The 226,166-nt window shown below is 61.2% G+C and carries 210 protein-coding genes, 4 tRNA genes and 1 pseudogene; 115 read left to right on the top strand and 100 right to left on the bottom strand.

Annotated features, from left to right (window positions below; all coding sequences use genetic code 11):
* Positions 1 to 275 (top strand): annotated as a pseudogene (locus tag KUV39_RS00005) (methyl-accepting chemotaxis protein); the annotation flags it as partial.
* Positions 276 to 334: 59 nt separating this feature from the next.
* Here the strand turns inward: KUV39_RS00005 and KUV39_RS00010 are convergent.
* Genes KUV39_RS00010 through thiC form a run of 7 tightly spaced genes read right to left on the bottom strand, consistent with a single transcriptional unit; the run spans position 335 to position 6,377 of the window.
* The gene (locus KUV39_RS00010; protein ID WP_222458608.1) at positions 335 to 1,069 is read right to left on the bottom strand and encodes a hydroxymethylpyrimidine/phosphomethylpyrimidine kinase; all 735 of its coding nucleotides are present in this window, start codon (positions 1,067 to 1,069) and stop codon (positions 335 to 337) included.
* Positions 1,066 to 2,037, bottom strand: a complete 972-nt coding sequence (locus KUV39_RS00015; protein WP_222458609.1) for a HesA/MoeB/ThiF family protein — start codon at positions 2,035 to 2,037, stop codon at positions 1,066 to 1,068. The genes KUV39_RS00010 and KUV39_RS00015 overlap by 4 nt, the downstream gene beginning before the upstream one ends.
* Positions 2,034 to 2,627 carry a thiamine phosphate synthase gene (locus tag KUV39_RS00020; RefSeq protein WP_222458610.1) on the bottom strand — a complete coding sequence of 198 codons (594 nt, stop codon included), beginning with the start codon at positions 2,625 to 2,627 and terminating at the stop codon, positions 2,034 to 2,036. Before KUV39_RS00020 ends, KUV39_RS00015 begins: the two co-directional genes overlap by 4 nt.
* 28 nt (positions 2,628 to 2,655) lie before the next feature.
* Entirely contained in the window at positions 2,656 to 3,423 is a 768-nt protein-coding gene (locus tag KUV39_RS00025) for a thiazole synthase (protein ID WP_222458611.1), read from the bottom strand.
* Positions 3,424 to 3,425: 2 nt separating this feature from the next.
* Positions 3,426 to 3,623, bottom strand: a complete 198-nt coding sequence (gene thiS, locus KUV39_RS00030; protein WP_008561266.1) for a sulfur carrier protein ThiS — start codon at positions 3,621 to 3,623, stop codon at positions 3,426 to 3,428.
* A complete protein-coding gene (locus KUV39_RS00035) occupies positions 3,592 to 4,566 on the bottom strand; it encodes an FAD-dependent oxidoreductase (protein WP_222458612.1) in 975 nt (324 codons plus the stop codon). The genes thiS and KUV39_RS00035 overlap by 32 nt, the downstream gene beginning before the upstream one ends.
* Positions 4,563 to 6,377, bottom strand: a complete 1,815-nt coding sequence (gene thiC / locus KUV39_RS00040) for a phosphomethylpyrimidine synthase ThiC (protein ID WP_046209922.1) — start codon at positions 6,375 to 6,377, stop codon at positions 4,563 to 4,565. The genes KUV39_RS00035 and thiC overlap by 4 nt, the downstream gene beginning before the upstream one ends.
* Before the next feature lie 472 nt (positions 6,378 to 6,849).
* Between thiC and bioB the strand changes: the two genes are divergently transcribed.
* The 7 genes from bioB to KUV39_RS00075 all read left to right on the top strand — a co-directional run bounded on the left by bioB (position 6,850) and on the right by KUV39_RS00075 (position 13,038).
* Positions 6,850 to 7,827, top strand: a complete 978-nt coding sequence (gene bioB / locus KUV39_RS00045) for a biotin synthase BioB (RefSeq protein ID WP_008562134.1) — start codon at positions 6,850 to 6,852, stop codon at positions 7,825 to 7,827.
* Positions 7,827 to 8,975 carry an 8-amino-7-oxononanoate synthase gene (locus KUV39_RS00050; RefSeq protein ID WP_222458613.1) on the top strand — a complete coding sequence of 383 codons (1,149 nt, stop codon included), beginning with the start codon at positions 7,827 to 7,829 and terminating at the stop codon, positions 8,973 to 8,975. Before bioB ends, KUV39_RS00050 begins: the two co-directional genes overlap by 1 nt.
* The gene (gene bioD / locus KUV39_RS00055) at positions 8,963 to 9,682 is read left to right on the top strand and encodes a dethiobiotin synthase (RefSeq protein WP_222458614.1); all 720 of its coding nucleotides are present in this window, start codon (positions 8,963 to 8,965) and stop codon (positions 9,680 to 9,682) included. Before KUV39_RS00050 ends, bioD begins: the two co-directional genes overlap by 13 nt.
* Positions 9,679 to 10,977, top strand: coding sequence for an adenosylmethionine--8-amino-7-oxononanoate transaminase (gene bioA / locus KUV39_RS00060; protein ID WP_222458615.1), 1,299 nt, complete (start codon positions 9,679 to 9,681; stop codon positions 10,975 to 10,977). Before bioD ends, bioA begins: the two co-directional genes overlap by 4 nt.
* Positions 10,978 to 10,980: 3 nt before the next feature.
* Complete coding sequence (locus tag KUV39_RS00065; protein ID WP_222458616.1) at positions 10,981 to 11,601, top strand: pimeloyl-ACP methyl esterase BioG family protein; 621 nt, start codon at positions 10,981 to 10,983, stop codon at positions 11,599 to 11,601.
* On the top strand, positions 11,598 to 12,386 hold the full coding sequence (locus KUV39_RS00070) for a methyltransferase (protein WP_222458617.1): 789 nt from the start codon (positions 11,598 to 11,600) through the stop codon (positions 12,384 to 12,386). The genes KUV39_RS00065 and KUV39_RS00070 overlap by 4 nt, the downstream gene beginning before the upstream one ends.
* Before the next feature lie 124 nt (positions 12,387 to 12,510).
* Positions 12,511 to 13,038 (top strand): DUF2478 domain-containing protein, encoded by a 528-nt coding sequence (locus KUV39_RS00075; RefSeq protein ID WP_222458618.1) that lies wholly within the window; start codon positions 12,511 to 12,513, stop codon positions 13,036 to 13,038.
* 224 nt (positions 13,039 to 13,262) lie between these two features.
* Here KUV39_RS00075 and KUV39_RS00080 read toward each other — a convergent pair.
* Positions 13,263 to 13,346: transfer RNA gene (locus KUV39_RS00080), tRNA-Tyr, on the bottom strand.
* A gap of 120 nt (positions 13,347 to 13,466) precedes the next feature.
* Here KUV39_RS00080 and rlmB point away from each other — a divergent pair.
* From rlmB to KUV39_RS00095, 3 genes are all read left to right on the top strand, one after another.
* Positions 13,467 to 14,243 (top strand): 23S rRNA (guanosine(2251)-2'-O)-methyltransferase RlmB, encoded by a 777-nt coding sequence (gene rlmB / locus KUV39_RS00085; protein WP_037302900.1) that lies wholly within the window; start codon positions 13,467 to 13,469, stop codon positions 14,241 to 14,243.
* Between the two features lie 113 nt (positions 14,244 to 14,356).
* Positions 14,357 to 14,854, top strand: a complete 498-nt coding sequence (locus KUV39_RS00090; protein WP_222458619.1) for a YHS domain-containing (seleno)protein — start codon at positions 14,357 to 14,359, stop codon at positions 14,852 to 14,854.
* Positions 14,855 to 15,196: 342 nt separating this feature from the next.
* Positions 15,197 to 15,667 carry a CoA-binding protein gene (locus KUV39_RS00095; RefSeq protein WP_008561552.1) on the top strand — a complete coding sequence of 157 codons (471 nt, stop codon included), beginning with the start codon at positions 15,197 to 15,199 and terminating at the stop codon, positions 15,665 to 15,667.
* 228 nt (positions 15,668 to 15,895) lie between these two features.
* On the opposite strand, the gene KUV39_RS00100 is transcribed toward KUV39_RS00095, so the two are convergent.
* The 4 genes from KUV39_RS00100 to hisA form a co-directional block, all read right to left on the bottom strand.
* Positions 15,896 to 16,213 carry a phosphoribosyl-ATP diphosphatase gene (locus KUV39_RS00100; RefSeq protein ID WP_222458620.1) on the bottom strand — a complete coding sequence of 106 codons (318 nt, stop codon included), beginning with the start codon at positions 16,211 to 16,213 and terminating at the stop codon, positions 15,896 to 15,898.
* Positions 16,210 to 16,971 carry an imidazole glycerol phosphate synthase subunit HisF gene (gene hisF, locus KUV39_RS00105; RefSeq protein ID WP_046210436.1) on the bottom strand — a complete coding sequence of 254 codons (762 nt, stop codon included), beginning with the start codon at positions 16,969 to 16,971 and terminating at the stop codon, positions 16,210 to 16,212. Before hisF ends, KUV39_RS00100 begins: the two co-directional genes overlap by 4 nt.
* A gap of 34 nt (positions 16,972 to 17,005) precedes the next feature.
* The gene (locus KUV39_RS00110; protein ID WP_050673654.1) at positions 17,006 to 17,503 is read right to left on the bottom strand and encodes a DUF2867 domain-containing protein; all 498 of its coding nucleotides are present in this window, start codon (positions 17,501 to 17,503) and stop codon (positions 17,006 to 17,008) included.
* A gap of 148 nt (positions 17,504 to 17,651) precedes the next feature.
* Positions 17,652 to 18,374 (bottom strand): 1-(5-phosphoribosyl)-5-[(5-phosphoribosylamino)methylideneamino]imidazole-4-carboxamide isomerase, encoded by a 723-nt coding sequence (gene hisA, locus KUV39_RS00115; RefSeq protein WP_008559282.1) that lies wholly within the window; start codon positions 18,372 to 18,374, stop codon positions 17,652 to 17,654.
* Between the two features lie 133 nt (positions 18,375 to 18,507).
* Between hisA and KUV39_RS00120 the strand changes: the two genes are divergently transcribed.
* Positions 18,508 to 18,921, top strand: coding sequence for a DUF2147 domain-containing protein (locus tag KUV39_RS00120; protein WP_008559528.1), 414 nt, complete (start codon positions 18,508 to 18,510; stop codon positions 18,919 to 18,921).
* A 203-nt stretch (positions 18,922 to 19,124) separates the two neighbouring features.
* Here KUV39_RS00120 and KUV39_RS00125 read toward each other — a convergent pair whose 3' ends face one another.
* Both KUV39_RS00125 and KUV39_RS00130 read right to left on the bottom strand, forming a co-directional pair.
* The gene (locus KUV39_RS00125; protein WP_008559529.1) at positions 19,125 to 19,376 is read right to left on the bottom strand and encodes a WGR domain-containing protein; all 252 of its coding nucleotides are present in this window, start codon (positions 19,374 to 19,376) and stop codon (positions 19,125 to 19,127) included.
* Positions 19,377 to 19,599: 223 nt separating this feature from the next.
* Positions 19,600 to 20,136: a peroxiredoxin-like family protein gene (locus tag KUV39_RS00130; RefSeq protein WP_222458621.1), complete on the bottom strand. Its 537-nt coding sequence runs from the start codon at positions 20,134 to 20,136 to the stop codon at positions 19,600 to 19,602.
* 102 nt (positions 20,137 to 20,238) lie between these two features.
* Between KUV39_RS00130 and KUV39_RS00135 the strand changes: the two genes are divergently transcribed.
* Entirely contained in the window at positions 20,239 to 20,970 is a 732-nt protein-coding gene (locus KUV39_RS00135; RefSeq protein WP_046209931.1) for an AraC family transcriptional regulator, read from the top strand.
* A gap of 97 nt (positions 20,971 to 21,067) precedes the next feature.
* Here the strand turns inward: KUV39_RS00135 and hisH are convergent, their stop codons facing one another.
* A complete protein-coding gene (gene hisH, locus KUV39_RS00140) occupies positions 21,068 to 21,706 on the bottom strand; it encodes an imidazole glycerol phosphate synthase subunit HisH (RefSeq protein WP_222458622.1) in 639 nt (212 codons plus the stop codon).
* Position 21,707: 1 nt separating this feature from the next.
* The gene (gene hisB / locus KUV39_RS00145) at positions 21,708 to 22,295 is read right to left on the bottom strand and encodes an imidazoleglycerol-phosphate dehydratase HisB (RefSeq protein ID WP_008559657.1); all 588 of its coding nucleotides are present in this window, start codon (positions 22,293 to 22,295) and stop codon (positions 21,708 to 21,710) included.
* Positions 22,296 to 22,544: 249 nt separating this feature from the next.
* Between hisB and KUV39_RS00150 the strand changes: the two genes are divergently transcribed.
* Positions 22,545 to 22,784: an Lrp/AsnC family transcriptional regulator gene (locus KUV39_RS00150; protein ID WP_008562085.1), complete on the top strand. Its 240-nt coding sequence runs from the start codon at positions 22,545 to 22,547 to the stop codon at positions 22,782 to 22,784.
* 426 nt (positions 22,785 to 23,210) lie between these two features.
* Here the strand turns inward: KUV39_RS00150 and KUV39_RS00155 are convergent, their stop codons facing one another.
* From KUV39_RS00155 to KUV39_RS00180, 6 genes are all read right to left on the bottom strand, one after another.
* Positions 23,211 to 24,563, bottom strand: coding sequence for an aminotransferase (locus KUV39_RS00155; protein ID WP_222458623.1), 1,353 nt, complete (start codon positions 24,561 to 24,563; stop codon positions 23,211 to 23,213).
* Positions 24,564 to 24,774: 211 nt separating this feature from the next.
* Positions 24,775 to 24,849: transfer RNA gene (locus tag KUV39_RS00160), tRNA-Gly, on the bottom strand.
* A gap of 339 nt (positions 24,850 to 25,188) precedes the next feature.
* Positions 25,189 to 25,263 (bottom strand) — tRNA-Gly (locus KUV39_RS00165).
* 68 nt (positions 25,264 to 25,331) lie between these two features.
* Positions 25,332 to 26,243, bottom strand: a complete 912-nt coding sequence (locus KUV39_RS00170; RefSeq protein WP_008561408.1) for a NaeI family type II restriction endonuclease — start codon at positions 26,241 to 26,243, stop codon at positions 25,332 to 25,334.
* A gap of 174 nt (positions 26,244 to 26,417) precedes the next feature.
* Positions 26,418 to 27,392: a DNA cytosine methyltransferase gene (locus tag KUV39_RS00175; protein WP_046209933.1), complete on the bottom strand. Its 975-nt coding sequence runs from the start codon at positions 27,390 to 27,392 to the stop codon at positions 26,418 to 26,420.
* Positions 27,393 to 27,542: 150 nt separating this feature from the next.
* A tRNA-Gly gene (locus tag KUV39_RS00180) sits at positions 27,543 to 27,617 on the bottom strand.
* A 219-nt stretch (positions 27,618 to 27,836) separates the two neighbouring features.
* Between KUV39_RS00180 and KUV39_RS00185 the strand changes: the two genes are divergently transcribed.
* On the top strand, positions 27,837 to 28,055 hold the full coding sequence (locus tag KUV39_RS00185) for a hypothetical protein (RefSeq protein WP_131724096.1): 219 nt from the start codon (positions 27,837 to 27,839) through the stop codon (positions 28,053 to 28,055).
* 113 nt (positions 28,056 to 28,168) lie between these two features.
* On the opposite strand, the gene KUV39_RS00190 is transcribed toward KUV39_RS00185, so the two are convergent.
* From KUV39_RS00190 to KUV39_RS00200, 3 genes are all read right to left on the bottom strand, one after another.
* On the bottom strand, positions 28,169 to 31,612 hold the full coding sequence (locus KUV39_RS00190) for a pyruvate carboxylase (protein WP_046209935.1): 3,444 nt from the start codon (positions 31,610 to 31,612) through the stop codon (positions 28,169 to 28,171).
* A 126-nt stretch (positions 31,613 to 31,738) separates the two neighbouring features.
* Positions 31,739 to 32,944, bottom strand: coding sequence for an alpha-hydroxy acid oxidase (locus tag KUV39_RS00195; protein WP_222458624.1), 1,206 nt, complete (start codon positions 32,942 to 32,944; stop codon positions 31,739 to 31,741).
* Positions 32,945 to 33,057: 113 nt separating this feature from the next.
* On the bottom strand, positions 33,058 to 34,839 hold the full coding sequence (locus KUV39_RS00200; protein WP_222458625.1) for a sensor domain-containing diguanylate cyclase: 1,782 nt from the start codon (positions 34,837 to 34,839) through the stop codon (positions 33,058 to 33,060).
* Positions 34,840 to 35,016: 177 nt separating this feature from the next.
* On the opposite strand from KUV39_RS00200, the gene KUV39_RS00205 reads away from it, so the two are divergent.
* Positions 35,017 to 37,377, top strand: coding sequence for an ATP-dependent helicase (locus tag KUV39_RS00205; RefSeq protein WP_222458626.1), 2,361 nt, complete (start codon positions 35,017 to 35,019; stop codon positions 37,375 to 37,377).
* 365 nt (positions 37,378 to 37,742) lie between these two features.
* Here the strand turns inward: KUV39_RS00205 and KUV39_RS00210 are convergent, their stop codons facing one another.
* Both KUV39_RS00210 and KUV39_RS00215 read right to left on the bottom strand, forming a co-directional pair.
* Positions 37,743 to 37,961 (bottom strand): DUF1127 domain-containing protein, encoded by a 219-nt coding sequence (locus KUV39_RS00210; protein WP_008559016.1) that lies wholly within the window; start codon positions 37,959 to 37,961, stop codon positions 37,743 to 37,745.
* Complete coding sequence (locus KUV39_RS00215) at positions 37,948 to 38,214, bottom strand: hypothetical protein (RefSeq protein WP_046209938.1); 267 nt, start codon at positions 38,212 to 38,214, stop codon at positions 37,948 to 37,950. Before KUV39_RS00215 ends, KUV39_RS00210 begins: the two co-directional genes overlap by 14 nt.
* Before the next feature lie 66 nt (positions 38,215 to 38,280).
* On the opposite strand from KUV39_RS00215, the gene KUV39_RS00220 reads away from it, so the two are divergent.
* From KUV39_RS00220 to mraY, 8 genes are all read left to right on the top strand, one after another.
* The gene (locus KUV39_RS00220) at positions 38,281 to 39,351 is read left to right on the top strand and encodes an Mrp/NBP35 family ATP-binding protein (protein WP_222458627.1); all 1,071 of its coding nucleotides are present in this window, start codon (positions 38,281 to 38,283) and stop codon (positions 39,349 to 39,351) included.
* Between the two features lie 773 nt (positions 39,352 to 40,124).
* Complete coding sequence (mraZ, locus tag KUV39_RS00225) at positions 40,125 to 40,628, top strand: division/cell wall cluster transcriptional repressor MraZ (RefSeq protein ID WP_074964208.1); 504 nt, start codon at positions 40,125 to 40,127, stop codon at positions 40,626 to 40,628.
* 3 nt (positions 40,629 to 40,631) lie between these two features.
* Positions 40,632 to 41,624, top strand: coding sequence for a 16S rRNA (cytosine(1402)-N(4))-methyltransferase RsmH (gene rsmH, locus KUV39_RS00230; RefSeq protein ID WP_008561249.1), 993 nt, complete (start codon positions 40,632 to 40,634; stop codon positions 41,622 to 41,624).
* Complete coding sequence (gene ftsL / locus KUV39_RS00235; protein ID WP_037302496.1) at positions 41,621 to 41,977, top strand: cell division protein FtsL; 357 nt, start codon at positions 41,621 to 41,623, stop codon at positions 41,975 to 41,977. Before rsmH ends, ftsL begins: the two co-directional genes overlap by 4 nt.
* The gene (locus tag KUV39_RS00240; RefSeq protein ID WP_008559778.1) at positions 41,974 to 43,764 is read left to right on the top strand and encodes a peptidoglycan D,D-transpeptidase FtsI family protein; all 1,791 of its coding nucleotides are present in this window, start codon (positions 41,974 to 41,976) and stop codon (positions 43,762 to 43,764) included. Before ftsL ends, KUV39_RS00240 begins: the two co-directional genes overlap by 4 nt.
* 15 nt (positions 43,765 to 43,779) lie before the next feature.
* The gene (locus tag KUV39_RS00245) at positions 43,780 to 45,264 is read left to right on the top strand and encodes a UDP-N-acetylmuramoyl-L-alanyl-D-glutamate--2,6-diaminopimelate ligase (RefSeq protein ID WP_222458628.1); all 1,485 of its coding nucleotides are present in this window, start codon (positions 43,780 to 43,782) and stop codon (positions 45,262 to 45,264) included.
* Entirely contained in the window at positions 45,261 to 46,673 is a 1,413-nt protein-coding gene (locus tag KUV39_RS00250; protein WP_222458629.1) for a UDP-N-acetylmuramoyl-tripeptide--D-alanyl-D-alanine ligase, read from the top strand. The genes KUV39_RS00245 and KUV39_RS00250 overlap by 4 nt, the downstream gene beginning before the upstream one ends.
* Before the next feature lie 28 nt (positions 46,674 to 46,701).
* The gene (gene mraY / locus KUV39_RS00255; protein WP_008562883.1) at positions 46,702 to 47,784 is read left to right on the top strand and encodes a phospho-N-acetylmuramoyl-pentapeptide-transferase; all 1,083 of its coding nucleotides are present in this window, start codon (positions 46,702 to 46,704) and stop codon (positions 47,782 to 47,784) included.
* A gap of 322 nt (positions 47,785 to 48,106) precedes the next feature.
* Here mraY and KUV39_RS00260 read toward each other — a convergent pair whose 3' ends face one another.
* Positions 48,107 to 49,021: a glutaminase gene (locus tag KUV39_RS00260; protein ID WP_050673549.1), complete on the bottom strand. Its 915-nt coding sequence runs from the start codon at positions 49,019 to 49,021 to the stop codon at positions 48,107 to 48,109.
* A gap of 127 nt (positions 49,022 to 49,148) precedes the next feature.
* Between KUV39_RS00260 and murD the strand changes: the two genes are divergently transcribed.
* Positions 49,149 to 50,555, top strand: a complete 1,407-nt coding sequence (gene murD / locus KUV39_RS00265) for a UDP-N-acetylmuramoyl-L-alanine--D-glutamate ligase (protein WP_222458630.1) — start codon at positions 49,149 to 49,151, stop codon at positions 50,553 to 50,555.
* 42 nt (positions 50,556 to 50,597) lie between these two features.
* Here the strand turns inward: murD and KUV39_RS00270 are convergent, their stop codons facing one another.
* Positions 50,598 to 51,779: a BaiN/RdsA family NAD(P)/FAD-dependent oxidoreductase gene (locus KUV39_RS00270; protein WP_222458631.1), complete on the bottom strand. Its 1,182-nt coding sequence runs from the start codon at positions 51,777 to 51,779 to the stop codon at positions 50,598 to 50,600.
* A 132-nt stretch (positions 51,780 to 51,911) separates the two neighbouring features.
* Between KUV39_RS00270 and ftsW the strand changes: the two genes are divergently transcribed.
* The 15 genes from ftsW (at position 51,912) to KUV39_RS00345 (ending at position 69,221) form a co-directional block, all read left to right on the top strand.
* Positions 51,912 to 53,081 carry a putative lipid II flippase FtsW gene (gene ftsW, locus KUV39_RS00275; RefSeq protein WP_037302495.1) on the top strand — a complete coding sequence of 390 codons (1,170 nt, stop codon included), beginning with the start codon at positions 51,912 to 51,914 and terminating at the stop codon, positions 53,079 to 53,081.
* Between the two features lie 129 nt (positions 53,082 to 53,210).
* Complete coding sequence (locus tag KUV39_RS00280) at positions 53,211 to 54,308, top strand: UDP-N-acetylglucosamine--N-acetylmuramyl-(pentapeptide) pyrophosphoryl-undecaprenol N-acetylglucosamine transferase (protein ID WP_222458632.1); 1,098 nt, start codon at positions 53,211 to 53,213, stop codon at positions 54,306 to 54,308.
* Complete coding sequence (gene murC / locus KUV39_RS00285; protein ID WP_008560671.1) at positions 54,305 to 55,702, top strand: UDP-N-acetylmuramate--L-alanine ligase; 1,398 nt, start codon at positions 54,305 to 54,307, stop codon at positions 55,700 to 55,702. The genes KUV39_RS00280 and murC overlap by 4 nt, the downstream gene beginning before the upstream one ends.
* A 76-nt stretch (positions 55,703 to 55,778) precedes the next feature.
* Positions 55,779 to 56,033 carry a DUF2484 family protein gene (locus KUV39_RS00290; RefSeq protein ID WP_046209946.1) on the top strand — a complete coding sequence of 85 codons (255 nt, stop codon included), beginning with the start codon at positions 55,779 to 55,781 and terminating at the stop codon, positions 56,031 to 56,033.
* On the top strand, positions 56,030 to 56,281 hold the full coding sequence (locus tag KUV39_RS00295; RefSeq protein ID WP_008561553.1) for a DUF2484 family protein: 252 nt from the start codon (positions 56,030 to 56,032) through the stop codon (positions 56,279 to 56,281). The genes KUV39_RS00290 and KUV39_RS00295 overlap by 4 nt, the downstream gene beginning before the upstream one ends.
* Positions 56,282 to 56,420: 139 nt before the next feature.
* On the top strand, positions 56,421 to 57,344 hold the full coding sequence (gene murB, locus KUV39_RS00300; RefSeq protein ID WP_008559834.1) for a UDP-N-acetylmuramate dehydrogenase: 924 nt from the start codon (positions 56,421 to 56,423) through the stop codon (positions 57,342 to 57,344).
* A 283-nt stretch (positions 57,345 to 57,627) separates the two neighbouring features.
* On the top strand, positions 57,628 to 58,548 hold the full coding sequence (locus tag KUV39_RS00305; RefSeq protein ID WP_037302893.1) for a D-alanine--D-alanine ligase: 921 nt from the start codon (positions 57,628 to 57,630) through the stop codon (positions 58,546 to 58,548).
* Positions 58,536 to 59,429 carry a cell division protein FtsQ/DivIB gene (locus KUV39_RS00310; RefSeq protein WP_222458633.1) on the top strand — a complete coding sequence of 298 codons (894 nt, stop codon included), beginning with the start codon at positions 58,536 to 58,538 and terminating at the stop codon, positions 59,427 to 59,429. Before KUV39_RS00305 ends, KUV39_RS00310 begins: the two co-directional genes overlap by 13 nt.
* A 2-nt stretch (positions 59,430 to 59,431) precedes the next feature.
* Positions 59,432 to 60,766 carry a cell division protein FtsA gene (ftsA, locus tag KUV39_RS00315; RefSeq protein ID WP_008559582.1) on the top strand — a complete coding sequence of 445 codons (1,335 nt, stop codon included), beginning with the start codon at positions 59,432 to 59,434 and terminating at the stop codon, positions 60,764 to 60,766.
* A gap of 437 nt (positions 60,767 to 61,203) precedes the next feature.
* Positions 61,204 to 63,000, top strand: coding sequence for a cell division protein FtsZ (gene ftsZ, locus KUV39_RS00320; protein ID WP_222458634.1), 1,797 nt, complete (start codon positions 61,204 to 61,206; stop codon positions 62,998 to 63,000).
* A 212-nt stretch (positions 63,001 to 63,212) separates the two neighbouring features.
* The gene (gene lpxC, locus KUV39_RS00325; protein ID WP_037302493.1) at positions 63,213 to 64,148 is read left to right on the top strand and encodes a UDP-3-O-acyl-N-acetylglucosamine deacetylase; all 936 of its coding nucleotides are present in this window, start codon (positions 63,213 to 63,215) and stop codon (positions 64,146 to 64,148) included.
* Between the two features lie 306 nt (positions 64,149 to 64,454).
* Positions 64,455 to 65,303, top strand: coding sequence for an outer membrane protein assembly factor BamD (locus KUV39_RS00330; protein ID WP_008559478.1), 849 nt, complete (start codon positions 64,455 to 64,457; stop codon positions 65,301 to 65,303).
* Positions 65,304 to 65,330: 27 nt separating this feature from the next.
* A complete protein-coding gene (gene recN / locus KUV39_RS00335; protein ID WP_222458635.1) occupies positions 65,331 to 66,977 on the top strand; it encodes a DNA repair protein RecN in 1,647 nt (548 codons plus the stop codon).
* 147 nt (positions 66,978 to 67,124) lie between these two features.
* Positions 67,125 to 68,816, top strand: a complete 1,692-nt coding sequence (locus KUV39_RS00340; protein ID WP_008561942.1) for a chloride channel protein — start codon at positions 67,125 to 67,127, stop codon at positions 68,814 to 68,816.
* A gap of 213 nt (positions 68,817 to 69,029) precedes the next feature.
* Positions 69,030 to 69,221: a hypothetical protein gene (locus KUV39_RS00345; RefSeq protein ID WP_046209953.1), complete on the top strand. Its 192-nt coding sequence runs from the start codon at positions 69,030 to 69,032 to the stop codon at positions 69,219 to 69,221.
* A 398-nt stretch (positions 69,222 to 69,619) separates the two neighbouring features.
* On the opposite strand, the gene KUV39_RS00350 is transcribed toward KUV39_RS00345, so the two are convergent.
* From KUV39_RS00350 to cobS, 6 genes are all read right to left on the bottom strand, one after another.
* The gene (locus tag KUV39_RS00350; protein ID WP_008561217.1) at positions 69,620 to 69,961 is read right to left on the bottom strand and encodes a DUF427 domain-containing protein; all 342 of its coding nucleotides are present in this window, start codon (positions 69,959 to 69,961) and stop codon (positions 69,620 to 69,622) included.
* A gap of 60 nt (positions 69,962 to 70,021) precedes the next feature.
* Positions 70,022 to 71,824, bottom strand: coding sequence for an aminopeptidase P family protein (locus tag KUV39_RS00355; RefSeq protein WP_222458636.1), 1,803 nt, complete (start codon positions 71,822 to 71,824; stop codon positions 70,022 to 70,024).
* 74 nt (positions 71,825 to 71,898) lie between these two features.
* A complete protein-coding gene (locus KUV39_RS00360; protein WP_209034995.1) occupies positions 71,899 to 72,549 on the bottom strand; it encodes a 2-hydroxychromene-2-carboxylate isomerase in 651 nt (216 codons plus the stop codon).
* A gap of 11 nt (positions 72,550 to 72,560) precedes the next feature.
* Positions 72,561 to 74,438, bottom strand: coding sequence for a cobaltochelatase subunit CobT (cobT, locus tag KUV39_RS00365; protein WP_222458637.1), 1,878 nt, complete (start codon positions 74,436 to 74,438; stop codon positions 72,561 to 72,563).
* Positions 74,438 to 74,977, bottom strand: coding sequence for an NYN domain-containing protein (locus KUV39_RS00370; RefSeq protein WP_222458638.1), 540 nt, complete (start codon positions 74,975 to 74,977; stop codon positions 74,438 to 74,440). The genes cobT and KUV39_RS00370 overlap by 1 nt, the downstream gene beginning before the upstream one ends.
* Before the next feature lie 5 nt (positions 74,978 to 74,982).
* The gene (gene cobS, locus KUV39_RS00375) at positions 74,983 to 75,969 is read right to left on the bottom strand and encodes a cobaltochelatase subunit CobS (RefSeq protein ID WP_037302492.1); all 987 of its coding nucleotides are present in this window, start codon (positions 75,967 to 75,969) and stop codon (positions 74,983 to 74,985) included.
* A gap of 474 nt (positions 75,970 to 76,443) precedes the next feature.
* On the opposite strand from cobS, the gene KUV39_RS00380 reads away from it, so the two are divergent.
* On the top strand, positions 76,444 to 78,612 hold the full coding sequence (locus KUV39_RS00380; protein WP_244998184.1) for a DEAD/DEAH box helicase: 2,169 nt from the start codon (positions 76,444 to 76,446) through the stop codon (positions 78,610 to 78,612).
* 160 nt (positions 78,613 to 78,772) lie between these two features.
* Here KUV39_RS00380 and KUV39_RS00385 read toward each other — a convergent pair whose 3' ends face one another.
* Positions 78,773 to 79,396, bottom strand: coding sequence for a DnaJ domain-containing protein (locus KUV39_RS00385; RefSeq protein WP_008562143.1), 624 nt, complete (start codon positions 79,394 to 79,396; stop codon positions 78,773 to 78,775).
* Between the two features lie 118 nt (positions 79,397 to 79,514).
* Here KUV39_RS00385 and KUV39_RS00390 point away from each other — a divergent pair, with 118 nt between their 5' ends.
* Positions 79,515 to 79,769 (top strand): BolA family protein, encoded by a 255-nt coding sequence (locus KUV39_RS00390; protein ID WP_008559485.1) that lies wholly within the window; start codon positions 79,515 to 79,517, stop codon positions 79,767 to 79,769.
* Between the two features lie 178 nt (positions 79,770 to 79,947).
* Here KUV39_RS00390 and KUV39_RS00395 read toward each other — a convergent pair whose 3' ends face one another.
* The 3 genes from KUV39_RS00395 to gatB all read right to left on the bottom strand — a co-directional run bounded on the left by KUV39_RS00395 (position 79,948) and on the right by gatB (position 83,637).
* Positions 79,948 to 80,547, bottom strand: coding sequence for a DUF4177 domain-containing protein (locus KUV39_RS00395; RefSeq protein ID WP_222458639.1), 600 nt, complete (start codon positions 80,545 to 80,547; stop codon positions 79,948 to 79,950).
* Positions 80,548 to 80,712: 165 nt separating this feature from the next.
* Positions 80,713 to 81,951 (bottom strand): peptidase T, encoded by a 1,239-nt coding sequence (gene pepT / locus KUV39_RS00400; RefSeq protein ID WP_222458640.1) that lies wholly within the window; start codon positions 81,949 to 81,951, stop codon positions 80,713 to 80,715.
* Positions 81,952 to 82,125: 174 nt separating this feature from the next.
* Complete coding sequence (gatB, locus tag KUV39_RS00405; RefSeq protein WP_008561131.1) at positions 82,126 to 83,637, bottom strand: Asp-tRNA(Asn)/Glu-tRNA(Gln) amidotransferase subunit GatB; 1,512 nt, start codon at positions 83,635 to 83,637, stop codon at positions 82,126 to 82,128.
* Positions 83,638 to 83,819: 182 nt separating this feature from the next.
* Here gatB and KUV39_RS00410 point away from each other — a divergent pair, with 182 nt between their 5' ends.
* Complete coding sequence (locus KUV39_RS00410; RefSeq protein ID WP_222458641.1) at positions 83,820 to 86,180, top strand: Tex family protein; 2,361 nt, start codon at positions 83,820 to 83,822, stop codon at positions 86,178 to 86,180.
* A 29-nt stretch (positions 86,181 to 86,209) separates the two neighbouring features.
* Here the strand turns inward: KUV39_RS00410 and KUV39_RS00415 are convergent, their stop codons facing one another.
* Positions 86,210 to 87,544: a hypothetical protein gene (locus KUV39_RS00415; protein ID WP_244998185.1), complete on the bottom strand. Its 1,335-nt coding sequence runs from the start codon at positions 87,542 to 87,544 to the stop codon at positions 86,210 to 86,212.
* A gap of 219 nt (positions 87,545 to 87,763) precedes the next feature.
* On the bottom strand, positions 87,764 to 90,328 hold the full coding sequence (pepN, locus tag KUV39_RS00420; protein WP_222458642.1) for an aminopeptidase N: 2,565 nt from the start codon (positions 90,326 to 90,328) through the stop codon (positions 87,764 to 87,766).
* Positions 90,329 to 90,449: 121 nt separating this feature from the next.
* Between pepN and KUV39_RS00425 the strand changes: the two genes are divergently transcribed.
* The 5 genes from KUV39_RS00425 to KUV39_RS00445 all read left to right on the top strand — a co-directional run bounded on the left by KUV39_RS00425 (position 90,450) and on the right by KUV39_RS00445 (position 95,100).
* The gene (locus KUV39_RS00425; protein ID WP_008562736.1) at positions 90,450 to 90,650 is read left to right on the top strand and encodes a hypothetical protein; all 201 of its coding nucleotides are present in this window, start codon (positions 90,450 to 90,452) and stop codon (positions 90,648 to 90,650) included.
* 233 nt (positions 90,651 to 90,883) lie between these two features.
* Positions 90,884 to 93,016: a malate synthase G gene (locus KUV39_RS00430; RefSeq protein WP_222458643.1), complete on the top strand. Its 2,133-nt coding sequence runs from the start codon at positions 90,884 to 90,886 to the stop codon at positions 93,014 to 93,016.
* Between the two features lie 82 nt (positions 93,017 to 93,098).
* Positions 93,099 to 93,524: a GlcG/HbpS family heme-binding protein gene (locus tag KUV39_RS00435; protein WP_008560639.1), complete on the top strand. Its 426-nt coding sequence runs from the start codon at positions 93,099 to 93,101 to the stop codon at positions 93,522 to 93,524.
* A 256-nt stretch (positions 93,525 to 93,780) separates the two neighbouring features.
* On the top strand, positions 93,781 to 94,569 hold the full coding sequence (locus KUV39_RS00440; protein WP_008559569.1) for a gamma-glutamyl-gamma-aminobutyrate hydrolase family protein: 789 nt from the start codon (positions 93,781 to 93,783) through the stop codon (positions 94,567 to 94,569).
* Between the two features lie 24 nt (positions 94,570 to 94,593).
* Positions 94,594 to 95,100: a GNAT family N-acetyltransferase gene (locus tag KUV39_RS00445; protein ID WP_222458644.1), complete on the top strand. Its 507-nt coding sequence runs from the start codon at positions 94,594 to 94,596 to the stop codon at positions 95,098 to 95,100.
* Positions 95,101 to 95,162: 62 nt separating this feature from the next.
* Here the strand turns inward: KUV39_RS00445 and KUV39_RS00450 are convergent, their stop codons facing one another.
* On the bottom strand, positions 95,163 to 97,403 hold the full coding sequence (locus tag KUV39_RS00450; RefSeq protein WP_222458645.1) for a xanthine dehydrogenase family protein molybdopterin-binding subunit: 2,241 nt from the start codon (positions 97,401 to 97,403) through the stop codon (positions 95,163 to 95,165).
* Between the two features lie 3 nt (positions 97,404 to 97,406).
* Complete coding sequence (locus KUV39_RS00455; RefSeq protein ID WP_008561710.1) at positions 97,407 to 97,871, bottom strand: (2Fe-2S)-binding protein; 465 nt, start codon at positions 97,869 to 97,871, stop codon at positions 97,407 to 97,409.
* A 108-nt stretch (positions 97,872 to 97,979) separates the two neighbouring features.
* On the opposite strand from KUV39_RS00455, the gene KUV39_RS00460 reads away from it, so the two are divergent.
* Entirely contained in the window at positions 97,980 to 98,555 is a 576-nt protein-coding gene (locus KUV39_RS00460) for a TetR/AcrR family transcriptional regulator (RefSeq protein ID WP_306315113.1), read from the top strand.
* Between the two features lie 43 nt (positions 98,556 to 98,598).
* Here the strand turns inward: KUV39_RS00460 and kynA are convergent, their stop codons facing one another.
* From kynA to KUV39_RS00475, 3 genes are all read right to left on the bottom strand, one after another.
* Positions 98,599 to 99,432, bottom strand: a complete 834-nt coding sequence (gene kynA / locus KUV39_RS00465; protein WP_222458646.1) for a tryptophan 2,3-dioxygenase — start codon at positions 99,430 to 99,432, stop codon at positions 98,599 to 98,601.
* 157 nt (positions 99,433 to 99,589) lie between these two features.
* Positions 99,590 to 100,783, bottom strand: coding sequence for a kynureninase (kynU, locus tag KUV39_RS00470; protein ID WP_222459034.1), 1,194 nt, complete (start codon positions 100,781 to 100,783; stop codon positions 99,590 to 99,592).
* Between the two features lie 164 nt (positions 100,784 to 100,947).
* On the bottom strand, positions 100,948 to 101,700 hold the full coding sequence (locus KUV39_RS00475; protein ID WP_008561623.1) for an SDR family NAD(P)-dependent oxidoreductase: 753 nt from the start codon (positions 101,698 to 101,700) through the stop codon (positions 100,948 to 100,950).
* 232 nt (positions 101,701 to 101,932) lie between these two features.
* Between KUV39_RS00475 and KUV39_RS00480 the strand changes: the two genes are divergently transcribed.
* The 6 genes from KUV39_RS00480 (at position 101,933) to KUV39_RS00505 (ending at position 108,724) form a co-directional block, all read left to right on the top strand.
* Positions 101,933 to 102,898 carry an MBL fold metallo-hydrolase gene (locus KUV39_RS00480; protein WP_222458647.1) on the top strand — a complete coding sequence of 322 codons (966 nt, stop codon included), beginning with the start codon at positions 101,933 to 101,935 and terminating at the stop codon, positions 102,896 to 102,898.
* 266 nt (positions 102,899 to 103,164) lie between these two features.
* Positions 103,165 to 103,629, top strand: a complete 465-nt coding sequence (locus KUV39_RS00485; protein ID WP_222458648.1) for a methyltransferase family protein — start codon at positions 103,165 to 103,167, stop codon at positions 103,627 to 103,629.
* A gap of 137 nt (positions 103,630 to 103,766) precedes the next feature.
* Positions 103,767 to 105,341 (top strand): Re/Si-specific NAD(P)(+) transhydrogenase subunit alpha, encoded by a 1,575-nt coding sequence (locus KUV39_RS00490; protein WP_008562809.1) that lies wholly within the window; start codon positions 103,767 to 103,769, stop codon positions 105,339 to 105,341.
* 13 nt (positions 105,342 to 105,354) lie between these two features.
* On the top strand, positions 105,355 to 106,788 hold the full coding sequence (locus KUV39_RS00495; RefSeq protein ID WP_008563190.1) for an NAD(P)(+) transhydrogenase (Re/Si-specific) subunit beta: 1,434 nt from the start codon (positions 105,355 to 105,357) through the stop codon (positions 106,786 to 106,788).
* A gap of 135 nt (positions 106,789 to 106,923) precedes the next feature.
* Complete coding sequence (locus KUV39_RS00500) at positions 106,924 to 107,328, top strand: PaaI family thioesterase (RefSeq protein WP_050673570.1); 405 nt, start codon at positions 106,924 to 106,926, stop codon at positions 107,326 to 107,328.
* 112 nt (positions 107,329 to 107,440) lie between these two features.
* Complete coding sequence (locus KUV39_RS00505; RefSeq protein ID WP_008561488.1) at positions 107,441 to 108,724, top strand: DUF3422 family protein; 1,284 nt, start codon at positions 107,441 to 107,443, stop codon at positions 108,722 to 108,724.
* Here the strand turns inward: KUV39_RS00505 and KUV39_RS00510 are convergent.
* The 4 genes from KUV39_RS00510 to KUV39_RS00525 all read right to left on the bottom strand — a co-directional run bounded on the left by KUV39_RS00510 (position 108,660) and on the right by KUV39_RS00525 (position 113,880).
* On the bottom strand, positions 108,660 to 109,733 hold the full coding sequence (locus tag KUV39_RS00510; RefSeq protein WP_209035010.1) for a YeeE/YedE thiosulfate transporter family protein: 1,074 nt from the start codon (positions 109,731 to 109,733) through the stop codon (positions 108,660 to 108,662). The genes KUV39_RS00505 and KUV39_RS00510 overlap by 65 nt on opposite strands.
* A 247-nt stretch (positions 109,734 to 109,980) precedes the next feature.
* Positions 109,981 to 110,973, bottom strand: coding sequence for an ABC transporter permease (locus KUV39_RS00515; protein WP_008560345.1), 993 nt, complete (start codon positions 110,971 to 110,973; stop codon positions 109,981 to 109,983).
* A complete protein-coding gene (locus KUV39_RS00520; protein ID WP_008561542.1) occupies positions 110,966 to 111,973 on the bottom strand; it encodes an ABC transporter permease in 1,008 nt (335 codons plus the stop codon). The genes KUV39_RS00515 and KUV39_RS00520 overlap by 8 nt, the downstream gene beginning before the upstream one ends.
* A 209-nt stretch (positions 111,974 to 112,182) precedes the next feature.
* A complete protein-coding gene (locus KUV39_RS00525; RefSeq protein WP_008559936.1) occupies positions 112,183 to 113,880 on the bottom strand; it encodes a peptide ABC transporter substrate-binding protein in 1,698 nt (565 codons plus the stop codon).
* A gap of 323 nt (positions 113,881 to 114,203) precedes the next feature.
* Here KUV39_RS00525 and KUV39_RS00530 point away from each other — a divergent pair, with 323 nt between their 5' ends.
* From KUV39_RS00530 to KUV39_RS00550, 5 genes are all read left to right on the top strand, one after another.
* On the top strand, positions 114,204 to 116,024 hold the full coding sequence (locus KUV39_RS00530) for an ABC transporter ATP-binding protein (RefSeq protein ID WP_046209974.1): 1,821 nt from the start codon (positions 114,204 to 114,206) through the stop codon (positions 116,022 to 116,024).
* Between the two features lie 3 nt (positions 116,025 to 116,027).
* Entirely contained in the window at positions 116,028 to 117,194 is a 1,167-nt protein-coding gene (gene argE / locus KUV39_RS00535) for an acetylornithine deacetylase (protein WP_222458649.1), read from the top strand.
* A 159-nt stretch (positions 117,195 to 117,353) separates the two neighbouring features.
* Positions 117,354 to 118,520, top strand: coding sequence for a M20 aminoacylase family protein (locus KUV39_RS00540; RefSeq protein ID WP_222458650.1), 1,167 nt, complete (start codon positions 117,354 to 117,356; stop codon positions 118,518 to 118,520).
* Between the two features lie 9 nt (positions 118,521 to 118,529).
* The gene (locus KUV39_RS00545) at positions 118,530 to 119,693 is read left to right on the top strand and encodes a M20 aminoacylase family protein (RefSeq protein ID WP_222458651.1); all 1,164 of its coding nucleotides are present in this window, start codon (positions 118,530 to 118,532) and stop codon (positions 119,691 to 119,693) included.
* A 91-nt stretch (positions 119,694 to 119,784) separates the two neighbouring features.
* Positions 119,785 to 120,948, top strand: coding sequence for a M20 aminoacylase family protein (locus KUV39_RS00550; protein ID WP_008562717.1), 1,164 nt, complete (start codon positions 119,785 to 119,787; stop codon positions 120,946 to 120,948).
* A gap of 56 nt (positions 120,949 to 121,004) precedes the next feature.
* Here the strand turns inward: KUV39_RS00550 and KUV39_RS00555 are convergent, their stop codons facing one another.
* The 3 genes from KUV39_RS00555 to moaA are packed head-to-tail and all read right to left on the bottom strand — an operon-like array spanning position 121,005 to position 124,437.
* Entirely contained in the window at positions 121,005 to 122,063 is a 1,059-nt protein-coding gene (locus KUV39_RS00555) for a glycosyltransferase family 4 protein (RefSeq protein WP_222458652.1), read from the bottom strand.
* Positions 122,064 to 122,075: 12 nt separating this feature from the next.
* Positions 122,076 to 123,428: a 3-deoxy-D-manno-octulosonic acid transferase gene (locus tag KUV39_RS00560; protein WP_222458653.1), complete on the bottom strand. Its 1,353-nt coding sequence runs from the start codon at positions 123,426 to 123,428 to the stop codon at positions 122,076 to 122,078.
* 1 nt (position 123,429) lies between these two features.
* Positions 123,430 to 124,437 carry a GTP 3',8-cyclase MoaA gene (gene moaA / locus KUV39_RS00565; RefSeq protein ID WP_222458654.1) on the bottom strand — a complete coding sequence of 336 codons (1,008 nt, stop codon included), beginning with the start codon at positions 124,435 to 124,437 and terminating at the stop codon, positions 123,430 to 123,432.
* A gap of 101 nt (positions 124,438 to 124,538) precedes the next feature.
* On the opposite strand from moaA, the gene KUV39_RS00570 reads away from it, so the two are divergent.
* Entirely contained in the window at positions 124,539 to 125,027 is a 489-nt protein-coding gene (locus tag KUV39_RS00570; RefSeq protein WP_222458655.1) for a hypothetical protein, read from the top strand.
* 91 nt (positions 125,028 to 125,118) lie between these two features.
* On the opposite strand, the gene KUV39_RS00575 is transcribed toward KUV39_RS00570, so the two are convergent.
* Genes KUV39_RS00575 through glmU form a run of 3 tightly spaced genes read right to left on the bottom strand, consistent with a single transcriptional unit; the run spans position 125,119 to position 129,007 of the window.
* Positions 125,119 to 125,847, bottom strand: a complete 729-nt coding sequence (locus KUV39_RS00575; RefSeq protein ID WP_222458656.1) for a DNA alkylation repair protein — start codon at positions 125,845 to 125,847, stop codon at positions 125,119 to 125,121.
* Positions 125,844 to 127,652 carry a glutamine--fructose-6-phosphate transaminase (isomerizing) gene (gene glmS, locus KUV39_RS00580; protein ID WP_222458657.1) on the bottom strand — a complete coding sequence of 603 codons (1,809 nt, stop codon included), beginning with the start codon at positions 127,650 to 127,652 and terminating at the stop codon, positions 125,844 to 125,846. Before glmS ends, KUV39_RS00575 begins: the two co-directional genes overlap by 4 nt.
* Entirely contained in the window at positions 127,652 to 129,007 is a 1,356-nt protein-coding gene (gene glmU / locus KUV39_RS00585) for a bifunctional UDP-N-acetylglucosamine diphosphorylase/glucosamine-1-phosphate N-acetyltransferase GlmU (protein WP_222458658.1), read from the bottom strand. The genes glmS and glmU overlap by 1 nt, the downstream gene beginning before the upstream one ends.
* 132 nt (positions 129,008 to 129,139) lie before the next feature.
* Between glmU and KUV39_RS00590 the strand changes: the two genes are divergently transcribed.
* Together KUV39_RS00590 and KUV39_RS00595 are read left to right on the top strand one after the other, a co-directional pair.
* The gene (locus KUV39_RS00590; RefSeq protein ID WP_222458659.1) at positions 129,140 to 129,808 is read left to right on the top strand and encodes an HAD-IA family hydrolase; all 669 of its coding nucleotides are present in this window, start codon (positions 129,140 to 129,142) and stop codon (positions 129,806 to 129,808) included.
* 98 nt (positions 129,809 to 129,906) lie between these two features.
* Positions 129,907 to 131,127: a DegT/DnrJ/EryC1/StrS family aminotransferase gene (locus tag KUV39_RS00595; RefSeq protein WP_222458660.1), complete on the top strand. Its 1,221-nt coding sequence runs from the start codon at positions 129,907 to 129,909 to the stop codon at positions 131,125 to 131,127.
* 38 nt (positions 131,128 to 131,165) lie between these two features.
* Here the strand turns inward: KUV39_RS00595 and KUV39_RS00600 are convergent, their stop codons facing one another.
* The gene (locus tag KUV39_RS00600) at positions 131,166 to 132,230 is read right to left on the bottom strand and encodes a Hint domain-containing protein (RefSeq protein ID WP_222458661.1); all 1,065 of its coding nucleotides are present in this window, start codon (positions 132,228 to 132,230) and stop codon (positions 131,166 to 131,168) included.
* Positions 132,231 to 132,429: 199 nt separating this feature from the next.
* Here KUV39_RS00600 and KUV39_RS00605 point away from each other — a divergent pair, with 199 nt between their 5' ends.
* Positions 132,430 to 133,590 (top strand): isovaleryl-CoA dehydrogenase, encoded by a 1,161-nt coding sequence (locus KUV39_RS00605; RefSeq protein ID WP_008559706.1) that lies wholly within the window; start codon positions 132,430 to 132,432, stop codon positions 133,588 to 133,590.
* A gap of 36 nt (positions 133,591 to 133,626) precedes the next feature.
* Positions 133,627 to 133,971: a hypothetical protein gene (locus KUV39_RS00610; RefSeq protein WP_222458662.1), complete on the top strand. Its 345-nt coding sequence runs from the start codon at positions 133,627 to 133,629 to the stop codon at positions 133,969 to 133,971.
* Positions 133,972 to 134,030: 59 nt separating this feature from the next.
* Here KUV39_RS00610 and KUV39_RS00615 read toward each other — a convergent pair whose 3' ends face one another.
* Complete coding sequence (locus tag KUV39_RS00615; RefSeq protein ID WP_037302488.1) at positions 134,031 to 134,633, bottom strand: OmpW/AlkL family protein; 603 nt, start codon at positions 134,631 to 134,633, stop codon at positions 134,031 to 134,033.
* Positions 134,634 to 134,782: 149 nt separating this feature from the next.
* On the opposite strand from KUV39_RS00615, the gene KUV39_RS00620 reads away from it, so the two are divergent.
* The 28 genes from KUV39_RS00620 (at position 134,783) to KUV39_RS00755 (ending at position 162,450) form a co-directional block, all read left to right on the top strand.
* Positions 134,783 to 136,321, top strand: a complete 1,539-nt coding sequence (locus KUV39_RS00620; protein WP_222458663.1) for an AMP-binding protein — start codon at positions 134,783 to 134,785, stop codon at positions 136,319 to 136,321.
* 76 nt (positions 136,322 to 136,397) lie between these two features.
* A complete protein-coding gene (locus KUV39_RS00625) occupies positions 136,398 to 138,002 on the top strand; it encodes a carboxyl transferase domain-containing protein (protein WP_209035024.1) in 1,605 nt (534 codons plus the stop codon).
* A 7-nt stretch (positions 138,003 to 138,009) separates the two neighbouring features.
* Complete coding sequence (locus tag KUV39_RS00630) at positions 138,010 to 138,438, top strand: ASCH domain-containing protein (protein ID WP_222458664.1); 429 nt, start codon at positions 138,010 to 138,012, stop codon at positions 138,436 to 138,438.
* Entirely contained in the window at positions 138,431 to 140,380 is a 1,950-nt protein-coding gene (locus KUV39_RS00635) for an acetyl/propionyl/methylcrotonyl-CoA carboxylase subunit alpha (protein WP_222458665.1), read from the top strand. The genes KUV39_RS00630 and KUV39_RS00635 overlap by 8 nt, the downstream gene beginning before the upstream one ends.
* Before the next feature lie 90 nt (positions 140,381 to 140,470).
* Positions 140,471 to 141,322, top strand: a complete 852-nt coding sequence (locus KUV39_RS00640) for a hydroxymethylglutaryl-CoA lyase (RefSeq protein WP_222458666.1) — start codon at positions 140,471 to 140,473, stop codon at positions 141,320 to 141,322.
* A gap of 83 nt (positions 141,323 to 141,405) precedes the next feature.
* Positions 141,406 to 142,188, top strand: coding sequence for a crotonase/enoyl-CoA hydratase family protein (locus tag KUV39_RS00645; RefSeq protein WP_050673589.1), 783 nt, complete (start codon positions 141,406 to 141,408; stop codon positions 142,186 to 142,188).
* A gap of 238 nt (positions 142,189 to 142,426) precedes the next feature.
* Entirely contained in the window at positions 142,427 to 142,792 is a 366-nt protein-coding gene (locus KUV39_RS00650; protein ID WP_008561912.1) for an NADH-quinone oxidoreductase subunit A, read from the top strand.
* Positions 142,783 to 143,316: a NuoB/complex I 20 kDa subunit family protein gene (locus KUV39_RS00655; RefSeq protein WP_008561963.1), complete on the top strand. Its 534-nt coding sequence runs from the start codon at positions 142,783 to 142,785 to the stop codon at positions 143,314 to 143,316. Before KUV39_RS00650 ends, KUV39_RS00655 begins: the two co-directional genes overlap by 10 nt.
* 24 nt (positions 143,317 to 143,340) lie before the next feature.
* Entirely contained in the window at positions 143,341 to 143,946 is a 606-nt protein-coding gene (locus KUV39_RS00660) for an NADH-quinone oxidoreductase subunit C (RefSeq protein WP_008560772.1), read from the top strand.
* Positions 143,946 to 145,157 (top strand): NADH-quinone oxidoreductase subunit D, encoded by a 1,212-nt coding sequence (locus KUV39_RS00665; protein ID WP_008560945.1) that lies wholly within the window; start codon positions 143,946 to 143,948, stop codon positions 145,155 to 145,157. The genes KUV39_RS00660 and KUV39_RS00665 overlap by 1 nt, the downstream gene beginning before the upstream one ends.
* On the top strand, positions 145,157 to 146,332 hold the full coding sequence (locus KUV39_RS00670) for an NADH-quinone oxidoreductase subunit E (protein WP_046209995.1): 1,176 nt from the start codon (positions 145,157 to 145,159) through the stop codon (positions 146,330 to 146,332). Before KUV39_RS00665 ends, KUV39_RS00670 begins: the two co-directional genes overlap by 1 nt.
* Before the next feature lie 54 nt (positions 146,333 to 146,386).
* Positions 146,387 to 146,614: a DUF5337 domain-containing protein gene (locus tag KUV39_RS00675; protein WP_008560333.1), complete on the top strand. Its 228-nt coding sequence runs from the start codon at positions 146,387 to 146,389 to the stop codon at positions 146,612 to 146,614.
* A gap of 6 nt (positions 146,615 to 146,620) precedes the next feature.
* Positions 146,621 to 147,919 carry an NADH-quinone oxidoreductase subunit NuoF gene (gene nuoF / locus KUV39_RS00680; RefSeq protein WP_046209996.1) on the top strand — a complete coding sequence of 433 codons (1,299 nt, stop codon included), beginning with the start codon at positions 146,621 to 146,623 and terminating at the stop codon, positions 147,917 to 147,919.
* Between the two features lie 17 nt (positions 147,920 to 147,936).
* On the top strand, positions 147,937 to 148,284 hold the full coding sequence (locus KUV39_RS00685; RefSeq protein ID WP_222458667.1) for a hypothetical protein: 348 nt from the start codon (positions 147,937 to 147,939) through the stop codon (positions 148,282 to 148,284).
* A 110-nt stretch (positions 148,285 to 148,394) separates the two neighbouring features.
* Positions 148,395 to 148,802: a DUF5333 domain-containing protein gene (locus KUV39_RS00690; RefSeq protein ID WP_008559744.1), complete on the top strand. Its 408-nt coding sequence runs from the start codon at positions 148,395 to 148,397 to the stop codon at positions 148,800 to 148,802.
* 3 nt (positions 148,803 to 148,805) lie between these two features.
* Positions 148,806 to 150,788 carry an NADH-quinone oxidoreductase subunit NuoG gene (gene nuoG, locus KUV39_RS00695; RefSeq protein WP_222458668.1) on the top strand — a complete coding sequence of 661 codons (1,983 nt, stop codon included), beginning with the start codon at positions 148,806 to 148,808 and terminating at the stop codon, positions 150,786 to 150,788.
* A complete protein-coding gene (locus tag KUV39_RS00700; RefSeq protein ID WP_008559941.1) occupies positions 150,785 to 151,171 on the top strand; it encodes a hypothetical protein in 387 nt (128 codons plus the stop codon). Before nuoG ends, KUV39_RS00700 begins: the two co-directional genes overlap by 4 nt.
* Before the next feature lie 6 nt (positions 151,172 to 151,177).
* Complete coding sequence (gene nuoH, locus KUV39_RS00705; protein ID WP_046210001.1) at positions 151,178 to 152,215, top strand: NADH-quinone oxidoreductase subunit NuoH; 1,038 nt, start codon at positions 151,178 to 151,180, stop codon at positions 152,213 to 152,215.
* Positions 152,216 to 152,218: 3 nt separating this feature from the next.
* Positions 152,219 to 152,713 (top strand): NADH-quinone oxidoreductase subunit NuoI, encoded by a 495-nt coding sequence (gene nuoI / locus KUV39_RS00710; RefSeq protein WP_008560865.1) that lies wholly within the window; start codon positions 152,219 to 152,221, stop codon positions 152,711 to 152,713.
* Complete coding sequence (locus tag KUV39_RS00715; protein WP_008560179.1) at positions 152,710 to 153,129, top strand: carboxymuconolactone decarboxylase family protein; 420 nt, start codon at positions 152,710 to 152,712, stop codon at positions 153,127 to 153,129. The genes nuoI and KUV39_RS00715 overlap by 4 nt, the downstream gene beginning before the upstream one ends.
* Positions 153,126 to 153,728: an NADH-quinone oxidoreductase subunit J gene (locus KUV39_RS00720; RefSeq protein ID WP_008561140.1), complete on the top strand. Its 603-nt coding sequence runs from the start codon at positions 153,126 to 153,128 to the stop codon at positions 153,726 to 153,728. The genes KUV39_RS00715 and KUV39_RS00720 overlap by 4 nt, the downstream gene beginning before the upstream one ends.
* Before the next feature lie 4 nt (positions 153,729 to 153,732).
* Entirely contained in the window at positions 153,733 to 154,038 is a 306-nt protein-coding gene (nuoK, locus tag KUV39_RS00725; protein WP_008560402.1) for an NADH-quinone oxidoreductase subunit NuoK, read from the top strand.
* Positions 154,039 to 154,044: 6 nt separating this feature from the next.
* Positions 154,045 to 156,144, top strand: coding sequence for an NADH-quinone oxidoreductase subunit L (gene nuoL, locus KUV39_RS00730; RefSeq protein WP_222458669.1), 2,100 nt, complete (start codon positions 154,045 to 154,047; stop codon positions 156,142 to 156,144).
* On the top strand, positions 156,144 to 157,691 hold the full coding sequence (locus KUV39_RS00735) for an NADH-quinone oxidoreductase subunit M (RefSeq protein WP_008558951.1): 1,548 nt from the start codon (positions 156,144 to 156,146) through the stop codon (positions 157,689 to 157,691). Before nuoL ends, KUV39_RS00735 begins: the two co-directional genes overlap by 1 nt.
* A 14-nt stretch (positions 157,692 to 157,705) precedes the next feature.
* Positions 157,706 to 159,145, top strand: coding sequence for an NADH-quinone oxidoreductase subunit NuoN (gene nuoN, locus KUV39_RS00740; protein WP_222458670.1), 1,440 nt, complete (start codon positions 157,706 to 157,708; stop codon positions 159,143 to 159,145).
* Between the two features lie 87 nt (positions 159,146 to 159,232).
* Entirely contained in the window at positions 159,233 to 159,988 is a 756-nt protein-coding gene (locus KUV39_RS00745) for a biotin--[acetyl-CoA-carboxylase] ligase (RefSeq protein WP_222458671.1), read from the top strand.
* Between the two features lie 15 nt (positions 159,989 to 160,003).
* Positions 160,004 to 160,786, top strand: coding sequence for a type III pantothenate kinase (locus tag KUV39_RS00750; protein ID WP_008561667.1), 783 nt, complete (start codon positions 160,004 to 160,006; stop codon positions 160,784 to 160,786).
* The gene (locus tag KUV39_RS00755; protein ID WP_222458672.1) at positions 160,783 to 162,450 is read left to right on the top strand and encodes a ribonuclease J; all 1,668 of its coding nucleotides are present in this window, start codon (positions 160,783 to 160,785) and stop codon (positions 162,448 to 162,450) included. Before KUV39_RS00750 ends, KUV39_RS00755 begins: the two co-directional genes overlap by 4 nt.
* 187 nt (positions 162,451 to 162,637) lie before the next feature.
* Here the strand turns inward: KUV39_RS00755 and KUV39_RS00760 are convergent, their stop codons facing one another.
* The 5 genes from KUV39_RS00760 to KUV39_RS00780 form a co-directional block, all read right to left on the bottom strand.
* Positions 162,638 to 162,811, bottom strand: a complete 174-nt coding sequence (locus KUV39_RS00760) for an RSP_7527 family protein (RefSeq protein WP_008559062.1) — start codon at positions 162,809 to 162,811, stop codon at positions 162,638 to 162,640.
* A gap of 188 nt (positions 162,812 to 162,999) precedes the next feature.
* Positions 163,000 to 164,505 carry a DEAD/DEAH box helicase gene (locus KUV39_RS00765; RefSeq protein WP_222458673.1) on the bottom strand — a complete coding sequence of 502 codons (1,506 nt, stop codon included), beginning with the start codon at positions 164,503 to 164,505 and terminating at the stop codon, positions 163,000 to 163,002.
* Between the two features lie 180 nt (positions 164,506 to 164,685).
* Complete coding sequence (locus KUV39_RS00770; RefSeq protein WP_222458674.1) at positions 164,686 to 165,645, bottom strand: glycosyltransferase family 2 protein; 960 nt, start codon at positions 165,643 to 165,645, stop codon at positions 164,686 to 164,688.
* A complete protein-coding gene (locus KUV39_RS00775) occupies positions 165,642 to 166,388 on the bottom strand; it encodes a hypothetical protein (protein WP_222458675.1) in 747 nt (248 codons plus the stop codon). Before KUV39_RS00775 ends, KUV39_RS00770 begins: the two co-directional genes overlap by 4 nt.
* 39 nt (positions 166,389 to 166,427) lie before the next feature.
* The gene (locus KUV39_RS00780; RefSeq protein WP_037302480.1) at positions 166,428 to 168,035 is read right to left on the bottom strand and encodes a peptide chain release factor 3; all 1,608 of its coding nucleotides are present in this window, start codon (positions 168,033 to 168,035) and stop codon (positions 166,428 to 166,430) included.
* 301 nt (positions 168,036 to 168,336) lie between these two features.
* Between KUV39_RS00780 and KUV39_RS00785 the strand changes: the two genes are divergently transcribed.
* On the top strand, positions 168,337 to 169,239 hold the full coding sequence (locus tag KUV39_RS00785; protein WP_168578154.1) for a hypothetical protein: 903 nt from the start codon (positions 168,337 to 168,339) through the stop codon (positions 169,237 to 169,239).
* A gap of 118 nt (positions 169,240 to 169,357) precedes the next feature.
* Here KUV39_RS00785 and KUV39_RS00790 read toward each other — a convergent pair whose 3' ends face one another.
* Positions 169,358 to 169,789 carry an ester cyclase gene (locus tag KUV39_RS00790; protein WP_222458676.1) on the bottom strand — a complete coding sequence of 144 codons (432 nt, stop codon included), beginning with the start codon at positions 169,787 to 169,789 and terminating at the stop codon, positions 169,358 to 169,360.
* Positions 169,790 to 169,967: 178 nt separating this feature from the next.
* Positions 169,968 to 170,999: a Hint domain-containing protein gene (locus tag KUV39_RS00795; RefSeq protein ID WP_222458677.1), complete on the bottom strand. Its 1,032-nt coding sequence runs from the start codon at positions 170,997 to 170,999 to the stop codon at positions 169,968 to 169,970.
* A 259-nt stretch (positions 171,000 to 171,258) separates the two neighbouring features.
* On the opposite strand from KUV39_RS00795, the gene KUV39_RS00800 reads away from it, so the two are divergent.
* From KUV39_RS00800 to KUV39_RS00810, 3 genes are all read left to right on the top strand, one after another.
* Positions 171,259 to 172,038: an SDR family oxidoreductase gene (locus KUV39_RS00800; protein WP_046210011.1), complete on the top strand. Its 780-nt coding sequence runs from the start codon at positions 171,259 to 171,261 to the stop codon at positions 172,036 to 172,038.
* 11 nt (positions 172,039 to 172,049) lie between these two features.
* Positions 172,050 to 173,177, top strand: coding sequence for a hypothetical protein (locus KUV39_RS00805; RefSeq protein ID WP_222458678.1), 1,128 nt, complete (start codon positions 172,050 to 172,052; stop codon positions 173,175 to 173,177).
* Between the two features lie 149 nt (positions 173,178 to 173,326).
* On the top strand, positions 173,327 to 174,460 hold the full coding sequence (locus KUV39_RS00810; protein WP_222458679.1) for an ABC transporter ATP-binding protein: 1,134 nt from the start codon (positions 173,327 to 173,329) through the stop codon (positions 174,458 to 174,460).
* Positions 174,461 to 174,466: 6 nt separating this feature from the next.
* On the opposite strand, the gene KUV39_RS00815 is transcribed toward KUV39_RS00810, so the two are convergent.
* Together KUV39_RS00815 and KUV39_RS00820 are read right to left on the bottom strand one after the other, a co-directional pair.
* A complete protein-coding gene (locus tag KUV39_RS00815) occupies positions 174,467 to 175,186 on the bottom strand; it encodes a helix-turn-helix transcriptional regulator (protein WP_222458680.1) in 720 nt (239 codons plus the stop codon).
* Positions 175,187 to 175,309: 123 nt separating this feature from the next.
* Positions 175,310 to 175,618, bottom strand: a complete 309-nt coding sequence (locus KUV39_RS00820) for a hypothetical protein (RefSeq protein WP_222458681.1) — start codon at positions 175,616 to 175,618, stop codon at positions 175,310 to 175,312.
* A 226-nt stretch (positions 175,619 to 175,844) separates the two neighbouring features.
* Here KUV39_RS00820 and KUV39_RS00825 point away from each other — a divergent pair, with 226 nt between their 5' ends.
* From KUV39_RS00825 to KUV39_RS00845, 5 genes are all read left to right on the top strand, one after another.
* Entirely contained in the window at positions 175,845 to 176,063 is a 219-nt protein-coding gene (locus KUV39_RS00825) for a twin-arginine translocase TatA/TatE family subunit (protein ID WP_046210444.1), read from the top strand.
* 7 nt (positions 176,064 to 176,070) lie between these two features.
* Entirely contained in the window at positions 176,071 to 176,535 is a 465-nt protein-coding gene (gene tatB, locus KUV39_RS00830) for a Sec-independent protein translocase protein TatB (protein WP_008562990.1), read from the top strand.
* The gene (tatC, locus tag KUV39_RS00835) at positions 176,532 to 177,434 is read left to right on the top strand and encodes a twin-arginine translocase subunit TatC (RefSeq protein ID WP_046210015.1); all 903 of its coding nucleotides are present in this window, start codon (positions 176,532 to 176,534) and stop codon (positions 177,432 to 177,434) included. The genes tatB and tatC overlap by 4 nt, the downstream gene beginning before the upstream one ends.
* Positions 177,435 to 177,623: 189 nt before the next feature.
* Complete coding sequence (rpiB, locus tag KUV39_RS00840; RefSeq protein WP_008559012.1) at positions 177,624 to 178,067, top strand: ribose 5-phosphate isomerase B; 444 nt, start codon at positions 177,624 to 177,626, stop codon at positions 178,065 to 178,067.
* A 201-nt stretch (positions 178,068 to 178,268) separates the two neighbouring features.
* Positions 178,269 to 179,111 (top strand): ATP-binding protein, encoded by an 843-nt coding sequence (locus tag KUV39_RS00845; protein WP_222458682.1) that lies wholly within the window; start codon positions 178,269 to 178,271, stop codon positions 179,109 to 179,111.
* A gap of 82 nt (positions 179,112 to 179,193) precedes the next feature.
* On the opposite strand, the gene KUV39_RS00850 is transcribed toward KUV39_RS00845, so the two are convergent.
* The 25 genes from KUV39_RS00850 to KUV39_RS00970 form a co-directional block, all read right to left on the bottom strand.
* Positions 179,194 to 180,426 (bottom strand): LysM peptidoglycan-binding domain-containing protein, encoded by a 1,233-nt coding sequence (locus tag KUV39_RS00850; RefSeq protein WP_222458683.1) that lies wholly within the window; start codon positions 180,424 to 180,426, stop codon positions 179,194 to 179,196.
* A 132-nt stretch (positions 180,427 to 180,558) separates the two neighbouring features.
* The gene (locus KUV39_RS00855) at positions 180,559 to 181,206 is read right to left on the bottom strand and encodes a protein-L-isoaspartate(D-aspartate) O-methyltransferase (protein ID WP_008563139.1); all 648 of its coding nucleotides are present in this window, start codon (positions 181,204 to 181,206) and stop codon (positions 180,559 to 180,561) included.
* Positions 181,203 to 181,985 (bottom strand): 5'/3'-nucleotidase SurE, encoded by a 783-nt coding sequence (surE, locus tag KUV39_RS00860; RefSeq protein ID WP_008562269.1) that lies wholly within the window; start codon positions 181,983 to 181,985, stop codon positions 181,203 to 181,205. Before surE ends, KUV39_RS00855 begins: the two co-directional genes overlap by 4 nt.
* A 257-nt stretch (positions 181,986 to 182,242) precedes the next feature.
* The gene (locus KUV39_RS00865) at positions 182,243 to 182,896 is read right to left on the bottom strand and encodes an SDR family NAD(P)-dependent oxidoreductase (RefSeq protein ID WP_046210020.1); all 654 of its coding nucleotides are present in this window, start codon (positions 182,894 to 182,896) and stop codon (positions 182,243 to 182,245) included.
* Positions 182,897 to 182,961: 65 nt separating this feature from the next.
* Complete coding sequence (locus KUV39_RS00870; RefSeq protein WP_008559818.1) at positions 182,962 to 183,234, bottom strand: hypothetical protein; 273 nt, start codon at positions 183,232 to 183,234, stop codon at positions 182,962 to 182,964.
* Between the two features lie 238 nt (positions 183,235 to 183,472).
* Positions 183,473 to 184,015 (bottom strand): DUF2199 domain-containing protein, encoded by a 543-nt coding sequence (locus KUV39_RS00875; protein ID WP_037302479.1) that lies wholly within the window; start codon positions 184,013 to 184,015, stop codon positions 183,473 to 183,475.
* Between the two features lie 122 nt (positions 184,016 to 184,137).
* Entirely contained in the window at positions 184,138 to 185,595 is a 1,458-nt protein-coding gene (purF, locus tag KUV39_RS00880) for an amidophosphoribosyltransferase (protein ID WP_046210445.1), read from the bottom strand.
* 246 nt (positions 185,596 to 185,841) lie between these two features.
* Positions 185,842 to 186,540, bottom strand: coding sequence for a Hint domain-containing protein (locus tag KUV39_RS00885; protein WP_050673611.1), 699 nt, complete (start codon positions 186,538 to 186,540; stop codon positions 185,842 to 185,844).
* Between the two features lie 490 nt (positions 186,541 to 187,030).
* Complete coding sequence (locus KUV39_RS00890; RefSeq protein WP_008559231.1) at positions 187,031 to 187,585, bottom strand: CvpA family protein; 555 nt, start codon at positions 187,583 to 187,585, stop codon at positions 187,031 to 187,033.
* Positions 187,586 to 187,626: 41 nt separating this feature from the next.
* The gene (radA, locus tag KUV39_RS00895) at positions 187,627 to 188,991 is read right to left on the bottom strand and encodes a DNA repair protein RadA (RefSeq protein WP_008561284.1); all 1,365 of its coding nucleotides are present in this window, start codon (positions 188,989 to 188,991) and stop codon (positions 187,627 to 187,629) included.
* A gap of 175 nt (positions 188,992 to 189,166) precedes the next feature.
* Positions 189,167 to 189,613 carry a paraquat-inducible protein A gene (locus tag KUV39_RS00900; protein ID WP_222458684.1) on the bottom strand — a complete coding sequence of 149 codons (447 nt, stop codon included), beginning with the start codon at positions 189,611 to 189,613 and terminating at the stop codon, positions 189,167 to 189,169.
* A 143-nt stretch (positions 189,614 to 189,756) separates the two neighbouring features.
* Complete coding sequence (locus KUV39_RS00905; RefSeq protein ID WP_222458685.1) at positions 189,757 to 190,125, bottom strand: hypothetical protein; 369 nt, start codon at positions 190,123 to 190,125, stop codon at positions 189,757 to 189,759.
* A gap of 69 nt (positions 190,126 to 190,194) precedes the next feature.
* Positions 190,195 to 190,941, bottom strand: coding sequence for an ABC transporter ATP-binding protein (locus KUV39_RS00910; protein ID WP_008562136.1), 747 nt, complete (start codon positions 190,939 to 190,941; stop codon positions 190,195 to 190,197).
* The gene (locus tag KUV39_RS00915; protein ID WP_008562082.1) at positions 190,938 to 191,738 is read right to left on the bottom strand and encodes an MlaE family ABC transporter permease; all 801 of its coding nucleotides are present in this window, start codon (positions 191,736 to 191,738) and stop codon (positions 190,938 to 190,940) included. Before KUV39_RS00915 ends, KUV39_RS00910 begins: the two co-directional genes overlap by 4 nt.
* Complete coding sequence (gene alr / locus KUV39_RS00920; protein WP_008559981.1) at positions 191,735 to 192,772, bottom strand: alanine racemase; 1,038 nt, start codon at positions 192,770 to 192,772, stop codon at positions 191,735 to 191,737. The genes KUV39_RS00915 and alr overlap by 4 nt, the downstream gene beginning before the upstream one ends.
* Positions 192,773 to 192,802: 30 nt before the next feature.
* The gene (locus KUV39_RS00925) at positions 192,803 to 193,756 is read right to left on the bottom strand and encodes an isopenicillin N synthase family dioxygenase (RefSeq protein WP_222458686.1); all 954 of its coding nucleotides are present in this window, start codon (positions 193,754 to 193,756) and stop codon (positions 192,803 to 192,805) included.
* Between the two features lie 249 nt (positions 193,757 to 194,005).
* Entirely contained in the window at positions 194,006 to 195,517 is a 1,512-nt protein-coding gene (locus KUV39_RS00930) for a replicative DNA helicase (RefSeq protein WP_222458687.1), read from the bottom strand.
* Between the two features lie 412 nt (positions 195,518 to 195,929).
* Positions 195,930 to 196,610: an orotate phosphoribosyltransferase gene (locus KUV39_RS00935; protein WP_037302886.1), complete on the bottom strand. Its 681-nt coding sequence runs from the start codon at positions 196,608 to 196,610 to the stop codon at positions 195,930 to 195,932.
* Between the two features lie 75 nt (positions 196,611 to 196,685).
* The gene (gene pyrC / locus KUV39_RS00940) at positions 196,686 to 197,726 is read right to left on the bottom strand and encodes a dihydroorotase (RefSeq protein ID WP_222458688.1); all 1,041 of its coding nucleotides are present in this window, start codon (positions 197,724 to 197,726) and stop codon (positions 196,686 to 196,688) included.
* A gap of 81 nt (positions 197,727 to 197,807) precedes the next feature.
* Complete coding sequence (locus KUV39_RS00945; protein ID WP_008559883.1) at positions 197,808 to 198,767, bottom strand: hypothetical protein; 960 nt, start codon at positions 198,765 to 198,767, stop codon at positions 197,808 to 197,810.
* Between the two features lie 160 nt (positions 198,768 to 198,927).
* A complete protein-coding gene (locus KUV39_RS00950) occupies positions 198,928 to 200,001 on the bottom strand; it encodes a glycosyltransferase family 2 protein (RefSeq protein WP_222458689.1) in 1,074 nt (357 codons plus the stop codon).
* Positions 200,002 to 200,005: 4 nt separating this feature from the next.
* The gene (locus KUV39_RS00955; RefSeq protein ID WP_222458690.1) at positions 200,006 to 200,737 is read right to left on the bottom strand and encodes an FkbM family methyltransferase; all 732 of its coding nucleotides are present in this window, start codon (positions 200,735 to 200,737) and stop codon (positions 200,006 to 200,008) included.
* A gap of 3 nt (positions 200,738 to 200,740) precedes the next feature.
* Positions 200,741 to 203,143 (bottom strand): glycosyltransferase family 2 protein, encoded by a 2,403-nt coding sequence (locus KUV39_RS00960; protein WP_222458691.1) that lies wholly within the window; start codon positions 203,141 to 203,143, stop codon positions 200,741 to 200,743.
* The gene (locus KUV39_RS00965; protein ID WP_222458692.1) at positions 203,143 to 203,772 is read right to left on the bottom strand and encodes a sulfotransferase; all 630 of its coding nucleotides are present in this window, start codon (positions 203,770 to 203,772) and stop codon (positions 203,143 to 203,145) included. Before KUV39_RS00965 ends, KUV39_RS00960 begins: the two co-directional genes overlap by 1 nt.
* Positions 203,769 to 204,800: a glycosyltransferase family 2 protein gene (locus KUV39_RS00970; protein WP_222458693.1), complete on the bottom strand. Its 1,032-nt coding sequence runs from the start codon at positions 204,798 to 204,800 to the stop codon at positions 203,769 to 203,771. The genes KUV39_RS00965 and KUV39_RS00970 overlap by 4 nt, the downstream gene beginning before the upstream one ends.
* A gap of 387 nt (positions 204,801 to 205,187) precedes the next feature.
* Here KUV39_RS00970 and KUV39_RS00975 point away from each other — a divergent pair, with 387 nt between their 5' ends.
* On the top strand, positions 205,188 to 206,093 hold the full coding sequence (locus KUV39_RS00975; RefSeq protein ID WP_050673666.1) for an AAA family ATPase: 906 nt from the start codon (positions 205,188 to 205,190) through the stop codon (positions 206,091 to 206,093).
* A complete protein-coding gene (locus tag KUV39_RS00980; protein WP_008560860.1) occupies positions 206,093 to 207,361 on the top strand; it encodes a vWA domain-containing protein in 1,269 nt (422 codons plus the stop codon). Before KUV39_RS00975 ends, KUV39_RS00980 begins: the two co-directional genes overlap by 1 nt.
* A 16-nt stretch (positions 207,362 to 207,377) precedes the next feature.
* Here the strand turns inward: KUV39_RS00980 and rsgA are convergent, their stop codons facing one another.
* The 4 genes from rsgA to KUV39_RS01000 form a co-directional block, all read right to left on the bottom strand.
* Positions 207,378 to 208,463 (bottom strand): ribosome small subunit-dependent GTPase A, encoded by a 1,086-nt coding sequence (gene rsgA / locus KUV39_RS00985; RefSeq protein ID WP_222458694.1) that lies wholly within the window; start codon positions 208,461 to 208,463, stop codon positions 207,378 to 207,380.
* Between the two features lie 238 nt (positions 208,464 to 208,701).
* Entirely contained in the window at positions 208,702 to 209,886 is a 1,185-nt protein-coding gene (locus tag KUV39_RS00990; protein WP_222458695.1) for a vWA domain-containing protein, read from the bottom strand.
* A gap of 50 nt (positions 209,887 to 209,936) precedes the next feature.
* Positions 209,937 to 210,104, bottom strand: coding sequence for a hypothetical protein (locus tag KUV39_RS00995; protein ID WP_008561732.1), 168 nt, complete (start codon positions 210,102 to 210,104; stop codon positions 209,937 to 209,939).
* 95 nt (positions 210,105 to 210,199) lie between these two features.
* Positions 210,200 to 211,600, bottom strand: coding sequence for a DUF2927 domain-containing protein (locus KUV39_RS01000; RefSeq protein WP_222458696.1), 1,401 nt, complete (start codon positions 211,598 to 211,600; stop codon positions 210,200 to 210,202).
* A gap of 183 nt (positions 211,601 to 211,783) precedes the next feature.
* Between KUV39_RS01000 and KUV39_RS01005 the strand changes: the two genes are divergently transcribed.
* Both KUV39_RS01005 and KUV39_RS01010 read left to right on the top strand, forming a co-directional pair.
* Positions 211,784 to 212,161, top strand: coding sequence for a hypothetical protein (locus tag KUV39_RS01005; RefSeq protein ID WP_008562373.1), 378 nt, complete (start codon positions 211,784 to 211,786; stop codon positions 212,159 to 212,161).
* Between the two features lies 1 nt (position 212,162).
* Complete coding sequence (locus tag KUV39_RS01010) at positions 212,163 to 212,540, top strand: helix-turn-helix domain-containing protein (protein ID WP_222458697.1); 378 nt, start codon at positions 212,163 to 212,165, stop codon at positions 212,538 to 212,540.
* Positions 212,541 to 212,849: 309 nt separating this feature from the next.
* On the opposite strand, the gene KUV39_RS01015 is transcribed toward KUV39_RS01010, so the two are convergent.
* Entirely contained in the window at positions 212,850 to 213,731 is an 882-nt protein-coding gene (locus tag KUV39_RS01015; protein ID WP_244998186.1) for a LysR family transcriptional regulator, read from the bottom strand.
* Between the two features lie 150 nt (positions 213,732 to 213,881).
* Here KUV39_RS01015 and KUV39_RS01020 point away from each other — a divergent pair, with 150 nt between their 5' ends.
* Positions 213,882 to 214,202 (top strand): monooxygenase, encoded by a 321-nt coding sequence (locus KUV39_RS01020; protein WP_052724578.1) that lies wholly within the window; start codon positions 213,882 to 213,884, stop codon positions 214,200 to 214,202.
* A 43-nt stretch (positions 214,203 to 214,245) separates the two neighbouring features.
* Complete coding sequence (locus KUV39_RS01025; RefSeq protein WP_222458699.1) at positions 214,246 to 214,626, top strand: hypothetical protein; 381 nt, start codon at positions 214,246 to 214,248, stop codon at positions 214,624 to 214,626.
* 178 nt (positions 214,627 to 214,804) lie between these two features.
* On the opposite strand, the gene KUV39_RS01030 is transcribed toward KUV39_RS01025, so the two are convergent.
* Positions 214,805 to 215,644 carry an AAA family ATPase gene (locus tag KUV39_RS01030; RefSeq protein ID WP_008562943.1) on the bottom strand — a complete coding sequence of 280 codons (840 nt, stop codon included), beginning with the start codon at positions 215,642 to 215,644 and terminating at the stop codon, positions 214,805 to 214,807.
* 194 nt (positions 215,645 to 215,838) lie between these two features.
* Between KUV39_RS01030 and dksA the strand changes: the two genes are divergently transcribed.
* Entirely contained in the window at positions 215,839 to 216,261 is a 423-nt protein-coding gene (gene dksA / locus KUV39_RS01035) for an RNA polymerase-binding protein DksA (RefSeq protein WP_037302882.1), read from the top strand.
* A gap of 119 nt (positions 216,262 to 216,380) precedes the next feature.
* Positions 216,381 to 217,610 carry an FAD-dependent monooxygenase gene (locus KUV39_RS01040; protein ID WP_046210038.1) on the top strand — a complete coding sequence of 410 codons (1,230 nt, stop codon included), beginning with the start codon at positions 216,381 to 216,383 and terminating at the stop codon, positions 217,608 to 217,610.
* Positions 217,611 to 217,628: 18 nt separating this feature from the next.
* On the opposite strand, the gene xth is transcribed toward KUV39_RS01040, so the two are convergent.
* Entirely contained in the window at positions 217,629 to 218,435 is an 807-nt protein-coding gene (gene xth, locus KUV39_RS01045; RefSeq protein WP_222458700.1) for an exodeoxyribonuclease III, read from the bottom strand.
* Between the two features lie 796 nt (positions 218,436 to 219,231).
* Between xth and KUV39_RS01050 the strand changes: the two genes are divergently transcribed.
* Complete coding sequence (locus tag KUV39_RS01050) at positions 219,232 to 220,485, top strand: DUF6902 family protein (RefSeq protein ID WP_419555526.1); 1,254 nt, start codon at positions 219,232 to 219,234, stop codon at positions 220,483 to 220,485.
* 30 nt (positions 220,486 to 220,515) lie between these two features.
* On the opposite strand, the gene KUV39_RS01055 is transcribed toward KUV39_RS01050, so the two are convergent.
* Positions 220,516 to 220,839, bottom strand: coding sequence for a HesB/IscA family protein (locus KUV39_RS01055; RefSeq protein ID WP_008560721.1), 324 nt, complete (start codon positions 220,837 to 220,839; stop codon positions 220,516 to 220,518).
* A gap of 95 nt (positions 220,840 to 220,934) precedes the next feature.
* Between KUV39_RS01055 and KUV39_RS01060 the strand changes: the two genes are divergently transcribed.
* From KUV39_RS01060 to KUV39_RS01075, 4 genes are all read left to right on the top strand, one after another.
* Positions 220,935 to 222,110 carry a deoxyguanosinetriphosphate triphosphohydrolase gene (locus KUV39_RS01060; protein WP_222458702.1) on the top strand — a complete coding sequence of 392 codons (1,176 nt, stop codon included), beginning with the start codon at positions 220,935 to 220,937 and terminating at the stop codon, positions 222,108 to 222,110.
* Between the two features lie 222 nt (positions 222,111 to 222,332).
* Positions 222,333 to 222,632 (top strand): YciI family protein, encoded by a 300-nt coding sequence (locus tag KUV39_RS01065; protein ID WP_037302475.1) that lies wholly within the window; start codon positions 222,333 to 222,335, stop codon positions 222,630 to 222,632.
* A 148-nt stretch (positions 222,633 to 222,780) separates the two neighbouring features.
* Positions 222,781 to 224,526 (top strand): arginine--tRNA ligase, encoded by a 1,746-nt coding sequence (gene argS / locus KUV39_RS01070; RefSeq protein ID WP_222458703.1) that lies wholly within the window; start codon positions 222,781 to 222,783, stop codon positions 224,524 to 224,526.
* Positions 224,527 to 224,618: 92 nt separating this feature from the next.
* Positions 224,619 to 226,031, top strand: a complete 1,413-nt coding sequence (locus tag KUV39_RS01075; protein WP_222458704.1) for an SPOR domain-containing protein — start codon at positions 224,619 to 224,621, stop codon at positions 226,029 to 226,031.
* Positions 226,032 to 226,166: the final 135 nt, after the last annotated feature.

Raw genomic sequence — 226,166 nt, forward strand, 5'->3', positions numbered from 1 at the left:
AAGAGGCCACGGCTGCCAGCCATATGCTGAACACCGATGCAGGCAAGCTCGCCGAGCTGGTGGCGCATTTCAAGGTCGCCGCAGGCAGCACCAGCGCCCCGCGCGCAGCCAGCCCCGCGCCGCGCACCGCACCGCAAGCCCCGGCTCCAGCCCCGGCCAGCGCCCCCAGTGCACATGGTGACGACTGGGACATCGAGGCCCAGGTCACCCCGCAACCCGCCGCAGCCGCCAGCTTTGACGGCAACGCAGCAAAAGACATCTGGCAGGATTTCTGATCCAGCCTCGCGCATAGTCACAACAAATGGACCCCGGCGGAGATTTCGCCGGGGTCTTTTTATGCCGCGACGGCGGATTTGATCCACTTGTGAACGTGATCGCCCGCTTGCTGGCAGGCCTCTGCCAGCGAGGCACCGGCGCCAAGCGCACAGGCTAGGGCGGTTGCCAGTGTGCACCCGGTGCCCCGGCGCCCCTGCGGCAGGCGCGGGCGCTCGAACCGTGTCATATGCCCGTCCGCAAACAGGTGGTCGACCGAGGTGCCACCGCTGCCATGGCCCCCCTTGATCAGCACCGCTTGCGCACCCAGACGCTGCAACCGTTCGCCCTGCCGCGCCAGATCCACCGGTCGGGAGGATTCGGCGCGACCGCTGAGATGGGCGGCCTCTGCCAGATTGGGGGTGAGCAGGGTCGTCATTTCCAATAGCGGCATCAGCGCCTCGTCTTTCATCAGAACCCCGCCAGAGGAGCTGCGCAGGACGGGATCAAACACCACTGGCGTATCGGGACAGAAACGGCCCAACGCATCAGCAATCTCCTGCGCGGCCTGTGCAGATCCGATCATCCCAAGCTTCACGGCAGAGATGCGCTCGCTTTCCGCAGCGGCTCTGATCTGGGCTGAGATCACTTCTGGAGGGATTGGCGTGATGTCGTGTAGCTGCTTATGCGTCTGGACGGTGACTGCGGTCACAACCGGCGCAACAGTGCAGCCAAGGGTGGTCGCCGTCGCCGTGTCGCGGGTCAATCCCGCGCCGCCGCTGCTATCGGTGCCCGCGATTATCAGAACGCGGGTCATCGCGGATCCCCCAACGCAAGCAGGGCGAGCCGTGGGGCAAGATCATCCCCCAGCGCCGCCGCAGCGCGCCATGCGCGCAGCCCCGTGCGACAGGCCAGAACCACCCGTCCGGATCCCGGTGGCAGCAGGTCGCGCTGCAGGTTCTGGGGAGGAATGCGCAGGGCATTGGGTGTTGCAGGGCGCGGTGCCTCCGCTGTGGACCGCAAGTCGATCACATGGTCGCCATCCCGCAGCGCCGCGGCACCGATGAATGGCACGATTTGTTCGGGCTCTGCAGCACCGGAAAAGTCAAAACCACCCATCTGCAGGTCGGCCAGATCGACGCTGAACAACCGACCCAAAGGGCTGGGGCTGTGGTTCAGGATCACCTTGAGGGCCAGTTGGGCCTGTAACGCACCGATCATGCCCACCACAGGCCCCATGATGCCAGAGCTGGCGCAGGTGGCCGCACTGTCGGGAGGATCAGGAAAGACCGCCCGCAGCGATGGCGCGCCACCGCAAAAACCGCCGACATAACCCCCTTGGGCCAGTGCCGACGCGCTGATGAGCGGGGTGCCGGTCTGCAGGCAATGATCTGACAGCGTATAGGACACCGCATAGCTGTCGGCGGCATCAATCACGACATCGGCAGGGCGGATGGCAGCATGCACGTTGTCCGGTGTCAGGTCACGGGCATGAGGGTGCAACCGCAGCTCCGGGGCCATTGCGCTCAGCCGTGCGCGCGCGGCCTCAACCTTGTAGCGGCCAATATCTGCAACCGTATAAAGCGGTTGGCGGGGCAGGTTGGTGGTCTCCACACTGTCGCCGTCCATCACGGTGATCTCACCGATCCCAGCACCCGCAAGATACTGCAGGACCGGACAGCCAAGCCCACCAGCGCCAACAACCAGCACATGGGCAGCGGCCAGCCTGTCCTGGCCGTCGCGGCCAATCTCCGGCAGGGCGATCTGACGCTCGAAACGGCTCATGCAGCGCAGGCCTTGATCCAGGCACGGGTCTGCGCCTCAGGGTCGGGGGCCTGTTGGATATCGGTGACCACAGCGGCGCTGTCTGCCCCTGCCGCAAAGACGCCGGGCAATCGATCGATGGTCAGCCCCCCGATTGCGACCAGCGGTGTGTCTGCCACCATCTGTTTCCAGCGGCGCACCCGATCCAGCCCCTGTGGCGCCCATTTCATCTGTTTCAGAAGGGTTTCGTAAACAGGGCCAAGCGCGACGTAGTCCGGCCCATAGGACAGGGCGCGCTCCAGTTCGGTTTCGTCATGGGTCGACAGGCCAAACCGCACGCCCTTGCGGCGCAGCGCTGCAAAATCGGCGCTGTCCATGTCCTCTTGGCCGAGGTGAACAAAGCCGCAATTGAGGTCCAGCGCGGCCTGCCAGTAGTCGTTGACCACCAGCTGGGCACCATGCACGGCGCAGAAATCCCGCGCGCGCGCAATCTGGCGGCGCACCTCGGTTTCCGGTTGGTCCTTGATGCGCAGCTGCACCAGCCGCACCCCATGCGGCACCAAGAGTTCCAGTTGGCTGACATGGCCAACGATGAGATAAAAACGCTCCATAGTCGTCTCCAGAATGTGATCGGGCAGCTCAGCTCAGCGCTGCAAGGCCAAGAACGGGGGTAGAGGGCACCGCCATGTCGCGCCGCTCCATCGGGTCGGCAGCAAAGCCCGCGCGGCCAGCTTCAACTGCCAGCGCCATTGCCTTGGCCATGCCCGCAGGGTCGCCTGCCTTGGCGACCGCCGTGTTCAAAAGCACGGCATCCATGCCCAGTTCCATCGCCTGCGTCGCATCCGACGGGCGGCCAATACCTGCATCCACGATCAGCGGCACATCCGGGAAATGGGCCCGCATTGCGCGCAGACCGTCGGGGTTGCGCAGGCCCTGACCGGATCCAATCGGCGCGCCCCAAGGCATCAGCACCTCGCAGCCTGCCTCCAAGAGCTTTTCTCCCACCACCAGATCGTCAGTGGTGTAGGGAAAGACCTGAAAACCATCGTCAGCGAGGGTGCGCGCGGCCTCCACCAGGGCAAAGACATCCGGCTGCAGCGTGTCGGAATGGCCGATCACCTCCAGTTTGATCCAGGGGGTGTCGAACAGATCCCGCGCCATATGCGCCGTGGTCACGGCCTCCTGTACCGAATGGCAGCCGGCGGTGTTGGGCAGGATCCGGCAGCCCAGATCGCGCAGCTGATCCCAAAAGCCGGCCCCGGTCCCATCAGCGGTCTCGCGGCGCAGCGAGACGGTGATGATTTCGCTGCCACTTTCGCGGATGGCCGCGCCCAGCACCGCAGGCGAGGGGTATTGTGCAGTGCCAAGCAAAAGGCGCGAGGTGATCTCATGTCCGTAGATCTTCATCTTCATCCCCCCTGCATTGGCGCCAGGACTTCCAGCTGGTCGCCCTCCCGCAGGTCGGTGTCGCCGCGCCGATTGCGGGCGACAAACTTGCCATTTAGCGCGGTCGCAACAGAGGGGCTGGTAAAGCCCAGTTCGCGCAGCGCGTCCTCGACGGTGCGGGCGCTCACCTCATGCGCTTTGGCGTTTACGGTGATGTTCATCATGTGTCTCCGGTCTCAGGCGCTCCGCCACCTGCTGCGCCAAGGCGGGGGCCAGCAAAAATCCGTGGCGGTAGAGCCCATTGAGGAAAAGCGTCCCGCCGTCCTGATGCAGGCGGGGCAGATTGTCGGAAAAGGCAGGGCGCAGGCCTGCGCCGGTCTCCACCACGCTGGCCTCGGCAAAGGCAGGGTGCAGGGTGAAGGCGGCATTCAGTAGCTCACTGAGCGAGCGCAGGGTGATCTGGCGGGGTGATGTGCTTTCGATCATCGTCCCGCCGATCATGAACAGCCCGCCGTCCCGCGGCACGAGGTAGAGCGGCATTCGCGGGTGCAGCAGACGCAGGGTGCGGCTGATTTTCACCTCCGGGCAGTGCAGGATGGCCATCTCGCCGCGCACCGGGCGCAAGCCTTTCAGATCGCGGCCGGCGGCCATTCCCCTGCAATCCAGATCGACGTTCCCGGGGGCCTCTGTGCCAAGACAGATCTCTACCCCCAGCGCTGTGGCTGCAGCTGCCAGATCGCGGATCGCCTGGCGCGGGTCCAGATGCGCCTCCTGTTCAAAGAACAGGCCTTGTGAAAACCGGCCTGCCAGTGCCGGTTCCAGTGCGCTGATCTCTGCGCCATCCACCTGCCTGTATCCACTGGTGCGGCGGGCAAAGCGGGTCAGCTCTGCCCGGTCGCGGGCTGGCGCAACCATCAGCGTGCCGCGCCGGTGAACAGGCGTGATCTTGGCCCACCAGTCGATGGCGCGGCCACCGAGGGTGATGACCTCCTCCTCGGCGCTTTCGCGTTCGCACCAGGGCGCGAGCATGCCGCCTGCGTAGCGCGACACACTGCCCGCGCCGATCTCTGCCGCACGCTCATAGACCCGGACAGGGGCCCCGCGCTGCGCCAGTTCATAGGCGCAGGCGAGGCCCGCAAGGCCTGCACCCGCGATGGTGATCATTCTGCCGGTTCCGCGACCTCGGATGCAGGCACATACAGCTCGCCGCCCTCACGGAACTTGGCGGCCATTGCCTCCATGCCCTCTTTCTGCGCCTCGGCGCGGATGTCGTGGCTGATCCGCATCGAACAGAACTTCGGCCCGCACATGGAGCAGAAATGCGCCACCTTGTGGGCCTGTTTCGGCAGGGTCTGGTCGTGGAACTCGCGCGCGGTGTCCGGGTCCAGCGACAGGTTGAACTGGTCTTCCCAGCGGAATTCAAACCGTGCGCGCGATAGCGCATCGTCGCGGCGCTGCGCCCCCGGCAGACCTTTGGCGAGGTCAGCGGCATGGGCTGCGATCTTGTAGGTGATCACGCCCGTTTTCACGTCGTCGCGGTCGGGCAGGCCCAGATGCTCCTTTGGTGTTACGTAGCACAGCATCGCGCAGCCGAACCAGCCGATCATGGCCGCCCCGATGCCGCTGGTGATGTGGTCATAACCCGGCGCGATGTCCGTGGTCAGCGGCCCAAGCGTATAGAACGGCGCCTCGTGGCAGCACTCCAGCTGCTTGTCCATGTTCTCCTTGATCTTGTGCATGGCAACATGGCCCGGCCCTTCGATCATCACCTGGCAGTCCTTGGCCCAGGCGATCTTGGTCAGTTCACCCAGGGTTTCCAGCTCAGCAAACTGCGCCTCGTCATTGGCGTCCGCAATGGAGCCGGGGCGCAAGCCATCGCCCAAGGAGAAGCTGACATCATACTGGCGGCAGATGTCGCAGATTTCCTCGAAATGCTCGTAGAGGAAGCTCTCCTTGTGGTGATGCAGGCACCACTTCGCCATGATCGACCCGCCGCGCGAGACGATCCCCGTCACCCGGTTCACCGTCATCGGCACCATATGCAGGCGCACGCCCGCATGGATGGTGAAATAATCGACGCCCTGTTCCGCCTGTTCGATCAGCGTGTCGCGGAACACTTCCCAGGTCAGGTCCTCTGCGATGCCGTTCACTTTCTCCAGCGCCTGATAGATCGGCACGGTGCCGATCGGCACGGGGGAGTTGCGCACGATCCATTCGCGGGTGTTGTGGATGTTGCGCCCGGTGGACAGGTCCATCACCGTGTCGGCGCCCCAGCGGATCGCCCAGACCAGCTTGTCCACCTCTTCCTCCATTGAGGAGGTGACGGCAGAGGTGCCCATATTGGCGTTGATCTTCACCTTGAAATTGCGGCCGATGATCATCGGCTCAATTTCCGGGTGGTTGATGTTGGCGGGGATGATGGCGCGGCCCGCGGCGATTTCCTGGCGTACGAATTCCGGCGTCACGTAGTCGGGGATGTTGGCGCCAAAATCGTTGCCGTCGCGGTTCGCATGGCACGGCGACAGCTCGCGCAGCTGGTTTTCGCGGATCGCCACGTATTCCATTTCCGGGGTGATGATGCCCGCACGCGCATAGGCGAGCTGGGTCGGCGCCTTGCCGTCCTTGCCGCGCAAGGGGGCAGGTTTCACCGGAAACTCCGGCGTCAGACGATCGCCCTCGACAAAACCGTTGTCCTCCGGCTTCACGTCGCGGCCCTGATAGCTTTCGACGTCGCCGCGCGCCTCGATCCACTGGCGGCGCAGGGCGGGCAGGCCCTCACGGATGTCGGTCAGCACATCAGGATCTGTGTAGGGGCCGGAGCTGTCATAGACCGGCAGCGGTGCCTCGCCCGCCGTGGGGTGGGTGGAAATCTCGCGCATCGGCACGCGGATATCGTCATGCATTTCGCCGCTGACATAGATCTTGCGGGACGCGGGCAATGCGCCAGTGGTGATTTTTGGATTGGGGACGTTCATCTGGTGTTCCTCCGGGCGTCGGTTCAAAAACACCAGTTGCGCCGGGTCGGAGGAAAACGGGCAGGCGTGCGGGCGGTGTACGGCCGGGCCACAGATCTGCCTGTTCGGAACACGGGGCCACCTGTACCGGGTGACGGGGCCATGCCCTAGCTTCCTACGCCAGTGTCAACTGGGTCAGGTTCAAAGGGTCGCGTCACCGGTGGAAACCCACCTATCAGCCTCTCAGTCCCTTGGGCGGGACTCCCCTGCGTGCCTTTAGGGGTAGGGGAGAGGGGGCAATCTGGTCAACCAGAATTTTTACCTATTTCTAGGCGGCTCTCAAAACGGGATATTTTCCAGTTGGTTAGTGCTAAATGCGCGTGAGAATGCCGCTCTGCGGCGAAAACACTTGTCAGCTGGGATTGGTTTTATCTATTAAAATACACAACGCAGGCCGACTTGGCCGTTTTTATCTATTAAGATTGGAGCCACCATGCTGGACGCCACACCGATCCGGACCGACTGGACCCGCGAAGAAGCGGAGAAGATCTACAACCAGCCTTTCATGGATCTGCTGTTTGAGGCCCAATCCGTGCACCGCCAGCACTTTGACCCCAATCAGGTGCAGAAATCCAAACTCCTGAGCATCAAGACCGGCGGCTGCGCCGAGGATTGCGCCTATTGCTCCCAGTCGGCGCGCAACGGTGCCAAATTGTCGGCCTCCAAGCTGATCGAAGTGGAGCGCGTGATTGCAGAGGCGCGCAAGGCCAAGGAGGGCGGGGCGACACGCTATTGCATGGGGGCCGCCTGGCGCTCGCCCAAGGATCGTGACATGGCCGCACTTGAGGCGATGATTCACGGCGTCAAAGAGCTTGGCATGGAAACCTGCATGACCCTGGGCATGCTGGAAGACGATCAGGTGTTCCGCCTGCGCGATGCGGGTCTGGATTACTACAACCACAACATCGACACCTCAGAGCGGTACTACTCGGAGATCATCACCACCCGCACCTTTGCGGACCGGATCGAGACGCTGAACCGTGTGCGTGAGGCGGGGATCAAGGTCTGTGCGGGCGGCATCGTCGGCATGGGAGAGCAGCAGATGGACCGCATCGACATGCTGCTGGCGCTGGCAACACTGGAAGAGCACCCCGATTCCGTTCCGGTCAACATGCTGATCCCGATTGCTGACACCCCGCTGGCCGATGTGGCGAAGCTGGACCCGATCGAATTCGTGCGCACCGTTGCGCTGGCGCGTATCCTGATGCCGAAGTCGCACGTGCGTCTGTCCGCAGGCCGCACCGACATGTCGGATGAGATGCAGGCGATGTGCTTCTTTGCCGGGGCCAACTCCATCTTCGTGGGTGACACGCTGCTGACCGCCGACAACCCCGAAGAGGACAAGGACAGCCAGCTGTTTGATCGTCTTGGCATCACTGCCATGGCGGTTGGTTGCGACGGCAGCCGCTGATGGCGGGCGCCTTCCCGAGGCATGAGACATCGCTGGAAGCGCTGCGCACGCGCGGACGCTACCGGCAATTGATGCCGCGGGATGGGCATGACTTTGCCTCCAACGACTATCTTGGGCTGGCGGGCAGCGATGTGTTGCGCGCCGCCGCTGCAGATGCGCTGGCGCGCGGGGTGCCGGTGGGGGCAGGTGGTTCGCGCCTCTTGCGTGGCAATGACGCGGAGCATCAGCTGCTGGAGGCTGAGGCAGCTGCATTCTTCGGCACCGAGGCGGCGCTGTTCATGGGCGGCGGTTTCAACGCCAATCAGGCGATTTTCTCTTCCCTGCCGCAGCAGGGCGATCTGGTGCTCTATGACGCGCTGATTCACGCCAGCACCCATGACGGCATGCGGCTGGGCCGGGCGGAGACCCGCAGCTTTGCCCATAGCGACGTGAACAATGCCCGCGAGGTGTTGCAGGACTGGCGCAAGAATGGGGGCAGGGGGCAGGTCTGGATCGCGGTTGAGGCTGTCTATTCGATGGATGGTGACCTCGCCCCGCTGGATGAGCTGATGGTGCTGGCGGATGCAGAGGGCGCCGTGCTGGTGGTGGATGAGGCGCATTCGACGGGCGTGTTCGGTGATCTGGGTCGCGGGCTGGCACATGGCATTGCCCACCGCCCGAACGTTCTGTCCCTGCACACCTGCGGCAAGGCGCTCGGGGCCTCTGGCGCGCTGATCTGCGGCCAGCGGGTGCTGATCGAGACGCTGATCAACAAGGCACGTGGGTTTATCTTTGCCACGGCCCCTTCGCCCTTGAATGCGGCCTTGGTGCGCGCGGCCTTGCAGGAGCTGCAGCAGAACCCGGATCGCCGTCATCAGGCGTGGCGGGGGATCACCCATGCCCAGGCCGAGGCCGGGCGCCTTTGCGGGCTGGAGGGTTTCCAAAGCCAGATCCTGCCGGTGGTAATTGGCGATGATAAACGGACTATGGCGCTGGCCGCTGCGATGCAGGGCCACGGCTACGACATCCGCGGCATCCGCCCGCCCACAGTCCCGCGTGGCACCTCGCGGCTACGGCTGTCGATCACGCTGAACACCCCTGAAACCGTCATTACAACGATGTTTGAAACTCTCGCGCAGGAAATGGAGGCTGCTCAATGTCCCGCCTGATCGTCACCGGAACCGATACCGGCATCGGCAAGACCATCTTTTCCGCAGGGCTGGTGCAGGCTCTTGGCGCAAACTATTGGAAGCCGGTGCAATCGGGGCTGGAGGAAGAAACCGACAGCCAGATCGTCTCGCGCCTGTCCGGCCGTCCGGCGCTGCCGGAGGGCTATCTGCTGCAACTTCCCGCATCGCCGCATCTGTCGGCTGAGGCCGAAGGGGTAGAGATCGACCCGGATACGCTGCCTTTGCCCGAAGTTGACGGCGTGCTGGTGGCAGAAGGGGCAGGCGGGCTCATGGTGCCCTTGAACCGCAAGGTGCTGTATCTTGACCTCTTCGCCCTCTGGGGTGCCCCCGTGATCCTCTGCGCGCGGACCCAGCTGGGCACGATCAACCACACGCTGCTGTCGCTCAAGGCGCTGCGCGATGCAGGCTGTCCGGTGGTGGGCGTGGCCTTTATCGGTGATGCGGAGCCGATGGTGGAGGAAACCATCTGCCAGTTCGGCCAAGTGGCGCATCTGGGGCGGTTGCCATTCATTCCGGAACTGAGGGCCGAGCCCGACCTCGGGGGGGGGCAAAGCGCCCTCCCGGGGGGGAGGTCGGGCGCGGCCCGGTCCATCGACCGGGCCAGAACGGTTCTGCAAGAAGCCTTTGCCCAACACATCAACCTCGACCTGATCCGGGAGGCGCTGGCCCAAGGAGAGATGGCATGAGCGCCGCAGACCTCAGCCAGCTGGAATTCGACCAGCAGCACCTTTGGCATCCTTACACCAATGTCGCCAAACCCGGCCCGACCTTTGTGGTGAAGGAAAGCGAGGGCGTGCATATCACGCTGGACGACGGCACCCGGCTGATTGATGCGATGTCATCGTGGTGGTGCATGATGCACGGGCATAAAAACCCGGCGATCACCAAGGCCATCCACGATCAGCTCGACACCCTGCCGCATGTGATGTTTGGCGGGCTGACCCATGATCCGGCCATCGACCTTGGCCGCAAGCTGTTGGAGATCACCCCCGACAGCCTGACGCGCATTTTCTATTGCGACAGCGGCTCTGTCTCGGTCGAGGTGGCGATGAAAATGGCGGTGCAGTACCAGCACGCCATGGGCCACGCGGGGCGCAGCGAATTTGCCACCATCCGCTCCGGCTATCATGGTGACACTTGGAAGGCGATGAGCGTCTGTGATCCGGACACTGGCATGCATCACCTGTTTCAGGGCGCGCTGAGCGTGCAGCATTTCGTCTCCCGCCCGCCGATCCGCATCCATGAGGACTGGATCGACGACCCGGCGCAGAACGGTCTGGGCGAGCTGCGTTCGGTGCTGGAAGCCAATGCAGACAAGATCGCGGCCTTCATCCTGGAACCCGTCGTGCAGGGCACCGGCGGCATGTATTTCTACCACCCCGAATACCTCAATCAGGCGCGCGCGCTTTGCGATGAACTGGGCATCCTCTTGATCTTTGACGAGATCGCCACCGGCTTTGGCCGCACGGGGGAGCTGTTCGCAACCGGGTTCTGCACTGTCGAGCCGGATATCATCTGCCTCGGCAAGGGGTTGACCGGCGGGCATATTTCCTTTGCCTGCACGATGACCAACGACCGCGTTGCCGAAGGCATCGGCGGCGGCAATCCAGGCATCTTCATGCATGGCCCCACCTATATGGCCAATCCGCTGGCCTGCGCGGCGGCCAAGGCCTCGCTTGATCTGCTGACAGGCCAGGACTGGCGCGGCACGGTGGCGGCAATTGGCGAACAGATGCAGGCAGAGCTTGCCCCCGCGCGCGACCTGCCCAATGTGGCGGACGTGCGGGTGCTGGGCGCCATTGGCGTCATCGAAATGAAGCACCGGGTCTCGGCGGATGAGGCCCACGCGCGGGCCCATGAGATGGGTGTGTTCCTGCGCCCCTTTGGCTGCAACATCTACACCATGCCGCCCTTCATCACATCCCCCGACCAGCTGAGCGAAATCACCGCAGGCATGCTGCGTTTGGCGCGGGAGCTGTAGGCGATGGAGATCCGCTGGCTCAAACAGAAAAGGGCGGCTGACGTCATCGTGGTCTTTGGCGGCTGGGCCGTCGGCCCGGATGTGTTTGCCCATCTTGCAGGCCCGCAGGATCTCCTTTTTGCGAGCGACTATCGCAATCTGGATGCAGAGCTGCCGGATCTGTCCGGCTATCAAAACGTCACCCTTGTCGCCTGGTCCTTTGGCGTTGCGGCCTATGCCCATTGGCAGAAAGGCCGCCCGGATCCCTTTGATCGCAAGATTGCCGTCAACGGAACGCTTGCGCCGGTAGACGAGGCACGCGGCATCCCCCCGGCCGTGCTGGCCAAAACAGCAGAGGGGTTGAGCGAGCAGAGCTTTGCCCAGTTCCTGCGCCGGAGCTTCAATGCGCCGCAACCGCCGCGGTCGATCGACGTTGAGGCCCGCCGCGCCGAACTGCATGCGGTTGCTGCGCGCGGCGCGGCCCCCGCCGTCACCTTCGATCAGGTCTGGCTGTCTGGCCGGGACCGCATTTTTCCGCCGGTCAATCAGCACCGGTCCTGGGACGGCGCGACACTGCGCGAGCTGCCGACAGCCGCCCACGCCCCGTTTGACCAGTTTGACAGCTGGCAGGGGGTGATCTGGTGAAGGATCTGACTCCGCCCACCGTGGACACCGCCCGCGTGGCCCGTTCCTTTCGTCGCGGCCTTGGCAGCTATCATGATGCTGCAAGCGCGCAGGCCCGGATTGCAGCTGACCTCTCTGCACTGTTGGCCAAGCACTTGGATGGCGCGCCCGTGGCGCAACTGTTCGAATTCGGTGCAGGCACCGGTCACCTGACTGACGCGCTGCTGCGGGATGTGTCTGTGGACCGTCTGACGCTCAATGATCTGGTGGCAGAGGCCGAGGTGGGGTTGCAATCGCGTCTCGGCGCACATGGGCGGTCTGCAACCTTTCTGCCCGGCCGGATCGAGGATCTCGATCTGCCCCAGGGGCTCGACCTCATTGCTGGTGCCTCGGTTGTGCAGTGGATCTGTGACCTGCCATCCCTGCTGCAACGGTTTGCGACGGCCCTGCAGCCGGGGGGCTGGCTGGCGCTGTCTGGGTTTGGTCATGCCCATTTTCACGAGTTGGTGGCGCTTGGCTCGGATGCTGCGGCCCCCAACTACATGGACCACCACGACTGGCAGCAGGTGCTGCCGGATGGCCTGCATTTGACAGAGCTGCGTCAGGCGCCCATCACGCTGCGCTTTGACAGTCCGCGCGCCGTGCTGCGCCATCTTCGGGAGACGGGCGTCAATGGTCAGTCCCGCGGCGGATGGAGCCGCAGCCGTCTGCGCATGTTCGAAGACGCCTATCGCGCACAGTTCCCCCATCAGGGCGGTGTTCGCCTGACGTACGATCCGGTGTTGGTGCTGGCCCGGCGGGTCTGAGGGGCGCAGCCGTTGGCGCGCGCATGTGCGGCCAAAGTCGCAGCCTGCGCGGCAATTGCACCTCTGGTGGTTTCGCGGCTTTGGCGGTAGCCTGCGGGCGAATTTTACCGAACAAGAGGCCACAATGCATCTGTCCTACGTCATGACCCAGGAACGCGGTGCCACAGACAAGCTGCTGAGCGCGCTGGCCGAGCGGCTGGAGGCCGACGGTCTGCGATTGGCAGGCATCGTCCAGACCAACACCGAATGCTACGACAGCGAGCTTTGCGATATGGATGTGCGTGTCCTGCCCGCTGGTGAGACCATCCGTATCTCCCAATCTCTCGGTCCAGAGGCGCGCGGATGTCGTCTCAATCCCGAGGCGCTGGAACGTGCCGTCGGACAGGTGAGCGCAGGTCTCGCAGAGGATCCGGCACCACAGGTTTTGCTGGTCAACAAGTTCGGCAAGCACGAGGCAGACGGGCGCGGAATGCGCCCTGTCATCGGCGAGGCACTGGCGCGCGGCCTGGTGGTCGTCTCAGGCGTCAATCGCATGAATGTAGAGGCGTTCAGGGCCTTTTCAGAGGGGCTCGCACAGGAGGCAGAGCCGGACGTGGAGGCGCTGGCAAAATGGGTCCATTCCGCCGTTGCCGAGGCCGCTGAAGCAGGCTGAGCTTCGCGCAATCCGAGAAGTGAAACAAACAAAACCGATGCTGGAAACGGCATCGGTTTTTGTTTGGCGGAATTGCGGATGTCGCGCGTGATTCATCCCGACTGCCGAGAGCTTGCATCAGCTGCAAAATGAAATCGTCTGAAAGATCAGTTGCTTGCGTGCGGTTTCTCACCCGACGGCGGATGCCACCATCTTCTTGCTTGTCACTGCTGAAAGAGAGAAGATGGTGGGCGACCCTGGAATCGAACCAGGCGTGCGTCTCCGCGAGGGAGTTACAGTCCCCTGCCACACCTTGCGGCCTGTCGCCCACTGTCAGTTGCGTGTTGCACCTGATGTGGAGGCGTGATTACAAGCAGGCCAAAGGGGCGTCAACAGGAAAATCGAAAGTTTTTCTTCTGCCCTGCAATTTCTTTCTGCTGGAGAGCAAAATGTCCAAGAAACCCAAGTGGGTCGTCGAAAAAGAACAGGCCAAGAAGGCCGCTTCAGCGGAGACCGTCTGGCTGTTTGGTTTGCATGCGGTGCGTGATGCGCTGCTCAATCCCAATCGCGAGAAACTTCGCCTGATGGTCACCCCGAACGCAGAGACCAAACTGTCGGACGCCATCGCCCAGTCTGGGATCGAGGCAGAGGTCATCGACCCGCGCAAATTCAATCCGCCGATCGACAAGCAATCCGTCCATCAGGGGGCTGTGCTGGAGGTCAAACCGTTGAACTGGGGCGGGCTGGCTGAAAACTGCATCGGTGCCGAGGCCCCGCGTGTGCTGTTGCTGGACCGGGTGACGGATCCGCACAACGTTGGCGCCATCCTGCGCTCGGCAGAGGTGCTGGGCGCAAGCGCCGTGATTGGCACCCGCCACAACTCTGCGCCGGAAACCGGTGCGCTTGCCAAAACCGCCAGCGGCGCGCTGGAGCGCCAGCCCTATCTGCGCATGCGCAACCTTGCCGATACCATTGTCGAGCTGCAGCGCATGGGCTTTCTGGTGCTGGGTCTTGATGGCGAGGCAGAACAGACCATCGAAACCGTGCTTGAGGGGCGCAAGGGCGATCCTGTCGCGCTGGTTCTGGGCGCTGAAGGGCCTGGCCTGCGGCAAAAGACCAAGGAAACCGTCGATCATCTGGTAAAGATCGATTTTGCCGGTGGTTTTGGCTCGCTCAACGTCTCCAACGCCGCCGCCATCGCGCTTTATGCGTCGATCGCCCGCTAAGGCCACGGTTTCGCCGTTTTCATGGACGCCCCCGGTCTTGCCTGCTACGTAAAGCTATCACAAATACGTCAGCGATCTATGCAGGCAGGACCGGGCGCGGCACACTCAGTTTCATGACACCAAGATTTCTTCGACATCTGGACCCAAGGGCGCTGAGGCCTCTGCTGACCAAGGCGGCAGCTGCGGCGCTTGCCTTTGGCGTGCTGTTGGCCGCACCGATGGCGTCCGCAGGCCCCGCACTGGTGTCGAGCCACGAAGGGCTGGCCGCCGAGGGGCAGGACGTCGTGACCTTTTTCAGCTCGGACGGGCCGGTCGCGGGCGTGCAAAGCCACGCGATCATGTGGCGCGGCGCGATCTGGCGGTTTGCCAGCGCCCAGAACCTCGCGCTGTTTGAGGCCAACCCCCACGCCTATGCGCCGCAATTTGGCGGCTACTGCGCCTACGCGCTCTCTCAGGGCATCGTGAAACGCGGCGATCCGGGGCTTTTTGTGATCTCGGAGGGGCGGCTGTTTTTGCTGAACAACCCCCGCGCGCTTGCCCGTTGGCAGGCCGAACAGGACCAGCTGTTGATCAAGGCAGAGGGCCACTGGCCCCGAATCCTGAAGGACTGAGGAAACTGCGCAGGGCGCTATGTCCTTGGCCTCTCACGGGAAATGTCACGAATTTGAGAGGATCCCTTTCAAATTCAATGTGAAGCCCCATATTATTAACAGATCGCGAATTGGAACCTTCGCAGATCTTTTTCACTGTCCCTCGTTCCATACCTTGCGCCCAGGCCTCACCTGGGCGCTTTTTTATTGGCAGGGCAGCTATCCCGACACCACCCGGCATCAGGGGAAGGGGGCGGCCGCGTCCGGTGGCAAAAGCCGCTTGCCTTGCGCCTTGCAGCCGATAGGCTGCGGCGGAAGGGCCACGGATCCACGCGCGCTCTCTGACAGATCAAGAGGACCACCATGCCGCACTACAGCGATGCGCAGCTCAAAACCGTGCTGGAAGAGGTGAAAACCATCGCCGTTGTGGGCGTCTCCACCAATCCGGTGCGCCCCAGCTATTTTGTTGCCCGCTATCTCGGCCTCAAGGGCTATCGCGTGCTGCCGATCAATCCCGGCCATGCGGGCAAGATGTTGTTTGGTCAGACCATCCACGCAAGCCTCAGCGATATTCGCGAGCCAGTGCATATGGTCGATATCTTCCGTCGCTCCGAGGCTGTGCCTGCCATTGTCGATGAGGCACTGGAGGTCTGTGACGGGCTGAAGGCGATCTGGATGCAGATCGGGGTCGAGCACGCCGAGGCCGCCGCCAAGGCCGAAGCTCAGGGCATTTCGGTGATCCAGAACCGCTGCCCCAAGATCGAATACCAGCGTCTGTTCGGCGAGTTACGCATGGGTGGCTTTGCCACCGGGATCATTTCCTCGAAACTCTGACGTCTGCGGCCGGGCAGGGCGCTCCCGCCCGTTCCCGCCGTCCTTCCGGACGGCCTCCACGGTTGGGCCCGGCGCCGCTGCGCGGCGCTGATTTTATGCTGAGACGCCCTTGAGGGGCAGGCATGCCCTCAAGGGCCTTGCCGAGTGTGTTTCAAAGTGCGCGTCAAGGGCAAGCCGCGCTGGCGCGCGGAGGCTGCGCCTCCCTTGACCCGCCGCCCGGCCCGGATGTCAGCCCTTGGGGCGGCTGGCCTTCTCGGCGATGCCGCTCAGGCCCTGACGCTCCGCCAGAACCTGCAGCACATCATCCAGCGCCACATCGCGCGCCGCCAGCATCACCAGAAAATGATAAAGCACATCTGCGCCTTCAGAGGCGAGGCCGGCTTTGTTGCCCTTCACCGCTTCGATGATGGCCTCAATGGCCTCCTCACCGAATTTCTCGGCGCATTTTTCCGGCCCCTTGGCCAAGAGCTTGGCAGTCCAGCTGGTGTCCGGATCGGCGCCCTTGCGCGACAGGATGGTGGCTTCGAGATCGTGCAGCAGGCTCATGTCAACCTCATGGGAATACCGGCAGCGGCCATGTGGGTCTTGGCTTCCTGAATGGTGTATTCGCCAAAGTGGAAAATCGACGCTGCCAGAACCGCGCTGGCGCCACCTTCCTTGACCCCGTCCACCAGGTGATCAAGGTTGCCCACACCGCCAGAGGCGATCACGGGCACATCCACAGCATCGGAAATTGCACGGGTCAGCGGCAGGTTGAAACCGGCCTTGGTGCCATCGCGGTCCATCGAGGTGAGCAGGATTTCTCCCGCGCCCTTGGAGACCACCAGCTTGGCAAATTCAACCGCATCAATGCCGGTTTCGCGTCGCCCGCCGTGGGTGAAAATCTCCCATTTGCCGGGGGCCACAGTCTTGGCATCAATGGCGCAGACAATGCACTGGCTGCCGAACTGATCGGCGGCCTCTGCAATCACATCAGGGTTTGCGACGGCGGCAGAGTTGAAAGACACCTTGTCAGCGCCCGCCAGCAACAGCGCCCGCACGTCTTCCCGGGTGCGCACCCCTCCACCCACGGTCAGCGGCACAAAACACTGTTCAGCAGTGCGGCGCACCACATCGAACATGGTGCCTCGGTTTTCATGGGTGGCGTGGATGTCCAGAAAACAGATCTCATCCGCGCCGGCCGCATCATAGGCCTTGGCCGATTCCACCGGATCGCCTGCATCGCGCAGGCCGACAAAATTGACACCCTTCACCACGCGGCCATCAGCCACGTCCAGACAGGGGATGATACGGGTCTTCAGCATGATGTGCCCCTTGGCCGCTCGCGTTGGGTTTTCTTTACTGTGCGGGCGGTTGGGATGCAATCGCGCTGCCATTTTGCGGATGGCGGGCAATCCGGCGCAGACTGTCGCGGACAATCAGCACGTGAAAGGGCATCACCACGGCCAGATAGACCCGCCCCAGCCAGTTGTTGCGATGCACCCATGTCCCCATATGCAGCCGCCCGTCCCGCCGCAGGAAGGTGATGCGGAAGTTGAGATGACTGTCGTCGGTGCCGAGGATCAGCTCGTCTGCGCTGTCATGGGTGATCGGAAACAGTGCCCCACCACCCGTGTCAGCGACCTCGGTCTTCAGCCCAAGCGGAGCCACAAGCCGATTTCGCAACCGCAAAAGCCCGGCGGCCCAGCCTGGCATGGTCAGCCCTATCTCCATCGCCCTGCGCGGGCTGAGCGAACTATCAATCGCATAGCCGTCGATAAAATCGCCGGGCGCCACCTGTGCCCAGATCAAGGCATCGTTGGGCAAGGGGGTCTTGGCGATCCGAGAAGCAGCCATCTGTGTTCCTTTCAGCATGGGGCCATCACCCGCAACCAGACCAAAAAACACCGCGCCCTGAAACAGGACGCGGTGCCGCATGAGCAGGATGTCGCAGCCCTCCACTGGCCCGCCATTTGTGGCTGGACAGCGGGGCAGGAAGGGGCAATCAGCCCTTCAGAACCGCCAGAGCCTCTTTCAGATCAATGGCCCCATCATAAAGCGCCCGGCCCGAAATCGCGCCATTCAAGGGCGCGCCACAGGCCTTCAGATCCTTCAGATCCTGCAGCGAGGACACGCCGCCCGAAGCAATGACCGGGATCGACACGGCGCGCGCCAGATCGGCGGTTGCCTCGACATTGGGCCCTTTCATGGCGCCGTCGCGCATGATGTCGGTGTAGATGATGGCCGCAACGCCTGCGTCCTCGAACGACTTGGCGAGATCAGTGACCATCACATCGGTCTCCTCAGCCCAGCCCTTGGTGGCCACCTTGCCGTTGCGCGCATCGATGCCAACCGCAACCTTGCCGGGGAATTCACGCGCGGCGTCGCGCACCAGATCGGGGTTTTCCACCGCAACAGTGCCCAGAATGACCCGCGCAAGCCCCTTGTCGATCCAGCGTTCGATGGTCGCCATGTCGCGAATGCCGCCGCCCAGCTGCGCTGGCACCTTGGTCTGTTTCAGGATTTCCTCGACCGGGGCCGCATTGACCGGCTCACCGGCAAAGGCGCCGTTCAGGTCAACCAGATGCAGCCATTCGCAGCCCGCCGCAACAAACTCCAACGCCTGTGCGGCGGGGTTGTCGTTGAACACGGTGGTCTTGTCCATGTCACCGTGCAGCAGGCGCACAGCCTGCCCATCCTTGAGATCGATAGCGGGGTAGAGGATCATCCGGCCGGTCCTTCATAAAACTAAGCTGGCGGTGTTTTGCACAAGCCGGCAGCGGATTGCAACGCGACCCGAGGTCAACCTTGCCTGAAAAGCCACTTGGCGGCCAGACTGCGACAAACAGGGAGGAATGACGATGAAAAAACTGGCCATGAAAGACCTCGCCATGCGCGCTGTGCTTGGCGGTGCGGTGGCACTGGGACTGGCAGCTGCCGCCTCGGCCGATCCGGTTCTGGGCACCTGGAAGACACAGCCGGACGATGGCTCTTATGCGCATGTCACCATGGCGCCCTGCGGCGCTGCGGTCTGTGGCAAAATCAGCCGCACCTTTAATGCCGAGGGGGAATACAAATCCCCCAATATCGGCAAGACGCTTGTGATTGATATGGTTGCCAATGGCGATGGCTCTTACGCGGGCAAGGTCTGGCGACCATCCAATGACAAGATCTATATCGGCAAGATGGATCTGGCGGGCAGCTCTCTGGCATTGCGGGGCTGTGTAGCGGGTGGATTGATCTGCTCAAAACAGACCTGGACGCGCGTGCAGTAACGCTCTGACCGGGACGCGCCGCCCTTCCGGGCCATTTGTCCGGGCCGGGGTATTTGTTGGGGATGCAGGTCTCGTGATCTGCGTCCCTTTTTCATGGCCCGATCTTTCATGTCCCCATCCTGTGTGGCCCCAGATCGCAGGTCTTGCCTGCGCCCGGCCGCTCAGTGCCGCCGCATCCGGGTCTGCAGATCAAATATCGGTTCTCAGAACAGGCCGAGCTGTACGGGAATCGGCACAAAGCCGCGTTTGATATGGCGCTCTCTGTCCTGTTCCGCCGCCTCCAGTGCGCTTTGCTGGGTTGGGAAGTACCGCCGCCGTTCCTGACCACCTGCTGCCCCAAGCGGCCCGTTCACCTGTTCGACGCACCATTCCCCAAACAGGGTCTGGCTCAGGTTCAGCACGCAGTAGCGGTGCTGGCCTTCGTGATAGTCGAATTTTTCGAGACGGATCTGCACCGGTTGGTGACCTGTAAGTGACTGTATTCGGGTCTGGGTTTGCCGTGTATGCCCAGTTGTGGATGAACTGTCCATCACTCTTGCGCGCGCCGTTGCGACAGCGGTGGCCGATGGGCCACAGATACAGGGGATTTCTGCGCAGGATTTGACACAAAAGGCCCGGCAACCAGCCGGGCCTCTCGATGTGGATAACTGCCCTTCGCGTTCAGAGAGGGCGTGGCGATCAGACGTCGCCGGTGTATTCGCCGCGCGCGGGGTAGTCGTTGGCAATCGCGAAATCCAGCGCCGACAGCAGCTCCGAGAAATGCGGGCGCACAAACGGCATGGTCTGCACCGAGCCGTAATACAGCGTCTGTTCCGGTGTCACCATGAACAGGCCCGGCTCCGAGAACAGCGCAGGCTCTTCGATCCCGATCGAGGTCTTGCCCCGCGAGGTCGAGATATAAAGCCCCCAGTCACGCGCCACCGACAGCGGCAGATCATAGGCAAACCGCAGGTTCTTGGCTTCGATCTTGTCGGCCATCGCGCGGGTGCGCTCTTCGCCGTCCGAGCTGACAGCGATACAGTTCACGCCACGGCTGGCAAAATCCTCAACCCGCTTTTCCAGCTCCTTGAGGTAGTTGGCGCAGATCGGGCAGTGCAGGCCGCGGTAGAAACAGATCACAGTGCCGCGCTGTGCCTCTTCCTTGGACAGATCAAACGCCCCGTGATCAAGCGTCTGCAGGGTCAGGTTCGGGGTCTTCTGGCGGGGCAACAACATGGGTGTGGTCCTTTGTGCAAAAAATGAACATCGTCTTGCCAACAAGGATGGACCAATTTACGGTCGTATAAATCCGAAAAACCTGACGGAAACACCGAAACCATGGACCGCCTGACAACTTTGATGGATCGCTTCCAGCTTGCCGTGCGCGCCGCCAACATGGCAGAGGCGAACTTGATCGCGCTGGCCACGGCCGATGGCACGCCTCAGCGTATTCTCTACTGCACCCGCGACGTGATGCCCGATGTGACGGGTCAAATCGTCATGTGGGCTGCGCGTGTGGAATGGTCAGGGCAAAGCAATCCATTTCTGGCGGCCCTGCCGGAGGTGGTGGAATATGACATCGCCACCAATCGCGAGGCCCACGGCCTGGTTCAGTTGATGAAGGACGAGGCAGAGGGGCAGCATTGCGGCGCCCAATCGGTCATCAACCGATTGGGAGAGGTCTTGATGGTGCAGCTTCTGCGCAACCAGATCCGGCGTGGCGCGACAGAGCCCGGGCTTCTTGCAGGGCTCGCCGATCCCCGGCTCAGCCGCGCGGTTGTGGCGATGCATGACCACCCCGGGCGCCTGTGGAGCAATGCCGATCTGGCAGAGGTCGCGGGCCTGTCCCTGTCGCGGTTTTCCGAACTCTTTGCCGCGGCAGTGGGCGAGACACCGATGGGCTATCTGCGCCGCTGGCGGTTGATCCTGGCTCATCAGGATCTCAGCCGCGGCGACCGGGTCGAGGCGGTGGCGCGCCGCTATGCCTATGCCAGCCCCGAAGGCTTCACCCGCGCGTTCCGCAAGGCCTATGGCGTGGCGCCCTTGTCGCTGCGCATGGCTGCTGCCTGACCGCCACCGCGTCTGTCATCTTTCCATAAATACTCAAAACAAAAGCCACCTGCGCAGCAGGTGGCTTTCGACATGTGGCGATGTCGCGCCCCTCAATCTAAGGGGCCCAGGTCAGAAAGTTGCCGATCATCCGCAGGCCAATGTCCTGGCTTTTCTCCGGGTGGAACTGCATGCCCACCATCGTGTCTCGCCCGATCACGGCGGTGACATCGCCACCGTAATCCACATGCGCCAGACGCTCGGCGGGGTCTTTCACGCGGAAATGGTAGGAGTGGACGAAATAGCAGTGATCGCCGGATGTGATGCCGTCAAAAATGGCGTGGTCATGGTCGATCACCAGATCGTTCCATCCCATATGCGGCACTTTCAGGCTGCTGTCGCTGGGGGTGATCTTGACCACATCGCCCTGCACCCAGCCAAGCCCCGCTGTGTCGCGGTATTCATTGCCGGTGGTGGCCATCAGCTGCATGCCAACGCAGATCCCCAGAAACGGCCGGCCGTTCTGTTCGACCGCTTCCACCATCGCCTCATAGATGCCGCGATGGCCACGCAGCTCTTCTGCGCAGGCGGGAAAGGCGCCATCGCCCGGCAGCACCAACCGGTCGGCCCGCGCCACCACCTCAGCATCGGAGGTCACCACGACCTCGCCGCCATCAACCTCCCGCGCCATGCGCTGAAAGGCTTTTTCGGCCGAGTGGAGATTGCCGGATTCGTAGTCAATAATCGCGGTCAGCATGTCAGAGCGCACCCTTGGTGGAAGGGATCGCATCCGCCTTGCGTGGATCGGTCTCCACGGCAGTGCGCAATGCACGTGCCACTGCTTTGAACGCCGCTTCGGCAATGTGGTGGCTGTTGAACCCATGCAGCTGATCGATGTGCAGGGTGATGCCACCATGGGTGCTCAGCGCCTGAAAGAACTCGCGCACCAGCTCGGTGTCGAAGGTGCCGATTTTCTGGGTTGGCAGATCGACATTCCAGATCAGGAACGGGCGCGCCGACAGATCGAGCGCACAGCGCACCTGCGCATCATCCATCGGCAGGTGGCATTCGCCATAGCGGTTGATGCCCTTCTTGTCGCCAAGCGCCGCAACCAGTGCCTGCCCCAGCGCGATGCCGGTGTCCTCGACCGTGTGGTGATCATCGATGTGATAATCCCCCTTGGCGCGGATGGTCATATCGATCAGCGAATGGCGCGACAGCTGGTCCAGCATATGGTCGAAAAAGCCGACCCCGGTCTGGTTGTCATAGGCGCCGGTGCCATCGAGGTTGACCTCGACAGTGATCTCGGTTTCGGCGGTCTTGCGGGTGATCTGAGCGGTGCGCATGGTCGGCATGTCCTTGATATCCTGCGCTGCTTATAGGGGCAGGGCGGGGGGACGCTCAAGCCTGACGCGTCAATTGGCACAAAACTGTTGCCCCCCGTGCCCGCAACGGGTGCAGCTCAGCGGTTCGCGACAGGCTGTGCGATGGGCCGGGGAAGGCCGGGGCAGGACGGTCGGCAGGGATTGCCTCTGCCGCGCGCGCGTGTCAGCTTGGCGCCCAAATACCGCATTCCCAAACAGTTGAGGGGCACCATGTCCACCTGCGTCTTTATCCAGATCCGCTGCAAACCCGGCACCACCTACAAGGTCGCCGAAGAAATCGCGCTGCGCGAAATCCACTCCGAGCTTTATTCCACCAGCGGTGATTTCGACCTGCTGATGAAACTCTACATCCCCAGCAATGAGGACGTGGGCAAATACATCAACGATCAGCTTCTGGACATCGAAGGGATCGAACGCTCGCTCACGACCATGACGTTCAAGGTGTTCTGAGCGATCAGATCCGCCCGCGTGGCAGGCGTCAGGTCAGCGCGGTTTCGCGGTCACAGGCCAGCTGCGCCGCCGCCCGGTCTGCATACATCGCGCAAACAACAAGGCGACGGCGTGCCTACAGGCCTGCCGCCGCCCCGGCCCCCGGTCCCTTACGGGAATACTAAAATCGCTAGGTCCTGAAATGCCTGCGAGAGCCCCCCGACGCTGACACCTCGTCGCGCGCCGTTCACGGGGAAAAAACTGCTCCGAGCGACAGAACCACCGCGCTGCGCTCTTTTTCGCCCAGACGGCAGTGAACTGCTCAAATTTCAGTCAGCTACCGATCGCAGCCTTCCCCGCAGCAAAAAAGGCAGCCCGAGAGGGCCGCCTTTTCCGTTTGTCCATAGTCGCATCGCGGGCCGCTTTGGGCACCGCATCGGGCCGGGATCAGCTGGCGATCAACCCCTGATCCGACAGCGCGTCATAGCTCGCATCAATTGCGGTCTTGAGGCGTGTCAGCATCTCGTCAACTTCGGCCTTGGTGATGATCAGCGGCGGGCACAGCGCCACGGCATTGCCCGCAACCGCCCGCAGGATCAGGCCGTTGTCCTGGCACAGCTTCTGCGCGGTTGCCCCGGCAGCGCCCTTGTCGAAACTCGCGCCCGTGGTTTTGTTCGACACCAGCTCCAGCGCCGCAATCAGGCCCTTGCCGCGCACCTCGCCCACCAGCGGGTGGTCGGTGAAGATCTCGCGCAGCTGCGCCTGCAGATAGGCGCCGACGTCGGCTGCGTGCTCAAACAGGTTGTCGCGCTCATAGATTTCCAGCGTCTTCAGGGCGGCGGCACAGGCGGCAGGGTGGCCCGAATAGGTATAGCCGTGACCAAACACGCCAACCTCATTGGTCTGGTTGATCATCGCCTCATACATCCAGCCGGGAATGACCGAAGCCGAGATCGGGAAATAGGCCGAGGACAGCTGCTTGGCAAAGGTCATCAGATCCGGCTTGATGCCCATGGTGGTGCAGCCGAAATCGGCCCCCGTGCGCCCAAAGCCGCAGATCACCTCATCGGCCCAGACCAGAATGCCATATTTGCGCAACAGCGCCTGCAGCCCTTCATAATAGCCTTCGGGCGGCACGATCACGCCCGACGCACCGGTGATCGGCTCCACGATCATCGCGGCAATCGTGTCGGGGTCTTCCGCGAGGATCTGATCTTCAAGGTTCTTCAGGATCCGTTCGACGAACTGGGCCTCTGTCTCATTGCCCTGCCGCGCGGTGTAATAATGGGGCGAATCCGCCCGCAGAATCGACAGCGCCTCCAGCGGGGCATCAAAATGGGCGAGGTTCGCGGGCAGCGAGGTCAGTGAACCGGCAGCAACCGTCACCCCGTGATAGCCGCGCTCGCGGGTGATGATCTTGCGCTTTTCCGGCTTGCCGATGGCGTTGAAGTAATAGCGCAGCATCTTGTAGTGCGTGTCATTGGCGTCCGAGCCGGAGTTGCCAAAGAAGATATAGGCATCCTCCACCGGCACCATCGCCTTGAGTTTCTCGGCCAGCTCCATGATCGGCTTGTGGGTTTTGCCGCCAAAGGTGTGTGAAAACGGCAGCTTGTGCAGCTGTTCGGTGATTGCATCCATCACCTCGGTGTTGCTGTAGCCCAGCGAGGTGCACCACAGGCCGGCCAGCCCTTCGATGTATTTGTTGCCGCCACTGTCGAACACATAGATGCCTTCGCCCCGCTCAAGGCAAAGCTGTTCGGTCGCGGTGAAATTGGTGGTGGGATAGATGACCGGTGCCATGGCGCGTGTCCTCCTGTGCTGGGCGCCACATGGATGGCGCGGGTGTGCCGGGACGGCTTGTCTCTGCCATCCCCTTGGCCACAGCATTGGCGGGTTTTGAGAGTCGCGTCAAAGGAATTTGATCAAATCCGCGCGCCATTTCCGCGCAGGCCCTTGAGTGGCCCGGAAACGAAAAAAGCCGCTCCGAAGAGCGGCCTTTTCGCGATCCAAATGGAGCGGGCGAGGCGATTCGAACGCCCGACCCTAACCTTGGCAAGGTTATGCTCTACCCCTGAGCTACGCCCGCGCTGCCATTTGGTGAGGTGGTATTTAGGAAATTGCGCTGACCCCTGCAAGCGAAAAATGACAGATTGGTGAAGAAATTTTCTGAACGGTTCTAAGGTCTTGCTGGAAACCTGCTCTTGCTGCCCCGCTAAAATACCCCTGAGACAGCACTGCGATAGTCGCGGGTCTGCTGTCGCAGGGGTTGCGCGCCAGAGGCAGGCCAGATCACACCACCGGCCACGAGCCTGCCGCCAGCCCACACGGTGTGAGCGCGGCAAGGGGCGGGGGCATCTGCTGTTTAAAATGAAGCCGGGGCAAACGAAAAAGGCCGCTCAGAAGAGCGGCCCTTTCGAGATCCAAATGGAGCGGGCGAGGCGATTCGAACGCCCGACCCTAACCTTGGCAAGGTTATGCTCTACCCCTGAGCTACGCCCGCGCTGCCATTTGGTGAGGCGGTATTTAGGAAATTGCGCTGACCCCTGCAAGAGGGAAAACGCAGGAATTTCACTCTTCGCTGAAAAAAGTCGGATCCAGCGGATGACCGGCACTTTGGGCCAGTTTCGCCTCACTCGCGTTGGCCGGTCGGGCCGAAATGAACTCTGACGCGCTGCAATGGGGCAGGTTCAGCGCCCGGATCAACTGCGCGTCCTTGCGCCCCTCCAGAATCAGCAGCCCCTCCTTGGCGAGAATGTCGCGCGTGCCATGCCCCCCGTCCGAGCGGATGCGGCGCATGAAATCCTTTTGATGGGCCACCGCTTCGACCACATCGCGGGGGATCGGCTGGCGCTGCAATTCGCGAAACAGGGCCGCAATCCGTGCATTGCCGCTCTCGCCTTCAAAAATCCGCGCCACGGCCTGTTCCGGTGCCGTGCGCCAGAAGTTCGCGGGATAGGGGTGATCCTTCAAAAGCCAGAGAATATGGCGAAACCCCTCTGCCGAAATCGAACGCTTGGCGTCCTTGTTCTGGCCCTGGGTCAGGTAGTCGGGGCGCGCAACGATCAGGCCCAGATAACACCGCGCGCGCGGTTCATCTGCGGCAACCAGAATGCAGGGCTGATCGACCGCCTCGGTCGGGATCATCCAGTTGCTGCCCATCGTGTGTTTGATATCGACGTCATGGCCCAGGATCACCGTGTCCAAACGCCCCTTGCGCAATCGCAACAACGCGCGCAGCTCGATTTCGACCCGGGTGCCGATATAGGTCTTTTCGGTCTTTTCCAGCTCTTCATACGACCGCCGCCCGGTTTTTGCGGTCATGATCACATCATCAATGCAGTCGCGCAGCATATGCGGCACGTCATATTCCAGCGCAAGCGTCCCGCCTGCGCGCTCTGTGATCTCGCACTCCAGCTGGAAGAGCGTGCCAAAATCGGGGTGATCGAAATCGACCAGGCTGTCCGGTAGTTTTTGTTTCATGGCAGGGCCTGCGCGGGCTGAACCCTTGGATTTGAGTATTTATGGAAAGATGACGGGCGCACTCGCCCTAGGCCGATAACCGGGTCGAAACCCGTCAGACCGGGCACAGCACGAGCCGCAAAACGGCAGGGCAGGGTGGGACTGCTGGCGAGACAGGGCCGGGCCGCCGCCATCTCAGCCCGCGGTGCCGCTGGCTGAGACCACCTGCAGGCTGGGACGCGCGATGGCCTGTCGGATCTGGCGGGCCACCGCCTCTGCCACCGGGGGCGGAAAGGCGTTGCCAACCTGACGATAGGCGTTGGTCTTGGCGCCAGTGAAATGCCAGCTGTCGGGAAACCCCTGAATGCGGGCAACCATGCGTACGGTCAGCCGGGGCATGTCGTTGTGAAAGGGGTCGGGCGCCTCGGGCGCGATGGTGCGCCCTTCGACGCCAAGTGCCGCCCAGGCGCGTCGCGCCCGTGTTGGCCCCAGATCCGGACCGCCATGTTTCTTGGATCCACCCACGATGGTGGGGGCGATTTCATCGGCCTTGGCCGCCCAGGCCTCTGCCCCGCGCCAGCCCCGTTCCTGCATCAGATCCAGCAGCGTTTCGCCAACCGTGGGCGGGTTGTGCGGCAGCGGGTCGGGCCAGGCAAACTGACCGGAGAATTCCTTGCGCAGGGCCACGATCGCCACGCGCGGGCGCAGCTGCGGGACACCGTAGTCTGAGGCATTCAGCAACCGCCAGTCGGTTTCATAACCCAGTTTGGCCAGCTGTTTCTTCAGCTTTTCGCGGTAGTCATGAAACACCGCGTCCAGAAAGCCGCGGACGTTCTCGATCATCACAGCCCGCGGACGGGTGGCAGCGACGATTTCAATGGCGTCATCAAACAGATTGCGCTCGTCCTTTTCGCCAAGCTGCTTGCCTGCGACGGAAAAGGGCGGGCAGGGCAGACCGCCGGCCAATAGATCGATCCCGTGATAGCTGTCGGCAACGTCTTTGAACTTGCGCACGTCCTCTTCCAGCACGTTCCACTGGGGGCGGTTGTGGCGCAGGGTGGCGCAGCAATGTTTGTCGATCTCTACCAGTGCGGTGTGTTCGAAACCGGCTTTTTCCAGCCCCAGTGCCTGACCACCTGCCCCCGCGCAGAGTTCTACCGAAGTCAACATTTTGCCCTGTCACCCGTCTGTCTGCGCCATGCTGGCCGTTCCTGCTCTGTTCTAGGGGCTGAAACGATTCCGCGCAAGCGGCTGCATGGGGGTTATCCACAAACAAAAAAGCCGCTGACGCAGCGGCGTCGAGCGGCTTTTTGATCCAAATGGAGCGGGCGAGGCGATTCGAACGCCCGACCCTAACCTTGGCAAGGTTATGCTCTACCCCTGAGCTACGCCCGCGCTGCCATTTGGTGAGGCGGGGTTTAGGCGCTTGGCGCGAGGGCTGCAAGTGAAAAACGCAAAGCTGGCGGCAAAAAAATGCCATCACGGCGATTTGAGCGACGGAAGGCCCCGCAGGCGGCGTATCACGGGTATGATAAGGACGGGGCCGGATGGGCGCAGGGCGCGCAATGGTCCCAAAACGGGCAGGAAAGACCCAAACATGAAAGGGAGCCCAAGATGACGTTGTTGAGCGAACCGCTACGCGCGCGGATGGGCCGGATCCTGGATCGTCGGCTGGAGTTTCTGCGCATGAGCTGCCTGATGGGCGCCATTGTTCTGGCGCTTGCAGGTCAGGGCATGGCTGTGGGGGCTGATCCGCTGTCTGCAGAGGACAAGGCCTCTCTCAGCGGTCTGTGGTTCTGGTCCTGCAGCGAGGACAAGACCGCGCTCTTGTAAGGACCGCGTACCGCCAATGAAAAAGGCGCCCCGCTGGGGGCGCCCTTAGGGCCTTGAAACCAGTATGAGGCCCTGCAACCTGTGTCGGCCGCAGGTCGCAATGTCATGGCCGCTTATTCCAGCTCGACCAACAGGTCCTTGGCGTCGATCTGACCACCCGCCTGAACATGCACGGCCTTGACCACCGCGTCGCGCTCGGCGTGGATGCCGGTCTCCATCTTCATCGCTTCGATGGTCAAGAGCATGTCGCCTTCATGCACCTGCTGGCCCACCTGTACCGCGACCGAGGCAACAACGCCGGGCATCGGTGCCCCAACGTGGTTGGGGTTGCCCTGTTCAGCCTTCGGGTTGGCCTGTGTCGTGGCCTTGACCAGACGGTTCGGCACGCGGATGACGCGGGGCTGGCCGTTCAGTTCAAAGAAGACTTTGACCTCACCCTTGTCATCGGTTTCACCGATGGCCTGCAGGCGGATTTCCAGCGTCTTGCCCGGATCGATCTCGGCCGAGATCTGCTCGCCCGGCTCCATCCCGTAAAAGAAGGTGCGGGTGGGCAGGGTGCGCACAGGGCCATAGGTCCGGTGGCGGCCCATGTAGTCCAGGAACACCTTGGGATACATCAGATAGCCGTTGAGATCCTCGTTATCGACCTTGAAGCCCTCAAGCTCCTTGGAGAGATCGGCGCGTACGGCTTCCAAATCGACGGGCTCAAGATGGGCGCCGGGGCGGGCGGTGTTGGGGGCATCGCCCTTCAGCACCTTGGACACGATGCCTTCGGGGAAACCACCCGGGGGCTGACCCAGGTTGCCGCGCATCATGTCCACGACAGAGTCGGGGAAGGCCACATCGGTCTTGGGGTCTTCGACCTCGGCGCGGCTCAGGCCCTGGCTGACCATCATCAGCGCCATGTCGCCCACCACTTTGGAGGAAGGGGTCACCTTCACGATGTCGCCAAACATCTGGTTCACATCAGCATAGGTCTGCGCCACGTCGGCCCATTTTTCTTCCAGTCCCAGCGAACGCGCCTGCGCCTTGAGGTTGGTGAACTGGCCGCCGGGCATCTCGTGCAGGTAAACCTCGGAGGCCGGTGCCTGCAGCCCGCTTTCAAAGGCCACATACTGTCCGCGCACCTGCTCCCAATAGCCGGAGATTTCGCGCACCTTCGAGATGTCGATGCCGGTGTCACGATCGGTGTTGCGCAGGGCTTCGACGATAGAGCCAAGGCAGGGCTGCGAGGTGCCGCCAGAGAAGGCGTCCATCGCCGCATCCACCGCATCCACGCCCGCATCAGCGGCAGCAAGAATGGTGGCACCCGCCACGCCAGAGGTGTCATGGGTGTGGAAATGGACCGGCAGGCCGACCTCTTCCTTCAGCGCCTTGACCAGCTGGCGCGCAGCCGCCGGTTTCAGCAGACCTGCCATGTCCTTCAGGCCTAGGATATGCGCGCCTGCGGCTTCCAGCTCCTTGGCCATGCCGACATAATACTTCAGGTCGTACTTGGACCGGTTCGGATCCAGAATGTCGCCGGTATAGCAGATTGTGCCTTCACAGATCTTGCCGCTGTCAACAACCGCATCCATTGCGACGCGCATGTTTTCAACCCAGTTGAGGCTGTCGAACACGCGGAACACGTCAACGCCGGTCTCTGCCGCCTGGCGGACAAATTCCTGCACCACATTGTCGGGGTAGTTGGTGTAGCCCACGCCGTTTGATGCGCGCAGCAGCATCTGTGTCATCAGGTTCGGCATTGCCTCGCGCAGGTCGCGCAGACGCTGCCAGGGGCATTCCTGCAAGAAGCGATAGGCCACGTCAAAGGTCGCACCACCCCAGCACTCGACAGAGAACAGCTGGTTCAGATGCTGCGCATAGGCAGGCGCGACCTTGATCATGTCGATCGACCGCATCCGGGTCGCCAGCAGGGACTGGTGGCCGTCACGCATGGTGGTATCGGTCAAGAGCAGCTGGCGCTGCGCTTTCATCCAATCGGCAACAGCCTGGGCGCCCTTTTGTTCCAGCAGGTTGCGGGTGCCGTAGGGCATGTTGCCGGGCTCGACCTTGGGCGCGCGCGGCTCTTTCAGATCTGCTGCCGGCTTGGCGCGGCCTTCGGTTTCGGGGTGCCCGTTCACGGTGATATCCGCGATATAGGTCAGCACCTTGGTGCCGCGGTCCTTGCGCTTGGCAAACTGGAACAGGTCCGGGGTCTCGTCGATGAATTTGGTGGTGTATTCATTCGACAGGAAGGTCGGGTGCTTCAGCAGGTTTTCAACAAAGGCGATGTTGGTGCTGACACCGCGCACACGGAATTCACGCAGGGCGCGGTCCATGCGGGCAATCGCCTTTTCCGGGGTCTGGGCCCAGGCCGTCACCTTGGTCAGGAGCGAGTCATAGTAGCGGGTGATGACGCCGCCCGCATAGGCGGTGCCGCCATCCAGACGGATGCCCATGCCGGTTGCCGAACGATAGGCCGTGATGCGGCCGTAGTCCGGGATAAAGTTGTTCAGCGGATCCTCAGTTGTCACGCGGGTCTGCAAAGCGTGACCATTGAGCCGGATCTCATCCTGCGATGCCTTGCCGGTGGCTTCGGCAATGGTCTTGCCCTCGGCGATCAGGATCTGGGCCTGCACGATGTCGATGCCGGTGACCTCTTCGGTCACGGTGTGTTCCACCTGCACGCGCGGGTTCACCTCGATGAAGTAGAACTTGCCGTCGTTCATATCCATCAGGAATTCGACGGTGCCTGCGCATTCATAGTTCACATGCTGACAGATCTTGCGGCCCAGGTCGCACAGCTCGGCGCGCTGCTCTTCGCTCAGGTAGGGGGCAGGGGCGCGCTCGACCACTTTCTGGTTGCGGCGCTGAACCGAACAGTCGCGTTCGTACAGGTGATAGATCTCGCCGTGCTTGTCGCCCAGAATCTGAACCTCGACGTGGCGGGCGCGGGTGATCATCTTTTCCAGATAGCCCTCGCCATTGCCAAAGGCAGCTTCCGCTTCGCGGCGGCCTTCCAGCACTTTTTCTTCCAACTCGTCCGGGCCGTGGATCGGGCGCATGCCGCGACCGCCGCCGCCCCAGGACGCCTTCAGCATCAAGGGATAGCCGATCTCTGCCGCTTCCTCGCGGATCGCGTCCATGTCGTTGCCCAGCACCTCGGTGGCCGGAATGACCGGCACGCCGGCTGCAATCGCCACCTTGCGGGCCGAGGCCTTGTCGCCAAGCGCGCGCATGGTTTCGGCCTTGGGGCCGATAAAGGTGATGCCGTTGCGGGCACAGGCGTCGACGAAATCCGGGTTCTCGGACAGCAGGCCGTAACCGGGGTGGATCGCATCGGCGCCGCTTTCCTTGGCGACACGGATGATTTCATCGATCGACAGATAGGCCGCAACCGGCCCAAGGCCCTCACCGATCCGATAGGCTTCGTCAGCCTTGAAACGGTGCAGCCCCAGCTTGTCCTCTTCGGCATAGACGGCGACCGTCTTCTTGCCCATCTCGTTGGCTGCCCGCATGACGCGGATGGCGATCTCGCCGCGGTTGGCGATCAGGATTTTCTTGAAGTCGGTCATGGCTTCCTCGAAGTCGTGCTGATTGGCGGTGTCATACGCGCAAATTAGGTACCGGTATAGACGTAGTTCTGGGTATGACCAGCGTGATAGCGCTGACCTGACGCCAGAATCCGGCATAATTCACGTTTATGGAGGGTCTTTTAGGTCCGCATCGGACTTAAATGTCGTTGTTTGTGTGGCAAATGACGCAAGCGACCGTGGAATCGGAAGCGCGTCCAAAGTCGCGGCCCCAAGTTGGCCCATGTTTGCTGACATATCTTTGCGCAGAATGTCGATCAGGTGATCCACGCCTTTCGGGCCAAGCGCGGCCAGCGCGAAATGAAAAGCCCGGCCCAGCATGACGAAATTCGCCCCCAGCGCCAGCGCCCGCAGGATATCAAGCCCGCCTTCGATGCCGCTGTCAAAGATCAGCGGCAGCCGGGTCGCCGCGCGCAGATCCGGCAGCACCTCTATTGCGGCAGGGGCGGCATCGAACTGACGCCCCGCATGATTGGAGATCCACAGCGCATCAACACCGATGGTCTCCAGAGGGGCGGCATCCTCGGCCCGCATGACCCCCTTGATGATCAGGGACCCCTGCCAATGATCGCGCAGCCATCTGACATAGTCCCAATCCGGCGAGGTGCGCAGCAGATAGCCGACATGCGCTGTTGACGACAGGCTGTCGAGCTGGCCGGTCACATATTTATCCAACGTGCGCATATGCGGCATGCCGCGCTGTGCCATCCCCATCGCCCAGGCTGGCCGCATGGCGACCTGCGCCAGCAGCCGCGGTGTCAGCCGCGGTGGCTGTGTCAGGCCAGAGCGGGTCTGCCGTTCGCGCCGCGACGCCACTGGCACATCAACCGTCAGCACCAACCCGGTGAACCCGGCCTTTTTCGCGCGCGCCAGCATATCCCGGCGGATGCCCGGATCCTTGGGCGGGTACAGCTGAAACCACGGCGATGCACCCAGATGTGGCGCCACATCCTCTGGCGACTGGCTGGCGACGGTCGACAGGCAATAGGGCAACCCATGCGCCGCTGCGGCCCGCGCCAGATGCTCCTCTGCGTCAGGCCAGACCAGCCCCGACATCCCGACAGGCGCAATGCCAAAGGGCAGGGGCCGATCAACCCCCAGGAACCGGCGGCTCAGATCGGGCTTTTGCGGGCCATGCAGGATGGAAGGAAGAAAACCGACCTGATCCAGCGCCATGCGATTGCGCGCCTTGGTGGCCTCGGTGCCGGTGCCACTGTCCAGATACTCCCAGACAAACCGAGGCAGGCGCCGTCGGGCGCGCTGACGAAGATCGCTGAGAGCCGGATAATGCTGATGCAGGTCCATGGCGCGCATTTGTTGCTGCCTTGCAGCAAAAGTCTAGTGCGAAGCGGGCATTGAAACAATTTTGTAACTATTTGTGCCCGCCCCGTTCCGGCGCAGTGTCGCGCGACCCGTGGGCGATAGCCCTATGCTGCGTCTGGTTTCTTGCCGGGCGTTTCGGCTGTGCCCTCAACCGGGGTAATCACGCTATCATTCTGATTTGCAACGTAAACCTGGTTTCGTCCGCGCGCCTTCGCTTCATATAGCGCCTCGTCCGCCGCGCGCATCAGATCCTGTGGCATTGTCCCATGCGAGGGGTAATGCGACACCCCGATAGAGATCGTCACCCGCGGCAGCGCCTTTTCGCCATAGCGTACCGTGACCTCCTCAACGGCCTGACGCACCAGTTCGGCGCGCGTCAGCGCATCTTCGGGCGTGGTGTCGGGCAGGATCAGCGTGAATTCTTCGCCGCCCGGACGACAGGCCACTTCATCGCCATCGCAGGCCTGCTCCAGCACCGATCCCACAGCGCGCAGCACCATGTCGCCCGCGTCATGGCCGTGGTTGTCATTGAATTTCTTGAAGTGGTCGACGTCGATGGCAATCAGGCTCAGCCGCGATCCCTGGCTCTGGCAGCGGCTGATGCCCTTGCGCAGGCTGTCGGTCATATGGCGGCGGTTGAACAGGCCGGTCAGCGGGTCGCGCACGGATTGGTCATGCAGCTGATCGCGCATCTGCACGTTGGAAATAGCCATGCTGATCTGTTCCGCACACATGCGGGCCAGCTTCTTGTTGGCTGCAAAATTCTCGCAATCCGCCGAATGGGCGCGCAGATGCATCAGGCCCACGGTTTCCCCATGCGCGAGGATGGGAAAGCAGAAATAAGGGCGCCCGTCGTGGGGTTCGGCATGTTCGCAAACAAATGTCACCTCGCCGCTGCCGTATTCATAAACCCGCCCGCGGCGCAGGCCCCAGCAGCTGTCGGGGTGGATGTGATCCTTGTGATCGCCACCATTCCAGCTGGCCCAGCCGTCCAGAACATCGCGCGAGTTCGAATAGACATAAACGCTGCCTTCGGCGTTGGGCAGGATGTGGGTCATGAATTTCGACACCATATCAAACAGCTCATCCAGCGACCGGCTGGATTGCAGCCATTCGTTCAACTCCCCAAGCAGCTTTACCTCGCGCGCAAGCCGCAGCTGTTCGTCCATCAGCTTGCGTTCGTGATCGGATTTGCGGCTCAGGGCGCGCATCTGTTTCTGATTGGTGCGAAAGATCACCAGGCTCACCAGCCCCATCGCCAGCAGACCCAATGTGCTCAGCGCCCCAAGAAGCATCCGCACCCGCGTGATGAAGGTGCCGCGCAGCGTGGTGACATCGGTGTAGAATTCCACGGCGCCAACCACCCGCCCATTGTCCGAAATCGGCGTGTAAACCTCCGCCACATTGTGCGGCGTCGCGTGTTCGACATGGGTCGAATGCAGGTTCAGCCCGTCAATCTCGGTCGCGGGTTTTTCCACCTGCTTGTAATAGGTTACACCTTGCATGACCTGCGCGGCAAAATAGGTGTTTTCATTCTGGGTGCCGACATCGTCAATGCGCGTCGACCAGAACACACGGCCCGTCTCGTCAAACAGCTTCAGCCGATACACATCCGAGGCTTCGGGCATCAATGTCAGATACTTCGCGTCCTCATCGTTCACATACCCGGTGATGAACGTCGCTTCGGCGTGTTCCAGATGCAGCACAACCCGGCGGCGCCACAGCTCTGCCTGCTTGCGAATGTCAGCCTCCAGCATGGCGTCGACAATGGGCGCGGGCAGTTTGTAGACACCCCAGGCGGAACCTGCCGCAACGGTTGCAAGCATGGCGGCAACGCTGACCCACTTCAGGTTCTGCCGCGCCGCGTTGCGGAATTTCTCAGACATTGTTTGCACTTTCGCCGTTTCCGTCTCAAAAATCCGCCCTATAGATTTCCGATGGATTAACTTCACCCCGCAGTAACTTTTCGATTTACCTAAATTTTTCGGTCTATCGTGATTTTCCCGTGAACATGTCGTGAACAAAGCCTTCCCCTTCGGGGCGATCCGTCCTAATTTGCGCCCATGAGCAGTTTTGACGATATCGACCCCTATGAGGGGATTTCGCTGTCCGCCCGCGCGATGGCGGCGCGACCCATGCCCTATCTCGACGGGCTGAACCCGGCGCAGCGTCAGGCCGTTGAATGCCTTGAAGGGCCGGTTCTCATGCTGGCGGGGGCTGGCACCGGCAAGACCAAGGCCCTGACCGCGCGCATCGTGCATCTGCTGATGACCGGCTCGGCCAAGCCAAATGAAATCCTTGCTGTGACCTTCACCAACAAGGCTGCCCGCGAGATGAAGGATCGCGTTGGCGCCATGCTGGGGCAGGCGATCGAGGGCGTGCCCTGGCTGGGCACGTTCCACTCCATCTGCGTGAAACTGCTACGCCGCCACGCCGAACTGGTGGGGCTCAAGTCGAATTTCACCATTCTGGACACCGACGATCAGATTCGCCTGCTGAAACAGCTGATCAAGGTAGAAGGCATCGACGATAAACGCTGGCCTGCGCGGATGCTGGCCGGGATCATCGATGACTGGAAAAACCGCGCTCTGATCCCGTCAAAGGTGCCGGTGGCCGACGCCAGCGCCTATAACCACCGTGGCGTTGATTTCTACGCCCAATATCAGACCCGCCTGAAAGAGCTGAACGCCGTCGATTTCGGTGATCTCCTGCTGCATATGGTCACGATCTTTCAGGACCACCCGGATGTTCTGGGTCAATATCAGCGCTGGTTCCGCTTTATCATGGTGGACGAATATCAGGATACCAACGTCGCCCAATACATGTGGCTGCGTCTGCTGGCGGGTGGGCATAAAAACATCTGCTGCGTGGGGGATGATGACCAGTCGATCTATGGCTGGCGCGGCGCTGAGGTGGGCAATATCCTGCGGTTTGAAAAGGATTTTCCGGGCGCAATGGTCGTCCGGTTGGAACAGAACTATCGCTCCACCGGGCATATCCTTGCCGCGGCGGGCGGCGTGATCCGGGGCAATGCGGCCCGTCTTGGCAAAGAGCTGTGGACCGAAGCCGGTGATGGCGAAAAGGTCCGTCTGATCGGCCATTGGGATGGCGAGGAAGAGGCGCGCTGGATCGGTGAGGAGATCGAAGCCATGCAGCGCGGCACCCGCGGCATGGCCCCCGTCGACCTGAACGACATGGCGATCCTGGTGCGGGCCTCCCACCAGATGCGCGCCTTTGAGGATCGGTTCCTGACCATCGGTCTGCCCTATCGCGTCATCGGCGGTCCGCGCTTTTACGAACGGCTCGAAATCCGCGATGCAATGGCCTATTTCCGCGTCGTGGTTTCGCCCGATGACGATCTTGCCTTTGAACGCATCGTCAACACCCCCAAACGTGGCCTTGGCGACAAGGCCCAGCAGACCATCCAGACCATCGCGCGCGCCAACGGCGTTTCGCTGGTCGAGGGCGCGCGCCTCGCGGTGGAAAGCGGCCAGATCAAGGGCAAAGGGGGCAAGGCCCTACGTGAACTGATCGAGGGGCTGATCCGCTGGGGGCGTCTGGCAGGGGATGCCGATATGACCCACATGGAGCTGGCCGAGGTCATTCTGGACGAAAGCGGCTACACCGGCATGTGGCAGGCCGACAAAACGCCCGAGGCACCGGGCCGTCTGGAAAACCTCAAGGAACTGGTCAAGGCGCTTGAGGCGTTTGAAAACCTGCAGGGCTTCCTCGAACACGTCAGCCTGATCATGGACAACGACAAACAGGACGCCGCGCAGAAGGTCTCTATCATGACGCTGCACGCAGCCAAGGGTCTGGAATTCCCCGCGGTATTCCTGCCGGGGTGGGAGGACGGCCTGTTTCCCTCGCAGCGCTCGATGGACGAAAGCGGCCTCAAGGGCCTGGAGGAGGAGCGCCGGCTGGCCTATGTGGGCATCACGCGGGCCGAGCAGATTTGCACGATCTCCTTTGCGGGCAACCGCCGCGTCTTTGGGCAATGGCAATCCCAGCTGCCTTCGCGCTTCATTGACGAGCTGCCAGAGGAACATGTCGAGGTCCTGACGCCCCCCGGCCTTTATGGTGGCGGCTATGGTGCGGCGGCCCCGGCAGGTGGCGGCAATGTCCGCTCCAGCATCGAGGAGCGCATGGCCTCTGTCGATGGCTACAACTCGCCGGGCTGGAAACGGATGCAGACCCGCGTCAGCGAACGCGGCCTGTCGCAACCCAAGGAAAGCCGCTCATCCATCATCGACATCACCGCCACCTCCAGCTTCATGGTGGGAGAGCGGGTGTTCCACCAGAAATTCGGCTATGGCGCAATTGTCGGCATCGAAGGTGACAAGCTGGAAGTGGAATTTGAAAAGGCAGGCAGCAAAAAGGTGGTCGCCAAATTCGTCACCGCCGCCGAGGACATTCCGTTCTAGCCCATCATCGCGTCAGTCCCGTCATAATGGGAAACGCATTGAGATCTGCATCAAGAAAACGCCAGCCACCAGGCTGGCGTTTTTGCGTTTGGTCGCCCGCCGCAATCGCGGGGCCCGCAACAGCAGCGCTGCGCAGGCGGGCAATCGGAGCAAAGAAAGCAATCAGGCAAAGAAAAACGGCGGCGCCCAGGGAGGAGGAGGGGCACCGCCGTTCTTAACAACACCACGCTTAAGGGAGGAGGAGGCGTGGTGTATCCGGGTCCAGCTATGACGCTGGTATTGGGTGCGGTGACATCAGGGAGGAGGAGGATGTCACCGCGATGACAGGCCTTCTAGGGAGGAGGAGAAGGAGGCCTGTGTCTCTATTACTTGGTGCCGTAGGCCGCTTCGTAAGCGACGCTGCGCAGCTGCGCGCGGCTCATGCCGAGATCCGCGAGTTCGCGACCAGACAGCGAGGACAGCTCGTTGATGGTCTCGCGATACATGCGGTAACGCGCGATCTTGTCTTTCAGTTCGTCGAATGCGGCGCGCAGGCTGAAGGCAGCAGCGCCTTTACGGGTGGTGATATTGTCAACAGCGGCCATCGTTATATTCCTCGGCGGTCAGTTCGTGTGTTGCCGTCTCCGGCGTCTCTTGAGGATGAAAATAGGCAATTGCTGCACATGCACAATCCCCAGAAGCGGCAATCCGGATATGCACCAAATGCATGGGTGCCTCTGGGTAAATCAGCAGATTGCTGCTGAGGTATGCAGCAGCGGGGCTGTTAGCGCTCATTTCTTTGGCAGCGTGCGAATTGCGCGCGCTTGATGCTGGCAGATATCGTGCAACTTTGCCCATGTGGTGCACCCACTTGGGCTTTGGCGCGGGCAGGGGTATATGACAGCTGTCAAACCGGAGATGCTCATGACCCCCACCAAGGATGAGATTCGCGCAGCGCTTGAACGTCTGCAATTGCCCGACGGCGGCACGCTGGTGTCGCGCGATATGCTGCGCGCCCTGACAATCGACGGCAGCCGCGTCAGTTTCGTGATCGAGGCCCCCAGCCCCCAGATCGCCACACAGATGGAGCCCCTGCGCCGCGCGGCAGAGGCAGCTGTCCTTGCGCTCGACGGGGTAGAGGCCGTGAGCGTCGCCCTGACCGCCCATGCGGATGGCCCCTCCAAACCGGCCCCCAGCCTGAAGGTCGGCGGCCACCCCAAGCCGCAGGCGGAACCGCTCAAGCCGAGCGGCGTCAAACGCATTCTGGCGGTGGGCTCCGGCAAGGGTGGCGTTGGTAAATCCACGGTCAGCGCAAACCTCGCCGTGGCGCTTGCCAGGCAGGGGCGCAAGGTGGGGCTTCTGGATGCCGACATCTATGGCCCCAGCCAGCCCCGCATGATGGGCGCAAGTGGCCGACCCGCCAGCCCGGATGGCAAGATCATCGAACCTCTGCACGCTCATGGCGTCACGCTGATGTCGATCGGCTTCATGGTGGACGAAGCCAAGGCCGTGGTCTGGCGTGGCCCGATGCTGATGGGCGCGCTGCAGCAGATGCTTGGTCAGGTGAACTGGGGTGAATTGGATGTGCTCATCGTTGATCTGCCGCCCGGCACCGGGGATGTGCAGCTGACGCTTTGCACCAAGGCAGAGCTGTCGGGCGCGATTGTGGTCTCCACCCCGCAGGACGTCGCGCTGATTGACGCGCGCAAGGCGCTCGACATGTTCGCCACTCTCAAGACGCCGGTGCTGGGGCTGATCGAAAACATGTCCTTCTTTGCCTGTCCTGATTGCGGCGGAGAGCATCACATCTTTGGTCACGGGGGTGTCGCCGCCGAAGCCGAGCGTCTGGGCGTGCCTCTTCTGGGATCACTGCCCATTGATCTGGATACGCGTCTGGCGGGGGATGCCGGCACGCCGGTGGCCGCCGGAGAGGGCGCGATGGCGCAGGCCTATGCCCGCATGGCCGAGGGGTTGGTGCGCGGCGGCATGGCCTGACCCGCGACATTATATGAATGAGTGACAGGGGCAGGGCCGATCCGGGCGCTGCCCCTTTCTCTATCCGGCCATCGCGCGGTGGGATGTCATGGGCGCGTCACTGCCGTTTCCCAGCCATGTCCCCGCCGGCCTTGGTCTGGGATCAGGTGGGAGGATATGGGCGTCATGGGAAATCATGGCCCATCTGGGGTGATGCTGGGCAAATCAGTCCCGAATCACTTGGACGATCCGGTGGTTTTTGGCGGAAATGGCCGCCGACCCCCCGAGAATCGGGGCGTCTCCCCTCCAGATCGACCCTGATTTCGGAAAATGAAAGCGATTCTGTGGGAATTCATGGAACTTTTTTCGACCCCGCTGCGACCACTACATATAGTCGTTTTCACGCTGGCTTAACATACCACTAGGTTTTGAATCGATTCTGCGCCAAAGAATCGGAGCGCCGTTATCGCCATGCGAGGGGAGGGTCCATAAAAAACAGTTGTGGCCCACGTATTCCCATAGTATCCCTAATTTATCGAATGAGACGGAGAGCAGGGGCGCCAAACGACCCCAACCAAAGACTAAAATAAGCAGGTTTCATACAGGCCTTCGCTTTCATCGAAAATAGAGATCCGGCGCGCGGGCGAGCAGACATCCCCCCAGGTGGCGCGCGCAGTCGGACACCCCGCAAGTCGGGACGAGGTGGCGGGTTGATCAGTGGCAGCAGATCAGCCCGCCCCTTTTGCTTCTGGGGATTGGTTCGGCACGAGGGACGCTGAAAAAGGGACGATAGATTGGGCCGTAGGTTCAGAGGTGAAAGCCACCACAAGGTGGATACAAAGGGGCGGGTGTCGATTCCGGCCTCCTTTCGCCGTGTTCTGGAGGCAGGTGATCCCAACTGGCAGTCCGGCAATGCGCCCGAACTCGTCATCGTCTACGGCGACCATCGCCGCAATTTTCTTGAATGTTACACCATGGAGGCCATCGAGGAGGTCGACGCAAAGATCGACTCCTTGCCACGCGGCTCCATGCCCCGCAAAATGCTGCAGCGCATGTTCCACGGTCAGTCCTTCCCGACCACCGTTGATGAAACCGGCCGCCTTGTGCTGCCCGCGAAGCTGCGCAACAAGATCGGACTGGAAGGCGAGGCCTTCTTTATCGCTGCGGGCGATACCTTCCAGATCTGGAAGCCAGAAACCTACGAAGAGGAAGAGTTGGCGAAATCCGAAGAGTGGATGGAAGATCTGCCAGAGGACTTCGACCCGATGGAATTCCTCGATGGCGCCGGAGGCGCTTGATCCATGACAACGGACCGTCAAACGTCTTCCGGTCCTCACGTACCGGTCCTTTTGCGCCCCCTCCTAGCTGCGGTTGCGCCTGTGTCCGGCCGCTGGCTGGATGGCACATTCGGCGCCGGTGGCTACAGCCGCGGCCTGCTTGAAGCAGGGGCCGATCACGTGATCGGCGTTGACCGCGATCCGCTGGCGTTTGAAATGGCTCAGGACTGGATTGGCGACTATGACGGTCGCCTGACCTTCCAGCAGGGTGTGTTTTCGCGCATGGATGAATATGCGCAGGATCTCGACGGGGTTGTGCTCGACCTTGGGGTGTCCTCCATGCAGCTGGACATGGCCGAACGTGGTTTTTCCTTCATGCGGGACGGGCCGCTCGATATGCGGATGTCGCAGGATGGCCCCTCCGCCGCCGATCTCGTGGCCGAGCTGGATGAGGCGGCGCTGGCGGATATCCTCTTTATGTTTGGCGAGGAACGCGCAAGCCGTCGCATTGCCCGCGCCATCGTCAAGGCCCGCACCGAAGCGCCGATCACCACCACCCTGCAGCTCGCAGGGATCATCGAAAGCTGCCTGCCGCGCTCCAAACCCGGCCAGTCGCATCCCGCAACGCGCAGCTTTCAGGGCCTGCGCATCGCGGTGAACGCAGAATACGAAGAGCTGTTCGAGGGTCTTCTGGCGGCAGAGCGCGCGCTGAAACCCGGTGGCCTGCTGGCCGTCGTGACCTTTCACTCGATCGAAGACCGGATGGTCAAACGCTTCTTCCAGCACCGCGCTGGCAAGACCGGCCGCGCCAACCGCTACGCGCCGGAACAGGAAGAAACCCCCTCCCAGTTCACCCTTGTCACCCGCAAGGCCGTGGGCCCCGATGACGAGGAGCTGGCCGAAAACCCGCGCTCGCGTTCGGCCCGCCTGCGGGTGGGGCGCCGCACCGATGCGGCCCCGGTCGAGATTTCGGCCAAAGACATTGGCATGCCTCAGCTAAAGGGCAAACGGTCATGAAAACGCTGCTTTACATCGTGACATCGCTCGCGGTCCTGGGCCTTGCGTTCTGGGCCTATCGCGAAAACTACACCACCCAGCAGGTGCTGAAGGAAACCCGCAGCCTGCAACGCCAGATCGGCGCCCAGCAGGCCCGGCTCAGCGTGTTGCGGGCAGAATGGGCCTATCTGAACCGCCCCCAGCGCCTGCGCGAACTGGCAGAGCTGAACTTTGACCGTCTCAGCCTGCTGCCCCTGCGTCCCGAACAATTTGGCCGCGTGGATGAGGTCGCCTATCCCCGCGACGAGGACGTGATCGAATTCTCCAACGGGGTCGAAGTGTCCTCGCTCAACGCACGGAGAGACCAGCCATGATCCGAACGCCGCTGCGCCCTCTGGCCCGCATTTTGACGGCCCGTGCCAACGGCGAAAATCCGGACGTGATCGAACGCGAAAACCTGCGTCAGCGCCATGCCGAAATGCAGGCTGCCTCGCGCCAGCGCGCCGAAGGGCGCCTGCTGGTTCTGGGTGTTTTCTTTTTGGTGGCCTTTACTGCCATTGCCGTTCGCATGGGCGCGCTTGCAACCTCAGAGGCGGTTGAACCTGTCGCCAGCACCGCGGGCGGCAGCGGCATTGCCATGCAGCGTGCCGATATCGTCGACCGCAAGGGGCGTATCCTTGCGACGAATTTCGAAACCCATTCGCTTTACGCCCAGCCGCCCCAAATGGTCGATCCCGAAGGCGCGGTAGAGCGTCTGGTCGAAATCTTTCCCGATCTGGATCGTGACCGCCTGCTTGAGGATTTCACCGGCAAGCGCAAGTTCGTGTGGATCAAGAAGAAAATCAGCCCCGAGCAGAAGCAGGCGGTGCATGACATCGGTGATCCCGGCCTGCTGTTTGGTCCCCGCGAAATGCGTCTTTATCCCAATGGCAGCCTCGCGGCTCATGTCATGGGCGGCGCCGGGTTTGGCAAGGAAGGCGTCACCGCCGCCGAGGTGATCGGCGTTGCGGGCGTGGAAAAGCAATTCGACGACTATCTCCGCGATCCGGCCAATGGGGGTCGTCCGCTGCAGCTCTCGCTGGATCTGACGGTTCAGGCCGCCTCTGAACAGGTGCTTCTGGGGGGCATGAAGCTGATGAACGCCAAGGGGGCGACATCGGTTTTGATGGATGTCTACACCGGCGAGGTGATCTCTGTTGTGTCGCTGCCGGATTTCGACCCCAACGACCGGCCGCGCCCGCCCACCTCTGGCTTTGACCCCTCGGTCAGCCCGCTGTTCAACCGCGCGGTGCAGGGGGTGTATGAACTGGGCTCGACCTTCAAGATTTTCACGGCAGCACAAGCGGTTGACCTTGGGCTGGTGAATTCCGAGACCATCATCGACACCTCTGGCCCGATGCGGATCGGTCGCTTTCCCATCGGCGAGTTCAACAACAAGAATTATGGCAAGCTGAGCGTCGCAGACATCATCGTCAACAGCTCCAACCGCGGCACCGGCCGACTGGCGCTGCAAATCGGCGCAGAGCGTCAGCAACAGTTCCTGCGCGCGCTTGGCATGTTCGACCCAACCCCGATCGAGATCGTCGAGGCCTCCGGCGGCCAGCCGCTGAAGCCCAAGAAATGGGGTGAACTCAGCACTGTGACCATCTCCTACGGTCACGGCTTGTCGACCAGCCCGATGCATCTGGCGGCGGGCTATGCCGCCATCGCCAACGGCGGTCGCTACGTCAGCCCGACCATCCTGCGCCAGACCGGGCCGCAGCTGGGGGATCGGGTGATGTCAGAGGACGCCGCCGCCCAGGCCCGCGCCATGCTGCGCAAGGTCGTGACCAGCGGCACCGCCTCTTTCGGGGAGGTTCCGGGCTATCAGGTCGGTGGCAAGACAGGCACAGCCGACAAACCCAAACCCCGTGGTGGCTATTATGAAAGCAAGGTCATCGCGACCTTTGCCGCCATGTTCCCGGCCCATGATCCAAAGTATGTGCTGATCGTCACACTTGATGAACCCTCGGTCATTGCCCACGGCGAAGAACGCCGCACAGCGGGTTGGACGGCGGTTCCTGTCGCAGGCGAGATGATCGGCAGAATTGCGCCGCTTCTGGGCCTCAGACCACAAGTTGAACCCGACCAGATCACTGGTATAACCCTCACCTCAAACTGATCAGGTGGGGTTGCTATGAGCACCAGTCAAAACCGTCCTCTGAGCCAGCTGGGGCTGACCGCCCGCGGCGGGGTCGATCCGATGATCTGCGGCATTGCCGTGGACAGCCGCAAGGTGGTCGAAGGGGGGCTGTTTGCGGCCCTTCCGGGCAGTCAGGTGCATGGGGCGAAATTCACCCCGGCCGCGCTTGGCAATGGGGCGGCGGCAATCCTGACCGACGCCGCCGGGGCGCAGATCGTGGCAGAGCTGTTGCGCGATTCCACCGTTGCGCTGGTGGTGGTCGAAGACCCGCGTCAGGCGCTGGCCTACGCGTCGGCCCTGTGGTTTGGCGCGCAGCCCGAAACCATGGTGGCAGTGACCGGCACCAATGGCAAAACCTCGGTGGCGAGCTTTGTGCGTCAGATCTGGATCGAGCTGGGCCACAAGGCGGTGAACCTTGGCACCACCGGTGTCGAAGGGGCCTGGAGCCATCCGCTCAACCATACCACACCCGAACCTGTCACGCTGCATGATGCGCTGGCGCAGGCCGCAGCTGCTGGCGTCACTCATGCCGCGATGGAGGCCTCCTCGCACGGACTGGACCAGCGGCGTCTTGACGGTGTGCATCTGGCGGCGGCGGGCTTTACCAATTTCACCCAGGACCATCTGGATTATCACGAAACATTCGAGGCGTATTTCGCGGCCAAGGCCGGGCTGTTTCGCCGGGTGCTGCCAGAAGATGGCGTTGCGGTCATCAATATGGACGATCCGCGCGGCCCTGAAATGCGCGCCATCGCCGCTGCGCGCGGGCAGGAGGTGATCTCTGTCGGGCGCGGCGCGGGCGATCTGTCCCTGATCGGCGCACGCTTTGATGCCTCTGGGCAGGACATGCGGTTTACCTGGCACGACAAACCCTATCAGGCGCGGCTGAACCTGATTGGCGGTTTCCAGGCCGAGAACATCCTGCTGGCCTGTGGTCTGGTGATCGCCAGCGGAGAAGACCCGCAGGCCGTGTTTGAGACGCTGCCACATCTGCAGACCGTGCGGGGCCGGATGCAGCTGGCGGCCACCCGCGACAATGGCGCGACGGTGTTTGTCGATTACGCCCATACCCCTGATGCGGTGGCCACTGCGATCAAGGCCCTGCGCCCGCATGTGCTGGGCCGGTTGGTGGCCATTGTCGGCGCTGGCGGTGATCGCGATGCCGCCAAGCGCCCGCTGATGGGGCAGGCCGCGCAGGAGAATGCGGATCTGGTGATTGTCACCGACGACAACCCCCGCAGTGAGGATCCGGCGGTGATCCGTGCCGCTGTCAAAGGCGGTGCGCCGGATGCGATGGAAGTGGGCGACCGGGCCGAGGCGATCTTGCGCGGCGTTGATGCGCTGGGGGCGGGCGATGCCCTGCTGATCTGCGGCAAAGGGCATGAGACCGGCCAGGTCGTTGGTACCGATGTTCTGCCCTTTGATGATGTCGAACAGGCGAGCATGGCTGTCGCCGCTCTGGACGGGAGGCTGGTATGACGCTTTGGACCGCTGAGGAAGCCGCCGCAGCAACCGGTGGCGTGGCCATTGGTGACTGGCATGTGAACGGGATTTCCATCGACACGCGCAGCATCGCCAAGGGAGATCTGTTCGTGGCCTTGAAGGCGGCGCGTGACGGCCATGACTTTGTGGCGCAGGCGCTGGAGAAAGGCGCGGGTGCTGCGCTGGTGTCGCGCAGACCCGAGGGCGTCAGCGAAGATGCGCCGCTGTTGCTGGTTGAGGATGTGCAGACCGGGCTGGAGGCCCTTGGCCGCGCGGGTCGTGCGCGCACGGATGCGCGGGTGATCGCGGTTACCGGATCGGTCGGCAAGACCTCGACCAAGGAAATGCTGGCGCGGATGCTGTCGGATCAGGGTCGCACCCATGCCGCCGTGGCGAGCTACAACAACCATTGGGGCGTGCCGCTGACGCTGGCGCGGATGCCGCGTGACACCGAATTTGCGGTGATCGAAATTGGCATGAACCACCCCGGCGAGATCAGCCCGCTTGCAAAACAGGCGCGCCCGCATGTGGCGATGGTCACAACCGTGGCCCCCGTGCATCTGGAGGCCTTTGACGGCATCGAAGGCATCGCCGCAGAGAAGGCCGCCATCATGGATGGTCTGGAGCCCGGCGGCGTTGCGGTTTTGAACGCCGATATTGCCGAGGCCCCGATTCTGCAGGCAGTTGCCGGGCGTGCGGCGCAGGATGTGAAGTGGTTTGGCACCGGTCAGGGGCCGATTGCGCCCACCTATCGGCTGGTCGCAACCACCCTGCGCGGAGATGAGACAGAGGCCGAAGTCACCCTGCCCGGCGGGCAGGGGCATCGTTTGCAGATCCAATCGCTTGGCGCGCATTTTGCAATGAACGCGCTTGGGGCGCTGGCCTGTCTTGCGGCTTTGGATCTGGATCTGACCAAGGCCGTGCAGAGCCTGTCACTCTGGTCGCCCGTCACCGGGCGCGGGGCGCGTGAAACCGTGTCTCTGGGCGCGGGGCGGGGCGAAATCCTGCTGCTGGATGACAGCTATAACGCCAACCCAACATCTGTGGCCGCCGCGCTGGCGGTGCTGGCGGCAACCCCCTGTGAGGGCCATCGCATCGCCTATCTTGGCGACATGAAAGAGCTCGGCCCGCAGGAAGCGACGCTGCACGCAGCCCTTGCTGATTTGCCCGCGATGGCGGATCTGGATGCGGTGCACTGCATCGGGCCTTTGATGGGCGCGCTTCATGCTGCCCTGCCTGCGGACAAACGCGGCGGGCACTATGCCAACAGCGCCGATGTGCTGGCTGATCTGCCGGGTCAGATCGGTGCAGGCGATGTTGTGCTGGCAAAAGGGTCTCTCAGCATGACGCTGGCCAAGGTTGTTGACGGCATCCGCGAATTGGGCCATGGCGAGGCCACTTCTTAAAAACACGTGAACTGAGGGACCGGCTGACATGCTCTATTGGTTGACCGCGCTGTCGGATGGGGGGGATTTTTTCAATCTCTTTCGCTACATCACCTTCCGGGCAGGCGGGGCCTTTTTGACGGCGCTTCTGTTCGGGTTTCTTTTTGGTCCGCCGCTGATCAATGTGCTGCGCCGCAAGCAGGGCAAGGGTCAGCCGATCCGCGATGACGGTCCGGAGGCGCATCTGGCCAAGGCCGGCACGCCCACCATGGGGGGGCTGCTGATCGTGGGGGCGCTGGTCACCGCGACGCTTTTGTGGGCGCGTTGGGATAACCCGTTTGTTTGGCTTGTTCTTTTTGTCACGCTGTCCTTTGGTCTCATCGGTTTTGCCGATGATTACGCCAAGGTGTCCAAGCAGAACACCGCGGGTGTTCCGGGCAAGCTGCGGCTGGCGCTGGGGATCACGATTGCGGTGATTGCAGCGCTTTGGGCGGCGGCCTATCACCCGGAGGCGCTGCAGAACCGTCTGGCGATGCCGGTGTTCAAGGATACGCTGATCAACCTTGGTCTGCTTTACGTGCCGTTTTCGATCTGCGTGATCGTGGGGGCTGCCAATGCGGTGAACCTGACCGATGGTCTGGATGGTCTTGCGATCATGCCGGTGATGATTGCGGCAGGAACGCTGGGCATCATCGCCTATGCGGTGGGGCGCGTTGACTTTACGGAATATCTGGACGTGCACTATGTGCCGGGCACCGGCGAGATCCTGATCTTTACCGCCGCGTTGTTTGGCGGTGGTCTGGGCTTTCTGTGGTACAACGCCCCGCCTGCTGCCGTGTTCATGGGCGACACCGGTTCGCTGGCCCTGGGGGGTGCGCTGGGGGCGATTGCGGTGGCAACCAAACACGAGCTGGTGCTGGCGATTGTCGGCGGCCTTTTTGTGGTAGAGGCGCTGTCGGTCATCATTCAGGTTCTCTACTTCAAGCGCACCGGCAAGCGGGTGTTCCTGATGGCGCCGATCCATCACCACTATGAGAAAAAGGGGTGGGCCGAACCCACGATCGTGATCCGCTTCTGGATCATCTCGCTGATCCTTGCGCTGATCGGACTGGCGACGCTGAAAGTGCGCTGAGCCAGCACGGATCGCCGCGGGCAGGGTGTCTGCCGCGGGGTGGTGCATTGTCCTGATCTTTTTTGGAACCGCCCGGAGCTGCCGCTTCGGGCGGTTTGTCTTTGCAGAAGAAGGCGGCGCCGCCGGAGGGGCGGAGGGTGGATGACCTTTGCCAGGGGTCATCTCCGTCTGTCGGCCTATACGGATCCCACGCCCTATGCCGACCCTGTTCGGGCAGCGGGGCGGAGGGACTGTCTCCTGATCTTGGTGTCGCAACGAATGGCAGCGTAGCAAACCGGCCTGAAGAGATCGTAGCCCATGCGTTCGCAGCTATGGCAACACCCTAGAACACCGACCAGTCCATTTCTCGGGCCAGCCGTTCCATCGCCTCTGTCCCCAGTTTGGAATTGCCGTTGCGGTCCAGTCCCGGCGACCAGACGGCGATGCTGGCCTTGCCCGGCACGACGCCCAGGATGCCACCGCCCACGCCGCTTTTGGCGGGCAGGCCAACGCGGTAGGCAAATTCGCCGGAGCCGTCATAGTGGCCGCAGGTCAGCATCAGCGCATTGAGGCGGCGCACCCGGTCAAGGGAGACCATGCGTGGATGGCAATCCGCACCAATCAGAAAACGCCCCGCACGGGCGAGCTGCGTTGTCGTCAGCTCGGTGGCGCAGTGATGGAAATAGGTGCCCAGCACCTTGTCGGGATCATTTTTCAGATTGCCAAAGGAGGCGAGGAAATGGGCATGGGCAAAATTGCGGTGCCCGTGGGCGGTTTCCGAGCGGGCAACATCGGCATTGATGTGGATGTCATCATCCTCTGCGGCGGCGCGGATAAAGCTGAGGAACTCGGCCAGCGCCTCGCGCGGCTCGCGGCCTGCCAGCACCTCGTCGGTGGTGACGATTGCGCCTGCGTTTACAAACGGATTGCGGGGGCGGCCGCGTTCATGTTCCAGCTGCACAATGGAGTTGAATGCCGTGCCAGACGGCTCTCGCCCGACGCGGCGCCACAGCTGGTCGCCAGACCGGCCAAGCGCGATGGCGAGGGTAAAGACCTTGGTGATGCTTTGCGCTGAAAACCGGGTGGTCGCGTCCCCGGCGCTGTAGATCTGCCCATCTGCGGTCGCTACGGTGATGGCGAACTGATGCGGGTCGACCTGGCCCAATTCGGGAATGTAGCTCGCAACCTCGCCCCGGTCGGGATCATCGCGAAGGTCGGTGTTGATGGCGTCGAGGATCTGCTGCATCTGCGCGGGCATGTCTGCGGGCCTCCCAGTTTTTGGCTGACGTTAGCGGGATGGCGGTGAGATGACAAACGCAACGGGACTGGCATTGGTTCCCGCGATCGGGTAGCGATTTGATCAAAGACCATGTGGAGGGCGGGCGATGATCCCTGTGACCGGATTTGAAGGCGCAACAGTTGCGGTGCTGGGGCTTGGGCGATCGGGGCTCACCACGGCGCGGGCCTTGCGGGCGGGCGGCGCAGAGCCTGTCTGCTGGGACGACAATCCGGGTGCGCGGGCGCGGGCCGAGATCGAGGGGTTCACCTGCCGTGATTTGCTGAAATCCGGCGCCTTTGATGATGTGGCGGCATTGGTCGTGTCGCCCGGCATTCCACATCTCTACCCCAAGCCGAACCCGGTGATCCGGGCGGCGCTGGTGGCGGGTGTGCCGGTGGACAATGACATCGGCCTGTTCTTCCGCTCGGTTGCGACGCGGGGGTGGGAGCAATACGATCAGGCGCCGCGCATCGTGGCGGTCACCGGGTCAAACGGCAAATCCACCACGGTTGCGCTGCTGCATCACATCCTGCAGGAGGCCGGGCGCGAAAGCCAGTTGGCAGGCAATATCGGCCGTGGTGTTCTGGACATCGACCCGCCGGGTTCTGGTGGGGTCGTGGTGCTGGAGCTGTCGAGCTATCAGACCGATCTGGCGCGCGCATTGACGCCGGATGTGGCCGTGTTCACCAACCTCAGCCCCGATCATCTGGATCGGCACGCGGGCATGGGGGGCTATTTCGCGGCCAAGCGGCGGCTGTTTGCAGAGGGCGGGCCAGACCGCGCCATCATCGGCGTCGACGAGGACGAGGGGCTTTATCTGGCGGGGCAGCTGTCGGAGGCGGCCAGCGATGACCGGGTGATCCGTATCTCGGCCAGCCAGAAGCTGACCGGGCCGGGCTGGCAGGTCTTTGCGCGCAAGGGGTTTCTCAGCGAATACCGCAAGGGACGGCAGGCGGCGTCGATTGATCTGCGCCAGATGCAGGGATTGCCCGGCGCGCATAACCACCAGAACGCCTGTGCGGCCTATGCGGCGGCGCGCGCGCTGGGGCTGGCGCCGCGCCTGATCGAAGACGCGCTGGCGAGCTATCCGGGCCTGCCACATCGCAGCCAGACCATCGCGACCCATGCCGGCGTGCGTTATGTGAATGACAGCAAGGCCACCAACCTCGACAGTGCGGCCAAGGCGCTGGGGGCTTTTGAAAACATCCGCTGGATCTGTGGCGGGCTGGAGAAAGAGGGCGGGCTGGATGCGCTGCGCGGGCAGACCGGCAAGGTGCGCAAGGCCTATGTGATCGGGCGCGAGGCGGCGGGGTTTGCCATGCAGCTGGATGTAGAGGCAGAGGTCTGCATCACCATGGCACAGGCGGTGGCCCGCGCGAGCTCCGAGGCAGAGCCGGGCGATACTGTCCTGCTGGCCCCGGCGGCGGCGAGTTTTGACCAATACGACAACTTTGAACAGCGTGGCGAGGATTTCATCGCCGAGGTTGGCAAGCTGACGGGCGCAGACGGCTGAGGCCGGGCTAAGGCCGGGGCTGGGGCTAAGGCTGGCGCAGCCTCAGCGGCGTGCGGCGATGGCGCTGCCCGCCGCCACGCCAGAGGCCCAGGCCCATTGAAAGTTATAGCCGCCAAGCCAGCCGGTCACATCCACTGCCTCGCCAATGGCATAAAGGCCCGGAACCGTCTTGGCCTCCATCGTCTTGGACGACAGCGCATCGGTGTCGATGCCACCAAGGGTGACCTCGGCGGTGCGATACCCCTCGCTGCCCGACGGCGTGAGGCTCCAGTTTTCCAACCGGTCGCAGAGATCGCGCAGGGCTGCATCGGACTGATCAGCCAGCCGCCCCTTGAGCCCCAGTTCGGGGGCGAGGAAATCAACCAGTCGGCCGGGCAGGTGGCGGGCGAGCTCGGTCGTCAGATCCTTGCGCCCTGCTTCCTGACGTTGGCTGCGCAGCAGGTCGAACAGGGGCGTCTGCGGGATCAGGTTGGCGTTGATCTGCTCGCCTTCGCGCCAGTAGGACGACAATTGCAGCACCGAGGGGCCGGAAAGGCCGCGGTGGGTAAACAAAAGCGCCTCGTCAAAACTGGTGCGCGCATTCGACAGCCGCGCAGGCAGGGCGATACCGGCCAGGGGCTTGAAACGGTCATCGGAGAAGGTGAAGGGCACCAGGGCGGGGCGGGTATCTGTCAGCGGCAGATCAAACTGCCGCGCAAGATCATAGGCGATGCCGGTTGCACCCATCTTGGGGATGGATTTGCCGCCCGTCGCGATCACCAGATTGCGGGCCGTCAACTGCTGCCGCTTGCCTTCGCGCTCTACCTCGACCTGAAAGCCATCGGCGGTGCGCGCAACGGACAGGATCGAGGTCTGCAACCACAGATCTGCGCCTGCGGCCTTCAGCTCCTCCACCAGCATTGCAACGATCTGCTTGGCTGATCCATCGCAGAACAGCTGGCCCAGCGTCTTTTCGTGCCAGGCGATGCCGTGGCGGTCCACCAGTTCGATGAAATCCCACTGCGTGTAGCGCGCCATCGCGGATTTGCAGAAATGCGGATTCTGCGACAGGTAGTTTTCCGGGCTCGCGTACATGTTGGTAAAGTTGCAGCGCCCTCCGCCGGAGATGCGGATCTTTTCCCCCGGCGCCTTGGCATGGTCGATCACCAGCGTGCCGGGGCCAGAGCGGGTTGCACACATCATTCCGGCAGCGCCGGCACCAAGAATAAGGGTTTCATAAGCCATGTGCGGCCATAGGCGCGGATTACCGCCAAAGGCAAGAGGAAGAGGGTGGCCTGATGAAAACTTTCCGGTTACTGTTTGCCTAACGATCCCGAAAACGGGACGGGCGACGAGGCAGATAGTGGCGGTTTTTCCATGACTGAGATGGTCTATGGCGCGCTCCCCGTACAATCGGGCGAGCCAATCCTACCCAAGTGGTGGCGGACTTTGGACAAGTGGACGATGTCCAGCATTCTGATGCTGTTTGTCATCGGGCTCTTGTTGGGGCTTGCGGCCTCTGTCCCGCTGGCAGAGCGCAACGGGTTCGGCAACTTCCATTATGTGCAGCGCCAGATGGTCTTTGGGCTGACGGCGCTTGCGGCGATGATCATCACCTCGATGATGTCGCCCACGCTGGTGCGGCGGCTGGCGGTCGTGGGCTTTATCTGCGCCTTTGTGGCGCTGGCCCTGCTGCCGGTTTTTGGCACTGATTTCGGCAAGGGCGCGGTGCGCTGGTATTCCCTTGGGTTTGCCTCGCTGCAGCCTTCGGAGTTCCTGAAGCCGGGCTTCATCGTGGTTGCGGCCTGGATGATTGCGGCCAGCCAGCAGATCAACGGCCCGCCGGGCACGTTGATGTCCTTTGGTCTGTGCATGACCGTGGTGCTGATGCTGGTCATGCAGCCCGATTTCGGTCAGGCCTGTCTGGTGCTGTTTGGCTGGGGCGTGATGTATTTCGTCGCCGGTGCGCCGATGCTGTTGCTGGTGGCGATGGCGGTGGTCGTCGTGCTGGGCGGCATTCTGGCCTACAACAGCTCGGAGCATTTTGCCCGCCGCATCGACGGGTTCCTGAACCCTGAAATCGATCCCACCACCCAGATGGGCTATGCCACCAACGCCATCCGCGAAGGCGGGCTGTTTGGGGTTGGTGTTGGCGAAGGTCAGGTGAAATGGTCACTGCCTGATGCCCACACCGATTTCATCATCGCGGTCGCGGCCGAGGAATACGGGCTTGTGCTCGTGGTGATCTTGATCCTGCTCTACGCCACTGTTGTCGCGCGCTCGCTGTTTCGTCTGATGCGCGAACGGGACACGTTCATCCGTCTTGCGGGCACTGGTTTGGTCTGCACCTTTGGGGTTCAGGCGATGATCAACATGGGCGTTGCCGTGCGGCTTTTGCCTGCCAAGGGAATGACGCTGCCGTTTGTCAGCTACGGGGGATCCTCGTTGATTGCAGGTGGCATTGCGGTCGGCATGCTGCTGGCGTTTTCCCGATCACGCCCGCAGGGCGAGATTGCAGACTATCTGAACGGCCGTGGGCGGGGATGAACAGGCGACAGGGACGCGGCTGCCCCCCGGGTGGGGCGCGGCGGTCTCTCGCGGAGACAGATCAGGCGCTGACCGGTGCTGAGCCGGGCACAGCAGCAACAGCAGGTAAAAGAAAGACAACACGGGACGATGGCACAGAAATTGCTCTTGATGGCTGCTGGGGGGACCGGTGGCCATATGTTTCCTGCACAGGCCCTTGCTGAGGCGATGCTGAGACGTGGCTGGCGGGTGAAACTGTCAACGGATGCGCGCGGCGCGCGCTACACCGGCGGCTATCCCCATACCACGGAAATCACCGAAGTGCCCTCGGCCACATTTGCCCGTGGTGGGCTTTTGGCCAAGGCGATGGTTGGTCCCAAGATTGCGGCAGGCGTGACCCGGATGGCGATGCAGATGCGGCGCGACCGGCCCGATGTCGTTGTGGGCTTTGGCGGCTATCCGTCGATCCCGGCGCTGGGGGCGGCAGCCCTGTTGAAGCTGCCGCGCATGATCCACGAACAAAACGGTGTCCTGGGCCGGGTGAACCAGCTGTTTGCGCCGCGGGTGGCGCAGGTGGCGTGTGGTGTCTGGCCAACGGACCTGCCCGACGGGGCCCAGGGCGTTCATGTGGGCAATCCGGTGCGCGCGGCCGTGCTGGAACGTGCCGGCGCTGGCTATATCCCGCCGGGGGATTATCCGATGTCGATTCTGGTGATGGGCGGCAGTCAGGGCGCGCGTATCCTGTCGGATATGGTGCCCGGCGCAATCGCGGCGCTGCCGGAGGCGCTGCGCAGCCGCCTGCGCATTTCCCATCAGGCGCGCGATGAAGACGGCGCGCGCGTCACCCAGTTCTATGCAGATCACGGCATCAGCGCCGATGTGCAGCCGTTCTTTACCGATGTGCCTGCCCGCATGTCCGAGGCGCAGCTGGTGATCTCGCGGTCGGGGGCGTCTTCGGTTGCGGATATTGCCGTGATCGGCCGCCCGTCGATCCTGATCCCGTTTGCTGCGGCGGCAGGAGACCACCAGAGCGCCAACGCGCGCGGGTTGGTGGATGCGGGCGCTGCGGTGCTGATCCCGGAAAGCGCCCTTGACGTTTCGGCCCTGTCAGAGCAAATCAGCGCAGTTCTGAGTAACCCCACCGCTGCCACGCAGATGGCCAATGCCGCCCTGCAGACTGGTATCCCGGACGCAACCGAGCGTTTGGTGGCGATGGTGGAAAAGCTGTCCGAGGAAGGAAACACATGACCCCTGCAACCAAACTCCCCGGTGACGTCGGCCCGATCCATTTCGTCGGCATCGGCGGTATCGGCATGTCCGGCATTGCCGAAGTGCTGCTTAATCTGGGTTATGTCGTGCAAGGGTCCGACCTGAAGGCCTCCAAGATCACCAGCCGGCTGGAAAAGCTGGGGGCGCAGATCTTTGTCGGGCAGCGGGCAGAGAACCTTGAGGATGCGGCGGTTGTCGTGATCTCGTCGGCGATCAAACCGGGCAATCCCGAACTGGATGAAGCCCGGAACCGGGGCCTGCCGGTGGTACGGCGCGCAGAGATGCTGGCCGAGCTGATGCGCCTGAAATCCAACATTGCCATCGCAGGCACCCACGGCAAGACCACCACCACCACGATGATGGCAGAGCTGATGGTGGCAGGGCATTTCGATCCGACCATCGTGAATGGCGGCATCATTCACGCCTATGGCTCCAACGCGCGGATGGGGCAGGGGGAATGGATGGTGGTGGAGGCCGACGAAAGCGACGGCACATTCAACCGCCTGCCTGCGACCATTGCCGTTGTCACCAACATCGACCCCGAGCACATGGAGCACTGGGGCGATTTCGACACGCTGCGCAATGGCTTTTACGAGTTTGTCTCGAATATTCCGTTCTACGGCATTGCCGTGTGCTGCACCGATCACCCGGAAGTGCAGGCGCTGGTGGGCCGGATCACCGACCGCCGCGTCGTGACCTATGGTTTCAACACCCAGGCCGATGTGCGGGCGGTCAACCTGACCTACAAGGCGGGCGTGGCCCATTTCGACATTCAGCTGCAGGCCGAGGATCGCGTGATCGAAGGCTGCACGCTGCCGATGCCGGGGGATCACAACGTCTCTAACGCGCTGTCGGCGGTGGCGGTTGCCCGCCATCTGGGGATGAACAGCTCTGAAATTCGCGCAGCCCTTGCGGCCTTTGGCGGGGTCAACCGTCGCTTTACCAAGGTGGGCGAGGTGGATGGCGTCACCATCATTGATGACTACGGTCACCACCCGGTCGAGATTGCCGCCGTTCTGAAGGCCGCGCGTCAGGCCTGTGACGGGCGGGTGATCGCGGTGCATCAGCCGCACCGCTATTCGCGCCTGTCGAGCCTGTTTGATGATTTCTGCGGCTGCTTCAACGAGGCGGATGTGGTGGCGATTGCCGAAGTCTTTGCCGCGGGCGAAGACCCGATCGAGGGCGCGGGGCGCGATGATCTGGTGGCCGGTCTGATCCGCCACGGCCATCGCCACGCCCGCGCCTTGCTGGATGAGCCGGATCTGGAGCGTCTGGTGCGCGAACAGGCCCGTCCCGGTGACATGGTTGTCTGCCTTGGTGCGGGCACCATCAGCACCTGGGCCAATGCCCTGCCAGAGCGGTTGAAGGGCTGAGGGTGGCGCGGCTGCAGGCATATCCTGCCTTGCCCCTTGTGGCGGTGGGTGTGACCCCAAAGGCGGGGGCGTGCCCATGCTGAGTGTGTCCGCTGCGGCCATCTGGGTTCTGCTGGCCTGCGGCGTGGCGGCGTTGCCGATGCGCTGGCAGATTGCGCCGGGGCTGGCGTTGCTGATTGCGGCACCTGTGCTGATTGTCTTGCTGGGGCGTGACCACGGGGCGATTGCTGCGGGGTTTGGTGTCTTTGCCCTGGTGTCGATGTTCCGCCGTCCGATCCTGCATGCGCTTGGTCGGCTGCGCCAGCGCCACGGCGCGGAGGCCCGCAAATGACGCCATCGCTGATCCTTGCCTGTGTCTGGGTGGTTGCCGCCAATGTTCTGGCGATGATCCCAAGCCGCGACAATCACTGGTCGCGCGCCTATGTGCTGATCGCCCTTGGCATCCCGCTGCTGGGCTATGTGACCTATGAAAACGGGCCGTGGTGGGGGCTGGGTGTGCTGTTTGCGGGCATGTCTGTTCTGCGCTGGCCGGTGATCTATCTGGGCCGCTGGCTGCGTCGCCAGCTGAACGGCGGCTGAGACGCGGCTGGATCGCGGGCCTGCGCGATGGCGAGACCATTGTCGGCGGCGCTGATTCCAGAGTAGAGGCAGGGCACACATCAGGACGCAGCTGCGTCCGCGTGGTGATTTTGACGGACGACAAGACGGGACGGGATCTATGGATATCGACGGGCTGCGTGGCAGGCTTACACCCAATCGGGCGCTGGCGGATTTGACCTGGCTGCGCGTGGGCGGACCTGCGGATTATCTGTTTCAGCCTGCCGATATCGAAGATCTCTCGCATTTCATGCGGGCCTGTGAACCGTCGGTTCAGGTGTTTCCCATGGGGGTCGGGTCGAACCTGATCGTGCGCGATGGCGGGCTGCGGGCGGTTGTCGTGCGGCTGGGCCGGGGGTTCAATTCAATCGAGATCGATGGCGACACGGTCACTGCGGGTGCGGCTGCGCTGGATGCCCATGTCGCGCGCAAGGCCGCCGATGCCGGGGTTGATCTGACGTTTCTGCGCACCATTCCCGGCTCTGTCGGGGGGGCGGTGCGCATGAATGCCGGCTGCTACGGCAGTTATGTGGCGGATGTGTTCCAGTCGGCCACCGTGGTTTTGCGGACGGGAGAGGTGGTAGAGCTGGGGCCGGAGGCCCTGAATTTTGCCTATCGTCAAAGCGATCTGGCGGAGGGCGCGGTCCTTGTGTCGGCCAAATTGCGCGGCCCCCTGGGCGAGCCTGCGGCGCTTCATGCCCGGATGGAAGATCAGCTCGCCAAACGGGACGCCACCCAGCCCACGAAGGAACGCTCTGCCGGGTCGACCTTTCGCAATCCGGCCGGGTTTTCCTCAACCGGGCGGGCGGATGATGTGCATGATCTCAAGGCCTGGAAGGTCATCGATGATGCCGGCATGCGCGGAGCCCGTCGCGGAGGCGCGCAGATGAGCGAGAAGCACTCCAACTTTATGATTAACGCCGGTGGCGCAACTGCCGCAGATCTTGAGGGATTGGGCGAAGAAGTGCGAAAAGAGGTTTACGCCAATTCTGGCATAACGCTAGAGTGGGAAATCATGCGGGTGGGGGATCCGCTTTCCGAATAAACGATAAATGACCTGATTTTTAAGGCTTTCCCCTTGAAGTCAGGCCCGCCACCGGGTGAAACGCAATGGCGGATCGAAGCGGAAAAGCGCGATCTTGGTAAAGGCAATGTTAACGGGCCGGTAACGAATTTGTCGTTAATATGGTGTGAGGCACCACCGGATCCGGAGCCATTGCGGGCTGTCACGCTTCGCACGACCAATGCAGGGCCAACCTGCGCATATCGGGCCATTTCAGGCCGGAACAACAAGGGGCGTGAAGCCCCGGAAATTTGAGGCGCTTGTCGTGAGTGAGTCGAGCAGGACACTCCCGAAAGTGGCGGTATTGATGGGCGGCCCCTCGGCTGAGCGCGAGGTGTCACTTTCCACAGGGCGCGAATGCGCTGCCGCACTGCGGGATGAGGGGTATCAGGTCACAGAGCTGGACGCGGGTCCGGATCTTGCGGCGCAGCTTGCTGCGGATCGCCCGGATGTCGTCTTCAACGCGCTGCATGGCCGCTGGGGCGAAGATGGGTGTGTGCAGGGGCTGCTGGAATGGCTTGCGATTCCCTACACGCATTCCGGTGTTCTGGCCTCGGCGCTGGCGATGGACAAACAGCGCTCGAAAGAAGCGTTTCGCGCAGCCGGCCTGCCGGTCGTGGACAGCGGGCTTTTCGCCAAATCCGACGTCTCTGCGGCCCATGTGATGGCGCCGCCCTATGTCGTGAAACCCAACAACGAAGGCTCCAGCGTCGGGATCTATATCGTACAGGAGGCCGCCAATACGCCGCCGCAGCTGTCTGAGGACATGCCGGATGAGGTGATGGTGGAAACCTATGCGCCGGGTCGTGAGCTGACCACCACGGTTGTGGACGGCAAGGCGCTGACGGTGACGGATATCCTCACTGACGGATGGTATGACTTCGACGCCAAGTACAAACCCGGTGGCTCGCGGCATGTGTTGCCTGCGGATCTGCCGGACGAGATTTTTCAGCTGTGTCTGGATTACGCGGTGCGCGCCCATGATGCGCTGGGGTGCCGCGGGGTGAGCCGGACCGATTTTCGCTGGGACGAAAGCCGTGGCAAGGACGGGCTGATCCTGCTGGAAACCAACACCCAGCCGGGCATGACGCCCACGTCGCTTGCGCCGGAACAGGCGGCCCATTGCGGCATGAGTTTTGGCCAGCTTTGCGCGTGGATGGTTGAGGATGCGTCATGCGGGCGCTGATTGAGCGATTCACCAAACCCCGCAGCGGGCGCGCTGATCCGGCGCCATCGCGGCTGACCTATCGGTTCCAGCGCTGGATGCTGACGCCGGGGATCCGCTTTGGCGTGCGGTTCGGCATTCCGTTCTGCCTGGTCTTTGTGGCCGGAGCGGCCTTTATGGCAGATGAGGGGCGGCGCGATCAGCTTCAGGTGCTGGTCAATGACATTCGCGCCTCGATCGAGGAACGGCCCGAGTTCATGGTCAATGTAATGGCCATCGACGGCGCAGGCGCCAGCGTGTCGGAAGACATCCGCGAGGTCGTGCCGATTGATTTTCCTGTCAGCTCTTTTGATCTGGACCTGACCCAGATCCGCGACGAGATCACCGGGCTTGACCCGGTAGAGAGCGCAGATGTGCGCATCCGTCCGGGCGGGGTGTTGCAAGTGACCGTCGAAGAGCGCACGCCAGCCGTTGTGTGGCGCAGCCGCGAGGGGCTTGCGCTGCTGGATGACACTGGCGTGCATGTTGCAGAACTGGGTGCGCGCAATCTGCATCCCAACCTGCCTTTGGTGGCGGGTGAGGGCGCGGATATGGCGATCGAAGAGGCGCTGCGCCTCTTTGCGGTGGCCAAGCCGCTGGGGCCGCGTATTCGCGGGCTGGTGCGGATCGGAGAGCGGCGCTGGGATCTGGTTCTGGACCGGGGGCAGCGGATCATGCTGCCGTCGAAAAAACCGGTGCCCGCCCTGGAGCGGGTCATCGCCGTCAGCGAAGTGCGCGATCTGTTGGAGCGGGATGTGGCAGCCGTGGATATGCGGCTGGCTGCGCGCCCGACGGTTCGCATGACCCAGGCCGCCGTCGAGGATTGGTGGCGGATTCGTCAGTTGAATGCAGGTGGGCAGTAATCATGACTGATCTTTATCAATCCCAGCGCGCCATGCGGCAGATGCGACGTCAGGCGATGCAGCGCGGTGTCGTGGCCATTCTTGACGTGGGCAGCTCCAAGATCGCCTGTCTGGTGCTGCGCTTTGACGGCACGGGGCGGCTGAGCGAGGACAACTCTATCGGCTCGCTTGCGGGGCAGTCGGGGTTTCGGGTGATCGGCGCGGCCACCACGCGGTCGCGCGGAGTTCAGTTTGGCGAGATCACCGCCATGCAGGAAACCGAACGCGCCATCCGTACCGCCGTGCAGGCGGCGCAGAAGATGGCCGAGGTGCGGGTCGATCACGTCATTGCCTGTTTCTCCGGGGCCAATCCGCGCTCTTACGGGCTGGACGCGCTGGTCGATCTGGAAGGGCAGGTCGTGACCGAAAATGAAATCGCCCGTGTGCTGGCCGCCTGTGAGGTGCCGGAATATGGCGCGGGTCGAGAAGTGCTGCATGCCCAGCCAGTGAATTTCGCGCTCGACAACCGCTCCGGGCTTAGTGATCCGCGCGGGCAGATGGGGCAGACGCTGGCGGTGGATATGCACATGCTGACAGTCGATGCCTCGACGGTGCAGAACCTTGTGCGCTGCATCCAGCGCTGTGATCTGGAACTGGCAGGGATTGCCTCTTCGGCCTATGCATCGGGCTTTTCGGCGCTGGTCGAGGACGAGCAGGAGCTGGGCGCTGCGTGCATCGACATGGGCGGCGGGTCGACCTCGATCTCTGTCTTCATGAAAAAGCACATGATCTATGCCGATGCGGTGCGCATGGGTGGCGATCACATCACCAGCGACATTTCCATGGGGCTCGGCGTGCCGACGGCCAACGCCGAGCGGATCAAGACCTTTCATGGCGGGGTTCATGCCACTGGTGCAGATGATCGCGAGATGATCGACATCCACGCCGATACCGGCGATTGGGAGCATGACCGCCGCACCGTCAGCCGGGCGGAACTGATCGGCATCATGCGTCCGCGGGTCGAGGAGATCCTGGAAGAGGTGCGCGCCCGGCTTGATGCCGCCGGATTTGACAGCCTGCCAAGCCAGCAGATCGTGCTGACAGGGGGCTCCAGCCAGATCATGGGGCTGGATGGGTTGGCGAGCCGCATTCTGGGGCAGCAGGTTCGTCTGGGTCGTCCGCTGCGTGTTCACGGCCTGCCGCAGTCGGCCACCGGTCCGGGGTTTGCCTCGGCGGTGGGGCTGAGCCTGTTTGCCGCCCATCCGCAGGATGAGTGGTGGGATTTCGAGATGCCGGTGGATCGCAACGCCAGCGGCACCCTGCGACGCGCGGTGAAGTGGTTCCGGGACAACTGGTAACCGGCCCGGGGCCGCGCCGCCTTGCCCTGCCGCCGATGGGCGGTCAGGCAGAAAATTAAGCAGATGTTAACGAAAAACTTCCCCCGCGCTTCCGTTTCGCGGGTGACAGCGGATTCTTGCCGCGTTAATGTTGTGGTAACGACCGCTCCACGCGGCGCACGCAGGCCGAGCAGTGGCCAGCCAGATCCGATAGAAACGGCAGACTCAAGTGGCAGAAGCCCTTGGGCGCAAACGCTGTGTTGTGGTCACTGGCTGTCGCTTCCGCAAGATTTGCCATTATCGGCGAAATACCGCGAATTTGGGCGCTCATGTGTCCAGATTTTGTGGATTTTGACGCTTTTTGGGATGACGCGACTCGTGCTGCGCGGTAGGATTGGAGCGGATTAGGACAGGAATAGGCCCTTGCGGGAGGGCTGATAAACACAGGCGGAACGAGCATGACCTTGAACCTTTCGATGCCCGGCCAGGACGAGCTGAAGCCCCGGATTACCGTGTTTGGCGTCGGCGGTGCGGGCGGCAACGCTGTCAATAACATGATCGAGAAGCAGCTGGATGGTGTCGACTTTGTCGTTGCCAACACAGACGCGCAGGCCCTGCAGCAGAGCTCTGCCAAGAGCCGCGTGCAGCTGGGGATCAAAGTGACCGAAGGTCTGGGTGCGGGCGCGCGTCCCTCTGTTGGCTCCGCCGCCGCAGAAGAAAGCATCGAACAGATCGTCGACCATCTGGCCGGCGCGCATATGTGCTTTATCACCGCCGGCATGGGTGGCGGCACCGGGACCGGTGCAGCTCCGATCATCGCGCAGGCCGCCCGTGAGCTTGGCGTGCTGACCGTCGGCGTTGTGACCAAGCCGTTTCAGTTTGAAGGCAACAAGCGGATGCGTCAGGCCGAGGAGGGTGTCGAAGCCCTGCAAAAGGTCGTTGATACGCTGATCATCATTCCGAACCAGAACCTGTTCCGTCTGGCCAACGAAAAAACCACCTTCACCGAAGCCTTCTCGATGGCGGATGACGTTCTGTATCAGGGCGTAAAAGGTGTCACCGACCTGATGGTGCGTCCGGGTCTCATCAACCTCGACTTTGCCGATGTTCGCGCCGTGATGGACGAGATGGGCAAGGCGATGATGGGCACAGGCGAGGCCGAAGGCGAAGATCGCGCAGTTCAGGCCGCCGAGAAGGCGATCGCGAACCCGCTCCTGGACGAAATCAGCCTGAAGGGTGCGAAGGGTGTTCTCATCAACATCACCGGCGCCCACGACCTGACCCTGTTCGAGCTGGACGAAGCCGCCAACCGCATCCGCGAAGAGGTGGACCCGAACGCAAACATCATCGTCGGTTCGACCCTCGACACCGAGATGGAAGGCAAGATGCGCGTGTCCGTCGTGGCTACCGGCATCGATGCTGTTGACGTTCAGACCGATATCCCGGTGCCGCGTCGCCCGATGTCTGCACCGCTGAAACAGACTGTCAGCGTTGAAGAAAACCGCGCCGCTGCTGCGGCTCCGCTGGAGCTGAACACGCCTGTCGAACAGCCCGCAGCCGAGGTTGCCGCAGCCCCCGCACAAGAAGAGCCTTCGCTGTTTTCTGAGTTCAACAGCGCTGCACAGGCCGCTGATGGGCAATATGACGAGGTTGTCGAAGAATCCCACGACAACATGGGCGCCGACGGCCTGCCTGCACCGGCCTATCAGGGCAACGGGGTTCCGGATTTCCAGCCGCAGGCAGACGCTGCGGTGAACAACCCGGCAGAAGCCTTTGTGGCCCCCAAGGCGCCTGCTCCCGGCACGCCGTCGCCCGAGGCGATCGTGCGTCTGCAGGCCGCTGCACAGCGCGCCCAGCCGCAGGCCCCGCAGCACCAGCCGGTGCAGCAACAGCAGCCGGTTCAGCAGCAGATGCAGCAGCGCCCGTCGATCGACGCCGTGCAGCCGCGCGCGCCGCAGCCCGCTCCGGCCCCGCAGCCTCAGGTGCAGCAGCAGCAACAGCAGGTTCAACAGCCTGCCGCATCCGGTCAGGAACAGCGCCGCTTTGGCCTGAACTCTCTGATCCACCGCATGACTGGTAGTGCCGCGGACAATCAGGGCGCCGCCCGCCAGCAGCCGCCTGCGCCGCAGCCGCAGGTTGCCCAGCACGGTCATGGCCAGCAGGCCGCCGCCGCGCCGCAACCGCAGCAGCGTCAGGCCGATCCGGAGCAGGAGCGCATCGAAATTCCCGCCTTCCTGCGCCGCCAGGCCAACTAAGCGGATCACAAGACATCAGAAAAGGTCGCCAAATGGCGGCCTTTTTTGTTTTGTTTACTGTCTGTTAACCTGGAGTTGGCAGTCTTTCGCCTATCTGTTTCAGTCATGTTTCATTCCGTTACAAAGATTGAGTTGAGCCTTTCGGGCCGACACCTTACCTCTGTTTCGCAACACGACCCTGTGAGGTCGGACCATACGAAACGAGGCACACCGTGCAGAACACGCTTAAAGCATCAGTGACATTTGACGGGGTCGGACTGCACTCCGGCAAACCTGTCCGCATGATTCTGAAGCCTGCATCTGCCGATCACGGTATCTGTTTCCGCCGCACCGATATTTCGCTTGGCGACACACTGGTTCCCGCCCGCTGGGATCTGGTGGAGCGTACCGCGCTGTGCACCCGTCTGGTGAACACCTCTGGTGCCTCTGTGTCCACCGTTGAACACATCATGGCCGCACTGGCGGGCTGTGGTATCCACAACGCCCTGATCGAAATCGACGGTCCGGAAGTTCCGATCATGGATGGCTCTTCGGCGCATTTCGTGCGCGGCATCATGCAGCAGGGCATCCAGCGTCTGGGCGCGCCTGTCACCGCGCTGCAGGTGATGAAACCGGTCACTGTCAGCCATGAGGGGGCAACCGCCACCCTGATGCCGAGCAACCGTCTGATCATCGAGTTCCACATTGATTTTGACGAGGCCGCGATTGGCCGCCAAAGCCGCACGCTGGACATGCGCAACGGCACCTTTGCGCGGGAACTTTGCGATTGCCGCACCTTCTGCCGCCGCGCCGATGTGGAAACCATGCAGGCCAACGGTCTGGCCCTCGGCGGTGTGCCGGGCGAGAACGCGATCGTCTTTGATGGTCCCGTGGTCGAAAGCGGCCAGGGGCTGCGTCACAGCGACGAGCCTGTGCGCCATAAAATGCTGGATGCGCTGGGGGATCTGGCGCTGGCAGGTGGCCCGATCTTTGGCCACTACATCGGGGACCGCGCGGGTCACTCGCTGACCAACACGCTACTGCGCGCGGCCTTTGCAACACCGGGTGCGCTGCGCAAGGTGTCCTGTGACCCGATCATGACCGCCCGCCTGCCGGGGCAGGGGTTGGTCTGGGCAGAAATTCCGACAGAGACGCGCCGCGTCGCCTGATCGGGGTATCGAGCAGAGGGCGTCGGCTGGGGGGCCTGACGCCCGAATTACCGACACCGTGACCCAAAGTCACGATCACGACAGATCAACGACCGTGTGGCAGATGCCGCGCGGTTGTTTTGGTTTAGGGGCACAGGGTCACATACAGCGTATGGCTGTGATCTCTGTCCCCTTGACCCCGCCGCGCTTTCTCTGCCAAGTGGGTCGGGAGACGGTTAAAGCCGTTTTGCCCGTCAAATGAATGTGCTAGACCGGGCGTAACCGGGGTTCACACCCGTAAGCAAAAGACGGTGAGGTTAGGCGATCATGATCGGCATGGGGGCGGCAGCCAAAACCATCGGCGCGTTTCTTCTGATTGCGGCTCTTTCGGGCTGTGGTGGGGACGGCGGCGCAGCAAAAAGTGCGCAACCGCTGGAAGGGTTCACACCCGAGCAGATTTATGAACGCGGCGAATTCGAGATGGAGCGCAACCGGACCAAGGATGCGGCCTTCTACTTTGCAGAGATCGAGCGCCTTTATCCCTATTCCTCCTGGGCCAAGCAGGCGTTGATCATGCAGGCCTATGCCTATCATCTGGGCCGCGACTACGAGGAAAGCCGCGCAGCCGCGCAGCGGTACATCGATTTCTACCCAACCGAGGAAGATGCCGCCTATGCGCAGTATCTTCTTGCGCTGAGCTACTATGACCAGATCGATGAGGTGGGCCGCGATCAGGGGCTGACCTTCCAGGCGCTGCAGTCGCTGCGCACCGTGATCGAGGTTTACCCGGACAGCGAATACGCCAACTCCGCGATCCTGAAATTCGATCTCGCCTTTGACCATCTGGCAGGCAAGGAGATGGAAATCGGCCGCTACTACCTGCGCAAGGGGCACTATACCTCTGCGGTGAATCGCTTCCGTGTCGTGGTTGAGGATTTCCAGACCACCACCCACACCGCCGAAGCGCTGCACCGTCTGGTAGAGGCCTATCTGTCGCTGGGGCTGGTCAATGAGGCACAGACCGCAGGCGCGATCCTGGGCCATAACTATCAATCGACCGAATGGTACGAGGACAGCTTTAAGCTGCTGACGCAAAACGGGCTGAAAATGCGCGATGTCGGCAACAACTGGCTGAGCCAGATCTACCGTCAGTCCATCAAGGGGGAGTGGCTCTAAGTGCCACTTCCGCAATGAGGCCGGGCCATGCTGCGCGCGCTTGATATCCGCGATATCCTGATCATTGATCACCTTGAACTGAATTTTCAGCCGGGTCTGAACGTGCTCACCGGGGAAACCGGGGCGGGCAAATCGATCCTGCTGGATTCGCTTGGCTTTGTGCTGGGCTGGCGCGGGCGGGCCGAACTGGTCCGTCAGGGCGCCAAGCAGGGCGAGGTGATGGCAGAGTTCGATCTGGCCCCGGATCATCCGGCCCATGCGGTTCTTGCCGAGGCAGGCCTGCCGGGCGGCGAGACGCTGCTGTTGCGGCGGGTAAACACCGCGGAGGGGCGCAAGACAGCCTGGGTCAATGATCGCCGCTGTTCGGGCGAGGTGCTGCGGGCGCTGTCTGAGACGCTATTGGAACTGCATGGCCAGCATGATGATCGCGGCCTGCTGAACCCGCGCGGCCATCGCGCGATGCTGGACGAGTTTGCCAATCTTGCGGATCTTCTGGCGACAGTGCGTGAGCGCTGGACCACGGCCAGCCGGGCCCGCAAGGCGGTTGAGGAAACCCGCAGCGCGCTTGAGGCGATCCGCGCCGAAGAAGAGTTTCTGCGCCATGCGGTTGCGGAACTGGACGCGCTGGACCCTCAGCCCGGCGAGGACGCGGCGCTGGATCAGCGTCGCCGCGAAATGCAGGCCGCCGAGCGCATTCGTGGCGACATTCAGCGCGCCCATGCGATCCTGTCCGATGGGGCGGAAAGCGCCCTTGGCGATGCGCAGCGCTGGCTGGAGGGTGTTGCCGATCAGGCCGAAAGCGCGCTGGATTCGCCGCTGGCGGCGCTGGGGCGGGCGATGATCGAGCTGGGCGAGGCGCAGGATGGCGTGTCGCGGCTTTTGGATGGGCTGGAGTTCAACCCCGGTGATCTGGAAGACTGCGAGGAGCGGTTGTTTGCGATCCGGGCGCTGGCGCGCAAGCATGACGTCATTGCAGATGATCTGGGGGATTATGCCGACACGCTGCGCCAGAAGCTGGCAGCGGTGGATGCGGGCGATCAGGATCTGGCAGATCGCGAGGCGGCGCTGGCACAGGCCGAAGCGGCCTATGATGCCGCTGCTGAACAGCTGTCGGCGGCCCGGCGCGAAAGTGCGGCTGCGCTTGACGGCGCGGTGATGGCAGAGCTTGCCCCGCTCAAGATGGAGCGTGCGGTTTTCGAAACCCTCGTCAGCCCGGCAGAGCCCGGTCCCGAGGGCAAGGATGGCGTGGCCTTTACCGTCGCGACAAACCCCGGCGCGCCTGCGGGTCCGCTGAACAAGATCGCCTCTGGCGGTGAGCTGAGCCGTTTTCTGTTGGCGTTGAAGGTCTGCCTGCGTGGCGAGACCGGCAATCAGACCATGATCTTTGATGAGATCGATCGCGGGGTCGGTGGTGCCACTGCTGATGCGGTTGGCCGTCGCCTGAAGGCGCTGGCCGAAGGCGGGCAGGTTCTGGTCGTCACCCATTCCCCGCAGGTTGCTGCACAGGGGGCGCATCACTGGCGGGTGCAGAAACAGGTTGTTGACGGGCAGACCCTGTCTCAGGTCGTTCCGCTGGACGACGCGGAGCGGGTGGATGAACTGGCCCGGATGGTGTCGGGCGATACCATCACCCCAGAGGCGCGCGCGGCGGCCAAGGCGCTATTGGCGGGCTAAGCCCCGTCCGGTCATGGCAGGCACGTCACACAACTGCGTCAGCTGTCGCTTTGACAGAAAGCGCGGGCGGAATTTGACGCTGGATTAACGTCCTGGCGGTTACTAATGCCTTGAGACAGAAAGACTGACACCAGGACAGACGGCCAAATGCGACAGACACTCCGCTCCTTTATCTCGGCCCATGCGACGCAGGCAGTTGCCGAGATGCGGGATGCCTGGCGGGTGTTGCGCCATCGCGGTCCGGGGCAGTTTCAGTTCTGGCTGATCGCGCTGATGATCGGGGTTGCTGCCGGGTTTGCGGCGCTGTTCTTTCGCAAGGGCATCACTGCGTTTCAGGCCTGGGTCTACGGCGCTGAGGATGTCAATTTCCTGCACAGTTTTGCACAGGACATGCCGTGGTACTGGCTGGTCCTGATTCCGACCCTGGGTGGCTTGGTGGTGGGGGTGATCCTGCATCGCTTCACCCCTGACGGGCGGGTGCGTTCGGTTGCCGATGTGATCGAAGGCGCGGCCCTTGGCGAAGGGCGGGTAGAGAAACGGGCTGGCATTGCCTCGGCCATTGCGTCCTTTCTGACGCTGAGCACCGGCGGGTCGACCGGGCGGGAGGGGCCGGTCGTTCATATGGCGGGCGTGATCTCTACCTGGGTCAGTGACAAGATCAAGGCCGACGGAATCACCGGGCGGGACCTGTTGGGCTGCGCGGTTGCGGCGGCGGTGTCCGCCAGCTTTAACGCGCCGATTGCAGGCGCGCTGTTCGCGCTGGAGGTGGTGTTGCGCCACTTTGCCGTCCATGCCTTTGCGCCGATTGTCATTGCTTCGGTTGCGGGAACCGTCATCAACCGGCTGGAGTACGGTGATGTGACCGAGTTCGATCTGATCACCCCCGGCGCGCTGCAGTTCTATGTAGAGCTGCCTGCCTTTTTGATGTTGGGGCTGATCTGCGGTCTGGTCGCGGTGGTGTTGATGCGGTCGATCTTTTTTGCCGACCAGCTGGGCACGGCCCTGCAGGACCGGCTGGGGCTGCCACGCTGGCTGCGCCCGGCGGCGTCTGGCCTGTTGTTGGGCGTCATTGCGGTCTGGTATCCGCATATCATCGGGGTTGGGTATGAAACCACCGTTCTGGCGTTGACCGGTGCGCTGGTGCTGCATCAGACGATCCTGTTTGCAATGGTCAAGACGGCGGCTGTTGCGATCACCATGGGCGGGCGCATGGGGGGAGGGGTGTTTTCCCCGTCGCTGATGGTCGGTGCGCTGACCGGGCTTGCCTTTGGGCTGATTGCGACGGCGGTGCTGCCGGATGTGTCCGGCACCCATACGCTTTATGCCTTTGCGGGTATGGGGGCGGTTGCGGCGGCGGTTCTGGGCGCGCCGATTTCCACCACGCTGATCGTGTTCGAGCTGACAGGGGACTGGCAGATCGGTCTGGCGGTGATGGTGGCGGTGTCGATGTCCACTGCGCTGGCCTCGCGCATTGTGGACCGGTCCTTTTTCCTGACCCAGCTGGAGCGGCGCAACATTCACTGTGCGGCGGGGCCACAGGCCTATCTGCTGTCGCTGTTGCGGGCGGGCGGGGTGATGCGGCCGATGGGCGATCCGCGCTGCGCAAGCCGCGAAGAGTGTGAAGCACTGCTGGAGCAGGGGCTGTTGATTCGTGCCTCTGCCTCGCTTGAGGCGGCGATGCCGATCTTTGATCGGGCGGATATCGCGTTCTTGCCGGTGATGACCGAGGAGGGGGACAGCGAAAATCCGCCGGAGTTGATCGGCGCCCTTTACCACATTGATTCGCTCAAAGCCTACAACCGGGCGCTGGCGGCGGCGGCTGCGGAAGAGCACAGTTAAAGCCCAATTAAATGGCGTTTTCTGTGGAAAACCCTGTGTATCTTCCAAACATGCAGTGAAAACACCGCTTTACCCGTCAAAGCTGAGTTGAAATATGTGGTATTTCTGAAACGGACCGACCGTTTTCAAAAGGTTTTGTTAACCTTTCACGCGCGCTTCACGAAAATATGGTTAACACTAGGCAAATAGTGATCATTCTTCGGAAGTGACAACATGCAAATCGATGACATCAACCCGCAAGAGGTTGAGTACATGACGAAGGCAAGTGAGCAGGAAAAAGAGCGGGCATCCTTTGAGGCGTTGATCAATTACGTCATGCAGAGTGCCAGCGATGCGCAGATGTTCGGGACGGGCGAGTCGATCGAGACCGCGCGCCGCCATCTGTGCCGGACCATTCTGAGCTGATCGGGACTGTGTGTGTATCGGGTGTTTCCACCCGTTTTTGAATGAGTTTTAATTTACAGGGCCCCGAGAAAATCGAATTCGACTGACTGGCAGGGATCTGCCGGTGTCGCGACATGGTCTGTGGCAAGGTTTTGCCGAACTCTCACAGCCACTTGACGGGCGCTGATCCGTCTCCTCTCCGGGTTGGCCTGCCTGACCCGTGCGGGAGGCGACTCCTGCATCGCCATGACTCTACCCTCATGACTATGCCGACCTGCGGGCGGCACCCTATTGCTGCGGTCTGTCCCGGACAGTCGGTGCATCACTGATGCAGGGACGGCGGGTTTCATTCAGCCAATGAAAAAGGCGCCACGAGGGCGCCTGTCTCTGACTGCTGCACTGTCTGGGCCGGGGAGGGCTCAGATCTGTTCCACCTTGACGCTTTCGCTGGTGACAAAGGCGAGATGGCCCTTGATCGCGGCGACCTCTTCCTTTGGGTCCTCGTAGCTCCAGACCGCGTCGGGCGTGACAGAGGACAGGTTCACAATGGAATAATAGGTGGCGTCGCCCTTGTGCGGACAATGGGTGGTCTTGTCGCTCTGGTCGAGCAGGGCAAAAGCCACATCTTCGCGCGGGAAGTAGATGACCGGTGGCAGATCGCCTTCGCTCAGCTCAAGCGCATTGTTGCTTTCACCCAGCACGGCGCCGCCAGAGCGGACGACCCAGCGGCCGGGAGCTTTGCGAATTTGGATCTTTGTCATGGGTACTTCCTTCACGTCGTTCGTACGGTCATTATCTTAGTGTGTTGTAACAATGCGGTATCACAGTGGTGCCGTAGCGGCATCCAGCCAGACCTTTGCGGCCTTTGTTACGTTGGGTCCGATTTTCGCGGCCACATCGGCGTGGTAGCTGTCAAGCCAGTCGCGTTCGTCACGGCTGAGCATCTCTGTCACGATGAGACGGCGGTCAAGCGGTGCGAAGGTGAGCGTGCGCCAGGCCAGCATATCACGTTCCGGATCGGATGTGGGCTGATTTGCTGCTGGGCTGACGACCACCAGATTTTCCAGCCGGATGCCAAAGGCCCCTTCGCGGTAATACCCGGGTTCGTTGGACAGGATCATGCCCTCTTCGAGCGGCACATGGCTGACACGGCTCAGGCGCTGGGGGCCTTCGTGCACGCTGAGAAACGCGCCGACTCCGTGGCCGAGACCGTGGTTGAAGTCCTGCCCGGCAAGCCACAGCGGCATGCGGCCAACGGCCTCGATGTCGCGGCCTGCCAGCCCCTTGGGCCAGATCAGGCGGGACATTGCAATCATGCCCTGCAGAACGCGGGTATAGGCCTCGCGGGCCTCTTGCGGTGGGGTGCCGATGGCGATGGTGCGGGTGATGTCGGTGGTGCCGTCCAGATATTGACCACCGCTGTCGAGCACCAGCAGGTGGCCGTCTTCCAGTGTTGCGTTGCTCTCCTCGCTGACGCGGTAGTGCATGATGGCGCCGTTGGGGCCGGTGCCGGAGATGGTGTCAAAGCTGATGTCGCGCAGGCTTGGATCCTTGGCGCGCTCCGCTTCGAGGTGTTTGACGACGTCGATTTCGCTGATGGTGCCGGGTGCCTGCGCATCAAGCCAGGCGAGCGTTTCCACAACGGCGGCCCCATCCCGCAGGTGCGCGGCCGCGCTGCCGTCGATTTCAGCGGCGCATTTGCGGGCCTTGGGCAGGGCGCAGGGATCGCCAGAGCCCACCAGCGCCTGCCCAAGCTGGTCAGCGACGATCTGGGGCAGGGTGGTGAGATCTGCGCCAACCTTGGCATCTGCGGGCTTTGCCAGTGCGGCAACATGGGTCAGGAAGTCAGCAGGGGCGTGGCAGGTGACCTGTGCGCCCAAATGATCTGCGAGCCCGTCCAGCTTGGCTTTGGCCATGAACAGATCGACACGCCCCTCGGCATGCAGGATCGCAAACCCGTGGGCGACCGGGTTGTGGGCAATGTCGCTGCCCCGGATATTGAGGAGCCACATGATGCTGTCCGGTAGCGTGATGACGGCAGCGCTTTGTCCCAGATCGCGCAGATCCTGGGCCAATGTGGCGATCTTGTCCGCAGCAGCGGTGCCCGCGTATTCAAGGGGGTGGGCAAAGGCGGGTTGCATCGGGGGGGCGGGTTGGTCCTGCCAGATGCGGTCCACCAGATTGTCGGTCTGCACAAAGGCAAAGCCATGTGGGCTGAGCTGTTTTTCAAGGCTCTGGATCTGGCTGGTGGCGTGCAGCCAGGGGTCATAGGCAATCCGCCCGCCCTGGGGCAGCTGGTCTTTCAACCAGTCGGCAAGTTGGACATCGGGCCAGGGCACCGGGGTGTAGTCGGCGGCGACCTGCTGTTTCACCTGGGTCCGATACCGCCCGTCGATGAAGACCCCCGCGATGTCCCTCAGGGCGGCGCAAAAGCCCGCAGATCCGGTAAAGCCCGTGAGCCAGGCGAGACGCTCATCGCGTGGGGCGACATATTCGCCTTGGTGGGCGTCGGCGCGGGGGATCAGGAAACCATCCAGCCCGTCCTGCGCCAGCTCGGCGCGCAGCGCGGCGAGCCGCGGGGGGCCTTGCTCTGGGCGGGCGGTCACGTCGAATGACTGATACATGGGGGCCTCCTTTGCGAGCGCGTTTGGGTCGCGCCAGAGAACCGCGAAGGCAGGTCAGGCGCAACCCGTGAAAATCAGGCGTCGTTGACCGACGGGTTTTGAAAGGCAGGCTGGGGGAAAGGCTGGTGCAGCGCGTGCTCCAGCAGGTCCAGATGATCCTGCCCATAATATGGATCGCCGTCCAACACATAGGTGGGCGACCCGAAGAGGTGGAGCCGCAGTGCGGCGTCGGTATTGGCCTGCAGTTCGGCCTGAACATCCCCATCCATCGCCCCAGCAAGCAGCGGCGCAGGATCCAGCCCGGCCGCGCGCGCGGCGGTTTCCAGCTGTGCGGGGTTCATGAGGTCGATGTCATCGCGCCAATGCGCCTGTAGCAGGGCATGGGCCAGTGCGTCCACATCCAGGCCCAGCCGGGCCGCGACGATCACCATGCCACTGGACAGCGTCAGCGGGTTGTCGTGATGGGTGGGGCGATAGTCGATGATCGGCACGCCGCGATAGGCGGCCCAGCGTTCGATCTCGCGGCCAAAGAAATAATCCACATGGGCCTGGCTGCGCGCGGCGAAGGGCTGACCGCCGGCCTGTTCCACCACGGGGGACAACAGGAATGGGCGGTGGATCAGCTGGCAGTCGTGAGCGGCACAGATCTGCGCAAGCCGCCGCGAGCCGAGATAGGCATAGGCGGAATGCGTGGAATAAAAATACTCGATCCTGTGCTGCCCCATGCGCGATCCGGTCAGCCGACTTTTCGCATACCCATCACGCGGGCACGGGCGCGAGGGTCACTGTCAAACAGCGCGGCGAGCTGTTCGGTCATTGCGCCCGCCAGCTGTTCCACATCGGTGATGGTCACCGCGCGGTCGTAGTAGCGCGTCACGTCATGGCCGATGCCGATTGCAAGCAGTTCGACCTGTTTGCGCCGCTCTACCATGGCGATCACATCACGCAGGTGTTTTTCCAGATAGTTGGCGGGGTTGACCGACAGGGTGCTGTCATCGACCGGGGCGCCATCGGAAATCACCATCAGGATCTTGCGGGCCTCTTGCCGCGCGATCATCCGGCGGTGGGCCCATTCCAGCGCCTCGCCGTCGATGTTTTCCTTCAACAGCCCTTCCTTCATCATCAGCCCGAGATTGGCACGGGTGCGGCGCATGGGGGCGTCGGCCCCTTTGTAGATGATATGGCGCAGGTCGTTGAGACGACCGGGCTGTTGCGGGCGACCTTCGTTCAGCCAGGCTTCGCGAGCCAGCCCGCCCTTCCAGGCGCGGGTGGTGAAGCCGAGGATCTCGACCTTGACGTTGCAGCGTTCCAGCGTGCGGGCCAGAACGTCGGCGCAGATCGCGGCGATCGAAATCGGACGGCCGCGCATCGAGCCGGAATTGTCCAGAAGCAGCGTCACCACGGTGTCGCGGAATTCGGTGTCTTTTTCACGCTTGAAGGACAGGGGGGTGGTCGGGTTGGCGACCACGCGGGCAAGACGCCCTGCGTCCAGAATGCCTTCCTCCAGGTCGAATTCCCAAGAGCGGTTCTGTTGCGCCTGCAGGCGGCGCTGCAATTTGTTGGCCAGCCGCGACACCGCGCCCTTGAGCGGTTCCAGCTGCTGGTCGAGATAGGCGCGCAGGCGTTCCAGTTCGGCGGGTTCAGCCAGATCTTCGGCTGCGATTTCCTCGTCATGGGTGTCGAGGAAGACCTTGTAGTCGGGATCTGCCTCTGACGCGGCAGGGGGCGGGGGCGGATCAAGCGGAGCCTCGCCATCGGGCATTTCGGTTTCTTCGGCGAATTCGTCATCCGCCATGTCGTCCATGGAGACCTGCGCCTGACTTTCGTCCTGCTGTTGTTCCTGGCTCTGTTCCGGGGTGGCGTCGGCCTCTTCTTCGTCGGACTGGTCCTGACCTTCGCTGTCGGGCTGCTCTTCGGCTTCGGGCTGTTGTTCGGCGTCGCTGTCCTGCTCATCGTCGAGCTGGTCCGGGTCGTCGCCCAGCTGGTCGCCATAGCCCAGATCGGTGATGACCTGACGCGCGAATTTGGCAAATGCCGCCTGATCTTCGATGGTTTCGTCAAGATTGGCGAGCGTGTCGCCTGCCTGCTGTTCGATGAACCCGCGCCACAGTTCCATGACGTTGGCGGCTGCATCGGGCATCGGGCGGCCGGTCGCCAGATGGCGGATCAGGTAGCCTGCGGAAACGGCCAGCGGGGCCTCTGCGGAGGAGGTGATCTGGTCATAGCCCTTGCGCAGGGCCTCGTTCTGGATCTTGACGTCGATATTTGATGCGGTGCCGGGCATGTGGCGGGCGCCGACGGCTTCGCAACGCGCCGACTCCAGCGCCTCGTAGAGGTCACGTGCCATGTCGCCCTGCGGGGCGTAGCGCGCGTGCAGCCCGGCATCGTGGTATTTGTGCCGCAGCGCCAGCGCATCGGCGGTGCCGCGGGCCAGCAGAACCTCTTCGCGCGTCATCCGGCGTGTCACCTGCGGCAGGCGCATGGAATCGCCCGACAGCCCCGCCGGATCGACGGAGTAGGACACGTTCAGTTCAGAATCGTCGGCCATCACCTTGGTGGCTTCGGCCAGCGCCTTCTTGAACGGATCGGCGGGGTTGTCGTTTTTCTTGTGCATCAGATGCAAATCAAGTCTAGGTGTTGGTTCAGAGATGTGAAATTAGAGCACGCATCAACAAGCTCTTTTGATGCGTGATCCCAAAATACCACATTTACGACAAACCCATCAGCAATCAATTGTTCCACCGCTGGAACGTAATCACCGTCGCCCGATACCAGCGTGAAAGTATCGCCCTCAGTGGCATTCCGATAAGCGTCTCTTGTAAGCGCAGCAACAATACCAGTATCTATTTTCTTCTCTTTGTTTGCGCGATTTCGGTCATGGGTTATGACTTCGAACCCTGCATTACGGGCAATGTTCCATATGTCGTCATTCTCAGGAGGACGCGAGCCAAAGAGCATGGCGCGTGCAGTTTGAGCTTTGTCGTCTCCAGCAACGAAACTGTAGAGTTTTCCGAAACTAAGACGCCAATCATTATCGACAATACGGTTCTCCATGGCGTCATAGACGTCCAAAGCGAGCCCCTTATTCACGGCTGACACGCGTTTTCCTTCGATGAACACATTTGAATTATCTACGTAAATCCAGTCAGCCATTGTTGTCACCCCAGGCTCACGTTTGCCGCGCTTTCCGGCAGCTCTTCGTCAAAGCAGCGCTGGTAGAACTCGGCCACGGTCTGGCGCTCCAGCTCGTCGCATTTGTTCAGGAACGACAGGCGGAAGGCATAGCCCACATTGCGGAAGATCTCAGCGTTCTGGGCCCAGTTGATCACGGTCCGCGGCGACATCACGGTCGACAGGTCGCCGTTCATGAAGGCGGTGCGGGTCAGATCGGCGACGGTCACCATCTGGCTGATGGTCTTGCGGCCCTCGGCGGTGTTGTAATGCGGTGCCTTCGACAGAATGATCGCGGCCTCGGCGTCGTGGCTCAGGTAGTTCAGGGTCGAGACCAGCGACCAGCGGTCCATCTGGGCCTGGTTGATCTGCTGGGTGCCGTGATAGAGGCCAGTGGTGTCGCCCAGACCAACGGTGTTCGCCGTTGCAAACAGGCGGAAGAACGGGTTCGGGGTGATGATCTCGTTCTGGTCCAGAAGCGTCAGCTTGCCGTCGTGTTCCAGAACACGCTGGATCACGAACATCACGTCGGCGCGGCCTGCATCGTATTCGTCAAACACGATCGCAACCGGGTTGCGCAGCGCCCAGGGCAGGATGCCCTCGTGGAACTCAGTCACCTGCTTGCCGTCGCGCAGCTTGATCGCGTCCTTGCCGATCAGGTCGATCCGGGAGATGTGGCTGTCGAGGTTCACGCGCACGGAGGGCCAGTTCAGGCGGGCGGCGACCTGTTCGATGTGGGTCGATTTGCCGGTGCCGTGGTAGCCCTGGATCATGACGCGACGGTTGTGGCTGAAGCCTGCGAGGATCGCGAGCGTGGTGTCGGGGTCGAATTTGTAGGTCGGGTCCAGAGCGGGCACGCGGTCAGAGCCTTCGGCGAAGCCCTTGATGGTCATGTCCGTGTCAATCCCGAACACATCGCGCACCGAGATGCTCTCGGTCGGTTTCGCGTTCATATCCAGCATGCCGTCGGTCATTACATTCGATCCTTATCCTCATTCGCCTCCGGGTCGGCTGACCTTGGGCAATCGGGGGGATTGGTGCCCGATCCTGACCGCAATCGCAAGAGGTGAGGGCGGGTTTGACCATCTGTCGTGACGTTTGTGATCAAACTGGCCTTATCGGGGCTGGTCTCGTGTCATTTTGCGCTACGTTCCTGACGGTATTGCGTGCCCTGTGGGGCGGTGACGGATCGCCGGGGTGCGCTGTCGTTTTTGGCCGTGTGGCGGGGCCATGATGCCCTTGGGTCGGGGCTGCCTTGGGGGGTGCGTCGCATAGCGGGGTTGCGCGGGGCGGGCAGGTCAGCGCCGCTCTGGCACAAATGAATACTGTACAAAACAGTGCAAAGCCGATATCTGGCGGCCTTTGGATGAGGACATCCGCGTTCCTGCGCAGTCGGGGACATTCCCGATATCGGCGTGGCCAAGGTGGCGCGCCCCGCAGCAAGCGAAATGAAAATCTTGAAAACAGCACTCGAACAAGCGCTTCAGGCGCGCGGCTACGAGCAATTGACACCGGTGCAGCAGGCCGTGACCGCGCCCGAACTGGAAAACTCTGATCTCCTGGTCTCGGCGCAGACCGGATCGGGCAAGACCGTGGGCTTTGGTCTTGCCATGGCGCCGACCCTTCTGGGGGACGCCGAAACCCTTGACCGCGCAACCTTGCCGCTGGCGCTGGTGATTGCGCCGACCCGCGAGCTGGCGCTGCAGGTCAAGCGCGAGCTGGGCTGGCTCTATGCCGAAGCTGGTGCCCATGTGGTATCGACCGTTGGCGGTATGGATATGCGCGACGAGCGCCGGGCCCTGGAACGTGGCGCCCATATCGTCGTGGCCACACCGGGTCGCCTGCGCGACCACATCAACCGCGGCTCTATCGATCTGTCGCAGGTGCGTGCCGTGGTTCTGGATGAAGCCGACGAAATGCTTGATCTGGGCTTTCGCGAGGATCTGGAGTTCATCCTTGGTGAATCCCCCGAAGATCGCCGTACGCTCATGTTCTCGGCCACCGTTCCGGCCGGAATTGCGCGTCTGGCAGAGACCTATCTGAAGGATCACCAGCGGATCAAAACGCTGGCGGAGGCCTCCCAGCACGCCGACATCGAATATCAGATGCTGGCAGTTGCTCAGCGCGATACCGAAAACGCCATCATCAACTTGCTGCGCTATCACGAAGCACCCAATGCGATCGTGTTCTGCAACACACGCGCCGTGGTAAACCGTCTGACCACCCGTCTGAGCAACCGTGGCTTTTCGGTTGTGGCGCTTTCGGGTGAGCTGACCCAATCCGAACGCTCCAACGCGCTGCAGTCTTTGCGTGATGGCCGGGCCCGTGTCTGTGTCGCGACCGATGTGGCGGCGCGCGGGATCGACCTGCCCAAGCTGGATCTGGTGATCCATGCCGATCTTCCGTCGAGCCATGAAACGCTTTTGCACCGCTCTGGCCGGACTGGCCGTGCGGGCCGTCAGGGTGTCAGCGCGCTGATCGTGCCGCCCAAGGCAAAAGGCAAGGCGCTGCGTCTGCTGCGCTCTGCCAAGATCACCGCAGAAACCACACCGGCCCCAAGCGCCGATCAGGTGCGGGCGCGTGATTTTGAACGCCTGCTGGCAGATCCTGCCTGGAGCGATGCAGTCAGTGAAGGCGAGGCACCGGCGGTGGCAGAACTGCTGGAACGCTTTGCGCCGGAGCAGCTGGCGGTGGCCTATCTGCGTCTGTTCCACCAGCGCCACAGCGCGCCCGAAGAGCTGAGCGATCCGCAGGCAGACCGTCGTGAGCGTCAGGAACGGGCCCCGTTTGGCCCGTCGGTATGGTTCTCGGTCAGCGGTGGTCGCAAGGCTGGTGCGGAACCGCGCCGTCTGCTGCCTGCGCTGTGCAACGCCGGTGGCCTGACCAAGGACGACATCGGTGCCATCCGGGTTCAGTTCGACCAGAGCTATGTGGAAGTGCGCGAAGCCAGTGCGGATGCATTCTGGGGCGCGGTCAAGCACGAAGGTCTGGAAGAGGGGGCTTCGGTCACTCGTCTGGACAAGGCGCCCGACCTGCCCAAGGGCCCGCGCCCGCAGGGCGGTGGCCGGGATGGTCAACGTGACGGGCAGCGTGGCGAACGCCGTGGCCCGCGTGATCGCGATGATCGCGGGGATCGCAAACCTTATGGGGACAAGCCGCGTTTTGACAAAAACCGCGAGGACCGCCCCCGTGAGGACCGGCCGCGCGATGACAAGCCGCGTTTCGACAAGCCCCGTGGAGAGAATTCCTGGGGCGACAAGCCGCGAGGTGACAAAAGCTGGGGTGACAAGCCCAAGTTCGACAAACCGCGCGGTGACAAGCCACGGGGCGACAAGAGCTGGGGCGACAAGCCGAAGTTCGACAAGCCAAAACGCACCGGCGAGGGCGGCAAGGCAACGGTCAAGGCGCGTGGCGCGTCCGATCGTGGTGACAAACCTGCCGGTTTTGGTGCGGCGAAGCCTGCAGGCAAGCCCAAAGCCGATTGGTCCAACCCGTCAAAATCCGGTCGCAAGGGCCCTCCGCCCCCGAAAGGCAAGCCCAACAGCAAGAAGAACAAGGCCCGTGCAGCTGCCGCTGGCAAGGCAGGCGGCAATGCCCGCCCGATGCGCAAAGGCTGATGATCCGCTGAGATCAGGGCGCATATCGCACCACAACAAAGAAAGGGCGGTCCCGATGGGCCGCCCTTTTCGTGTTCGGATCTGCGTCTGTTTTGTTTGGCTGGCCCGTGCGGGGCTGGTCAGCCCGTGGGGGCCTGACCAGCCTGCGCCGGTTCCCGGTTTACTTGAAGCTGCGGCTGTCCTTGATCTGGTCCCAGGCCCAGACCACTTCCTGCAGCTGTTCTTCCTGGCTGCGGTCGCCGCCGTTCATGTCGGGGTGCAGCACTTTGATCAGCTTCTTGTAAGCCTTGCGGATGTCTGCCTTGGACCAGTCGTCCTTGGCCTCAAGGATTTCGATCGCGCGCCGTTCGGTCGGGGGCAGGCGACGGCCTGCCTGTGCCGCACGACCGGGGTTGCGGGTTGCGTTGGCGCCCAGCACCTGATGCGGGTCCTCGATGCCCAGACGCGCCCAGGCGCGGGTCTCCGGGTCGCCCATCGGCTTGGTTTCACGCTCCCAGACCTTGTCCTTGGACTGCTGTGCGTTCAGTTCGGCCTCTGTTGTGCCCTCGAAGAAGTTCCACTTCTGGTTATATTCGCGGATATGGTCCTGACAGAACCAGATGTAGTCATCCAGAACATCGGGGGCGCGGGGGGCACGGAACTGCCCGGCTTCGTTACAGCCCTCGTGCTCGCAGACACGGGTCGAGGTCTCGGAAGCCCCCGTTGTGCTGCGGCGTCCGCGCGGATTTTTCTTCTTCGCGGAGCGGACGGACATATCGAAGCCAAAGGGATCGGATTTGGTCATGCGGGGGCACCTTCTAGACGCACTTTTCGACTCGGAGGCGACATTCTAATCTAAGGGTCGCCAGATTGAAGGGGGCTCGGACAATTATTCCGGGGATTTTTATGCAGGACACGACAGAATGAGCATCCGTGAAGAGATCGAGACACGCCTGAGTGCAGCGTTTGAACCGCGCGAGCTTGTGGTGCAGGACGACAGCGACCAGCACATCGGCCATGCAGGCCACGACGGCAAGGGAGAGAGCCATTTCAGCGTGCGTATCCGCGCAGTTGCCTTTGGCGAGATGAACCGCGTCGCCCAGCATCGGGCCGTGCATAAGGCGCTGGGGGATGTTGTTCCCCGCATCCATGCGCTGGCTTTGGATATCGGGGCCTGAGACCGGGGCCTGCGGGGCTGGCCATGACCGGCAAGGCCCCGCCGATGTGCCCGATCTGCAACGTGCAAGCCGGATCAGGGCCCCCGTGCGGCCCATCTGATCTGTCCCGAATGGTGCAGATCAGACAGTCACCTGCCATGACAGGGACGAGATATCAGCCCTGCTGAGGTGCGGGCGATCAGCCTTCGTTGTCGGTTTTCGGGCTTTGCACCGGTTTGGCGGGGGCGGGTGGTTCTTTGCGATCCCCGGCCAGTGAGGCGCGGGCCTTCAGGGCAGCTGTCACACCGGAGACCGGGCTCAGCTCTTCCACACCATCATCGGACTGCATTGCGCGGGCACCGCGACCGGGAACGGCAATGGCGCCTTCCGGGGCCTCCGGGTCGCCAGCAATTGCGGTGATCGCGGGCGCGGCGGGGGTGTCTGTCTTGGTGGGGGCGATGTCGGCATCTGCTTGAGCTGCGGCTGCGGGTTGGGCTGCCTGAATCATCTGCAGAAGTTGCGTCAGCTGCGCGGTTTGCGCCTCGGCTGCGGTTTTGCGTACCTCCGCAGTCGGGCGGCGGAACACCAGCACGTTGCGCCAGTTGGTCACGGACCCTGTCAGGCCGCTGCGTTCTTCCGACGGCAGCAATTCTGCGCGCTGAAATTCCCAGCCTTCGGCGGCCATTTCGTTCAGCAGCAGGTCGATCGAATTGGCAAAGCGCGCCTCGGGTGTCTTGACCCCCTTGGCCTTGGTGCCCTTTTGCGGGGCGGGGATGACTTTGTATTCATAGGCCTGCATGAGCATCTCCTGACTTATCGGGCGAGGTTTAGCGGATCGGCAGGTTGGGTCAAGGTGCAGGTTGTGAGAGTGGCGCAGTCATGCCACTTGATGGTGCACGCGACGCCACAGCGCGGGTGTGGCGGCCCGATTGCATGACCGGGCGCGCCATGATGCATCCTGACCCTAGGTCTTTGCGGCCAACTGGGCCAGGGTCAGGCAGACCTGGGTTGATTTGGCCATGTCCTGAACTGAGACCCATTCGAGGGGGCCGTGGACGTTCTGCATGCCGCAGAAGATGTTGGGGGTTGGAACGCCAAGTTCAGTCAGTCGGGAACCATCGGTGCCGCCGCGGATCGGGACGGAGATGGGCGCGATGCCATTGGCCTTGCAGGCCTCCAGTGCGAGGTTGACGGGGGTCATGTCGTTCTCCAGCCAGTACCGCATGTTGCGATACTGGGGGTAGATCTCGCAGGTGATTTCGGCGCGCGGCTCGCCGGCCTGGACCGCCTCGCAGGTTTTGCGCAGCAGATCGCCCTTGGCGGCGAGCCCGTCCAGTTCGAAATCACGCAGGATCAGCTTGATCTCCATCTCGGAGGAGCCGCCGTTCATGTCGGTGACATGCAAAAATCCCTCGCGGGCGTCGGTGGTTTCGGGGGTCATGGTGGCCTGCGGCAGGGTCTGGACGATCTTGGCCGCAAGATGCGCAGCATTGACCATCTTTTCCTTTGCCCAGCCGGGGTGAATGGAGACCCCTTTGACCGTCACAACCGCGCGGTCGGCGCTGAAGCTCTCGTAGATGATTTCACCTACATCAGAGCCATCGAGCGTATAGGCAAAATCAACCGCCAGATCGGCCGGCAGCTTGGCATCGACGCCCCGTCCGATTTCTTCGTCCGGGGTAAAGGCCACGCGGATGGTGGGACGTTTGATGTCGGGGTTTGCGATCAGATGGCGGGCCAGTGTCATGACGACGGCAACGCCCGCCTTGTCGTCGGCTCCCAAAAGCGTGAGGCCGGAGGCGGTGATGATATCGTCGCCCACCTTGGTGGCGAGATAGGGCGATTTTGCCGGTGACAGGATGAGGTCGGGATTGTCGGGATAGCTGATGTCGTCACCGTTCCACCCCTTGATGACCCGCGGTTTCACCCCCGCCGCATTGAACTGCGGCGCGGTATCGACATGGGCAAGAAAGCCGATGGTCGGGCCCTCGGCGGTGCCTGGCACGGTGGCAAGGACGGTGCCGTAGTCTGTCAGCTGAACGTCCTGCGCGCCGATGCTTTGCAGTTCCTCCACAAGGAGGTTCAGCATATCAAACTGGATCTCTGTGCTGGGGGAGCCGGACGCGTTTTCATCGCTCTGACTGTCGATGGCGGCATAGCGGACCAACCGGTCCTGTAGTTCCTGATCGAATGCGTTTGTCATGATGGCTCCTGGAATTTTGCCAGAGGAAAGCCGCTTACCCAGGGAAGGTCAAGCCAGCAGGTCTGCGAACGTGGCGGCGGGAAAAACCGGGGAAGTCCCTCCAGCTCATGGATGGCCCAACGAGAAAGGGCGCCACGAGGGGCGCCCTTTTTCCAATCACGATTGTGGCTGAGATCACTCGCCCAGTTTCTTGGCTACCAGCTCGTTCACGGCCTTGGGGTTGGCCTTGCCGCCGGTGGCCTTCATCACCTGACCGACAAACCAGCCGGCGAGCTTTGGGTTCACCTTGGCCTTTTCGACCTGAGCGGGGTTCGCGGCGATGATCTCGTCCAGGGCGGCCTCGATAGCGCCTGTATCTGTCACCTGCTTCATGCCACGCTCTTCGACGATCTGCGCCGGGTCGCCGCCTTCGGTGTAGACGATTTCGAACAGATCCTTGGCGATCTTGCCGGAGATGGCGTCCGAAGAAATCAGGTCGATGATACCGCCCAGCTGAGCCGGAGAGACCGGAGATTCGGTGATGGAGTGGTCTTCTTTCTTCAGGCGACCAAAGAGTTCGTTGATGACCCAGTTGGCAGCCAGCTTGCCGCTGCGACCCTTTGCGGTTTCCTCAAAGAACGCCGCGGATTCCACGTCTGCGGTCAGCACCGAGGCGTCATAGTCGGAAAGGCCGAAGTCGTTGATGAAGCGCGCTTTCTTTTCGTCCGGCAGTTCCGGCAGGTTGGCGGCGATGTCATCAACCCAGGCCTGTTCGATTTCCAGCGGCAGCAGGTCCGGGTCGGGGAAGTAGCGGTAGTCATGCGCCTCTTCCTTGGAGCGCATGGAGCGGGTTTCGCCCTTGTCCGGATCATAGAGACGGGTTTCCTGATCGACGGTACCGCCCGCTTCGACGATGGCGATCTGGCGGCGCGCCTCGACTTCGATTGCCTGCTGGATAAAGCGCATGGAGTTCATGTTCTTGATCTCGCAGCGGGTGCCGAGGTGAGAGAAATCGCCCGTTTCCTGGTATTTCTCGTACTGGCCCGGACGGCAGATCGATACGTTCACGTCTGCGCGCAGGTTGCCGTTTTGCATGTTGCCGTCGCAGGTGCCGAGGTACTGCATGATCTGGCGCAGCTTGGCGATATAGGCGGCGGCCTCTTCGGGGCCGCGAATGTCGGGGCGCGAGACGATCTCCATCAGGCAGACGCCAGTGCGGTTCAGGTCGACAAAGGACATGTTGGGGTCCATGTCGTGGATCGATTTGCCTGCGTCCTGCTCCATGTGGATGCGTTCGACACGCACCAGGCGCGCGGTGCCGTCGCCCAGTTCCACCAGCACTTCGCCTTCGCCCACGATGGGGTGATAAAGCTGCGAGATCTGATAGCCCTGCGGCAGGTCAGGGTAGAAATAGTTCTTGCGGTCAAAGGCGGACCAGAGATTGATCTCTGCCTTGAGGCCCAGACCGGTGCGCACGGCCTGTTCGACGCAGTATTCGTTGATGACGGGCAGCATGCCGGGCATCGCTGCGTCAACAAAGGCCACGTTGGAGTTCGGCTCTGCGCCAAATTTGGTGGAGGCGCCAGAGAACAGCTTGGCGTTTGAGCTGACCTGGGCGTGGACCTCCATCCCGATGACCAATTCCCAGTCATGCTTTGCGCCCGCGATCACCTTGGGCTTGGGGAGTTCATATGTCAGGTCGAGCATGGTTTTCCGCCGTATCCGAATGTCTATCGTTGGCAAGCGTTCTAGGCCCGTGCGCGAGAAGGGGCAAGGGGGCAATGGGGTGTTGGCCGGGCGCGGGGCTCCGCTGAGAGCGAAACATTTTCTTGGCTGGGTCTTTGGCCGCGGCTAAGAAAGACCTCCAAGAATAAGAAGGAGCAGCCGCCTTGGACACATCCACCCGCATCAGCCAGACCATAGCCACGGAAATTGGCGCTGCTCCGAAACAGGTGAATGCCGCCGTGGCGCTGCTGGACGAAGGCGCCACCGTGCCATTTGTCGCGCGTTACCGAAAAGAGGCGACGGGTGGTCTGGATGATACCCAGCTGCGCACGCTAGCGGAGCGGTTGGAATATCTGCGCGAGCTGGAAAAGCGGCGCGGGGCCATCCTAGACTCGATCAGATCGCAGGACAAGCTGACCGACGATCTGGCCACGTCCATCGCCAAGGCCGAGACCAAGGCGCAGCTGGAGGACATCTATCTGCCCTACAAGCCCAAGCGACGCACCAAGGCGATGATCGCAAAGGAAAACGGGCTGGAGCCGTTGGCAGATGCCATCCTGGCCGACCGCAACGCCGACCCGGAGAAACTGGCCGAAGCCTATGTCACCGAGGCGGTGGCGACGGTGAAGGACGCGCTGAATGGCGCGCGCGATATCCTGACCGAGCAGCTGACGGAGAATGCCGAGTTGCTGGGCCGCTTGCGCGAGTTCATGCAGCGCGAGGCCGTGCTGAGCGCAAAGGTGGTCGAGGGCAAGGAGCAGGAAGGCGCCAAGTTCTCTGACTATTTCGCCCATTCCGAGCGCTGGGCGGATGTGCCCTCGCACCGGGCGCTGGCGATGCTGCGCGGATCGAACGAGGGCGTTCTGACGCTGGACGTTGGACCAGAGCCCGAAGAGGGCGCTGCGCGGGCCGAGGCGATGGTTGCCGCCGTGCTGGGCGCGAGCGGCACAGGGCCCGGCGACATCTGGCTGCGCAAAGTCGCGGGCTGGTGTTGGCGGGTCAAGCTGTCATTGTCGATGATGTTGGAGCTGATGGGCGATCTGCGCGCCCGCGCACAGGATGACGCCATTCAGGTTTTTGCGCGCAATCTCAAGGACCTGTTGTTTGCAGCGCCAGCCGGTGCGCGTCCGACCCTCGGGCTGGACCCGGGCATTCGCACCGGCGTCAAGGCGGCGGTGGTTGATGCGACGGGGAAATTGGTGGCCACCGAGACCCTGTACCCGTTTCAGCCAAAGAACGATCTGCGCGGCGCGCAGGTGTCGATTGTGAAGCTGATTGCCGAACACGGCGTGGAGCTGATCGCCATCGGCAACGGTACCGCCAGCCGCGAAACCGAAAAGATGGTGGCGGAGGTGCTGAAACATCTCCCCGCGAAGGTGAAGGCTCCGACCAAAGTGGTGGTGAGCGAGGCCGGGGCCTCGGTTTATTCCGCCTCTGAACTGGCGGCGCGGGAGTTCCCGGATTTGGACGTGAGCCTGCGTGGGGCCGTGTCGATTGCCCGGCGCCTGCAGGACCCGCTGGCGGAGCTGGTGAAGATCGAACCCAAGAGCATCGGTGTGGGTCAGTATCAGCACGACGTCGACCAGCACAAACTGTCGAAATCGCTTGAGGCAGTCATCGAGGATGTGGTGAACGCCGTTGGCGTTGATCTCAACATGGCGTCTGCGCCGCTGTTGAGCCATGTCTCGGGCCTTGGCCCCGGTCTGGCAGAAGCGATTGTGGCGCACCGCGACATGAACGGGGCGTTTGCCACGCGCAAGGAGCTGCTGAAGGTGGCGCGCCTTGGTCCCAAGGCGTTTGAACAATGTGCGGGCTTTCTGCGTATCCGCGCCGGCAAGGAGCCGCTGGATGCGTCCTCTGTCCACCCCGAAAGCTATGATGTGGCGCGCAAGATCGTGGCCGCCTGTGGGCGCGACATCCGTCAGATCATGGGCGACGGTGCAGCGCTCAAATCCCTGCGGGCAGAGGAATTCGTCGGCGGCGATGTCGGTCTGCCCACTGTGCGGGATATCTTTGCGGAACTGGAAAAGCCGGGCCGTGACCCGCGTCCGTCGTTTGTGACGGCATCGTTCAAAGACGGGGTTGAGGAGATCACGGACCTGAAGCCCGGCATGGTGCTGGAGGGCACGGTGACCAACGTGGCGGCCTTTGGCGCGTTTGTGGACATTGGCGTGCATCAGGACGGGCTGGTGCATGTGAGCCAGCTGGCCGACAGGTTTGTGAAAGACCCCCATGAGGTGGTGAAAACCGGTCAGGTGGTCAAGGTCACCGTCACCGAGGTCGACGTGCCGCGCAAGCGGATTGGCCTGACCATGAAGAAAGACGGTGGCGCCTCGGCCAACGAAGAGCGCAACGCGCGCGGACCGGCCAAAGGCGCAGGGCCACGGCGCGGTGGCGGCAAAGCGGGAGGAGCGCAAGGTGGCAAAGGCCGCATGTCCGCTGGCCCCAAGGGCGGCGGTCAGGGTTCTGGCCAGAATACCGGTGCCTTGGGCGCGGCGCTGATGGATGCGTTCAAGAAGAAATAGCAGGTCGGGGCAGGCTTCAGGGCCTGCCCTTAATCTGATGTGACGCGCAATCCGCTGGCGGAGAACTCCACGCGCTGACCGGCTTCTATCTCGCGGCTGAACAGCTTGGCGATAAAGGCAAGCGCGTCCTTGCGGCCGTGATCTGCAAATCGGCGTGGCGATGCGATGCGCAGGTTGTTGTCAAAGCGTTGTGCGGCGTGGGCCCAGATCAGCGGGTGAATCTCGCGCAGGTGATCGCGGATTAACCAGTTGGCGGCCTTTGCAATATCTTCGCGTTTGGCGGCCTGAATGCGCTCTGCATCTTCCATGTAGCGCAGCGCCACCGCGCAATAGGACGCGAGAAGATTGACCATTTCCTGATCCGGGCGTCGGTCTAGAATGTCGCGCAACCCATCCGTGAAGAAGGGGATATCGACCCGCGCGGAGGCTTCGGGATCCAGCGCGAGCGCATCGAAATAGACCCAAGTGTAGGCGCCGGCGCCCCATGTCGCCTCTGTCCGGGCGGCGGTGCGGCGGGCTTCCAGCTCAAGCGCGGGATAAGAACCGAACCAGCGGGGCAGCATATGGGTGCCCAGGCTGCGCATGTGGCGGTGGTTGTCGGGATCGAGATCGATCAGGGCGGCAAAATCATCCGCGATCTGAACCGGGGTGCCTGCCTGCTGACCGGCAAAAAGAGCGCATTTCGCGGCTGCGATGAAAGGGCTGTCCAGGGCAACGCCGTCAAGAGGATGCAAAAGCGCTGCGGCGCGATCAAAATGGGCCGCACAGCGCTGGCCATTGGCGACGGTGATGGACAGGACATCGGAATATCCGCGCCAGATCCAGGCCACATCGATATGAGCCAGCGCCACCAGAGTGCGCAGATAAGGGTCATCGCGGTGGTCGGCGCACATTGCCTCCAGTCCCATGATGCCCTCGATCATCTTGCGACGATCACCGGCATGGCCGAGGCTGAGCTTGTGTTCGACCGCATTCACCACGTCACTGCGCGCCCCGTGGGCCAGCAGCTCTGCGACGGGCATGCCGTGGGTCGTATTGTGGCGGGCCGTATCGGCGGCCCTGATCAGATCTGACAGGTCATCCCAGCGATCCTGACGGGCCAGAAATTGCCCTTTGTCTTGCAGCGGGGCGTGATCGGCGTCGGTGTCTGAGGGGTCGCAAACCGGCACGATGAGCCGGTCATGGTCGCCAGACTGCGGAATGATCTGTGGCGGCCCGCTGCGGTTGTTCTGTGTGTCGACGGGATGATCGGAAACCAATTCGCCATCGTGATCGCGCCGCCCGTCATCGCGGGATCCGCCAAGGGGCAGAGAGGCAATCACATGTCGCAACATGGTGCGCGCGGGTCCGGTTTTTTTGAGCATGGTTCTTCCGCAAGATGGCAGCATTTCCTGTGTTCAAAAGGTGCCTTTCCAATGGGGCGCAATCATGGCGGGAGCGCGGCCAAGCTGGCATCTATTAAGAATTTCCGATGGCATCACGCGGGTGTTTTTGCGGGGTTGGAAACAAAAACGGCCCGCCTCGTCAGACTGTCGCTGAAACGAGGCGGGCTGGTGAGATTCCGCTGGGGCTGATGAGACGGATCAGGCGCTAAGCATGCGGCTGACCATCTCGTGGGTGTCCCGGCTCAGGCCGCTGGTGGCGAGGATCCGCTCCAGTTCTGCCTGAATTTGCGCCTGACGCTTGCTGTCGTAACGCTTCCAGGTCTGGAAGGCGGCGCACATGCGGGCGGTGGTCTGCGGGTTCACGCTGTCCAGCGCGATCAGGTTTTCGGCCAAGAGCTGATAGCCCGCGCCGCTTGCGTGGTGGAACCCTGCGTGATTGCCCGCCAGCGCGCCCATGACAGCGCGGAAGCGGTTGGGGTTCTTCATGCTGAACAGCGGGTGTTGTGTCAGCTCCTTGGCAGTGGCGGCTGTGGCCTCTGGCGCTGCGCAAGCAATCTGCAGGGCAAACCATTTGTCCATCACCAGCCGGTCGTCCTGCCACTGCTCAAAGAACGCCTTGCTTTGCGCCTCGCCCTTTTCGGCCTTCATCAATGCGGCCAGCGCGGCATATTGCTGGGTCATGTTGTCGGCAGAGGCGTATTGACGGGCCGCTTGCTCGCCTCCGTCCAGCCGGGTCAGCAGCGACAGGATGCGGGAGTTGAGGGCGCGCTTGCCCGCACCGTCGGCATCCGGAACATAGAGCCCTTCAACGGTGGTTGCGGCATAAAGACGGGGCAGGCTGGTTTCCAGCTGCTGCGCCAGCGTCTGGGTAAAGGTCTCTGCCGCATCATAGATCGTTTGCGGATCGGGCGTGTGGCCGCGCTCATGCAGGGTTTGGGCAATGTCCGACTGGCTGGGCGGCGATAGCACCAGCGCACGGAAGGCCGGGTCCTGTTCGTCATCGCGCACCAGTTTTTCCAGCGCATCCAGATAGGCCGCATCGGGGGCGGCACCATCCAGCACCATGGCAACCCGCACTTCCTTGGCCAGCGCATTGCCGGCCTCCCAGCGGTTGAAGGGGTCGGTGTCGTGCGCCAGCAAGAAAGCGCGCTCAGAATTGGTGGTTTCGCGCTCTAGTATCACCGGGGCGGAGAATTCGCGCAGGATGGAAGGCACCGGTTTGGAGGCGAGACCGTCAAAGGTAAAGCTCTGCTTGGCCTCGGTCAGCTCCAGCACTTGCGTGCCGCGCACCTCGTCGCCGTTGGGGGACAACAGGCCCACTGCCATCGGGATCACTCGCGGCGCCTTCTCCGGCTGGCCGGGGGTCGGGGGCGTCGATTGCTCGAATGTCAGGGTGTAGGTGCCATCGGCGTAGTCTTCCGTGACCTTAACCCGTGGGGTGCCCGCCTGACTGTACCACAGTTTGAACTGGCTGAGGTCGCGTCCGGTGGCATCCTCGAACACCTTCAGCCAGTCCTCGATGGTGCAGGCCTGGCCGTCGTGGCGCTCAAAATACAGGTTCAGCGCCTTGTAGTAGTTGTCATCGCCCACCAGCCGCTTGAGCATACCGATGACCTCGGCGCCTTTTTCATAGACGGTGGCGGTGTAGAAGTTGTTGATCTCCTGAAACTCTTCAGGGCGCGGAGGATGGGCGAGGGGGCCGCCATCCTCCGGGAACTGGCGGGCGCGCAGGGCGATGACGTCTTCGATCCGCTTCACCGGCTCCGATCGCATGTCGGCGGTGAACTGGGCGTCGCGGAAAACGGTCAGCCCTTCCTTGAGGCACAGCTGGAACCAGTCGCGGCAGGTAATGCGGTTGCCGGTCCAGTTGTGGAAATACTCATGCGCGATGATTGCCTCGATGCGTTCGAAATTGGCATCTGTGGACGTCTCAGGCGAGGCCAGAACGCAGGAGGAGTTGAAAATATTCAGCCCCTTGTTCTCCATCGCGCCCATGTTGAAGTCATCGACGGCAACGATGTTGAACAGATCAAGGTCGTATTCCAGACCATAGACGTCCTCGTCCCATTTCATGGACTTCTTCAGCGCCTCCATGCCGAAGGCGCATTTGCCCTCATCCCCTGGACGGACCCAGATGTTCAGCTCCACGTCCTTGCCGGACTTGGTGGTAAAGCTGCCGGGGTGGTTCACCAGATCGCCCGCCACCAGTGCAAACAGATAGGCCGGTTTCGGCCAGGGATCGTGCCATTCGGCCCAGCCTTCGCCCGCACCTGTCGGATTGCCGTTGGACAGCATCACCGGTTCGTCGCCTTCGATCCGCACGGTGAAAGTGGACATCACGTCGGGGCGGTCGGGATAATAGGTGATCTTGCGGAAGCCCTCGGCCTCGCATTGGGTGCAATACATGCCGTTTGACATATAGAGCCCTTCCAGCGCGGTATTGGCGGCGGGATCAATCTCGACTTCGGCTTCCCACAGGAAAGACGTGCGGGGTACGTCGCATTCCAGCCCGCCATCTACAAGGCGCGCAGTGACAGGGGTGCCGTCGATCTTGGCAGAGATCAGCGACAGCTGTTCGCCGTGCAGAAAGAACCGGTTGTCTTCGGCGTCGGCTTTGGGGTTAAAGCGGATCGCGCTATGCACTTTGGTTGCGTTTGGCGACAGCTGAAAGGTCAGTTTGACCGACTCCACCTCATAGCCGAAGGGCTTGTAATCTTTCAGGTAAAACGTCTGCGGTGCGGCATTGGGCGCGGCATCATTCATGTTTTTTTCCTATTGCGTGGAACCCGGACGGGTCGGTCAGCGTATGTTTTTCAAGCATATGTACCAGCGGCTGCGGCCCCGCGCCAGCAACCGCGCAAACTTGTAGACAAAGGAGCGACCCATGTCGGCACCTGACACCAATGTTGAACGCGAAGAAAAACGCCACAAGCCCGCCCTGCTGGGGATCCGCGGCGTGGTTGTCGCGGTCCTGGTGATGTTTGCGATTTTCCTCCTGTGGGTTTTCAACAAAGGCGGCGAGCAGGACGCCGTGGCGCCCCTGGATGTCCCCGCGCAAGCGGAAGTGAGCACCATTGGCAGCTGACCTGTTCAGCACCATCAGAATTCCTCCCCGACTGGCCCGGCATTCATTTGCCGGGTTTTTTTCTGTTCGTGGGATGGTTTAAGCCGGAATGAGCGCCATATCCGGAATATCTGTTTTGAATTTTTGAAGCTGTTTCGTGAAAATTGGTAAACTAATATTACCAGTGGCGTTGCCGATAGGAAACTTTTGGTGTATCCCAAAGGCGAAAACGCGCAAATGAGGAGGATCGCCCGATGAGTGGCATGCAGGAACGTCATGGCATGAAGGTTGCCGATACGCTGGTGTCCTTTGTTGAGGACAAGGCACTGCCAGGAACCGGTGTCGATGCCGACGCGTTCTGGGCGGGGCTGTCCGGTCTGGTAAACGGCATGGGCGATGAAAATCGCGCGCTGCTGGAAAAACGCGCTGATCTGCAGGGGCGGATCGATGCCTGGCATGTCGCCAACAAGGGCAAGGCCCATGACGAGGCGGCCTATGAAGCGTTCCTGCGCGAGATTGGCTATCTGTTGTCCGAAGGGGATGACTTTGAGATCGAGACACAGAATGTCGATCCGGAAATTGCCAATGTGCCCGGCCCGCAGCTGGTGGTGCCGATCACCAATGCACGCTTTGCCCTGAATGCGGCCAACGCACGTTGGGGCAGCCTGTATGATGCGCTTTATGGCACCGATGCGATGGGTGACCTGCCAGAAGGCAAAGGGTACGACGCGGCGCGCGGTGCTCGGGTGATTGCTTGGGGGCGTGGCTTCCTTGATCAGACTTTCCCGCTTGCAGAGGGGTCCTGGAACGATTGCACGGCGCTTAGGGTTGAAGGTGGCGCGCTGGTTCCGGCGTTGAAGGATTCAGCGCAGTTTGCAGGCTATGACGGCGAGGCGGATGCGCCGACCAAGATCCTGCTGAAAAACAACGGTCTGCATGCTGTTGTTGTGATCGACAAGGCGGGCAACATCGGCAAGGGCGATCAGGCCGGGATCAATGATATCATTCTGGAATCCGCGCTTTCTACCATCATGGACTGCGAAGATTCCGTGGCTTGCGTCGACAGCGAAGACAAGGTGACCGCCTATTCCAACTGGCTTGGCCTGATGAAGCGCGATCTGGCCGAAGAGGTCACCAAGGGTGGCGAAACCTTTACCCGCGTTCTGAACGAGGATCTGGCATTCAAGGCGCCAGACGGCTCTGGTCTGGTGCTCAAGGGGCGTTCGTTGCTGTTAGTGCGCAATGTCGGCCATCTGATGACCAACCCGGCTGTTCTGGACAGTGAAGGCCGTGAAGCTGGCGAGGGCTTCATGGATGCGATGATCACGGTTCTTTGCGCCATGCATGATCTCAAATCCGAAGGCGGCAACTCTGTCCACGGATCGGTCTATGTGGTTAAGCCCAAGATGCACGGCCCCGAAGAAGTGGCCTTTACCGACCGTATCTTTGACCATGTCGAGGACGCGCTGGGCCTGCCGCGGCACACGGTGAAGATCGGTATCATGGATGAAGAGCGTCGCACCTCCGTGAACCTCAAGGAGTGTATCCGGGCTGCAAAGCACCGCGTGGCCTTTATCAACACGGGCTTCCTGGATCGCACCGGCGACGAAATCCATACCTCGATGGAAGCAGGGCCGATGATGCGCAAGGGCGAGATGAAAGCGACGCCCTGGATCGCCTCTTATGAGGATCGCAACGTGGACATCGGTCTGGCCTGTGGCCTCAAGGGGCGGGCGCAGATCGGCAAGGGCATGTGGGCGATGCCGGACCGCATGGGAGAAATGCTGGAGGCCAAGATCGGTCATCCGAAATCGGGCGCGACCTGTGCCTGGGTGCCGTCGCCGACCGCTGCGACGCTGCATGCCACGCACTATCACCGCGTCAACGTGCATGACGTGCAGGATCAACTGAAGGCAGGCGGCGCGCGCGGTACCTTGGCGGACCTGCTGACCATTCCGGTGATGCAGGGGGAAAACCTCTCTGACGCAGATATCGCGCAGGAAATCGAAAACAACGCACAAGGCATCTTGGGCTATGTTGTGCGCTGGGTCGATCAGGGCGTGGGCTGTTCCAAAGTGCCGGACATCCACAATGTCGGCCTGATGGAAGATCGGGCGACCTGCCGGATTTCCAGCCAGGCGCTTGCCAACTGGCTGCACCACGGGGTGGTGAGCGAGGAGCAGGTCATGGCGGCAATGCAGAAGATGGCCGCCGTAGTGGACAAGCAGAACGAAGGCGACCCGGCCTATCGCCCGATGGCGCCCGGTTTTGACGGGGTTGCGTTCCAGGCGGCGTGCGATCTGGTGTTCCGTGGTCGCGTTCAGCCGTCGGGGTATACCGAGCCCGTGCTGCACGCCCGCCGACTGGAGCTGAAGGCGCAGAGCTGAGCGTTGATTTGAGACCAAGAGGGCCGGGCAGAGTTGCCTGGCCCTTTTTGCACATACGAAAGACCAATCAGGGAAGATCGACATGACTATTTCTTTGGAGCATGCACGCACCATCATCGAAGCCACCCGCGCCAAGGGGCGTGAACTGGGGCTGAAGCCCCTGTCCGTCGTGGTCTTGGACGCTGGTGGCCATGTGCTGGCTTTTGAACGCGAAGACGGTGCTGCACCGGGGCGGTTTGCGATCGCTCAGGGCAAGGCCTATGGCTCTGTCATGCTGGGGATGGCGGGCTCGGCGCAGATGGCACGGGCCGAGCAGCAGGCCTATTTCATGGCGGCGGTGAACGGCGTCTATGGCGGTCAGGTGGTGCCTGTTCCGGGCGGCGTTCTGGTGCGCGGCGAAGACGGCGGTGTGATTGGTGCAGTTGGCGTAACCGGCGATACCTCGGACAATGATGCAGAGGCCGCGATGGCGGGGATTGCCGCTGCGGGATTGAAGGGCGAGGCCTGATCCTTTCCGCGTCACCAAGCCAGACGATCAAGCAGGGCAGGGGGAGATCATTGATCCCCTCTGCCCTTATTTTTTGTGCCCCGGCCGGGCGGCAGCGGTGAAACCATCGGCAGCATCAGGGTTGTGAATTGCAACCCGGCGCGGGGACTGTAGGATGGCAGCAACCAGACATGTTGTCTGCGGCTCCCGCATTGGGGGCGATTTTGTACAAGGTAGCGGGCGGCCCGGTCGCCAGCACCCAAAAGCAGAGGTCAAAATGGTGCGACCCAAAGTCGGCATTATCGGCAATTCTTATCTGATCAACGATGACTATCCCGCACATGCGGGAGGAACCATGAACTCAGAGGCGGTGGCGGATGTGTCCGGTTGCATGCCCCTGCTGATCCCCTCCGATCCACGGTTCCTGTCGGTGGAGGAGCTGCTTGAGACCTTTGATGGCTTCCTGCTCACAGGTGGTCGACCCAACGTGCACCCCAACGAATACGGCGAATCCGCGACAGAGGCACATGGCGCCTTTGACCGGGCGCGCGACGCCATCACCTTGCCATTGGTGCGGGCCTGCGTTGAGCGGGGGCAGCCGTTTCTGGGGATCTGCCGGGGCTTTCAGGAGGTCAACGTGGCGATGGGCGGGACGCTTTATCCGGAGATTCGGGATCTTCCCGGCCGGATGAACCACCGGATGCCACCGGACGGAACGCTGGAAGAGAAATTCGCAATGCGCCACACCGTCAGCCTGACAGAGGGAGGGGTCTTTCACCAGCTGTTTGGCGCGCCCGAGGTGATGACGAATTCGCTGCATGGGCAGGGGATCAAAACACCGGGTGCACGCATCGTGATCGACGGCACCGCCCCTGACAGCACGCCCGAAGCGATTTATGTCAAGGACGCGCCGGGCTTTACCCTGGCGGTTCAATGGCACCCGGAGTGGGACGCTGCAAACGACCCGGTGTCCCGGCCATTGTTCACCGCCTTCGGAGATGCGGTCCGCGACTGGGCCTCTGGCAGGCGTTCGCTACCGGCTGGCGGGGATCGTCAGATCGCCTGACCCTTTGGCCTGTGAGGGTGTTTTATGTCTGATGCCGCGAAGGGGCGCTTGCGGACGGCGGATCCATCTGATGCTGCGGCGCTGGCGCGGGTATTTTTCCGGGCAATCCACATCGGCGCAGCCTCTGCCTATGACGACGCGCAACGCAACGCCTGGTGCCCGGCCATGCCGCCAACCGAGAGATTTGAAGACCGATTGCGCGATGGCCGCCGGACGTGGGTCTGGGTGATGCCGTTCAACGGCGAAGAGCAACCCGTGGCCTTTATTGACCTGCAGTCCAAGGGGGATGGGCTGGGCCATATTGATATGCTGTTTTGTGATCCGGATGTCGCGGGGCAGGGCATCGCGAGCAGGCTGTTTACCTATCTGGAGCAATTCGCGCGCGAGCTGCGGCTGACGTGCCTGCGGGTGGAGGCCAGTGAACTGGCCGCGCCGCTGTTCAAATCACGCGGCTTTGTTGTGCTGGAGCGGCAGGATATCCGCCGCAACGATGTCAGCTTGCACAACTACCGGATGGAAAAACACCTGTGATGGCAGAATGAAACAGGCGTTCTGGTTTGAGCGCCTGCTTGCTGTTGAGACGGCCGGTGCCCTCAGATGAGCAGATCGAAATCGTGCATCAGCGGCAGCTGTCTTGCCCGCCGACCCGTCAGGTCAAAGATCGCATTGGCCAGCGCCGGGGCGGCTGGCGGGGTGCCGGGTTCGCCCGCACCGCCCATATGCGGCTGGTTCTCCAGCAGGGCGACCTCTACCTTTGGCATGGTGTGCATGCGCAGGGCGTCATAGTCGGGGAAGTTCTGCTGCTCGACCGCGCCACCTTGAAAGGTGATTTCGCCAAAACAGGCGGCGGACAGGCCATAGACCATACCGCCGAACATCTGGGCGCGGGTGTTTTGGGGGTCGATGACACGCCCCAGATCGGCGGCGATCCATGCGTTGGTCATACGGATCTGGCCGTCCTGATCGGCCACTTCGATGACCTGCGCAACCGGTGTGCCAAAACTGTAGGCAAGGGCGACACCGCGACCGATGCCGTCTGCTGTCTTGCCGGTCCAGCCAGACATGTCGCGCACGGTTTCCAGCACTTTGGCTGCAGGCTCCCATTCGGGGCGGGCCAGTTCCAGCCGAAACTCCAACGGATCGCGACCTGCCGCATGGGCCATCTCGTCGATGATGCAATCAGAGAAGAACCCGTTGAACGATGCTCCGACCGAGCGCCAGAAACCAACCGGGATCATCGGTTTGGCCAGATAGCCCTCTACCCGAAAATTCGGGATGGCCAGCGGCTGGTTAAAGGCCGCGTCCACATGGCCCTTGTCCGGGCCGGTCATCGGCAGGCCCAGCATCCGGCCTGCGCCCTCAACCGTGGTGGATTGGGCGGCGATCTTGCCGTGGACCATGACAGCCTTGCCGTCCTTTACCGCAGCCCGGTAGCGCGCGATGGCGCCGGGGCGGTAGAAGTCATGGGACATGTCCTCTTCGCGGCTCCATGTTAGCTGCATCGGGGTGCCCGGCATTTGCAGGGCAATCTGAACCGCGCGATCTGTATAGTCGGTCTCGATCCGCCGCCCAAATCCACCGCCCAGATAGGTGGTGTTGACCTCAACTGCGTCTTTTTCCAGACCGGCGAGCGCTGCTGCGTTTTTCTGCACCACGGTCGGGCCCTGGTTCGGCGCCCAGATCTGCAGGCTGTCTCCGGTGTAAAGCGCGGTTGCGTTCATCGGCTCCATCGTGGCGTGGGCGAGGTACGGCAGGCGGTATTCAGCCTCGATCACGGTTGCGCCCTCAGGCAGCGTGTCCACATCGCCGTCATCGCGCATGGTGGAGTTGGGCGCATTGCCAAAACTGCGGGCGATTTCATCAAAGATCGCGTCGGTCGTTTCGGGGTAGGGGGCGGGATCCCAGGTGACGTCAATTGCATCAACGGCCTGCTGGGCAAGCCAGGTGTTGGTGGCCACAACCGCAACGGCATCGCCAAGATCGAGGATCTTTTCGACACCGGCCATCCCCTCGGCCGCGCTGGCGTCAAAGGCAGTCTTGCCGACACCGAAATGCGGGCTTTGCTTGATGGTTGCGAATTTCATGCCGGGCAGGCGAACGTCGACGCCGAACTCTGCAGTGCCTGTGGATTTGGCCACCATATCGATGCGTGGCACGTCCTTGCCGATCAGACGCCAGCTGGAGGCAGGGCGCAGGCCTGTTTCCACGGGCTCGATCATCGCGGCGGCAGCGGCAAGGGTGCTGTAGGACAGGCGCGTGCCATCCGGGGCGACGACATGGCCGTCCTCGGTTTTCAGTTGGTCGCGGCTGACACCAAGCTGATCTGCCGCTGCCTGCTTGAGCGTTTCGCGGGCACTGGCGCCTGCCTGGCGCATCCGATCAAACCCGTCACGCATGGAAGACGAGCCGCCGGTGACCTGCAGGTCGAGAAACTTGGACATATGGCCAACGATTTCCCCCAGAGAGTGCTGGAAGTCCGAGGCATCATAGCCGCGACCGGGCAGGGCTTCGGACATCATGGCGCTGTTGTAATAGGCCTTGGCTGCGGGGCCGTGCAGGACCGTGACCTTGGCTGGATCGACGTCCAGTTCTTCGGCGATCAAGCTCGCCCAGGAGGATTTCACGCCCTGTCCCATCTCGGCCCGTGGCGCAATCAGGGTGACACCGGATTGATCGACAAAGACAAAGGGGTTCAGCACCGCGCGCCCATCTTTTTCCTCAAGCGGATTGGGGGCGGGTTGATGATATTTATAGGTGCCAAAGGCGACGCCACCAACAATGGCAGCAGAGCCGATGAGAAAGCTGCGGCGGGCGATCTTGCGAATGCTGGCCATGACTCAGGCCTCCTTCATCATCTTGGCGGCGTCGTGGATGGCGGCGCGGATACGGGGATAGGTCCCGCAGCGGCACAGGTTGCCCTGCATCGCCTCGTCGATTTCGGCGTCACTGGGCGAAGGGTTTTCCGCCAGGAGGCTCGCGGCCTGCATGATCTGGCCGGACTGGCAGTACCCACATTGCGCCACCTGATTGGCCACCCAGGCCTGTTGTACGGCGGCCATTGTGTCGGGGGTGCCGATCCCTTCGATGGTGGTGACGTCGCCCCACACATCGGACAATGCCACCTGACAGGAGCGAACCGCCTCGCCATCGATATGCACTGTACAGGCACCGCAGGCCGCAACGCCGCAGCCGAATTTTGTGCCGGTCAGGCCGACCTCATCGCGCAGAACCCACAGGAGCGGTACGTCGTCTGGTAGATCAACCTGATGTGTGATCCCGTTGATGCGGAGAGTCGTGGACATGCTGTGTCCTTTCTGAGCTGGCTGCAGGGCTTGCTGACAAAATGGTGCTAAACTGTCAGGGTGTCAATTGACAAAATTCGCCTCAACTGTCAGAAGCAGGTCATGGACATGCCGCAGATCGATCCCAAACAGCGTAACATTCTGGAATCCGCTTGGGCGGCCTTTGCGACCTATGGGTTTCGCAAGACGTCAATGGACGACATTGCCAAACGGGCAGGGATGTCGCGGCCTGCGGTCTATCTGCATTTCAAGAACAAGACCGCGATCCTCAAGGCGCTGATTGATGCCTATTACGCGGATACCTCGGAGGCGGTCCGTTCCGCGCTCACTGCCGAAGGCCCGATAGAGAGCAGGATCCTGTCAGCCTTCGAGGCCCAGGGCGGGGCGGCGATGGAGGCGATGCTGAGCACGCCGCATGGAATGGAGACACTGGAGGCGAGCCTGAGTACCGCAGCCGACCACATCGAAGCAGGCGAAGCGCTGTTGCGTGCGGTCTATGCCGAATGGCTGGAAGAGATGGATCGTGCAGCTGCCGTGCGGCTGCCGGGTCCGCCAGCAGAGGTCGCGCGCGCCTTTTGCAGCGCGATGAAGGGGGTAAAGCATACCTCGCCCGATTATGCCGCCTACCGCGCGGGCGTGCGGCAGCTCGCGCTGTTGGTCGCCGCTGCACTGGTCCCGCGATAGGGCTGGCAGGCCATGATTTGGCCTGCCGCTTTTTGGCTCTGCGTCAGAGCGAAGTGCGCAGGTGCCAGAGTTCGGGGAACAGTTCCACCTCCAGCATCCGTTTCAGATAGCTGACCCCACCGGTGCCGCCGGTGCCGCGTTTGAACCCGATCACCCGTTCTACCGTGGTCACGTGGTTGAAGCGCCAGCGGCGGAAGTAGTCCTCGAAATCCACCAGCTTTTCGGCCAGTTCGTAAAGATCCCAATGGGTCTCGGTGTTGCGGTAGACCTCGCTCCAGGCGGCTTCGACTGCGGGGTGGGGCGTGTAGGCCTCTGACAGATCGCGGTTCAGCACCTCGGCGGGCAGATCAAACCGCTTGGCCAAGCTGCGCAAGGCCACATCATAAAGCGATGGCTGGCTCAGCTCTTCCTCCAGCAAGGCCATAATATCGGGGCGGTGGGCATGGGGGCGCAGCATGGCCTTGTTGCGATTGCCCAGCATGAACTCGATCTGGCGGTACTGATGCGACTGAAAGCCAGAGCTTTGGCCCAGCTCATCCCGAAAGGCGGTGTAGTCCGAGGGCGTCATGGTGCGCAGCACGTCCCAGGCCGAGTTCAGTTGCTCAAAGATGCGGGCAACGCGGGCGAGCATCTTGAAGGCCTCGTGTGGTTTGTTGTCCAGCAGGCGGCTGCGCGCGGCGGTCAACTCGTGGATGGCGAGGCGCATCCACAGTTCCGAGGTCTGATGCTGGATGATGAACAGCATCTCGTCATGGGTGTTGGTCCAGGTTTTCTGCGCGTTCAGCAGCGTGTCGAGCGACAGGTAGTCGCCATAGGACATGCGCCCGTCAAACGACATCTGCGCGCCTTCCTTGGCGGGATCATAAGGGGTGGACATGGAAAGGCTCCTTGGTGTTCCGGTAGTATATCAGATTGCGGAAACAAGGGCCTTTCTGGTGTTGAGCGTGCCGCATTGGGCCAGCCGTCGCCACAGGGCGACCCAGCCCGCAGGACGGCAGAGCGGCACGCGATATGTGTGATGGCGGATCATCAGATCAGGTGACGGCGTTGCGCGTTTTATACTCTGGCCGGTCCCAGAGTGCGTTGGTCATCACATCTTCGATGATATCAACAGCGGCCCGCACGTCGCCCTCGTCAATATAAAGCGGGGTAAAGCCAAAGCGCATGATATCAGGCGCGCGGAAGTCGCCAACCACGCCACGGGCAATGAGCGCCTGCATGGCGGCGTAGCCTTCGTGGAAACGGAAAGAGACCTGGCTGCCACGGCCCGCCCCGTCACGGGGGGAGGCAAGGGTGAGATCGGGGCAGCGGGCTTCGACCTCAGTGATGAACAGATCGCAAAGTTCGATGGATTTGGCGCGCACATCGGCCATGTCGGCCATGTCCCAGATATCCATCGACGACTCAAGTGCGGCGAGTTGCAACACAGGGGGCGTGCCGACCCGCATACGTTCGATGCCGTTGCCGGGCTTGTAGTTCAGATCGAAATCAAAGGGTGCGGCGTGGCCCAGCCAACCGGACAGGGCCGGGCGGGCGGCATCTGCGTGGCGGGGGGCGACGTAGATGAAGGCGGGGCCACCGGGGCCGCTGTTGAGGTATTTATAGGTGCAGCCGACCGCGAAATCCGCCTTGCACCCCGCCAGATCCACGGGCAGCGCGCCTGCGGAGTGTGCCAGATCCCAAACCGTCACAACACCGGCAGCATGGGCCTGTTCTGTCAGTGCCTTCATGTCGTGTTTGCGTCCGGTGCGATAATCGACTTCGGTCAGCATCAAAACGGCGACGTCATCGGTGATATGGGCGCTGACCTCCTCCGGGGCGACGACGCGCAGCGTGTAGTCGGGGCCCAGCGATTTCATCAGCCCCTCAACCATATAGAGGTCGGAAGGGAAGTTGCCGCTGTCGGACAGAACCACCTTGCGGGTGGGGTTCAGTTCCAGCGCGGACGCAACGGCCTGATAGACTTTGATCGACAGCGTGTCGCCCATCACGACGTGACCTGGTTCGGCCCCGATCAGCCGGGCAATCCGGTCGCCGATTGCCGTGGGTTTCTGCATCCAGCCGGCCTTGTTCCAGCCGGTGATCAGCATTTCGCCCCATTCATCCTCGATTGTGTGGCGCACACGTTCCGCAGTGGCGCGCGGCATCGGCCCCAGCGAATTGCCGTCGAGGTAAATCATGCCTTCCGGCAGCGCGAACATGGCCTTGGTTGCGGCGAAATCAGTCATCGGATCCCCATCAGTTGATGAGCGGACGGGTGCCTTGCTCATTTGTTTTATGCTTAAAGCTTTTATCGTCGTATCCGATATTCAAAACCCTGTCCAGCGCTTTGGGGCAGCGCATTGGGCGGGGCTTTGAACTGAGGTTTGAACTGGGCTTGGCTGGTTCCTGATCAGGTCTGACCACCTGCAATTTCGATGGTCTGCCCGTTGATCGACTGCGAGCCGGGGCCGCAAAGCCACAGCAGCGCCGCGGCCACTTCATCCGGCAGGATCAGGCGTTTGTGGCGATTGGCAGAGACCATGATCTTGAGCGCATCTTCTTCACTGACGCCAGCACGCTGGGAGATAGAGGTCACGTTCCGGTCGATGATCGGGGTATCGACGTAGCCGGGGCAGAGCGCGTTGAACGTGTAGGGCGTGCCAAGATAATCCTCGCTCAGCGATCGTGTCAGGCCGATGAGCCCATGTTTGCTGGCCGAATAGCAAGGAGCCCCCTGCAACCCGCGCAGCCCCGCAATGGAGGAGACGGTAACAACGCGGCCCCAATCGGTCTGGCGCATGGACTTCATGGATTCGCGGATGGTCAGAAAGGCGCCATCCAGATTGGTCGCCATCATGTTGCGCCAGAACTCCATCGACATCTTGTGCAACGCCTTGCCCTCGGCAATGCCTGCATTGGGCACACAGATCTGGATCGGCCCCCGGGCGGCAGTGGCGGCGTCGATCTTGGCGATGACATCTGCCTCGTCCCGGACATCCATCGCGAGCGGATGCAGTCCATCTGTCGCGACCTCTTCCAGCACTTCCTGTCGGCGGCCGGTAATCGTGACCTCAGCCCCCTGATCGGCGAGCGCCTTTGCCATAGCGAGGCCAATGCCTGTGCCGCCGCCGGTGATCAACGCGTGTTTTCCCTGAAGTGTCATGGCTTTGCCTCGCTTATTGTGGAACGCGCACGGTCCATGTGACCGCGGCCTCTGGTTGTAACCCAGCCTATCGGAGAGCTGTATCGAGGCAAGTTCGCCGTTCCGTCACTTTGCCCGTTGCCGCATTCGGGGCGCGGCGAGGTCAGGGGGCGGTTCCGTTGTTTACACTTATATTCCCATGTGTGAATGTGATTTCAAACCGAGCGGTTTACGACATTTCAGGGAGAGAAAGATGAAAGTGATTGCCCAGAGACTGACCCTTGGTCTGGCTGCGCTGTTGGTGGCGCCGACTGCCGGACTGGCGAGCGAAGACATCGCGGATCAATACCCCCAGTCCGAACTCTATTCCAAACCGGTCGAGGTGATCCCCCATGTGTTCTCGGCTATCGGGGCCACTGCGCCCCCGACCTATGAAAATGCAGGTCACAACAACAACCTCAGCTTTATTGTGACCTCTGAGGGGGTCGTTGTCATAAATGCCGGGGCGTCCGATGCGCTGGCGGCGGCGGTTCATCAGGAGATCAGGAATGTGACAGATCAGCCTGTTGTGCTGGTGATCAATGAAAACGGCCAAGGTCACGCGATGCTGGGCAATGGCTATTGGCGGGATCAGGGCGTGGATGTGCTGGCCCATGTGGATGCCACAGCTGAAGTCCGCGAAAACGGTGATTTCATCCTGCAGCGGATGCAGGCCTACAACAAGGACCGTGCAGGGCAGACACGGATTGAACCTGCCAACCTGTCGTTTGAGGATCGCTATGATCTGGCGCTTGGTGGGGTCGAAATCCAAGTTCTGCATCTGGGGCCGGCCCATGATCCGGGTGACACCCAGGTCTGGTTGCCGCAATGGGGCATGATGATTGCCGGCGACATCGCCTTTCACGAACGGATGCTGCCAATCTTTGAACACACCTGCACCAGTTGCTGGATCGACACCTGGCAAGAGCGCTTTGAAGCCTATGCCCCGACCTATGTCATTCCGGGGCACGGACATCCGACCAATATGGACCAGGTCCGCCGCTATACTCTGGATTACCTGCTGGATCTGCGGGGCAAGATTGGCACCCATATCGAAGAGGGGGGTGACCTCGCTTCGGCCTATTATGTCGATCAAAGCCGCTGGGAGGGGCTTGATACCTTCGAGGAGCTCGCGACCAAAAATGCCGGGCGCGTTTTCGAGGAGATGGAGTGGGAGTGAGCCCGATCCGGCGCGGCCGCCCCTGTGATGGCAGGGGCGGAGGATTTTTCACAGTGAACGGAATGCGAAAGTATACGTAGCCATTCGCGACATTCTGTGCAGGATCATGCCGCAAACCGGAACGGATTCGCCGTTTTGATGCAATTTTGGGCAATCTGTCCTTATCATTCGAAAGCACCGGCAGAAGGGTGGACCTTCTGTCCGGTTGAGGGAAAACTGCCGCCAATGTGCGTGATTTTTGACAAGATGCTGGCAGGACGCCTCCCATGAAATCCTGGATCGATACACCGCCGGTCTGGTTGTTCGGCTTTGCCGGGCTTGCATGGGTGCAGGCAAATCTGTGGCATTTTGGTCTCAGCCTGCGTGGGGCTGGCGGCGGCTGGGTTATCAGTCTTCTGAGCGGCCTGTTGATTGGCGGGGGTGTCATCCTGATCCTATTGGCCGTGGTTGAGATGCGCCGCCAGAAAACGACGGTGCACCCACACGGCGAGCCAAGCCATCTGGTTCAGTCCGGGATCTTCAAACGCAGCCGAAACCCGATTTATCTGGGCGATTGCCTTTTGTTGCTGGGGTTGGTCCTGCGCTTTGACGCGGTGCTGTCCTTGGCGTTGCTGCCGTTGTTTGTCTGGGTGCTGGAGCGCCGCTTTATCATTCCGGAAGAAAGAAAGTTGCGGCGTCAGTTTCGGGCAGACTGGGCGCGCTACGAACAGAAAACGCGACGTTGGCTGTGATGAAATTGCGGCAGCGCAGCGAAATAGCGCGGCGACGCAGCGAAACGGTTGCGCAAAAATGTTGCGCAATGTAGTCAAAATATTTGCGATCCGTACTCGCGCGATGCGGGCGGCGAGACAGAAGGGGGACCGACAAGGTGAAAATAGGCACGCCAAAGGAAGTGTTTGACGGCGAGGCGCGTGTTGCGATGACACCCGACTCCGCGGTTCAACTGCAAAAGTTGGGCTATGACTGTGCAATCGAAACCGGCGCCGGTGCAGCAGCCGGTTTCTCGGATGAGGCCTATGAGGCGGCTGGGGTCGAGATTATCAAGACGCCCGCGGCACTTTGGAAATCGGTCGATATCGTTGCCAAGGTGCGTCAGCCCACGGAAACCGAACTGAAGCGGATGACAGCCGGCAAGACGCTGATCTCTTTCTTCAACCCCGGTGGCAACGAAGCGGGCATGGAGCTGGCGCGCTCCAAAGGCGCGAATGTGATCGCGATGGAAATGGTTCCCCGCATCAGTCGCGCGCAAAAGATGGATGCGCTGTCCTCTATGGCCAATATCGCGGGCTACCGTGCCGTGATCGAGGCGGGCAACAATTTTGGCCGTTTCTTTACCGGTCAGATCACCGCTGCAGGCAAGGTGCCCCCGGCCAAGGTGCTGGTTGTGGGCGCAGGCGTTGCCGGTCTTGCGGCGATCGGGGCCTCGACCTCTCTGGGTGCTGTGACCTACGCATTCGACGTGCGTCCCGAAGTGGCCGAGCAGGTCGAATCCATGGGCGCCGAATTTGTCTATCTGGATTTCGAAGAAGAACAGCAGGATGGCGCGGCGACTGGTGGGTATGCGTCTGTCTCCAGCCCGGAATTCCGAGAGGCCCAGCTGGCCAAGTTCCGCGAGCTGGCCCCGGAGATCGACATCGTTATCACCACCGCGCTGATCCCCAACCGAGAGGCCCCCAAGCTGTGGCTTGAGGACATGGTTGCGGCGATGAAGCCGGGTTCGGTGATCGTGGACCTTGCAGCTGAAAAAGGCGGCAACGTCGAAGGCACGGTGATGGACGAGAAGGTTGTCACCGACAATGGCGTGACCATCATCGGCTACACGGATTTCCCCAGCCGGATGGCAACGCAGGCGTCGATGCTATACGCGACCAACATCCGCCACATGATGACCGATTTGACCCCTGAAAAGGACGGCCAGATCGTGCATGACATGGAAGATGATGTCATCCGCGGCGCGACGGTCACGTTCGAAAAGGAAATCACCTTCCCGCCGCCACCGCCCAAGGTGCAGGCGATTGCTGCGCAAAAGAAACCCGATGCCCCCAAGGAGCTGACGGCAGAGGAAAAGCGCGCGCAGGAAGTCGCGGCCTTCAAGGAGCAGACCAAACAGCAGGTCACGCTTCTTGCAGCTGGCGGGGCATTGGTGCTGTTTGTCGGCCTGTTCGCACCGGCGAGCTTTATGCAGCATTTCATCGTGTTTGCGTTGTCGTGTTTCGTTGGCTTCCAGGTGATCTGGAACGTCTCGCACAGCCTTCACACGCCGCTTATGGCGGTAACCAACGCCATTTCGTCGATCATCATTCTGGGTGCGCTGATGCAAATCGGTTCCGGCAGCTTCCTGGTGATCCTGCTCGCCGCGCTTTCGGTCTTTATGGCCGGGATCAATATTTTCGGCGGCTTCCTCGTGACACGGCGCATGCTCGCCATGTTCCAGAAATCCTAAAGGGGCAGAGATCATGGAATTCGGATTTACTACTGCAGCCTATGTGGTTGCTGCTGTTCTCTTCATCCTGTCTCTGGGTGGGCTTTCGGGTCAGGAAAGCGCGAAACGCGCGGTCTGGTACGGGATTGCCGGCATGGCGCTGGCGGTTCTTGCAACGCTCATCGGGCCGGGTGCAGGATTGTGGTTCCTGTCGATCGTTCTGATCGCAGCAGGTGGTATCATCGGCTATTATGTGGCCAAGCGCGTGCAGATGACCGAGATGCCCCAGCTGGTTGCGGCGATGCACTCGCTTGTTGGTCTGGCAGCGGTTTTCGTCGGCTTTATCGCCCATATCGAACTTGGCCGTGTGCTGGCCATGGATGAGGCCGAGAAGAAGGCGCTGGAAGGTTTTGCAGCCCTCCTGGCCAAGAAGGACGGTGTTGAAATCGCGATCCTGCGGGTGGAGCTGTTCTTGGGCGTCTTTATCGGTGCTGTCACTTTCACCGGCTCTGTGATCGCCTATGGCAAGCTGGCGGGCAAAGTGACCTCTGCTGCCGAAAAACTGCCGGGTGGTCATGCGCTGAATGCGGGCGCGGCGGGTTTGTCGCTGCTCTGCCTGATCTGGTACTTCAACACCGGTGGTCTGCTGCCGCTGGTTCTGATGACGATCGCTGCGCTGTTCATCGGCTATCACCTGATCATGGGCATTGGCGGCGCGGACATGCCGGTCGTGGTGTCGATGCTCAACAGCTATTCTGGCTGGGCGGCTGCGGCGATTGGTTTCTCTCTGGGCAACGACCTGTTGATTGTTGTGGGCGCGCTTGTTGGCTCTTCCGGTGCGATCCTCAGCTACATCATGTGTAAGGCGATGAACCGGTCGTTTGTGTCGGTCATCCTTGGGGGCTTTGGCGGTACCGCTGGTCCTGCGATGGAGATCGAAGGTGAGCAGGTTGCCATCGACGCCGAAGGTGTGGCGAATGCCCTGAAGGACGCGGACAGTGTTGTCATCATTCCGGGCTACGGCATGGCGGTTGCGCAGGCACAGCAGAACGTGGCCGAACTGACCCGCCGCCTGCGGGCCAAGGGCAAGAACGTGCGCTTTGCGATCCACCCCGTTGCGGGGCGTCTGCCGGGCCACATGAACGTTCTGCTGGCTGAGGCCAAGGTGCCTTACGACATCGTTCTGGAAATGGACGAAATCAACGAGGACTTCCCGGAGACGGATGTGGCCATTGTTATCGGCTCCAACGACATCGTGAACCCGGCCGCGCAGGAAGACCCCAACTCGCCCATCGCCGGCATGCCGGTGTTGGAATGCTGGAAGGCGAAACAGGTGTTCGTTTCCAAGCGTGGACAGGGGACTGGCTATTCCGGCATCGAAAATCCGCTGTTCTTCAAGGAAAACACCCGGATGTTCTATGGCGATGCGAAACAGTCGCTCGACACTTTGTTGGGGATGATCGACTGATCCAACCAGCAGTTCACCAAAGCAAGGCGTCCCGTTCGGGGCGCCTTTTTTGATGCGCTGCCGCGGCGTCTGTTTTGACAGGCGCAGGGCAGGGTGGTCGGGTTGACCCGTATACAGATAGAGGGGTTGCAGGACATGGATATTTTGAAGATGGGTCAGGAGATCCTCAAGACCCAGCCGTTTAGCCAGTTGGTCGGCGCTGAACTCACCGGTTTTGAGCCGGGACAGGCGGTGCTGGAGCTGGAACTGCGCGACGCGCTGAAGCAGCAGCACGGATTTGCCCACGGCGGTGTGCTTGCCTATCTTGCGGACAATGCGATGACCTATGCCGGTGGATCCGTTCTTGGCAACGTGCTGACGCAAGAGATGAAAATCAACTACGCACGCCCCGCCATAGGAGACCGGCTGATCGCGCGGGCCGAGGTGATTTCCTCTGGCAAGCGTCAGGCAGTGACCCGTTGCGACATCTTTGTTCTGAACGATGGAGAGGAAAAACTGTGCGCTGCCGCCCAGGGGACGATCCTGAGTGTTGAAAAATAGGGGAATTTTCGAACTGTATGCCGTGGTATTCCGGTAAGTTATTGAAATAAAAGATTTCTTTACAGGTTTGTCCTGTTTTGACTAGTCTGCGGAGAAATTCGGAGACCCTGTAATGCCACCGATCGAAGACCATCCCCTGCGCTATCAGCTTGTCAACGAGCTGCACGCCCGCCCATTCCCCACCATGCAAAGCCCCTGCACGGTGGTCTATCTGGCGATCAAACAACCCAGCGAAGCGGTGCACCGGGACCGGACACTGGATCTGCGCCACCTGACGGATCTGCTGGATCGTCATGGCGCGCCACACCCACAGCCGGGGGCTACGCACCATTCTGCCCAGTTGGGACGCCATATGCTCAAGTGGGAGCAACACACCGAATTCGTGAGCTATACGCTCTATTTTGACGGGGTGAGCAAACGGGCCTTTGATCCTGTAGATTTCGATCTGTTCCCCAACGACTGGCTGGCACAGGCTCCCGGTCAGCGCATTACGTCGCTCATGATCCGGCTGGAGCCACGCCCAGCTGAGGAGGAGGCGATCAAATCAGCGTTTGCTGATTGGTTCGTCCCCGAAAGTCTGGCTGTTTCCAGCGTTCTGGACGACAGTGCCATCATGGCGGGGGATTTTCGCATCGATCCGGCGGGGCACATGCGGTTTGCGGTTTTCGTCAGCGACGGAACCGGCAGTCAGCGGATCGGTCGCGTGGTGCAACGAATTTGCGAGATCGAAACCTACCGTGCGATGTCGATGCTTGGGTTTTCCCGGGCGCGTGGATTGTCGCCCTCAATTGGGGCGCTTGATGCGCATCTGAGCGAAATGATGGCGCAGATGACTGGTGCCGAAGCCCCGGCAGAGCAGACCCTGTCCCAACTTCTGACGGTTTCGGCCGAGTTGGAGGCAATGGCGGCCCGTGCGTCTTTCCGATTTGGTGCGACCGGGGCCTATGAGGCGCTGGTCAACCAGCGGATCGCGTTGCTGCGAGAGGTGCGCTACGGCGGCTTCCAGACGTTTGCAGAATTCATGTTGCGCCGGTTTGAGCCGGCCATGCGGACGGTCAAGTCGACCGAGCAGCGGCTGGTCACCCTTGCTGACAGGGCGCGCCGTGCAGGAGAGCTGCTGCGAACGCGGGTGGATGTGGAGCGCAGCGCCCAGAACCAGGCGCTACTGGAAAGCATGGACCGCCGCGCCGATCTGGCGCTTCGGCTTCAGCACACTGTGGAAGGTCTGTCGGTGGTGGCAATCAGCTATTATGCGGTGTCGCTTGCGTCTTACGCGCTTTATCCGCTGGCGCAGGTTTTGTCCGTCAGCAAGGGGATGCTGACGGCGCTGCTTACTCTGCCGGTTGTGCTGCTGGTTTGGTTGTCGGTGCGCCAGATCCGGAAGCGGCTGCATTAAGCAGCCGCTCGACAACGAGCGCCCCGGTCGCAATTGATGCGAGCGCAAGGAGGGCTGCGAGGCTCAGGGTTGGAATACCGGCCAGCCCGGCCCCGACCGTGCAGCCGCCTGCCAGAACGCCGCCCATGCCCATGAGGCCTGCGCCAGCCAAATAGCGGCCGGTCTGGCGCGGGCTGTCAAAGCTCTGCCATTGGAATGTGCCGCTCAGCAGGGCGGCGACCAAGGCCCCGGCCAGCACGCCCGCGACGAGACCTGTGCCAAATCCCGCGGGAACCGCGCTAGAGGCAACGGCGAAAAACAGCGTGTCCGCAGCGGGGGAGGTGAAGGAGAGGCTCTCCATCGCGATGGGGTCGAATTCGTCAAAAAGAACATAGCCGGTGCCGACCCAGGCCAATGGAACCAGGGCACCGATGGCCGCGCCGCCGATCAGCGGCAGCAGACGGTTGCCTGAACGCGCTGCAACAAAAAGCGCAAGCGCCGTGATGACCGCCGCAGCGACGCCCCCGCTGCCTGCAAGTCCCGACAGAGAGGCCGCATCACCCAAGGGCAGCGTCACACTGCCAAGCGCAGTCCGCAGCGGGGCGAATATCCCTTTCAGCGTGGCATGGGCAACGATGGCGAATACCACCATGACCATCAGCGCGCGCAGATTGCCGCTGCCGCCCAGAACCAGAAGCCGCGAGGCGCAGCCCCGGGTGAGGATCATACCGCCACCAAACATCAAACCGCCCAGAACAACGGCCAAAACCGGCAAGTCAGCCACCAGAAGGCGGTGATCTGCAAAGTCGATCCAGCCCTGCGCAACGGCAGCTTGGGTGCCGATCACCGCGACCGCGAGAGCAATGGCCCAAACGCCCGCTGCCTGTCTGCGGTCCTCGCCGACGAGGGCCCGGCGAAAGCAGAATCGTGTCAGCTGGGCCAGTGCACCAAACAGCAGACCAACGCCAAGCGCGAAGTAGACAGACACGGCGCGTGCGCTTGTTTCGTCAAAGCCAAGGGTTTCAAACATATGCGGGCTCCATCATGGCGGCAGTGCCGAGAATTGGAATATTTTCCCGAAATGGCGTGATTGCAGGGCGCTGACAAGAGGAACTCATGGGGAAAGCACAGGGGGATGCAGAACGGTATTCTGTTCGTGCCGATTTCATGAGGCAGATGTCCCGTTGCTGCGGTCATCGCAAAAAACAAACTGGCCGCCCAAGAGCAGGCGGCCAGTTGATATGTTCTTATTTGAATGTGTCGCAGTGTCTGCGTGGTCAGCGGCCGCGGATCCGTGGATCCAAGGCGTCGCGCAGACCGTCGCCCAGATAGTTCACCGACAACACGGTCAGAGAGATCAGGATACCGGGCCACAGCACACGCTCGGGGAAGAGCGTCATCCGGTCAACCGCGTCATTCAGCAGGCGACCCCAGGTGGGGAAGTCCGGCGGGAAGCCAAAGCCAAGGAAGGACAGGGCTGATTCCGTGATGATCGCCGTTGCGATGCCGAGAGTGGCAGAAACCATGATCGGCGACAGCACGTTGGGCAGGATGTGGCGAGAGATGATCTTGTCCGGCTTGGTCCCGATGGAGCGGGCCGCCAGCACGAACTCGCGCTCTTTGATGGCCAGCACGTCACCGCGCACGATGCGGGCTGTCGGCATCCAGGAGGTAATCCCGATCAGGCAGACGATCAGCACGAACACACCGCCCTCAGGGCCGATGGACTTGGACAGGCTTTCGCGGAACAGAACCGCGGCCACCAGGATCATCGGCAGCAGGGGCAGGGCCAGGAACAGGTCGGTCAGGCGCATCAGCAGACCGTCAAGGCGCTTGAAGTAGCCTGCAACCACACCGACCAAGCTGCCCAGAAGCAGCGCCAGCACCATCGCAGCCATACCAACCGCAAGCGAAACCCGCCCGCCGAACATCAGGCGAGACAGCGTGTCGCGACCAAGGTTGTCGGTGCCCAGCGGATAGGCCCAGTCCATCTTGGCCGAGGGGTCCCACAGCGCGTGATAGATCGGCCGCATGTCCCGCAGTTTGATGAAGTCACGGCCGGTCGGCACATATTGGGCATCGTTCCAATAAACCAGCGGGCCGAAGATGACCCCGACACAGATGATCAGGAACAGGATGCCACCCGACAGGGCGCCACGGTGGGACTTGAACTGATCCCACACGTCACGCCACTGGCTGCGCGGCGCCTTCTCGGCCTCCTGCTGCACGCTGGAATGCTGCAGCGGGTCTTTTTTTGCTGCGTCAGTCATAGCGAATCCTCGGGTCCAGAATGCCGTAGAGCACATCGGCGATCAGGTTGAACAACACGATCAGCACGGCAAAGATAAAGGTAAGTGTCTGCACCATCGGCAGGTCGTTGGCCTGGATTGCACCGATCAGCAGCTGACCGATGCCGTTCACCTTGAACACCTGCTCGGTGATGATGGCGCCACCAAAGATCGAGGGGATGCCCAGGGCGATGACGGTAACCACCGGGATCATCGAGTTGCGCAGCACATGCACCATGACCACGACGTATTCGCTCAGGCCCTTGGCGCGGGCGGTGCGAACATAGTCCTGGTTGAGGTTGTCCAGCATGGAGGCGCGCATGAAACGGCTGAGCTGTGCCGTGATCTGCAGCGCCAGAACCATCACCGGCATGACCATCTGCTGCAGCTGTTTGACAAAGGTGTCCCAGCTGTCGACGACAAGAGTGGTGTCATAGATCGACGGGAACCAGCCAAGCTGTACCGAGAAGATCACGATAACCAGAACCCCCGAAAAGAACGGCGGCACTGAGAAGCCCACCATCGACACAAATGTCCCCATCTGGTCAAACCAGCTGTACTGGCGGTAGGCGGAATAGATCCCGATCGGTAGCGCGATGACAATCGCGACGATATAGGCGGTTCCGACAACCCACAGGGTCTGCGGCAGACGCTGAACAACGATGTCCATGACCGGAGAGCGGGTCTGCCAAGAGATCACGCGCAGATCGCCAGCAGAGAAGGTGGTGCCAAAGATATTGTCGATCAGAACCTGGGGTTCGATCCAGAAGAACTGCACCAGCCATTTCCAGAACCGGATATGGACGGGCTCGCCCAGGCCAAGGGCCAGGCGCATCTTTTCTTTGACTTCGGGGGGAACGGTGAGGGGAACCTGCGCCATCGGGTCGCCCGGGGCGAGCTCCAGGAGCAGGAAGATCACGAGACTGATAAACAGCAGTGTCGGCACTGCGAGGATCAGCCGTCGGATGGTAAAAGTCAGCATCAGCCAGGCGCCTTTGCAATTAAGGTGTCATGAGGTTCGCGTCAGCCTTGCCCGTCGTGACGGCAGTGTCACTGGGCTGGGAACGCCATGCGGGCTGTCTTAGGTCAGTTCGAAGGTGACAACAATGCCGGAATCTGCCCCGTGCCGTAACGCGAAAACCAGCAGGCCCCGGCTATGTGCCGGGGCCCCTGTTGACGACTAGATCGCCTTTATTCGGCGCGATGCCAGTCAGCGATGTTCCACAGTTCGCTGTCCCACACGTTCAGATCAACACCACCCAGGGTGTTTGCGTGTGCGGACAGACGGCCGCGGTGGACCAGCGGGATCATGCCGCCTTTTTCGAAGATGATGGTGTTCAGCTTCTGACCGATTTCAACGCGCTTGGCCATGTCGGCGGTGCCGGACAGCTCAGCGTGCAGGGCGTCGAACTCTTCGTCACAGAAACGGGAGATGTTTTCACCCTGCCACTGCGATGCCGGAGTCGGTGCCTTGTCGCACAGACCGTTGCCGAAGTAGGACTGCGGGTCGGTGCCGTTGAAGGTGTTGGCGTACATTTCAACGTCAGCATAGAACTTCTGGAAGGTGTCCGGGGAGCCCGGGTCGCCACCGAAGAAGACCGATGCGTTGATGTTGCGCAGCTCGGCGTCGATGCCGATTTCGCTCCACCACTGTTTGATCAGCGCCTGGAAGTCCTGACGTACAGCGTTGGTGGAGGTCTGGTACAGAACCTTCAGCGGTACACCGTCCTTTTCGCGGATGCCGTCACCATCGGTGTCGACGATACCTGCTTCGTCCAGCATCGCGTTGGCGCCAGCGACGTCCTGCACGTTGCAGCCTTCCGGGCTGATTGCGTAGGCTTCAGGGGCCGGAACCCAGGAGCAGGTCACTTTGCCCGCTTTGCCATAGCCGATTTCAACCAGCAGTTCGCGGTCGATCGCCATGGACATCGCCTTGTAGACGGCGGGGTCGGACAGGAACGGGTGCGGACGCACAACCGAACGCTCATCCGGGCCGAGGTCAGGCGACGGGTTGGTGTTGTTCAGCATCAGACGCTCAACCAGCGGGCCAAAACCAGCAACGGCCTTGCCTTTGCCAGCGGCTTCCATCTGGGAGATCACATCGGGTGCCAGCTGCAGGTTCCAGGCGTAGTCGAATTCGCCGGTTTCCAGAACGGCACGACCAGCTGCAGTTGCGTCACCGCCACCTTTGAACAGCACGCGCGAGAAGGCGGGCTTAGAGGCGTCGCGGTATTGGTCGTTTGCTACGAAGGTGATGACGTCGTTGGGCTTGAACTCTTCAACCACAAACGGGCCGGTGCCGATCGGGCCAAAGTTGGCGTCGGTGCACTCTGGGGCTTTGGCGCCCATGCACTGCTCGAACTGCGCTTTCTGCAGGATCGGGCTCTCACCGCCGACAAACGGGCCGTAAGGGAAGGGGGTGGCTGCGCCGAAGGTCACGACGACGGTATAGTCATCGGGTGTTTCGACAGAGGTCACGCCTTCGAATTTGGTCACCTGTGCACAACCGCCTTCGGGGTGGGTGCAGTATTCATAGGTGAATTTCACGTCGGCCGAGGTCAGCTCGGAGCCGTCGGACCACTTGATGCCTTTTTTCAGCTTCCAGGTGATCGAGGTCAGATCTTCGGACACGCCACCGTTGGAGGTGGTCGGGATCTCTTCTGCCAGCCACGGAACCATTTCGCCGGACGAGTTGTAACGCGCCAGCGGCTCGATCACGAGCGAGGCGGCTTCAACGTCCTTGGTGCCGCCCGAAAGGAACGGGTTCAGGATGGAAGGGGCCTGCCAATAGATAATGTTGACCTGGCCGTCCGATCCCCGTTCGGCAAAGGCTGCGGGAGCGAGAGCAGTTGCCGCAATCGCGCCCATCAAGAGGGTCTTGATTTTCATTTTACACTCCTTGTCGGACACCTAAGTGCCTTTTTTTGAACAAGCCTTTTTGGCCTGCTCGTTTGCCGCATTGCTGCGGGCCGTCCTGTAAGGCATGCCGCCTTTTCCCGTCATGGCTGAGCTCACAAGAATATGACTTCAGCGGAATTGACAGGCAGAGGTGGCTGCACTGCGGGTATCGAATACAGAGTTCCGGGAAATTGCAAGACTTGCGGTCCAGAAAAAAATGAGGTGGGTTTGACGCCGTGAATGCCGTTGCATACACCTTTGTGTTATCGCCACCGCTTTCTAAGAACCAATCAGGACTACAAGGGGACGTCACCGTGCTGGATCAGCCTATTGCACAAATTAAAGGCCTTCGCGTCGAGTTCCAGACAAAAGACGGCCCCGTTGTCGGGGTGCAGGATGTCTCGTTTGATGTGAATCCGGGCGAAACCGTTTGTATCGTGGGCGAATCTGGCTCAGGCAAATCGGTGTCGTCCTTGTCGCTGATGCGCCTGGTCGAGTTCGGTGGTGGTGAAATTACGTCGGGTCAACTTGTGTTCGATCGCCGCGAAGGTGGGCAGGTCGATCTGGGTGATACCGACCAGGCTTTGATGAAGCAGATTCGCGGCAATGAGATCGGAATGATCTTTCAAGAGCCGATGACCGCTCTCAATCCGGTGTTCACGGTGGGCCGCCAGCTGACCGAAGGGCTGCGGATCCACAAAAACATGAACAAGGCCCAGGCCGAGGCCCGTGCCATCGAACTGCTGCGCGAAGTGCGCATCCCCGAGCCTGAGCGTCGGATGAAGCAGTACCCGCATGAACTGTCAGGCGGTATGCGTCAGCGGGTCGTGATCGCGATGGCGATGGCCTGTGAGCCGCGCCTGTTGATTGCGGACGAACCGACCACGGCGCTGGATGTGACCATCCAGGCCGAAATCCTCGCGCTGATGGACCGGCTCAAGCGGGAAACGGGCACAGCGGTCATGTTCATCACGCACGACATGGCCGTCGTCGCACAGATGGCGGACCGTGTGGTGGTGATGTTCCGCGGCAACAAGGTCGAAGAGGGCACAGTCCACGAGATCTTTGAAAATCCGCAGCATGATTACACCAAGGCGCTGTTGGCGGCGGTGCCCAAGCTCGGTGAGATGAGCGGCAAGAACTATCCCGAGCCAATGAAGCTGATGGGAGCCGAAGACCAGAAAATCGAACCGATCAAGGGATCTGATGAGGTCATCCTGAACGTCGAGAACCTGGTGACTCGCTTCCCGGTCAAGGGTGGCCTGCTTCGCCGCACCGTTGCGAATGTGCACGCGGTAGAGGACGTGTCCTTCAAGGTGTTCAAGGGCCAGACCCTGTCGCTGGTTGGGGAATCCGGTTGTGGCAAATCCTCTGCCGGGCGGTCCATTCTGCGTCTGGTCGAACCCCAGTCCGGCAAGGTCGAATTTGAAGGTCGCGATATTCTGGGGCTCAATCAGAACGAACTTCACAAGGCGCGTCAGGACATGCAGATGATCTTTCAGGATCCGTTTGCGTCGCTGAACCCGCAGATGCAGCTGATGGATCAGGTGGCCGAGCCTATGCGCAACTATGGGCTTGCCTCTGGATCAGAGCTGCAGGACCGGGTCGCCAACCTTTTTGACCGTGTACACCTGCCGCGCAGCTTTATGCGCCGCTATCCGCACGAGATGTCCGGTGGTCAACGCCAGCGCATCGCGATTGCCCGCGCCCTTGCGCTGAACCCAAAGCTCATCGTTGCGGATGAGGCCGTTTCGGCCCTTGATGTATCCGTGCAGGCGCAGGTGCTGAACCTGATGATGGAGCTTCAGGCAGAGCTGGGCCTGTCCTTCCTGTTCATCAGCCACGATATGGCTGTCGTGGAACGTGTGTCTCATCAGGTCGGGGTCATGTACCTGGGTCGGATCGTGGAAATCGGCCCGCGGGCGCGTGTCTTTGAAAACCCGCAGCACGCCTACACCCAGGCCCTGATGAAGGCGGTTCCGATTGCGGATCCGAACCAGCGCAAGTCTGAGAAGGATCTGAATTTCAAACCGATCCCGTCTCCGATCCATGACCTGAACTACAGCCCCGAGCCTTCCCAGTACATGGAAGTTGCTCCTGGCCATTTCGTTCTGACCACTGACAGCGGGTACTGATCCATGGCCGAACAGCTGAGCCCACTGGAGATCATGACCAAGTTGGTCTCCTTTCCCACGGTCAGCCGCGACACCAATTTGCCGTTGGTTGACTGGGTGCAGGACTATCTGGACAGCCACGGCATCGTCTCCCATCGCTGGGTTGACCCCGAACAGCCCCACAAGGCCGCTGTCTTTGCCCACGTCGGCCCCGAGGTCGAGGGCGCAGTGGTTCTGTCCGGGCACACGGATGTGGTGCCAGTTGATGGCCAGCCGTGGGATAGCGATCCCTTCACCGTCGTAGAACGGGACGGCAAATATTTCGGTCGTGGCACCTGCGACATGAAGGGTTTTGATGCCTTGGCGATCTGGGGCTTGGTGGCGGCCCACCATCGCGGCGTTAAACGGCCGATGCAGCTTGCGCTCAGCTTTGATGAGGAAATTGGCTGCACCGGGGCCCCGCCGATGATTGAGGAAATGCAGAAGTTCCTGCCCAAGGGCTCTTGCGTGATCGTGGGGGAGCCCTCGACCATGCAGGCGGTCACCGGCCATAAGGGCAGCGTTGGCTTTGACACGCACCTGGTTGGTTTTGAGGTCCACAGTTCGCTGCAGCCCACTGGCGTCAGCGCAATCATGGAAGGCGCGCGCCTGATCGAATGGGCCAATGATCGCAACGCAGAGAACATGGCCAAGACCCCCGATGAGGTTGCAGCGCGGTTTGATCCGCCATTTACGACCTGTCACGTTGGCATGATCGAGGGCGGGACTGCGCATAACATCACCGCGAAAGACTGCAGTTTCATGATGGATTTCCGACTGGTTCCGGGTGAGACCGCAGACCACTGGCAAGAGGCCTATTACGCCCGCATCCGCGAGGTTGAGGCAGGCATGCAGGCCGTCCGACCAGAAACCCGCATCGATGTGAGCCGCGATTTCTATGTCCCGCCGCTGGTGCCAGAGGTGGATGGGGAAGCTGAAACGCTTGTCAGGTCATTGACCGGCGATAACGCAACACATGTTGTGAGCTATGGCACCGAGGCAGGACAGTTTCAGGAAGCAGGTTATTCTGCCGTGATCTGTGGGCCGGGTGACATCGCGCAGGCGCATCAACCCAATGAGTTCATTGAGGTCGCGCAGTTTAATGCGGGGCACAAATTCATGCAGGAACTGGTCGACCGGCTCGCTGGTTGAGCAGGCCTGACGGGCAGCATCCTGCCCAGGTCGGCGGCACTGTACGCCAATACTTGATAAAGCAAGTTTTTTGACGGAGAGTGCCGCAGCCTGCCGCGCGTTAGCGCTGTCGGCAGGACCCGGCCACCGGACCGCGGATTGAAACAGGGGGAAAGACAGATGCCGATCAAGAACAGACTGGCCGAGATGCACGGAGAAATCACCGCCTGGCGTCACCATCTGCATCAGCACCCCGAGCTTATGTACGACGTCCACGAAACCGCAGCCTTTGTTGTGGAAAAGCTCACGTCGTTCGGGATCACGGATATCACGACAGGAATCGGCAAGACCGGTGTTGTCGCTGTCATCGATGGCAAGAGCAATAATTCGGGCCGCGTGATCGGTCTGCGGGCAGACATGGACGCACTGCCCATTACCGAGGCGACGGGCCTTGAGTATGCGTCCACCAAACCGGGGCTCATGCATGCCTGTGGCCACGATGGCCATACATCGATCCTGTTGGGGGCTGCGAAATATCTCGCGGAAACCCGGAACTTTGACGGCCGCGTCGTGCTGATCTTTCAGCCTGCCGAAGAAGGCGGCGCAGGTGGGCTGGCCATGTGTCAGGATGGTCTGATGGATCGCTGGAACATCCAGGAAGTCTACGGCCTTCACAATGCGCCCGGTATTCCGGTGGGCACATTTGCAATTCGCCCGGGGCCGCTTCTGGCGTCGTCCGATGAGTTCGAGATCACGGTGACCGGTGTGGGTGGTCACGCAGCAACGCCGCATGAGGCAGTGGATACCACGCTGGTGGCGGCGCAGATCGTCGTGTCGCTGCAGTCGATCGTAGCGCGCAATGTGGACCCGCTGAGATCGGTGGTTCTGACAGTCGGCACATTTGAAACCGACAGCACTGCATCCAACGTCATTGCCCATACCGCGCGCCTTCAGGGCACGGTGCGGACGTTGGCCAGCGAATGGCGCAGCAAGGCCGAAGATCGCGTCCGCCGCATCGCCGAAGACATCGCCGCGGCCTATGGCGCGCAGGCTGTTGTGAAATGGACGCCCGGCTATCCTGTGACTGTCAACACCGAGGCAGAGACGGCCTACGCGGTTGAGGCCGCGCGGGCTGTGTCGGCCAACGTGGATGATGCCACCGACCCGATCATGCCGTCCGAGGACTTTGCCTACATGCTAGAGGAACGTCCCGGCGCCTATATCTTCCTTGGCAATGGCGACACTGCCATGTGCCACCACCCTGCCTATGTTTTCGACGACGAAGCGATTCCGCTGGGCTGCAGCTGGTTTGCCGAGCTTGTCGAACGACGAATGCCCACAGCCTGAGGTCCCAGAATGCCCGTCAAGAACCGCTTTGCAGATTTGCACGCCGATATTACCGCTTGGCGACGGGACATTCATGAGCATCCGGAGATCCTGTACGATACGCATCGCACCAGCGCCTTGGTTGCGGAAAAGCTGAAAGCCTTTGGCTGTGATGAGGTCGTGACCGGCATCGGGCGCACCGGTGTCGTGGGCGTGATCCGGGGGCGCGAGACGGGTTCTGGTCGCGCGGTTGGTCTGCGCGCGGACATGGATGCCTTGCCGATGCAGGAACAGACCGGATTGGCGCATGCCTCAAAGATCCCCGGCGCCATGCATGGCTGCGGTCATGACGGTCACACGGCCATGCTGCTGGGGGCTGCGCAATATCTGGCAGAGACCCGCAATTTTGACGGCACTGCTGTGGTGATCTTTCAGCCGGCCGAAGAGGGGGGCAATGGCGCCGAAGCGATGGTCAAGGATGGGCTGATGGAGCGGTTCGGAATTGATGAGGTCTATGCCATCCACAATTCACCGGGACTGGAAACCGGGCAGTTTGCCATCCGCTCCGGCGCGCTGCTTGCATCGGTGGATGAATTTATCATTCGCCTGCAGGGGCGGGGCGGGCATGCGGCCAAACCTCATGAAACCCGTGATACCACGGTGATGATGTGCCAGCTGATCTGCGCGCTGCAGACGATTGTCGCACGCAACGTGGACCCGGTGATGCAGGGGGTTCTGTCTGTTACCTCCGCTGAAACCTCTTCCAAGGCGTTCAACGTGATACCTGATCGGGCAGAAGTGAAGGGAACCATCCGCACCCATTCCCGCGACGTGCGGGCGCAGATCCCTGATCGTCTGAGGGCGGTGACCAACGGGATCGCACAGACATTCGGGTGCACGGCCGAGGTTGAGTTTGTGAACGGCGTGCCAGTGACCATCAACGATGCTGCGGCGACCGATCACGCCCGCGCCGCAGCCGAGGCTGTGTCGGGCAGCTGTGGAGAGGTGCCGCTGTCCATGGGGGGTGAGGATTTCTCTTTCATGCTGGATGCGCGGCCCGGCGCGATGATCCGGCTGGGCAATGGCGACAGCCGCGGCCTGCACCATCCCGAATACGATTTCAACGATGACGCCATTCCTGCAGGCTGCAGTTGGCTCGTGACGATGATCGAACAGCGCTTGCCGCTGAATTGAGGACACTGGCGGGGCAGAACAGCCGCGCGCGTATTGAAAGACTGGGGCAGAGCCACAGCTGTGATCTGCCATTGACGGAAAGGAAGACAACATGCCCGTAAAGAACCGTTTTGCCGAAATGCAGGAAGAAATCACCGCATGGCGCCGTGATATTCATGAACATCCCGAAATCCTGTTTGAAACCCATCGCACGAGTGCTCTTGTCGCGGAGAAGCTGAAGGAATTTGGCTGTGACGAGATCGTCACCGGCATTGGTCGTACCGGTGTTGTTGGTGTGATCAAGGGCAAGGCTGACACATCTGGAAAGGTGATTGGTCTGCGGGCCGACATGGATGCGTTGCCGATTCATGAACAGACCGGGCTGGACTATGCCTCCAAAACAGATGGCGCAATGCATGCCTGCGGCCACGACGGTCACACTGCGATGCTTCTTGGGGCCGCGAAATACCTCGCAGAGACCCGCAATTTCGACGGCACTGTCGTGGTGATCTTCCAGCCTGCCGAGGAAGGTGGCGGCGGCGGCCGCGAGATGTGCGAAGATGGCATGATGGACCGCTGGAACATTCAGGAGGTCTACGGCATGCACAACTGGCCAGGGCGCCCGGTCGGCTCCTTTGCGATCCGTCCGGGGGCGTTCTTTGCGGCGACCGACCAGTTTGACATCACATTCGAAGGCCGTGGCGGCCATGCCGCGAAGCCGCAGGAAACCATCGACACCACCGTGATGTCGGCGCAGGCGGTTCTGGCGCTGCAGACCATTGCCTCGCGCAATGCCGACCCGGTTGAGCAGATCGTTGTCTCCGTGACCTCCTTTGAGACGTCCTCGAAAGCGTTCAACGTCATTCCGCAGAGCGTCCAGATCAAAGGTACAGTGCGCACGATGTCCGCAGATATGCGCGACCTTGCCGAAAAGCGGATCAAGGAAATCTGTGCAGGTGTTGCGGCGACCTTTGGTGGGACGGCAGATGTGACCTACTATCGCGGGTATCCGGTGATGGTGAACCACGAAGAGCAGACCGATTTTGCCGCCAAGGTGGCAGAGGGTATCTCTGGGTCTTGCGAAGAGGCCCCGCTGGTCATGGGCGGCGAAGACTTTGCTTTCATGCTCGAAGAGCGCCCCGGTGCCTATATTCTGGTCGGTAATGGCGACACGGCAGCGGTGCACCACCCTGAATACAACTTCACCGACGACGCCATCCCTGCCGGTTGCAGCTGGTGGGCTGAAATTGTCGAACAGCGGATGCCTGCCGCCTGATCCAGGCCCGTCGACTGAAATGGAAAAACCGCCCTCTCATCGGGGGCGGTTTTTTGTCAGCTCTGCGCGGAGGAGGGGGCGCCCCATAAGGCGTCGTAGACCGCGCCGATGCCGTCTGCCTCCTTTTGCGCGCTGAAACTGTGCAGGGCAACGTCCCGTGCCCGCGCAGCCATTGCCCCAAAGGTGTCTGCATCATTCAGCACGCCCAAGGTCGCATCCACAGCGTCACCGACGGCCCCCAACGGGACGACACGCCCAACGGTTTCTTGCGCAGAAAAGGACCGGTAGTAGCCCGTATCAGAACCGACAAACGGCACAGCGCTGGCCAGACCTTCCAGTGGCGCCATACCGTAGCCTTCGTAGCGGGGGAGTTGCACAACCAGCGACAAGGCCCGCATCACACGTGGCAGGTCAGCTGCGGGGATCTCGCCGGGAAACAGGATCCGCTCGCTCAGGCCTGCGTCCTTGATGCGGGCCTGCAACCCTTTCAGAAACCCCTGATGTTCCCGCGCGGCCCGGCCCACGATCAACGCCACCACGTCCGGCTGTTGTGGCAAAACCTGCAGCATCGTGTCCACAAACAGGTCCGTGCCTTTTTCAGGGCGAATACGTCCGACCGTTGCGATCCCTCTGCCGCCGCCATAGCCCAGTGAGGCCCATGCCGTTTCCCGGTTCTCGGCAGGGCAGAACACATCGGTATCCACGCCATGCGGCACCACGGCGCGTACATGCGGGACGTATGTTGCAGCGGCTTCTGTGGTGGCAATGACCGCATCCATGCGCGAGATCAGCCAGCGCGGAAACGCGGAATGGCGACGCTGCGCTGCGGAGGTGAAGACGATCCTGATCGGCAGGCGCAGCACATCGCGGGCCCAGATCGCTGCCCGCATTTCCGTGTTGCGACGCACATGCCAGATCGCAAAGGGCTTGTCGCTGGCATGTCTGCGCGTTGCGGCGCGGGCGGCAGCGACGCTGATGGGGTCGGGGCAGCCGGGCAGCGGGCGGCCAACCAGCGCCATGTCATATCGTCGGGCCTGCTGGCGGACGACATTGGCTGCTGTTGCCGATACCCCGGTAAAGTTGCGGTTGAAGTTCGTAACAAGAAGATCGGCCATGATGAAATATCTTTAGCGGCGGGGGCGGCTGGGGGCGGGCCCCTGAAGGTTGAGCGTTTCAATCAGCAGATCGACGACCCCATCAAGTGCGGCCGCCTGTGACAGCACAACACTGCGGGCCGCATCGCGGGCCTGATCGAGCGCGCTGCAGTCGCTGAGCCAGGTCTGCACGGCTGCTGCGAGGCTCTGGCCATCCTGGACTTCGACGGCGCCACCGGCCGCAATTAGGGGAGGGAAGGTTTCAGCGAAATTTGAATACCCCGGACCGGTCAGCACGGCAGACCCTGCCTGGGCGACCTCAAAGGGGTTGTGCCCCCCAATCGGCGCCAAGGATCCGCCAAGGAAAACGATGGGCGAGAGCGCATACCAAGTCCCGACTTCGCCCAATGTGTCCGCGAGATAAATCTGGATGTCGGAGGTCAGCGCCTCTCCCTTGCTGCGCTGCGCAAATGTCAGCCCGGCCTTGCGGATCAGATCCGCGACTTCATCCGCGCGCTCGGGGTGGCGAGGGGCAAGCAGCAGGCAAAGCGAGGGATCAGTCTCAAGCAGCGCTTTGTGGGCCGCAATGACGGCCTGTTCTTCCCCTCTGTGTGTCGAACTCGCGATCCAGACGCGGCGGCGACCAAGCGCTGTGCGCACGGCCTCCAGCGCGGCGCGATCAACGGGCAGAGGGGCGGACCCCGCCTTGAGATTGCCGCTGGGGTGCACCCGCTCTGCACTGGCCCCGAGCTCGATGAGGCTCTCGCCCATTCCCGGGTTCTGGCTCAGCAGGACGTCGAACTGTTGCATGACAAAGGCAGCCACCGCAGGCTTGGATTTCCAGCGCTCGATTGATTTGGCAGACAGACGGGCATTGACCAGCGCCAGTTTGCAGCCTTCGCGCTTTGCCGCGTCCAGCGTGACAGGCCAGAGTTCGCTTTCAACAAAAAGGGCGGCGTCAGGTTTCCAATGGGACAGGAACCGGCGCACCGGTCCGCTTGCATCCAACGGGGCAAACTGATGACGGCAGCGTTCTGGCAGACGCTTGGCCATCATGTCGGCAGAGCTGGCGGTGCCGGAGGTCAGCAGAAACTCGGCCTGCGGCAGACGCGGCAGCAACTTGTCGATCAGGCTCAGCGCGGCCAGGCTTTCGCCGACAGAGGCCCCGTGAAACCAGACCAGCGGCTTGTGTGTGCCATCTGCCGTCTTGGACGCGGGACGTGGGAGGCTTGCATAACCAAGACGCTCGCGCTGACGTTCCGGGCTGACGCCATGTTCAGCCAGTTTGCCTGCCACCTTGCGAAAAGCAAAAGGCGCGAGCATCGCTGTGGCTGCGCGGTAGATGTGGAACAGCGCCGGACGGTCGGCGGATGTGTCGCGGGTCATCTCAGCCGCCGGTATGGCTCATGTGGCGTGGCATCTGCCCGTCTAGCCGCTGGCGGGAATAGTCGAAATCATGGCCTTTGGGCTTGTGCAGGATCGCGGCTCGGATGGCGTCTTCCAGCGCGGTTTCATCATTGGGATGATCGCGCAACGGGGCGCGCAGATCGGCCATGTCTTCTTGGCCAAGGCACATGTACAGCTCACCGGTGCAGGTGAGACGCACGCGATTGCAGCTTTCGCAGAAATTATGCGACAGCGGTGTGATAAAACCGATCTTCTGGCCGGTTTCCTCGAGCCGGACATAGCGGGCTGGCCCGCCGGTCCGCTCTGTCAGGTCGCTCACAGTGTAGTGGTCTTCATAGGCGCGGCGCACGTCCTTGAGGGACCAGTATTGGCCCAGACGGTTTTCATTTCCGATATCGCCCATCGGCATGACCTCGATCCAGGTGAGATCCATATCGCGCTCAGCGCACCAGCGGGTGATGCTGGGCAGCTCGTCCTCGTTGAACCCCTTGAGGGCCACGGCATTGATCTTGATCCGCAACCCGGCCTTTTGCGCCGCATCAATGCCGCGCATCACTTGCGGCAGGCGTCCCCAGCGGGTGATGTCGGCAAATTTGCCCTCGTCGATGGTGTCCAGAGATACATTCACCCGTCGCACTCCGGCGTCATAGAGATCCTGAGCGTATTTCTCCAGCTGAGAGCCGTTTGTCGTCAGCGTCAGCTCCTTCAGGGCACCGCTGTCAAGGTGGCGGGTCATGGCGCGGAAAAAGGTTATGATGTCACGCCGCACCAATGGTTCACCGCCAGTGATGCGCAGCTTTTCAACCCCCATGCCGACAAAGGTCGAACACATCCGGTCCAGTTCCTCAAGCGTGAGGAGATCCTTCTTGGGCAGGAAGGTCATGTTTTCGGACATGCAATAGACGCAGCGAAAATCGCAGCGGTCGGTCACCGAAACGCGCAGGTAGGTGATTGCGCGGGCGAAGGGATCAATCAGCGGAGCAGTCATTCTTCTTAGGTAAAGCCGCTATGGGCCTGCGGCAAGAGGGGAGTTGCAATCAGCCCTGTTTGTCACTGGTCAACACCAGAGAGCGGGGCTAGGGTCAGGCCATGCGTTATTCTGTTTTGATCCTTTCATCCGTCGCCTTTGTGGGTGCCTGTGGCCCGCTGCAGTGGAACTCTTCCATTCTTGGGCCGCGCAGCGGCGGTGGTTCGGCCCCCGTTGCACCCGCGTCACCATCAACCGTGCCTGCTGCGCCGGACGTTGCGGCCACGCCGCTTGCACCGCTGGAGGCCGGGACCACATCTGTCGCACCGGCACCGGGAACACCGGCAACCAGTGCAGGCTACACGGGGCGCGCCACAACAGTGGCGAGCCTTGGTGATCCGTCCCAATCGGGCCTGTGGATGGAGACGCCGCTTGTGTCTTCTGCGCAGCGCGCGCGGGTGCGCAGCCCCCGTGGCAACGAAGTTGTGCTGACCCTGCGGCCAATCGAAGGGGCTGCCGGTGCAGGGAGCCGCCTGTCGATTGATGCGATGCGCGCGTTGGGGTTGCCGTTGACCGAACTGGTAGAGGTTCAGGTTCTGCCAGCGGGCTGAGCGGGCCTGCCTGGTAAGTTGGGAGTAAATCAAAACGGCGCGGGTGACCGCGCCGTTTTGGTGTTTGCCACATGGTCCGTTGGACGACCGGTCAGCTTGCCGCGTCCTCCTGCGAGGAGGCGGCTGCGCTTTGTTGTGCGGACTTGCGCAGGTATTTGGCCGCTTCCTTCCGGGCAAAGGCTTTCATTGCTTCGCCATGCTGCAGCAGAAAGGCGCGGCTCATGTCCGGGTCATGTTTTGACAGATCACGGATCCACCAGGCGACCGCCTTTTGGATGAACCAGTTGCGATCAGGGACATAGCTGGCGGCCCAGGCGACGATCTGTTCGCGCTGGTCCAGTTCGGCTGGTTTCGGGTTGGCCAGTTTCGCCCAGGGCAAAGTGCTGACCAATGCGGCGCGGCGGGTCCACATGTGTTCTGACGTGGTCCATTCGCTGATCTCCTCCAGCCGCGCCGGCTGGGCCTGAAGGCGCTTGCCGATGGCTGATGCGACCGCATCCGCGATGGCCCAGCTGTCAAAGTCCGCAACCCAAGATGTCAGCAGCTGCCAAACGGCCTCGTCTTCCTTGATCCGAGCCTGCGTCAGCAACTTGGCCGCCAGAATGCGGGCCTCAAAGATGTTGCTCTGCCACAACTCTGCTGCAAGGCTAACGCGCGCGTCGAGGTCAAGTTGCTGCCGCCAGCTCTTGGCCAGATCGTTGAGTGCTACATTCGAAACGCCAAGCACCTCGCGGCTCTGCTTGTGGTAGGCCGCCATCTGTTCTGCCCGGCCCGGCTCAATATGGGTCCTCAGCGCCTCCAGCGCGTCGTCGCAGGTCATTCGACGGTCACGGATTTGGCGAGGTTTCGAGGCTGGTCCACATCGGTGCCCTTGGCAATCGCGGTGAAATAGGCGATCTGCTGCGCCGGTACGGCATAGAGGATCGGCGCGAGCGCATCAGGGATCTGCGGCATGATGATCACCTCATGGGTGCCTTCGCCAGCGATCTTTGCGCCTTCGGCATCAGTCACCAGGATCACCTTGCCACCACGGGCCATGACCTCCTGCATGTTGGAGACTGTTTTCTCAAACAACTCGTCCCGCGGAGCCAGCACCACCACGGGCACCTTTTCATCAATCAATGCAATCGGCCCATGTTTCAGTTCGCCACTGGCGTACCCTTCGGCGTGGATATAGCTCAGCTCTTTCAGCTTCAGCGCACCTTCAAGTGCCAATGGGTACAGCTGGCCCCGGCCAAGGAAGATGATGTCCTGAGCCTTGGCAAGGCTGCGGGCAGAGGCGGCAATCTGTTTTTCGCCTGCCAGCGACTGGTGGATCAGTCCGGGCAGGGATCGCAGGTCACCCGGCATGCCCTCAGGCAGTGGCAGGCCGCGCTGTTCAGCAGCACGCAGCGCCAACAGCAGCAGGATCGACAGCTGACAGGTAAAGGCCTTGGTGGATGCGACCGAAATCTCGGGCCCGGCATGAAGCGGCAGGATCACATCGCTTTCACGTGCGATGGAACTCTCGGGTACGTTGACCAGCCCGACGATCTTGTCTGCCTTGCCGTCCATATACCGCAGCGCAGCCAGCGTATCGGCTGTTTCGCCGGACTGAGAAACAAACAACGCAAGCGTATTGGGCGCCACAGGAGGCTCGCGATAGCGGAACTCCGAGGCCACATCGACCTCAACCGGCAGACGGGCGATCCGTTCAAACCAGTATTTGGCGACCATGCAGGCGTAGAACGCAGTGCCGCAGGCCACCATCGTGAGACGCTCGACTTTGGTGAAATCAAGCCCCTCTGGCAGGGTGATCTCTGCGTTGTCGTTCATATAGGCCTTGAGCGCGCGATCAATGGCGACGGGCTGTTCCGCAATCTCCTTGGCCATGAAATGCTTGTGCCCGTCTTTGTCGACGCGGGCGTTTTCCAGAACGATCTTGCGCTTTTCGCGGTTTGCAATCGCGCCGCGCTGGTCGCGGATTTCAAGGCTGTTACGGGTCAGGACCGCGAAATCGCCCTCTTCCAGGTAGCTGATTTCATCCGTGAAAGGCGCGAGCGCGATGGCATCGGAGCCGACGAACATCTCGCCGTCGCCATGACCCACCGCCAAGGGGGAGCCCTTGCGCGCCGCGATCATCAGATCCTCTTCGCCTTCGAACAAGAAGGCGAGGGCAAACGCCCCATCAAGCTGCTGAACGGTTTCGTAGGCCGCTTCAACGGGGGCTTTCCCGTCGGCTATCAACGACTCGCACAGGAGGGCGACAGTTTCCGTGTCGGTTTCAGTGGCAAAGGTGATGCCCTTGCGGCCCAGATCCGCGCGCAGGTCCTTGAAGTTTTCGATGATGCCATTGTGAACAACAGCAACACGGCCCGCGCGGTGGGGGTGGGCGTTGCCCACGGTCGGGGCCCCGTGGGTGGCCCAACGGGTGTGACCGATGCCGGACTTTCCAGCCAGCGGTTCATGCACCAAAAGGTCCGATAGATTGGCGAGCTTGCCCACCGCACGGCGCCGGGCGAGATCACCGTTGTTGACGGTTGCAATCCCGGCGCTGTCGTAGCCGCGGTATTCCAACCGCTTCAGTGCTTCGACAAGAATGGGGGCTGCCTCGTGATTGCCGAGAACACCGACGATGCCACACATTATTCGGCTCCTTTCTGGAGACGGGCCTTCTTGGCGCGCAGCATGTCCATCAGCTTGCGGGCTCGGCCAGTTTTGTTTTGCTGTTCGGCGCGGCCAAGGGCCAGAGCGCCGTCCTCGATATTCTTGGTCACCACTGTGCCTGTCGCGGTCATGGCCTCATGGCCCACCTTGACCGGCGCAATCAGCATGGTGTTCGAGCCGATAAAGGCGCGCGCTCCAATTTCGGTGCGGTGCTTCATCACGCCGTCGTAGTTGCAGGTGATGGTGCCCGCCCCGATGTTGGTGGCGGCTCCGACGCTGGCGTCGCCGATATAGCTCAGATGGTTGACCTTGGCGCCTTCGGCGATCTCGGCGTTTTTGATTTCGACAAAGTTGCCGATATGCGTGTCTTCGGCGAGCTCCGCTCCGGGGCGCAGGCGCGCATACGGGCCGACCTTGGCGCCGCGCGAGACATGACAGCCTTCCAAATGGGAAAACGCCCGGATCAAGGCGCCGCTTTCCACTGTGACGCCGGGACCGAAAACCACATTGGGTTCGATCACGGTGTCTCGCCCGATCATGGTGTCAAACGCCAGGTAGACGGTTTCCGGAGCCATCAGGGTAACGCCCAGATCCAACAGCTCTGCACGCGCCTTGGCCTGGAATACGGCATCTGCCTTTGCCAGTTCCGCACGGGAGTTGATACCAAGCGTCTCAGCCTCATCGCAGGACACGGCGGTGACACTCAGGCCTTCGGCGCGCGCAAGGGCAGGCAGGTCCGTCAGATAGTATTCCCCGGCGGCATTGTCGTTGCCGACCTTCTCCAGCAGTCCAAGCATCTGCTTGGCGTCGCCTGCCATCAGACCAGAGTTGCAGAAGGTGATTGTCCGCTCTTCCTCGTTTGCGTCCTTGTACTCGACGATCTTTTCGAGCGTATCGCCCCGCATCACCAACCGGCCATAGCGTGCAGGATCTGCGGCCTCAAAGCCCAGGACGACCAGATCGGCGCGGGCGCGAGCGGCGACCATGCGTTCGATGGTGTCGGCGCTGATGAACGGCGTATCACCGTAAAGCACCACGATATCCCCATCAAATCCCGAAAGGGCATCCTTGGCCTGCGCGACGGCGTGACCGGTGCCCAGCTGTTCTTCTTGCAGCACCACGGTGGCTGTTTCGTCGATCTCGGCAACTGCTGCGCGGACCAGATCAGCCCCGTGACCGGCCACCACGATGGTGCGTTCCGGCTCAAGCGACCGCCCGGCGGCCATGGCGTGTTCCAGCATCGGAACCTGCGCGATCGGATGCAGAACCTTTGGAAGGTCAGAGTTCATCCGCGTGCCTTTGCCTGCGGCCAGAATGACGAGGGCTGTGCTCATGTTTTCTTTTCTCTTTGTCTTTTCAGCGCCCCCGTTTTATCCGCTAACAGCAGGCGTGCAAGGCAAAGCGCCATCAAACAAGGTTGCGTCCTGCAACAAGCGGCGGCGGAAATGCGCCGAGAGAGGGTAAATATGCGAACTGTTATCTTCGATCTGGATGGCACATTGGCGGACACGTCGGGTGATCTGCTTGCTGCTGCCAATGCCTGTTTCCGTGAGATGGGGCTGGGAGATCTGCTGACGCGAGAGAGGGATGCCGGCACCGCATTGCGGGGGGGCAAGGCCATGTTGACTGCTGGTCTTGAGCGCGCTGGAAAGTTTGAAGAGGCGCTGGTGGAGGAGTTCTATCCGGTACTGCTGTCGCATTACCGGGATGCGATTGACCATCACACCGTCATGTACCCCGGTGCGATGGATGCGGTGGAGCAGCTGAAATCCGATGGGTTTGGCGTTGGGATCTGCACCAACAAACCCGAGGCACTGGCTGAGAAGCTGACTCAGAGCCTGGGCGTGCGGGATGCGTTTCATTCGCTTGTGGGCGCCGACACGCTGCCGGTGCGCAAACCTGATCCCGCGCCGCTGTTTGAAGCCGCGCGCCGGGCCGGTGGTGCCCCTGACAAGACCATTCTCATTGGCGATACGATCACGGACCGTACCACTTCGGCCAATGCCGGGGTGCCATCAGTTCTTGTGACCTTTGGCCCATCGGGCGAGGACATGGCCGCGCTCAAGCCCGAAGCCCTGCTGTCAGATTTTGCGCATTTGCCTGCCATCGTGGCAGAGTTGATTGGCCGCAACTGATTTGGGTTGCACAGCGCGAGGATGAATTCTGTGGCATGGCAGCCGATCAGGTGATCTGAGCCTTGACCTGCTTCGTCATGGCGCGCACTACTCGGCCCATGACGGACGTTTTCAAGGGTAACTTTACCCAGCAAGAACCCATCCCCGAAGCCGCCATCGAGGCCGCAGTCGACGTGATGCGTCACGGTCGGCTCCATCGGTATAACGTGGCAGACGGCGAAGCGGGGGAAACCACCCTTCTGGAAGAAGAGTTTGCCGCCCAGATGGGCGCGCCCTATGCGCTTGCAGTGGCGTCGGGTGGCTATGCGCTTGCAACGGCCTTGCGCGCGGTTGGGGTGAAGCCGGGTGACAGGGTTCTGACAAACGCCTTTACCCTCGCGCCGGTGCCTGGCTCTATCGCCTCGGTTGGGGCGCAGCCGGTCTATGTCGGTGTCACCGAGGCTTTGACGCTGGATCTGGAGGATCTGGCCGGGCAGCTTGCGCAGTCAGATCACCCCAAGGTGCTCATGCTGTCGCATATGCGGGGCCATCTTTGCGATATGGACCGATTGATGGAGATCTGTGACGCTGCCGGGGTCACGGTGATTGAGGACTGCGCCCACACGATGGGCGCGCGCTGGAATGGCACGCTGTCGGGTCGGCACGGCGCGGTTGGGTGTTATTCCTGCCAGACCTACAAGCACGTGAATTCGGGCGAAGGTGGCTTGCTGGTGACTTCGGACGAGGAGATCGCCGCCCGCGCGATCATGCTCTCTGGCTCTTACATGCTGTATTCTCGCCACCGTGCGGCACCGGATCCGGAAGTCTTTGAGCGGGTGAAATATGTGACCCCGAATATTTCCGGGCGCATGGACAATCTGCGGGCGGCCATTTTGCGGCCGCAGCTGCAGGATCTTGAGGCGCAGGTGGACCGCTGGAATGCCCGTTATCGTCGGCTTGAAGCAGGGCTGCGCGATACACCTGGGCTGACCGTGATCGACCGCCCTGAACCTGAGCACTTTGTCGGATCGTCCATTCAGTTCCTGCTCTTGGATTGGTCGGCGGACGGGGTCGAAGAGGTCCTGCGCCGCTGTGCTGACCGGGGAGTTGAACTGAAATGGTTTGGTGCGCCTGAACCGGTTGCCTTTACCTCTCGCTATGACAGCTGGCGGTATGCCGACGCACCTGCCATGCCCAAAACAGACAGAGTGTTGGCGGGCATTATCGATATGCGCGTACCGCTCACCTTTTCGCTTGAGGATTGCGACCAGATTGCTCGCATTATCCGCAGTGAAGTCAGCGCTGTTTTTCAGGCGGGTGGCGCAGCGTCTGGCGTCTGACGGTCTGTTTTCCCCGACCGCGTCGATGCCGTGATGGATCAGGCTGCATCCAGGACGGGGTGCTGGTTCTTGGCGAGCCGCTGAATCAGCCGCTTCTGGCGGGCTGTCTCCGGTATCGGGCGGGCAGATGCGGCCGCGGTTCCGGCGCGGTGCACAAGATGGGGAAAGAGCGCTTGCAGCTCTTCCTGTGCGGCTGGGGTAAGCGCAGCAAAAGACCGCTCAGTCACCAAAAGGCTTTCACTTGGGGCGCCGTTGGCCCGGACAATTTCATGATTGTCGAACAACATGTGAAAGTAGCTGACGGGCTCTGTGCCCTCGCTGATTTCGATGCCGGGCAGGTCAGTCAGCCTTATGGCTGGCAGCAGGATTTCTTGGCTGCCAAACATGCGCCCAGCCACGCGAGAGCGCACGAGCATCCGGTGCTGACGTGAGACCTCCAACGGCTGTGTCGGAAGGCCCGCGCCCAATGCACCAGTGTCAATGCGCACCGGCTTCAGCTTGGCGTTGCGTGTCATTTCGTCGGTCTGAACAACCCGCCGCCCGATCCAGCGCAGCGGCTTTGCACCGGTTTCGGTGAGGATGATGTCACCGGCTTGCAGGGTTTCGATCGCGCGAGGCCCGTCTGGCGTTCCAATCAGCGTGCCACCGCAAAAGCACACAATCAGGGAGATGTTGTCGACAATCGCGCCGAGACTGTTGTCTTTGCCCAGCTCTGTCAGGCGGAGGGTGTAATCGCCCGCGCTGTCAAAGGTCACGTCGAGGCTGACCTGGGTAAAGCTGTTGGTGGTTGGAAGGACTGTCATGGAGGCGATGACAGTGCCGTCAGATGCCAGAACCTCAACGGTAAAACCTTCGGTCCCGGCCTGATTGAGCGACGCATTGCGCAGTGCCGCATCCAGGGTGACCGCCGTTTGGATCGGGCCATCAACGCGGAACGTCTGCTGCATCACCGTGGTCTGATTGGCACGGCCGTCCATTTCGGCCACCCGGTTGGAGGAGCCGTTGTTGAGATAGGCACCCTCGCTATAGCTCGTCTCAAGGTCATTTCCAGTCCAATAGGCCGAGCCGGAATCAAAGGTGCCGTTGATGATCAGATTACGCATTGGGCTGCCACGGGTTACCAAAACCTGAATTGTTGTCACACGATACTATGGCGCAAGCAAGGCAACCCTTGGATGTTTGTTAATGTTTCAATCCCTTGTGAAGGTTTGGCGGTCTGCTGTGCGAGGTTGTTGACTGGGGGCGGGGGATATGCCTATTAATGAACAACTGTTCAATAATGGATTGGTTCGGGAGGAATCGATGTTTAACGCGAGTATGACCTTCGACCTGGGCGAGGACGTGAACGCCCTTCGCGATATGGTGCATCGTTGGGCGCAAGAGCGCATCAAGCCGATGGCGCAGGAAATCGATCAGAAAAACGAGTTCCCCGCCGAACTGTGGCAGGAAATGGGGGAGCTGGGTCTGCTCGGTATCACGGTGCCCGAAGAATTCGGTGGTGCAGGCATGTCCTATCTGGCCCACACTGTTGCGGTCGAAGAAATCGCCCGCGCCAGCGCCTCGGTGTCGCTGTCCTATGGGGCGCATTCGAACCTCTGCGTGAACCAGATCAAACTGAACGCCAGTGAAGAGCAAAAGCAGAAGTATCTGCCGCGGCTGATTTCCGGCGAACATGTCGGCGCCCTGGCGATGTCCGAAGCGGGCGCTGGGTCTGACGTGGTGTCGATGAGCCTGCGGGCCGAAAAGCGCAATGACCACTTCCGTTTGAACGGCAACAAATACTGGATCACCAACGGTCCCGATGCTGATACACTGGTGGTCTATGCCAAAACGGATCCTGAGGCTGGTTCCAAGGGGATCACGGCTTTCCTCATCGAAAAGGAAATGAAGGGCTTTTCCACTTCGCAGCACTTCGACAAGCTGGGGATGCGTGGGTCCAATACGGCAGAGCTGGTCTTTGAGGATGTGGAAGTCCCGTTTGAGAACATTCTGGGCGAAGAGGGCAAGGGCGTGCGCGTCCTGATGTCCGGTCTCGACTACGAGCGTGTTGTCTTGGCAGGTATCGGCACCGGGATCATGGCCGCCTGCATGGACGAAATGATGCCTTACATGAAAGAACGTAAACAGTTCGGCCAGCCGATCGGGAACTTCCAGCTGATGCAGGGCAAGATCGCGGATATGTACACCGCGATGAACACCGCCCGGGCTTATGTCTATGAAGTCGCAAAGGCCTGTGACAAGGGCACCGTCACCCGGCAGGACGCAGCAGCATGCTGTCTCTATGCTTCGGAGGTTGCGATGACGCAGGCTCATCAGGCGGTTCAGGCTTTTGGCGGTGCAGGGTATCTCAACGACAATCCGGTTGGCCGGATCTTCCGCGATGCCAAGCTGATGGAAATCGGTGCAGGCACCAGCGAAATTCGCCGCATGCTGATTGGCCGCGAGCTGATGGGCCAGATGTAATGGCGCTCCGGTCCTGATCAGAACAAGGATGCAGTCATGCGGGTGATCTACTGGGGGCCCTTTGTTCTGCTGACGCTGGCTCTGGCCGGGATCGGATTTCGCTACGGTGTGATGCGACAGGGGATCACGGAGACCGACGTCATCACCCTTTATGCGCAACGCTACCTTGCCGATCATGCAGCATCCGGACTGGAGGGTGTGCCCCGGACAACCGACTGCTCTGCCCGGCCTGGCAATGGCCCCTGGACGTGGTTGGTCGTGACATGCGGGGTGTCGGATGAACATGGTGCGGCGCTGTTTCGTTACGAGGTGAACTGGCTCGGCGGGTTGATCCGCCACAGTGGACCAACCCCTCGCTTGCCCGGCGCGCCAAAGACGTGAGCTGCAATAAAGAAAGGCGCCGCAGAAGCGACGCCTTTCCGAAACCCGAAGGTGAAAGATCAGAAACGGTGCACGTAGCCAAAGCCAACCACGACCGGATCGATTTCTGCAGTGCCGACATCGGTGCCGTTCAGGGTCACATCGGTGTCGATGTCCATGTAACGGACGTTGAAGCGCAGGGCGCCGCGATCAGACACTTGCCAGTCCGCACCAAGGTTCACGGCCAGACCAAAGCTGTCATCCAGGGAGATCACACCAGCAGGAGTGCTTTCCTCAAAGAAGGTGGTGTAGTTGATGCCAACGCCGACGAAGGGCTTGAATTTGCTCTGGGTCGGGAAGTGGTAGTTGATCGACAGGGTGGGCGGCAGTTGCTTTGTGGTCGCCGCATAGCCGCCGTTCAGGAAGATGTCGTGCTCGAACGGGCTGGCAGCCAGCAGCTCGATACCGATGTTGTCGCGGATGAAGTACTCGGCGGTGAAGGTCAGCGCGGTGTTGTCATCTACGGTTGCCGCTGCACCACCGACGGTGCCGTTGTTGGACTTCGGGTTCACATTGGCAAAGCCGAAACCAACGGTCCAGTCGCCTTGCGACTGAGCGAGAGCGGGGCCTGCGACAGCGGCGATTGCAGCGCTGAGTGCCAGGGCGGATACCATACGGGTCATTGGGACTATCCCTCTTCTTTCTTGTACGAGAGATCTATGCGCCATGCTGCACAGCTCTGCTCTGATCTGGATCAAGAAGAGGTCGTCTTTCCCGTTGGGAATGAACGGAAATTCCGCATAGCAGATATGCAAAAAGCGAAGGGCTGATGATGGCGAGCGATACCACCTATCCTGGTTTGATGGCCGACGGCAGCTGGGTTTTTCCGGCCCGGCTGAACATGGCGGCGCAGGCGCTGGATCATGATGAGAGCCAGCTGGCGCTGATTGATCTCACCGGGCCGGATCGGCACGACGTGAGCGTCGGGGCCTTGCACGATCACGTCGACCGCATTGCGCGCCATTTGCTGGATAAGGTCAAACCGGGTGATCGGGTTGGTGTTTTGTTGAGCCAGTCGGTTGGCTGTGCGGCGGCGCATCTTGCGATCTGGAAGATTGGCGCCATCTCGGTGCCGCTATTTAAACTGTTCCAGCATGACGCGCTGGCCTCGCGGATCAATGATGCAGGTCTCAGCTATGTGTTGACGGATGCAGCAGGAGAGACGCAGCTGGGCGCACTTGCTACGCCGTTGCGGGTGGAGCCGTTGCTGATTGCAGGGGCAGAGGCCGCCTCTCGTCTGCCTTTTGCGGACACAACGCCGGAAACCCCGGCTGTCCTTATCTATACGTCCGGCACCACCGGCAGCGCAAAAGGCGCCGTTCACGGGCATCGGGTATTGTCTGGCCATTTGCCGGGGGTTGCCATCAGCCACGACCACCTTGGTCAATCTGGGGACTGCCTGTGGACACCGGCGGACTGGGCCTGGATCGGGGGGCTGTTCGACGTGCTGATGCCAGGTTTGGCGCTGGGCGTGCCGGTGGTTGCGGCGCGGCTCGACAAATTCACGCCCGAGGCCTGCGCCGAGATCATTGCACGCGGCGAGGTGCGTAACGTGTTTTTCCCACCTACCGCGCTGCGGGTGCTGAAATCAGCAGGGCAGGGGCTCGACGGTTTGCGTTCTGTCGCCAGCGGCGGAGAGCCCCTGGGCGCAGAGATGCTCGCCTGGGGCCAGCAGAATCTGGGCGTCACCATAAATGAGTTCTACGGCCAGACCGAATGCAACATGACCGTGTCCTCCTGTGCCGTGGACTTCCCGGTTCGTCCCGGCTGCATCGGCAAGCCGGTACCGGGTTGCGTGGTGGAGGTGATAGACCCAGATGGCGCCCCCACACAGGGCGAGGGGGATGTGGTCGTGCGTCGCGGGGCTGCGTCAATGATGCTGAAATACTGGAACCGCCCCGAGGCGACGGCAGAGAAATTTCATGGCGACTGGCTGGTTACCGGTGATCGTGGCATCTGGGAAGGCGACTATCTGCGCTTTGTCGGGCGCGAGGATGATGTCATCACCTCTGCGGGCTACCGCATCGGCCCGGCCGAAATCGAAGACTGCCTGATGACCCATTCCGCCGTGGCGACTGTGGGCGTCGTCGGCAAACCCGACCCGCTGCGCACGGAAATCGTGAAGGCCTATGTGGTGCTGAAAGCGGGCGCCACGGCCACCGAGAAAGAGCTTCAGGATCACGTCAAGCAGCGCCTCGCCCAGTACTCCTATCCCCGAGAGGTGGAATTTCTGGATGCATTGCCGATGACCGTAACCGGCAAGGTGATCCGCAAGGAGCTGAAGGCGCGGGCGAAGGGGGAGTTGGCGTGAGCGAATTTGAGGAACACATCGGGCCGAATGGCCAAAGCGAAACAAAAGATCTCAACCCTACAATGGGAGAGTGGACATGAAACTCACATCCAAGGCAATGCCTTCCTCCGAAGGTTTCAAACAGAACCGCGCGGCGCATATGGACGCGCTGGCGCAGATCAGCGAGGCGGCTGAGGCTGCGCGCATGGGCGGCGGCGAGAAATCTCGCGCGCGGCACGAAAGCCGCGGCAAGATGCTGCCGCGCCGCCGGGTGGCGAACCTCCTCGATCCCGGCTCTCCGTTTCTGGAGATCGGCGCGACGGCCGCACACAATATGTATGACGGCGCGGCACCCGCAGCGGGCGTGATCGCAGGCATCGGCCGGGTGCATGGGCAAGAGGTCATGGTGGTCTGCAACGACGCCACCGTGAAGGGCGGCACCTACTACCCGATGACGGTGAAAAAACACCTGCGCGCGCAGGAGATCGCCGAGGAAAACCATCTTCCCTGCATCTACCTGGTCGACTCGGGCGGGGCCAACCTGCCCAACCAGGATGAGGTCTTCCCTGACCGCGACCATTTCGGGCGCATCTTCTACAATCAGGCGCGCATGTCGGCCAAGGGCATTCCACAGATTGCTGTCGTCATGGGCTCTTGCACCGCGGGCGGCGCCTATGTGCCTGCGATGTCGGATGTCACCATCATCGTAAAGGAGCAGGGCACCATCTTCCTCGCTGGTCCGCCGCTGGTAAAGGCCGCCACGGGCGAGGTCGTGAGCGCCGAGGATCTGGGCGGCGGCGACGTGCACACGCGCCTTTCGGGCGTGGCGGATTATCTGGCCGAGGATGACGCCCACGCGCTGGCGCTGGCGCGCCGTGCGGTGCAGTCGCTGAACATCACCAAACCGCTGACAGTAAACTGGGCCAGCCCGGAAGAGCCTGCCTACGATCCTGAGGAAATCCTTGGCGTGGTGCCCGGCGACCTGCGCACGCCTTATGACATCCGCGAGGTGATCGCGCGTCTGGTCGACGGCTCCCGCTTTGACGAGTTCAAGCCGCGCTTTGGCGAGACCCTGGTGACCGGCTTTGCCCATGTGAAAGGCTGCCCCGTCGGGATCATCGCCAACAACGGCGTGCTGTTCTCCGAAGCTGCGCAGAAAGGCGCGCATTTCGTGGAACTGTGCAGCCAGCGCAAGATCCCGCTGGTGTTCCTGCAGAACATCACCGGCTTCATGGTCGGCCGCAAATACGAAAACGAGGGCATCGCCCGCCACGGCGCCAAGATGGTGACGGCGGTGGCGACCACCAATGTGCCGAAAGTGACGATGCTGGTCGGCGGCTCGTTCGGGGCCGGTAACTACGGGATGTCTGGGCGGGCCTACTCCCCGCGCTTCCTGTGGACCTGGCCGAACTCCCGCATCTCGGTGATGGGTGGCGAGCAAGCCGCAGGCGTGCTGGCAACGGTGAAACGCGATGCCATCGAACGCCAGGGCGGCAGCTGGAGCGCTGACGAAGAAGCGGCGTTCAAGCAGCCCACGATCGACATGTTCGAAGAGCAGAGCCATCCGCTCTATGCCTCCGCACGCCTTTGGGACGACGGCATCATCGACCCGCGCAAATCGCGCGACGTGCTGGCGCTCTCCCTCAGCGCTGCCCTGAATGCGCCGATCGAAGATACACGCTTTGGCGTGTTCCGGATGTGAGGCAAAAATGACTTCCCTTGCTGAAGCCATCGCAGAGTATCCCGGCGCGCAAAGCTATTGCCCCGGCGATTCACCGGCATTGAATGCCGAAATCATCGGCCTGATCCGGTCGGGGGCCAAGACCGTCAGCTGCGAAGCCTGGTCGGTCTTTGACGATGGTTTGGAGAGCCTTCCCGAGGTGGGGCGCGTGGATATCGTCTTGAGCTGGGACGGAACCGCCGCCTGCGCCACACAGACGGAAAAAGTGGAAAAGATCCGCTTTTGCGATGTGACGGCAGAGATGGTTCCGCCGCAGGGAGAATTCAAAGATTTGGAGCACTGGCGAGCCGGGTATCAGGCCTACATGACCCGCGCGGGCCGCTTTCACCAGAACGCACCGATGATGGTTGAGACCTTTCGTCTGGTCCGTGATTTCGGAGACCACAAAGATGTTTGACAAGATTCTGATCGCAAACCGCGGCGAGATCGCCTGCCGCGTGATGGAAACCGCCCGCGCCATGGGCGTGAAAACGGTTGCCGTCTATTCCGAAGCAGATCGTGGCGCAAAGCATGTCGCCATGGCGGATGAGGCCTGCCATATCGGTACCGGCCCGGCGCCTGCTGACAGCTACCTCCTTGGGGATGAGATTATCGCAATTGCCCAATCGACAGGGGCTCAGGCGATCCATCCGGGCTATGGCTTTCTTTCGGAAAACCCGGACTTTGTTGATGCCGTTGAGGCCGCTGGCCTCACCTTTATTGGCCCGTCCGCTGATGCCATCCGCAAAATGGGGCTGAAGGACGCGGCCAAGGTATTGATGGAGGAGGCGGGTGTTCCGGTCGTACCCGGCTACCACGGCACCAATCAGGATGCAGGGTTCCTGCAGGAACAAGCGGATCAGATCGGCTATCCCGTTCTCATCAAGGCTGTTGCCGGGGGCGGCGGCAAGGGGATGCGGCTGGTCGAGGCTGCTGGTGACTTTGCCGAAGCACTGAAGAGCGCACAGGGCGAGGCCACGACTGCCTTTGGCAACCCTGACGTCTTGATCGAAAAATACATCCAGCAACCGCGCCACATTGAGGTGCAGGTCTTTGGTGACGGAACCCACGCGGTGCATCTGTTCGAGCGGGACTGTTCACTGCAGCGCCGCCACCAGAAAGTGATCGAGGAAGCACCCGCACCCGGCATGACGCCAGAAATGCGCGAAGCGATGGGGCAGGCCGGCGTGCGCGCGGCCGAGGCGATCGGCTATAAGGGCGCAGGCACGGTGGAGTTCATCGTCGACGGATCTGACGGGCTGCGCACCGACGGGTTCTGGTTCATGGAAATGAACACCCGCCTGCAGGTCGAACACCCCGTCACCGAACTCATCACCGGTGTTGATCTGGTGGAATGGCAGCTGCGTGTGGCCTCGGGCGAGAGCCTGCCTGCCCAGCAGGACGACCTTACGATCACTGGCCACGCGTTTGAAGCCCGGCTTTATGCAGAAGATGTGCCCAAGGGGTTCTTGCCTGCGACCGGCACCCTGACTCATCTGTCCTTCCCCGAAAGCTGCCGCGCGGACAGTGGCGTGCGGGCTGGCGACACGATCAGCCCGTGGTACGATCCGATGATCTCTAAGGTCATCGTGCATGGCCCCACCCGCGCCATTGCCCTGTCCCGCCTGTCGCAGGCCCTGGCCGAGACGGAAGTGGGCGGCACGGTGACAAACCTGGCTTTCCTTGGTGCGCTGGCCGCACATGAGGGGTTTGCAGCGGGAGAGGTCGACACCGGGCTGATCGCGCGGGATCTTGAGCAGCTGGTAAAGGCGCCTGAGGTCAAGCCGGAACACAAGGCCGCAGCAGCCATGCAGGCGCTTGGGCTGATCGATGGCAGCTGGGAGACGGGCTTTACTCTCTGGTCGGATATGCGCCGTTCCGTGCACCTCAGCTATCAGGGGGAGCCCTTTGAGGCGATGGTCGAAGTGGATGGGCCGGATCGACAGCTTTGGGAATTCCCCGAGGATCCTGACGCTCAGGTCTGTGCGAACCGGATCGGTGGCGGCTGGGTTCTGGGGGGCGATCGTCTCCCGGCCATGTCGCAGTCCGGAAGCACGATTACCGTATTTGATGGCTATGGCCTGCAGTTCGAGGTGGTTGACCCGCTTGAACGCGCCTCGGCAGCGGGAGGGGATCAGAACGTGATCGAGGCCCCGATGCCGGGATTGGTCAAGGCGGTTTTTGCCGAAGCGGGGCAGAGCGTCAAAGAAGGTGAACGATTGGCTATCCTTGAGGCGATGAAAATGGAACACTCACTCTTGGCGGCGCGCGATGGCGTTGTGGCCGAGGTGCTGGCCGCGGCTGGTGATCAGGTCGAAGCGGGTGCAGCCCTGGTTCGTCTGGAAGAGGCGGACAGCTAAATCGCTGGCATGGGCGCGGCTTTGGCCGTGCCCGCGCTGCACGGCCCGAAGGGCCAGTTGATTTGTGCATTGAGCTTGGGAGGATAGCCTGTGAGTGAAAGTGTCGAGATTTTCGAAGTCGGACCGAGAGACGGACTGCAGAATGAAAAACGGGATATACCGGTCGCCGAGAAGGTGGCGCTGGTTGACCGTCTTACGCAGGCGGGGTTCCGGCGCATTGAAGTCGCGAGCTTTGTGTCTCCCAAGTGGGTTCCCCAAATGGCTGGCTCTGCGGATGTGCTCGCCGGGATCAACCGGGGGAGCGATGTGCGCTATGCTGCACTGACACCCAACATGCGCGGCTATGAGGACGCGCTGGCGGCCAATGCTGATGAAATCGCGATTTTTGCCTCTGCTTCCGAAGGGTTTTCCCAAGCCAACATCAATGCCAGCGTGGCCGAATCCATCGAACGGTTCACCCCGATCATTGAGGCCGCCCGCCACATCGACCTGCCTGTGCGGGGCTATATTTCCTGCGTCGTCGAGTGTCCGTTTGACGGCCCCACAGATCCGGGCGCTGTTGCCGATCTTGCAGACCGGCTGTTTTCGATGGGCTGCTATGAGATTTCGCTCGGCGACACCATCGGCCAGGCGACGCCCGATTCGATTGCACGAATGCTGCTTGCGGTGCGTGACCGGGTGCCGGTCAGTCGCCTTGCGGGTCACTATCATGACACGGCAGGGCGGGCGATTGACAACATCGATGCGTCGCTGTCGCTTGGAGTGCGGGTGTTTGATGCGGCGGTTGGCGGTCTGGGCGGATGCCCTTATGCGCCCGGTGCGGCAGGCAATGTGGCAACCGAAGCCGTGCATGAGCATCTGACGCGCCTTGGCTATGAGACGGGACTGGACGCAGAGGTGCTGTCTGATGCTGCCGAAATGGCACGGGCCATGCGGGGCTGAGCCAGCGGCTTATGGCAGCCCAAATCTGATGATGCCGCCGAAAAACAAATGGCGGCGCACAGGATCTTTTGAAAGGCATATGGATGTACAACACACTCACCCTGTCTCGGGATGACCGCGGCGTTGCAACGCTGATGTTGAACCGACCGGAAAAACATAACGCCATGTCGGGCGAGATGCTGCAGGAGCTAAAGGCGGCCGCAGCGGCGCTGGCGGCGGACAGGTCGGTCCGTGTGGTGGTGCTGACCGGCGCTGGCAAGAGTTTCTGCGCAGGTGGTGATCTGGGATGGATGCAGGCGCAGATGACTGCGGACGCTGAGACGCGCGCGCGGGAAGCCCGCGTGCTGGCAGAGATGTTGATGGCGATCAACACGCTGCCTCAACCCGTGATCGGAGCGATTCAGGGTAACGCTTTTGGTGGTGGCGTCGGAATGGCGTCCGTGTGTGATGTCGCTATTGGCGCGGACCACATCAAGATGGGGCTGACCGAAACCCGGCTTGGCCTGATTCCCGCAACCATCGGCCCCTATGTCGTTGCGCGGATGGGCGAAGCGCGCGCGCGGCGCGTCTTTATGTCTGCGCGCCTGTTTGATGCAGCGGAGGCGGTGGAGCTGGGGATTCTCGCAAAAGCCGTCCCCGCTGCTGATTTGGAGGCCGCAATCGAGGCCGAAGTTGTCCCTTATCTGAGCTGCGCACCCGAAGCAGTGGGGGCTGCAAAGGCGCTTGTGCGGGATCTGGGGCCGAAAATCGACGATGCGGTCATCGATCACACAATTGCGGCATTGGTCGAACGTTGGGAGGGCAGCGAAGCGCCAGAAGGCATCGCGGCCTTCTTTGCAAAGGAAAAACCCAGCTGGCAGCGTTAAAAGCGGCGTTATTGTCGCATTTCATTCACCAAGGCGTGCCTTTGACCGGGCGCGCCTTATCCTATGAAAACAATAGGGTTTAAAGGGCGTGATGTTGTTCTGCCGCGTCGGTTACAGAAGGTTCATCCATTAACGATGCCTTGGTTGACGGTGAGAGGGCAGGGGAGTAGACACTGCCCCAAGTCAACACGCCAATTGACGGCGCGCAGGAATCCGCGCGCACGGAAAGGAGCCACTCGTGGAAGAGATGTTGCGGGAATACCTCCCGATTCTGGTGTTTCTGGCCGTAGCGGTCGGGCTTGGAATTGTTCTTATTTTGGCGGCAGTTGTACTTGCCGTCCGCAATCCGGACCCCGAAAAGGTCAGTGCTTATGAATGCGGTTTCAACGCATTCGATGACGCGCGTATGAAATTCGACGTACGTTTTTACCTCGTGTCGATTCTGTTCATCATTTTTGACTTGGAAATTGCATTCCTGTTCCCCTGGGCCGTCGGCTTCAAGGACATCAGTGATGCGGGCTTCTGGTCGATGATGGTGTTCCTCGCAGTCCTGACCATCGGTTTTGCCTATGAATGGAAGAAAGGGGCCCTGGAATGGGAGTGATGACCGGAGCCAACACCGCAGGTGTCGACAAGGAAATGGTCACTCAGGCCCTGAACGCTGAGCTTCAGGACAAGGGGTTTCTTCTGACCTCCGCCGAGGACATCATCAACTGGGCCCGTACCGGCTCGCTGCACTGGATGACCTTTGGTCTGGCGTGCTGCGCGGTTGAGATGATGCACACCTCTATGCCGCGCTACGACGCCGAGCGGTTCGGCATCGCGCCCCGCGCCTCTCCGCGTCAGTCGGACGTGATGATTGTGGCCGGGACGCTGACCAACAAGATGGCTCCTGCGTTGCGCAAGGTTTACGACCAGATGCCCGAGCCACGCTATGTGATCTCGATGGGTTCCTGTGCGAACGGCGGTGGCTACTACCACTACAGCTATTCGGTGGTTCGCGGCTGTGACCGTGTTGTGCCGGTTGATGTTTACGTGCCGGGCTGCCCTCCGACGGCAGAAGCTCTGCTTTACGGTCTGATGCAGCTGCAGCGCAAAATCCGCCGCACCGGCACGCTCGTGCGCTAAGTGGCTTTGGTTGGAGAGACGAAAATGACTGAAGCCCTGAAAGAACTCGGCGCCCAGATCGAAGCGAAACGTCCTGACTGTGTGATCGGCTGGGACGTGACCTTTGACGAGCTGAACGTCGACGTTGCCCCGGCAAACATCGCCGGGTTTGTTGAGTTCCTCAAGAACGACCCGACCTGCAAATTCTCTTCTCTGGTGGATGTGACCGCGGTTGACTACCCCGAGCGCGCCAAGCGCTTTGATGTGGTCTACCACTTCCTGTCCATGTACCAGAACCAGCGGATCCGCCTGCGGGTCTCGATCCGTGAGGACGAGATGGTTCCGTCGATCGTGGATGTGCACCCCTCCGCCAACTGGTTTGAGCGGGAGGTGTTCGACATGTTCGGCATCCTGTTCACCGGCCACCCGGATCTGCGCCGCATCCTGACCGACTACGGTTTCCGTGGCTATCCGCTGCGCAAGGATTTCCCGACCACCGGTTACACCGAGGTCCGTTACGACGAGGCGCAAAAGCGCGTTGTCTACGAACCAGTGAGCCTGGTTCAGGAGTACCGCCAGTTTGACTTCATGAGCCCGTGGGAGGGTGCCGAATACATCCTGCCCGGCGACGAGAAAGAGGGGGCGAAGTAATGGACGGCTCCAAAATGGACGACGCCCTGACCGGCGAACAGAAGATCCGTAACTTCAACATCAACTTCGGCCCGCAACACCCTGCGGCACACGGCGTTCTGCGTCTCGTGCTGGAGCTGGACGGCGAAATCGTTGAGCGCTGCGACCCGCATATCGGCCTGTTGCACCGCGGCACCGAAAAGCTGATGGAAAGCCGGACGTACCTGCAGAACCTGCCGTATTTCGACCGCCTCGACTATGTGGCGCCGATGAACCAGGAACATGCCTGGTGTCTGGCCATCGAAAAGCTGACCGGGGTGGAAGTTCCGCGTCGCGCATCGTTGATCCGCGTTCTCTATTCGGAGATCGGCCGGATCCTCAATCACCTGCTGAACGTGACAACGCAGGCGATGGACGTTGGCGCGCTGACCCCGCCGCTGTGGGGCTTTGAAGAGCGCGAGAAGCTGATGATCTTCTACGAACGCGCCTGCGGTGCCCGTCTGCACGCGGCCTATTTCCGCCCCGGCGGCGTTCACCAGGATCTGCCCGACGCGCTGATCGACGACATCGAAGCCTGGACCTACACATTCCCGGCTGTGATGGACGACATCGATGGCCTGCTGACCGAAAACCGGATTTTCAAACAGCGTAACGCCGATATTGGTGTTGTGACTGAAGAGGACATCCTGAACTACGGCTTCTCTGGTGTGATGGTTCGTGGCTCTGGCCTCGCATGGGACCTGCGTCGCTCGCAGCCTTACGAGTGCTATGACGAATTCGATTTCCAGATCCCCGTTGGCAAGAACGGCGACTGCTATGACCGCTATCTTGTCCGCATGGAAGAGATGCGCCAGTCGCTGTCGATCATCCGTCAGTGTATCGGCAAGCTGCGCGAAACACCCGGCGATGTTCTGGCCCGTGGCAAGCTGACCCCGCCGAAGCGCGGCGACATGAAAACCTCGATGGAGAGCTTGATCCACCACTTCAAGCTCTACACCGAAGGGTTCCACGTGCCTGCTGGCGAAGTTTACGCCGCCGTTGAAGCGCCCAAGGGCGAATTCGGCGTCTATCTTGTGGCCGACGGCACCAACAAACCCTACCGCGCCAAGCTGCGCGCGCCGGGCTACCTGCACCTGCAAGCCATGGACTACGTGGCCAAAGGACACCAACTGGCCGACGTGGCTGCCATTATTGGCACCATGGACGTCGTATTTGGAGAGATTGACCGCTAATGCTCCGTCGTCTGCATTCCGAACAACCCGAAAGCTTTGCCTTCACGCCTGAGAACCAGACCTGGGCTGAAGCGCAGATCACCAAGTTCCCAGAAGGCCGCCAGGCCAGCGCGATCATTCCGCTGCTGTGGCGCGCACAGGAGCAGGAAGGCTGGCTGACCAAGCCCGCAATCGAATATGTCGCGGACATGCTCGGCATGGCCTATATTCGTGCGCTTGAGGTTGCGTCCTTCTACTTCATGTTCCAGCTGCAACCGACTGGCTCTATTGCACATGTTCAGATCTGCGGCACCACGTCCTGCATGATCTGCGGTGCCGAGGACCTGATCGCTGTCTGCAAGGAAAAGATCGCGAACAAGCCGTTTACCCTGTCGGCAGACGGCAAGTTCACCTGGGAAGAGGTCGAATGCCTTGGTGCCTGCACCAACGCTCCGATGGCTCAGATCGGCAAGGACTACTATGAAGACCTGACCGCTGAGGGCTTTGCCAAGCTGCTAGACGATCTGGCGGCAGGCCAGGTTCCGCTGCCCGGCCCGCAAAATGGCCGTTATGCGGCAGAGCCGAAGTCCGGTCTGACCTCGCTCACCGAATACGAGAGCGGCAAGACCCAGTATAACGCTTCGGTCCAGCTGGCTGCGGACATTGGTGATACCGTCAAGCGGATCGACGGGACCGAGGTTCCGATCCTGACGCCGTGGATTGGCAAGGATGGCAAGGTTGCCGGTCGCGACACCGCTGATACTCCGCCGCCAGCCCCGAAACAGGCTGTCCCGGCCGCCAAGCAGGCAGCTGCTGCCAAGAAGGCCGCTGCTGAAAAGCCCAAGAAATCCGCTGTTCAAGAGCCCGCATCCCCCGAGGGTGGTGCAGCTGCTGTTGCCGAGAAAGAGCCAGAGACCCTCTCTGCGGCGCGAGGCGGTCAGGCAGATGATCTCAAGATGCTGAAGGGCGTTGGCCCGAAGCTGGAAGAGACGCTGAACGAACTGGGCTTTTTCCACTTTGATCAAATTGCTGCGTGGAGCGAGGCGGAGATCGCCTGGGTCGACAGCCGTTTGAAGTTCAAGGGCCGCATTGAGCGTGACGGTTGGATCGAGCAGGCAAAACAGCTCGCTTCCGGTGAAGAGACCGAATTCGCCAAGAAGGCAAAAGCAGACGATCGCTACGGCGACGACGACTAACGAAACAACAGCGCCTCTGCCTGATTGCGGGCAGGGGCCAGACATCAGGACCAAATGAGCGCAGAACGCGAAAAGGCACTGGCAGCAAAAGGACGGCACATCGCATTGGTGATTGCTGCAACAATGCTTGGCTGGCTTGCCGTGACGCTGTTCATCGGCCCCGCTCTGGGGCTCGCCGGACGCTACGCTCTACTGTTCGATTTTGCCGCGCTCGCCGGCTTTATCTATGCAGGGGTCAACATTTTTCAACTCTGGCGGATGCGCCAGGACAGCCAAAGGTAGGCAGACATGCTGAAGGACCAGGACCGGATCTTTACCAACCTTTATGGGATGCATGAGCGCACGCTGGCAGGCGCCAAACAGCGCGGCCATTGGGATGGCACCGCAGGCCTCATCGCAAAAGGGCGGGACTGGATCATCCAGACCATGAAAGACTCTGGTCTGCGCGGCCGCGGCGGCGCGGGCTTCCCTACGGGTCTGAAGTGGTCCTTCATGCCCAAGGAGAGCGACGGTCGTCCCTCCTATCTCGTCATCAACGCTGACGAATCCGAGCCGGGCACCTGTAAAGACCGCGAAATCATGCGTCACGATCCGCACACGCTGATCGAGGGCGCGCTGATCGCCTCTTTCGCGATGAATGCGCACACCTGCTACATCTATCTGCGCGGCGAATACATCCGTGAGCGTGAAGCGCTGCAGGCCGCGATTGATGAAGCCTATGACAACGGTCTTCTTGGTCGCAACGCTGCGGGGTCCGGTTGGGATTTCGACGTTTTCCTGCATCACGGTGCAGGCGCGTATATCTGTGGTGAAGAAACCGCGCTGATCGAAAGCCTGGAAGGCAAGAAGGGCATGCCCCGCATGAAGCCGCCGTTCCCGGCGGGTGCGGGTCTTTATGGCTGCCCGACCACCGTGAACAACGTGGAATCCATCGCCGTTGTGCCGACCATTCTGCGCCGAGGTGCGGATTGGTTTGCAGGCTTCGGCCGCCCGAACAACGCAGGCACCAAACTGTTTGCGATTTCTGGCCACGTCAACAACCCCTGTGTTGTCGAAGAGGCGATGAGCATCTCGTTTGAAGAGCTGATCGAAAAACACTGCGGCGGCATCCGTGGCGGTTGGGACAACCTGCTGGCGGTGATCCCCGGTGGGTCTTCCGTGCCGTGTGTGCGCGGTGAGAACATGCGCGACGCGATCATGGACTTCGACTACCTGCGCGGCGAACTGGGGTCGGGCCTTGGCACCGCGGCGGTCATCGTCATGGACAAGCAGACCGATATCATCAAGGCGATCTGGCGTCTGTCCAAGTTCTACAAACACGAAAGCTGCGGCCAGTGCACGCCGTGTCGCGAAGGCACCGGCTGGATGATGCGCGTGATGGACCGTCTGGTGAAGGGCGAGGCAGAGCTGGAAGAGATCGACATGCTTTGGGATGTGACCAAACAGGTCGAAGGCCACACCATCTGCGCGCTTGGCGATGCGGCTGCATGGCCGATCCAGGGCCTGATCCGCAACTTCCGCGAGGAAATCGAAGACCGCATCAAAGCACAGAAGTCCGGGCGCATGGGCGCCATGGCGGCGGAATAAGGCCGGGGGTGCTGAGGATGCTGGGCGTGACAAAAACCTTTGCCTTGATCGGCCTTTGTGCCGGGGCTCTGGCGGGCTGTGCCGATCTGGTGAACAATCGCCCGCTTTATGGCGGCGTGCCGTTCAAGGCAAAGGCCAAAGCGGTCGACAAGAAAGCGGATCGTGCGGTGTTCACCGTTGCGGTGTCCGATGCGACCCGCTCGCTGAAAGGCGCCCGGCTTGCCGCCCATCACGAGGGCGTCCGCTACTGCATCGAAAACTATGGCACCTCCAAGATTGCTTGGCAGGCAGATCCGCTGAATGCGGATGATGCTGTGCCGCTGGCTGGCGGGGATGCCGTCTATGGCGGAACCTGCACCCCGTGATCAGAGCTGCGGCATATCCTGTGGCAGCGAACCGCGCGCTGGCACCGGTGTTATTGCATAACGCCGGTCTGTCGCGTCGTTGTGGGCACTCCAATTCCAAGGAGCGTTCCATGAAGCACACACTGATTGCCGCTATTGCTGCCAGCCTCGTGCTGGTGCCAGGTCTTGCCACTGCCAAGCCGTCCCTGCGGGACGTGCCCGAAATCGAAGATCCGCTGTTCGCGGTCGCCCTGGCAAAGGAAGTTGCGGATCACTGCGACTCTCTGTCTGCGCGGTTCTTCAAAGGCCTCGGTGAATTGCGCCGCCTTCGTGCGCGCGCCAACCAGCTGGGCTACACCGATACGGAAATCCGGGCCTACATCAGCTCGGACGCCGAAAAGTCCCGGATGCGGGCCAAGGGAGAACGCTTCCTGGCGCAAAACGGGGTCTCATACGAGAAAACGGAAACATTCTGTACGTTTGGTCGTGCGGAAATCAAGAAAAACAGCGCGATCGGCGTGTTACTGAGGGCGAAATAGACCATGTCTGACCTCCGCAAGATCAACATTGACGGAACCGAGATTGAGGTGGATGGGGCGATGACCCTGATCCAGGCGTGTGAAGAGGCAGGGGTTGAAATCCCGCGTTTCTGCTATCACGAGCGCCTGTCCATTGCGGGCAACTGCCGTATGTGCCTGGTTGAGGTTGTTGGCGGCCCGCCGAAACCTGCGGCCTCCTGCGCGATGCAGGTGCGCGATCTTCGCCCCGGACCAGAAGGTCAGGCCCCGCAGGTCAAGACCAACTCTCCGATGGTCAAAAAGGCGCGCGAAGGGGTGATGGAGTTCCTGCTCATCAACCACCCGCTTGACTGCCCGATCTGTGACCAGGGTGGCGAATGCGACCTGCAGGATCAGGCGATGGCCTATGGCGTCGATTTCTCGCGCTTCCGCGAAGCAAAGCGTGCGGTGGATGATCTCGATCTCGGTCCGCTCGTCGGCACTGCAATGACCCGCTGCATTTCCTGCACGCGCTGCGTTCGTTTCACCACCGAAGTCGCGGGCATCACTCAGATGGGCCAGACCGGCCGTGGTGAAGATTCAGAGATCACCAGCTATCTGAATGAAACCCTGGACAGCAACCTTCAGGGCAACATTATCGACCTCTGCCCGGTTGGCGCGCTGACCTCCAAACCTTATGCGTTTACCGCTCGTCCGTGGGAGCTGACCAAGACCGAAACCATCGACGTGATGGACGCGCTTGGCTCCAACATCCGCGTTGACACCAAGGGCCGCGAAGTGATGCGGATCCTGCCGCGCAACCATGACGGCGTGAACGAGGAATGGATCAGCGACAAGACCCGCTTTGTCTGGGACGGCCTGCGCCGCCAGCGTCTGGATCGTCCGTACGTGCGTGTCGATGGCAAACTGAAGCCCGCAACATGGCCCGAAGCGCTTGAGGCTGTTGCCTCGGCAATGAAGGGCAAGAAGGTTGCTGGTCTGATCGGTGATCTTGTTTCTGTCGAGGCTGCATTTGCGCTGAAACAGCTGATCGAAAGCCTGGGTGGCAAGGTTGAGGCCCGCACCGACAATGCACGCCTGCCCATCGGCAACCGTGCAGGCTATGTCGGGTCCGCAGCGATCGAAGATATCGACACCGCCCAAGAGATCATCCTGATCGGCACCAACCCCCGTGACGAAGCACCGGTTCTGAACGCCCGCATTCGCAAGGCGTGGCTGAAGGGCGCAAACGTCAAGCTGGTCGGCAAGGCTGTTGATCTGACCTACGACTATGATCACGTCGGAACCGATCGCGCGGCGCTTGATGGTCTTTCGGCTTCGGAAGGTGCGTTGGTAATCGTGGGGCAGGGCGCCCTGCGCGAGGCTGACGGTCTTGCGGTTCTCGCCAAAGCACAATCGCTGGGCAACATGCTGGTCCTGCACACTGCAGCATCCCGCGTGGGCGCAATGGACATCAATGCCGTCACCGAGGGTGGCCTTGCGGCGGCGATTGACGGTGCCGAGGTGATCTACAACCTTGGTGCTGATGAGGTCGAAATCGATGCAGGTCCCTTTGTGGTTTACCAGGGCAGCCACGGTGATCGCGGCGCACATCGCGCGGATGTGATCCTGCCGGGTGCCGCCTACACCGAGGAAAACGGTCTCTTCGTGAATACCGAAGGTCGTCCGCAGCTGGCCATGCGTGCCAGCTTTGCCCCCGGTGAAGCGAAAGAGAACTGGGCGATCCTGCGGGCACTGTCTGCAGAGCTGGATGCAAAGCTTGGCTATGACTCGCTGGCACAGCTGCGCAGCGCCCTGATTGCCGAGGTGCCGCATCTGGCGCGCATCGACGAGGTGATCGAAAACGACGGCGAAGCGCTTGCGCAGGATGCAATGGGTAAGGCGGACTTCCTCACGGCAGTGAAGGATTTCTATCTGACCAACCCGATTGCGCGGTCCTCGCAGCTGATGGCCGAACTGTCCGCGAACGCCAAGGCGCGCAGCGCCGAGAAGATCGCGGCGGAGTGATCCGGACAGCCATCATATCCCCCCTTCTGCTGGTGGCCTGCGTGCAGGCCCCACAGAGCGCGGATGCGGCGTTTTCCCCTGATTATCAGGGGGTGTCGACGCGGCTTCTCGAGGGGGATCTGGTGCAGTTCCACGTTTCCATGACCGGCGCGCGAAACAGTGCCGATCTGGACAACTACGCTGAATGCGCAGCAGCGCAATATGCGCTGATCCGCGGATACGGATTTGCACGTCATGTGCGCACAAAAATGAAACAAGAGGGTGGCGTTCAGACCGCAGATGCTGTCTACACCATCTCGCCTTCCCTCCCGCGCGGACTGCGCACCATCGACGCCGAAGTCGTGGTCGCGGATTGCGAGGCTAACGGAATACCCACGGTGTGAGGACCTATGGCTGAATTCTTTAACACCCCAGGCGGCATCGCTGTTCTGATTTTGGCGCAAGTGCTTGCAGTTGTTGCCTTTGTCATGATTTCGCTCCTGTTCCTCGTCTACGGGGACCGCAAAATCTGGGCCGCTGTCCAGATGCGTCGGGGCCCCAACGTCGTGGGCGTTTACGGCCTGCTGCAGTCGGTGGCGGACGCTCTCAAATATGTTGTGAAAGAGGTGGTGATCCCCGCCGGTGCAGACCGGGCGGTGTTCATTCTGGCGCCTCTGACCAGCTTTGTCCTGGCGATGATCGCCTGGGCAGTTATCCCTTTCAACGATGGTTGGGTTCTGTCGGACATCAACGTCGCAATTCTCTATGTTTTCGCGGTCTCCTCGCTTGAGGTTTACGGCGTCATCATGGGGGGCTGGGCGTCCAACTCGAAATACCCGTTTCTCGGAAGCCTGCGCTCTGCGGCGCAGATGATTTCCTACGAGGTCTCCATCGGTCTGATCATCATCGGTGTGATCCTGTCGACAGGTTCGATGAACTTTGGCGACATCGTGCGCGCCCAGGACGGCGACTTTGGTCTGCTGAACTGGTACTGGCTGCCGCACTTCCCGATGGTGTTCCTGTTCTTCATCTCGGCATTGGCCGAGACCAACCGCCCGCCGTTCGACCTTCCTGAAGCGGAATCCGAACTGGTTGCCGGTTACCAGGTTGAATATTCTGCAACGCCGTTCCTGCTGTTCATGGCGGGGGAATACATCGCGATCTTCCTGATGTGTGCGCTGATGTCTCTCCTGTTCTTTGGCGGCTGGCTGTCCCCGTTCCCGTTCCTGCCCGATGGCGTTCTGTGGATGGTCGGCAAGATGGCGTTCTTCTTCTTCCTCTTCGCGATGGTAAAGGCGATCACGCCCCGCTACCGCTATGACCAGCTGATGCGTCTGGGTTGGAAAGTCTTCCTGCCGTTCTCGCTGGCCTGGGTGGTGTTCGTGGCCTTTGCTGCAAAATTTGAATGGTTCTGGGGCATCTTTGCTCGCTGGACCGTGGGAGGCTGATACATGGCGAACCTCGACTATACCCGCGCCGCCAAATACTTCCTGCTGCAGGATTTCTGGGCTGGCATGAAACTGGGTCTGAAGTATTTCTTCGCACCCAAGGCCACCGTGAACTATCCGCACGAGAAGGGCCCGCTGTCGCCGCGCTTCCGTGGTGAGCATGCGCTGCGCCGTTACCCCAACGGGGAAGAGCGCTGCATCGCCTGCAAACTCTGCGAGGCGGTCTGTCCTGCACAGGCGATCACCATCGATGCGGAACCCCGCGAAGATGGCTCGCGTCGCACCACCCGGTACGACATCGACATGACCAAATGCATTTATTGCGGTTTCTGCCAAGAGGCGTGCCCGGTGGATGCCATCGTCGAAGGCCCGAATTTCGAATTCGCCACCGAGACCCGCGAAGAGCTGTTCTACGACAAGGAAAAGCTGCTTTCGAACGGGGAACGTTGGGAGGCAGAAATCGCCCGCAACCTGGAACTGGATGCGCCATACCGATGAGTGACGCCAAGAACCCGTTTGAGGCCATGATGGCCCAAGCACAGGACATGGCAAAGGCCTTGAACCCGGCGCTGGAGAGCTTCTCGCCCTCTGGCGCATTCAAGGAATTTGAGGCCCTGTGGCCGACCATGCCCAAGGACGTCATGGAGCTGATGTTCGGCAATACCGTCAACAAGGACGGGCTGGACGCAAAGACCCGGCTGCTGCTGACGTTGGCCGGGCTGACAATGCAGGGGGCACAGGCAGATACCGCTGTGCGCCAGACCGTGCGCCACGCTCTTGAGGCGGGCGCGAAGAAACAAGAGATCGTGGAAACGATCGGACAGATGTCGGTCTTTGCCGGCATTCCGGCCATGACCCGGGCGCTGGAGCTGGCGCAGGAAGTCATGGACGCCAAAGGGGACGATGAAACATGACCGTTTTTGCCTTTTACCTCTTTGCCATCAGCGCCATCACGGGCGGGCTGTTTACGGTAATCAGCCGTCAGCCGGTTCACTCGGTGCTGTGGCTGATCCTGGCATTTATTTCTTCTGCGGGGCTGTTCGTCCTGCTGGGCGCCGAATTTGTCGCCATGCTGCTGGTGATCGTCTACGTCGGCGCCGTTGCGGTTCTCTTCCTCTTCGTCGTGATGATGCTGGACGTGGACTTTGCCGAACTGAAGGCCGAGATGGCGCGCTATATGCCGCTGGCTCTGCTGATCGGTCTGGTGATCCTTATGCAGTTTGTCATGGCGTTTGGCGCATGGGAAAGCGCACCGGCGGCAGGTAGCCAGCTGGCGCAGCCGATCCCGGCTGACAAACACAACACCGAGGCGCTTGGCCTCATTCTTTATGATCAATACTTCCTTCTGTTCCAGCTGTCGGGCCTGATCCTGCTAGTCGCCATGATCGGTGCGATCGTGCTGACACTGCGCCATCGCCAGGACGTGAAGCGTCAGGACGTTGTCGCCCAGATGATGCGTGACCCGGCCAAGGCAATGGAACTCAAGGACGTGAAACCGGGGCAGGGGCTTTGAGACAATGATCACAATTGAGCATTATCTAACCGTCGCGGCGACGCTGTTCGTCATCGGCATCTTCGGGCTCTTTCTGAACCGCAAGAACATCATCATCCTGCTGATGAGCATCGAACTGATGCTCCTCGCGGTGAACATCAACCTCGTGGCCTTCTCGTCGTTCCTCGGCGATCTGGTCGGGCAGGTCTTCACTCTGTTTGTTCTGACAGTGGCCGCTGCTGAGGCCGCCATCGGTCTTGCGATCCTGGTTTGCTTCTTCCGTAACCGCGGCACCATTGCCGTTGAAGACGTCAACGTGATGAAGGGCTAAAGCGTCATGGAAACCATCCTTCTCTTTACCCCGCTGGTGGGGGCGCTGGTCTGTGGCTTTGGCCACAAGATCCTTGGCGAAAAAGTGGCGACTGTGTTCGCCACTGCACTTCTCTTCCTGACGGCGGCGCTGTCCTGGATCGTCTTCCTGACGTTTGACCCCTCTGCGCATGAAAACGGCTATTACACTGTCGAAATCCTGCGCTGGATCCAGTCCGGTAGCCTCGACACGTCCTGGCAGTTCCGCGTTGACCGTCTGACCGCGATCATGCTGATCGTGATCACGTCCGTGTCCTCGCTGGTTCACCTCTACTCCTTTGGCTACATGGATCATGATCCGCAGTGGAAGGACGGGGAGAGCTACAAGCCGCGGTTCTTTGCCTACCTGTCGTTCTTTACCTTCGCCATGCTGATGCTGGTGACAGCCGACAACCTGGTCCAGATGTTCTTTGGCTGGGAAGGTGTGGGCGTTGCCTCCTACCTGCTGATCGGCTTTTACTACCGTAAACCCTCTGCTGGTGCGGCCGCGATGAAAGCGTTCATCGTCAACCGCGTCGGGGACTTCGGCTTTGCGCTTGGTATCTTTGCGCTCTTCTTCCTGACTGGCAGCATCAACTTTGATGACATCTTTGCCGCGACGCCGATGCTGGCTGAAACCCAGCTGGGTTTCCTGTGGACGGAATGGAACGCGGCAAACCTGATTGCCTTCCTGCTGTTCGTCGGTGCGATGGGTAAATCGGCTCAGTTGATCCTGCACACTTGGCTGCCGGACGCGATGGAAGGCCCGACACCTGTTTCGGCCCTGATCCACGCAGCGACGATGGTTACTGCTGGTGTGTTCCTTGTGTGCCGCATGTCGCCCCTGATGGAAGTGGCGCCTGAAGCGACCGCCTTTATCACCGTCTTGGGTGCGACCACGGCGTTCTTTGCGGCGACAGTTGGTCTGGTCCAAACCGACATCAAACGTGTGATCGCCTATTCGACCTGTTCGCAGCTTGGCTACATGTTCGTTGCAGCCGGGGTCGGCATGTACTCCGCAGCGATGTTCCACCTGTTCACGCACGCCTTTTTCAAAGCGATGCTGTTCCTTGGTGCAGGGTCCGTGATCCATGCGATGCACCACGAGCAGGACATGATGAACTACGGCGGTCTCCGCAAGAAAATCCCCTATACCTTCTGGGCGATGATGATCGGTACCCTTGCCATCACCGGCGTTGGTATTCCCCTGACGCACATCGGCTTTGCAGGCTTCCTGTCGAAAGATGCCATCATCGAAAGCGCCTATGCAGGTGGCTCCATGTACGGCTTCTGGATGCTGGTGATCGCAGCGGCGATGACCTCCTTCTACTCCTGGCGCCTGATCTTCCTGACCTTCTACGGCAAGCCGCGTGGCGACAAGCATACGCACGATCACGCGCATGAAAGCCCGATGGTCATGCTGGTTCCGCTGGGTGTGCTGGCTCTGGGTGCTGTGTTCTCCGGTATGGTCTGGTACAACAGCTTCTTTGGTCACACCGACACCGTGGGCAAGTTCTATGGCATCCCGTATGCCGAAGCGCCTGCCGAGGCGCATGGCGACGACCATGGTGCAGCCAAGGATGATCACGGCGACGCCGCCAAGGGCGAACATCACTATGCCTTTGCTGGTGAGCCGGGGCAGGGCGCGCTTTACATCGCACCTGATAACACCCTTCTGGACGATGCCCATGCTGTCAACAAATGGGTCAAGTTTTCGCCCTTCATTGCAATGGTGCTTGGCCTGTCCCTGGCGATCTGGTTCTACATCGTGAACCCGAGCCTGCCCGGCCGTCTGGCACAGACCCATCAGCCGCTCTACCAGTTCCTCAAGAACAAATGGTACTTTGACGAGCTGTATAACTACGTCTTCGTCAAACCGGCTCTGGCGCTTGGCCGCTTCTTCTGGAAGCGCGGCGATGGCAGCACCATTGATGGTGCCCTCAATGGCCTGGCCATGGGTATCATTCCCTTCTTCACCCGCCTCGCCGGTCGCGCACAGTCGGGTTACATCTTCACTTATGCCTTCTGGATGGTGCTGGGGATTGCAGCCCTGGTTACCTGGATGTCGATCGGCGGAGGAGCGCACTGATGGACAATCTCCTTTCAATTGTCACCTTTATCCCGGCGCTCGCGGCGGCCATCTTGGCCCTGTTCCTGCGCGGCGAGGATGAGGCGGCACAGCGTAACGCGAAATATGTTGCGCTTTTTGCTACCACGATCACCTTCCTGGTGAGCCTCGGGATCTACTTTGAGTTCGATCCCGCCAACACCGGCTTCCAGTTTGTGGAAGAGGCCGAGTGGATCTTTGGCCTGAAATACAAAATGGGCGTGGACGGCATCTCGGTTCTGTTCGTGATGCTGACAACCTTCGTCATGCCGCTGACCATTCTGGCCAGCTGGGACGTCAAGACCCGTGTCAAGGAATACATGATCGCGTTCCTGCTCCTGGAAACGCTGATGCTCGGTGTGTTCATGGCGCTGGATCTGGTCCTGTTCTACCTCTTCTTTGAAGCAGGCCTGATCCCGATGTTCCTTATCATCGGTATCTGGGGGGGCGCGAACCGCATCTACGCGTCGTTCAAGTTCTTCCTCTACACGTTCTTCGGCTCTGTTCTGATGCTGATCGCCATGATCGCCATGTTTGCAGACGCAGGCACCACCGACATCGAAGCGCTGCTGACGCACAGCTTCTCTGCCGGAAGTTTCGACGTCCTCGGCATCCACATCGTGGGTGGCATGCAGACGCTTCTGTTCCTGGCGTTCTTTGCGTCTTTCGCGGTGAAGATGCCGATGTGGCCGGTTCACACCTGGTTGCCTGATGCGCACGTTCAGGCTCCGACAGCTGGGTCTGTTGTTCTGGCGGCGATCCTGCTGAAAATGGGTGGCTACGGCTTCCTGCGCTTCTCTCTGCCGATGTTCCCTGTTGGGGCCGAGGTGATGACTGATCTCGTCCTGTGGATGTCCGCGATTGCGATTGTCTACACGTCGCTGGTTGCGATTGTTCAGGACGATATGAAGAAGCTGATTGCTTACTCCTCCGTCGCACACATGGGTTTTGTCACCATGGGTATCTTTGCTGCCAACCAGCAGGGCATCGACGGTGCGATCTTCCAGATGCTGAGCCACGGCTTCATCTCTGCCGCGCTCTTCCTCTGCGTTGGGGTGATCTATGACCGCATGCACACCCGTGACATCGACGCCTACGGCGGTCTTGTCATCCGGATGCCTGCCTATGCGCTTGTCTTCATGTTCTTTACCATGGGCAACGTGGGCCTTCCCGGCACATCCGGCTTTATCGGTGAATTCCTGACCCTGATGGGGACCTTCCAGAAAAACACCTGGGTTGCGATGATCGCGACCACCGGCGTTATCTTCTCGGCGGGCTATGCTCTGTGGCTGTATCGCCGTGTGGTCTTTGGCGATCTGATCAAGGAGAGCCTGAAAACCATCAAGGATATGACTGCGCGTGAGCGCTTCATCTTTGCACCGCTGGTCATCATGACCATCCTGCTGGGTGTCTATCCTGCGGTTGTCACCGACATCATCAGCCCGTCCACCGAGGCGCTGATCGCTAACTTCAACCAATCTCTGGCCGCTGCGGATCTTTCCCCGGCGACCCAGATCGCTTCGCACTAAGGGGGCATGGGCTGATGATCCCAGCTGATCTCACCGTTATCTTGCCAGAGATTGTTCTGGCGCTCAGCGCAATGGCGGCGCTCCTTGGCGCTGTCTACACCGGCAAAGACAAACTGGCCTCGGCGCTGGTTTGGCTTATCGCTGGCCTGATGCCGGTTCTTGCCATCTGGATTGGCACCGGCTCCGATGGTAGCCGGTCTGCCTTCAATGGCATGTTCATCGATGATGGCTTTGCGCGTTTCGCAAAAGTTGCCATTCTGCTGTCTGCAGCGGCGGTTCTGGTCATGGGGCAGGACTATATGTCCCGCCGTGGCATGCTGCGGTTTGAATATCCCATCCTCGTCGCGCTGAGCGCGGTGGGCATGATGGTGATGGTCTCTGCAGGCAACCTGATGTCGCTTTACATGGGCCTCGAGCTGCAGTCTCTGGCGCTCTATGTCGTGGCGTCGCTGCGCCGGGACAGTGTGAAGTCGACCGAAGCCGGCCTGAAGTACTTTGTTCTTGGTGCGCTGTCCTCCGGCCTGCTGCTTTATGGGGCCTCGCTGGTCTATGGCTTTGCCGGGACGACCGATTTCGCGGGTATTTACGCGGTGGCACAGCACGGCGAAGTCTCTGTTGGCCTGCTGTTTGGTCTGGTCTTCCTGATCTCGGGTATGGCGTTCAAGGTCTCTGCGGTTCCGTTCCACATGTGGACCCCGGACGTCTACGAAGGCGCGCCGACCCCCGTGACCGCGTTTTTCGCATCTGCTCCCAAGGTCGCTGCGATGGGTCTGTTTGCCCGCGTGATGCATGACGCATTCGGCCACGCGGTCGAAGACTGGAGCCAGGTTGTCGCGCTGTTGTCTCTCTTGTCCATGTTCGTTGGCGCCGTTGCCGCGATCGGTCAGCGTGATATCAAGCGTCTGATGGCTTATTCCTCGATTGCGCATATGGGTTATGCGCTGATGGGTCTGGCTGCTGGCACCGCCTATGGTGTTCAGGCACTGCTGGTCTATCTGGCCATCTACGTGTCGATGAACATCGGGACCTTTGCCTTTATCCTGATGTTGGAAAAGGACGGCAAACCGATCACCGACATCCGCGCGCTGAACCTTTATGCGCGCCGCGAGCCGGGCAAGGCGCTGGCAATGCTGATCCTGCTCTTCTCGCTGGCCGGTGTGCCGCCGATGCTGGGCTTCTTTGGCAAACTTTACGTCTTGAACGCCGCCTATGATGCAGGCCTCGCCTGGCTGGCCATCGCGGGTGTGATCGCCTCTGTTATCGGCGCGTTCTACTACCTGCGCATCGTTTACTACATGTACTTTGGTGAAGAGGGCGAAGAGCTGGACAGCAACCGCTCGCCGATCCTCTGGGGCTTCCTGATGGCGTCCGCCGCTGTCATGCTTCTGGGTATCATCAACATGTTTGGTGTCGAAGGGGCAGCTGCCGCTGCGTCGGTGGCGCTGGTCAACTGATCGTTGATCGCCTAAAAAACAAACAAGGCCTGGTCTTAGGACCGGGCCTTTTTGCCTTGATAAGACCCGAGCACGAGGGAAACGGACATGAGCGACTGGCCCGAAGGATATGGACGCTGCCTCCTTGATGAGGTGGATAGTACCTTGGACGAAGCCGCGCGACGTGCGCCAACCCTGAGTGGCCCTGAGTGGATCCTGGCCAAGCGGCAGACCAAGGGGCGGGGCCGTCGTGGACGGGCCTGGAAAGAGCCAACAGGCAATTTCGCGGCGACACTGGTCCTGCGACCGAAGGGGCCGGCCGACCAGGTGGCTTTGCGGAGCTTTGTGGCGGCGCTCGCAGTCTACGACGCCTGCATCGCGCTGTGCGGAGAGGTGCCGGGCCTCGCTTTGAAGTGGCCCAATGATGTGTTGTTCAACGGTGGAAAACTGGCAGGCATTCTGTTGGAAAGCGCCGGACGCGGCAATGATGGCGGTGTCAGCCACCTCTCTATCGGGATTGGTGTCAATCTCATCGAAACACCAATGCAGGAATGGTTGGAACCGGGCGCAGTATGGCCCGTGTCGCTGTTGTCCGAGACCGGCATTCAGATCACACCTGAGGTGTTCCTGGGCGAGCTGGCAGCGGCCTACGCCCGGCTGGAGGCGCAGTTTGTGACCTACGGGTTTGAACCCATCAGAACCGCCTGGCTGTCCCGCGCTGCCCGGTTGGGTGAGGTTGTGACCGCACGCACGATGACCAGTGAAACCGAGGGGACTTTTGAAACGATCGACGCCTCAGGAAATCTGGTTCTGAACACCGCGAAGGGACGCATCAGCATCCCGGCCGCGGACATCTTTTTCTAGGCGAGAGGGCAGAGCATGCTTCTGGCGGTAGACTGCGGTAACACGAATACAGTTTTTTCCATTTGGGACGGCGAAAATTTTGTCGGGACGTGGCGCACAGCAACAGACTGGCGGCGCACGGCAGATCAATATTATGTCTGGCTCAATACGCTGATGCGTCTGCAGGGGATCGAGGCGGATATCACCGATATGATCATCTCCTCGACAGTGCCGCGCGTGGTGTTCAACCTGCGCGTCCTGGCAGATCGCTACTTCAACACCCGGCCCGTGGTGGTCGGCAAAACCGATTGTCTTTTGCCCGTGGCGGTGCGGGTGGATGAGGGAACCAATGTCGGGCCGGACCGTTTGGTCAATACGGTTTCGGGTTTTGACAAATATGGCGGCAATCTGATCGTGGTGGATTTCGGCACGGCGACAACCTTTGATGTGGTGGCCGAAGATGGCGCCTATATCGGCGGCGTCATTGCGCCGGGGGTGAACCTTAGCCTTGAAGCGCTACATCAGGCTGCAGCGGCACTGCCCCATGTGGATATTTCCAAACCTCAGGCCGTGATTGGCACCAATACGGTTGCATGTATGCAGTCAGGTGTGTTCTGGGGCTACGTAGGCCTGGTACGCGAGATCTGCGCGCAAATCAAAGCAGAGCGGGGCGTGCCGATGAAAGTAATCTCGACAGGCGGGCTGGCGCCTTTGTTCCAGCAGACAGCAGATCTGTTTGACGCATGGGAGGACGATCTCACCATGCATGGTCTTCAGATCATTCACAAATATAACAAGGAAAACGGTCTCCAAGGATGAGCACTGAACGTTTGATCTACCTGCCCCTGGGTGGGGCAGGGGAAATTGGCATGAACGCCTATGTCTATGGCTATGGCAAACCGGGCAAGGAACGCCTTGTTCTGGTCGACCTCGGGGTGACATTCCCCGATATGGACAGCACCCCAGGTGTTGATCTCATCATGCCGGACATCCGCTGGCTGAAAGAGCGGGCCGACCAGCTGGAAGGGATTTTCATCACCCACGCCCATGAGGACCACATCGGCGCGGTTGCGCATCTCTACCGGGATCTGAACACACCGATCTATGCCCGCGCCTTCACTGCCAACCTTGCCCGCCGCAAGATGGATGAGGCGGGTCTGGATAGCGAACAGGTGAAAACCGTGTCCGCCTGGCCCGAAGTCACAAAGCTTGGCCCGTTCACCATTGGCGTTGCGCCGATTTCTCACTCGATCCCGGAAAGCGGTGGTCTGGTGATCGACACACCTGCCGGGCGTGTCGTGCACACTGGCGACTTCAAAACTGACCCGACACCGATTGTGGGCGAGCCTTTTGATCCGGAAATGTGGGCAGAGATCGCCAAGGATGGCGTCAAGGCGCTGGTCTGCGATTCCACGAATGTGTTCTCGTTGAACCCCGGCAGGTCCGAGGTCGAAGTCGGCCCGGAAATTACCCGCCTCGTCGGCGAGGCAGAGGGCATGGTCGTTGCGACCACCTTTGCGTCAAACGTCGCGCGTGTGAAGACGCTGGCAGAAGCAGGCCACGCCGCCGGGCGGTCCGTTGTCCTGTTGGGACGGGCCATGCAGCGGATGATCGATGCCGCCACCGAAACGGGCGTCCTGCAGGGCTTTCCCAAGGTGGTCAGCGTTGAGGCCGCGCAGGAGCTGCCGCGCGACAATCTGATGCTGATCGTGACCGGTAGCCAGGGCGAGCGGCGTGCGGCCTCTGCCCAATTGGCGCGTGGCAAGTATCGTGGCGTGGAGGTGAAAGAGGGCGACCTCTTCCTGTTCTCGTCCAAAACCATTCCGGGCAACGAACGGGGTGTTATCCGTATTATCAACCAGTTCTCTGAAAAAGGGGTCGACGTGGTTGATGACAGCTCTGGGCTGTATCACGTGTCTGGGCATGCAAACCGGCCTGATCTGGAGCGGATGCACGATATCATCAAGCCGCAGATGCTGATCCCGATGCACGGCGAGCACCGTCACCTGCGCCAGCATGCCCGTCTGGGAGAGGCCAAGGGTATCGCCAGTGCAGTGGCCGTGAACGGCATGATGATGGATCTGACAGGCGATGCGCCCAAGGTTGTGGATTACGTCGATACCGGCCGCACCTATCTGGACGGTTCCGTCAAATACGGCGCGCTGGATGGCGTCGTGCGCGACAGGATCCGGATGGCGTTGAACGGTCATGTGGTTGTCACCCTTATCCTTGATGAGGAAGATGAGCCACTGGGTGAACCATGGTGCGACATCAAGGGGCTGGCAGAAACCGGCAGTTCGAACGCAGCTCTGGTTGAGGTGATGGAAGAAGACCTGAACCAATTCGTGATGCGTGCCGATGCAAAGACCCTGCGCAACGATGACAAGCTGGAGGAAAACCTCCGCCGTGTTGCGCGTCAGACCGCGCAGAATGAAATCGGCAAGAAGCCAGAAGTCACCGTGGTGATCAGCCGTATGCGCTGATCCGTTGTTGCGGCCCGCCTATGGTGCGGATCACATTGTCAGAGCCCGCTGCAGAACCCCTGTGGCGGGCTTTTTTGTGCGCTGACCATCCCGGGTAACCCGGAAACAGAAACGCCCTGCCGAATGGGCAGGGCGTCTTGCGACAGGAGCAGCAGGGAGGAGGCTGCCGATGTCAGATCTTGGTTGATCAGGCGTGGCGCGGGCGGGCGAACAGGCCGGCCAGTTTGCCGGGCAGGGACGCAAAGCCGCGACCAACGCTGCGCAGAAAAGAAGCCATCGCCTGCGCGCGCAGCTCGTGGGCGCGCATTTCGATCTGGCGGATTTCTTCAGCGGTCACGTGTGGGAATTCCAGCTTGTCCATGATGAACCTCGTGTCTTTCGGATGTCGTCTTTGTTGCCGCTTAGATAGGGGGTTGGAGGGGTGAGGACATCCGCGAAAATCGTCAATCCCGCCATGCTGCACGTGCAAAGGTCCGCCGGACGCATGTGTTATCCATAAAAAAGGCCACCCGTTTGGGTGGCCTTTGTGTCATTGGTTTCTGCTGTGGTTCAGCCAGCGCGACGCTCTGCAAAGCTCAGCGCGATGAAGCTTGGCATGTGGTCGCCCATGCCAACAACCACACGGTCGTTGTTGTTGCCACGGCCACGGTTGTTTTTGGACTTCTGGTTGCCCTTTTGGTCCGGCTTGCCACGGTTGGCTGCCTTGGGCTCTTCGGTCTTTGCGGGTTCTGCGGCCTTGGCCTCCACCACATTTGCCTCGACAACTGTGGTCTCTTCCTTGGCGGCATCCTTGCTGCGCGAGGAGCGGCGGCTCCGGGTCTTGCGTTCTGTAGTCTCGCCGTCTTTTGCTTCGGCAGTGTCCTGGGCCTTGGCGTCCGCTTTGGCCTTGGGGTCTGCCTTGGCCTTTTTGAACGGATTCTCGATACGCGGGATTTCCTGCTGAACGAGACGCTCGATGTCTTCCAGGTTCTTTTCGTCCTTGGGCACGCAGATCATCATCGCAGTACCATCGCGACCGGCGCGACCGGTCCGGCCAATGCGGTGAACATAGTCTTCTGCGTGGCTGGGCACGTCGAAATTGAACACGTGGCTGACGCTTGGGACATCCAGACCACGGGCCGCCACATCGGAGGCCACGAGGAAACGAAGATTACCTTCGCGGAACTCGTCCAGCGTCTTCATGCGCTGGCTCTGGTCGAGATCACCGTGGATCGGCGCAGCGTTGTAGCCATATTTCTTGAGCGATTTGGCGCAGATATCCACGTCCGTCTTCCGGTTGCAGAAGATGATCGCGTTTGTGCATTTTTCGCCTTCCTGATCGATCAGGTGGCGCAGCAGCTTGCGCTTTTCACTGCCTTCACGATCGCGGCGGGAGGCTTTGAACAGCACAACGCCTTGGGTGATGTTCTCTGAGGTCGTGGCCTGCCGGGCGACTTCGATCCGCTCGGGTGCGGAGAGGAAGGTATTGGTGATGCGTTCGATCTCGGGTGCCATGGTCGCAGAGAAGAACAGCGTCTGGCGAGTGAAGGGCGTCAGGCCGAAAATACGTTCGATATCAGGGATGAAACCCATGTCGAGCATACGGTCGGCTTCGTCGACAACCATGACTTTCACGTCAGACAGAATCAGTTTGCCGCGCTCGAAATGGTCGAGCAGTCGACCGGGCGTTGCGATCAGCACGTCGACGCCCTTGTCGATCAGCGCGTCCTGCTCTTTGAACGACACCCCGCCAATCAGCAGCGCTTTGGTAAGGTTCAGGTGCTTGGTGTAGGTGTCGAAGTTCTCGGCGACCTGCGCCGCGAGCTCGCGTGTTGGGCACAGCACAAGGCTCCGCGGCATCCGTGCCCGTGCACGACCCCGTGCAAGAAGGGTGATCATCGGCAGAGTGAAGGACGCGGTCTTGCCGGTCCCGGTTTGCGCGATCCCCAGAACATCACGGCCCTCAAGAGCGGGCGGAATGGCGCCTGCCTGAATCGGTGTGGGGGATTCGTAACCCGCTTCCTCAATGGCTTTGAGGACTTTGGGGTTCAGGTTCAGATCTGAAAATTTTGTCATTTGCGTCCGTTTTTGCGGACACTGACCTGGCCCGCGCGTGTCTAACAGTGCCTGTCCCGCATGGTCTTGCGTCCTGTCTGGACCGGCTTGCGGCGGGGCATAGCAAAATCCGCCATGATCGTCAATTAAACCGCGATTTTACCGCTGTTTTGATTGCGACACGGGTAATCGCGAAACAGTTTAGTCAAATTGAGGGAAATGTCGCTGTCGTTTGGCGTCGAGATCCAGCTGACAGTGGTGGACCATGTTGCGTGACTGCAGTTCGGAAAACACCCTCGGGTGCTCTGCATTGATTTCTGCAAAGAACCGACGCAAGCCGTCTTGGCCGTGTTCCTCTTCCACCATCGACAGCAGTTCATGAGCGCTGAGACCGCCCATGGCCCGGGGGAAACCAGCGGAAAGACCTGGCCTGTAAGACCCCCGCTCCAATCGGAAACGGTAGGTGGATTGCCAATGATCCCAGCTTGTCGCGTGCCGGTGGCACAGCTGGAGGGCAGAGGTGATTGCTTCGCCGGGAACTTTTTCTCCGTCTCGAAGAAGGTTGTGAATGCGAAACTGCACATCTTGCAGCCCTGTGCGGGCAAACAGCTTGCCTGCGGTGTGGCTCAGGAAGCCACCTTTCAGAAAGCTCCCGAATTCGGGATAGATTGCGCGAACCTCGTCCTCGCGTTCAGGGCCTGGAGGCACCATTGATTTATAGTGGTCTTGCCGCCCGGCCAGCGCCTCTAGCGGGCGCAGCCGCAAGGACGTGGTGCCTGGTGGCAAGTTCGTCAATATATCCGCGACCCTGGGTGCACCGGCGTCCGGCATTGGCCAGATGAATTCATCCGCATCAATATGGGCAACCCAATCGGTTTGAATACGGCGGTAGGCGTGGGTGGCGTTCATGGTCTGTCGGACCTGATGCATCGCCGGCCGGCCGCGTTTACGCTTGCACCAATAGGTGTCGTCACATGTCGTGACGCGGACCTTTGGATGGGCCTTCAAATGCAAAAAGGTCTCGTCATTGGGTTCATCGAGATAGATGTGCAGGCGATGGGCGCCGAGATCCAGATGGTAGGCGGCAAACGTCAGAACCGTACGCGCATCGGCCTTGATGGTGCTTACAATGCCCCAGGTGGTCCGTTTCTCTGGCGTCATGATTTGCGAGTTGCCTTGTAACGCTGGATGCGTCCAAAGATGCTGCGTGGATCCTCCATCACCATCCGCAGCATCTTCATGCCAAGCGGACGCAACACCAAATCGTTTTCACAGATGCGCCACAGCCGGGCCAGCATGTGTCGGTCCAGATCCCCATGGGGCAGGTGGTAGGGGCTCATGCCAAAACCCAGGTCATCCAATTCCTTGCCCTTGATCCGGGGCAGGCCGCGATCAAGCGGGCGACCAGACAGTCTGCGTTCGCTGTCATGCAGCTTGATCAGGTGAAACAGCATCTGCAAGCCTTGCCCGCCAAGCCGTTGCTCTATCGTCTTTCCGTGATCGGCAAAGGTGGCCGCCGCAGAAATCAGCCAGCGGATGGGGAGGTCTGCAGCAAGGTCCGCCCCATGTTCGGTCCAGATCCGCAGAAACAGCGCGCGCGCTTCCTGTGGTGGGTCCCGACGGCGCAGGATCGCGATGCAAAGCGCATGAAGCGCCCAGATCTCTGGCGCGCCCGCAAATTCTGCGCACAAGGCCTGCCATTTATGCGCAATATGATGGTCCGGCAGATCGTCCAGAGAGGCAGAAGTCGACGCAGGGTTCGGGAGCGGGGTAAACAAATCCGCCAACACCACGTCGACCGGGGGCAGCGCTGACAAAGGCGCCTGAAACGGTGTCTCGCGTCTCTCTAGCTGTCGCAGCAGTTTGTAGAACCCGCCAGGATAGTTTTGTTTTGCAATATCCATGGCGGGTCAGCTGTCAGCGTTTGGAGCAGGAAATGGGGTTCAGACCATCATTTCCTTGGTCGCGGTCAGTTTCAAGTCCGGATAGTCGCGTTCTACCCGGTCGATGTCCCATTGCAGACGTGTGAGGTAAACAACGTCCCCATCGTGGTCGTGGGCAATGTGCTGCTTGTTGGTGTTAATGAACTTGTCCATCGCCTGCTTGTCGCCGCTGACCCAGCGGGCAGAGGTGAACTGGGAGGCTTCAAAGCGTACGGGCAGACCGTATTCCATCTCGATCCGGCTGGCGAGGACCTCAAACTGCAATTGGCCAACCACGCCGACGATGAAGCCGGAGCCGATCGACGGTTTGAACACCTTGGCTGCGCCTTCCTCGGCGAATTGCATCAGCGCCTTTTCAAGGTGCTTGGCCTTCATCGGATCGCCCGCGCGCACGCCTTGCAGCAGTTCCGGGGCAAAGGATGGGATGCCGCTCACACGGAGAGCTTCTCCCTCCGTCAGCGTATCACCGATGCGCAGCTGACCGTGGTTCGGGATGCCGATGATATCGCCCGCCCAGGCCTCTTCTGCCAGTTCGCGGTCTGAGGCGAGGAACAGGACCGGGTTGGATACCGCCATCGGCTTTTTGGTGCGCACGTGGGTCAGCTTCATGCCGCGTTTGAAATGGCCCGACGCAAGCCGAACAAAGGCCACACGGTCCCGGTGCTTGGGGTCCATGTTGGCCTGCACCTTGAACACAAAGCCTGCGACTTTCTTCTCGTCGGGTGCGATCTGGCGGGGTTCGGCGGACTGCGGCTGCGGCTCGGGGCCGTAGGTGGAAATCCCGTCCATCAGTTCCTTCACGCCGAAGGAGTTGATGGCAGAGCCGAACCAGATCGGGGTCATGTGCCCCTCAAGCACCGATTGCGGATCAAGCGCAGGCAGCAACTCGCGCGCCATCTCGACCTCTTCCAGCAGTTTGTCGAGCAGATGCGCCGGCACGTGTTCGGCCAGCTTGGGGTCGTCCAACCCTTCAATCGCGATGCTCTCGGCAACCTTGTTGCGGTCGGCCCGGTCCATCAGTTCCAGCCGATCGCGCAGCATGTCATAGCAGCCAATGAAATCACGGCCCACACCAATCGGCCAGCTGGCCGGCGTCACGTCGATGGCAAGGTTCTGCTGGATCTCGTCAATGATCTCAAAGGTGTCGCGGCTCTCGCGGTCCATCTTGTTACAGAAGGTCAGGATCGGCAGGTCGCGCAGGCGGCAGACCTCGAACAGCTTCTGTGTCTGGCTTTCCACGCCTTTTGCACCGTCGATCACCATCACCGCCGCATCCACTGCGGTCAGCGTGCGGTATGTGTCTTCGGAAAAATCCGAGTGGCCGGGCGTGTCGACGAGGTTGAAGCGATAGTTTGCAAAGTCAAACGACATCGCCGATGCAGAAACCGAGATCCCGCGGTCCTTTTCCATCTGCATAAAGTCAGAGCGCGTCCGCCGCGCCTCACCCTTGGCGCGCACCTGGCCAGCCATCTGAATGGCGCCCCCGTAAAGAAGGAATTTTTCGGTCAAGGTGGTCTTGCCCGCATCCGGGTGCGAGATGATCGCAAAGGTGCGGCGCCGAGCGATCTCAGCAGGCAGGTCGGGGCGGTTTGTGACGGTATCGAGCATGTGCGCGCGTATATCAGGAATGCAGGCCGAGGCAAGAAAAACAGGGGCGGAGAGGCCTGATAGACAGGCTCACCCATCGCGTGTTCTGACGTAAGGTAATATAAATTTCTGAGTGTCCGTTGTCAGTTAGCCAGACAGTTCCCTGATTGGCGACAATCTCGCGGGATTGTTTTTACGTGTTTTGTTTAAATTTGGCAAAAATTGGGCGAAACTTGGGTTAAGTTGCCGAATTTCAGATTTCCGACGGCCGTTAGCCTTGCCCGATTTGGCGGGCAAGCTTGGCCATTTGTGGGGGAGCTCCATGCCAGTTCAATCCAAAGTATTCACGTATCAGATCGACGGTCTGTCCTACATTGTCACTCTGTACGAACAGGACGGGTCGTTTTTCTCGGACATCACGGTGGTCGAAGGGGCCATGGACGTGAATGCCGTGTACTTCGGGGACGACGAGTTCTCTGGCTCCAGCGAAAACCTTGATGGACCGCTCAACATGAATGGAACCCGTCTTGATGGAGAGCGAATCCAGTGGGACGAGGCTGTCGCGCTCAGCGATCCGGGCCTTGGCCCAGAAGGCGAAGACAAGGAAACTTATCTCCAGGCGGGGGATACCCTGACGTTGGAGCTGGATATCGACAGCCTTGATGAAGTCGATATTTTCGGCATTCGTGCCACGTCAACCACCAACGACGCAGGTTCGATCAAGGCCGTGTCCGACGATCCGGAAGAACCGGAAGAGCCCGAAGACCCGCAGGATCCAACCTACGAAAAACTGTTCTTCGGAGAGGTCTTTTCGGATGCGGGCGATCCATTGGGCGGGACCTTCATCTTGTCGGAAGAGCCAGATCCGAACCCCTACAGCATTCCATCCCTTCCCGAGGGAACAGATCCGACCTTTGAGAACTATGTCAGCTATTACCTGTCTGACGCCATCGGCGGCGATCTGTCCTCCCTTGAAGGGGTAGTGTTCTATCAAACCGGTGAGGATGGCACGCAGGAAGAGGTGTTCCGCATCGACGCCCCGGAGGGAGGTTTCCAGGATCCAGAAGATCTGTTTGCTGCCTATGAGGACGCACTGGAGACGCAGGACCTGCCTGCTGGCACCGAAGGCGAGAGCCTGATCATGGCCCTCAGCATTGAGGACGCATCAGAAGACCACGCGCCCGAGGCCGAAGAAGAGACCACTGAAGAGCTGGAGCTGATCTAAAGCAGGCTCTGGCCTGCCGATCCGCTGTAATCAGTCCGCATTGCAGCTGTTATTCTTGAATCGGGTCCGCAACCTGCGGGCCCTTTTTTGTCGGCCGCTTGGCCTGAGGTGAAGAAGATCAGGCCCAGGTAAGCCGTTGTCCGGCCAGGCATGCAGGCATCGCCTCCTCGGGCAACTGGCCGAGCTGTTCGAAAAAGGTGAAGGCATCAAACCGCGACCGGAGCTCGGCAATCTGGTTGTCGATGAACCGCATCATCACGATCCCATCGGCCGAGACATTCTGTTCGCTGCCGTGAACATCTGAACGCAGAACGAAGAAGGTCGAGGTCCAATCTCCGTCTTCCATGTGGTGCAGAATATCAACGGAAAACCTGCCGATTAGCCGGTGAACAGCCGCTACCAGAACGGGGAAATCGTCATGGGGGTTGGGCATCCCGTCGAGTGTATTGCTCTCTCTGACAGAAGGATGCAACAGCTCCGCCAAGACCGCGGCATTGTTGTTTTCCCAGATGGCGGTGAACCAGCGCTCAACAAGATGACGTTTGCTCATATTCAAATTCCCACAGCCGATCCGAAACAGCACGGAACCGGGCAGTCTGGCGAACGTAGACGTGTTCGGTACAAAAAATGTAAACGCGACTAATGATTGCACTGCCACGCGATTGGGCGGCTTGTTAGCGCTAAACACTGCACTGTACAATTGACTGCTGCGGGATGCCGCGTTGCGCTCAGCGCATCATGGCGCGGCGCAGTTGGGATGGCAGTTGGGATGTCTGCGCAGAACATTCGGCCGCCACAGGCCGGATATCCAGCCCCGATGCAACCCGCTGGTGCCCCATCAACAATCCGGGGCTGTGGGCCATATGGTCGTCGGGCAGGGCCGCGCGGGTCAAAGGGTCCAACAGCAGGCTCTCTGCGGCAATCCCTTCGGCAAAGATGATGTGATGGCGATCAAACAGGAGCTGGAAATAATCCACGAAACCACCGCTCTGCACGGTGACGTCGCCACCGTTTACCAGATCTCTGGCACGGACGAGATGATCGGCTCGGCCAAGGCGGTGCAGATCCCGACGGTTGTGAACCAAAAGGCGGTGGTCGGGGCTCAGCAACAGGTCCCGCTCATTTCCGTGGACACCGGCCCGGATCAGGACAGGGGCCAGATCTCCGATGGCGCGCGTCGTGGTTTGACCAATCCAGCGCACCCGCTGTGCGCCATCATCTCGGGTCAGGACACGATCGCCAACCTGCAGCTCTTCAATTGGACGCAGTGTCCCATTCGCGAGGGTGATTTGGGTGCCGCGGGTGAATGAAACACAGGCCAGCTGCGCCAGTCGCCGTCGGGCCCCATCACGGGTTTTGCGAACGAGTGTATAGCCCAGTTGCGGCTCAAGCGGGGCAAGGGGCAGCAGATAAACGGCTGCGATCATGCCCGCGTTGTCCACCTCAACCATAACGATGCCGTCCACATTGGCGCCAACGTCGGGCATGAGGGTAATCAGGCAATCCAGATGGAGATGCGCACCAGCAGATCCTGTATCACTGTTCCCGGCAATCAGCAGCTGCCCGTCAGCGCGCGCGGTCAATCGCAGTTCCTTGGGCCGCTGACCGGAGGCCAGCTGATACACGTCATCCAACGCCAGATCATCGATCACTCCGATCGGATCCCCGGTGTTGGCGCCCATTTCCACGCAAAATGACGTTGCAGGAAATACTGCAACGGTCTGAGTGATCTGGGCTGCGTTCTGCAACGGTGTCAGCATCAAAAAAACCTAACCAAAACAAAGCGGACGCCGGAATTGCGATCGCTGAGGTTCTGTTTGGGATCAAATTGTGGCGACTTGCGGACCGAACCGGGGTGGTTTTGCGAAACCGTGTGGCGGGCGGGGCGATCCGGCGCGAACAGGGGCTGGCCAAGGCTGCTCCAACCGTGCAAGGTCTGGACCAAGAGGCTGCTGGCGGGCTGTTGCTTTTGCAATATGTAGTCAGGCGGTTCACAAAGTCAGCAAGGAGACGACGCAGATGGATTTGGGATTGTCAGGCAAGCGCGCCTTGGTGTGTGCAAGCAGCAAGGGGCTTGGTCTTGGGTGCGCGGAGGCATTGGCCGAGGCGGGTGTGAACCTGGTGATGAATGCACGCGGCGTCGAGGCGCTGGAAGCATCTGCACAGGCAATCCGGGATGCCTATGGTGTTGAGGTCGTCACCGTTGCTGCGGATGTCACCACGCCAGAGGGCCAGGCCAAGGTGATCAAAGCCGCAGAAGGTGTCGATATTCTGGTCAACAACGCAGGTGGTCCGCCTCCCGGCATGTGGAGCGACTGGGACCGCGATGACTTTATCGCCGCGCTCGACGCAAACATGCTGGCCCCGATCGCGCTGATCAAGGCGCTGGTGCCAGCCATGATGGAGCGCGGCTGGGGCCGCGTCGTCAATATCACCTCGCAATCGGTCAAGGCGCCAATCCCTGTTCTGGGGCTGTCCAACTCTGCCCGTGCCGGTCTGACAGGATACGTTGCCGGGACGTCGCGCCAGGTCGCTTCCAAGGGGGTCACGATCAACAACCTGTTGCCGGGCATTCACGCAACCGACCGCGCGATTTCGCTTGATCAGGGGGTTGCGGACCAACAGGGCATTTCGATCGAAGACGCGGCAAAGCAACGCGCGGCAACCATCCCCGCCGGGCGGTATGGCACCCGTCAGGAATTCGGGGCGACCTGCGCTTTCCTTTGTTCGCAGCACGCAGGCTTCATCGTTGGCCAGAACATCCTTCTTGACGGTGGCGCCGTCAATTCAACGATGTAGGGGCCGGGCGCGTGGCATCGGGGTTTTCCCTTAAGGATCAGTTGTTCAACCGTGAAAAGACCCGCTATCTGGCGGGGCTTTTTGCAGCATCTCATGCGGGGTTTGACCCGGATCGGTTTGAAGCCGAGGTGATGGCCGAACTCTCCGCGCTGGAGCTTAAGCAGCGGATTTCCTTGATCGCCGAGGTCTTGTCGCGCCATCTGCCACAGGATCCCGAGGGGATGGCAGCTGCGATCTTGAATGCGCTGCCACCGCCACTGGATCCGTCGCTGAGTGATGATGACTTTGGCGATTTCATCTTTGCCCCGCTGGGCGAACTGGTGGGGCTGCGGGCGCTGGAGACGGCGCCGGATCTGTCGCTGGATGTTCTGGCAGAGATCACCAAACGGTTCTCCATGGAATGGGCGATCCGGCCTTATCTGGTGCATTGGACCGACAAGACGCTCGCACGGATGGAGGTCTGGGCCGCGGATGAGAATTATCATCTGCGCCGTTTGGTGAGCGAGGGAACACGGCCGCGGTTGCCATGGGGGCAGGCAGTCCCCCTTGCCCTCTCGCAGCCCTTGCCGCTTCTGGATCGTCTTTCTGGCGACCCGACACGCTATGTGACGCGTTCCGTCGCGAACCACCTTAACGACATCTCCAAGAAGGATCCTGAGTTGGTTCTCACTCGCTTGCGCCAGTGGCAGGCAGAGGGGGTGCAGTCGCAAAGCGAGCTCGACTGGATCACCACCCATGCGCTGCGCGGCTTGGTCAAGCAGGGCCACAGTGGCGCGATGGAGATGTTGGGGTATGACCCTGCCGCCCCAGTCACCGCGCATCTGCAGCTGGGGCCCGGTCCTGTTCGTATCGGCGGCGCACTTGAATTTGACTGTATGCTACAGGGGCCAGGCGACGCGCCTGTGCTGGTTGATTACCGGCTGCATTTTCAGCGGCCGGGTGGGAAGCTGTCCGCCAAAGTGTTCAAGCTAAAGCAAACCCGCTTGAAGGGCGGCACGGCCCGGCTCTCAAAACGTCATCCGCTGAAAGCGGGGGCAAGCACCTTTACTCTCGTTCCGGGCCTGCACCGGTTGGATCTGTTGGTGAACGGGATCGAACGGGGCAGCCTGACCTTTGATCTACTGGCCCAGGCAGAGTGATCTGGCGCGAGGTTCCCGCGGTCGCCGATGGCGCCTGTGTCGCAGGTCTTTGGCCGTCTCTTGCGTGTTGGGGGGCGGGTTGGTATCCGGTTGGCCAGTTCAATTCGGCATGCCCCGCCGGAACGACGGAAAACTGTTGAAGAGGCCGCATGACATCCGCACCTGCTGATCCGCAGACACCTTCGGGATATCCCACCGCCGATGCACGGCCGCCGCGGCTTGAGATCCGCAACCTGCGCCGCTTCTTTGACGGGCGGGCAGTTGTCGATGATGTTTCGCTTCAGATCGAAGCGGGGCAGGTGATGTGTCTTCTTGGGCCGTCGGGCTGCGGCAAATCCACGACGTTGCGAATGATCGCAGGGGTGGAAATGCAAGACAGCGGCGAAATCTATGTCGACGGCAAGCTGATCTGCGACACCGTGTTTCGGGTTCCACCGGAACGGCGTGAAATCGGTCTGATCTTTCAGGACTTTGCACTTTTTCCGCACCTTAGCGTTGCGGACAATGTCGCCTTTGGCCTGAAGGGCAGCAAAGATGAAAAGCGCGCCCGTGTCCGAGAGCTTTTGTCCAAGGTCTCTCTTGCGCAGTACATTGATGAATTCCCCCATCAACTCTCGGGTGGGGAGCAGCAGCGGGTTGCATTGGCGCGGGCCCTTGCGCCCAAGCCGCGCATCATGCTGATGGACGAGCCGTTCTCAGGGCTCGACAACCGTTTGCGTGATGGGATCCGCGATGAGACACTCGCGTTGCTGAAAGAAGAAGACGCCGCTGTCCTGTTGGTTACGCATGAGCCGGAGGAGGCCATGCGGATGGCTGATGAAATCGCGCTGATGCGGGCAGGCAAGATCGTACAGCAGGGTGCACCCTATAACGTCTACACCCGACCAGCAGATCGCGCTGCGGTCAGTTTTTTCAGTGATACCAACGTTTTGCGATCGGAAGTGAATGGCGCCCTGGCACAGACCCCATTTGGCCAGTTCCTCGCTCCGGGTCTGCCTGATGGCACGGAGGTCGATATCGTCTTTCGCCCGCAGCACGTGAAGATCGACTTTGACCGAAATGGACGCGGGCCCAATCCGACTGCGACAGACGGCGTCGCCGCGCGCGGCGTGGTGCAGCGGGCGCGGTTTCTTGGCAACGAGAGCCTCGTGGAATTTCGCATGGACTTTGACGGCTGTGTGCTGAAGGCGACCGTGCCAAATGTCTTCCTGCCAGAAGCCGGGCGCGTGATGTGGTTGACCGTCCGCAGAGACCGCTGTTTTGTCTTTCCCACCGGGGGCTGAACAGGTTCAGGGGCAGTCGGGTGACTGAGCGGATTTCACCGTCTTGGGCTGGTCACTGGCCATTGGATCATAGTCCTGAAGCCGCTTGCCGGGTTCATCCACAAACAACTCGGGCAGAGGTTTGGCGGTGTCGATCAGATCGACCCGAAAGACGCGGAAATCGTCGCGCGTCTCGCACCACGCCGTGAGTGTCCAGACCCGTCCCCAATACTCCATATGCAGGGGGCGGATGACACGCTCTGTCACTGTGCCGTCAATGCGTCGGTAGACAAGTTGCAGTTTCTGGCGCGCCTTGATGGCCGCGCGCAGGATTGGCATCTGGGCAAAGCCCCGCGCGATATCAGCAAATGGATAGACTGCAAATTTCCATGCATCCGCTTCGGCAATGGTCTGTTCAGGCAATACGGCATCGATTTTCGACGCAAGCGACTGGGCCGCTGCCTTGAGGTCTGGATCAGCCGCCTCTGCTACAATGGCCATGCCGAGGTTCAGCGCTTCCAACTCCTCGGCGGTCAGGGTCAGGGGCGGCAAGGTGATTGCCTCTCTGACCATATAGCCGACACCGCGCTCCCCCTCGACCGGAACACCGGATGCGATGAGGGTGTCCATGTCGCGATAGATCGTTCGGACAGAGACCTCCAGTCGCTCGGCAATATCCTTTGCGCGATGCAGTTTTCCGTCCCGCAGGATCTGGATGATATCAAAAAGGCGATCTGTGCGGCGCATGGTCTAGCCTTGGTACGGCGGGCGGGGGAGGTCAAGTCCCGCCCGGCGGCATTTGTTTGCCCGATGTCCGTGGGACGGGTGCATTGCACCCGCCCGCAGGTTGCCCGGATTATGGCGCCCAAGTCAGGCCGCCATGCTCCACTGCACCTCCTCGTGGCGCATATTGGCGGATTCCGGTGCAATCGCGGCCATGACATCCGGGGTAAAGTCCTGCTGCATGAACGCCTGTGCCACCTTTTGCGCGGTCGCGAGATCCTTCCAGATCACATAGTCGGTCCAGCTGCCATCTTCACCCTGGCTCAGCTGGCGATGAAGAAACCCATCCTGTGCCCGCACGAAGGCCTCGGTTTTCTGCATCAGGGCCACAAAGTTCTCGGTCTTGATTCCATCTGCCAATTTAAAGGTCACGATCTCTGCAACATGTTTGGTCATCACGTCTCTCCTTGATTGCTGTGATGCCCGCTGTTTAGGGGTATCCAACTGACATAAACCTGTCAGTTGGATGATGCGCTCAACAGGAAACTGCGATTCCGGTGTGAATCGGCGGCTCTTGTTGGGCCTCGTCTCTTTGCTCACAGCATCATGCGGGCGTAAAAACGGATCAAACAACACTGCAGCCCGGCCAATGACGGCGCTGCCGCAGAAGGAGACCCTGCTCATGCTCAACAATATCGGCCTTCCCGGCCTGCTGCTCATCGCCGTTGTCGTTCTGGTCCTGTTTGGCCGTGGCAAGATTTCTTCGCTGATGGGTGAAGTCGGCAAGGGCATCACCGCCTTCAAGAAAGGCGTCAGCGATGGCACCAAAGAGCTGGAAGATGACGCAAACGCAGAAGCCGCGCGCGACGTGACCCCGGCAGCTGACAAAGACAAGGCCTGAGGCACGGATGTTCGATCTCGGGTGGACCGAACTCCTGGTGATCGGCGTTGTCGCGCTCATTGTTGTGGGGCCAAAGGACCTGCCGGTTCTGTTCCGCAACGTGGGCCGCTTCGTCGGCAAGGCCAAGGGTATGGCGCGGGAATTCTCACGGGCCATGAATGACGCGGCGGATGAGGCCGGGGTCAAGGACGTGGCCCAGGGGCTCAAAGCTGCGGCAAATCCCATGAACACTGCAATGGATGGCGTCAAACAGGCGGCACAGGATATGGCAAAGTCCATCGATCCGACCAAGTTTGACCCCGACAGCGAGACGGGCAAGTTGTCGGCTGAACGCGCCGAAGCCGCCAAAAAGATCCAGGCGGCAACAGCGCGGGCAGCAGCCGAACGCAAGGCGCGTGAAGCACAGGAAGCGCTGGCCAAGGCCGACGAGGCGGAAGCGGCCCTGAAACAGAGTGACGAGGCCAAATCATGAGCAACACGGATGAGATCGACGACTCAACCGCGCCGCTGATCGAGCATCTGGCCGAGCTGCGCTCGCGTCTGATCCATTCAGTCGCGGCGTTTCTGGTTGGCATGATCATCTGCTTTACTGTCGCTACGCCGATCTTCAACTTTCTGACCGCTCCGCTGTGTCAGGTATTGGCAGAGGGTGGTCAGGACTGTGCACTGATCTTCATCAGTCCACAGGAGGGTTTCTTTGTCGCGATCAAGATCTCCTTCCTCGGGGGCTTTATCCTGGCGTTTCCCTATATCGGGTTCCAGATGTGGCGTTTCGTGGCGCCGGGGCTGTATAAAAACGAAAAGGGTGCGTTCCTGCCGTTTTTGATCGCCTCGCCGTTCATGTTCCTTCTGGGCGCGAGCTTTGCGTTTTATGTCGTTACGCCGCTGGCCTATGATTTCTTCCTTGGGTTCCAGCAGTTCGGCGCCTCAGGCGAGGCTGTCGTGGGCGAACAGGTCAATCAGGGCCTCAGCGTGGTGTTTCAGGGCTCCGCACAGGAGTATTTGAACCTGACGATCAAGTTCATCGTGGCATTCGGTCTGTGCTTCCAGCTGCCGGTTCTTTTGACCCTCATGGGGCAGGCGGGACTGGTCAGTGCCGAGGGGCTTGGCTCTGTGCGCAAATACGCAGTTGTTGCGATCCTCGTGCTCGCGGCCCTTGTGACGCCGCCTGATGTCATTACCCAGATCATTCTGTTTGTGGTGGTCTACGGGCTCTATGAGCTGTCGATCCTGCTGGTGCGTCGGGTGGAAACCAAGCGCGAGGCCAAGCTGCGCGCTGAAGGGTACTATGACGACGAGGACGAGATGGAGGCCCATCCAGAGGATGACCCGCTGATGGCTGAGTTCGATGAGGACGCGGACAAAAAATAAACGCCCAGCCTCAAATGGCTGATAGCTGGAAAGGCGCGCCGGAAACGGCGCGCTTTTTTGCTGGTGGATGTTGCGAAACACGGATGGTCTGATATTGACCGATTGGCCCCGCACCGGCCGTTGTCACCACCTTGATGATGCGCCGGGCATGCCGCATGCCTTTGATCTCGCCATACGGAACATGACACCATGACCACCAGCAAACGCATCGTTCTCTCCAGCGACCACGCTGCCATCCCGCTTCGCCAGGCCGTAGCCGACCACATCGCGCAGCAAGGCTGGGAAGTGGTGGACATCGGCCCAACCACGCCGGAGAGCACCCATTACCCGATCCACGGCGCCGCCGCAGCAGAGCGCGTGGCCTCTGGTGACTGTGATCTCGGCATTATCCTTTGCGGGACCGGGCAGGGGATCATGATGGCCGCAAACAAGGTGAAGGGCATCCGCTGTGGTGTCTGCTCTGACACGTTCTCTGCGGCGATGATCCGTCAGCACAACAACGCCAACATGCTCTCCATCGGGGCACGTGTCGTTGGTGAGGGGCTCGCGCTTGAGATCGTCGATGCCTTCCTTGGCGCAGAGTTCGAAGGTGGCCGCCACGCCACCCGTGTGGACATGATCGAAGCGAACTGATCCATTCGACGGCCAGCCAAGGGCTCGGCCCATGACAGACATCACAAAGCAGGGTGCGCAATCGCGGCCCTGCTTTATTTTTTGGGGCAGGTCAGCGGTGGGCCATGTCGAGGCGGCCAAGCCTTGTCGGGGTTGTCGGTGGCGGCTGAACGTGCTTTGAAATCGATCGGATTTTTCGACAACACGACTAAGGACGCCGCTATGGATGAGACCGCCCTGACCCGCATCGCCGAGGCCCTTGAACGGATGTCACCTGCACCGCTGAAGGCGCCTGATTTTTCTGCGGCCTCGGCCTTTGTCTGGCATGTCGCACCGGATCGGCTTGAACCGGTCACGGCCGTCAGCCGGGTTGATCTGGATCTGCTCGTGGGGATTGACCGGTCCCGCGAGACCCTTCTGGCCAACACCCGGCGGTTTGCCGAAGGGTTTGCAGCAAACAATGCGCTTTTGTGGGGCGCACGCGGCATGGGAAAATCGAGCCTGGTCAAGGCCGTCCACGGACGGCTTTCACCAGATCATCCGGACCTCAAACTGGTTGAGCTGCAGCGCGAGGATCTGCCGTCTGTTGCGCGTCTGCTGAACCACCTGCGCACCGCAAAAGAGCGCTTCATTCTCTTCTGTGATGACTTGTCCTTTGGTCACGATGATCAGCACTACAAGAGCTTGAAGGCGGTGCTGGATGGCGGCATCGAGGGGCGGCCGGACAATGTGCTGTTTTATGCCACATCAAACCGTCGCCACCTGATGCCGCGGGACATGATCGAAAACGAACGCTCCAGCGCCATCAACCCATCCGAGGCCGTAGAGGAGAAGGTCTCGTTGTCCGACCGGTTCGGATTGTGGCTTGGCTTCCATCCTTGCGATCAGGATGAGTATCTGTCGATGATTGCAGGCTACTGTTCAGCCTATGGTGTGAGCATCGACGCCGAAACGCTGCGCGCGGAAGCCATCGAATGGCAGGCGACGCGCGGGTCGCGCTCTGGCAGGGTCGCGTGGCAGTTCTTTACCGATCTGGCCGGTCGGCACGGGGTCAGCCTCGGCTGATCACCTGGATTGGTCTGATAGAAAAACGGCGCCGGGAGAGATCCGCGGCGCCGTTTTCCTTTTCATATTGCGTCGTATGCGATCACTGCAGGAATGGAAGTGGATCCACGCTTTCAAAGCCGTTGCGCACCTCGAAATGCACGTAGGGGGATGGTTCATCGCGCAAGGTGGCGATGGACTGGCCCCGCGAAACCGTGTCGCCCTTGTTCACCGAAATCTGGTCGACATTGGCGTAGACGCTCAGCAGCTTTGCATCATGACGGATCACGATGATGGGGACATTGTTCGAATCCTTGGTGATGGCGGCCACGGTGCCACTATCAGCGGCCTTGACCGCAGTGCCCGCCGCGGCTGCGATGTCGATGCCATCGTTCTTGCCCTTGGCATAGGTGCGGATGATTTTGCCCTGAACGGGATAGACCATCTGCGCGCTGCTGCTGCGGGTGGGTTCCGGCACCTCAACCTTTGGCAGCTCTTTGGGGGGCTCTGCCGCGGCAGTGACGGTCTCTTGGGGGAGAGGTTTTGTTGCGCTCGGCGGCGTTGGCGTCGCGCTGCCTTCACCAGGCGCGGTGACGGCGGGGGCGGCGCTGGCTGTGGTTTCACGCTGGGCTGCGGGTTTTTGATCTTTCAGAGGGATCAGCAGGAACTGCCCCTCGCGGATCGCAAAGTCGCTGCCGAGCCCGTTCCATTCTGCCAGTGATTTGACAGGAACCTGATAGAGGCGGGAGATCGTATAGGCGGTCTCGCCGCGCTTGACCTTGTGTCGAACGGGTTCTGGTCCGCTTTGAACCTTGGCAGGCTCTGCGGGCTTTGCAGCGGGCGTCAGCGGGGTTGTGTCCACGCCACCGGAAGGCGCGCTTGGCGTGGTGGTTGGTGCGCTGTCGATCGCCTGACCGGCAAGCGACGCGATATCCACTCCGCCGTTGTTGATCTGGCTCGGTGCCTGCGTCGGCGACTGTGACGGTGCACGGCGGGGCAGTGCGATGATCTCACCCTCGCGCAGGGGATCAGAGGCTTTGATCCCATTGAAGCGCGACAGCTCCTGCACTGGCATTCCGATGCGTTGCGCGACATCTCCCAGCGTGTCACCGCGCCGTGCCACAGCGACCTGATAGGACGGATATGTAATCAGGCCGCGGCTGTCGGGCTTTGGGCGGTTGGTCGTTGCGGTCTGAGCCGCTTTCGTGGTGTTGAATGCACCGATCTGCCCGCGCAGATCATAATCCAGCGGTCCCTCACAGGCCGCGAGCAAAGCGGCGAAGGGAAACACCAGCAACGCTTTGCGCGCCGGATGGATGGGGGAAGTCGCAGTCATCTCGCTCTCCTCGGAACAGCGTTCCCGAACAAATGGCCCCCCTTGTCCCAGGGGGTGACATTCTGCAAACGCTGCACCGGGGTGCAGGCTGCTGCGTCGGAAACGCCTTGGGGTGGGCCTTTCGCCCCTCCCTTACGTGTCTTTGCCAATCCCCTCAAGGAGGGGAACAAAACGCACCGGGCGCAATTCGTCGTATTCCAGACCGCTCTCTGTCTTGTGGACGCGGATCAGGGTCTGAACGGTGTCGGATTGGCCAACGGGCACGACCATAATACCGCCGGTCTTCAGCTGCGCCAAGAGCGGTCCGGGCGGGTCTTCGGCGGCCGCTGTCACAATGATTCGATCAAAGGGCGCTTGATCCGGCAGACCATGGCTGCCGTCCCCCACAAGCGAGGTGATATTGGCCAGATGCAGCTGCTCAAAAACCTGCCGTGCTTCGCGCACAAGACGGGCGTGGCGATCCACTGTGTAAACCCTGCGGGCAAGTTTGCTGAGGATTGCCGCCTGATAGCCGGATCCTGTCCCGACCTCCAAAACCGTGTCGCGCGGAGATATCTGCAGGGCCTGCGTCATCAGCCCCACGACCGACGGCTGCGAGATCGTCTGACCGCAGGCAATCGGCAGCGGCATGTCTTCGTAGGCACGATTGGAAAACAGCCCTCTGACAAAGGGGCCGCGATCAATTTGCTCCATCGCATCAAGAACTTGCGAGTCTGTCACCCCGCGCGAGCGCAAGGCGAACAGGAACTGCATCTTGGTTTCTGCTGTCGGGTCGCTCATTCAATGCCCTTCAGCGCGTCAAGCGCGTCATGAGCGGTCAGGTCTGCCCGCATGGGGGTGACGGAAATATACCCATCGAGGTTCTGTGACGCATCGGTTCCGGGCGCGGTTTCGACGTGCTGATTGCCGCCTCGAATCCACAGATACCGGCGCCCATTGGGAGAGGTCTGTTCCTCTGCAGAAAAATGGCTGCCCCGGCGAAAGCCCTGTTGGGAGATCCGGCGACCCTTGACCGATGCGGCTGGAACCGGCGGGAAGTTGATGTTGTAGAACAGGCGGTAATCCGCCGCTTCGCTGGGCTGGGTTTCCAGAATGGCCCGGATCAGCTCCGCACCGTGGTGGGCGGCGGCTTCGAACGGGTTTTCGATATTGGCGTTTTGGGGGCCGAAATACTGTGACAATGCCATTGCAGGGATTCCCTGCAACGCGGCCTCCATCGCCCCACCAAGAGTGCCGGAGTAGAGCGCATTCTCAGCTGAGTTGTTGCCGCGGTTGACGCCCGACAACACCAGATCCGGCAGCGCATCTTTCATCACCACATGCAGCCCCGCCAAAACACAATCCGCCGGAGAGCCCTCGGCAGCAAAGCGGCGTTCGCTCAGCTGGCTGAGCATGAAGGGGCGGGTGTAGCTGATACAATGACCGACGCCGGATTGTTCAAAGGCAGGGGCGACGGTCCAGACCTCGCCGTCCGGCCCGGCAACCGCCTGCGCGATTTGCTCCAGAACCGCGAGACCGGGGGCGCTGATGCCATCGTCATTGGTGATCAGAATTCGCATGAGCTACGCCCCTTACCTGGCCCTGAATGGCCTTTTATGTCTGAGATTTCCGCGCGGATTTGTTGTGACCTGAATAGGACGCGGGGGAAAAGGGGGCAAGCCTTTCCCCGCCGTGAGGGGGGTGCCGGGTGTCAGTACGATGCCATGGCGGCACAGAGGTCACAGGTTGGTGAGCGGATCGCCAATGAAAAAGACCGGCGCTGATGGATCAGGCGCCGGTCTTGCGATCAGGTGTCATCGCGTGGCAGCACCACGGATCAGGACGCATCCCCCAGGATCTGGGGCAGCAAACGGGCGGCTTCGTCCTGCGGAGAGGCAAGAGGTGCCCGGTCTTCGCCGGGGAAGAAGCGGGCGCGCACGGCAGTGGCCATCGGTGCAGGTGTCAGGATATCCACCCGTGGTCCGGTCTTGGCTGTTTCGACCTGCCAGCTGTTTGCCAGCGACATCTGCGCGGCCTTGGTTGCGCCATAGGCGCCAAAGAACTTTTCGCCACTGCGCGGATCATCAAAGAAAACCGCCTTGCCGGTCTGGCCAAGCAGGGGGGCGACATAGGGGATCAGAACCGACGTTGCCTTGGCGTTGACGGCCATCGACTTGTCCCAGTCCTTGGCAGCGACAAAATTCGCCGGGCTCAGAGGGGCGGCGTGGATCGCTGTGTGCAGCCAAAGATCAAGGCGCCCCCAACGGTCGTGGATGCCCCGGCAGAGCGTTGCCATTGCTTCGGGGACGGTGATGTCCATCGGCGCCAGCGTCGCCGAGCCGCCAGCGGCCTTGATGCGGTCGTCCAGCTCTTCCAAGGCGCCTGTGGTGCGTGCCACGGCAACGATGTGATGCGTTGGCGCCAGAGCCTCTGCGAGGGCGGCGCCCAGGCCCCGAGAGGCCCCGGTGATGAGAGCGAGTTTCTGTGTCATACGCGCCTTGTGCGGCGCTGGGGGCTTCGGGTCAAGAGGCCAAAGCGGCACAGCAGCGGGGGAGATCAGCTGCCGGGCATGCCGAGGCGGGTGGCCTTGCCGTTTTTCTGCAGGACCAGGCCGTCTGCGTCGATTGCCACGACTTCAGACCCGGAGAGGCGACTGCCGCGTTTGACCACCCGCGTGCGCCCGCCTGGCAGGCGGACCATCGCGTTGAGATCGGTGCTGTCTCCGTAAAGGCCAAGCAGACTGATCCCGTTGCGCGGCAGCGCGCCTTCCTGGGTGGCATGTCCTGCAACATTGGCCGGAGTTTTTCCGTTGCGTTCACTGTTTGCCATCTGGGTTTGCTCGTCTTTCGTTTTGATTGGTGTTGGCTCAGCAGCGCGCTGCTATCAGGCCTGTTTGTCCTGCAACAGGCCCCCTGCAGGTGGCAGGCGATCCCTTGCTGGATCTGGGCTGTCGTCTTGGCGGAGGATTGCGCAGCCCGCGCCGCTGACCTGTGCGATTTCCGCACACCCCCCTTGAAGCCGCGAGAGGGCGGCGCGGGGGCGGCGAGGTCATAGGGGATGCGTCAGATCAGGCGTCGTAAACCAGCGACGGCAGATCGTGGCCATAGGCGTAAAGAAGGCTCAACAGCTCTTCCAGTTGGGCGCCGACCATTTGCAGGTTGTACAACGGGTGCTGTGGGTCAGAAACCTGCAAATCCGGGTACTGGCCTTCAGGGCGCATGTGCAACATCGCCTCGATGCCGGGGGTGCCATCTGGTGGGATGGCATTGGCCAACTCTGCCCGGCGGCTTCCCAGCTCTTCTGTTTCGCCGATTTCAAACCGCTCGATAAATGCATCGAAATCCTCGCGCTCCAGCCGAGCCCAGGTGCCCAGGATGAACTCCTCCCCCCGAGTGTCGGCAAGAGGAACAGCCAGAACCGCCCGCACAAAACGCAGGTCGCCCAGGCGGCAGAAATCCTCTGTCAGGATATCGCCAGTCTGCGCGTTCAAAGCAGAATTGTCGTGCACGAACATGTCGTCCGGGCAGATATCCGGACGGTCGCAGCTCAGGCTGAGCAGCTGGGCAAAGGTCGCCCCGCAACAGCGGCATTGGCGCTGCGAGCCTAACATGCGGGCGAGATGTGGATCCAAGGGTCGGCCTTTCAGTGGCGGCAGTGGCAACAAAAACGGCAAGAGGCGCCGATCGGGGATCAGCGCCTCATATCCGAGTCGGTCTGATATCGGCTGCGCTCTTACTCTGCCGGGCGCTTCATTTCAAACCCCCGTTCCATCATATCGGATGGAACGACGGGATATTCGCCAGAGAAACAGGCGTCGCAGTACTGCGGACAGCTGTTGTTGCGGCCCTGATCCTGACCAACCGCGCGATAAAGCCCGTCAAGCGAGATGAACTTCAGACTGTCCACTGCGAGGTGTTTGGCCATCTCGTCCTCGGTCATGGTGGCGGCCAGCAGCTTGTCCCGGTCGGGCGTGTCCACGCCGTAGAAACAGGGCCATGCCGTCGGCGGAGACGCAATCCGGAAGTGCACTTCGCTCGCGCCTGCATCCAGGATCATCTCCTTGATTTTGCGCGAGGTTGTCCCGCGCACAACAGAGTCGTCCACCAGGATCACCCGCTTGCCTTCGATCAGGGCGCGGTTCACGTTCAGCTTCAGACGCACACCCATGTTGCGGATCTGCTCTGTTGGCTCGATGAAGGTACGGCCCATGTACTGGTTGCGGATGATCCCCATCGCGTAGGGGATGCCCGATTCCAGAGAGTAGCCAATCGCAGCAGGCGTGCCGCTGTCCGGCACCGGGCAAACCAGATCGGCTTCGATCGGGTTTTCCTTGGCCAGCTCGCGGCCGATCGCTTCGCGGGTCTCATAAACAGAACGCCCGCCCAAGATCGAATCAGGGCGGGAGAAATAAACATGTTCAAAGATGCAGAATTTCGACGGCTGGGGACGGAACGGGAAATGGCTCTGGACCCCTTCGCCGGTGATGACCACCATCTCGCCAGGTTCGATTTCACGAATGAACTCGGCCCCGATGATGTCCAGCGCACAGGTTTCAGAGCTGAGCGCGTACCCATCGCCAATCTTGCCAAGGACAAGCGGGCGAACACCAAGTGGGTCACGCACGCCGATCAGCTTGGTCCGGGTCATGGCGACAACAGAGAAAGCCCCTTCAACCCGGCGCAGCGCGTCTTCCATCCGTTCGGGGATATTGCGCTGCAGGGACCGGGCCATCAGGTGAATGATACATTCACTGTCAGATGAGCTCTGGAAGATGGAGCCACGTTCAATCAGCTCTTTGCGCAGGGCATCTGCATTCGTGATGTTGCCGTTATGGGCAATAGCTGCGCCACCCATGGCGAATTCGCCAAAGAAGGGCTGCACATCACGGATCGCGGTCTGGCCCTTGGATCCGGCAGTGGAGTAGCGGACATGACCAATCCCGATCGGGCCGGGCAGGGTAGACATCACATCCTGTGAGGTAAAGTTGTCGCGGACATAGCCAAAGCGGCGGGCGCTCTGGAAACCTTCGACGGGGTCGTGTGTGACGATCCCTCCGGCTTCCTGTCCCCGGTGCTGCAGCGCGTGCAGGCCTAGGGCGACGAAGTTTGCTGCGTCTTGGACGCCGACGACGCCAAAGACGCCACATTCTTCGCGTAGCTTGTCATCATCAAACGGGTGGGCGGGGGGCATCTGCGGCATCGGCAAGGCGGTGTGGCTCCGAATCCGGTTTTGAGGATGCCACCCACATAGAGCCTCAATCGCGCCGTGTCACCAAAGGATCACGCTTTCACGACAGTTGGGTGAAAAAACCGCATGCTTTCAAGGCATCCGCTTTGCCAGTTGCACCCACCCAGAACGAAAAAGACCCGCGCAAGCGCAGGTCTGTCGGCAGCGAAGGCATTGGTTTCGTAACGCGGATGTAGCGCCAGCGGAATGTTACGCGGCCAGCAGACCCCGCAGCATATCAAAGGCAGACAGGATGTCGTCGCTGTCTTCATCGGTGGTTTCGTCTTCGGCCTTGCCTGCGTCGACCAGCGCACGGCCTTCTTCGCTTGCGAGGATCTGGCGGGTTTCGCTCAGCGACAGGTCGCGGAATGCGCTGTCGTCCGCGCTGTCCGCCGCCGGGATGTGGACCAACATGCCACATTCGGCCCAGATCATCTCTTCTTCTGCAAAGGTGATGAAGATGCGCGCCATCTTTTCGGGCATCGCTGCGGAAATACCGTTGTAACCAACCAGAGAGATCACCTTGGTCACGGCTGTCGGTACGTCAAAAAGGCGCTCGATTGCGTCCAGTTCCAGACCAACCTTCTGATCCGCAGGAAGCATGAGATCGTCGTCATTGCCCAGAGCGCCGGCAGGCACATGCACAAGAGAGGTCAGGCGGGGGATGGATTGCTTCACGCTCAGCACTTCCTGTGCGCCACCATCGAGGGTGTAGACCATGTCCCCGGGCTTGATGTGGCGGGCCTGAACAAACCCACGGTCGGTCTCAACCATCATGTGCGGCAACAGGCCACCGGTGCGGGGACGCGGACGGCTGCGGGGGGCAGGCGCTGCAACGGCTGCCGGAAAATCCATCAGCAGACCAACGGGCTGACAGTCGGCGAAAGATGTCGAGTGATCCAGCAGCATGAGTGTTGTCCTTCTGAGCGAGTGCCTGACGTTCTGTCTGACACCAATGTGCGCTGCGAATTGGGACGGAAATGGGGCAAGCTTTGGGCCGATTGGGACAAGACCGGGGTTTTCGCCCCGAAATCGCGCCTCATTTACGAAATTGGGGCAAAAAACACGCCGCAACCTCAAGATTTGTTAACTTTTGTGCGTCTGCGGACCCGATGATGAGGGGGTGTAAGCATCATAGGAGCGCTCGGAATCTGGTGATTCCTGTTGGTTAATAAAGCGTTAATTGGGCATTTTCGTGTTAACGAAAGTAAAGATCTACAGGGGAGGGCGTGGGCCACCTAGGTCGCCAATGTGCAATCCCCGGCTGAGCTCGGCTGCATCGTCGCCATACCGGATAGCACACAACGCGCGGTACAAAAGAAAAGAGCGCCCGGTTGGGCGCTCTTGGAATTGCGTCGGTGAATTGCCTCGGTCTGAACCGGGAGTGAACCCGAAGGCCTTACTGGTTGCAGGCGCCAATCAGGGTTTCATATTGCGCGGTGACCCAGCCCAGGGCTTCTTCCGGATTGCGCTCTTCGATCTTGCCGATCATGCGCTCGAATACCACCGCAGAGCGGCTCTCATCCACGATGGTAAAGCTCTGACCCGTCATCACGACATTATAAAGGAAGAAGGCAATCGCCACCAACAGGATGCCGCGCAGAACCCCAAAGAAGAAGCCTGCGCCCTGATCCAGCCCGCCAAGGGCCGAACGCTGGACGAGAGAAGAAAACAGCGGCGTAAAGAACGACACCACAATCAACGCCAGTGCAAATACCGCCGCAAAGGCCGCGATGATCGACAATTCGCAGCTGTCTGCGATGAATTCGCCGATGACCGGGATCTCTGCCATCAGGGGTTCGACCTGTGGTGCAAACAAAAAGGCCAGAATAGCGGCTGCAATCCAACCGGCGATTGCCATTGCTTCACGCACCAGCCCGCGCGAATAGGCCAGCAGTGCCGATACAACAATGACCAGGGCCACAACCCCGTCGATAATGGTGAAACCTTCCATGTCCCTCGCCCGTTAACCTGCGATCCGTATTTTCTGCGACTTTAGCCAGCTCCGAAGTATTCGCCAACAAAACCGGCCAGATCGGAGGCCTGCCGCAGTGCAAGACCCTCAACCGCGACGGATTTACCACCACTTGGAGCTATGGCTGCCGTGAAACCAAGTTTTTGCGCTTCTTTCAACCGGTTTTCGGTCTGAGGGGCCGGTCGCAGGGCGCCAGAGAGCGATATTTCTCCGAATACCACCGTATCGGCGGGCAGGGCGGTGTCTTCGCGCGCACTCAGAAGGGCAGCGGCAACAGCCAGATCTGCTGCCGGTTCGGAGATTTTCATGCCGCCTGCGACGTTGAGATAGACATCAAGCCCCGCAAAGGGAATCCCGCAGCGCGCTTCAAGCACGGCAAGGATCATTGCAAGGCGCGAGGAATCCCAGCCGACCACCGCCCGGCGGGGCTGGGAGTGGGGGGAAGGCGCGACCAATGCCTGCATTTCCACCAGGACCGGACGGGTGCCTTCGATGCCGGAAAACACGACCGAGCCGGGCGAGGGCGTGCCACGTTCCGACAGAAACAGGGCAGAGGGGTTGCGAACTTCGCTCAACCCGCCGCCGGTCATCTCGAAAACGCCGATCTCGTCTGCCGGGCCAAAGCGGTTTTTGACAGCCCGCAGGATGCGGAACTGATGGCCGCGCTCGCCTTCGAAATAAAGAACCGTGTCGACCATATGTTCAACAACCCGAGGGCCCGCAATCTGGCCTTCCTTGGTCACATGGCCGACCATGATGATGGAGATGCCATTGGTCTTGGCGAATGTGGTCAGCTCATGCGCAGCGGCGCGCACCTGGCTTACCGAACCTGGCGCGCTGTCCACATGATCGGCCCACATGGTCTGGATCGAGTCGATGATCGCAAGCTGCGGCCTTTCGGCCTCCAGCGTTGTGAGGATGTCGCGCAGATTGGTTTCCGCAGCGAGCTTTACAGGTGCTTCTGCCAGTCCAAGGCGTTGCGCACGCATCCGCACCTGTGCGCTGGCCTCTTCGCCGCTGACATAAATCGTCTTCAGCCCCGAACGCGCAAACTGCGCGGCGGCCTGCAGCAGCAACGTGGACTTACCGATCCCCGGATCGCCACCCACCAAAATGGCCGAGGCAGGCACAAGCCCGCCCCCCAGAACACGGTCCAGCTCGCCCACACCACAGCAGGTGCGCGGCGGCGGTGTTTCCTCTGTTGCCAGATCGCTCAGCGGGATGGTCTTGCCGCGCCGCATGCCAAGGGATTTGGACGCAGGCCCGCCCTTGGACAGACCCTTGTCTTCGGTGATCGTGTTCCACTCGCCGCAGCCATCGCAGCGCCCGGACCATTTTGAGAAGGAGGCTCCGCAGGCAGAGCAGGAAAATGTTGTCTTAGCCATGCGCTAGCTGTGGCAGATGTTTCCGGTTTGTTCAAGCGCTGTGGCGCCCCAAACCGGTCATGCGAGGCGCTGCCTCGCGCTCCGGGATATTTGGGGCCAGAAGAAGGGGCACGCAGATCATCTTCTGGCCATAAGTATCCCGGGGGAGGCCGAAGGCCGGGGGCAGCGCCCCAGTCTAGCCGTCCTGTTGGCGCAGCTGGCGCGCGGTCCAAAGTGACAGGGCAATTGACGCCAGAATACAGCCCGTAAACAGATAAAGCCCCCAGGCGGTCTCAATCGTGGCATAGCCGATGCCTTTGGCCAGGGTGATATAAAGCGCGATGAGAAACACATCCGCCATCGCCAGTTTGCCCAAGACATGCAGCACCGGCTGCACCTTGGCGTCCAACAGGCCCCACTGCACGAGCGCCAGCCCGATGGTTTTGAGGTAGGGCGCAAAGATCGCAAAAACCGTCACCGTGAGGGCCAGGATCACGTCACTTCCCCAAAGGCTCTGCAGGCCGGTGACTACCGAGATTTCGCTCAGCCCGAAAATCGGCAACAACCCCGCCCGCATCAGCGGTGCAAACCAGGCGATGGGGTAGAGGATCAGCAGCGAGAGGGTGAGGAGGCGGAGGATCATGGCGGCTCGTTTTAATCGGTTTCGCCAAGACTTGTGCGTTTAGTGCCGGATTTGAAAGGGGGAAAACAGAAGCGCGCGCACCAGCCGGCTCGCTTGCGGTCCGGCGGAAGTACTTTGAGCAGGTGAAAGGATGGCAAGGTTTCTTACTGGAAGCTGTCTTGACAGACCGGTCTAGCAAAGTGGGACGCGGCGTAGGCCACTGGGGGCAGGGCAGCAATGAGGAGGAGGACAAACGCATCGCTCAAGCGTGGGCGCAGCTTGCTGCGAAACGCTTGGACGATCCAGTCTAGCATGGTGCTGGCGAACAACAGCACAAAAACCAATGCGTTCAGGCCTTGTGGCAGGAGTTGGCTGCTAACTCCGGGCGATACCCAATTTGCCGCCAGCAGGCCGGACCAGAGAAGTGCAGAGACGATCCCGATTGCACCACGGGGTGAGGCTTGCCCATTCAGTCGTTTAGCAATCAGGGAAAGGCCGACGACCACAGGCAGGGCCAGGATGATGTAGGACATCGCAACCGCATAAGGGGTCGGGGCGGAGCCAAAAAGGTGATAAAGTGGAAGGCAATCCTTAGCCAATCCTCACCGCACCGCCTCGATCGGGCCCTCCGCGCGACCGTGGATGAATTGCTCCATGTAGGGATCACCGGATTGGTCCATCTCGGCCACCGGGCCAGTCCACTGGATCACGCCTGCGTGCAGCATCGCCACATTGTCGGCAATCGCGCGGACAGAGGTCATGTCGTGGGTGATGGTCATGGCCGTGGCGCCCATCTCAACCACGATCTCGCGGATCAGATCATTGATGACGCCCGACATGATCGGGTCGAGGCCGGTGGTGGGCTCATCAAAAAAGATGATCTCCGGCTCTGCTGCAATTGCGCGCGCCAGGCCCACACGTTTCTGCATGCCGCCCGACAGTTCCGCAGGTAGGCGATCCGCGACATCGGCCTTCAACCCGACACGGCGCAGCTTTTCAATGGCGATCTCGCGGGCTTCCTCTACCGGGCGTTTGAGAGAGCCGCGCAGCAGGCGGAAGGCCACATTCTGCCAGACGGGGAGGGAGTCAAACAGCGCAGCCCCCTGAAACAGCATGCCAAAGCGGGCCAGAAAGGCATCGCGATCGCCACTGTCTGCGGGTTTGCCATCGACAAGAATTTCACCGCTATCGGGTTTGATCAGCCCCAGAATGCTCTTGAGTGCGACGGATTTGCCAGTGCCGGAACCGCCGATGATCACCATGGAGGACCCCTTGGGGATCTCCAGTGTCATGCCTTGCAGCACCTTGTTGTCGCCAAAGGCTTTGTGGACGTTTTCCAGACGGATCATAGCGAAAAGAACACCCCGGTCAGAACGAAGTTGGCAGCGAGGATCAGGACGGCTGCGGCTTCAACCGACCCTTTGGTGGCACGTCCAACGCCCTGGGCGCCCCGGCCGGACTGCATGCCGTAGTAGCAGCCCATGGTCGCGGCGATGGTGCCAAAGGCCGCACCCTTGACCAGCGACGAGATGATGTCGCGGGCTTCGAGGAAATCAACCGTGTTCTTGAGATAGGCCGCGGGGTTGAAGCCCAGGTTCTGCGTTGCAACCACATAGCCGCCCATGATGCCGATGATATCACCCACCCCGACGAGAACCGGAACCGTCAGCAGCGCCGCCAGCACCCGTGGCGCGACCAGGTATTTCATCGGGTGGGTCGACAGGGTGACCAGGGCGTCGATCTGTTCGGTTACCTTCATTGTGGCGATTTCGGCCGCAATGGAAGAGGTGACGCGGGCGGCGATCATCAGACCCACGAGAACAGGGCCAAGTTCGCGCACCATGCCGATCGCCACGATCTGCGGGACCACGGCTTCGGCATTGAACCGCGCCCCGCCAGCATAGATTTGCAGCGCCAGCGCGCCGCCAGTAAAGATCGCCGTGAGCCCCACAACCGGCAGCGAAAGCCAGCCGACCTGGAGCAGCGCATTCAGCACTTCGCGCGGGTAATAGGGCGGGCGCACCATGTGGCTGAAGGTCGACAGGCCAAAGATCGCCACCCGGCCAACAGCGCCTAGCGCGCCCAGAACCATTTGCCCCAGACGCGCCAGAAGTGCGAGGGGCGAGAGCGGCGAAGGATGGCTCATCCGGTGTAGCTCCGTGCGTAGCGGCTGCCGAGAGACGTCAGGATCTCATAGCCAATGGTGCCGCCTGCGTCGGCCAGCATGTCAACGGTCTGTTGTTCGTTCAGGATCGTCAGATGGCTGGGGCTGTCAGGCAAATCCGTGATGTCCACGGTAATCAGATCCATCGACACCCGGCCCGCAACAGGGCAGGGGGTGTCGCCTGCAAAGACAGAAATTCCGCCATTTCCAAGCGCACGGTGCAGCCCGTCCGCATAACCCGCCGCCACGGTCGCGATGCGGCTTGGGCGTTGCGCGCTCCAGGCATTGCCATAGCCAACGGTCTCGCCCACATCCAGATCACGGATCTGGATCACCGGCAGATCAAGCTGAGCCACTGGCAAGGCGTCGCCAAAGGGCTGGCCGCCATAAAGGCCGATACCGGGGCGGCACAGATCAAAGTGGTAGTTGCGCCCCAGCAGCAAGCCACCGGTTGCCGACAGTGACCGCGGCACATCCAGCCCATCAGTCAGCTCGGAGAATGTCTGCAGCTGCTGTGCATTCATCGGATGCGACGGCTCATCCGCACAGGCGAGATGCGACATCACCAGCACCGGGCCCTGGCCCAATGCGATGTCTCGCACCGCTGCCCATTCGGCGGCTTCCATGCCAAGCCGGTTCATTCCGCTGTCAAGTTGCACGCCAAAGGCATGGCCCGGGAGGCTCTCGAAATGGCGCAGCATCTGGTCAAGCGAGTTGAGCATCGGCGTCAGCTGGAAGTCGCGCAGCAATTTGGCGTCGCCCTCCATATGACCTGCAAAAACCGAAATGCCGGGGCCAGGCCCGAGCGCGCGGCGCAAGGCCACGCCTTCTTCGGCGATCGCCACAAAGAAATTGCGCGCACCGGCCTTGGCCAGCGCCTGGCCGACACGGCCTGCATCCAGCCCATAGCCGTTGGCTTTGACCACTGCTGCGGTCTCGCAATTGGTCAGCGCGTCGAGATTGCGCCAGTTGGTCACCAGCGCGTCCAGATTGATTGTCAGTTTTGCCGTACTCATGAGGTGTTCATGACATGCAGGCGGCGAGGGTCAAGTGGAATTCACCTCATCGCGCTCCTGCTGGTGCACGTCATAGGCCGCTTCCAGCTCAGCGCGCAGGAAATCGGCGAAACGGATCGGGGCAAACTGCGCCTCTCCGGTGCCGGGGAGCGGAGCGATCTGCGTGTTCACATGCGGATCAAAGAAAAACGGGATGGAGTGGCGCTCTCGTCCGGAGCGGTTGATGACACGATGGGGCGTGGATAATAGCCGCCCGTTGCTCATCCGGTGCAGCATATCACCGACATTCACCACCAATGTGCCAGCCTTGTAGGGCGCATCGACCCAGTGACCTGCGGGCGTGCGGACCTGCAGCCCGCCGACCTGATCCTGCGCCAGCAGGGTCAGACATCCGAAATCCGTATGCGGTGCCGAGCCGTAAAGGTCATCGGGGCTGCGTTCCGGTTGGGGCGGATAGTGCAAAAGCCGAAGCCAGATGGTCGGCGTGTCAAAGGCATCCATGATGCTGTGATCGCGCACCTCAGCCGCCAAGAGCGCAACGCGCATCAGGCGGCGACCAAGGCCGGTCATGGCCTGGGCATAAGCCTCGAGCACTGGGCGAAACCCGTCGAGATCCGGCCATTGGTTCGGCCCGCTCAGATAGACCGCTGGATCCTCGGTCGCATCTTCACGCATCATCATGAAGCTGGCGGATTGATTGGGTTTCGTCACATCCGCAAGGGTCGAGTTCACGTCAGTCGAGGTGTTGATCGGGATGTAGCCACGATGGGTCTTGTTGACGGCGACGGCCATCTTCTTGTCCATCGGCATTGCGTGAAACTGGCGGGCTGCGTCGAACATCGCATCAATCAGCGTCTGTGGAACGCCGTGGTCGCTGATGTAGCCAAAGCCGGTGGTGCCGTAGGCCTCACGAAACGCAGACGCAAGCTCTGCGTCGCTGCGCGCACCCAGTGAAAGGACCGGGATTTCAGTAAATTCTGTCAAGGAACTGCCTTTTGCTTTGTGGGAAGGAGAGGGGGCGCTATTGCCCCTCGCTAACCCGCAAAGCGTTTCCGGCGATGACCGAAATGCCGTTCCAGAATGACACGGCGGTTTTTATGTGACTGTTGCAAGCACATGAAAGAAAAAGGCCGCGTGGACGAGATTCTGTCAAGCCAGAAGAGCAGCCCAATCCGAACTTGTGGCCGGTTGGGCTGCGCCGGTTGGACTGCACTGTGTGTGCCAATGGCACGATCAATACTCTGGGGCGTGTTCCTGCTGCCAGGCCTTGGCCAGGTTGCCAAAGCGGGTGAACTGCGCCTCAAAGGACAGCTCCACCGTGCCGATGGGACCGTGACGCTGTTTGCCGACAATGACTTCGGCCTTGGCGTGCAGTCGCTCCATCGCCTGCTTCCATTCTTCCATCTTGTCCAGCTCGTGATCGCCCGGCTTTTCCCGTTCCTTGTAGTATTCTTCACGGAACACGAACATGACGACGTCGGCATCCTGTTCGATCGAGCCTGATTCACGCAGGTCAGACAGCTGCGGGCGTTTGTCTTCCCGGCTTTCCACCTGACGCGACAGCTGCGACAGCGCGATCACCGGGATGTTCAGCTCCTTGGCGATGGCCTTCATGCCCATGGAGATTTCTGCAATCTCGTTCACCCGGTTGTCAGACATACCACGGCACAGCTGCAAATAGTCGATCACCAGAAGATCAAGCCCATGCGTCCGCTTCAGACGTCGTGCGCGGGCCGCCAGCTGCGAGATCGGGATGGCAGGCGTGTCGTCGATAAACAGCGGGCAACTTTCGAGATCCTTTGCCGCCTGCACAAAGCGGCGGAACTCTTCCTCTGTCATGTCACCCTGACGGATCTTGTGAGACGAGATCTCGGAGGCTTCCGCCAAAATACGGCCCGCCAGCTGTTCTGCTGACATTTCGAGCGAGAAGAAGCCAACCACGCCACCATCAACGGCGCCCTCGCTGCCATCCTGCTTCACGCCCCGTTTGTAGGCCTTTGCCACGTTGAAGGCGATGTTGGTTGCAAGCGAGGTTTTCCCCATCGAAGGACGGCCCGCAAGGATCAAAAGGTCCGATGGGTGCAGGCCACCAAGTTGTTTGTCGAGGTCGGCAAGGCCGGTGGAAATCCCCGCCATGCCGCCGCCGCGCTGATAGGCCTCATTGGTGACGTTGACCGCCTCGGTCACGGCCTTGAGGAAGGATTTGAAGCCGCTTTCCGTCTGGCCCTGTTCTGCCAGCTGGTAAAGCGATTGTTCCGCCTCGACGATCTGTTCCTTTGGCTCGGACGCGACATCGACGCGGCGCGCCTTGTCCGCGATGCTGCGCCCCAGGGCAATCAGCTCGCGCCGGATCGCCAGATCATAGATCATCTGTGCATAGTCCCGCACCGCAAAGGCGGAGATCGACGCGCCAGCGAGCTTGGCCAGATAGGCCGGCCCGCCCAGTTCCTTGAGCCCTTCGTCGTCCTCCATGAACGCCTTGAGGGTCACGGGAGAGGCCAGCGCGTTCTTGGAAATGCGAGCGGCCGCGATTTCATAGATTCTGGCGTGGACCGGATCATAGAAATGCGCCGAGTTGATGATAGAGGCCACCCGGTCGTAGATATCGTTATTGGTCAGGATCGCGCCCAGAAGCTGCTGTTCGGCCTCAACAGAGTGGGGCAGGATGCTGGCATCATCGTCTGCGGCGTCTTCGCCCTTGGGGGCGGCGGGCAGATTGGGGTCAAAAGGCGTGATGTCGTTCATTGCGGCTCTCGTTGTTGGACCCGATTTATAGAGGATCAGGCCCCGGTCTGGCTATCTGGAAAACCCTGTGGGTTTTGTGTGGGTAAGGTGCCTTTGGCCTGTGCGCAACCCTATGAATAACTCGGGGGCTGCCCTGTGGGGCATCTGTGGAAAACCATCTGCTGGCTGCAGATCCACGCAAATCCGTCAACGCGCAGGATTGCCGTGCCTTGGTGATCGGTCGGTGCAGGCGGTCAGCATCTAGCGACAGGTGCCGCCATCAGCGCCGATATGTGGTGACAAAGGTGTCTGCGCCTTGGCCTGCATCCAGGGCGCAGCGGGGCTGGCTCAATGAAAACGGGCGACACAGGTGCTGCGCCGCCCGTCTGTCACTGAACCTAATGAGGCGGCCACGCCGGGCCGCCAAGGGGCATCAGGCGGATTTATGCGCATCCTGCCAGGCGCGCGGATCGTTCAGGAATTTCTCGACCTCATTCAGCGTCTCTTCGCTGAAGCTCTTCTGTGCCTTGGCTTCGGCCAGAACATCCCACCAGGTGCACAGATAGTGCAGCTCCACACCGTGGTCGCCCAGGCGTTTGGTGGTTTCGGGGAAGATGTCGTAATAGAAAATCACTGCAGTATGGCCGCAGTCTGCGCCGGTTTCGCGGATCGCATCGACAAAGGACAGTTTAGAGCCGCCATCGGTGGTCATGTCCTCGACCAGCAGCACGCGCTGGCCTTCGCTCATCACCCCTTCGATGCGCGCATTGCGGCCATAGCCTTTGGGTTTTTTGCGCACATAGGTCATCGGCAGCGCCATCCGCTCGGCGACCAGCGCACCAAAGGGAATGCCTGCCGTTTCACCGCCTGCGATATTGTCAAACGCTTCAAAACCCGCATTGCGCATCACGGTCACGGTCAGGAAATCCATCAGCGTGGTACGGATGCGAGGAAAGGAGATCAGCTTGCGGCAGTCGATGTAGCTCGGTGAGGGCAGACCCGATGCGAGCGTATAGGGCGTTTCCGTGTTGAAGTTCACGGCACCGATTTCCAGCAGCATACGCGCCGAAAGACGCGCAATCTCTTCGCGGGAGGGGTAGGAGGTAGGGATCATGGGCTCATCCTTTGGGGCAGCGCGGGTCGCCGGTGGCATTTGCCTCCGGCGGGGATAATTTGGGCAGGTGGAAGATCAGGCGACTTTCCAGAACACGTCAAAGCCGGGGTCGAACACCGTGACGGGGCCGTCTTGGGTTTCGATCTTCTGGGGGAAGGCAACGGGCGTGGCCTGTTTTTCAAGCGTCAGGCTTTCGCTGTTGACGGGCAGGCGGTAGAAGGCCGGGCCGTTTTCAGAGGCAAAGCCTGCCAGTTTGTCGAGCGCGTTTTCTTCTTCGAACACATGGGCGAGCAACGGCATCGTGTTGGGTGCCGTAAAGCAGCCGGCACAGCCGCATTCGCTGAGCTTGTTGGGGTCGGTGTGCGGGGCAGAGTCGGTGCCGAGGAAATAGCGCCTGTCGCCTGAGGTGGCGGCGGCTCGCAACGCCAGACGGTGTTCTTCACGTTTGGCCACGGGCAGGCAATAGTAGTGGGGTTTGATGCCACCAACGAGGATGTGGTTGCGGTTGATGATCAGGTGGTGCGTGGTGATCGTCGCACCCAGATCCTTGTCCTGGCTTGCCACATAATCGACTGCGTTTTTGGTGGTGATATGTTCCATCACCACGCGCAGGCCGGGGGTTGAGCGGCGGATCGGGTCCAGCACACGGTCAATGAAAACGGCCTCGCGGTCGAAGATGTCGATGTCGTGGTCTGTCACCTCGCCATGGGTGCACAGCGGCAGGCCGATCTCTGCCATCTTGTCCAGAACCGGGCGCACCTTGTCGAAGTCACGCACACCAGAGGCCGAGTTGGTGGTGGCGCCTGCTGGGTACAGTTTGACTGCCTTCACCAGGCCCGATGCATGGGCTGCCGCCAGATCCTCGGGATCGGTATCTTCGGTGAGGTAGAGCGTCATCAACGGCTCAAAGGTCATCCCCTCTGGCAGGGCGGCCAGGATCCGGTCGCGATATGCTGCCGCATCTGCACCTTTCACCACCGGGGGCACCAGGTTTGGCATGATGATCGCACGGGCAAAATCACGGGCAGTTTCGGGCAGGACGGCCTGCAGCATGGCGCCGTCGCGCAGGTGCAGGTGCCAGTCATCGGGGCGGGGGATGGTGAGCTGAACGGTCATGGCGCTCGCGTAGCACAAGGTTGCCCATGAGGGAAGCGAGGCTTTTGACGCAGCGTTTGCTGCGGGCTCAGTGAACGCGGCTCATCGGCTTGGCGGCAGTCTGAACTCGCCCGCTTCGGCACGTTTTTCCAGGTTCTGCAGGCGACGGCGGAACCTCGGGGCACGCATTCTTTGGGCCACGTTGCGACACAGGAGCGTGACCAGATAGGGCCTGTCATCCTGATCAAGCCGCGCCATCACGTTGCGCAGGTAGGCCGCATTGTTGCGCCGCGCGCGGTAAAGCTGAAAGAACCGCCGCTTGGTGAGCTTGCCTGCCCCGGCGAGGGCGATGGTGTTGTAGAGGATCTCCATCTCGATCAGGCGGGTTTGCACCGTGCCACCGAGATTTGGCAGCGCCAGCCGGGTTACATTCTTGCGCGCAAAAAGCGCTGCGTGCATGGCGTCGAGGTGCTGGTGTGGATCATAAAGGACAAACCCCTCCTGCGCTGCATCCATCATGTCTGGCGCATAGCCATAGCGGCTGGTGAAATCGAGGCGACGTTCTTCGCTAAAGCGCTCGTCCCAGCCCGCGATTGCCGGATCCAACGTGGCCTGCGGCTGGATCGCGACAACCGTTGCACCAGGCGCAGCAACCGAAAAGGCGGCCGCCGCATAACCGCAGGGGCCAGCGCCATAGAATACGACCTTGTCGAATTCCTCGAAAAAGCCATCGTCGATCAGCTGGTCGAAAAATCCAAAGATGCGTTCGTTGCGAAACCAGGTGTCCCCGTTGGAGACAAGGCACAGATGCGACCAGCCGAGGTTCTTGACCAGATCAAAGCCCAAAGGCTGTGCCACGTCAGAGAGGTTGTGAATGCCCTGGATCGTTTCAAAGCTGACCAGGAGCGTGTTTCCCTGATCAATGAACGTGGCGAAATGGCGATTTCCCAGCGGCTGATACATGCCGTTTTCTTCGGCCAGTGCAGCCATGCGGGCCTGCCACTGGACGGGTTTCAGCCCGGACAGATCTTCGTCCAGCGTGTCCATCGTATCCTGCTGCATTGCCTTGTCCTTTTGCCCTGCACGGAAGGGGGCCGCGCATGGATGGGTTTCGCCGTTCATTTCTAAGGGCGAAATAAGGCTAAAATTGGAAATTGTAAGGCCGCTTTGCAGGCCTCCGGTGCCGGGGAACAGCACTGCGCGCCCGCCGGACGAGGGGACCTCAGCCGTCTGCGCTGTCCTGAGGGTCGGGGCCGGCCTGGCGGGCCAGGGCGGCAAATCCTGCCAATGTCTGGGCAGTGGTTGGGCTGATCAGACGCGAGGGCGGCGTCATCATGAGGCGCGAAAACAAGGTCCGGTACTGGTCTTGCTGCATCAGCTGACGAAACCGGCCGTGGCGCCAGTCGACCGCACGGGCGTGCAGCTTGGCGAGTTTGCCATCGGCAAACAGCAGATCACTGATGGCCCGGCGTGCTGGTGCATAGCGGTTGATGCTGTTGTCCTCGTCCGTGTTGAAATTGCGCTCGACCCAGTAATCCATGCCAAGTTGGTCACTGCTGTGAACGGCACGGCCACGATCCGCCTTGAGCACATAGCTTTCCATCGCGCCAAGCGGATAGTGGTTGAGTTGCACCAGATCAAAGTTGGCTTGCCCGTAGTTGGAAAACACCCGCTGCGTCTTGAAACTGCTGTCGAGTTCGCGGCCCGAGCCGTCAAACCAGCGATGGCTGTCAAGCGCGGCCTCGTCGGCGGGGCTGCGGGGCCGGTGCACACCGGTTTTGCGATAGGTGCCGTCGTTGCGATAAAGCGTCTTGAACATCGCCGCCCGCCACGGCCAGTGGATCACCTCCGGAGCACAGCGCAAAAACTGCTCGGTCACGGGGCGGTCTTCGTAGCGGATGGTGTCCCCATTGCCGAACAGACGCCAGGTCAATGTCACGGCATCTGCATCCGGCAGGGCCTCCAACAGGTCACTGATCTGACCGTTGCCCGTGTGGATGTTGACGAACTCATCGATGTCCAGCGCAAGGATCCAGTCTGCCTTGCGGGTCAGCCGGTGCTTGTCTGCCTTTTTCAGAGCCGCGAACTGGATCCCGCTCTTGTCATAGGGGGGATCGTTCCGCAGATGGGTGATATGGCCCAGGTCTTCCAGACGGTCGAGCATCCGGTCGCTGCCATCTTGGCAATCATTGGACAGCACCAGAATATCGCTAAAGCCGACGGCCTTGTGGTGGGCGATCCATTCCAGCAGAAACGCGCCTTCGTTGCGTTGGGTCAGGATGGCGAGGCTGCGCATCGGATCACCAATCAGAGCGGAAGACCGCTACCTTGCCATGGGACCAGCGCGGGTAAAACACCAACCCCGCAGCATCCAGACAGGCAAACAGCCGTCGGATGCCCTCTTTGCCAATCCACTGAGGGTGGGTTTCGATCAGAACCGCGCGCAAGCCGCTCAGATCCATCTGTGGCAATAGATCCGCCTCGGCGCCCTCGATATCGCAGATCAGAACACTGGGCTTCAGCTCCGCAATCACCGCATTCATGTCGAGCGCCGGAACGTCGACCTCCTCCTGATGCGGCTCATCCTCCATCGCAGAGAGCGAGGATGCCAGAAAATTCTCCCGCACATAAAAGGTCTGCTTGCCCGCTTTGGGGGCCAGAACAGCGTGGGTCAGATAGGCGTTGGTGACGCCATTGGCCGCGTGAACGCGCCGGATGTAGGGGATGAGGTGGGGGTTTGCCTCGTAGGAATGGACAGATGCAGCTTCTGTCTTGGTGGCGACCAGGGTGGACATGAAGCCGATGCCACCACCAAGCTCCATCACGACATCACCCGGTTTGATAAGCTGCTGAGCGGCCTGTGCTTCCTTAGCCTCGTAGGTGCCCGCCCGCAGCATCTTGCGCACCCGTGGCGGCACGATGTCCGGCGCCCAGGGAAAGCGCATGCCAAGACATTTGAGATGCTTTTCAGCAGCGCCGGACTGGCCTTTTTTCTGCCGCTCGGATGACGTCTCGATTTCTGCCTCAGCCATGTCTCAGCTCTCCATATCCAGGGCCAGCGCATAGGCGACCCGCTCATCTGCTCGCAGCTTGACCTTGAGAGCCTGAAAGAACAGCTCTTCGAATTCTGGGGTCTTGTGCAGCTCTGCGACCTTTGCGCGATGCCAGTTCAGACCGTCCTCATGCAGATTGCGCAGGATATCATCCTGCATCAAGCGGTCATATTCCGCGCGAAGCCGCGGCAGGTTGCGTTTGATGGTCAGATCCTTGTGGTCGTTCCAATCCATCCGGATCCAGTAGTTGAGCCCGATCGAGCGATCCACATGCAGCGCGCGGCCGCGTTGGCGTTTGATCAGAAAACTCTCTGCCGACCGCAGCGCGTAGTGATTGAGCTGGATCAGGTCATAGCCGATGCTGCGCCGGGAGTTGCGCCAGCCGTTGTCCACGGCCTCCTCGGTCATGTCCTGACCTGAGCCATTGACCCATTTGACCGCGCCACGCTGATCTTCCAGCAGCTTGTTGGGCCGGTGGCAGCTGATCTTCTGATAGGCGCCAATGTTGCGGAACATGGTTTTGAACCCCCAGACCGTGTGTGGCTTGGGGCAGAATTTGGGCGCGCAGCTGTCGAATTGGTCGATCACGAAATCATCGCGCAGCGTGGTCTGGTCGTTGTGACCAAACAGCCGCCAGGTCATCGCAATATTGCTGGCATCTGGCACTGCGGCAAACAGATCGGGCAGGGTGCCGTTGCCGCAGCGAATATTCATGAACTCATCCACGTCTATGTGAATGACCCAGTCCGCATTGCGGATCAGCGGTTCTTTCAGCGACTGGTTCAGGGCAAATTGCTGCGGAGAATTGCCGCGCCAGTCGTCATTTTTGCGATGCTGCACAACGCCCATGTCCTGCAAGCGATCAAGGATCTCGCTGGTGCCATCCTCACACCCGTTGGTGTAAATCAGAAAGTTGTCCACACCTATCGCGCGATGATAGGCGACCCATTCAACGATATAGGGCGCTTCGTTCTTCATGCAGCCGACAATCACGGCGCCTGTGCTGCCCTCAGGCAGCGCGCGGGGGCTCAGCGGGGCAAAGGGTGGGCGCTCAACAGTTTCATCCAGCTGACCCATCGTGTTGTGTGGCGCAAGTGGTGATTGACGCAGCTTGTCCAGGTTGGCGAGTGCCTGTGGCGGCAAGAGGTCCCTTGCACCGTCTGACAGCGGGGCGAGGCGCTGGGCGGCTGTGGCGGGTTTGGCTTTTGCGGTCGCGGGCGGCTTCACAGGCACAAGTCCCCGCGCGTCGCGCGCTTCGGCACTGGCTTTTTCAAGGCGGGGCAGGGCTGCAAGCAGGGCGTGACTTGCGCGATACCCCTCTTCGGCGTCTGCCTCTGTCCAGCTGAGGGGGCCATCTGCACCCATAGTGTCCGCAAAGCCCAAGAGCAGCGCGGGGCGCAATCCGGGATGAGCCTGCACAAGGGCGCGGTTCTGATCTGCAAAATGACGGTCAAGCGCAGACAGATCTGCCTCAGAAGGGCCGCTGCCTGCAAGTGTCTGGTCCGCCAGCACAGTGCGCCAGGTTGCGCGCGGGACAATCATGTCCGGTCTGGCCTGCAGCAACTGCAGGATCCGCTGGTTCAGTCGCCGCCACCGCGCCAGCGTGGCCCAGGAGGGAACATCTGGCTGCTCTGCCTTGCCTGCGCGACCAAGAGGCATCGTTAGGTCAAAACACGTCGCCAGATGATCGGTTGCCGAACGATCGTAGATCTGCGCGGCGTCATGGCTGAAAAGCCGCACGGCATCTGCCCCAAATACCGCCGCCCAGGCCTGTTCCATCGCATGGTAGTCAAGCCAGAATGGCGCAATCTGGGTGGCCTCAAACAGCCCAGCCCGCGGATCCACCTTGCGTCTGGACATATCGTCAATGCAGGACTGCCACCAACCTGCGCCCGTCTCCATAAGCGCCAGATCACGGTCCAGTCCGATTGCACGTCCCTCCTGCAATTGGGCCGCATAGGTGCGCAGCACGCCTTCAGAGGCGCTGGGGACAATTGCGGTGATGCGGATGTCGTCCCCAAACTGGCGCAGAAAATCGAACAGACGCTCAATCTCTGCAGGGCGGTGCAGTTGACTGGCCAGCTGGGCCGCAGACAGGATCAGGCGCTGAGGCCGCGCAGCGTCTATCTCCCGCGACAGATCATCTTTCAGCGCAGCCCGCAGCGCGGCCTGGGTGTCGCCGTCGCGAAACCCGCGATTGTACCGCAGCGGATCAATGTGGTCGGGGTCGGTGATGGCCATGAACAAGCGGGTGTGATTGCGCCTGCCGGGGGCACGGGGAAATAGAACGCCCCCTTGCAGCAGAAGGTCACGCCGGTCTGCCAGCATCCGCTGGACACGCTCCGCGCCAAGGTGGTCAGGCCCGATATGAAGATCGATGCGCATCAGCTGTCGCCCTCTGCCTTGCGGTTGACATTGGCCTTGCCCCACCACGGCAGATCCCGGCCCACATGGGCGGCGACCTGCGATTGAGCGTCGGGGGCGCTCACGTCGACTTCTAGGTAGGCAGGATCATCGCGGAACCAATGCGCAAGCGCCTCATAATGGCCCTCAATCCAGCGCTGCTGCTGTTCCTCTGACTTGCCATAGCCAATGGGCAGGCCGGGCACGGTGCTGGCGGGCAGACGACGGCTGCCTAGGTTGTTCCAGCGCATGATCGACTTGGAATGGGCAACAGGATCGCGGCGCGTTGCGATGAACCTGACGTCGGGATGGCAGGCACGGATGGCTTGCAGCATGGCAAAGTCGAACTGCGGCCAGACCGAGAACTTGCCGTGAATAAAGGAGATTTCTGAAAGCGCATCGTACTCCCGCATCAGCGCCATCGGATCTCCGTGATCGTAGAGCCCGCGATAAAGCAGGCCGCCAACAAAAATGCGCCGCTTGCCCGGCGTGTCTTCTTCACGGGCGCGCAAGCGGTGGTCGGCCACACGATAGCCCGCTGCCTCCAGTGCCTTGCCAAGCGTCGTGGTGCCGGATTTCGGCAGGCCAAGGTTGATGACCTTCAGGCTCATGTCGTGGCCTCCAGTTCTTTGATCAGGGCGCATTCCGCAGCGGGCATGGCGGGGGTGTCCAGCAGCGACTGGCGCAGGCTGCGGTACGCGGGCATCTGCATCAATTCGGCACAGCGCGCCCGGTGGCGATCCACACAGAGGTGGTGCAGTCGGGCGATCTCTGGATCCGCCATCAGATCTGCAAGCGCGTCTGTCAGGGCAGGCAGATGCCGTTGGATAGAGCGGTCCTGCCAGGCCGGATCATTGCGCGCCTGCCAGTAGCCAAGATCAAAATCACGATGCTCGCGGTTCACGTCGCCCCGATCGTTTTTGACCAGATAGCTGTCGAGAGAGCGCAGCGCATAATGGTTCAGTGTCGCAAGACGACGCGCACCCCGTGCCGGAAATTTGCGGATCCAGTCCTGTGAGGACGTCATCAGGAAACGATGTGGCACCGCGCGACCGGATCCATCGGCCCAGCGGGGGCGCTCGGACTTGGCAAGTTTGGCCGAAAAGAACGGACGATGCGCGCCGTAGTACTGTAGCGGAAAATCCTTGCGCACGAGGGTTTTGACCTCGATTGCGGTCTGTCCGTTCCACAGATCCGGGGTGTGAGAGCGATCAAACTGCGCAATCACGGGCCTGTCTTCAAACCTTTGGATGCCGCAGTTGGCAAAGAACTGGAAGGTGACAGAGATCGCCTGCACGTCGCCCGCGGCTTCGATCAGGGCGGCAAAGCTATGATCGCCCACATGAATGTTCACGAACTCGTCCACATCCGCAATCCAGACCCAATCAGCGCCTTGCACAACCGGCTGATGGCGGGCGTGTTTCAGCGCCTCCATCTGATAGTTGCGCCCCTCCGCCGGGTTGGGAAGATGCTGCACCAGTCCGCGCTCCGCGAGCGCCGTCAAAAGAAGGTCGGTCCCGTCACTGCAATCGTTGGAATAAAACAGAAAATCGCTAACCCCGAGGAGGCGATGATAGGCGATCCATTCCAACAGGAAGGGGCCTTCGTTCTTGACACATGTCACTGCGGCGATGCGCATGCTCTCTCCTGCTCGCGACCGGTTTTTCCGGGTCTGCCTGCCGATGACATCCCGCCCAAGTCTGGACCGCAGCGGCGAGCGGGGCTCTCCTGTGGCGGGCGTCAGGTGGCGAAGACGTTGCATTTCAGTTGCTTGTCCCCGTCATCGCATCGGCATGGTCAGGGGTCAATGCAACCCCGGTCTGCTGCATTCGGTTGGCCTGCTGGTGTTGCCTATTGGACCAAAGTGGCAGGCGCAAACGCTTGACCGGTGGGTGGTGGCATGGCCCACTGCCATCAAACGTGGAGGAGAGCACAGATGACGCAGGACCGCGCTGCCAGCGGGCAGTCAGAAACCGGGGTGGGTGGATCAACGGATCTGCCCGGGTCAATTGATGCGGTCGAACAGATGCTGGCTGCGCAGGGCTATGTTGCAGACCGGGGTCTCGCCACTGTGGTGTTCCTGTCTCTCAAACTCGGCCGTCCCCTGTTTCTGGAGGGCGAGGCGGGCGTCGGCAAAACAGAGATTGCCAAAACGCTCGCCACGGCTTTGGGTCGCCGTCTGATCCGGTTGCAATGCTACGAGGGGCTGGATGCGGCAAGCGCTGTGTACGAGTGGAATTTCGCCGCTCAGATGATCGCAATCCGCACCGCCGAGGCAAGCAACACAGGCGCGGACCGCGATGCATTGCAGGCGGAACTCTTTGGCGATGATTATCTCATCCGCCGCCCTCTGTTGGAGGCGATGCAACCCGACCCGCGCGGCGCGCCCGTGCTGCTGATTGACGAGCTGGACCGCACGGATGAACCCTTCGAGGCGTTCCTTCTTGAGGCGCTGTCTGATTTTCAGGTGACGATCCCCGAACTTGGCACCGTCAAGGCCCCAGAGCCCCCCATCGTGATCGTAACATCCAACCGCACCCGCGAGGTGCACGACGCCCTGAAACGGCGCTGTCTTTATCATTGGGTGGATTATCCGGATTTTGACCGTGAAATGCAGATCCTCACTGCCCGCGCCCCGGATCTCGCGCCCCGCCTCTCGCAGGAGGTGGTGGCCTTTGTGCAGGCGTTGCGCACCGAAGATCTGTTCAAACATCCCGGTATCGCAGAAACCATAGATTGGGCGAACTGCTTGCTGGCCCTTGATGTGATTGACCTTTCGCCCGAAGTGATTGCCGACACTCTTGGCGCGATCCTGAAATATCAGGATGATATCACCCGTCTGCAGGGCTCCGAAGCCAAACGCATCCTCGATCAGGCCCGCGCCAATATCAACGAGGCGAGCGTGGATCCGTCTCGCCAAGACCGGACCTGATGCCCGAGTATCCGCCACTCCCCCTGCCAGAGAACCCACGCCTGGCACAGAACATTACCCATTTTGCGCGGGCTTTGCGCAGGGCGGGCCTGCCGATCAGCCCTGGCCGCGTCAGCGAGGCGGTCGCGGCTGTTGCCGCTGCGGGCTTTACCTCCCGGCAGGATTTTTACTGGACCTTGCATGCCTGTTTTGTGTCAAAGCCGGAACATAGGACCGTATTTGCGCAGATCTTTCGTCTATACTGGCGTGATCCCCGGTTTCTTGAACATATGATGGCGGCGATGCTGCCTGCGATCCGCGGCACGCAGGAAGAAAAGCCAGCGAAGCCAGCGCAGAAACGCGCGGCTGAGGCGCTGCTAGATGGGGCTGGCGCGCCGGATCTGCCAGACACTGAACAGCCGGAACCGCCCGCGCAGCTGGACTTGAATGCCGAATTGACCATGTCCAGCGAGGAACGGCTGCGCCAACTGGATTTCGAACAGATGAGCACCGCTGAAATCGCAGACGCCAAACGCATGCTGGCGAAGATGCAGCTGCCGATCCGGCCGATCCGCTCGCGGCGTCTGGTGCCGTCAGGGCAGGGCCGCCGGATCAACTGGCGTCGCACCATGCAGGCGGCGGCGCGCAAGGGGGGTGAAATCACCACATTGGCGCGTGCCGATCAGCGCCTGCGCTGGCCAAATCTTGTGGTTATCTGCGATATCTCCGGCTCGATGAGCCAATATTCCCGGCTGATCCTGCATTTCCTGCATGCGGTGGCCAACCGCAAAGGGCCGGGCTGGGCGCGGGTGCATGGGTTCACCTTTGGCACGCGGCTCACCAACATCACCCGTCACCTGGCAGAGCGCGATGTGGATGCAGCGCTCGCCGCCGCAGGGGCCGAGGCCCAGGACTGGGAGGGCGGCACCCGGATCGGGGCTTGCCTGCATGACTTCAACCGCGACTGGTCCCGCAGGGTGATGGGGCAGGGGGCCGTTGTTCTGCTGATCACGGACGGGTTGGACCGGGACGATCCTGACCAGCTCAGCGCTGAAATGCAGCGCCTGCACCTGTCGTCAAGGCGGCTGATCTGGCTCAATCCATTGCTACGCTTTGACGGCTTTGCGCCCAAGGCGCGCGGCATTCAGGCGATGCTGCCGCATGTCGACAGCTTTCGCGCAGGTCATTCGATCGCGGCTCTGGATGATCTGGCGGCCGCCCTCAGTGACGAGGGCGACACCGGGGAAAAGCAGCGCCTGCTGTCCATGCTGGCAGCAGACGCTGATTAGCCCCTCAGCAAAGGCGCTACTTGCGACTACGCTTCTTGGCAGCTTTTGCGGTCTTTGCGCTTTTCACCATCTTGCCAAAGCTCTTGTCCTTGGCCCGTCGCTGGGCAAGCGAGGCGGAGTTGTGCGCTTCTTCCGCCGCCAGCTTACGCCAGCGATCCAGGCGGGCAGGGTCTACCTCTCCGGCCTGGATGCCAGCCTGAACAGCGCAGCCCGGCTCGCCCTCATGGGCGCAGTTGCGGAACCGGCACTGGGTGGCCAGGTCTTCCAGGTCGGCAAAAACGTCGCTGACCCCGGCCGCAGCATCGGTGAGCTGCAATTCGCGCATCCCAGGTGTATCCAACACCCCACAGCCCCCTTCGATAAAGTAAAGCTGCCGTCGCGTGGTGGTGTGCCGCCCACGGGCATCGTCTTCGCGAATGCCTTGGGTTTCGATATCAAGATCGTCGCCCAACGCCTTGGTCAAAGTGGATTTTCCAACCCCGGACGTCCCGAGAAACGCAATGGTCTGGCCCGGTTTGACCCAAGCCCCCAGTTTTTCGCGCACATCATCGGCCTTGGCGTTCAATGCCACAACAGGCACATGATCCGACAGGGTCTCCGCCTCGGTGATATAGGGGTGCGGGTCATCACATTTGTCGATCTTGGTCAAAATGATGACCGGCGAGACCTCGGCGTCAAAGGCCATAGCGATGAACCGTTCCAGTCGGGCGATATTGAAATCGGCATTGCAGGAGGTCACGACAAACATCGTGTCGATATTGGCCGCAATCAGCTGGATCTTGCGATCCTTGCCGGGGGCGCGTCGCCGGATCAGGCTTTTGCGTTCCAGAATGCGGCTGTGGGTCGGCAGTTCCTTGTTCAGCATCAACCAGTCGCCCACCGTTGCCTCGGGTCCGGGCGGGATCACAAGATCCACGCCATCGCCCAGGGCGCGCAGCCCGTTGCGGTTGACTTCGGTGATGCGCACAGGTGGGGCGCTGGCCATTTCATCCAGATCGGTCTGGCGGGCAAAAAATGATTGCCACCCCAGCTGTTCCAGCGGTGAAGGGGCGGGTTTCGTGCTCTCAGCGGAAGAGAGGAATTGGGAGTAATCCCGGATCATTGGGAAAATCTTTCATGATCGGATCGCAGGTCTGGCCTGGATCTAGGTGTCAGGTGAAGCGTGCGCAAACCACTCCTGTCGCCTGCCCGACAGGGCAGCGCGTCAACTCCGGAGCAATCTGCAATCCGGGGAGGCCTCTGCCGCCCCATTTTCACCAGGACATAAAATCTCCAATTCGCTGCGACTGATCTAGCCGAGGGCGGCCAACTTGGCAAGTCGGGTGGCGTGGTGCTGCCGGTCAGCGCGTCAACTCGCGCATCCCGCGCTCCAGCCCGGCCAAGGTCATCGGCACCATCTGGTCGTTGAAAATCTCGCGGATCATCTGAATCGAATGGGTGTGGCCCCAATATGCCTCTGGCACCGGGTTGATCCACAGGTTCGAAGACCATTGCGCGCGGGCCCGCTCCAGCCAGACCTGGCCCGCTTCCTTGTTCCAATGTTCGTTGGCCCCGCCGGGGTAGGCAATTTCGTAAGGCGACATAGAGGCATCGCCCACAAAGATGCACTTGTAGTCAGGCCCATAGGTGCGCAGCACCTCATGGGTCGGGGTCTGCGCGTCCCAGCGACGGCGGTTGTCGCGCCAGACGCCCTCGTAAAGACAGTTGTGGAAATAGAAATATTCAAGATGCTTGAACTCGCTGCGCGCGGCAGAGAACAGCTCTTCAACCACCTTGATATGCGGATCCATCGACCCGCCCACATCCAGAAACAGCAGCACCTTAACGGCATTGTGGCGTTCGGGGCGGGTTTTCACGTCGAGATAGCCATGTTCCGCAGTGGCGCGAATTGTGCCCGAAAGGTCCAGCTCTTCCGCCGCGCCTTCGCGCACCCAGCGACGCAGGCGTTTCAGCGCGACCTTGATGTTGCGGGTGCCCAGTTCGACATCCCCATCCAGGTTTTTGAATTCGCGCTTGTCCCAGACTTTCACAGCGCGCTGATGGCGGCTTTCCTTCTGGCCGATGCGCACCCCTTCGGGATTGTAGCCATAGGCCCCAAAGGGAGAGGTGCCTGCAGTGCCGATCCACTTGCTGCCACCCTGGTGGCGGCCTTCCTGCTCCTTCAGCCGCTCCTTCAACGTCTCCATCAGCTTGTCGAACCCGCCAAGCGCCTCGATCTCGCGGCGCTCTTCCTCGCTCAGGTGTTTTTCCGCCATCTTGCGGATCCACTCTTCGGGGATGTCGACAGCATTCAGAACGGCCTCGGCGGGCAGCTCTTCCAGCCCTGAAAAAGAGGCCGAAAACGCCCGGTCAAATTTGTCGATATTGCGCTCATCCTTGACCATCGCAGCGCGGGCCAGAAAATAGAACGCCTCGATGTCATAGGTCACAAGACCCGCCTTCAGCCCCTCGAGAAAGGTCAGATATTCCCGCAACGACACCGGGATCGCGGCCTTGCGCAGATTTTCAAAGAAGGGCTGAAACATGGATGTCTCCGTTCGGCGGCGTCAGGTCAGGCGCGCAGCCCCAAAGGGGATCACATCAGCGCGCGGTCGACGAAAATCGTCACAAGCAGCCCGACAATACCAAAGCCGATGGCATATACAGCGCCATATTGCAGCAAATCAGCGGTGTTGCCGCCGCGTTTTTTGGCCGAAAGGGCCCCCAGGATTGCGCCAAGGATCAGTGCGCCGATTACGATCATGCCAAGGTCCGTCTATTTGAACATTCGTGTCTCAGATGGGGCCCTGCGCCAGCAGGTCAAGCGCAGCTGCGCCCACCAGACCTGGCCCCTTCCGATCAGCGTGGCGGAGCCAGGGCTGCGATCTCGCGCATGGCGCCGCGTACCGCCCAATCGGAGCCGAAGCCGTATCGCGCCCACCCTTCACTGTCCAGCCTGACCGCGCGCGCAGCGTCAGTTTGCCCTTCCAGATCCAGCGCCTCGGCCTGCAACAGCATCAGGGTCGACAACAGAACCGCATCTTCACTGCGCGCCGCGACCGGCAGCGACGGCGTGATGCGTGCCAGCGCCTGACGACCCGCCCCGCGGGTGATGTCAAAGGCCGCCATGCGCGTCGCGATACGGGCGCGCAGGATCGGGCTGTCGTGGCTGCCCTGCAGATAGCTGAGCGCGGTTTCAAAATGGCGTTGCGCCAGAACCGGATCTTCGCGTTGCAGGATGCGCCCCAGAATATAGTGGTTGAAGGCGCGGCGATGATCCTGCCAGCCAAGTTCGCGCGCAATGGCGGCCCCGCGATGGGCTGCGGCCAGACGCGCCTCGCGGGACACGCCGGGGCTCAGGGCGCCTTCGGTCGCGCGGATCCAGCTGCGTGGGGTCGCCGGTAGCGGACGGGCGGCACGGTTGTGTCCGGCCGGGTTCATCCGCGCCAGGATCGCAGGCAGCCGGGCGGCAACCTCTGCCCGGCGCATGCCGGTGCGCAGCTCTGGCGCGTAGGTGGCCCGCAGGATCAGCATGTCAAAACCGGTCAGAACGGTATGCACATTGTCGTCGTTGAACACCGAATCCGACAGCCGGTAGAGATCGTTCAGCGGGCCAATGGCCTGGGCAATCTCTTCATGCAGGCAGTCGCGGGTTTCCTGCGCGCTCACGTCATTTGGAACAAAGATCGCCAGCCGCGTGCGCTGGCGCAGATTGGCCCAGTTGGTGGCCGGACGTCGCTTGTTGCGGCGAAACTCCTTGAGCGAGGTCACGTTCGGCACCACGAAACAGGCCGCCCGCGGCGAGGCCTGGCGGATCGCCTTGCGCGAAACCGCCTCGATTGTGATGTTGGCGTCCTCTGCCGTGGTCAGGCTGATGCGGAGCCCGGCCTCGCGGCGCAACCGGGCGATCAGCGCCTCAAGGTCCCGCATCAGCCCGGCAGAGGGCCGCCCCGTCACACGCAGCGTGATGGGCCCTTCAAAGCGGCTGAAGACCGCGAGCTCCGTGCCGCTTTCCAGGCGGAAATGCAGATCAAGAAAATCGCGGGCAATATCGGCATTGGCCCGTGCAGGTGCGACCGGATGCGCACGGGCAAAGCTCTTGGCCGGTGCCAAAGGCGCCAGATCCCGCCGTGCCCGATCAGGCGGGGTGCCGCCTTGGGGCGCGCAGCCTGCTACAGCCATCGCGCAACACAACGCCAAAGCGGCAAGCCCGCGGTGCAGGGCGTGGCGTGGGGCAGGGGTGGTGCAGGTGGCAGGCAAGCCGCATCTCCTGTTGCTGTGGCCCAAGCTTGTGCCAAGACAGGGTTAAAAATCAGTGCTATGACCATGCAGATACTTGGCTGATTTTGCCACCCACCGGACCCCGGTGCCACGGATATTTGATGAAAGCGCCCCAACCGTCATCAGGGTCGCCGATGCACGCAGGTTGAAAAGGCTACGCCAATGGCGTATATTCGCAAAGAGAACCACAACTGCCTGCGGGTGGATTACCGCATCACACAGGTCGCGATCGAGGATGCGATCCATGCCTATCTGGACGAGGATGAGCTGGCCCGCCTGATCGCCACCCTGGTGCGCGACCCCACGATCGGGCGCAAAACGGACGAGGATTACCACCACCACAGCGGCGATCTGGTGTTGCGCTACCGGCTCTATCAGGCCAGCCCGGATCTCTTGCTGGTCTACATCCTGCGCCTCCATCGCCGCACACCGGCCAGCGGTTTGGGTGGTCGCATGGCAGATGGGGCAAAGCTGGTCCGCGACATCGCGGTTGATGTGGTCAAGTCACGGATCGTGTCCCTGCTGAAGGAGGGGGGCTGACATGGCAAAAACGGCAAAAACGGCAAGACCGGATAAACACACGGCAGAGATCTCCGCGCCTCAGACGTCCCAGACATCCCAGTCGCGCGAGGCGGCGCGTGATGCGCAGGCGCTGCAGCAGATGGAGGCGGATATTGCAGGCACCGCGCCGCTGGAAACCGTCGCCAGCCGCGAAGTGCCGATGGTCGATGTCGTGCGCCTGCGCAAATCGCTCGGCATGTCGCAGGAGCGGTTTTGCAGCCACTTCGGCTTTCGCCTCGGCTCGGTGCGCAACTGGGAACAGGGCCGCCGCCTGCCCGAACGCCCCGCTCGCATTCTGCTGCGTATGATTGAGGATGATCCAGAGCGTGTAGAACGCTTCCTGCGCGAAGCCTACTGAGCCCCCGCCCCAGACCACCCCGGCCACGACATGGGGCGCAAGGCAGGTCAGCAATGCGTAGGGAGAGCGTTGCCAAGGGACTGGCGTGTCCCCGGACAACCAACCTCCAACCCCACGCAGCGAAATCGGGCTTTGAGCCTGGAGTGACGGATGTTGCGCTAAGTTCAGGTGACTACTTTGGGCAGATAGTCGCGCTATGCAAAGTTCCGTGAGCCGCCTCATGTTGGACGCGGGATGAAGCTCCAACGAAATCTAAGTTGGGTTCCAAGAAACGGAACTTGTTTGATAGTGCAGAGCTGTGCGATTTTTCTAAGGATTGTACCGTTTTGCATAATCAACGAAAGCTTTGACACGGGGAGGCATATTTCGCTTGGACAGATAGTTCAGGGAGAACCGGGGCAAAGCGGCGGTCTGGCCTTCCAGGACCTGAACCAACCTGCCGTCTGCCAGCGAGTTTTCTACAGAGCTAGCAAAGATATAGGCCAGCCCAAGTCCGGCCTTTGCGCTTTCAAGGATTGAGGTCACGTTGTTGGTAACGATCTTGGGGTGCGGCATGACCGAATAGGGGCCGTCTGTGCCTGCAAATACCCACGGGGCCAGCTTGTCGGCGCCTGCGATGGCGAAACAGACCCCGCTATGTAGCGCCACATCAGCCGGTTCCTCTAAGGGTGGGCTTTCGGCTAGATAGTCGGGGGACGCGACAATCGTCATCTGCTGTGTAGGGCCAATTGGGAATGCATATGTGTCTGGATCAAGCAATGTTTCAGCGCGGATCGCGGCATCAATCCCGCTGGTTACGAGATCGACTTTTGCCTCGTCATAGATAAGTTCTATCGCCATCGCCGGATGTTCTTTCGCAAATCCTGTGATTAGGTCATCCAGAAACAAACGGCCCGCAACGGTCGGGGCCGTTAACCGAACCGTACCCGACAGACCCTCGTTTAGGTCGTGAACATCTTTCAGTGCTGTTTCCAGATCATTGATTGCTGGCAGGCTGCGGCGATAGAGAAGTTCGCCCGCTTTTGTCAGGGCAATGGCCCGGGTCGATCTATCGATCAGACGCACGCCAAGGCGATCTTCAAACCTCTGGACAGCCTCACTTACCGAACCCGCGCCAAGTTTCAGTTTGTCAGCAGCCGCGCGGAAACCGTTTTCTTGAGCAACTGCCACGAATATCGATACGTCGCTCAACTCATTGCGTCTCATTGTTAGATATTCCGTACATTGTGATCTGTTTGCTCCTATTTATCTAACATTAGTCCTTGAATATCTTGCTTGGCAATGGAAGCCCAGCGCTTCGCCACACTCTAAGCCAGAGCCGGAAGGAAAAGGACAAATCTAATGAGCAAGATGAAAATCTGGGACCTGCACATGGCATATGACGGCCCCATGACCGAAGAATTTGCTGAAGGCACCAAGCGTTTGGCTGAAAGCATATCTCAGGAAACTGGGGTAATTTGGAAAATCTGGACCGTCGATGGGAGCAGTGGTGATTTCGGTTCGACCTATCTGTTTCGAGATATCGCCGCACTTGAAACCTACAAGGCGATGCATATGAAGCGGCTCGCGGCAATCGGCGTCACCGTAACGTCGGACCATGTGTTCGATATTATGGAAGACCTCAGTGCGATAACCAATGCCCCCTTGGGTGAGGCAGTCTGATCGTGACTTCCCTCACGCTTGTACAGATATAAGGAGCTTTCAGATGAGCAATCGAACATTCCTGACCGTTCACAGCGCGATTTATGCGTTCTTTGCTTTTGCGTTGTTTTTTCTGCCTGGCTTTCTGTGGCCAAACTATGGCTTGGAATTGAATGACCGCTACGCCTGGTTCCTGTCCCAGCACAACAGCATTTTTCTTGGCGGGATTGCCATTATCGGGTTTCTGTTTCGGGATGTGGCCGATGAGACAGCTTCGCAGAAGCTGCTGATCGGGCTGATGGCAACCAACGTACTCGGTTTTGTCGTAACGCTTTATGCGGCACTGACAGGCATCTTCACAGGCTTTGGCTGGTCGGACCCCGCTTTCTTTGCATTTCTGGCGGTGATGAGTTTGTTGCAACTCAAGAGATCGGTTCAGTCCTGATGTTCGGGAACACGCTCGGAGCGCGCCGCTCCGAGCTTTGTTAAGAGAAACTGTGGAACGATGCTCGCTCTTGAGCGGAGCTTTCAGCAAGGCCACCGTCTTGCCACAGCCCCCCCCCCGCGAACAAGTGAGGCCCGCGACGGGGGCGGGCCTTTTTGTCTTTCCGATGTCTGGCAGGTCAGCGGCGGCCGCGGGCCATGAAGGCGAGCCGTTCAAAGAGATGCACGTCCTGTTCGTTCTTCAGCAGCGCGCCGTGCAGTTTCGGCAGCGCGTCTGCGCCGTCGCGTTTGAGATCCTCAGCGCTCAGATCCTCCGCCAGGAGCAGCTTCAGCCAGTCCAGCACCTCTGAGGTCGACGGCTTCTTCTTCAGCCCGGCAGTGTCGCGGATCTCATAGAACTGCGTCAGCGCGGTGGTCAGCAGGCTGTCCTTGATGCCGGGGTGATGGACCTCGACGATCTTGCGCATGGTGTCGGCATCGGGAAACTGGATGTAGTGAAAGAAACAGCGGCGCAGAAACGCGTCCGGCAGTTCCTTTTCATTGTTGGAGGTGATGATCATGATCGGGCGCTGACGGGCGCGGATCGTCTCGCCGGTCTCGTAGACATGGAACTCCATCTTGTCGAGTTCCTGCAAAAGGTCATTGGGGAATTCGATATCGGCCTTGTCGATCTCGTCAATCAGCAGCACAACCTTTTCATCCGCCTCGAAGGCTTCCCAGAGCTTGCCCTTTTTGATGTAGTTCTTGACGTCGTGAACGCGCTCGTCGCCCAGCTGACTGTCCCGCAGGCGGCTGACGGCGTCATATTCATACAGACCCTGCTGCGCACGGGTGGTGGATTTGACGTTCCATTCGATCATCCGCAGCCCCAGCGCATCGGCGACCTGGCGTGCCAATTCCGTCTTTCCGGTGCCCGGTTCGCCCTTGACCAGCAGCGGACGTTCCAGCGTGACCGCCGCATTGACCGCAATCTTGAGGTCATCTGTCGCTACGTAATCCTTTGTGCCCTGAAACTGCATCACTTTCTCGCCTTCTGCCTGTCCACAACGCACGGTGGCGTTTCTGCGGCGGTTTTACCCTTTTGTGCGTACTATTGTGTAGTGACAATCGGCCGCTTTGGGGATAAACGCTGCGACATGCGGGGGGAGACCGCTGTGTTTTGTAATTAATACTGAGAGAGACCGGCAGAATGGGGCAGACCAAAGGTAGTGAGATGAAGCAAGAGCTGTTTCTACCGGATGACTATCGTCCAGCTGACGATGAACCCTTCATGAACGACCGTCAGCTTGAGTATTTCCGACGCAAGCTGCACGAATGGAAACAGGATCTTCTGTCCGACAGTCGCGACACAATCGAGGGCCTGCAGGATAACACCCGCAATATCCCCGATGTTGCGGACCGCGCCAGCGAAGAAACCGACCGCGCACTGGAGCTGCGCACCCGGGATCGCCAGCGCAAGCTCGTGGCCAAGATCGACGCAGCCCTGCGCCGCATCGACGAAGGCGAATACGGCTACTGCGAAGTCACCGGCGAGCCGATCTCGCTGAAGCGACTGGACGCACGCCCGATCGCCACAATGAGCCTCGAAGCACAAGAAAGACACGAGCGTCGCGAAAAAGTGCACCGCGACGATTGATTTTCTTGCGAATCTGAAAAAATTCTGACGCCGGGGCCTTTTGCTCCGGCGTTTTTCGTATATCTGGGGGCATCGTTTCGCCGCGCGGGGCAGGTGGAACACACGGGTAACAGGACAGAATGAAGCTCAAGGACCAGAAAATCACCATCATCGGTGCGGGCATCGGTGGCCTGGCGGCGGCGCTTGCGTTCAGCCAGCAGGGCGCAAAGGTGACTGTTCTGGAGCAGGCGGACGCCATCGCCGAGGTGGGCGCCGGCATCCAGGTGAGCCCAAATGGCGTTGCCGTGCTGCGCGCGTTGGGGCTGGCCGACGATCTGGCCTGGTGTTCCCAGCGCGGCCGCGCTGTCGTGTTGCGCAGCCATCGCTATGGCCGCGAGGTGCTGCGGCTCGATCTCGATCATTATTCGCCGGGGCAGAATTTCTATTTTGTGCATCGCGCCGACCTCATCGGACTGCTCGCCGATGCGGTGCGCCGCCGCGGGGTGCGGGTGCGTCTGCTGCAAAAGGTGGACCGGATCAGCGTCGCGCAGCGGTCGGTCGTGCATCTGGCCAACGGCGCACAATGTGGCGGTGATCTGGTTGTTGGTGCCGATGGTCTTCATTCCCGCGCGCGCATCGCGCTGAACGGGGCGTCTGCCCCCCGGTTCACCGGTCAGGTGGCCTGGCGCGCGACGGTTGCCAATCTCAACAACCACCCGCCAGAGGCGCAGGTCTACATGGGCCCCGGTCGCCATCTCGTGACCTATCCGCTGCGCGACGGCGGGTTGATGAACCTCGTCGCCGTGCAGGAACGCAAGGGCTGGGCCGAAGAAAGCTGGAGCCACAAGGACGATCCCGAAAACCTGCGCGCCGCTTTTGCCGGGTTCGGCGGTCATGCTGCGGGCCTGCTGGAGCAGGTTGAGGACGTGGCGCTTTGGGGCCTGTTCCGCCATCCGGTGGCAGATCACTGGCACAAGGGCAATCTTGCTATTCTGGGTGATGCCGCCCACCCGACACTGCCGTTCATGGCCCAGGGGGCCAATCTCGCGCTCGAAGATTCCTGGGTGCTGGTCGATGCCCTGCGCAGCGCTGCGACGCTCGAAGAGGGGCTGGCCAGCTATCAACTGCGCCGCCGCGAGCGCGCCGCCAAAGTGGTGGATGCTGCCACGGGCAATGCATGGAAGTACCATCTGCGCCAGCCGCTGGCCTGGCCTGCGCATCAGATCCTGCGCCTTGGTGGGCGCCTTGCGCCGGAACGGATGGTGCGCCAGTTCGACTGGATCTACGGTCATGACGTCACTGCCGGGCATCAGCCGCTCGGCGAAGACGGGGACGCAGATTCCAGCGGTCCGGTTGTCACCCCTGCCTAAGCAGGGGCTGTTGTCACCTCAGATATCCAGCTCCACCCAGACCGGCACATGGTCTGACGGTTTGTCGCGGCCGCGCACATCCTTGTCGATCTGGCAATCCAGCATCAGATCTGCCGCTTGTGGGCTCAGCAGGAAATGGTCGATGCGGATGCCATTGTCGCGCTGCCAGGCTCCGGCCTGATAATCCCAGAACGAATAATGACCCGGGCCCTGGTGGCGGGCGCGAAAGGCCTCGGTAAAGCCGAGGTTGACGATGCGCTGAAACGCGGCGCGGCTTTCGGGGCGATGCAGGGCATCTTCGAGCCAGGCTTCGGGCTTTTTGGCGTCTTCGGCCTGCGGGATGATGTTGTAATCTCCGGCCATCAGCGCAGGCATTTCCTCATCCAAGAGCGCTTGCGCACGGGCCCGCATCCGTTCCATCCAGGCCAGCTTGTAGGCGTATTTCCCCCCCTCGACCGGGGTGCCATCGGCGTTCAGCTCAACGGGGTTGCCATTGGGCAGGTAAAGCCCGCAGATCCGGATCGCCTGTTTACCCACCACGGTGGCTTCGATCCAGCGCGCCTGTTCGTCGCTGTCGTCCCCCGGCAGGCCCCGGCGCACATCTTCCAGCGGCAGCTTTGACAGGATGGCAACGCCGTTAAAGCTCTTTTGGCCATGGGTTTCGACATTATAGCCGCGATCGTCAAACAGCTCGCGCGGAAAGGCCTCGTCCACGGATTTGATCTCTTGCAGCACAACCACATCGGGCTGCGCATCGTCCAGCCATTCGGGCAGGGCGTTGATGCGGGCCTTGATGCCGTTGATGTTGAACGTGGCAATTTTCATATCCGGTCTCCTGCCTGGGTCGGGGTGCCCGATCTGTCGCGCAATTGGCCCCGATCTATCGCCCAATTGACACTGCGGGGCAAGTGGCTCTGGTGGTGTGCAGCGGACCGGACTGGCGGACCAGGCGCGGACCAGACAGGGACCAGACTGGCGGGCGGACCAAACGGGCGGTGCCGAATCGATCCCCCCAACGCGCGGCGCTGACACCCAGCGTTTTGCATTGCTGACAGGACGGAAAGGCACCGGCAGGCGCCCCTTTGTGTTGGTGCGGCTGTGGATGGTTCTGTGGGCAAGCTGTGATCAACCTGTGTGCAGCCGCGGTTTTGGCGGCTGCGGGGCACTTTAGCAAAAGAAGCTGCACCATCAGCGCAGCATAAAATAACCCGACTCGTACGGTTCTGGCTTGTGGGGCGCCCGCGGCAACTCAACCGTGAAGGGAGCGGGGCCATCCGCAGATCATCTGTCGGCTCAGCTTGCGGTGACGGGCTGCCTGTTGCTCTTCGCCGCATCACTCTGTTCTGGGGGAGACCAAAAATGAAACCACAACAAACCGCTGCTGCATTACCCGCCCTCTCTTCGCGAGGGGCAGACGCCTCAATGTTGACGGGCGCCGCCACTGGCCTGTTTTCCTCCGGCTCAGACAGGACGGATACAGCCCTGCATCAGGGCGGGGGAACGGGGCTGTTTTCATCAGGGTCCGCACCCGCCGACCATCAGGCCGCCCTGACAGGGGACGCCAGCGGTCTCTTTTCGTCGGGGAGCTGATCCATAAGGCGCAAGTGCGGCGTTTTCTGACATGGCGACCATTCTGACCTTTCCAAAGCGCCCTGAGCGGCAGGACACAGATGCGGCCCTCGACGCAGGTCCTGCCCACGTGGGGCACCCCCTCACTCGCAAAGGTCAGAGCAGCGCGCCCTGGGCCCCCTTGGTGGAAAGCATGGCACGCCACCGCCGGGATGAGCTGGAGGTCGGTTGGCTCAAGGAAAACGCCGAGCTGTTGGGGATTCTCAACAGCACCGGGCACAGCAGATGCGACGGGGGAGAGGCAGCCCTCGCGCATCTGCGGCCCTTCGTTGAAACCGCCCCCCGACGTCTGCAGTTTTTTCCGCAATACTATCGTTTCATCCTGTCGATCTGTCTGGATTACGAGGATCTGACAGGCGGCGCGACCGACACGGGCAGCCAACTGGCGCATTGGATCGCGACGCGCGGGCTGGTCTGTGGTGAACTGTCCGATCTGCAGCGCGCCGAAGCGCAGCATCTGCTGGCGCGCCGGGCTGTGCTGCTGCCGGATCCGGGTGGGCAACATGCAGGCCTGCGCAGCCGTCTTCGCCGCTTTGCGAGCGATACGGCAGGCTTTGCCATCCCCGACCGTCGCCGCGCTTATGAACTGACCCATGTGGTGTTTTACCTGACAGACTATGGCCGGAGATCCGCCGGGCTGCCTGACACGGCGACACAAAGCCTGATCCATGTGGGGCTCTGGGCCTATCTCGACTGTGACTGGGATCTGGTGGCAGAGGTCTGCATAGCCTTGCGCTATCTCGGCCAGCCCCCACCGCCGCTATGGGAGGCGGCATTGCAGCGCAGCCTTGGCGCCTATCGCCTGCTCGCAACGCCGGTTGTGGGGGCGGATGACTACCACGCGTTTTTCGTGGGCCACTGGTGGCGCGCTGTGGCGGCACGGGGACAGGCCGGGCAGGGCGCGTTTGCCGACCTGACGGGGTGGTGCGGCGGAGCGCTGACTGTGCGCGCCTCTCAAGCGACGGGCTTGCTGGCACCGCTGTCTCTGTGGCTCTTGCAGGGGGGATCTGCCCGCGTGGACGACGCCATCACGCATATCACCACCACGATGGGACAGACCGCCGCCGCCCATCTGGCTGACACAAAACACAGCAGCGATCACTTCGCCCGCTTCTGGCACCATTTCTGCAGGCAGGGCGAGGCCACGGCCAAGGCGCATGTCATAACGGCCCGGGGGCAAAAACACCTGCATGATGAAAGGCCGCGCCGTTCAATGCAAAAGGGCCACCCAAAGGGCAGCCCATAGTCATCCCGCCCCACGCCAGGCAGCTATGGCTTACATCGAAAACGACGTGCCGCACCCACAGCTGGAGGTCGCATTGGGGTTCTCGATCACAAACCGCGCGCCAATCAGCTCTTCGGTGAAATCGATCACTGCGTTTTCCAGAAACGGCAGCGAGACTTCATCCACCACGACTTTTTCACCCTGGCCTTCCAGCACAAGATCATCGGACTGCGGGGCGTCCAGCGCGATTTCATACTGAAATCCCGAACACCCGCCGCCTTCTACAGCCACGCGCAGCGCTTTGCCCTGATCGGCGGCCCCAATCTCGGCCAGCCGTGCAAAGGCGCGCTCGGTCACTTTCGGGGGCAATTGCATGTCAGGTCTCCAAAGCCAGTCACTGCCCAGTTGCAGCAGCTCCCATAATATAGAAAGGTGTTGTCAAAGGGACAAGATTGACCGGGAAAAGATTAGTGAGCTACGCGCCTTATGCGACAATGCCCGACCGCAGCCGCGGCCGGCAAGTCCCCGAAGAAGAAAGCAGTTTCCGCTCTCCCTACCAACGGGACCGCGACCGCATCATCCACGCCAGCGCCTTTCGACGCCTCAAGCACAAGACACAGGTCTTTGTGGAACACGAAGGCGACAGCTATCGCACCCGGCTCACCCATTCGATCGAGGTGGGGCAGGTGGGGCGCACCATCGCGGGGGCGCTTGGGCTTAATCAGGAACTGACAGAGGCGGTCGCGCTGGCGCATGATCTGGGCCACACGCCCTTTGGTCACACGGGCGAGGACGCGCTGCATGCGCTGATGGCGCCTTACGGTGGCTTTGACCACAACGCACAGGCCATCCGTATCGTCACCTCGCTGGAACGCCACTACGCAGAATTCGACGGGCTCAACCTCACGTGGGAGACGCTGGAGGCTATCGCCAAACACAACGGCCCCGTCGTGGGTGACCTGCCTTGGGCGCTTGCGGAATGTAATGCCGCCGTCGATCTGGAACTGCACACCCACGCCAGCGCAGAGGCGCAGGTGGCCGCGCTGGCAGATGATATCGCCTACAACAACCACGATCTGCACGACGGGCTGCGGGCGGGGCTGTTTACCGACGATGATATCGCTGACCTGCCGGTGATCGGTGCAGCCTATCGCGCAGTGGACAGCCGCTATCCGGGGCTGGATCGTCGCCGCCGCAGACATGAAGCGCTGCGCCGGGTTTTTGGCGTGATGGTCAGCGACGTGATCGATGGCGCCAGACAACGCCTGTCCGACAGCGGCGCACAAAGCGTCGAAGACGTGCGCAATCTCGGCGCGCCGGTGGTGGTGTTTTCCGACAGGCTCTGGCCCGATCTGAAGGAAATCCGCGCCTTTCTGTTCACGCGCATGTACCGGGCGCCCAGCGTCATGCGGAAACGCGCGCAGGTCTCCAAGGTCGTGGAAACCCTGTTTCCCCACTTTCTGGCCAATCCGCAGGACATGCCGGATCGCTGGCAGGGCGATATCGCGGCAGCGGGGGATGAAATCGCATTGGCGCGGGTGGTGTCTGACTACATCGCCGGGATGACAGACCGTTTCGCCCTGCAAGAGCACCGCCGCCTGTTCCCCGAAGAGGCCGCCCGCGCCGAGGCAGAGCTGCACCGCTGATCGCTGGTAAGCGTCCGGGCAGGACAGGGCAAGACAGGGCCGGGCCGCTTGAAACGGGATGGCAGCTGGCGGCAGGTGGCGCTGGCTGACGTCGCGTCCGCGCGGGCGCCGATTGCCGACTGGCGGTAAGACCTGCGCAAACTGGCCCTACCGATGCGCCACGTTTCTCCTTTTTCTAACAGGAAAGACCGCGACCCAACCGCCAGCAGCAAGAGCAGACGCATGACACATTGGACCGTAACGTTTCAGGACGCCCCCGAAATGGCCCGGATCCGGGCCGACCGCGCCCGCCGTGATGCCCATATCGCTTTTGTTCGCGCCAACCCGCAGCTGCAAATCGGTGGCGCGCTTGCCATGCGCCCGCAGCAGGATTTCCCGGGCGCCATCTGGAACGTCGAGGCCGAAAGCCGCGATGAGGTCGAGCGCCTGATCCTGCGTGATCCCTACTACGTCGCCTCGCTGCGCCGCTATCAGATCACCGAATGGGGACGCCTGCCCGTAACCGGCACGCCGGTGGCCTGAGCACGGCGATACTCCACCGCAATTCCTGCCGCTTTGCACCCCATTTTGCGGCCGCCACCCCTGTCTGCAGGCCCCTCGGCGTGGCTGCGGGGTTGACCATTGGGCTGGGCGTGATAATCCGCAAAGCCGAACCAATGGGACGCCAGACATGAACCTCTTTACCGATATCCGCTCGCTTGTGCTTGACTGCCTCAATGCAATGGTGGCCGAGGGCACCCTGCCCGAAGGGCTCGATTTTGCCAATGTCGCGGTAGAGCCACCGCGTGATGCGGCGCATGGGGACATGGCGACCAACGCCGCAATGGTGCTGGCCAAACCCGCCAAGATGAAGCCGCGCGATATCGCTGAGGCGCTCGCCACCAAACTGGCAGCTGATGCACGTGTCACCTCGGCAGAGGTCGCAGGCCCCGGCTTTTTGAACCTGCGTCTGGACCAGAGCAGCTGGCAGGCGGTGCTGTCCAATGTTCTGGCCGAAGGCACCAACTTTGGCCGTTCCAACATGGGCGAGGGCAAAAAGGTCAACGTCGAATACGTCTCGGCCAACCCGACTGGCCCGCTTCACGTCGGCCACACCCGCGGCGCGGTCTTTGGCGACGCGCTGGCAAGCCTGCTGGATTTCGTGGGCTTTGACGTCACGCGCGAATATTACATCAACGACGGCGGCGGGCAGGTTGATGTGCTCGCACGCTCCGTCTACCTGCGCTACCTCGAAGCCCACGGCCAAGAGGTCGCCTTTGTCGATGGCACCTATCCCGGCGATTATCTCGTCCCGGTGGGCGAGGCGCTGAAGGCCAAGGTGGGCGATGCCTACGTGGGCCAGCCCGAAGAGGTCTGGCTGGAAGAAATCCGCAACTTCGCCACCGATGCGATGATGGACCTGATCCGCGAGGATCTGGCCTCTCTCGGTGTGAAGATGGATAAATTCTTCTCGGAAAAATCCCTGTACGGGACCGGCCTGATCGAAGCCGCGCTGAAGAGCCTCGATGACAAGGGGCTGATCTACGAGGGCGTGCTGGAGCCGCCGAAAGGCAAGAAGCCCGACGATTGGGAACCGCGCGAGCAGACCCTGTTCAAATCCACCGATCACGGCGATGACGTGGACCGCCCGGTCAAGAAATCCGATGGCGCCTGGACCTATTTCGCGCCGGACATTGCCTATCACTACGACAAGGTAGAGCGCGGCTTTGACATGCTGATCGACGTCTTTGGCGCCGACCACGGCGGCTATGTCAAACGGATGAAGGCTGCAGTTTCGGCCCTGTCCGAAGGCAAAGTGCCGCTGGACATCAAACTGTGTCAGCTGGTCAAGCTGTTCAAGGACGGTCAGGAATTCAAAATGTCCAAGCGGGCAGGCACCTTTGTCACCCTGCGTGACGTGGTGGATGCGGTTGGCCCGGATGTGACCCGCTTCATGCTGCTCACCCGCAAGAACGATCAGGGCTTTGACTTTGATCTGGACAAGGCGCTTGAGCAGTCCAAGGACAACCCGGTCTTTTACGTGCAATACGCCAACGCGCGGATCTGCTCGAGCCTGCGCAAGGCCGAAGAGGCCGGGATTGCCGTGGATGACGCAACCCTCGCGGCCGCAGACCTGAGCCTTCTGGACGACGACGCCCAGCTGGCGGTTGCCAAAAAGATCGCGGAATGGCCGCGTCTGGTGGAAATTGCAGCGCGCACAAACGAACCCCACCGCGTCGCCTTCTACCTCTATGATCTCGCATCCGAACTGCACGGTCTCTACCACCTTGGCAAAACGAATGAAGGTTTACGTTTTGTTAATGAGAGCAGCGCTTCTGCAACACATGCGAAAATGGCTCTGGCAAAAACCGTTTCCATTGTCATTTCTGCCGGTCTTGGTATTCTTGGGGTCACACCGGCGCAGGAGATGCGGTAACAAAATCGCCCAGGCCGCCGGATCGAGGCAGATCATCAATTAGAACCCGTGGTCGGCGCGTCAGCGCGCCGTTGCCGGGCAGTGAGGCGGAAATGGCGTATTTTACGCAGGCAGGTCACGGCCAGTCGTATTCCAATGGTGGAGAGGACCGCGATGCGGCCCCCTCCCATGACACCCGCGAATCCCAGCTCCATCCGTCAGATCCGCGCCACATCTTTGGCAAGCCTCAGCCTCTGAACACACAGGCCCCGCTTGAACCGCAGCAGCCAGTGAACACCCAGTTTCAGGCAGCGCAGTCCCAAAGCACGGGCAATCTGCGCATCTTTGCGCAGCAACCCACCACACCGTTTCAGCCCGGCCTGACAGATCAGCCGCAGCCACAAGCGCAGGCTGATGCTTATGTCGCCCCACGTGTGGAACCGGCGCCCGCCGTCAATTATTTCGCCCAGCCCGAACCGCCGCAGTACAACGCCGACGGTCATGACGCTTACAGCGGACCGGGGATGGAGCAGGGGCATCGCTATGACGAATACGGCTTTACCCCCGAACCCGCAGGGGCAGGGCGTGCCGGTCTGTCAAAGGCGTTCAGTGTTCTGGGCGCCGTTGCCTCCTTGGCGCTTGTGGTTGGGATCGGCCTTTGGGGCTATCAGCTGATTTCGCGCGATGTCTCTGGCGTGCCGGTTGTGCGCGCGGTTGAGGGACCGCTGCGTGTGCAGCCCGAAAACCCCGGTGGCCGCCCTGCCGATCATCAGGGGCTCGCCGTGAACGCGGTGGCCGCAAACGGCAACGTCGAAAGCCCGGCGGACCGCCTGACACTGGCACCACCGGCTGTGGATCTGGCCGAAGACGACCAGCCCATGCAGGCCTCTTTGCGCGTTGATGCGCCGCAAACAGCCGCCCCTGCCACATCCGCAGACCTCTCCGAAGAGGCGGTTGCCGCCTATCAGGGCGGTGAAATCGACGCGCTTGTCGCGCAGCTCACCGATGGTGTGGAACCGCTTGATAATGCGACGCTGCAAGGCGCCGAGGAACTCTCTGCATCCGCAGCACCTGTCATCGTTCAGCCAGAGCCGATCCAGCCGGTCACCGTGGCCGCAGTTGCTCCGGCCCCCAATCAGGCGCTGCTGAATGCCCCCGGCGTGCGCGTTTCGCTGCGCCCGGCTGCCCGTCCTGCTCGGTTCTCGCCCACCCGCTCAGCTGCTCCCGCCCCGGTCAGCCGCAGCACCCAGGAAGTGTCGCCCGACAGCCTGCCTGCAGGCACGCGACTGGCGCAGCTCGGCGCATATGAAAGCGCAGAGGTAGCCCGCGCGGAATGGGATCGAATCTCTGGCCGGTTTGGCGACTACCTCGAAGGCAAGAAACGGGTGATCCAGCGCGCCGAAAGCGGCGGGCGGACCTTCTACCGGCTGCGGGCGATGGGGTTTGCGGATCTGTCCGATGCGCGGCGCTTCTGCTCTGCATTGGTTGCAGGCAACGCCGACTGCATCCCGGTCACAACCCGCTAGGCCCATGCCAAGCGTCAAGCTCTCTCGCGCCCGGCTCCAGCCGGGCGTTTGTCGTTGGGTCTGACGGCAAAGATGGCAATCTCTTGCCGTAACCCTGTCTGTTTTAACGATCCTGCCATGGCGCACCGACCTGCG

It is taken from the genome of Phaeobacter italicus, assembly GCF_019801785.1.
GTDB lineage: Bacteria > Pseudomonadota > Alphaproteobacteria > Rhodobacterales > Rhodobacteraceae > Phaeobacter > Phaeobacter italicus.

Excerpts from the sequence above, each read along its gene's own strand:
- tatC (WP_046210015.1), top strand. The coding sequence starts at position 176,532 with ATGAGCAACACGGATGAGATCGACGACTCAACCGCGCCGCTGATCGAG.
- rsgA (WP_222458694.1), bottom strand. The coding sequence starts at position 208,463 with ATGATCCGGGATTACTCCCAATTCCTCTCTTCCGCTGAGAGCACGAAA.
- KUV39_RS00960 (WP_222458691.1), bottom strand. The coding sequence starts at position 203,143 with ATGCGCATCGATCTTCATATCGGGCCTGACCACCTTGGCGCGGAGCGT.
- KUV39_RS00510 (WP_209035010.1), bottom strand. The coding sequence starts at position 109,733 with ATGTTTGAAACCCTTGGCTTTGACGAAACAAGCGCACGCGCCGTGTCT.
- KUV39_RS00220 (WP_222458627.1), top strand. The coding sequence starts at position 38,281 with ATGACCCCCACCAAGGATGAGATTCGCGCAGCGCTTGAACGTCTGCAA.
- murB (WP_008559834.1), top strand. The coding sequence starts at position 56,421 with ATGGATATCGACGGGCTGCGTGGCAGGCTTACACCCAATCGGGCGCTG.
- KUV39_RS00955 (WP_222458690.1), bottom strand. The coding sequence starts at position 200,737 with ATGGCTGAGGCAGAAATCGAGACGTCATCCGAGCGGCAGAAAAAAGGC.
- KUV39_RS00095 (WP_008561552.1), top strand. The coding sequence starts at position 15,197 with ATGCCGCACTACAGCGATGCGCAGCTCAAAACCGTGCTGGAAGAGGTG.
- KUV39_RS00765 (WP_222458673.1), bottom strand. The coding sequence starts at position 164,505 with ATGACAAAATTTTCAGATCTGAACCTGAACCCCAAAGTCCTCAAAGCC.
- KUV39_RS00380 (WP_244998184.1), top strand. The coding sequence starts at position 76,444 with ATGAAAATCTTGAAAACAGCACTCGAACAAGCGCTTCAGGCGCGCGGC.
- nuoI (WP_008560865.1), top strand. The coding sequence starts at position 152,219 with ATGGCGAACCTCGACTATACCCGCGCCGCCAAATACTTCCTGCTGCAG.
- KUV39_RS01040 (WP_046210038.1), top strand. The coding sequence starts at position 216,381 with ATGAAGCTCAAGGACCAGAAAATCACCATCATCGGTGCGGGCATCGGT.
- KUV39_RS00480 (WP_222458647.1), top strand. The coding sequence starts at position 101,933 with ATGAAAGTGATTGCCCAGAGACTGACCCTTGGTCTGGCTGCGCTGTTG.
- KUV39_RS00995 (WP_008561732.1), bottom strand. The coding sequence starts at position 210,104 with ATGATCGTAATCGGCGCACTGATCCTTGGCGCAATCCTGGGGGCCCTT.
- radA (WP_008561284.1), bottom strand. The coding sequence starts at position 188,991 with ATGGCTAAGACAACATTTTCCTGCTCTGCCTGCGGAGCCTCCTTCTCA.
- nuoN (WP_222458670.1), top strand. The coding sequence starts at position 157,706 with ATGATCCCAGCTGATCTCACCGTTATCTTGCCAGAGATTGTTCTGGCG.
- KUV39_RS00575 (WP_222458656.1), bottom strand. The coding sequence starts at position 125,847 with ATGACCTGCGACGACGCGCTGGAGGCGCTGAGGACCCATATTGAGCCG.
- KUV39_RS00075 (WP_222458618.1), top strand. The coding sequence starts at position 12,511 with ATGCATCTGTCCTACGTCATGACCCAGGAACGCGGTGCCACAGACAAG.
- KUV39_RS00645 (WP_050673589.1), top strand. The coding sequence starts at position 141,406 with ATGTACAACACACTCACCCTGTCTCGGGATGACCGCGGCGTTGCAACG.
- KUV39_RS00555 (WP_222458652.1), bottom strand. The coding sequence starts at position 122,063 with ATGGCCGATCTTCTTGTTACGAACTTCAACCGCAACTTTACCGGGGTA.
- KUV39_RS01005 (WP_008562373.1), top strand. The coding sequence starts at position 211,784 with ATGGCGTATATTCGCAAAGAGAACCACAACTGCCTGCGGGTGGATTAC.
- KUV39_RS00545 (WP_222458651.1), top strand. The coding sequence starts at position 118,530 with ATGCCCGTCAAGAACCGCTTTGCAGATTTGCACGCCGATATTACCGCT.
- rpiB (WP_008559012.1), top strand. The coding sequence starts at position 177,624 with ATGACCACCAGCAAACGCATCGTTCTCTCCAGCGACCACGCTGCCATC.
- KUV39_RS00770 (WP_222458674.1), bottom strand. The coding sequence starts at position 165,645 with ATGACGCCAGAGAAACGGACCACCTGGGGCATTGTAAGCACCATCAAG.
- ftsL (WP_037302496.1), top strand. The coding sequence starts at position 41,621 with ATGAAAACGCTGCTTTACATCGTGACATCGCTCGCGGTCCTGGGCCTT.
- KUV39_RS00635 (WP_222458665.1), top strand. The coding sequence starts at position 138,431 with ATGTTTGACAAGATTCTGATCGCAAACCGCGGCGAGATCGCCTGCCGC.
- KUV39_RS00415 (WP_244998185.1), bottom strand. The coding sequence starts at position 87,544 with ATGCTCAAAAAAACCGGACCCGCGCGCACCATGTTGCGACATGTGATT.
- KUV39_RS00980 (WP_008560860.1), top strand. The coding sequence starts at position 206,093 with ATGCCCGAGTATCCGCCACTCCCCCTGCCAGAGAACCCACGCCTGGCA.
- KUV39_RS00615 (WP_037302488.1), bottom strand. The coding sequence starts at position 134,633 with ATGACCCGTATGGTATCCGCCCTGGCACTCAGCGCTGCAATCGCCGCT.
- KUV39_RS00865 (WP_046210020.1), bottom strand. The coding sequence starts at position 182,896 with ATGACACAGAAACTCGCTCTCATCACCGGGGCCTCTCGGGGCCTGGGC.
- KUV39_RS01030 (WP_008562943.1), bottom strand. The coding sequence starts at position 215,644 with ATGCAGTTTCAGGGCACAAAGGATTACGTAGCGACAGATGACCTCAAG.
- KUV39_RS00360 (WP_209034995.1), bottom strand. The coding sequence starts at position 72,549 with ATGGGGCAGCACAGGATCGAGTATTTTTATTCCACGCATTCCGCCTAT.
- KUV39_RS00685 (WP_222458667.1), top strand. The coding sequence starts at position 147,937 with ATGCTGGGCGTGACAAAAACCTTTGCCTTGATCGGCCTTTGTGCCGGG.
- KUV39_RS00500 (WP_050673570.1), top strand. The coding sequence starts at position 106,924 with ATGGATATTTTGAAGATGGGTCAGGAGATCCTCAAGACCCAGCCGTTT.
- KUV39_RS00990 (WP_222458695.1), bottom strand. The coding sequence starts at position 209,886 with ATGTTTCAGCCCTTCTTTGAAAATCTGCGCAAGGCCGCGATCCCGGTG.
- KUV39_RS00245 (WP_222458628.1), top strand. The coding sequence starts at position 43,780 with ATGAGCACCAGTCAAAACCGTCCTCTGAGCCAGCTGGGGCTGACCGCC.
- KUV39_RS01050 (WP_419555526.1), top strand. The coding sequence starts at position 219,232 with ATGGCGACCATTCTGACCTTTCCAAAGCGCCCTGAGCGGCAGGACACA.
- KUV39_RS00720 (WP_008561140.1), top strand. The coding sequence starts at position 153,126 with ATGACCGTTTTTGCCTTTTACCTCTTTGCCATCAGCGCCATCACGGGC.
- KUV39_RS00260 (WP_050673549.1), bottom strand. The coding sequence starts at position 49,021 with ATGCCCGCGCAGATGCAGCAGATCCTCGACGCCATCAACACCGACCTT.
- pepN (WP_222458642.1), bottom strand. The coding sequence starts at position 90,328 with ATGAATGATGCCGCGCCCAATGCCGCACCGCAGACGTTTTACCTGAAA.
- KUV39_RS00760 (WP_008559062.1), bottom strand. The coding sequence starts at position 162,811 with ATGGACAAGCTGGAATTCCCACACGTGACCGCTGAAGAAATCCGCCAG.
- KUV39_RS00910 (WP_008562136.1), bottom strand. The coding sequence starts at position 190,941 with ATGATCCGTCTGGAAAACGTCCACAAAGCCTTTGGCGACAACAAGGTG.
- glmU (WP_222458658.1), bottom strand. The coding sequence starts at position 129,007 with ATGAGCACAGCCCTCGTCATTCTGGCCGCAGGCAAAGGCACGCGGATG.
- KUV39_RS00820 (WP_222458681.1), bottom strand. The coding sequence starts at position 175,618 with ATGACCAAACATGTTGCAGAGATCGTGACCTTTAAATTGGCAGATGGA.
- KUV39_RS00975 (WP_050673666.1), top strand. The coding sequence starts at position 205,188 with ATGCTGGCTGCGCAGGGCTATGTTGCAGACCGGGGTCTCGCCACTGTG.
- KUV39_RS00870 (WP_008559818.1), bottom strand. The coding sequence starts at position 183,234 with ATGGCAAACAGTGAACGCAACGGAAAAACTCCGGCCAATGTTGCAGGA.
- hisA (WP_008559282.1), bottom strand. The coding sequence starts at position 18,374 with ATGATCCTCTACCCCGCTATCGATCTCAAGGATGGGCAGGCTGTGCGC.
- KUV39_RS00020 (WP_222458610.1), bottom strand. The coding sequence starts at position 2,627 with ATGGAGCGTTTTTATCTCATCGTTGGCCATGTCAGCCAACTGGAACTC.
- KUV39_RS00520 (WP_008561542.1), bottom strand. The coding sequence starts at position 111,973 with ATGCTGACTTTTACCATCCGACGGCTGATCCTCGCAGTGCCGACACTG.
- KUV39_RS00965 (WP_222458692.1), bottom strand. The coding sequence starts at position 203,772 with ATGAGCCTGAAGGTCATCAACCTTGGCCTGCCGAAATCCGGCACCACG.
- rsmH (WP_008561249.1), top strand. The coding sequence starts at position 40,632 with ATGACAACGGACCGTCAAACGTCTTCCGGTCCTCACGTACCGGTCCTT.
- cobT (WP_222458637.1), bottom strand. The coding sequence starts at position 74,438 with ATGCACAAGAAAAACGACAACCCCGCCGATCCGTTCAAGAAGGCGCTG.
- murD (WP_222458630.1), top strand. The coding sequence starts at position 49,149 with ATGATCCCTGTGACCGGATTTGAAGGCGCAACAGTTGCGGTGCTGGGG.
- KUV39_RS00815 (WP_222458680.1), bottom strand. The coding sequence starts at position 175,186 with ATGCGCCGCACAGATCGCCTTTTTGATATCATCCAGATCCTGCGGGAC.
- hisH (WP_222458622.1), bottom strand. The coding sequence starts at position 21,706 with ATGCTGACCGCGATTATTGACTACGAATCCGGCAATCTCCACTCGGCC.
- KUV39_RS00395 (WP_222458639.1), bottom strand. The coding sequence starts at position 80,547 with ATGCAGGCCTATGAATACAAAGTCATCCCCGCCCCGCAAAAGGGCACC.
- KUV39_RS00435 (WP_008560639.1), top strand. The coding sequence starts at position 93,099 with ATGACTATTTCTTTGGAGCATGCACGCACCATCATCGAAGCCACCCGC.
- thiS (WP_008561266.1), bottom strand. The coding sequence starts at position 3,623 with ATGAACATCACCGTAAACGCCAAAGCGCATGAGGTGAGCGCCCGCACC.
- KUV39_RS00485 (WP_222458648.1), top strand. The coding sequence starts at position 103,165 with ATGAAATCCTGGATCGATACACCGCCGGTCTGGTTGTTCGGCTTTGCC.
- KUV39_RS00350 (WP_008561217.1), bottom strand. The coding sequence starts at position 69,961 with ATGACAAAGATCCAAATTCGCAAAGCTCCCGGCCGCTGGGTCGTCCGC.
- KUV39_RS00090 (WP_222458619.1), top strand. The coding sequence starts at position 14,357 with ATGACACCAAGATTTCTTCGACATCTGGACCCAAGGGCGCTGAGGCCT.
- KUV39_RS00175 (WP_046209933.1), bottom strand. The coding sequence starts at position 27,392 with ATGTTGACTTCGGTAGAACTCTGCGCGGGGGCAGGTGGTCAGGCACTG.
- KUV39_RS00425 (WP_008562736.1), top strand. The coding sequence starts at position 90,450 with ATGTCGGCACCTGACACCAATGTTGAACGCGAAGAAAAACGCCACAAG.
- KUV39_RS00525 (WP_008559936.1), bottom strand. The coding sequence starts at position 113,880 with ATGAAAATCAAGACCCTCTTGATGGGCGCGATTGCGGCAACTGCTCTC.
- KUV39_RS00065 (WP_222458616.1), top strand. The coding sequence starts at position 10,981 with ATGGAGATCCGCTGGCTCAAACAGAAAAGGGCGGCTGACGTCATCGTG.
- KUV39_RS00690 (WP_008559744.1), top strand. The coding sequence starts at position 148,395 with ATGAAGCACACACTGATTGCCGCTATTGCTGCCAGCCTCGTGCTGGTG.
- KUV39_RS00850 (WP_222458683.1), bottom strand. The coding sequence starts at position 180,426 with ATGACTGCGACTTCCCCCATCCATCCGGCGCGCAAAGCGTTGCTGGTG.
- KUV39_RS00670 (WP_046209995.1), top strand. The coding sequence starts at position 145,157 with ATGCTCCGTCGTCTGCATTCCGAACAACCCGAAAGCTTTGCCTTCACG.
- KUV39_RS00825 (WP_046210444.1), top strand. The coding sequence starts at position 175,845 with ATGCTCAACAATATCGGCCTTCCCGGCCTGCTGCTCATCGCCGTTGTC.
- KUV39_RS00515 (WP_008560345.1), bottom strand. The coding sequence starts at position 110,973 with ATGACTGACGCAGCAAAAAAAGACCCGCTGCAGCATTCCAGCGTGCAG.
- KUV39_RS00210 (WP_008559016.1), bottom strand. The coding sequence starts at position 37,961 with ATGGCCGCTGTTGACAATATCACCACCCGTAAAGGCGCTGCTGCCTTC.
- KUV39_RS00630 (WP_222458664.1), top strand. The coding sequence starts at position 138,010 with ATGACTTCCCTTGCTGAAGCCATCGCAGAGTATCCCGGCGCGCAAAGC.
- KUV39_RS00950 (WP_222458689.1), bottom strand. The coding sequence starts at position 200,001 with ATGCGCAGCCTCGCCATCCTGACCCAACGCAACGAAGGCGCGTTTCTG.
- argS (WP_222458703.1), top strand. The coding sequence starts at position 222,781 with ATGAACCTCTTTACCGATATCCGCTCGCTTGTGCTTGACTGCCTCAAT.
- ftsZ (WP_222458634.1), top strand. The coding sequence starts at position 61,204 with ATGACCTTGAACCTTTCGATGCCCGGCCAGGACGAGCTGAAGCCCCGG.
- KUV39_RS00970 (WP_222458693.1), bottom strand. The coding sequence starts at position 204,800 with ATGCGCATCGCCGCAGTGACATGTGTCAAGAACGAAGGCCCCTTCCTG.
- KUV39_RS00600 (WP_222458661.1), bottom strand. The coding sequence starts at position 132,230 with ATGCGTAATCTGATCATCAACGGCACCTTTGATTCCGGCTCGGCCTAT.
- KUV39_RS00800 (WP_046210011.1), top strand. The coding sequence starts at position 171,259 with ATGGATTTGGGATTGTCAGGCAAGCGCGCCTTGGTGTGTGCAAGCAGC.
- KUV39_RS00735 (WP_008558951.1), top strand. The coding sequence starts at position 156,144 with ATGGACAATCTCCTTTCAATTGTCACCTTTATCCCGGCGCTCGCGGCG.
- KUV39_RS00655 (WP_008561963.1), top strand. The coding sequence starts at position 142,783 with ATGGGAGTGATGACCGGAGCCAACACCGCAGGTGTCGACAAGGAAATG.
- bioD (WP_222458614.1), top strand. The coding sequence starts at position 8,963 with ATGTCCCGCCTGATCGTCACCGGAACCGATACCGGCATCGGCAAGACC.
- KUV39_RS00665 (WP_008560945.1), top strand. The coding sequence starts at position 143,946 with ATGGACGGCTCCAAAATGGACGACGCCCTGACCGGCGAACAGAAGATC.
- KUV39_RS01075 (WP_222458704.1), top strand. The coding sequence starts at position 224,619 with ATGGCGTATTTTACGCAGGCAGGTCACGGCCAGTCGTATTCCAATGGT.
- KUV39_RS00205 (WP_222458626.1), top strand. The coding sequence starts at position 35,017 with ATGAGCAGTTTTGACGATATCGACCCCTATGAGGGGATTTCGCTGTCC.
- KUV39_RS00310 (WP_222458633.1), top strand. The coding sequence starts at position 58,536 with ATGCGGGCGCTGATTGAGCGATTCACCAAACCCCGCAGCGGGCGCGCT.
- KUV39_RS00370 (WP_222458638.1), bottom strand. The coding sequence starts at position 74,977 with ATGGCTGACTGGATTTACGTAGATAATTCAAATGTGTTCATCGAAGGA.
- KUV39_RS00785 (WP_168578154.1), top strand. The coding sequence starts at position 168,337 with ATGCCAGTTCAATCCAAAGTATTCACGTATCAGATCGACGGTCTGTCC.
- mraY (WP_008562883.1), top strand. The coding sequence starts at position 46,702 with ATGCTCTATTGGTTGACCGCGCTGTCGGATGGGGGGGATTTTTTCAAT.
- KUV39_RS00195 (WP_222458624.1), bottom strand. The coding sequence starts at position 32,944 with ATGCGCGCCATGGACCTGCATCAGCATTATCCGGCTCTCAGCGATCTT.
- xth (WP_222458700.1), bottom strand. The coding sequence starts at position 218,435 with ATGAAAATTGCCACGTTCAACATCAACGGCATCAAGGCCCGCATCAAC.
- KUV39_RS00605 (WP_008559706.1), top strand. The coding sequence starts at position 132,430 with ATGTTTAACGCGAGTATGACCTTCGACCTGGGCGAGGACGTGAACGCC.
- moaA (WP_222458654.1), bottom strand. The coding sequence starts at position 124,437 with ATGACTGCTCCGCTGATTGATCCCTTCGCCCGCGCAATCACCTACCTG.
- bioA (WP_222458615.1), top strand. The coding sequence starts at position 9,679 with ATGAGCGCCGCAGACCTCAGCCAGCTGGAATTCGACCAGCAGCACCTT.
- KUV39_RS00010 (WP_222458608.1), bottom strand. The coding sequence starts at position 1,069 with ATGACCCGCGTTCTGATAATCGCGGGCACCGATAGCAGCGGCGGCGCG.
- nuoH (WP_046210001.1), top strand. The coding sequence starts at position 151,178 with ATGGCTGAATTCTTTAACACCCCAGGCGGCATCGCTGTTCTGATTTTG.
- thiC (WP_046209922.1), bottom strand. The coding sequence starts at position 6,377 with ATGAACGTCCCCAATCCAAAAATCACCACTGGCGCATTGCCCGCGTCC.
- dksA (WP_037302882.1), top strand. The coding sequence starts at position 215,839 with ATGAAGCAAGAGCTGTTTCTACCGGATGACTATCGTCCAGCTGACGAT.
- KUV39_RS00495 (WP_008563190.1), top strand. The coding sequence starts at position 105,355 with ATGGAATTCGGATTTACTACTGCAGCCTATGTGGTTGCTGCTGTTCTC.
- KUV39_RS00455 (WP_008561710.1), bottom strand. The coding sequence starts at position 97,871 with ATGTCCACGACTCTCCGCATCAACGGGATCACACATCAGGTTGATCTA.
- hisF (WP_046210436.1), bottom strand. The coding sequence starts at position 16,971 with ATGCTGAAGACCCGTATCATCCCCTGTCTGGACGTGGCTGATGGCCGC.
- KUV39_RS00660 (WP_008560772.1), top strand. The coding sequence starts at position 143,341 with ATGACTGAAGCCCTGAAAGAACTCGGCGCCCAGATCGAAGCGAAACGT.
- KUV39_RS00015 (WP_222458609.1), bottom strand. The coding sequence starts at position 2,037 with ATGAGCCGTTTCGAGCGTCAGATCGCCCTGCCGGAGATTGGCCGCGAC.
- KUV39_RS00755 (WP_222458672.1), top strand. The coding sequence starts at position 160,783 with ATGAGCACTGAACGTTTGATCTACCTGCCCCTGGGTGGGGCAGGGGAA.
- KUV39_RS00620 (WP_222458663.1), top strand. The coding sequence starts at position 134,783 with ATGGCGAGCGATACCACCTATCCTGGTTTGATGGCCGACGGCAGCTGG.
- surE (WP_008562269.1), bottom strand. The coding sequence starts at position 181,985 with ATGCGAATTCTGATCACCAATGACGATGGCATCAGCGCCCCCGGTCTC.
- KUV39_RS01010 (WP_222458697.1), top strand. The coding sequence starts at position 212,163 with ATGGCAAAAACGGCAAAAACGGCAAGACCGGATAAACACACGGCAGAG.
- KUV39_RS00110 (WP_050673654.1), bottom strand. The coding sequence starts at position 17,503 with ATGGCTGCTTCTCGGATCGCCAAGACCCCCTTGCCCAACGATGCCTTG.
- murC (WP_008560671.1), top strand. The coding sequence starts at position 54,305 with ATGACCCCTGCAACCAAACTCCCCGGTGACGTCGGCCCGATCCATTTC.
- KUV39_RS00035 (WP_222458612.1), bottom strand. The coding sequence starts at position 4,566 with ATGATCACCATCGCGGGTGCAGGCCTTGCGGGCCTCGCCTGCGCCTAT.
- KUV39_RS00775 (WP_222458675.1), bottom strand. The coding sequence starts at position 166,388 with ATGGATATTGCAAAACAAAACTATCCTGGCGGGTTCTACAAACTGCTG.
- KUV39_RS00675 (WP_008560333.1), top strand. The coding sequence starts at position 146,387 with ATGAGCGCAGAACGCGAAAAGGCACTGGCAGCAAAAGGACGGCACATC.
- KUV39_RS00915 (WP_008562082.1), bottom strand. The coding sequence starts at position 191,738 with ATGAGCCATCCTTCGCCGCTCTCGCCCCTCGCACTTCTGGCGCGTCTG.
- KUV39_RS00855 (WP_008563139.1), bottom strand. The coding sequence starts at position 181,206 with ATGAGCGACCCGACAGCAGAAACCAAGATGCAGTTCCTGTTCGCCTTG.
- cobS (WP_037302492.1), bottom strand. The coding sequence starts at position 75,969 with ATGACCGACGGCATGCTGGATATGAACGCGAAACCGACCGAGAGCATC.
- KUV39_RS00440 (WP_008559569.1), top strand. The coding sequence starts at position 93,781 with ATGGTGCGACCCAAAGTCGGCATTATCGGCAATTCTTATCTGATCAAC.
- KUV39_RS00460 (WP_306315113.1), top strand. The coding sequence starts at position 97,980 with ATGCCGCAGATCGATCCCAAACAGCGTAACATTCTGGAATCCGCTTGG.
- hisB (WP_008559657.1), bottom strand. The coding sequence starts at position 22,295 with ATGCGCACCGCTCAGATCACCCGCAAGACCGCCGAAACCGAGATCACT.
- KUV39_RS00540 (WP_222458650.1), top strand. The coding sequence starts at position 117,354 with ATGCCGATCAAGAACAGACTGGCCGAGATGCACGGAGAAATCACCGCC.
- KUV39_RS00570 (WP_222458655.1), top strand. The coding sequence starts at position 124,539 with ATGCGTTATTCTGTTTTGATCCTTTCATCCGTCGCCTTTGTGGGTGCC.
- KUV39_RS00845 (WP_222458682.1), top strand. The coding sequence starts at position 178,269 with ATGGATGAGACCGCCCTGACCCGCATCGCCGAGGCCCTTGAACGGATG.
- KUV39_RS00560 (WP_222458653.1), bottom strand. The coding sequence starts at position 123,428 with ATGACCCGCGACACATCCGCCGACCGTCCGGCGCTGTTCCACATCTAC.
- argE (WP_222458649.1), top strand. The coding sequence starts at position 116,028 with ATGGCCGAACAGCTGAGCCCACTGGAGATCATGACCAAGTTGGTCTCC.
- KUV39_RS00810 (WP_222458679.1), top strand. The coding sequence starts at position 173,327 with ATGACATCCGCACCTGCTGATCCGCAGACACCTTCGGGATATCCCACC.
- KUV39_RS00875 (WP_037302479.1), bottom strand. The coding sequence starts at position 184,015 with ATGTTAGGCTCGCAGCGCCAATGCCGCTGTTGCGGGGCGACCTTTGCC.
- KUV39_RS00945 (WP_008559883.1), bottom strand. The coding sequence starts at position 198,767 with ATGCAGCAGGATACGATGGACACGCTGGACGAAGATCTGTCCGGGCTG.
- pepT (WP_222458640.1), bottom strand. The coding sequence starts at position 81,951 with ATGACAAACGCATTCGATCAGGAACTACAGGACCGGTTGGTCCGCTAT.
- nuoL (WP_222458669.1), top strand. The coding sequence starts at position 154,045 with ATGGAAACCATCCTTCTCTTTACCCCGCTGGTGGGGGCGCTGGTCTGT.
- KUV39_RS00475 (WP_008561623.1), bottom strand. The coding sequence starts at position 101,700 with ATGACACTTCAGGGAAAACACGCGTTGATCACCGGCGGCGGCACAGGC.
- ftsA (WP_008559582.1), top strand. The coding sequence starts at position 59,432 with ATGACTGATCTTTATCAATCCCAGCGCGCCATGCGGCAGATGCGACGT.
- KUV39_RS00935 (WP_037302886.1), bottom strand. The coding sequence starts at position 196,610 with ATGATCCCTACCTCCTACCCCTCCCGCGAAGAGATTGCGCGTCTTTCG.
- KUV39_RS00505 (WP_008561488.1), top strand. The coding sequence starts at position 107,441 with ATGCCACCGATCGAAGACCATCCCCTGCGCTATCAGCTTGTCAACGAG.
- KUV39_RS00385 (WP_008562143.1), bottom strand. The coding sequence starts at position 79,396 with ATGACCAAATCCGATCCCTTTGGCTTCGATATGTCCGTCCGCTCCGCG.
- alr (WP_008559981.1), bottom strand. The coding sequence starts at position 192,772 with ATGAGTACGGCAAAACTGACAATCAATCTGGACGCGCTGGTGACCAAC.
- purF (WP_046210445.1), bottom strand. The coding sequence starts at position 185,595 with ATGCCCCCCGCCCACCCGTTTGATGATGACAAGCTACGCGAAGAATGT.
- KUV39_RS00340 (WP_008561942.1), top strand. The coding sequence starts at position 67,125 with ATGCGACAGACACTCCGCTCCTTTATCTCGGCCCATGCGACGCAGGCA.
- KUV39_RS00190 (WP_046209935.1), bottom strand. The coding sequence starts at position 31,612 with ATGACCGACTTCAAGAAAATCCTGATCGCCAACCGCGGCGAGATCGCC.
- KUV39_RS00795 (WP_222458677.1), bottom strand. The coding sequence starts at position 170,999 with ATGCTGACACCGTTGCAGAACGCAGCCCAGATCACTCAGACCGTTGCA.
- KUV39_RS00885 (WP_050673611.1), bottom strand. The coding sequence starts at position 186,540 with ATGCTGCTGGATCACTCGACATCTTTCGCCGACTGTCAGCCCGTTGGT.
- KUV39_RS00590 (WP_222458659.1), top strand. The coding sequence starts at position 129,140 with ATGCGAACTGTTATCTTCGATCTGGATGGCACATTGGCGGACACGTCG.
- KUV39_RS00790 (WP_222458676.1), bottom strand. The coding sequence starts at position 169,789 with ATGAGCAAACGTCATCTTGTTGAGCGCTGGTTCACCGCCATCTGGGAA.
- KUV39_RS01020 (WP_052724578.1), top strand. The coding sequence starts at position 213,882 with ATGAGCAAGATGAAAATCTGGGACCTGCACATGGCATATGACGGCCCC.
- KUV39_RS00390 (WP_008559485.1), top strand. The coding sequence starts at position 79,515 with ATGAGCATCCGTGAAGAGATCGAGACACGCCTGAGTGCAGCGTTTGAA.
- KUV39_RS00280 (WP_222458632.1), top strand. The coding sequence starts at position 53,211 with ATGGCACAGAAATTGCTCTTGATGGCTGCTGGGGGGACCGGTGGCCAT.
- rlmB (WP_037302900.1), top strand. The coding sequence starts at position 13,467 with ATGTCCAAGAAACCCAAGTGGGTCGTCGAAAAAGAACAGGCCAAGAAG.
- KUV39_RS00750 (WP_008561667.1), top strand. The coding sequence starts at position 160,004 with ATGCTTCTGGCGGTAGACTGCGGTAACACGAATACAGTTTTTTCCATT.
- KUV39_RS00905 (WP_222458685.1), bottom strand. The coding sequence starts at position 190,125 with ATGTCCTACATCATCCTGGCCCTGCCTGTGGTCGTCGGCCTTTCCCTG.
- KUV39_RS01025 (WP_222458699.1), top strand. The coding sequence starts at position 214,246 with ATGAGCAATCGAACATTCCTGACCGTTCACAGCGCGATTTATGCGTTC.
- KUV39_RS00100 (WP_222458620.1), bottom strand. The coding sequence starts at position 16,213 with ATGAGCCTGCTGCACGATCTCGAAGCCACCATCCTGTCGCGCAAGGGC.
- KUV39_RS00745 (WP_222458671.1), top strand. The coding sequence starts at position 159,233 with ATGAGCGACTGGCCCGAAGGATATGGACGCTGCCTCCTTGATGAGGTG.
- gatB (WP_008561131.1), bottom strand. The coding sequence starts at position 83,637 with ATGCTCGACCTGACATATGAACTCCCCAAGCCCAAGGTGATCGCGGGC.
- KUV39_RS00295 (WP_008561553.1), top strand. The coding sequence starts at position 56,030 with ATGACGCCATCGCTGATCCTTGCCTGTGTCTGGGTGGTTGCCGCCAAT.
- KUV39_RS00215 (WP_046209938.1), bottom strand. The coding sequence starts at position 38,214 with ATGGGCAAAGTTGCACGATATCTGCCAGCATCAAGCGCGCGCAATTCG.
- bioB (WP_008562134.1), top strand. The coding sequence starts at position 6,850 with ATGCTGGACGCCACACCGATCCGGACCGACTGGACCCGCGAAGAAGCG.
- KUV39_RS00355 (WP_222458636.1), bottom strand. The coding sequence starts at position 71,824 with ATGTATCAGTCATTCGACGTGACCGCCCGCCCAGAGCAAGGCCCCCCG.
- KUV39_RS00715 (WP_008560179.1), top strand. The coding sequence starts at position 152,710 with ATGAGTGACGCCAAGAACCCGTTTGAGGCCATGATGGCCCAAGCACAG.
- KUV39_RS00780 (WP_037302480.1), bottom strand. The coding sequence starts at position 168,035 with ATGCTCGATACCGTCACAAACCGCCCCGACCTGCCTGCTGAGATCGCT.
- KUV39_RS00450 (WP_222458645.1), bottom strand. The coding sequence starts at position 97,403 with ATGGCCAGCATTCGCAAGATCGCCCGCCGCAGCTTTCTCATCGGCTCT.
- nuoG (WP_222458668.1), top strand. The coding sequence starts at position 148,806 with ATGTCTGACCTCCGCAAGATCAACATTGACGGAACCGAGATTGAGGTG.
- KUV39_RS00430 (WP_222458643.1), top strand. The coding sequence starts at position 90,884 with ATGAGTGGCATGCAGGAACGTCATGGCATGAAGGTTGCCGATACGCTG.
- KUV39_RS00270 (WP_222458631.1), bottom strand. The coding sequence starts at position 51,779 with ATGGCTTATGAAACCCTTATTCTTGGTGCCGGCGCTGCCGGAATGATG.
- kynU (WP_222459034.1), bottom strand. The coding sequence starts at position 100,783 with ATGACTGATTTCGCCGCAACCAAGGCCATGTTCGCGCTGCCGGAAGGC.
- KUV39_RS00290 (WP_046209946.1), top strand. The coding sequence starts at position 55,779 with ATGCTGAGTGTGTCCGCTGCGGCCATCTGGGTTCTGCTGGCCTGCGGC.
- KUV39_RS00890 (WP_008559231.1), bottom strand. The coding sequence starts at position 187,585 with ATGGAAGGTTTCACCATTATCGACGGGGTTGTGGCCCTGGTCATTGTT.
- KUV39_RS00345 (WP_046209953.1), top strand. The coding sequence starts at position 69,030 with ATGCAAATCGATGACATCAACCCGCAAGAGGTTGAGTACATGACGAAG.
- tatB (WP_008562990.1), top strand. The coding sequence starts at position 176,071 with ATGTTCGATCTCGGGTGGACCGAACTCCTGGTGATCGGCGTTGTCGCG.
- KUV39_RS00330 (WP_008559478.1), top strand. The coding sequence starts at position 64,455 with ATGATCGGCATGGGGGCGGCAGCCAAAACCATCGGCGCGTTTCTTCTG.
- KUV39_RS00445 (WP_222458644.1), top strand. The coding sequence starts at position 94,594 with ATGTCTGATGCCGCGAAGGGGCGCTTGCGGACGGCGGATCCATCTGAT.
- nuoK (WP_008560402.1), top strand. The coding sequence starts at position 153,733 with ATGATCACAATTGAGCATTATCTAACCGTCGCGGCGACGCTGTTCGTC.
- KUV39_RS00610 (WP_222458662.1), top strand. The coding sequence starts at position 133,627 with ATGCGGGTGATCTACTGGGGGCCCTTTGTTCTGCTGACGCTGGCTCTG.
- KUV39_RS00930 (WP_222458687.1), bottom strand. The coding sequence starts at position 195,517 with ATGAACGACATCACGCCTTTTGACCCCAATCTGCCCGCCGCCCCCAAG.
- KUV39_RS00120 (WP_008559528.1), top strand. The coding sequence starts at position 18,508 with ATGAAAAAACTGGCCATGAAAGACCTCGCCATGCGCGCTGTGCTTGGC.
- KUV39_RS01055 (WP_008560721.1), bottom strand. The coding sequence starts at position 220,839 with ATGCAATTGCCCCCGAAAGTGACCGAGCGCGCCTTTGCACGGCTGGCC.
- KUV39_RS00550 (WP_008562717.1), top strand. The coding sequence starts at position 119,785 with ATGCCCGTAAAGAACCGTTTTGCCGAAATGCAGGAAGAAATCACCGCA.
- KUV39_RS00150 (WP_008562085.1), top strand. The coding sequence starts at position 22,545 with ATGTCCACCTGCGTCTTTATCCAGATCCGCTGCAAACCCGGCACCACC.
- KUV39_RS00025 (WP_222458611.1), bottom strand. The coding sequence starts at position 3,423 with ATGAAGATCTACGGACATGAGATCACCTCGCGCCTTTTGCTTGGCACT.
- KUV39_RS00240 (WP_008559778.1), top strand. The coding sequence starts at position 41,974 with ATGATCCGAACGCCGCTGCGCCCTCTGGCCCGCATTTTGACGGCCCGT.
- KUV39_RS00050 (WP_222458613.1), top strand. The coding sequence starts at position 7,827 with ATGGCGGGCGCCTTCCCGAGGCATGAGACATCGCTGGAAGCGCTGCGC.
- recN (WP_222458635.1), top strand. The coding sequence starts at position 65,331 with ATGCTGCGCGCGCTTGATATCCGCGATATCCTGATCATTGATCACCTT.
- KUV39_RS00900 (WP_222458684.1), bottom strand. The coding sequence starts at position 189,613 with ATGATCCTCCGCCTCCTCACCCTCTCGCTGCTGATCCTCTACCCCATC.
- KUV39_RS00595 (WP_222458660.1), top strand. The coding sequence starts at position 129,907 with ATGACGGACGTTTTCAAGGGTAACTTTACCCAGCAAGAACCCATCCCC.
- KUV39_RS00155 (WP_222458623.1), bottom strand. The coding sequence starts at position 24,563 with ATGGCACCGGTCATCTATCCCACCACCAATTTCACCGCGACCGAACAG.
- KUV39_RS00170 (WP_008561408.1), bottom strand. The coding sequence starts at position 26,243 with ATGAAACAAAAACTACCGGACAGCCTGGTCGATTTCGATCACCCCGAT.
- pyrC (WP_222458688.1), bottom strand. The coding sequence starts at position 197,726 with ATGACCGTTCAGCTCACCATCCCCCGCCCCGATGACTGGCACCTGCAC.
- nuoF (WP_046209996.1), top strand. The coding sequence starts at position 146,621 with ATGCTGAAGGACCAGGACCGGATCTTTACCAACCTTTATGGGATGCAT.
- KUV39_RS00135 (WP_046209931.1), top strand. The coding sequence starts at position 20,239 with ATGGACCGCCTGACAACTTTGATGGATCGCTTCCAGCTTGCCGTGCGC.
- KUV39_RS00625 (WP_209035024.1), top strand. The coding sequence starts at position 136,398 with ATGAAACTCACATCCAAGGCAATGCCTTCCTCCGAAGGTTTCAAACAG.
- KUV39_RS00250 (WP_222458629.1), top strand. The coding sequence starts at position 45,261 with ATGACGCTTTGGACCGCTGAGGAAGCCGCCGCAGCAACCGGTGGCGTG.
- kynA (WP_222458646.1), bottom strand. The coding sequence starts at position 99,432 with ATGTCCACCCCTTATGATCCCGCCAAGGAAGGCGCGCAGATGTCGTTT.
- KUV39_RS00185 (WP_131724096.1), top strand. The coding sequence starts at position 27,837 with ATGACGTTGTTGAGCGAACCGCTACGCGCGCGGATGGGCCGGATCCTG.
- KUV39_RS00130 (WP_222458621.1), bottom strand. The coding sequence starts at position 20,136 with ATGTTGTTGCCCCGCCAGAAGACCCCGAACCTGACCCTGCAGACGCTT.
- KUV39_RS00200 (WP_222458625.1), bottom strand. The coding sequence starts at position 34,839 with ATGTCTGAGAAATTCCGCAACGCGGCGCGGCAGAACCTGAAGTGGGTC.
- ftsW (WP_037302495.1), top strand. The coding sequence starts at position 51,912 with ATGACTGAGATGGTCTATGGCGCGCTCCCCGTACAATCGGGCGAGCCA.
- KUV39_RS01065 (WP_037302475.1), top strand. The coding sequence starts at position 222,333 with ATGACACATTGGACCGTAACGTTTCAGGACGCCCCCGAAATGGCCCGG.
- glmS (WP_222458657.1), bottom strand. The coding sequence starts at position 127,652 with ATGTGTGGCATCGTCGGTGTTCTCGGCAATCACGAGGCAGCCCCCATT.